The organism is Egicoccus sp. AB-alg6-2 (genome assembly GCF_041821025.1).
Lineage (GTDB): Bacteria > Actinomycetota > Nitriliruptoria > Nitriliruptorales > Nitriliruptoraceae > Egicoccus.
In genome coordinates this window covers 284349-513806 of sequence record NZ_JBGUAY010000001.1, presented here as the reverse complement: position 1 = coordinate 513806, position 229458 = coordinate 284349, and the positions used below count along the sequence as shown (strand labels likewise).

At 72.2% G+C, this 229458-nt stretch carries 210 protein-coding genes, 7 tRNA genes and 1 other RNA gene (2 of these 218 running past the window's edge); 79 read left to right on the top strand and 139 right to left on the bottom strand.

Annotated features, from left to right (window positions below; all coding sequences use genetic code 11):
- The 7 genes from ACERMF_RS02535 to ACERMF_RS02505 all read right to left on the bottom strand — a co-directional run.
- Positions 1-480: the 5' portion of an ABC transporter ATP-binding protein gene (locus ACERMF_RS02535; protein ID WP_373667458.1), read on the bottom strand. Its footprint begins 213 nt before the window's first position; only the first 480 of its 693 coding nucleotides appear in the window; the start codon lies at positions 478-480; the stop codon falls past the left edge of the window.
- Positions 480-1229 (bottom strand): ABC transporter ATP-binding protein, encoded by a 750-nt coding sequence (locus tag ACERMF_RS02530; RefSeq protein WP_373667433.1) that lies wholly within the window; start codon positions 1227-1229, stop codon positions 480-482. Before ACERMF_RS02530 ends, ACERMF_RS02535 begins: the two co-directional genes overlap by 1 nt.
- Positions 1226-2293: a branched-chain amino acid ABC transporter permease gene (locus ACERMF_RS02525; protein WP_373667432.1), complete on the bottom strand. Its 1068-nt coding sequence runs from the start codon at positions 2291-2293 to the stop codon at positions 1226-1228. The genes ACERMF_RS02530 and ACERMF_RS02525 overlap by 4 nt, the downstream gene beginning before the upstream one ends.
- Positions 2293-3171, bottom strand: a complete 879-nt coding sequence (locus ACERMF_RS02520; protein ID WP_373667431.1) for a branched-chain amino acid ABC transporter permease — start codon at positions 3169-3171, stop codon at positions 2293-2295. Before ACERMF_RS02520 ends, ACERMF_RS02525 begins: the two co-directional genes overlap by 1 nt.
- Before the next feature lie 37 nt (positions 3172-3208).
- Positions 3209-4558 carry an ABC transporter substrate-binding protein gene (locus ACERMF_RS02515; protein ID WP_373667430.1) on the bottom strand — a complete coding sequence of 450 codons (1350 nt, stop codon included), beginning with the start codon at positions 4556-4558 and terminating at the stop codon, positions 3209-3211.
- A gap of 145 nt (positions 4559-4703) precedes the next feature.
- Positions 4704-5867: a PucR family transcriptional regulator gene (locus ACERMF_RS02510; RefSeq protein ID WP_373667429.1), complete on the bottom strand. Its 1164-nt coding sequence runs from the start codon at positions 5865-5867 to the stop codon at positions 4704-4706.
- A 227-nt stretch (positions 5868-6094) separates the two neighbouring features.
- Positions 6095-9766 (bottom strand): multifunctional oxoglutarate decarboxylase/oxoglutarate dehydrogenase thiamine pyrophosphate-binding subunit/dihydrolipoyllysine-residue succinyltransferase subunit, encoded by a 3672-nt coding sequence (locus ACERMF_RS02505; protein ID WP_373667428.1) that lies wholly within the window; start codon positions 9764-9766, stop codon positions 6095-6097.
- Between the two features lie 289 nt (positions 9767-10055).
- Here ACERMF_RS02505 and ACERMF_RS02500 point away from each other — a divergent pair, with 289 nt between their 5' ends.
- Together ACERMF_RS02500 and ACERMF_RS02495 are read left to right on the top strand one after the other, a co-directional pair.
- Positions 10056-11972, top strand: a complete 1917-nt coding sequence (locus tag ACERMF_RS02500; RefSeq protein WP_373667427.1) for a penicillin-binding transpeptidase domain-containing protein — start codon at positions 10056-10058, stop codon at positions 11970-11972.
- A 40-nt stretch (positions 11973-12012) separates the two neighbouring features.
- The gene (locus ACERMF_RS02495) at positions 12013-12594 is read left to right on the top strand and encodes an HhH-GPD-type base excision DNA repair protein (protein ID WP_373667426.1); all 582 of its coding nucleotides are present in this window, start codon (positions 12013-12015) and stop codon (positions 12592-12594) included.
- 9 nt (positions 12595-12603) lie between these two features.
- On the opposite strand, the gene ACERMF_RS02490 is transcribed toward ACERMF_RS02495, so the two are convergent.
- A complete protein-coding gene (locus ACERMF_RS02490; RefSeq protein ID WP_373667425.1) occupies positions 12604-12765 on the bottom strand; it encodes a DUF3309 family protein in 162 nt (53 codons plus the stop codon).
- 136 nt (positions 12766-12901) lie between these two features.
- Here ACERMF_RS02490 and rimK point away from each other — a divergent pair, with 136 nt between their 5' ends.
- Positions 12902-13810 (top strand): 30S ribosomal protein S6--L-glutamate ligase, encoded by a 909-nt coding sequence (rimK, locus tag ACERMF_RS02485; RefSeq protein ID WP_373667424.1) that lies wholly within the window; start codon positions 12902-12904, stop codon positions 13808-13810.
- Positions 13811-13856: 46 nt separating this feature from the next.
- Here the strand turns inward: rimK and ACERMF_RS02480 are convergent, their stop codons facing one another.
- The 3 genes from ACERMF_RS02480 to ACERMF_RS02470 are packed head-to-tail and all read right to left on the bottom strand — an operon-like array spanning position 13857 to position 16131.
- Positions 13857-15236, bottom strand: coding sequence for an FAD-dependent oxidoreductase (locus ACERMF_RS02480; RefSeq protein WP_373667423.1), 1380 nt, complete (start codon positions 15234-15236; stop codon positions 13857-13859).
- On the bottom strand, positions 15233-15739 hold the full coding sequence (locus ACERMF_RS02475) for an FABP family protein (RefSeq protein ID WP_373667422.1): 507 nt from the start codon (positions 15737-15739) through the stop codon (positions 15233-15235). The genes ACERMF_RS02480 and ACERMF_RS02475 overlap by 4 nt, the downstream gene beginning before the upstream one ends.
- 2 nt (positions 15740-15741) lie before the next feature.
- Positions 15742-16131 (bottom strand): FKBP-type peptidyl-prolyl cis-trans isomerase, encoded by a 390-nt coding sequence (locus ACERMF_RS02470; RefSeq protein WP_373667457.1) that lies wholly within the window; start codon positions 16129-16131, stop codon positions 15742-15744.
- 201 nt (positions 16132-16332) lie between these two features.
- On the opposite strand from ACERMF_RS02470, the gene ACERMF_RS02465 reads away from it, so the two are divergent.
- Entirely contained in the window at positions 16333-17283 is a 951-nt protein-coding gene (locus ACERMF_RS02465) for a calcium/sodium antiporter (protein ID WP_373667421.1), read from the top strand.
- 10 nt (positions 17284-17293) lie between these two features.
- Here the strand turns inward: ACERMF_RS02465 and ACERMF_RS02460 are convergent, their stop codons facing one another.
- The 3 genes from ACERMF_RS02460 to ACERMF_RS02450 form a co-directional block, all read right to left on the bottom strand.
- A complete protein-coding gene (locus ACERMF_RS02460; protein ID WP_373667420.1) occupies positions 17294-18172 on the bottom strand; it encodes a hypothetical protein in 879 nt (292 codons plus the stop codon).
- 177 nt (positions 18173-18349) lie between these two features.
- A complete protein-coding gene (locus ACERMF_RS02455; RefSeq protein WP_373667419.1) occupies positions 18350-18628 on the bottom strand; it encodes a MoaD/ThiS family protein in 279 nt (92 codons plus the stop codon).
- Positions 18629-18663: 35 nt separating this feature from the next.
- Positions 18664-20055, bottom strand: a complete 1392-nt coding sequence (locus ACERMF_RS02450) for an alanine/glycine:cation symporter family protein (RefSeq protein WP_373667418.1) — start codon at positions 20053-20055, stop codon at positions 18664-18666.
- A 179-nt stretch (positions 20056-20234) separates the two neighbouring features.
- Between ACERMF_RS02450 and ACERMF_RS02445 the strand changes: the two genes are divergently transcribed.
- A complete protein-coding gene (locus ACERMF_RS02445) occupies positions 20235-20681 on the top strand; it encodes a response regulator transcription factor (protein WP_373667417.1) in 447 nt (148 codons plus the stop codon).
- A gap of 7 nt (positions 20682-20688) precedes the next feature.
- Here ACERMF_RS02445 and ACERMF_RS02440 read toward each other — a convergent pair whose 3' ends face one another.
- The 14 genes from ACERMF_RS02440 to ACERMF_RS02375 form a co-directional block, all read right to left on the bottom strand.
- Complete coding sequence (locus ACERMF_RS02440; protein WP_373667416.1) at positions 20689-21354, bottom strand: LytR C-terminal domain-containing protein; 666 nt, start codon at positions 21352-21354, stop codon at positions 20689-20691.
- Between the two features lie 7 nt (positions 21355-21361).
- A complete protein-coding gene (locus tag ACERMF_RS02435) occupies positions 21362-21652 on the bottom strand; it encodes a DUF3263 domain-containing protein (RefSeq protein ID WP_373667415.1) in 291 nt (96 codons plus the stop codon).
- A 331-nt stretch (positions 21653-21983) separates the two neighbouring features.
- A tRNA-Thr gene (locus ACERMF_RS02430) sits at positions 21984-22060 on the bottom strand.
- Positions 22061-22099: 39 nt separating this feature from the next.
- Positions 22100-24145 (bottom strand): prolyl oligopeptidase family serine peptidase, encoded by a 2046-nt coding sequence (locus tag ACERMF_RS02425; protein WP_373667414.1) that lies wholly within the window; start codon positions 24143-24145, stop codon positions 22100-22102.
- Positions 24146-24197: 52 nt separating this feature from the next.
- Positions 24198-24878 (bottom strand): RNA polymerase sporulation sigma factor SigH, encoded by a 681-nt coding sequence (gene sigH, locus ACERMF_RS02420; protein WP_373667413.1) that lies wholly within the window; start codon positions 24876-24878, stop codon positions 24198-24200.
- 92 nt (positions 24879-24970) lie between these two features.
- A complete protein-coding gene (gene rlmB / locus ACERMF_RS02415; protein ID WP_373667412.1) occupies positions 24971-25792 on the bottom strand; it encodes a 23S rRNA (guanosine(2251)-2'-O)-methyltransferase RlmB in 822 nt (273 codons plus the stop codon).
- Positions 25789-27204, bottom strand: a complete 1416-nt coding sequence (cysS, locus tag ACERMF_RS02410; protein WP_373667411.1) for a cysteine--tRNA ligase — start codon at positions 27202-27204, stop codon at positions 25789-25791. The genes rlmB and cysS overlap by 4 nt, the downstream gene beginning before the upstream one ends.
- A gap of 76 nt (positions 27205-27280) precedes the next feature.
- On the bottom strand, positions 27281-27787 hold the full coding sequence (gene ispF, locus ACERMF_RS02405; RefSeq protein WP_373667410.1) for a 2-C-methyl-D-erythritol 2,4-cyclodiphosphate synthase: 507 nt from the start codon (positions 27785-27787) through the stop codon (positions 27281-27283).
- A 2-nt stretch (positions 27788-27789) separates the two neighbouring features.
- Positions 27790-28479 (bottom strand): 2-C-methyl-D-erythritol 4-phosphate cytidylyltransferase, encoded by a 690-nt coding sequence (gene ispD / locus ACERMF_RS02400; RefSeq protein ID WP_373667409.1) that lies wholly within the window; start codon positions 28477-28479, stop codon positions 27790-27792.
- On the bottom strand, positions 28476-29579 hold the full coding sequence (locus ACERMF_RS02395) for a PIN/TRAM domain-containing protein (protein ID WP_373667408.1): 1104 nt from the start codon (positions 29577-29579) through the stop codon (positions 28476-28478). The genes ispD and ACERMF_RS02395 overlap by 4 nt, the downstream gene beginning before the upstream one ends.
- A gap of 78 nt (positions 29580-29657) precedes the next feature.
- Positions 29658-30149, bottom strand: a complete 492-nt coding sequence (locus tag ACERMF_RS02390; protein ID WP_373667407.1) for a CarD family transcriptional regulator — start codon at positions 30147-30149, stop codon at positions 29658-29660.
- Between the two features lie 303 nt (positions 30150-30452).
- On the bottom strand, positions 30453-31574 hold the full coding sequence (gene disA / locus ACERMF_RS02385; RefSeq protein WP_373667406.1) for a DNA integrity scanning diadenylate cyclase DisA: 1122 nt from the start codon (positions 31572-31574) through the stop codon (positions 30453-30455).
- Positions 31575-31695: 121 nt separating this feature from the next.
- The gene (locus tag ACERMF_RS02380; protein ID WP_373667405.1) at positions 31696-33261 is read right to left on the bottom strand and encodes a DEAD/DEAH box helicase family protein; all 1566 of its coding nucleotides are present in this window, start codon (positions 33259-33261) and stop codon (positions 31696-31698) included.
- On the bottom strand, positions 33262-34089 hold the full coding sequence (locus ACERMF_RS02375; protein ID WP_373667404.1) for an A/G-specific adenine glycosylase: 828 nt from the start codon (positions 34087-34089) through the stop codon (positions 33262-33264).
- A 281-nt stretch (positions 34090-34370) separates the two neighbouring features.
- On the opposite strand from ACERMF_RS02375, the gene ACERMF_RS02370 reads away from it, so the two are divergent.
- Positions 34371-34820: an SRPBCC family protein gene (locus ACERMF_RS02370; RefSeq protein ID WP_373667403.1), complete on the top strand. Its 450-nt coding sequence runs from the start codon at positions 34371-34373 to the stop codon at positions 34818-34820.
- A gap of 73 nt (positions 34821-34893) precedes the next feature.
- Here ACERMF_RS02370 and ACERMF_RS02365 read toward each other — a convergent pair whose 3' ends face one another.
- Positions 34894-35517, bottom strand: a complete 624-nt coding sequence (locus ACERMF_RS02365; RefSeq protein WP_373667456.1) for an iron dependent repressor, metal binding and dimerization domain protein — start codon at positions 35515-35517, stop codon at positions 34894-34896.
- A 158-nt stretch (positions 35518-35675) separates the two neighbouring features.
- Positions 35676-38198, bottom strand: coding sequence for an ATP-dependent Clp protease ATP-binding subunit (locus tag ACERMF_RS02360; protein WP_373667455.1), 2523 nt, complete (start codon positions 38196-38198; stop codon positions 35676-35678).
- Between the two features lie 366 nt (positions 38199-38564).
- On the opposite strand from ACERMF_RS02360, the gene ACERMF_RS02355 reads away from it, so the two are divergent.
- Together ACERMF_RS02355 and ACERMF_RS02350 are read left to right on the top strand one after the other, a co-directional pair.
- Entirely contained in the window at positions 38565-39119 is a 555-nt protein-coding gene (locus ACERMF_RS02355; protein ID WP_373667402.1) for a hypothetical protein, read from the top strand.
- Positions 39116-40342 carry a serine/threonine-protein kinase gene (locus ACERMF_RS02350; RefSeq protein WP_373667401.1) on the top strand — a complete coding sequence of 409 codons (1227 nt, stop codon included), beginning with the start codon at positions 39116-39118 and terminating at the stop codon, positions 40340-40342. The genes ACERMF_RS02355 and ACERMF_RS02350 overlap by 4 nt, the downstream gene beginning before the upstream one ends.
- Positions 40343-40375: 33 nt before the next feature.
- On the opposite strand, the gene ACERMF_RS02345 is transcribed toward ACERMF_RS02350, so the two are convergent.
- The 19 genes from ACERMF_RS02345 to ACERMF_RS02255 form a co-directional block, all read right to left on the bottom strand.
- Positions 40376-40945 (bottom strand): TIGR00730 family Rossman fold protein, encoded by a 570-nt coding sequence (locus tag ACERMF_RS02345; protein ID WP_373667400.1) that lies wholly within the window; start codon positions 40943-40945, stop codon positions 40376-40378.
- Positions 40946-41078: 133 nt separating this feature from the next.
- Positions 41079-42599: a lysine--tRNA ligase gene (gene lysS / locus ACERMF_RS02340; RefSeq protein WP_373667399.1), complete on the bottom strand. Its 1521-nt coding sequence runs from the start codon at positions 42597-42599 to the stop codon at positions 41079-41081.
- Positions 42600-42678: 79 nt separating this feature from the next.
- On the bottom strand, positions 42679-43446 hold the full coding sequence (locus ACERMF_RS02335; RefSeq protein ID WP_373667398.1) for a type III pantothenate kinase: 768 nt from the start codon (positions 43444-43446) through the stop codon (positions 42679-42681).
- Positions 43447-43470: 24 nt separating this feature from the next.
- Positions 43471-44400, bottom strand: coding sequence for a carboxylating nicotinate-nucleotide diphosphorylase (nadC, locus tag ACERMF_RS02330; RefSeq protein ID WP_373667397.1), 930 nt, complete (start codon positions 44398-44400; stop codon positions 43471-43473).
- Entirely contained in the window at positions 44384-44764 is a 381-nt protein-coding gene (panD, locus tag ACERMF_RS02325) for an aspartate 1-decarboxylase (RefSeq protein ID WP_373667396.1), read from the bottom strand. The genes nadC and panD overlap by 17 nt, the downstream gene beginning before the upstream one ends.
- Positions 44765-44819: 55 nt before the next feature.
- Positions 44820-45794 (bottom strand): pantoate--beta-alanine ligase, encoded by a 975-nt coding sequence (panC, locus tag ACERMF_RS02320; RefSeq protein WP_373667395.1) that lies wholly within the window; start codon positions 45792-45794, stop codon positions 44820-44822.
- The gene (locus tag ACERMF_RS02315) at positions 45782-46654 is read right to left on the bottom strand and encodes a Rossmann-like and DUF2520 domain-containing protein (protein WP_373667394.1); all 873 of its coding nucleotides are present in this window, start codon (positions 46652-46654) and stop codon (positions 45782-45784) included. The genes panC and ACERMF_RS02315 overlap by 13 nt, the downstream gene beginning before the upstream one ends.
- Complete coding sequence (gene folK / locus ACERMF_RS02310; protein WP_373667393.1) at positions 46651-47280, bottom strand: 2-amino-4-hydroxy-6-hydroxymethyldihydropteridine diphosphokinase; 630 nt, start codon at positions 47278-47280, stop codon at positions 46651-46653. The genes ACERMF_RS02315 and folK overlap by 4 nt, the downstream gene beginning before the upstream one ends.
- Positions 47277-47654: a dihydroneopterin aldolase gene (gene folB, locus ACERMF_RS02305; protein ID WP_373667392.1), complete on the bottom strand. Its 378-nt coding sequence runs from the start codon at positions 47652-47654 to the stop codon at positions 47277-47279. Before folB ends, folK begins: the two co-directional genes overlap by 4 nt.
- 9 nt (positions 47655-47663) lie before the next feature.
- Positions 47664-48800: a dihydropteroate synthase gene (gene folP / locus ACERMF_RS02300; RefSeq protein WP_373667391.1), complete on the bottom strand. Its 1137-nt coding sequence runs from the start codon at positions 48798-48800 to the stop codon at positions 47664-47666.
- A 117-nt stretch (positions 48801-48917) separates the two neighbouring features.
- Positions 48918-49463: a GTP cyclohydrolase I FolE gene (folE, locus tag ACERMF_RS02295; RefSeq protein ID WP_373667454.1), complete on the bottom strand. Its 546-nt coding sequence runs from the start codon at positions 49461-49463 to the stop codon at positions 48918-48920.
- A 113-nt stretch (positions 49464-49576) separates the two neighbouring features.
- The gene (gene ftsH / locus ACERMF_RS02290; RefSeq protein ID WP_373667390.1) at positions 49577-51592 is read right to left on the bottom strand and encodes an ATP-dependent zinc metalloprotease FtsH; all 2016 of its coding nucleotides are present in this window, start codon (positions 51590-51592) and stop codon (positions 49577-49579) included.
- A 228-nt stretch (positions 51593-51820) separates the two neighbouring features.
- Positions 51821-52390, bottom strand: a complete 570-nt coding sequence (gene hpt, locus ACERMF_RS02285) for a hypoxanthine phosphoribosyltransferase (RefSeq protein ID WP_373667389.1) — start codon at positions 52388-52390, stop codon at positions 51821-51823.
- Positions 52391-52448: 58 nt separating this feature from the next.
- Positions 52449-53912 carry a tRNA lysidine(34) synthetase TilS gene (gene tilS, locus ACERMF_RS02280; protein WP_373667388.1) on the bottom strand — a complete coding sequence of 488 codons (1464 nt, stop codon included), beginning with the start codon at positions 53910-53912 and terminating at the stop codon, positions 52449-52451.
- A complete protein-coding gene (locus ACERMF_RS02275) occupies positions 53913-54974 on the bottom strand; it encodes a zinc-dependent metalloprotease (RefSeq protein WP_373667387.1) in 1062 nt (353 codons plus the stop codon). It abuts the gene before it with no gap.
- Between the two features lie 22 nt (positions 54975-54996).
- A complete protein-coding gene (locus ACERMF_RS02270) occupies positions 54997-55320 on the bottom strand; it encodes a hypothetical protein (RefSeq protein ID WP_373667386.1) in 324 nt (107 codons plus the stop codon).
- Positions 55321-55508: 188 nt separating this feature from the next.
- Positions 55509-56225, bottom strand: a complete 717-nt coding sequence (locus tag ACERMF_RS02265; protein ID WP_373667385.1) for a GNAT family N-acetyltransferase — start codon at positions 56223-56225, stop codon at positions 55509-55511.
- A 100-nt stretch (positions 56226-56325) separates the two neighbouring features.
- Positions 56326-57363, bottom strand: a complete 1038-nt coding sequence (locus tag ACERMF_RS02260; RefSeq protein ID WP_373667384.1) for an LLM class flavin-dependent oxidoreductase — start codon at positions 57361-57363, stop codon at positions 56326-56328.
- 62 nt (positions 57364-57425) lie between these two features.
- Positions 57426-57498: transfer RNA gene (locus ACERMF_RS02255), tRNA-Thr, on the bottom strand.
- 118 nt (positions 57499-57616) lie between these two features.
- Here ACERMF_RS02255 and ACERMF_RS02250 point away from each other — a divergent pair.
- Positions 57617-58081 (top strand): SRPBCC family protein, encoded by a 465-nt coding sequence (locus ACERMF_RS02250; protein ID WP_373667383.1) that lies wholly within the window; start codon positions 57617-57619, stop codon positions 58079-58081.
- A gap of 10 nt (positions 58082-58091) precedes the next feature.
- Here the strand turns inward: ACERMF_RS02250 and ACERMF_RS02245 are convergent, their stop codons facing one another.
- The 3 genes from ACERMF_RS02245 to topA are packed head-to-tail and all read right to left on the bottom strand — an operon-like array spanning position 58092 to position 64009.
- Positions 58092-59264 carry an ATP-binding protein gene (locus tag ACERMF_RS02245; protein ID WP_373667382.1) on the bottom strand — a complete coding sequence of 391 codons (1173 nt, stop codon included), beginning with the start codon at positions 59262-59264 and terminating at the stop codon, positions 58092-58094.
- Positions 59261-61333, bottom strand: coding sequence for a dTMP kinase (tmk, locus tag ACERMF_RS02240; RefSeq protein ID WP_373667381.1), 2073 nt, complete (start codon positions 61331-61333; stop codon positions 59261-59263). Before tmk ends, ACERMF_RS02245 begins: the two co-directional genes overlap by 4 nt.
- 54 nt (positions 61334-61387) lie before the next feature.
- On the bottom strand, positions 61388-64009 hold the full coding sequence (topA, locus tag ACERMF_RS02235; RefSeq protein WP_373667380.1) for a type I DNA topoisomerase: 2622 nt from the start codon (positions 64007-64009) through the stop codon (positions 61388-61390).
- A 232-nt stretch (positions 64010-64241) separates the two neighbouring features.
- On the opposite strand from topA, the gene ACERMF_RS02230 reads away from it, so the two are divergent.
- On the top strand, positions 64242-64793 hold the full coding sequence (locus ACERMF_RS02230) for a hypothetical protein (protein ID WP_373667379.1): 552 nt from the start codon (positions 64242-64244) through the stop codon (positions 64791-64793).
- On the top strand, positions 64790-66412 hold the full coding sequence (locus ACERMF_RS02225; protein WP_373667378.1) for a cation:proton antiporter: 1623 nt from the start codon (positions 64790-64792) through the stop codon (positions 66410-66412). Before ACERMF_RS02230 ends, ACERMF_RS02225 begins: the two co-directional genes overlap by 4 nt.
- Positions 66413-66479: 67 nt before the next feature.
- Here the strand turns inward: ACERMF_RS02225 and ACERMF_RS02220 are convergent, their stop codons facing one another.
- Complete coding sequence (locus ACERMF_RS02220; protein ID WP_373667377.1) at positions 66480-67103, bottom strand: class I SAM-dependent methyltransferase; 624 nt, start codon at positions 67101-67103, stop codon at positions 66480-66482.
- Between the two features lie 87 nt (positions 67104-67190).
- Positions 67191-67529: an STAS domain-containing protein gene (locus ACERMF_RS02215; protein WP_373667453.1), complete on the bottom strand. Its 339-nt coding sequence runs from the start codon at positions 67527-67529 to the stop codon at positions 67191-67193.
- On the opposite strand from ACERMF_RS02215, the gene ACERMF_RS02210 reads away from it, so the two are divergent.
- Positions 67516-69978: a DEAD/DEAH box helicase gene (locus ACERMF_RS02210; protein WP_373667376.1), complete on the top strand. Its 2463-nt coding sequence runs from the start codon at positions 67516-67518 to the stop codon at positions 69976-69978. The two genes, ACERMF_RS02215 and ACERMF_RS02210, sit on opposite strands and share 14 nt — an antisense overlap.
- 133 nt (positions 69979-70111) lie before the next feature.
- On the opposite strand, the gene ACERMF_RS02205 is transcribed toward ACERMF_RS02210, so the two are convergent.
- The 8 genes from ACERMF_RS02205 to ACERMF_RS02170 form a co-directional block, all read right to left on the bottom strand.
- The gene (locus ACERMF_RS02205) at positions 70112-71233 is read right to left on the bottom strand and encodes a hypothetical protein (protein ID WP_373667375.1); all 1122 of its coding nucleotides are present in this window, start codon (positions 71231-71233) and stop codon (positions 70112-70114) included.
- A 23-nt stretch (positions 71234-71256) separates the two neighbouring features.
- Positions 71257-71937 (bottom strand): class E sortase, encoded by a 681-nt coding sequence (locus ACERMF_RS02200; protein ID WP_373667374.1) that lies wholly within the window; start codon positions 71935-71937, stop codon positions 71257-71259.
- 161 nt (positions 71938-72098) lie between these two features.
- Complete coding sequence (locus ACERMF_RS02195; protein ID WP_373667373.1) at positions 72099-72515, bottom strand: pilus assembly protein TadG-related protein; 417 nt, start codon at positions 72513-72515, stop codon at positions 72099-72101.
- Positions 72512-73063, bottom strand: a complete 552-nt coding sequence (locus ACERMF_RS02190; protein WP_373667372.1) for a hypothetical protein — start codon at positions 73061-73063, stop codon at positions 72512-72514. Before ACERMF_RS02190 ends, ACERMF_RS02195 begins: the two co-directional genes overlap by 4 nt.
- Complete coding sequence (locus ACERMF_RS02185) at positions 73060-73341, bottom strand: hypothetical protein (protein ID WP_373667371.1); 282 nt, start codon at positions 73339-73341, stop codon at positions 73060-73062. The genes ACERMF_RS02190 and ACERMF_RS02185 overlap by 4 nt, the downstream gene beginning before the upstream one ends.
- Positions 73342-73362: 21 nt before the next feature.
- Complete coding sequence (locus ACERMF_RS02180; RefSeq protein WP_373667370.1) at positions 73363-74373, bottom strand: type II secretion system F family protein; 1011 nt, start codon at positions 74371-74373, stop codon at positions 73363-73365.
- Positions 74370-75539: a CpaF family protein gene (locus ACERMF_RS02175; RefSeq protein ID WP_373667369.1), complete on the bottom strand. Its 1170-nt coding sequence runs from the start codon at positions 75537-75539 to the stop codon at positions 74370-74372. The genes ACERMF_RS02180 and ACERMF_RS02175 overlap by 4 nt, the downstream gene beginning before the upstream one ends.
- A 52-nt stretch (positions 75540-75591) precedes the next feature.
- Positions 75592-76566 (bottom strand): hypothetical protein, encoded by a 975-nt coding sequence (locus ACERMF_RS02170; RefSeq protein ID WP_373667368.1) that lies wholly within the window; start codon positions 76564-76566, stop codon positions 75592-75594.
- Positions 76567-76892: 326 nt separating this feature from the next.
- Between ACERMF_RS02170 and ACERMF_RS02165 the strand changes: the two genes are divergently transcribed.
- Positions 76893-78314 (top strand): PQQ-binding-like beta-propeller repeat protein, encoded by a 1422-nt coding sequence (locus tag ACERMF_RS02165; RefSeq protein WP_373667367.1) that lies wholly within the window; start codon positions 76893-76895, stop codon positions 78312-78314.
- 38 nt (positions 78315-78352) lie between these two features.
- A complete protein-coding gene (locus ACERMF_RS02160; protein ID WP_373667366.1) occupies positions 78353-79369 on the top strand; it encodes an HAD family hydrolase in 1017 nt (338 codons plus the stop codon).
- Positions 79370-79400: 31 nt separating this feature from the next.
- Here the strand turns inward: ACERMF_RS02160 and ACERMF_RS02155 are convergent, their stop codons facing one another.
- The gene (locus tag ACERMF_RS02155) at positions 79401-79751 is read right to left on the bottom strand and encodes a nuclear transport factor 2 family protein (RefSeq protein WP_373667365.1); all 351 of its coding nucleotides are present in this window, start codon (positions 79749-79751) and stop codon (positions 79401-79403) included.
- A 201-nt stretch (positions 79752-79952) separates the two neighbouring features.
- Between ACERMF_RS02155 and ACERMF_RS02150 the strand changes: the two genes are divergently transcribed.
- Complete coding sequence (locus tag ACERMF_RS02150) at positions 79953-81407, top strand: M20/M25/M40 family metallo-hydrolase (RefSeq protein ID WP_373667364.1); 1455 nt, start codon at positions 79953-79955, stop codon at positions 81405-81407.
- Between the two features lie 5 nt (positions 81408-81412).
- On the opposite strand, the gene ACERMF_RS02145 is transcribed toward ACERMF_RS02150, so the two are convergent.
- Positions 81413-81571: a hypothetical protein gene (locus ACERMF_RS02145; RefSeq protein WP_373667363.1), complete on the bottom strand. Its 159-nt coding sequence runs from the start codon at positions 81569-81571 to the stop codon at positions 81413-81415.
- A 146-nt stretch (positions 81572-81717) separates the two neighbouring features.
- Here ACERMF_RS02145 and ACERMF_RS02140 point away from each other — a divergent pair, with 146 nt between their 5' ends.
- Both ACERMF_RS02140 and ACERMF_RS02135 read left to right on the top strand, forming a co-directional pair.
- Positions 81718-82839: an ArsR/SmtB family transcription factor gene (locus ACERMF_RS02140; RefSeq protein ID WP_373667362.1), complete on the top strand. Its 1122-nt coding sequence runs from the start codon at positions 81718-81720 to the stop codon at positions 82837-82839.
- A gap of 94 nt (positions 82840-82933) precedes the next feature.
- Positions 82934-83028, top strand: a tRNA-Sec gene (locus ACERMF_RS02135).
- A gap of 62 nt (positions 83029-83090) precedes the next feature.
- Here the strand turns inward: ACERMF_RS02135 and ACERMF_RS02130 are convergent.
- From ACERMF_RS02130 to ACERMF_RS02110, 5 genes are all read right to left on the bottom strand, one after another.
- A complete protein-coding gene (locus ACERMF_RS02130; protein WP_373667361.1) occupies positions 83091-83942 on the bottom strand; it encodes an ABC transporter permease subunit in 852 nt (283 codons plus the stop codon).
- A complete protein-coding gene (locus ACERMF_RS02125) occupies positions 83932-84897 on the bottom strand; it encodes an ABC transporter ATP-binding protein (RefSeq protein WP_373667360.1) in 966 nt (321 codons plus the stop codon). The genes ACERMF_RS02130 and ACERMF_RS02125 overlap by 11 nt, the downstream gene beginning before the upstream one ends.
- Positions 84894-85586, bottom strand: coding sequence for a TetR/AcrR family transcriptional regulator (locus tag ACERMF_RS02120; protein ID WP_373667359.1), 693 nt, complete (start codon positions 85584-85586; stop codon positions 84894-84896). Before ACERMF_RS02120 ends, ACERMF_RS02125 begins: the two co-directional genes overlap by 4 nt.
- A gap of 240 nt (positions 85587-85826) precedes the next feature.
- On the bottom strand, positions 85827-86720 hold the full coding sequence (locus ACERMF_RS02115) for a heme o synthase (protein WP_373667452.1): 894 nt from the start codon (positions 86718-86720) through the stop codon (positions 85827-85829).
- A 68-nt stretch (positions 86721-86788) separates the two neighbouring features.
- On the bottom strand, positions 86789-87082 hold the full coding sequence (locus ACERMF_RS02110) for a hypothetical protein (RefSeq protein ID WP_373667358.1): 294 nt from the start codon (positions 87080-87082) through the stop codon (positions 86789-86791).
- Positions 87083-87192: 110 nt separating this feature from the next.
- Between ACERMF_RS02110 and ACERMF_RS02105 the strand changes: the two genes are divergently transcribed.
- Genes ACERMF_RS02105 through ACERMF_RS02095 form a run of 3 tightly spaced genes read left to right on the top strand, consistent with a single transcriptional unit; the run spans position 87193 to position 90462 of the window.
- Positions 87193-88146, top strand: coding sequence for a heme A synthase (locus tag ACERMF_RS02105; RefSeq protein ID WP_373667357.1), 954 nt, complete (start codon positions 87193-87195; stop codon positions 88144-88146).
- 4 nt (positions 88147-88150) lie between these two features.
- Positions 88151-88972 (top strand): SGNH/GDSL hydrolase family protein, encoded by an 822-nt coding sequence (locus ACERMF_RS02100; protein ID WP_373667356.1) that lies wholly within the window; start codon positions 88151-88153, stop codon positions 88970-88972.
- Between the two features lie 26 nt (positions 88973-88998).
- Complete coding sequence (locus tag ACERMF_RS02095; protein WP_373667355.1) at positions 88999-90462, top strand: PQQ-binding-like beta-propeller repeat protein; 1464 nt, start codon at positions 88999-89001, stop codon at positions 90460-90462.
- Positions 90463-90518: 56 nt separating this feature from the next.
- On the opposite strand, the gene ACERMF_RS02090 is transcribed toward ACERMF_RS02095, so the two are convergent.
- From ACERMF_RS02090 to ACERMF_RS02060, 7 genes are all read right to left on the bottom strand, one after another.
- Positions 90519-91220 (bottom strand): hypothetical protein, encoded by a 702-nt coding sequence (locus ACERMF_RS02090; protein WP_373667354.1) that lies wholly within the window; start codon positions 91218-91220, stop codon positions 90519-90521.
- A gap of 37 nt (positions 91221-91257) precedes the next feature.
- Positions 91258-91590 carry a cytochrome C oxidase subunit IV family protein gene (locus tag ACERMF_RS02085; RefSeq protein WP_373667353.1) on the bottom strand — a complete coding sequence of 111 codons (333 nt, stop codon included), beginning with the start codon at positions 91588-91590 and terminating at the stop codon, positions 91258-91260.
- A gap of 43 nt (positions 91591-91633) precedes the next feature.
- On the bottom strand, positions 91634-92227 hold the full coding sequence (locus ACERMF_RS02080) for a heme-copper oxidase subunit III (RefSeq protein WP_373667352.1): 594 nt from the start codon (positions 92225-92227) through the stop codon (positions 91634-91636).
- Between the two features lie 84 nt (positions 92228-92311).
- On the bottom strand, positions 92312-94297 hold the full coding sequence (ctaD, locus tag ACERMF_RS02075; RefSeq protein WP_373667351.1) for a cytochrome c oxidase subunit I: 1986 nt from the start codon (positions 94295-94297) through the stop codon (positions 92312-92314).
- Positions 94298-94377: 80 nt separating this feature from the next.
- On the bottom strand, positions 94378-95481 hold the full coding sequence (gene coxB / locus ACERMF_RS02070) for a cytochrome c oxidase subunit II (protein WP_373667350.1): 1104 nt from the start codon (positions 95479-95481) through the stop codon (positions 94378-94380).
- Between the two features lie 265 nt (positions 95482-95746).
- Positions 95747-96499, bottom strand: coding sequence for an ABC transporter permease (locus ACERMF_RS02065; protein ID WP_373667349.1), 753 nt, complete (start codon positions 96497-96499; stop codon positions 95747-95749).
- Complete coding sequence (locus ACERMF_RS02060) at positions 96496-97404, bottom strand: ABC transporter ATP-binding protein (protein WP_373667348.1); 909 nt, start codon at positions 97402-97404, stop codon at positions 96496-96498. Before ACERMF_RS02060 ends, ACERMF_RS02065 begins: the two co-directional genes overlap by 4 nt.
- A 103-nt stretch (positions 97405-97507) precedes the next feature.
- Between ACERMF_RS02060 and ACERMF_RS02055 the strand changes: the two genes are divergently transcribed.
- The 4 genes from ACERMF_RS02055 (at position 97508) to ACERMF_RS02040 (ending at position 101813) form a co-directional block, all read left to right on the top strand.
- Positions 97508-98788: an AI-2E family transporter gene (locus ACERMF_RS02055; protein ID WP_373667347.1), complete on the top strand. Its 1281-nt coding sequence runs from the start codon at positions 97508-97510 to the stop codon at positions 98786-98788.
- 123 nt (positions 98789-98911) lie between these two features.
- Positions 98912-99796: a 50S ribosomal protein L11 methyltransferase gene (locus ACERMF_RS02050; RefSeq protein WP_373667346.1), complete on the top strand. Its 885-nt coding sequence runs from the start codon at positions 98912-98914 to the stop codon at positions 99794-99796.
- A gap of 5 nt (positions 99797-99801) precedes the next feature.
- Positions 99802-100536 (top strand): hypothetical protein, encoded by a 735-nt coding sequence (locus tag ACERMF_RS02045; protein ID WP_373667345.1) that lies wholly within the window; start codon positions 99802-99804, stop codon positions 100534-100536.
- On the top strand, positions 100533-101813 hold the full coding sequence (locus ACERMF_RS02040; protein ID WP_373667344.1) for a class I SAM-dependent RNA methyltransferase: 1281 nt from the start codon (positions 100533-100535) through the stop codon (positions 101811-101813). The genes ACERMF_RS02045 and ACERMF_RS02040 overlap by 4 nt, the downstream gene beginning before the upstream one ends.
- Before the next feature lie 25 nt (positions 101814-101838).
- Here ACERMF_RS02040 and ACERMF_RS02035 read toward each other — a convergent pair whose 3' ends face one another.
- From ACERMF_RS02035 to ACERMF_RS01980, 12 genes are all read right to left on the bottom strand, one after another.
- Complete coding sequence (locus ACERMF_RS02035) at positions 101839-102753, bottom strand: amino acid ABC transporter permease (RefSeq protein WP_373667343.1); 915 nt, start codon at positions 102751-102753, stop codon at positions 101839-101841.
- A gap of 25 nt (positions 102754-102778) precedes the next feature.
- Complete coding sequence (locus ACERMF_RS02030) at positions 102779-103441, bottom strand: amino acid ABC transporter permease (RefSeq protein WP_373667342.1); 663 nt, start codon at positions 103439-103441, stop codon at positions 102779-102781.
- 65 nt (positions 103442-103506) lie between these two features.
- On the bottom strand, positions 103507-104424 hold the full coding sequence (locus tag ACERMF_RS02025) for a glutamate ABC transporter substrate-binding protein (RefSeq protein WP_373667341.1): 918 nt from the start codon (positions 104422-104424) through the stop codon (positions 103507-103509).
- A gap of 75 nt (positions 104425-104499) precedes the next feature.
- Positions 104500-105240, bottom strand: a complete 741-nt coding sequence (locus ACERMF_RS02020; RefSeq protein ID WP_373667340.1) for an amino acid ABC transporter ATP-binding protein — start codon at positions 105238-105240, stop codon at positions 104500-104502.
- Between the two features lie 141 nt (positions 105241-105381).
- Positions 105382-106194 carry a pyrroline-5-carboxylate reductase gene (gene proC, locus ACERMF_RS02015; RefSeq protein WP_373667339.1) on the bottom strand — a complete coding sequence of 271 codons (813 nt, stop codon included), beginning with the start codon at positions 106192-106194 and terminating at the stop codon, positions 105382-105384.
- Positions 106195-106234: 40 nt separating this feature from the next.
- Positions 106235-106723, bottom strand: a complete 489-nt coding sequence (locus tag ACERMF_RS02010; protein ID WP_373667338.1) for a YbjN domain-containing protein — start codon at positions 106721-106723, stop codon at positions 106235-106237.
- Positions 106724-106749: 26 nt separating this feature from the next.
- Positions 106750-108039, bottom strand: coding sequence for a glycosyltransferase (locus tag ACERMF_RS02005; RefSeq protein WP_373667337.1), 1290 nt, complete (start codon positions 108037-108039; stop codon positions 106750-106752).
- A 1-nt stretch (position 108040) separates the two neighbouring features.
- A complete protein-coding gene (locus tag ACERMF_RS02000) occupies positions 108041-109060 on the bottom strand; it encodes a GNAT family N-acetyltransferase (RefSeq protein ID WP_373667336.1) in 1020 nt (339 codons plus the stop codon).
- Positions 109061-109198: 138 nt separating this feature from the next.
- Complete coding sequence (locus ACERMF_RS01995) at positions 109199-109702, bottom strand: helix-turn-helix domain-containing protein (protein ID WP_373667335.1); 504 nt, start codon at positions 109700-109702, stop codon at positions 109199-109201.
- 58 nt (positions 109703-109760) lie between these two features.
- Positions 109761-110726 (bottom strand): asparaginase, encoded by a 966-nt coding sequence (locus tag ACERMF_RS01990; protein WP_373667334.1) that lies wholly within the window; start codon positions 110724-110726, stop codon positions 109761-109763.
- Between the two features lie 23 nt (positions 110727-110749).
- The gene (locus ACERMF_RS01985) at positions 110750-111316 is read right to left on the bottom strand and encodes an ABC transporter substrate-binding protein (RefSeq protein WP_373667333.1); all 567 of its coding nucleotides are present in this window, start codon (positions 111314-111316) and stop codon (positions 110750-110752) included.
- A gap of 33 nt (positions 111317-111349) precedes the next feature.
- On the bottom strand, positions 111350-111862 hold the full coding sequence (locus tag ACERMF_RS01980) for an inorganic diphosphatase (RefSeq protein WP_373667332.1): 513 nt from the start codon (positions 111860-111862) through the stop codon (positions 111350-111352).
- A gap of 116 nt (positions 111863-111978) precedes the next feature.
- Here ACERMF_RS01980 and bcp point away from each other — a divergent pair, with 116 nt between their 5' ends.
- Positions 111979-112446 (top strand): thioredoxin-dependent thiol peroxidase, encoded by a 468-nt coding sequence (bcp, locus tag ACERMF_RS01975; RefSeq protein WP_373667331.1) that lies wholly within the window; start codon positions 111979-111981, stop codon positions 112444-112446.
- 154 nt (positions 112447-112600) lie between these two features.
- Entirely contained in the window at positions 112601-114634 is a 2034-nt protein-coding gene (locus ACERMF_RS01970; protein WP_373667330.1) for a sodium-translocating pyrophosphatase, read from the top strand.
- 102 nt (positions 114635-114736) lie between these two features.
- Here ACERMF_RS01970 and ACERMF_RS01965 read toward each other — a convergent pair whose 3' ends face one another.
- The 6 genes from ACERMF_RS01965 to ACERMF_RS01940 all read right to left on the bottom strand — a co-directional run bounded on the left by ACERMF_RS01965 (position 114737) and on the right by ACERMF_RS01940 (position 120097).
- On the bottom strand, positions 114737-115663 hold the full coding sequence (locus ACERMF_RS01965; protein ID WP_373667329.1) for a folate-binding protein YgfZ: 927 nt from the start codon (positions 115661-115663) through the stop codon (positions 114737-114739).
- A gap of 137 nt (positions 115664-115800) precedes the next feature.
- On the bottom strand, positions 115801-116952 hold the full coding sequence (locus ACERMF_RS01960) for an acyl-CoA dehydrogenase family protein (protein ID WP_373667328.1): 1152 nt from the start codon (positions 116950-116952) through the stop codon (positions 115801-115803).
- 75 nt (positions 116953-117027) lie between these two features.
- Positions 117028-117486, bottom strand: coding sequence for a thioredoxin family protein (locus ACERMF_RS01955; protein ID WP_373667327.1), 459 nt, complete (start codon positions 117484-117486; stop codon positions 117028-117030).
- The gene (locus tag ACERMF_RS01950; RefSeq protein ID WP_373667326.1) at positions 117483-117983 is read right to left on the bottom strand and encodes a DUF4395 domain-containing protein; all 501 of its coding nucleotides are present in this window, start codon (positions 117981-117983) and stop codon (positions 117483-117485) included. The genes ACERMF_RS01955 and ACERMF_RS01950 overlap by 4 nt, the downstream gene beginning before the upstream one ends.
- Positions 117984-118042: 59 nt before the next feature.
- Positions 118043-119044 carry a helix-turn-helix domain-containing protein gene (locus ACERMF_RS01945; RefSeq protein WP_373667325.1) on the bottom strand — a complete coding sequence of 334 codons (1002 nt, stop codon included), beginning with the start codon at positions 119042-119044 and terminating at the stop codon, positions 118043-118045.
- Between the two features lie 117 nt (positions 119045-119161).
- Entirely contained in the window at positions 119162-120097 is a 936-nt protein-coding gene (locus ACERMF_RS01940) for an alpha/beta hydrolase (RefSeq protein WP_373667324.1), read from the bottom strand.
- A gap of 97 nt (positions 120098-120194) precedes the next feature.
- Here ACERMF_RS01940 and ACERMF_RS01935 point away from each other — a divergent pair, with 97 nt between their 5' ends.
- Positions 120195-120893 carry a winged-helix domain-containing protein gene (locus tag ACERMF_RS01935; RefSeq protein ID WP_373667323.1) on the top strand — a complete coding sequence of 233 codons (699 nt, stop codon included), beginning with the start codon at positions 120195-120197 and terminating at the stop codon, positions 120891-120893.
- A 7-nt stretch (positions 120894-120900) separates the two neighbouring features.
- Here the strand turns inward: ACERMF_RS01935 and ACERMF_RS01930 are convergent, their stop codons facing one another.
- Positions 120901-121857 (bottom strand): GNAT family N-acetyltransferase, encoded by a 957-nt coding sequence (locus ACERMF_RS01930; RefSeq protein WP_373667322.1) that lies wholly within the window; start codon positions 121855-121857, stop codon positions 120901-120903.
- A 127-nt stretch (positions 121858-121984) separates the two neighbouring features.
- On the opposite strand from ACERMF_RS01930, the gene ACERMF_RS01925 reads away from it, so the two are divergent.
- From ACERMF_RS01925 to ACERMF_RS01915, 3 genes are all read left to right on the top strand, one after another.
- A tRNA-Lys gene (locus ACERMF_RS01925) sits at positions 121985-122057 on the top strand.
- Positions 122058-122073: 16 nt separating this feature from the next.
- Positions 122074-122148 (top strand) — tRNA-Asp (locus ACERMF_RS01920).
- Positions 122149-122238: 90 nt separating this feature from the next.
- Positions 122239-122311, top strand: a tRNA-Phe gene (locus tag ACERMF_RS01915).
- A 163-nt stretch (positions 122312-122474) separates the two neighbouring features.
- Here the strand turns inward: ACERMF_RS01915 and ACERMF_RS01910 are convergent.
- Positions 122475-122801 (bottom strand): DUF6295 family protein, encoded by a 327-nt coding sequence (locus ACERMF_RS01910; protein ID WP_373667321.1) that lies wholly within the window; start codon positions 122799-122801, stop codon positions 122475-122477.
- A gap of 12 nt (positions 122802-122813) precedes the next feature.
- Positions 122814-123578: a dienelactone hydrolase family protein gene (locus tag ACERMF_RS01905; protein WP_373667320.1), complete on the bottom strand. Its 765-nt coding sequence runs from the start codon at positions 123576-123578 to the stop codon at positions 122814-122816.
- Positions 123579-123763: 185 nt separating this feature from the next.
- Between ACERMF_RS01905 and ACERMF_RS01900 the strand changes: the two genes are divergently transcribed.
- On the top strand, positions 123764-124516 hold the full coding sequence (locus ACERMF_RS01900) for a hypothetical protein (RefSeq protein WP_373667319.1): 753 nt from the start codon (positions 123764-123766) through the stop codon (positions 124514-124516).
- Positions 124517-124604: 88 nt separating this feature from the next.
- Here ACERMF_RS01900 and ACERMF_RS01895 read toward each other — a convergent pair whose 3' ends face one another.
- Complete coding sequence (locus tag ACERMF_RS01895) at positions 124605-125366, bottom strand: IclR family transcriptional regulator C-terminal domain-containing protein (RefSeq protein WP_373667318.1); 762 nt, start codon at positions 125364-125366, stop codon at positions 124605-124607.
- 132 nt (positions 125367-125498) lie between these two features.
- Between ACERMF_RS01895 and pcaC the strand changes: the two genes are divergently transcribed.
- The 8 genes from pcaC to ACERMF_RS01855 are packed head-to-tail and all read left to right on the top strand — an operon-like array spanning position 125499 to position 132264.
- Entirely contained in the window at positions 125499-125894 is a 396-nt protein-coding gene (gene pcaC, locus ACERMF_RS01890) for a 4-carboxymuconolactone decarboxylase (protein ID WP_373667317.1), read from the top strand.
- 2 nt (positions 125895-125896) lie between these two features.
- A complete protein-coding gene (gene pcaH / locus ACERMF_RS01885; RefSeq protein WP_373667451.1) occupies positions 125897-126640 on the top strand; it encodes a protocatechuate 3,4-dioxygenase subunit beta in 744 nt (247 codons plus the stop codon).
- Positions 126641-126654: 14 nt separating this feature from the next.
- A complete protein-coding gene (pcaG, locus tag ACERMF_RS01880) occupies positions 126655-127239 on the top strand; it encodes a protocatechuate 3,4-dioxygenase subunit alpha (RefSeq protein WP_373667450.1) in 585 nt (194 codons plus the stop codon).
- Positions 127240-127248: 9 nt separating this feature from the next.
- On the top strand, positions 127249-128079 hold the full coding sequence (locus ACERMF_RS01875; RefSeq protein WP_373667316.1) for a CoA transferase subunit A: 831 nt from the start codon (positions 127249-127251) through the stop codon (positions 128077-128079).
- A gap of 56 nt (positions 128080-128135) precedes the next feature.
- Complete coding sequence (locus ACERMF_RS01870; RefSeq protein ID WP_373667449.1) at positions 128136-128879, top strand: CoA-transferase subunit beta; 744 nt, start codon at positions 128136-128138, stop codon at positions 128877-128879.
- A complete protein-coding gene (locus ACERMF_RS01865; RefSeq protein WP_373667315.1) occupies positions 128872-130242 on the top strand; it encodes a lyase family protein in 1371 nt (456 codons plus the stop codon). The genes ACERMF_RS01870 and ACERMF_RS01865 overlap by 8 nt, the downstream gene beginning before the upstream one ends.
- On the top strand, positions 130239-131057 hold the full coding sequence (pcaD, locus tag ACERMF_RS01860; RefSeq protein ID WP_373667314.1) for a 3-oxoadipate enol-lactonase: 819 nt from the start codon (positions 130239-130241) through the stop codon (positions 131055-131057). The genes ACERMF_RS01865 and pcaD overlap by 4 nt, the downstream gene beginning before the upstream one ends.
- A complete protein-coding gene (locus tag ACERMF_RS01855) occupies positions 131050-132264 on the top strand; it encodes an acetyl-CoA C-acetyltransferase (protein WP_373667313.1) in 1215 nt (404 codons plus the stop codon). Before pcaD ends, ACERMF_RS01855 begins: the two co-directional genes overlap by 8 nt.
- Positions 132265-132370: 106 nt before the next feature.
- On the opposite strand, the gene ACERMF_RS01850 is transcribed toward ACERMF_RS01855, so the two are convergent.
- The 5 genes from ACERMF_RS01850 to nosZ form a co-directional block, all read right to left on the bottom strand.
- The gene (locus ACERMF_RS01850) at positions 132371-133204 is read right to left on the bottom strand and encodes an ABC transporter permease subunit (RefSeq protein ID WP_373667312.1); all 834 of its coding nucleotides are present in this window, start codon (positions 133202-133204) and stop codon (positions 132371-132373) included.
- Positions 133201-133857 (bottom strand): ATP-binding cassette domain-containing protein, encoded by a 657-nt coding sequence (locus ACERMF_RS01845; protein ID WP_373667311.1) that lies wholly within the window; start codon positions 133855-133857, stop codon positions 133201-133203. Before ACERMF_RS01845 ends, ACERMF_RS01850 begins: the two co-directional genes overlap by 4 nt.
- Positions 133841-136180, bottom strand: a complete 2340-nt coding sequence (locus ACERMF_RS01840) for a NosD domain-containing protein (RefSeq protein WP_373667310.1) — start codon at positions 136178-136180, stop codon at positions 133841-133843. The genes ACERMF_RS01845 and ACERMF_RS01840 overlap by 17 nt, the downstream gene beginning before the upstream one ends.
- 41 nt (positions 136181-136221) lie before the next feature.
- Positions 136222-136608 carry a cupredoxin domain-containing protein gene (locus tag ACERMF_RS01835; protein ID WP_373667309.1) on the bottom strand — a complete coding sequence of 129 codons (387 nt, stop codon included), beginning with the start codon at positions 136606-136608 and terminating at the stop codon, positions 136222-136224.
- 89 nt (positions 136609-136697) lie between these two features.
- Positions 136698-138695 (bottom strand): Sec-dependent nitrous-oxide reductase, encoded by a 1998-nt coding sequence (nosZ, locus tag ACERMF_RS01830; RefSeq protein ID WP_373667308.1) that lies wholly within the window; start codon positions 138693-138695, stop codon positions 136698-136700.
- Between the two features lie 190 nt (positions 138696-138885).
- Here nosZ and ACERMF_RS01825 point away from each other — a divergent pair, with 190 nt between their 5' ends.
- Positions 138886-139392, top strand: a complete 507-nt coding sequence (locus ACERMF_RS01825) for an Rrf2 family transcriptional regulator (RefSeq protein WP_373667307.1) — start codon at positions 138886-138888, stop codon at positions 139390-139392.
- A 108-nt stretch (positions 139393-139500) separates the two neighbouring features.
- Here ACERMF_RS01825 and ACERMF_RS01820 read toward each other — a convergent pair whose 3' ends face one another.
- The 4 genes from ACERMF_RS01820 to aceE form a co-directional block, all read right to left on the bottom strand.
- Entirely contained in the window at positions 139501-139704 is a 204-nt protein-coding gene (locus ACERMF_RS01820; protein WP_373667306.1) for a cold-shock protein, read from the bottom strand.
- Positions 139705-139830: 126 nt separating this feature from the next.
- Positions 139831-140499: a thymidine kinase gene (locus ACERMF_RS01815; RefSeq protein WP_373667305.1), complete on the bottom strand. Its 669-nt coding sequence runs from the start codon at positions 140497-140499 to the stop codon at positions 139831-139833.
- A gap of 117 nt (positions 140500-140616) precedes the next feature.
- Positions 140617-141057 (bottom strand): OsmC family peroxiredoxin, encoded by a 441-nt coding sequence (locus ACERMF_RS01810; protein ID WP_373667304.1) that lies wholly within the window; start codon positions 141055-141057, stop codon positions 140617-140619.
- Positions 141058-141093: 36 nt separating this feature from the next.
- Complete coding sequence (aceE, locus tag ACERMF_RS01805) at positions 141094-143859, bottom strand: pyruvate dehydrogenase (acetyl-transferring), homodimeric type (protein WP_373667448.1); 2766 nt, start codon at positions 143857-143859, stop codon at positions 141094-141096.
- A gap of 317 nt (positions 143860-144176) precedes the next feature.
- Here aceE and ACERMF_RS01800 point away from each other — a divergent pair, with 317 nt between their 5' ends.
- The 3 genes from ACERMF_RS01800 to ACERMF_RS01790 all read left to right on the top strand — a co-directional run bounded on the left by ACERMF_RS01800 (position 144177) and on the right by ACERMF_RS01790 (position 146097).
- Entirely contained in the window at positions 144177-144527 is a 351-nt protein-coding gene (locus tag ACERMF_RS01800; RefSeq protein ID WP_373667303.1) for a hypothetical protein, read from the top strand.
- Between the two features lie 110 nt (positions 144528-144637).
- On the top strand, positions 144638-145105 hold the full coding sequence (locus tag ACERMF_RS01795; protein ID WP_373667302.1) for a hypothetical protein: 468 nt from the start codon (positions 144638-144640) through the stop codon (positions 145103-145105).
- On the top strand, positions 145102-146097 hold the full coding sequence (locus tag ACERMF_RS01790) for a pyridoxal-phosphate dependent enzyme (protein WP_373667301.1): 996 nt from the start codon (positions 145102-145104) through the stop codon (positions 146095-146097). Before ACERMF_RS01795 ends, ACERMF_RS01790 begins: the two co-directional genes overlap by 4 nt.
- 7 nt (positions 146098-146104) lie before the next feature.
- Here ACERMF_RS01790 and ACERMF_RS01785 read toward each other — a convergent pair whose 3' ends face one another.
- Together ACERMF_RS01785 and ACERMF_RS01780 are read right to left on the bottom strand one after the other, a co-directional pair.
- Positions 146105-146308 carry a BldC family transcriptional regulator gene (locus ACERMF_RS01785; RefSeq protein WP_373667300.1) on the bottom strand — a complete coding sequence of 68 codons (204 nt, stop codon included), beginning with the start codon at positions 146306-146308 and terminating at the stop codon, positions 146105-146107.
- A 92-nt stretch (positions 146309-146400) separates the two neighbouring features.
- Positions 146401-147225, bottom strand: coding sequence for a hypothetical protein (locus ACERMF_RS01780; protein ID WP_373667299.1), 825 nt, complete (start codon positions 147223-147225; stop codon positions 146401-146403).
- Positions 147226-147403: 178 nt separating this feature from the next.
- On the opposite strand from ACERMF_RS01780, the gene ACERMF_RS01775 reads away from it, so the two are divergent.
- Both ACERMF_RS01775 and ACERMF_RS01770 read left to right on the top strand, forming a co-directional pair.
- On the top strand, positions 147404-148477 hold the full coding sequence (locus ACERMF_RS01775) for a Glu/Leu/Phe/Val dehydrogenase (RefSeq protein ID WP_373667298.1): 1074 nt from the start codon (positions 147404-147406) through the stop codon (positions 148475-148477).
- 123 nt (positions 148478-148600) lie between these two features.
- Positions 148601-150379 (top strand): putative bifunctional diguanylate cyclase/phosphodiesterase, encoded by a 1779-nt coding sequence (locus ACERMF_RS01770; RefSeq protein ID WP_373667297.1) that lies wholly within the window; start codon positions 148601-148603, stop codon positions 150377-150379.
- On the opposite strand, the gene purM is transcribed toward ACERMF_RS01770, so the two are convergent.
- From purM to ACERMF_RS01750, 4 genes are all read right to left on the bottom strand, one after another.
- Positions 150366-151409, bottom strand: a complete 1044-nt coding sequence (gene purM / locus ACERMF_RS01765; protein WP_373667296.1) for a phosphoribosylformylglycinamidine cyclo-ligase — start codon at positions 151407-151409, stop codon at positions 150366-150368. The genes ACERMF_RS01770 and purM overlap by 14 nt on opposite strands.
- A 91-nt stretch (positions 151410-151500) precedes the next feature.
- Positions 151501-153555, bottom strand: coding sequence for a putative bifunctional diguanylate cyclase/phosphodiesterase (locus ACERMF_RS01760; RefSeq protein WP_373667295.1), 2055 nt, complete (start codon positions 153553-153555; stop codon positions 151501-151503).
- A complete protein-coding gene (locus tag ACERMF_RS01755) occupies positions 153548-154699 on the bottom strand; it encodes a BMP family ABC transporter substrate-binding protein (RefSeq protein ID WP_373667294.1) in 1152 nt (383 codons plus the stop codon). Before ACERMF_RS01755 ends, ACERMF_RS01760 begins: the two co-directional genes overlap by 8 nt.
- 63 nt (positions 154700-154762) lie before the next feature.
- Positions 154763-155185, bottom strand: a complete 423-nt coding sequence (locus tag ACERMF_RS01750; protein ID WP_373667293.1) for a hypothetical protein — start codon at positions 155183-155185, stop codon at positions 154763-154765.
- An 83-nt stretch (positions 155186-155268) separates the two neighbouring features.
- Between ACERMF_RS01750 and ACERMF_RS01745 the strand changes: the two genes are divergently transcribed.
- Positions 155269-158934 carry a homocysteine S-methyltransferase family protein gene (locus tag ACERMF_RS01745; RefSeq protein WP_373667292.1) on the top strand — a complete coding sequence of 1222 codons (3666 nt, stop codon included), beginning with the start codon at positions 155269-155271 and terminating at the stop codon, positions 158932-158934.
- Positions 158935-159079: 145 nt separating this feature from the next.
- Positions 159080-159286 (top strand): hypothetical protein, encoded by a 207-nt coding sequence (locus ACERMF_RS01740; protein ID WP_373667291.1) that lies wholly within the window; start codon positions 159080-159082, stop codon positions 159284-159286.
- Between the two features lie 131 nt (positions 159287-159417).
- On the opposite strand, the gene ACERMF_RS01735 is transcribed toward ACERMF_RS01740, so the two are convergent.
- Complete coding sequence (locus ACERMF_RS01735; RefSeq protein ID WP_373667290.1) at positions 159418-159624, bottom strand: CsbD family protein; 207 nt, start codon at positions 159622-159624, stop codon at positions 159418-159420.
- A 292-nt stretch (positions 159625-159916) separates the two neighbouring features.
- Here ACERMF_RS01735 and ACERMF_RS01730 point away from each other — a divergent pair, with 292 nt between their 5' ends.
- Complete coding sequence (locus tag ACERMF_RS01730) at positions 159917-160591, top strand: flavin reductase family protein (RefSeq protein ID WP_373667289.1); 675 nt, start codon at positions 159917-159919, stop codon at positions 160589-160591.
- Positions 160592-160596: 5 nt separating this feature from the next.
- On the opposite strand, the gene ACERMF_RS01725 is transcribed toward ACERMF_RS01730, so the two are convergent.
- Positions 160597-161217, bottom strand: a complete 621-nt coding sequence (locus ACERMF_RS01725) for a hypothetical protein (protein ID WP_373667288.1) — start codon at positions 161215-161217, stop codon at positions 160597-160599.
- Positions 161218-161506: 289 nt separating this feature from the next.
- Here ACERMF_RS01725 and ACERMF_RS01720 point away from each other — a divergent pair, with 289 nt between their 5' ends.
- On the top strand, positions 161507-164182 hold the full coding sequence (locus tag ACERMF_RS01720; protein ID WP_373667287.1) for a GNAT family N-acetyltransferase: 2676 nt from the start codon (positions 161507-161509) through the stop codon (positions 164180-164182).
- Between the two features lie 216 nt (positions 164183-164398).
- Positions 164399-165268 carry a methylenetetrahydrofolate reductase [NAD(P)H] gene (gene metF, locus ACERMF_RS01715; RefSeq protein ID WP_373667286.1) on the top strand — a complete coding sequence of 290 codons (870 nt, stop codon included), beginning with the start codon at positions 164399-164401 and terminating at the stop codon, positions 165266-165268.
- Here the strand turns inward: metF and ACERMF_RS01710 are convergent.
- A complete protein-coding gene (locus ACERMF_RS01710) occupies positions 165232-166707 on the bottom strand; it encodes an aspartate aminotransferase family protein (RefSeq protein ID WP_373667285.1) in 1476 nt (491 codons plus the stop codon). The genes metF and ACERMF_RS01710 overlap by 37 nt on opposite strands.
- A gap of 52 nt (positions 166708-166759) precedes the next feature.
- Positions 166760-167713: a UDP-glucuronic acid decarboxylase family protein gene (locus ACERMF_RS01705; protein ID WP_373667284.1), complete on the bottom strand. Its 954-nt coding sequence runs from the start codon at positions 167711-167713 to the stop codon at positions 166760-166762.
- A 130-nt stretch (positions 167714-167843) separates the two neighbouring features.
- Between ACERMF_RS01705 and cysC the strand changes: the two genes are divergently transcribed.
- The 11 genes from cysC to ACERMF_RS01650 all read left to right on the top strand — a co-directional run bounded on the left by cysC (position 167844) and on the right by ACERMF_RS01650 (position 181294).
- The gene (gene cysC / locus ACERMF_RS01700; protein WP_373667283.1) at positions 167844-169223 is read left to right on the top strand and encodes an adenylyl-sulfate kinase; all 1380 of its coding nucleotides are present in this window, start codon (positions 167844-167846) and stop codon (positions 169221-169223) included.
- Between the two features lie 107 nt (positions 169224-169330).
- Positions 169331-171079 (top strand): NADPH-dependent assimilatory sulfite reductase hemoprotein subunit, encoded by a 1749-nt coding sequence (locus ACERMF_RS01695; protein ID WP_373667282.1) that lies wholly within the window; start codon positions 169331-169333, stop codon positions 171077-171079.
- A complete protein-coding gene (locus tag ACERMF_RS01690; protein WP_373667281.1) occupies positions 171076-171930 on the top strand; it encodes a phosphoadenylyl-sulfate reductase in 855 nt (284 codons plus the stop codon). The genes ACERMF_RS01695 and ACERMF_RS01690 overlap by 4 nt, the downstream gene beginning before the upstream one ends.
- Before the next feature lie 3 nt (positions 171931-171933).
- Entirely contained in the window at positions 171934-172578 is a 645-nt protein-coding gene (locus ACERMF_RS01685) for a bifunctional precorrin-2 dehydrogenase/sirohydrochlorin ferrochelatase (protein WP_373667280.1), read from the top strand.
- Entirely contained in the window at positions 172575-173411 is an 837-nt protein-coding gene (gene cobA / locus ACERMF_RS01680; protein ID WP_373667279.1) for a uroporphyrinogen-III C-methyltransferase, read from the top strand. The genes ACERMF_RS01685 and cobA overlap by 4 nt, the downstream gene beginning before the upstream one ends.
- 286 nt (positions 173412-173697) lie before the next feature.
- A complete protein-coding gene (gene cysD / locus ACERMF_RS01675) occupies positions 173698-174645 on the top strand; it encodes a sulfate adenylyltransferase subunit CysD (protein ID WP_373667278.1) in 948 nt (315 codons plus the stop codon).
- Between the two features lie 26 nt (positions 174646-174671).
- Complete coding sequence (cysN, locus tag ACERMF_RS01670; protein ID WP_373667277.1) at positions 174672-176594, top strand: sulfate adenylyltransferase subunit CysN; 1923 nt, start codon at positions 174672-174674, stop codon at positions 176592-176594.
- Positions 176591-178369, top strand: coding sequence for an SLC13 family permease (locus tag ACERMF_RS01665; protein ID WP_373667276.1), 1779 nt, complete (start codon positions 176591-176593; stop codon positions 178367-178369). Before cysN ends, ACERMF_RS01665 begins: the two co-directional genes overlap by 4 nt.
- A 161-nt stretch (positions 178370-178530) precedes the next feature.
- On the top strand, positions 178531-178914 hold the full coding sequence (locus ACERMF_RS01660) for a hypothetical protein (protein WP_373667275.1): 384 nt from the start codon (positions 178531-178533) through the stop codon (positions 178912-178914).
- 179 nt (positions 178915-179093) lie between these two features.
- Positions 179094-180818 (top strand): ATP-binding protein, encoded by a 1725-nt coding sequence (locus tag ACERMF_RS01655; protein WP_373667274.1) that lies wholly within the window; start codon positions 179094-179096, stop codon positions 180816-180818.
- A 62-nt stretch (positions 180819-180880) separates the two neighbouring features.
- On the top strand, positions 180881-181294 hold the full coding sequence (locus tag ACERMF_RS01650) for a hypothetical protein (RefSeq protein ID WP_373667273.1): 414 nt from the start codon (positions 180881-180883) through the stop codon (positions 181292-181294).
- Between the two features lie 53 nt (positions 181295-181347).
- Here ACERMF_RS01650 and ACERMF_RS01645 read toward each other — a convergent pair whose 3' ends face one another.
- The 3 genes from ACERMF_RS01645 to ACERMF_RS01635 all read right to left on the bottom strand — a co-directional run bounded on the left by ACERMF_RS01645 (position 181348) and on the right by ACERMF_RS01635 (position 184465).
- Positions 181348-182364, bottom strand: a complete 1017-nt coding sequence (locus tag ACERMF_RS01645) for a hypothetical protein (protein ID WP_373667272.1) — start codon at positions 182362-182364, stop codon at positions 181348-181350.
- Between the two features lie 86 nt (positions 182365-182450).
- Positions 182451-183332: an MBL fold metallo-hydrolase gene (locus ACERMF_RS01640; protein ID WP_373667271.1), complete on the bottom strand. Its 882-nt coding sequence runs from the start codon at positions 183330-183332 to the stop codon at positions 182451-182453.
- Between the two features lie 281 nt (positions 183333-183613).
- Positions 183614-184465: an NUDIX hydrolase gene (locus ACERMF_RS01635; RefSeq protein WP_373667270.1), complete on the bottom strand. Its 852-nt coding sequence runs from the start codon at positions 184463-184465 to the stop codon at positions 183614-183616.
- A gap of 232 nt (positions 184466-184697) precedes the next feature.
- Between ACERMF_RS01635 and ACERMF_RS01630 the strand changes: the two genes are divergently transcribed.
- The 10 genes from ACERMF_RS01630 (at position 184698) to selB (ending at position 201158) form a co-directional block, all read left to right on the top strand.
- The gene (locus ACERMF_RS01630; protein ID WP_373667269.1) at positions 184698-187142 is read left to right on the top strand and encodes a hypothetical protein; all 2445 of its coding nucleotides are present in this window, start codon (positions 184698-184700) and stop codon (positions 187140-187142) included.
- Positions 187139-188134, top strand: a complete 996-nt coding sequence (locus tag ACERMF_RS01625; protein WP_373667268.1) for an ABC transporter ATP-binding protein — start codon at positions 187139-187141, stop codon at positions 188132-188134. Before ACERMF_RS01630 ends, ACERMF_RS01625 begins: the two co-directional genes overlap by 4 nt.
- Positions 188135-188153: 19 nt before the next feature.
- Entirely contained in the window at positions 188154-189143 is a 990-nt protein-coding gene (locus ACERMF_RS01620; RefSeq protein ID WP_373667267.1) for an ABC transporter permease, read from the top strand.
- A 1-nt stretch (position 189144) separates the two neighbouring features.
- Positions 189145-190827 (top strand): hypothetical protein, encoded by a 1683-nt coding sequence (locus tag ACERMF_RS01615; protein ID WP_373667266.1) that lies wholly within the window; start codon positions 189145-189147, stop codon positions 190825-190827.
- An 18-nt stretch (positions 190828-190845) separates the two neighbouring features.
- Complete coding sequence (locus ACERMF_RS01610) at positions 190846-191838, top strand: AAA family ATPase (RefSeq protein WP_373667265.1); 993 nt, start codon at positions 190846-190848, stop codon at positions 191836-191838.
- 17 nt (positions 191839-191855) lie between these two features.
- A complete protein-coding gene (locus ACERMF_RS01605; protein WP_373667264.1) occupies positions 191856-192821 on the top strand; it encodes a DUF58 domain-containing protein in 966 nt (321 codons plus the stop codon).
- Entirely contained in the window at positions 192818-194773 is a 1956-nt protein-coding gene (locus tag ACERMF_RS01600; protein ID WP_373667263.1) for a VWA domain-containing protein, read from the top strand. The genes ACERMF_RS01605 and ACERMF_RS01600 overlap by 4 nt, the downstream gene beginning before the upstream one ends.
- Positions 194770-197721 (top strand): VWA domain-containing protein, encoded by a 2952-nt coding sequence (locus ACERMF_RS01595; RefSeq protein ID WP_373667262.1) that lies wholly within the window; start codon positions 194770-194772, stop codon positions 197719-197721. Before ACERMF_RS01600 ends, ACERMF_RS01595 begins: the two co-directional genes overlap by 4 nt.
- 112 nt (positions 197722-197833) lie before the next feature.
- The gene (gene selA, locus ACERMF_RS01590; RefSeq protein WP_373667261.1) at positions 197834-199204 is read left to right on the top strand and encodes an L-seryl-tRNA(Sec) selenium transferase; all 1371 of its coding nucleotides are present in this window, start codon (positions 197834-197836) and stop codon (positions 199202-199204) included.
- A 52-nt stretch (positions 199205-199256) separates the two neighbouring features.
- Positions 199257-201158: a selenocysteine-specific translation elongation factor gene (gene selB / locus ACERMF_RS01585; RefSeq protein ID WP_373667260.1), complete on the top strand. Its 1902-nt coding sequence runs from the start codon at positions 199257-199259 to the stop codon at positions 201156-201158.
- On the opposite strand, the gene ACERMF_RS01580 is transcribed toward selB, so the two are convergent.
- The 5 genes from ACERMF_RS01580 to ACERMF_RS01560 form a co-directional block, all read right to left on the bottom strand.
- Positions 201134-201550, bottom strand: coding sequence for a hypothetical protein (locus tag ACERMF_RS01580; protein WP_373667259.1), 417 nt, complete (start codon positions 201548-201550; stop codon positions 201134-201136). The genes selB and ACERMF_RS01580 overlap by 25 nt on opposite strands.
- 45 nt (positions 201551-201595) lie before the next feature.
- On the bottom strand, positions 201596-202063 hold the full coding sequence (locus ACERMF_RS01575; RefSeq protein ID WP_373667258.1) for a RidA family protein: 468 nt from the start codon (positions 202061-202063) through the stop codon (positions 201596-201598).
- A 2-nt stretch (positions 202064-202065) separates the two neighbouring features.
- Positions 202066-202203 (bottom strand): hypothetical protein, encoded by a 138-nt coding sequence (locus tag ACERMF_RS01570; RefSeq protein ID WP_373667257.1) that lies wholly within the window; start codon positions 202201-202203, stop codon positions 202066-202068.
- A 103-nt stretch (positions 202204-202306) separates the two neighbouring features.
- Positions 202307-202597, bottom strand: a complete 291-nt coding sequence (locus tag ACERMF_RS01565) for a WhiB family transcriptional regulator (protein WP_373667447.1) — start codon at positions 202595-202597, stop codon at positions 202307-202309.
- 129 nt (positions 202598-202726) lie between these two features.
- Positions 202727-204106, bottom strand: coding sequence for an NfeD family protein (locus tag ACERMF_RS01560; protein WP_373667256.1), 1380 nt, complete (start codon positions 204104-204106; stop codon positions 202727-202729).
- Between the two features lie 72 nt (positions 204107-204178).
- Between ACERMF_RS01560 and ACERMF_RS01555 the strand changes: the two genes are divergently transcribed.
- The 3 genes from ACERMF_RS01555 to ACERMF_RS01545 are packed head-to-tail and all read left to right on the top strand — an operon-like array spanning position 204179 to position 207132.
- A complete protein-coding gene (locus tag ACERMF_RS01555) occupies positions 204179-205264 on the top strand; it encodes an ArsA family ATPase (protein ID WP_373667255.1) in 1086 nt (361 codons plus the stop codon).
- Positions 205261-206397, top strand: coding sequence for an ArsA family ATPase (locus ACERMF_RS01550; protein WP_373667254.1), 1137 nt, complete (start codon positions 205261-205263; stop codon positions 206395-206397). The genes ACERMF_RS01555 and ACERMF_RS01550 overlap by 4 nt, the downstream gene beginning before the upstream one ends.
- Positions 206398-206418: 21 nt before the next feature.
- The gene (locus ACERMF_RS01545; RefSeq protein ID WP_373667253.1) at positions 206419-207132 is read left to right on the top strand and encodes a hypothetical protein; all 714 of its coding nucleotides are present in this window, start codon (positions 206419-206421) and stop codon (positions 207130-207132) included.
- Between the two features lie 55 nt (positions 207133-207187).
- On the opposite strand, the gene ACERMF_RS01540 is transcribed toward ACERMF_RS01545, so the two are convergent.
- A complete protein-coding gene (locus ACERMF_RS01540; protein WP_373667252.1) occupies positions 207188-207424 on the bottom strand; it encodes a WhiB family transcriptional regulator in 237 nt (78 codons plus the stop codon).
- Between the two features lie 318 nt (positions 207425-207742).
- On the opposite strand from ACERMF_RS01540, the gene ACERMF_RS01535 reads away from it, so the two are divergent.
- The 4 genes from ACERMF_RS01535 (at position 207743) to ACERMF_RS01520 (ending at position 211988) form a co-directional block, all read left to right on the top strand.
- Positions 207743-210544 carry a transglycosylase domain-containing protein gene (locus ACERMF_RS01535; RefSeq protein WP_373667251.1) on the top strand — a complete coding sequence of 934 codons (2802 nt, stop codon included), beginning with the start codon at positions 207743-207745 and terminating at the stop codon, positions 210542-210544.
- Position 210545: 1 nt separating this feature from the next.
- Complete coding sequence (locus ACERMF_RS01530; protein ID WP_373667250.1) at positions 210546-211451, top strand: metallophosphoesterase; 906 nt, start codon at positions 210546-210548, stop codon at positions 211449-211451.
- A gap of 84 nt (positions 211452-211535) precedes the next feature.
- Positions 211536-211612, top strand: a tRNA-Pro gene (locus tag ACERMF_RS01525).
- A gap of 73 nt (positions 211613-211685) precedes the next feature.
- A complete protein-coding gene (locus tag ACERMF_RS01520; RefSeq protein WP_373667249.1) occupies positions 211686-211988 on the top strand; it encodes a MazG nucleotide pyrophosphohydrolase domain-containing protein in 303 nt (100 codons plus the stop codon).
- 8 nt (positions 211989-211996) lie between these two features.
- Here the strand turns inward: ACERMF_RS01520 and ACERMF_RS01515 are convergent, their stop codons facing one another.
- From ACERMF_RS01515 to ACERMF_RS01455, 13 genes are all read right to left on the bottom strand, one after another.
- Positions 211997-213736 (bottom strand): BCCT family transporter, encoded by a 1740-nt coding sequence (locus ACERMF_RS01515; RefSeq protein WP_373667248.1) that lies wholly within the window; start codon positions 213734-213736, stop codon positions 211997-211999.
- A 128-nt stretch (positions 213737-213864) separates the two neighbouring features.
- Positions 213865-214920, bottom strand: a complete 1056-nt coding sequence (locus tag ACERMF_RS01510; protein WP_373667247.1) for an aspartate-semialdehyde dehydrogenase — start codon at positions 214918-214920, stop codon at positions 213865-213867.
- Complete coding sequence (locus ACERMF_RS01505; RefSeq protein WP_373667246.1) at positions 214920-216161, bottom strand: aspartate kinase; 1242 nt, start codon at positions 216159-216161, stop codon at positions 214920-214922. The genes ACERMF_RS01510 and ACERMF_RS01505 overlap by 1 nt, the downstream gene beginning before the upstream one ends.
- Positions 216162-216390: 229 nt before the next feature.
- Positions 216391-217077 (bottom strand): hypothetical protein, encoded by a 687-nt coding sequence (locus tag ACERMF_RS01500; protein ID WP_373667245.1) that lies wholly within the window; start codon positions 217075-217077, stop codon positions 216391-216393.
- 145 nt (positions 217078-217222) lie between these two features.
- The gene (gene recR, locus ACERMF_RS01495) at positions 217223-217822 is read right to left on the bottom strand and encodes a recombination mediator RecR (protein ID WP_373667244.1); all 600 of its coding nucleotides are present in this window, start codon (positions 217820-217822) and stop codon (positions 217223-217225) included.
- 139 nt (positions 217823-217961) lie between these two features.
- Positions 217962-220136: a DNA polymerase III subunit gamma/tau gene (dnaX, locus tag ACERMF_RS01490; RefSeq protein WP_373667243.1), complete on the bottom strand. Its 2175-nt coding sequence runs from the start codon at positions 220134-220136 to the stop codon at positions 217962-217964.
- A 99-nt stretch (positions 220137-220235) separates the two neighbouring features.
- Positions 220236-220334, bottom strand: an RNA gene (ffs, locus tag ACERMF_RS01485) — signal recognition particle sRNA small type.
- Positions 220335-220414: 80 nt separating this feature from the next.
- On the bottom strand, positions 220415-221578 hold the full coding sequence (locus tag ACERMF_RS01480; RefSeq protein WP_373667242.1) for an esterase/lipase family protein: 1164 nt from the start codon (positions 221576-221578) through the stop codon (positions 220415-220417).
- A gap of 143 nt (positions 221579-221721) precedes the next feature.
- Entirely contained in the window at positions 221722-223014 is a 1293-nt protein-coding gene (locus ACERMF_RS01475; protein ID WP_373667241.1) for an ADP-ribosylglycohydrolase family protein, read from the bottom strand.
- Between the two features lie 39 nt (positions 223015-223053).
- The gene (locus ACERMF_RS01470; protein ID WP_373667240.1) at positions 223054-223902 is read right to left on the bottom strand and encodes a carbohydrate ABC transporter permease; all 849 of its coding nucleotides are present in this window, start codon (positions 223900-223902) and stop codon (positions 223054-223056) included.
- Positions 223899-224747 (bottom strand): carbohydrate ABC transporter permease, encoded by an 849-nt coding sequence (locus ACERMF_RS01465; protein ID WP_373667239.1) that lies wholly within the window; start codon positions 224745-224747, stop codon positions 223899-223901. Before ACERMF_RS01465 ends, ACERMF_RS01470 begins: the two co-directional genes overlap by 4 nt.
- Before the next feature lie 210 nt (positions 224748-224957).
- Positions 224958-226244, bottom strand: a complete 1287-nt coding sequence (locus ACERMF_RS01460; protein WP_373667238.1) for an ABC transporter substrate-binding protein — start codon at positions 226242-226244, stop codon at positions 224958-224960.
- A gap of 59 nt (positions 226245-226303) precedes the next feature.
- A complete protein-coding gene (locus tag ACERMF_RS01455) occupies positions 226304-227434 on the bottom strand; it encodes an ROK family protein (RefSeq protein ID WP_373667237.1) in 1131 nt (376 codons plus the stop codon).
- Positions 227435-227561: 127 nt separating this feature from the next.
- Here ACERMF_RS01455 and ACERMF_RS01450 point away from each other — a divergent pair, with 127 nt between their 5' ends.
- Positions 227562-229458: the 5' portion of an alpha-galactosidase gene (locus tag ACERMF_RS01450; RefSeq protein ID WP_373667236.1), read on the top strand. 284 nt of this gene lie beyond the right edge of the window; only the first 1897 of its 2181 coding nucleotides appear in the window; its start codon is at positions 227562-227564; its stop codon lies off the right edge, out of view.

The window sequence follows — 229458 nt, the reverse complement described above, 5'->3', positions numbered from 1 at the left end:
CTCGGACGGCTCGTCGAGCAGCAGCACCTTGGGATTGGCCATCAGACCGCGCCCCACGGCCAGCATCTGGCGCTCGCCGCCGGAGAGGTTCTTCGCGTTCGCGTTGCGCAGGTCCCCGAGCTTGGGGAACAGCTCGTAGACGCGCTGCACGGTCCAGGGATCGTCGGTGTGCCGTGGGCGGACGACCTGCAGGTTCTCCTCGACGGTCAGGTCGGCGAACACGCGGGCCCCCGAGGGGACCATGGCGAGTCCCTTGCGCAGCCGCCGGAACGCGGGCAGTTCGGTGATGTCCTCGCCGTCGAGCCGGATGCGACCGGCCGAGGCGGGCACGACCCCCATCAACGCGCTGAGCGTGGTCGTCTTGCCCGCACCGTTGCGACCGAGCAGGGCCACCAGCTCACCCGCCGACGCCTGCAGGTCGACGCCGTGCAGGACATGGCTGGCGCCGTAGTGGCCGTGGAGTCCTTCGACCTCGAGCATCACGCGTCCTCCTCGCCGAGGTAGACCCGGCGGACGTCGGGGTGGGCGCGCACCTCGTCGGGGGTGCCGTCGACCAGCGGTGCGCCCTGGTGCATCACCAGCACGCGGTCGGCCGTGCCGAACACCACGTCCATGTCGTGCTCGCAGAACAGCAGCGTCAGGCGCCGTTCGTCCGCGATCCGCCGCACGAGGTCCATCGTGCGCGTGGTCTCCGCGGGGGCCATGCCCGCCGTCGGTTCGTCGAGCAGCAGCAGCCTGGGCTCCATCGCCAATGAGATCGCCAGCTCCAGCGCCCGCTGGTCGCCGTGCGAGAGGTTGCCGGCACGCTCGTCGGCGACCGCGAGCAGACCCACGTCGTCGAGGATCGCGCGTACCTCGGTGCCGTGCCGTCCGGCCGCGACGCCGACGGCCCGGCGGGTCTCACCGGTGCGGGCGAACCGGCCCAGCTGGACGTTCTCGAACACCGTCAGCCCCGGGAAGATGCTGGTGATCTGGAACGCCCGTCCGATGCCGGCTCTGGCCACGGTGTGCGTCGCCTTGCCGGTGATGTCCTCGCCGGCGAACGACACGGTGCCGCTGTCGGGCCGCAGGTAGCCGGTGATGAGGTTGAACAGCGTCGTCTTTCCGGCACCATTGGGGCCGATGACCGCGCGCCGTTCGCCGTCGGCGACGGTGAGGTCGACGCCCGTGACCGCGGCGAGTCCGCCGAAGCGCTTGCCCAACCCGGTGACCTCGAGCAGTCCGGTCATCGGACACCTCCCCTGCTGGCCGGTGCCGGTTCGTCGACGCCGGGATGGTCGGGTGCTGCGGGATCGCCTTCGGGTGGCGGTCCGCCGGTGAAGCGCGCCCACAGCCGCTTGAGCCCCTCGACGGTGCCGCCGGGCAGGAACAGGATCAGGGTGAGCAGCACCAGGCCGAGGACGACGCCCCAATACACGAAGTTGCGGGTCACGTAGTCGCGCAACAGACCGAAGATGACCGCGCCGACGACGGGTCCGGCGAAGCTGTTCATGCCGCCGATCAGGGTCACGAAGATCGGTTCGGCCGACGTGGTCCAGTGCAGCAGCAGCGGGAACGAGCCGCGGTCGAAGATCGCGTACATGCCGCCGGCCCAGCCGGCGAAGGCGCTGCCGAGCGTGAAGGCGGCCAACTCGTAGCGCTTGACCTTGATGCCGAGGAAGCCCGCGCGGTCACGGTTCTCGCGGATCGCGCGCAGGGTCGCGCCGAACGGCGAGCGCATCGCCACACCCATGATCGCGATGGCGAGCGCCGCGAGCAGCAGCAGGAAGTAGTACCGGTTGAGGGTGGGCCCGAGCACGTCCGGCAGTCGCAGGCCGTGGATGCCGTCGTCGCCGCGGGTGAACGTGCGCCATTGGAACATCACCACGTACATCAGCTGCCCGATGGCCAGCGTGAGCAGGGCGAAGTACAGCCGCGTCGCACGCAGCGCCACCAGGCCGGTCAGGTAGCCGAGGGCGCCCGCCGCGACGGGAGCGAGCGCCATACCGAGCAGCGGCGACCAACCCAGGTGCAGGGCGCTGAGGGTGACGGCGTAGGCGCCGACGCCGTAGTACGAGGCGTGGGCGAACGACACCATGCCGGTGTTGCCGAGCAGGATGTTGTACGAGGTCGCGAAGACGGCCAGGATCAGCACCATCATCAGGACGAAGACCTGGCGTTCGTCGACCAGCCAGGGCGCCGCAACCGCGATCACGGCCGCGGCGGTCCAACCGGTGCGCGGACGCATCCAGTCCGGCGTCGCGAGGCTCGGCCGACGCGAGCGCCGGCGGGTGGGAGTGGTCGTGGTCGACATCATGCCTCCGGGATCCCGAACAGCCCGGTCGGCCGCACCACGAGTACGGCGACCATGACGAGGAAGACGATGGCCATCGCCGCCGAGGGGAACCAGACGATCCCCAGCGCGAAGGTGACCCCGACGAGCACGGCGCCGACCGCGGTCCCGAGCAGGCTGCCGAGACCGCCGATGATGACCACGGCGAACGACTGCACGATGATGTCGACGTCCATGCCGAGCAGCAGCGTCGTCTGCGGCGCGGCGAGCACCCCGCCGATGCCACCGAGCGCCGCCCCCAGCATGAACACGATCGTGAACAGGCGGCGGACGTCGACACCCACCATGCCGAGCATCTCGGGATCGGACACCGCCGCGCGGATGTCCCGTCCGAGCCCGGTCCGGCTCATCAGTGCCCACAACCCACCGGCGATGAGCAGGGCGGCGACGATGATGAACAGCCCGTACCGGGGGTAGATGGTGCCGGCGAGGTCCACGGATCCGCGTGCGAACTCGGGCGCCCGCAACGACCGGGGTCGCTCGCCGTAGAACCAGCGGACCGCGTCGTGCAGCACCAGCAGGACCGCGAACGTCGCCAGCAGTTGCAGCAGGTGCTCCTTGCCGTACAGCCGGCGCAGGGCACTGACCTCGATGACCCCGCCGACGACGGCGACGATGAGCGGCGCCACCACCAGGGCGGCGACGAAACCGAACGGTCCCGCCACCGCCCCGGCCACCGTGACCGCGAGGAACGCACCGAGCATGTAGAACGAACCGTGGGCGATGTTGACGATGCGCATGGCACCGAACACCAGCGAGAGTCCTGCGGCCACGATGAACAGGATCGCGGCGCGCGAGAGCCCGGTCAGGATCTGCAGGAGCAGCGCATTCGTGCTCATGTCGGTCTCCGATCGACGATGGTTCGGCGTCGCGGGGTCACCCGCCCCGCAGCTCGGTGACCTCGTCCTCGCTGAGCCAGATGTCCTCGGCGGGGACGGTCTGCAGGTCGGTGTAGACGTAGAAGCCGAGCTCGTCGTCGAAGGTCAGCCGGCCGATGTAGGACGGCACCGCGGCCTGGTGGTCGATGCCACGGATGTGGGTCTCGCCACGGAGGCCCGTGAAGGAGAAGTCCTCGACCGTCTCGACGAACGCGTCCGCGTCCTCGGTACCGGCGGCCTCGGCGACCTGGGCCCAGAGCATCACGGCGTCGTAGGCCATGCACGCCCAGTCGCTCGGCACCCGGTCGTGGGCCTGCTGGTAGGCGTCGACGAAGTCGCGCATCTGGTCGTTGTCGATGGTGAACGGGCAACGTGAGTACCCGCGGACCCCCTCGAGATCTACCTCGTCGCGCAGTTCCTCGAGCGCGTCGGTCTCGTACAGGGCGGTGAACTCGACCTGCTCGAAGAAGCCGAGGTCGGCCGCCTGCCGCGTGAAGGTGATCAGGTCGCCGGCGAACAGCGGCGAGTAGACCGCCTCGGGGTCGGAGGAGATCAGCGCGGTGATGAACGGCCGCAGGTCGGCCTCACCGAGCTCGGGGAACTGTTGGGCGATGATCTCGACCTGGTCGTTCTCCGCCGTGATCGTGTCGACGAAGGTCTGGGTCTGTCGCTGCCCGAACTCGTAGTTGGGCGCGATCGTCGCCCACCGGGTGTAGGGCTCGTCGGCGAGGTCGACGCCCTGTGCCCGGGCCTCCATGTAGGTGTTTGGGACCACGGAGACCATGTAGGGCTGGAACTGCTCGACCATCAGCGCCGAGGTGTTGGCGGTGTGGGTGATGAACGGCACCTTCCGCTCCTCGGACACCTCGGTGATGGCGAGCGCCACGCCGGACGACACGGGGCCGAGCAACACGTCCACGCCCTCGGAGAGGATCAGGTCGCGGGCGAGCGCGGCGCCCTCCTCCGGGCGGGCCTGGTCGTCACGGACGATGAGCTCGACCGGCCGGCCGAGCACGCCACCAGAGGCGTTGAGCTGGTCGACCGCGAGCTGCGCGCCGTTCTGGTTGGCGACGCCGAACAAGGCGATCGATCCCGACAGTGACGTCGCCATGCCGATTCGCAGCGGATCCCCTTCCGGTGCGTCCGCGGTCCCGGCGTCCGCGTCGGTGTCCGCGTCGGCGCCGTCCTCGCCGGCGGGTTCGGTCCCGTCCCCGGCCGCGCCGGGCGAGCCGGGTCCGTCGCCGTCGGCGGCGCAGGCACTGGCGGCCAGCGCGGCCGCCAGCAGCGCCGCCGCGACGCGGCGTCGGGCTCCCGTGTGACGTCGGGCGTCACGGCGTGTCATCCTCATGTCGTTCTCTCCCTCGTGGTGGGGGCGGTGCCCCGTCCTTGCTGTCCCCGGCCACGACGGCACAGACGCCACGCCACCGTGAGGTGGCGATTCGCCGGGTTGGAACTCGCTGCAGCCGCGCGCCCGTCGGACGAGCGGCGACTCGCTACCCCGTGCCCCCCCGTGCCATGGCCGCCACGACCAGCAGGGCCGCATCCGTCGGGACCCGTGGATCGAGCCCCGTCACCTCCCGGACGCGGCGCAGCCGGTATGCCACCGTGTTCGGGTGGACGACGTGCACCTCGGCGGTCTCGGGGATCGAGCCCGAGGCGAGGTAGGTGCGAAGCGTGGCGACGAAGATGCCGTCGGGATCCTGCGCCACCAGCGGGTCGAGCACGCGTGCGGCCAGACCGTCGACCACACGCTCGGAGCCGGCGAGCAACTGCTCGAGCAGCAGGTCGTCGGGGCCGAAGGCGCCCTCGAGATGCCCGGCGCGCTCCGCCGCGAGCAGTACCGCCTCGACGTGCCGCACCTCGGCGAGCAGTTCCGGTCCGGGGGCGACGGCGCGCCCGTAGGTCGTCAGCTGGGCATTGGCCGCCTTCGCCAACAGCCGCGGATCGGCCCGTTCGTCGGGCAGCAGCGCCAGCACCCGGGTGCCGCGTCGGCCGGCCAGCGTGTCCGGCGGCGCGTTCTGCACGAGCAGGTCGATGCGCACCAGCACGTCGTCGCCCGCGAGCAGCACGGGTCGGTACCGCGGCGCGAGCGCCAGCGACCACCGCGCCGCGACCGAGGCCACCTCGCCCCAGTCCTGCGCCTCGAGCAGCGCGTCCACGATCGCCGAGCGGCGGGCGTCCAGGCGGCGCAGGTGCTCGTGCGACGCGGCCACGTAGCCCTCGGCGAAGCTGGACGACGCCCGGTCCATGTGGTCGATCCAGGCGGCGGCGAGCGGGCCGAGCACGTGGTGCTCGTCCTCGTCGACCGCCGCGACCACCGCCTGCCAGGTCTCGCGGCCGGCGAGACGGAAGGCGTGGAGGGCAGAGTCGAGGGAGATGCCCATCTCCAGGCGGCGACGGCCCGCCTGCGACAGCGCGGACAGGTCGATCCCCTCCGCGTCGCGACCCGCCGCGAGCCGACCGAAGTAGCCCTCGATGAACCGGCGCGAGGTCTGGAGGATCTCGTGCTCGAGTTGCCGTGGCGTGAGCCGGGCGTACTCGTCGATCTCGCGCTGGTAGGTCGCGCCCATCCGCGGCAGCAGGTCGTCGAGCCCGTCGAGCACGCGCCGGGCGATGGCGGCGAAGGGCGCGTCAGGCCGGTCCGGGACGCGCGTCAACGCGCCACCACCTGGTGGGCACGCAGCGCTCCGTCCGACACCGACACGGGTCTCCCTCCCACCGGCGCGTCTCCCAACGGCCGGACGGGAGCCACCCTACGTTGGTCGCGACACAACGAGAACACCGACCCTTGGCGCATCCCACCAGATTCGGGGACTCACCGTTGTCGATCCCACAATCGACGTGGCGCCCGGTCCGGGGGCGGGCGCTGCGCCGAACCGGTGCGTCAGGTCGCGTCGACGGGGTCGAGCGTGTCGCCGATGAGCTGCTCGAGCTCCTGGTCGTGGACCACGTGCTGACCGGCGGCGGGCGACGCGGACGGCACGCGGGCCGCATGACGCAGCTTGCGTCCGTCGCCGAGCTCGTCCAGCAGGTTCCACAGGCGACCGTCCACGAAGCCCCAGCCGCCCATGTTCGACGGCTCCTCCTGGACCCAGATCACATCCTTCGCGTTGGGGTAGGAGGCCAGGATCTCGCGGATCTGGTCACCAGGGAACGGGTAGAGCTGCTCGACCCGCACGACCGCGACGGGGGCTTCGCGCTCGTCGCGGGCGCGCATCAGGTCGTAGGCGACCTTGCCGAAGCTGAGCGTCACCGCACGCACCTCGTCGCGGTCGCGGCCCTCGCCTTCGCCGTCGGTGCCCGGGGCGGCCCACGCCGGGTCGTCGAGGGTCTCGCGGAAGGTGCCCGAGGTGAACTCGGCGAGGTTCGAGAACGCGTTGGGCGAGCGCAGCAGGGACTTCGGCGTGAAGATGATCAGCGGCTTGCGCACGTCACGGTGCATCTGCCGCCGCAGGACGTGGAAGTACTGCGCGGCCGTGGTCGCGTTGACGACCTGGATGTTGTCCTCGGCGCACAGGATGAGGAAGCGCTCGATGCGCGCGGAGCTGTGTTCGGGACCCTGCCCCTCGTACCCGTGCGGCAGCAGCATCACCAGGCCGGAGGTCTCGTCCCACTTGTCCTCGGCGGCGACGATGAACTGGTCGATGATGATCTGGGCGCCGTTGACGAAGTCGCCGAACTGCGCCTCCCACGCGACCAGTGTGTCCTTGTTCTGCACCGAGTAGCCGTACTCGAACCCGACGGCGGCGTACTCGCTCAGCAGCGAGTCGTAGGCGAAGAACTTGCCCTGCTCGTCCGCGAGCTTCTGCAGCGGCAGGTGGTCCTCGCCGGTCTTGAAGTCGACCTGCACCGCGTGCCGCTGCGAGAACGTGCCGCGGCGGGAGTCCTGGCCCGCGAGCCGCACGTTGGTCCCCTCGAGCAGCAGCGAGCCGAACGCGAGCGTCTCGCCCAGCGCCCAGTCGATGGTCCCCGCCTCGTAGCGCTCGCGCGCCTTCTTGAAGATGCGGTCGAGCTTCGGATGGCGGGTGAACCCGTCGGGCACGTCGAACTGCTTCGCGGCGATGCGGTCGAGGACCTCCTTGGGGACCGCCGTGTCGGCCGGCGGCAGCAGCGAGGTGCTCTCCTCGGGCCGGATCGCCTTGGGCGGCTCGGGCGGTGCGGCCTGCTTGGTGGAGCTGAACGCCTCCTCGAGCCGTGCCTCGTAGTCCTGCAGGAACTCCTCGGCCTGCTCGATCGAGATGTCGCCGCGGCGTACCAGTCGCTCGGTGTAGAGCTTGCGGACCGAGCGCAGGTTGTCGATGACCTCGTACATCTGCGGCTGCGTGAAGGAGGGGTCGTCGCCCTCGTTGTGGCCGTGCCGGCGGTAGCAGACGAGGTCGATGACGATGTCGCTGTGGAACTTCTGGCGGTACTCGAAGGCGAGGCGCGCGACGCGGACGACGGCCTCGGGGTCGTCGCCGTTGACGTGCAGCATCGGCGCATGGACCGTCTTGGCCACGTCGGTGGCGTAGTAGGACGAGCGCGCCGACCGCGGCGAGGTGGTGAACCCGACCTGGTTGTTGATGACGACGTGGATCGTGCCGCCGGTGCGGTAGCCCCGCAGCTGCGACAGGTTCAGCGTCTCGGTGACCACGCCCTGGCCCGCGAACGCGGCGTCGCCGTGCATCAGCAACGGCAGCACCGGGAACACCCCCTCGTTCCCGCGGTCGTAGGTGTCCTGCATCGCGCGGGCGATCCCCTCGACGACCGGGTTGACGGCTTCGAGGTGGGAGGGGTTGGGCGGCAGCCGCAGCTCGACGGTGTTGCCGGATCGGGCCTCGTAGGTTCCCTGCGTGCCGAGGTGGTACTTGACGTCGCCCGAGCCCTGCACCGTGTCGGGGTCGATGTGCCCCTCGAACTCGCCGAAGATCTGCTGGTAGGACTTGCCGAGGATGTTGGACAGCACGTTCAGTCGGCCGCGGTGCGCCATGCCCATCACGATGTCGTTGATGTCGGCGTCCGCGGCCGCCTCGCAGATCGCGTCGAGCAACGGGATCAGGCTCTCGGCACCCTCGATGCCGAAGCGCTTCTGACCCACGTACTTGGTGTGCAGGAACGACTCGAAGGCCTCGGCGGCGTTCAGGCGCTCGAGGATCCACAGCTGGTCCTCGGGTGACACGTCGCCGTTGACGCCCTCGACCTCGTCGCGGATCCACTGCTTCTGCGCGGGGTCGAGCACGTGGCCGTACTCGATACCGATCGTGCGGCAGTAGGCGTCACGCAGGACGCCGAGGATGTTCTTGAGCTCCATCTTGCGCGGTTCGCCACCGATGTCGGTGATGAACTCGCGGTCGAGGTCCCAGATCGACAACCCGTAGTAGGTCGGGTCGAGCTCCTTGTGCGTCGACTTGGGGTGCAGGCGCAACGGGTCCAGGTCGGCGATCAGGTGGCCGCGGACGCGGTACATGTTCGCGAGCTGGTCGACCTTGCTCTGCTTGGCGAGCAGGTCGAACTCGTCGTCGACGTGGGTCGTGTCCGGCCGCCAGCGGGCCGGCTCGTACGGCATGCCCAGGGCCTCGTACACCTCGTCGTAGAAGCCGTGCTCACCGATCAGCAGCTCGTGGACCCGCTTGAGGAACAGACCAGACTCGGCTCCCTGGATCACCCGGTGGTCGTAGGTCGAGGTCAGCGTGATGACCTTGGACACCCCGAGCTTGGCGATCGTGCGCGGGTCGGCGGCCTGGTAGCCGGCCGGGTAGTCGATCGCCCCGACGCCGAGGATGGCGGCCTGGCCCGACATCAGGCGCGGGATCGAGTGCACGGTGCCGATCGTGCCCGGGTTGGTCACCGTGATGGTGCCACCGGCGAACATGGCCGGGTCGAGCTTGCCCGTGCGGATCTTGCGGATGATGTCCTCGTAGGCCCGCAGGAAACCGTCGAAGGGCAGCGTGTCGGCGTCGGCGATCACGGGCACCATCAGGCTGCGCGAGCCGTCCTTGTTCTCGACGTCGACGGCCAGCCCGAGCCCGAAGTGATCGGTGCGGCGGACGACGGGCTTGCCGTCCTCGGTGACGCCGTAGGTCGACTTCATCGCGGGCACGGCCTCGACGGCCTTGACCATGGCGTACGCGATCAGGTGCGTGAACGACACCTTGCCGCCGCGGGTGCGACGCAGATAGTTGTTGGCGATGCGGCGGTTGACCTCGAGCAGCTTGGCCGGGACGTCGCGGACCGAGGTCGCCGTCGGGACCCCGAGCGAGGACTCCATGTTCTCGACGATGCGCGCCCCGACCCCACGCAGGCGTTGGGCGTCGGGGTCGTCGTCGGCCACGGTGGGGGCGGCGCGGACGGTCGTCGCGGCGCTGGCACCGTTGTCGGACGCCGCCGCCTCGGTCGCCGCTCCGGCACGGCCCGCGCGCCCGTTCCCGCCGCGCCCGTCGTCGGGCCGGTAGTCGGCGAAGAAGTCGCGCCAGCTCTTGGAGAGCGCGTCGGGGTCTTCGCGGTACTGCTCGTACATCTCTTCGACGAGCCAGGCGTTGAGCTCCGACTGGGAAGAGGCGGCGGGTTGATTGGCCATGTCGGCGTTCGTGCTCCAGGGCGACGTGCGCGTCAGGGTAGGGCGGCGCGGGCTGCGGTCCCATCCGACCACGTCGGACGCGGCTGCCCCGACGTCAGGGTGGGTCGGCACCGGGCACCGACACCGCGGGCCACGGACCCGTCACCGGTGTGTCAGTGGCCCTGGCAGTGCCCTCGAGTGGACCCGGCGGCCGCGGAAAGGTCAAGCGACGCGGGGGCGGCTCGCCCTGTCCGTACGGACCCGCGCGGTACCGTCGCCCCTGGCTTCGAGGGAGCGGGGAACACCGGCGATGAAAGACCTGCTGATCGCGATCGTCGCCCTGTGCGCACTGGCCGGTGCCGCCTACGGCGGCTGGTGGCTGCTCACGGAGAGCGACGTGCTCACCGGCGGTGAGGCCGAAGTGGCCGATCCGGCCGAGACGGCCACCGACTTTCTCGCGGCCTGGGAGGCCGGCGACCACGACCGGATGGTGGAGCTGACCCGTGCCGCCCCCGAGTCGATGGTTCCCACGTACGAGCAGTTCGCCGAGGGACTGGAGTACCGCGAGCTGCGGGCGACGGCGCGCGAGCAGGACCAGGTCGCTGACGGCCGGGTCCGCACGCCGGTCGACGTGACCGTCGTCGGGGAGGACTACGGCGAGATCAGCTGGGAGGTCGAGCTCGAGCTGCTGCGCGAGCGGGGCCAGTGGGGCGTGTCCTGGGCGCCGAACGCCGTGCACCCCTCGCTGCGCCCCGGCATGGCCTTCGAGGTCGTGCGCGAGGAACTCGACCGCGCGCCGATCCTGGCGTCCGGTGGCGAGGAGCTCGCCGGCGAGCAGTCGCTGGTCACCCTCGGCTTCGAGCCGGGCACCGTCCAGGACACCGAGCTGCTGGTCGAGGCGTTCGAGGAGGCCGTCCCCGGCAGCGGCGAGACCGTCACCCGCATCCTGGGACGCGGCAACCTCGTCGACGGCTGGTTCTACCCCGTCACCACGCTGCCGGCCGAGCCGGGCGCCGAGGCGTGGGGCCGGCTGCGCGGCGTGCGGGGAACCCTGCAACGCTCGGGCACCGGTCGGGCGTTGCTCGACCAGGGATTCGCCCAACACGTCGTCGGCCGCGTCGACGAAGCGACGGCCGAACAGCTCGAACGCCTCGGCGAGCCGTACGAGGTCGGCGACGAGGTGGGCCAGTTCGGCCTCGAGGCGGTTTTCGAACGGGAGCTCGTCGACGCCGTCCGGGTCCAGGTCGTGTTGCGCGAACGGCCCGGCGGACCGGTCCGTGAGGTCCTCGGCGAGTCACTGTCGGGCGGGACGGACGCCGTACGCACCACCCTGGACGTCCGGGTCCAGCGGGCGGTCGAGAACGCGCTCACCGGCTTCGATGGCGAGGCCGCGATCGTGGTCGTCGACGCCGCCGACGGGGCGATCCGCGCCAGCGCGAGCCGGCCCCTGTCGGGCTACAACCGCGCGTTCGAGGGCCGCTACCCGCCCGGGAGCACGTTCAAGATCGTCACGGCCGAGGCCCTGCTCGCCTCCGGCCTCGAGCCCGCGTCCGAGGTCGCGTGCCCCGACCGGGTCGTCGTCGGTGGGCTCGCCGTCCCCAACGCCGGTGGCCTGGACCTGGGAACGACCTCCCTCCAGCAGGCGCTCGCGGACTCGTGCAACACCACGTTCGCCGCGCTGGCGGCGTCGGAACTGGGCGCCGACGCGCTGACCGCCGCTGCGGAGCGGTTCGGCTTCGGGACCGAGCCGGCACTACCCCTGGCCGCGTTCGGCGGGTCCTTCCCCACACCGGCGGACACGGCGGAACTGGCCGCGGCGGCCTTCGGCCAGGCCCGCGTCGAGGTGTCACCGCTCCACCTGGCCTCGGTGGCCGCGGCTGCCCGCTCCGGCGTGTGGCGGCCGCCGCACCTGATGGAGACCGACACGCCGGGCGACGCGCGCCAGCTCAGTGGCGGCATCCTGGAGGACCTGCGGCGCATGCTGCGGGCCGTGGTCACCGACGGCAACGGCACGGCGGCCGAGGTGTCCGGCGACAGCGGGGTCGAGGGCAAGACGGGCACCGCGCAGGCGAGCGGCGACGTCGAGCACGCCTGGTTCGTCGGCTCATGGGAGCAGTACGGTTTCGCGGTCCTGGTCGAGAACGGCGGCTCCGGCAGCGAGGTGGCCGCACCGCTCGCCGGACGCCTCGTCGACGAACTGCAGGTACAGCTGGCCGGCGACGGCTGAGCGAGACCAACCGCTCCACGACCCGGAGGCGTGCTTTCCGATGCCGACCCTGACACTCACCGGAGAACCCGACGCCGACCGCCTGCTGTCGGACAACCCGTTCGCCCTGCTCGTCGGCATGCTGCTCGACCAGCAGATCGCCATGGAGCAGGCATTCGTCGGCCCGCAGCGCCTGGCGGAGCGGCTCGACGGACCGTTGACGCCGGCCGCGGTCGCCGGCCTCGACCCCGACCAGCTCGAAGCGCTCTTCCGGGTCAGGCCCGCGATCCACCGCTACCCGGGGTCGATGGCGAAGCGGGTCCACGCACTGGCCGTCACGCTCGTCGAGGACCACGACGGTGATGCCGAGGGCGTGTGGCGGGACGCCGCGGACGGGCCCGAGCTGAAGCGCCGACTCACCGCGCTGCCCGGGTTCGGCGACCAGAAGGCGCGGATCTTCGTCGCGCTGCTGGGCAAGCAGTGCGGTGTCACGCCGCCGGGCTGGCGCGAGGCAGCCGGGGACTACGGCCAGGAGGGATTCCGCTCGATCGCCGACGTCGTCGACCAGCAGACGCTGCTGAAGGTGCGCGCGTGGAAGCAGGCGAAGAAGGCCCGGGCGAAGGAGGCAGCGGCCGACGCCTGACGGTGGCGCCTACACCTCCGGTACGACGGCGTACCGGAACAGCAGCATGGTGACCAGACCCATGGCCAGCATGCCGGCCGGCGCCCACGACCAGCCACGACTCCACGGCCACAGCGGCGCCGCGAGCAACGTGAGCGCGGCGGTGACGACGAGCGGCAACAGTTCGATCATGGGCCGCGACGCTACCGGGTCCGCCGCGCACCGCGGTCCCGCCGATACCCGCCGGCGGGTGTGGCGCACTAGCGTGCGCGGCGTTCCATGACCTAGGCACGACGACACGTCGGCCGCCGATCCCTCGGATGCGCACGTGAAGCTCGCGATCCTCTCGCGCAACTCCCAGCTGTACTCGACCCGCCGACTGCGTGAGGCGGCGGAGCAACGTGGGCACGAGGTGCGCATCGTCGACTACCTGCGGTGCGTGATCGACATCACCTCGCACCGCCCGGCGATCCACTACGGCGGGGCCCGCCTCGACACCGTCGACGCGGTCATCCCGCGCATCGGCGCCACGCACACCTTCTACGGCACCGCCGTGGTGCGACAGTTCGAGATGATGGGGGTCTACCCGGCCGTCGATTCCCAGGCGATCTCCCGCTCCCGCGACAAGCTGCGCTCGCTGCAATTGTTGGCCGCGGAGGGGGTCGGCCTCCCGGTGACGTCGTTCGCACACTCGACCAAGGACATCGACGGACTCGTCGCCCTGGTCGGCGGGGCCCCGGTGGTCGTCAAGTTGCTCGAGGGCACCCAGGGGATGGGCGTCGTCCTCGCCGAGACGAAGAAGGCCGCCGAATCGGTGATCGGGGCGTTCCGTCAGCTCAACGCCAACATCCTCGTGCAGGAGTTCATCAAGGAGGCCGGCGGCTCCGACATCCGCGCCTTCGTCGTCGGCAACCGCGTCGTCGCGGCGATGGAGCGCACCGCCGCCCCCGGCGAGTTCCGCTCGAACGTGCACCGGGGTGGCGAAGCGAAGAAGATCCGGTTGACCCCCGAGGAGCGCGCCGCGGCGAAGCGCGCCGCCAAGATCCTCGGCCTCAACGTCGCCGGCGTCGACCTGATGCGCTCCAACCACGGGCCCGTCGTGCTCGAGGTCAACTCGTCCCCGGGGCTCGAGGGCATCGAGACCTCCACCGGCATCGACGTCGCCGGCAAGGTGATCGAGTACATCGAGACCAACGCCGACGTGCGCAACGCCAACCGGTCGCGCAAGAAGGCATGAGCGGGTCGGCCACCCCGTAACGCGCGGTTCGACGGGCGGCCGCTGGTCAGCGGGTTTCGTCGGCCAGCACGGCGTCCCACGCCTTGCGTGCGCCGATGAGGACCGGGTCCCAGACGGCCGAGAACGGCGGCGCGTAGGACAGGTCCACGTTGAGCAGCTCCTCGACCGTCATCTCGTTCCACAGGGCGGCCGCGAAGGTGTCGATCCGCTTGCACGACCCTTCCTCGCCGACGATCTGCGCCCCGAGGAGCCGGCCGGAGCGGCGCTCCGCGATCACCTTGACCTGCATGCTCGCCGTGTCGGGCCAGTAGCCGGCCTTGGTGGTCGTCTCGACCGTGGCGCAGACGGGGTCGTAGCCGGCCGCGTGGGCATCGGTTTCGCCGAGACCGGTGCGACCGATCTCGACCCCGCAGATCTTGGTCACGGCGGTGCCGAGCACGCCGGGGAAGGTGGCGTAGTCGCCGCCGAGGTTGATGCCCGCGACGCGGCCGGTCTTGTTGGCGATCGTCCCGAGCGCGATGGTGGTCGGCGCTCGGGTGACGCGGTGGTGCACCTCGGCACAGTCACCGGCGGCCCAGACCCCCTCCACCCGGGCCCGCTGGCGGACGTCGACCACGACGCCGCCGCTCTCGTCACCGACGGGGATGCCCGCCGCACGTGCGAGCTCGGTGTTCGGTCGCGACCCCAGGCCAAGGATCACGACGTCCGCCGGCAGCTCACCGGCCGACGTGGTCACGCGCATGCCCCGGTCGCCGTGGTGCTCGACCGCCACCACCTCCGTCTCGAGGTGGAGCCGGATGCCCATGCCCTGCATCGCGTCGGCGACCTGGCACCCGAGATCGGCGTCGATCGTGCGCATGGGCCGTTCGGTCCGCTCGATCAGGTCGACGGTGTAGCCGCGGACGACCATCGCCTCGGCCATCTCCAGGCCGATGTAGCCGGCACCGACCACCACGGCGTGACGGACGTCCTTGGCGTCGAGGTGGTCGAGGATGGCCTGTCCGTCGTCGAGCGTCTGGACCCCGAACACTCCCGGCCCGTCGAGCCCCGGTAGGTCGGGGCGCAGTGGCACGGCGCCCATCGCCAGCAGCAGCTGGTCGTAGGGCTCGTCGTACTCCCGACCCGAACCGAGGTCGCGCACGCGTACCCGTCCGGCGTCGGTGTCGACGGCGACGACCTCGTGCCGGGTCCGCGCCTGGATGTGATGGACGTCCCGGAACTGCTGCGGCGTCCGGACCACGAGGTCCTCGCGCGCATCGACCACCTCGCCGATCCAGTACGGGATCCCGCAGGCCGAGTACGAGGTGTCGCTGCCGCGCTCGAGGACCACGATCTCGAGGACGTCGGGACCACGCCGGCGCCGGGCCTGGCTGGCCGCACTCATCCCTGCGGCGTCGCCACCGACGACGACCAGGCGCTCGGTCACGCGTCCGCCGCCGCTCGGCGGTGCAGGCGGGCCTGCAGGTGGTGGGTCTCGGGCGTGTCCGCGTGTGCCATCCAGACGTCGTAGGCCAGCACGTCGGCGTCGAGGACGAACCGGCGCCGCAGGGAGCGCACCTGCTTGGCGGTCGCGGTGCGCCCCACCGTGGTCGTGCGCAACTCGATGACGCCGTCGGCGAAGCGGCCCTCCTCGACCTCGACGATGCCGGTCGGGTGGGCGAGCACGAACTCGACCGCCACCGAGGTCGGATCGACGTCCGCGACGATCCGGAGGTAGCCGACCTCGGCGTGCATCGGGGCCCCGCTGTCGGGGTGCGCCGTGCGTTGGGCGTAGACGAGAAACGGCTTGCCGACGTGGGTGAAGCTGACCTGCTCGCGGTAGCGGAACGCGGCGATGGTGGGATAGTGGCCCTCGCCTTCGCCGGCCCAGGTCCCGAGCAGCGGCGCCAGCGGCGTGAGCGACGGGTGCAGGTCGGCGGAGGCGGTCATGCTCAGGCCTGGACGTCCAGCAGGTCGACCACGAACACCAGCGTCTCGCCGGGGGCGATGACGCCGTTGCCGGCACCACGGTCGCCGTACGCGAGATCCGGCGGGATGATCAGCTGACGCCGCCCACCGACACGCATGCCCTCGACGCCCTGGTCCCAGCCCGCGATGACGTCCTGCGCCCCGAGGGTGAAGCTGAAGGGTTGGCCGCGATCCCACGACGCGTCGAACTCCTCGCCGGTGGACCAGGCGACACCCACGTACTGCACCGTCACGCGTGAGCCGACCGTGGCCTCGTCCCCGTCGCCGACGACCAGGTCGTTGGTGACGAGGTCGTCGGGCGGTGGTGTGCCCAACTCGGGGAGCTCGCTGGCCGGGTCGGGGCGCTGCTGCATGTCCACGTCCTCTGCCGTCTGACCGGTCGGGTCGGCGTCCGGCGTGTCGTCACCACAGCCGGCCAGCAGCGTGGCGGCCGCCACGGCCGCCGCCACCAGGACCCGCCCCGTCATCGCGCCGTTCCTCGTCGAACCGAGCCACCGTCGTTCGCGGTGGGGCGGCGAGCCTATCGGGGGCGACCCACCGGCTACCGTCCGCGCATGCTGATGCCCGTCCTGGGGGTCCTCGCCGGCCTCGCGCTCCTCACGTTCGCCGCCGACCAGTTCGTGGCCGGCGCCGCACGCATCGCCACAGCCATGCGGCTGTCGGCCATCGTGGTCGGCGCCGTGGTCATCGGGTTCGGCACCAGTGCGCCCGAGATGGTCGTCTCCGGCCTCGCGGCCGGACAGGGCTCGCTCGACATCGGCGTGGGCAACATCGTCGGCTCGAACGTGGCCAACCTGACCCTCGTACTGGGTGTGGCCGCGATGATCACGCCGATCGCGGTCGGTTCCAGCGTCCTGCGACGCGAGGCGCCCCTGTCGCTGGCCCTGACGGTCGTGTTCGCCGTGCTCGTCCAGGGCGGACTCAGCCGGTGGAATGCCGCGCTGCTCGGGCTGTTGCTGCTGGTGGCGCTGACCCTGATCTTGCGGTCCTCGCGCGGCGGCACCGGCAACGAGAGCCTCGCCGGAGGCGTCGACGAGTACGTCGGTGCGCAGCGGCCGTCCCTGCCCCGGGAGTGGACCCGCACGGTGCTGGGCCTGGTCGGGACCCTGATCGCGGCGCAGATCCTGGTCACCTCCGCCTCGACCATCGCGGCCGAGCTCGGGCTGGCCGAGGGGTTCGTCGGACTCACGGTCGTGGCGATCGGGACCTCGCTCCCCGAGTTGGCGACGGCCGTCCAGGCGGCGCGCAAGGGGCAGACCGACCTCATCGTCGGCAACCTGCTCGGCAGCAACCTCTTCAACTCCGGAGCGGTCGCGGCCGTGGCCGGTCTGGCCGGTCCCGGCCCGCTCAGCGACCCCACCATCGTCGGCTTCGCGACCATCCTCATGGTGGGGGTGAGCGTGCTCGCCACGGCGTTCATGGTGACCGGCAAACGCGTCGTGCGCTGGGAGGGGGCTGCGCTGCTGCTCGGCTACCTCGTGTGCCTCCCGCTGCTCGCGGGCTGACCGGACATCCTCAGCCCTGGTCGCCGGCGGTCTCGTCCGGTGGCGGTGGCGACGGCCGCGGTGGTGCGGGCGGCGCAGGCGTGGGGCTCGGCTCCGGCTCCGGCTCGGGCTTCGGCTCCGGCTTGGGTTCCGGCTTCGGCTCGGGCTGGGGTTCCGGCTTGGGTTCCGGCTTCGGCTCGGGCTCGGGCCCGGGCTCGGGCGTCGGCTCCGGCTCGGTCGTCGGTTGCGGCGACGCGGGCCGGGTCGGGGCACTGACGGTTCGACGCGGGCGCACGCGCTCCTGCTGCGGCTCGCGGAGCAGGCGTTCGAGATCGTCGTACCAGCCACTCTCGGTGGCCAGCACCGGACGGTCGAAGTTCACCGTCTCGGGTGCCGGCACCACCTGCGGGCCGTCGCAGTCGGGACCGACCAACTCCTGCACCTGTTCGGCCTCGACGGGCTGCTCGCCGATCAGCGCCACTCGTACCCGCAGTTCCCCGACGACCTCACCACAGGGGGGGTCACCGGCAGGCAGCAGGTACAGCGGCGCGCGGGCGAGTTCACCGGCGCTCGTCGGCCGGGCCGCCGGACCCCCGACGACGACTGGTGCTGGCGCGTCGGACACCCCGTCGACGACGGCGTAGACGACCAGCCGGGTGTCCGGCGCGAGGCTACGACCTTCGCTCCCGCGGACGGCGAGGTGCACCGGGGCCCGGTGGCCCGGAACGAGTTGGCGCGGCACGGCCAGGTGCAGCGAGAGTCCCGGTCCGGCCTGCGACACGGGGAGGGCGGCCTCGACATCGGCGACGTCGGCCGCGTGGTGCGGTGCCCCGTCGTGCTCCCAGGTGTCGATCGCCCACCACCCGACGGCGCCCACCGCGAGCAACATCGCCAGGAGAACTGCGCTCACCCGACCTGGGTGTCCTGCATCGCTGCCCACTGCCCCACCACTTCCCGTAGAAACTCGAACAGCCGCAGCATCGCCGTTCACCTGGTCGTCTGAACGCGACCGTTCGGGTAGGCATTCGCCCGTCGGACCACCGGCCGTGTGGCCCTGGCAGGTCGGGGCGCGGACGGGCGGGGTCGGTCAAGCGACTCCGCCGGCCACGGCCGGCACGATGGACACCGTGTCGTCCGCGCCGACCTCGGTGGCCAGGCCCTCGCGCGACCGCACGTCCTCGGCGCCGACGAACACGTGCACGAACGGGCGCAGCCGTCCCTCGTCGTCGACGATCCGCTCGAGCAACCCGGGATGGTCCTGCCCGAGGCGCACGAGCACCGCGCGGAGGTCAGCGCCCTCGACGGCCACCTCGGGGCGACCCCCGGTGAGCGCCCGCAACGGGGTCGGGATGCGCACGATCGCCACGACGTCGATCCTTCTGCACGGCGCGGCCGCGGCCGTCACCGGCTCGGCGGTGACGCGTCGCTCGGCGCGTCGAGGTCCTTCCAGTCGCGCCGCCCCAGATACACCCGCGTCTCGCGGGCAACGAGTCCGGAGAGCAACAGCAGGCCGACCAGATTGGGCAACGCCATCAGTCCGTTGAGGATGTCGGAGAAGGTCCACACGACCTCCAACTCGGCGGTCGCGCCCACGAAGATGACGGCGATGAACAGCACCCGGTAGGGCACCACGGCGCGGCGCCCGAACAGGAAGTCCATGTTGCGTTCGCCGTAGTACGCCCACCCCAGCAGGGTGGAGAAGGCGAAGAACGCGACGCTGAGGGTGACGATGATGCTGCCCCACTCGCCGGGCAGACCTTGCGAGAAGGCCTGCGAGGTGAGGGTCGCACCCTCCTCCTCGCCGAGTTCCCAGACCCCCGTGACGACCAGGGTCAGGCCGGTGAACGTGACGACCACCAGCGTGTCGAGGAAGGTCTGCGTCATCGACACCAGGGCCTGGCGCACCGGATTCGTGGTCTGTGCCGCCGCGGCGGCGATGGCGCCGGTGCCGAGGCCGGACTCGTTGGAGAAGATGCCGCGTGCGACACCCATCCGGATCACCGTCAGCAGCCCGGCCCCGACGAAACCGCCCGTCGCCGCCGTGCCCGTGAAGGCGTCGGAGAAGATCATGGCCAGCGCACCGGGGATCTCGGCGGCGTTGGCGGCCAGCACGATCGTGGCGCCGACGAGGTAGATGATCGCCATGACCGGCACGAAGGCGGCGGCGAAACGCCCGATCGCCTTGATGCCGCCGATCAGGACGGCACCGGCGCCGAGCACGAGCACGAGGCCCGTCAGCCAGGTGGCGACACCGAACTCGTCACTCATGACGTCGGCCACGGTGTTGGCCTGGACGCCGTTGCCGATGCCGAACGCGGCGACCGCGGCGAACACGGCGAACAGGATCCCGAGGACCTTGCCGAGCGTCCCTCCGACCCCGTCGCGCAGGTAGAACATCGGGCCGCCCGACTGCTCGCCGGCGGCGTCGCGACGGCGGTACTTCACCCCGAGGAACGCCTCCGCGTACTTGGTGGCCATGCCCACCAGGCCCGTCATCCACATCCAGAACAGGGCGCCCGGACCGCCGATGCCGATCGCCGTGGCGACCCCGGCGATGTTGCCGACCCCGATGGTGGCGGCCAGCGCCGTCGCCAGCGCCTGGTAGTGGGTGACGTCGCCCTCGCCGCCGGCCTCCTTGCGCTTGATCAACGCCAGCCACAGGGCGTAGGTGAGCTTGTGGAACTGCACGCCACGCAGCAGCACGGTCAGGTACAGGCCGGTGAGCAGCAACAGCGGGATGAGCAGCCACGGGCCCCAGACGAAATCGCTGATCGTGCCCAGCACCTCGGACATGGAGCAAGCCCCTCGTCGGCGTCGTCAAACGTGGATCTCGGCGCGGTCGACGAATCTAGTCACCTGTGCGCGACGACGTCGGCCCGGGCGCCCCGCGCGGCCCGGAGGCTGGAGAACAAGACGTCTCGGCCGACAGGGGCCATACTCCTCACCTGGCAATCCCCGAAAGGTGCTCCAGGATGGCCGACAACGAACGGCGCCGCGTACTGGTCGTCGACGACGAACCCGACGTCCTGCTGCTGTGCCGCGTCAACCTCGAGTTCGAGGGCTACGACGTCATCGAGGCCAGCGACGGGGAGGACGCCCTGGCCAAGGTGCGGGCCCACCACCCCGACGTGGTGCTGCTCGACGTGATGATGCCCAAGCTCGACGGCTGGCAGGTGCTCGAGGCCATCAAGGCCGACGAGGCGACGCGCGACATCCCGGTCGTCATCCTGACCGCCAAGGTGCAGGACCAGGACCAGATCCGCGGTTGGTCGCACGGCGCGGCCGACTACATCACCAAGCCGTTCTCGCCGTTGGCCCTGTCGCAGGTGCTGCAGGACGTGCTCGCGACCGCCCCCGAGGAGGAGGAGCGGCGTCGACGCATGATCCTCGAGAAGCTCGAGTTGCTGCAGAACAACTGACCGGCGCTCAACCCCGGTCGGCGCCGACGACCACGTGGACGCTGACCGACTCCGACAGGTTGCCCGGCTGTGGCCGGACGTCGCCCGCGCCGATCGCGGCCGCGACCTGGCGCGCCGCCGCCTCGTTGCCACTGGTCCAGAGCACCGTGGTGACGGTGTAGTCGAGGGCCTGGTTCTCGGCCACGACGCGGTAGCCCCCGCCGCGCAACTGCTGGGCGACACCACGAGCCGCGGCGCCCCCGTCGGCCTTGTAGCCGTCGAGGACCTGGATCGAGATGTTCCCGGGGGCGATCGCTGGCTCCGGTTCGGGCTCGGGTTCGGGCTCGGGCTCCGGTTCGGGCTCGGGTTCCGGCTCGGGCTCCGGTTCGGGCTCGGGTTCGGGTTCGGGTTCGGGTTCCGGCTCGGGTTCGGGCTCCGGCTCCGGTTCCTCGCTGGCCTCGTCGACGGGCGGCGTGGGCTCGCGGGTCGCCTCGGCGTCGGGTGCGGCGTCCTCGTCCGCGGCAGGATCGTCGATCCCGCCGGCCGCCACCTGTTCGGGCGGCGTGCGGTCCATCGCGCCGACGAAGGCGAACGCGCCAGAGGTCACCACCACCACGGCCAGGGCGATGCCCAACCGTCGCGCCAGCGCGGCGCCGACGCTCTCCGGTGCCTCGTCGCGCGGCGCGGTCTCCATCGATCGCCTAGCGGGCGTCGGCGTCCAGGCGCCTCGCGGCGCGCTGACGCTGGCGGGCCGATCGCAGCCGACGCAGGCGCTTGACCAGCATCGGGTCGTAGGCCAGGGCGGCCTCGTCGTCGATCACCTCGTTGAGCAGCTGGTAATAGCGCGTCGGCGACAGGTCGAACTGGTCGCGTACCGCCTGCTCCTTGGCGCCGGCGTACCGCCACCACTCGCGCTCGAAGTCGAGGATCTGGCGCGCACGCTGGTCGATACCGGTGCCTGCGGCCGCGACATCGTGCGGTTCGGCGCTCACGGGACGGACTCCAGGGCTCGACGGGTTCCCAGCGTCGCAGACGAATGACACGCGTGCAACTACACGGGCGCAGGTACGGGCACGACCGCCGGGCCCTGGCGGACCGGCCCCGTTTCGGCCCGGGGCACGAAAATGGACGCCGCCCCGCCCGGGACCGACGGGCGGGGCGGTCCACTTTCGGCTCCCGGAACGAAAGCCGGCACGGTGCCTCGCGACCAGGCGCTGCGCGCGCCCTCCTTTCGGCTCCCGGACCGAAAACCGGCAGGCCCACCGCTACCGGGCCCGGTGGTGGCCCCCACATTGTGCTCCGGGAACGAAGGTCGTCACTCGCTGGAGCCGAGGAGGGGATTCGAACCCCTGACCATCCGCTTACAAGGCGGGCGCTCTACCGAACTGAGCTACCTCGGCGGGAGGCGGAACGGTAGCGGCATCCCGCCCGGAGCAACGTCAGCCGACCTCGGGGCTCACGGCGGTGGCGGAGGCCGCGTCGTCGGCCTCGTTCCCGTCCTTGCCGAGCAGGTGCCGGGCATGCCAGTCGAGGACCACCTCGAACCGCTCGACGCGGTGCTTCGGACTGCCGCTGCGGGACAGTTCGTGGGTCTCGTCGGGGAAGCGGACCATCTCGGTGGTCACGCCGGCGCGCTTGAGGGCGAGGAAGTACTGCTCGCCCTGCTCGATCGGGCAGCGGTAGTCCGCCTCGCTGTGCAGGACCAGGGTCGGCGCGGTCACCGTCGAGGCGGTCCACACCGGACTCGCAGTGCGGTGGGTCTCGACGCCGTCGGGCAGCGAGGCGGACAGGAACATCCGGTCGAAGTAGGGCCCGATGTCGGAGGTTCCGGAGAACGACTCCCAGACGAGGAGTCCCCGCTCGACGATCGCGGAGCGGTAGCGGTCCGACCGCGCGATCAGGCGCGCCGTCGCGTAGCCGCCGTAGGAGCCGCCCATGATGCCGATGCGTTCGGGATCGGCCTGGGGGAAGCGTTCGAGCGTGGCGTCGACGAGCGCTTCGAGGTCGAGGGTGTCCACCGACCCGTGGTCGTGCCACACGCCGACGACCGCGCGTGCCCATTCCGCGCCGCGCCCCGACGAGCCACGGGGGTTGCAGCCCACCGCCAGGTAGCCGGCACCGGCCTCGACCTGGAACTCGTCGAAGAAGTAGTCGCCGTACTGCGAGGTCGGGCCGCCGTGGATGTTGATCAGCAGCGGGACGCTCGCTTCGGCGGCGGTGTCGAAGCCGTCGGGCAGGACCGCCCAGGCATCGATGGACGCACCGTCGCGCTCGAACGCGAACCGCTGGGTCGGCCGCACGTCGACCTTCGCGCGGAAGTTCTTCGCCAGGTCCGTGACGTTGCGTTCGCGACCGTCCTGCAACCAGATGAGTTCACCCGGCGTCGAGGGGTCGGTCATGGTGAACGCCATCGCCGAGCCGTCGCCGCGCGCGCCGTATCCGGTGATGCAGCGAGGCCCGGTCACGACCTCGGTGACCTGCGGTGGCGTGTCGCCCTCCGGATCCCATGCGTCGAGGTCCACCCGGACCACCTTGGTGGTACCCGCGTCCTCGAGGGCGATCAGGAAGCCGCCGTCGACGAACTGCGGGCCCGTCGTGGCGTTGGCCGGCGCGCCGGGGAGCACGTCACGGTCGAGGTGCGCCAGCAGTTCCACCGGTTCGAACGGCTGGTCCCCGGTCTCGGAGGGGCGGCACCAGAACACGCCGTGGTTGCCGGGCCAGTCGAAGGGGTCGCGTTGCCCCACGACGAAGAGCCGGCCGTCCGGGGCATAGCTGACCCACGCCCACGACCCGGGGGCGAGCAGCGGCCGTACCTCGTGCGAGTCGACGTCGAGTTCGAACACCTGGGTGTCCGGCGCGAGGTCGTCACCGGCCTCGGGCCGCGCGATGAAGGCGATCGCCTTGCCGTCCGGCCGCCAGCTCGGGTCGCCGTGGTCGCGGTCAGGGGTGGTCAGCCGTTGCGGTTCGTCGCTGCCGTCGAGGCCGACGAGGTAGAGGTGGTCGGTGCGGTCGTGCACCCAGCCCCCCGCGTCGGTGCGGTAGGGCAGCCTGGTCACGCGCTTTGGTCGGCGGCGCCGTTCGTCGTCGTCGAGGTCCGCCACCTCGTCGGCATAGCGGGCGGCCACCAGCACCAGCTGTTCCGAGTCGGGCGACCACGCGAAGCCGGACACGCCGAGCGGCAGGTCGGTGCGTCGCTGCGCCTCGCCGCCGTCGGCCGGCATGATCACCAGCTGCGGGCGTTGGTCGTCGCCCTCGGCGGTGCGCAGGAAGGCGAGCCACCGGCCGTCGGGCGACCACTTCGGGGAGCGGTCCGACATGCCATGGGTGAAGCGGCGCGTACGCACGCCGTCGAACAGGTGGATCGACCGCAGGTTGCGGTCGTTGTCGAGGTCGTGCTCAGCGAGCACGAAGGCGACCCGGACCCCGTCGGGGTGCAGTTGCGGGTCGGCGGGAAGCACGAGGTGTTCGAGGTCGTTCGCGCGCACGCGGGGCTCCTGGACGTCGACCGGGCAACGGGACGTCCGAAACTACCCGCCCCTACGCGGCGACACGGTCCTCGAGCTTGCGCTTGATGCGCTGCAGCGCGTTGTCGACCGCTTTGGTGTGTCGGCCGAGACGGCTGGCGATCTCGTCGTAGCTGCGTCCGTCGAGGTAGAGCTCGAGCACCTCGGCCTCGAATCCGGACAGGACGCGCGCGAGCCCCGTCCGTAGCCGATGGACCTCGTCCGCGCCGACGAGCAACGCGAGCGGGTCCTCGTGGTCGCCCGCGGTCAACGTCTCGGCCAGGCTGCCGGCCACGCGGTCGCCGTCGCCGGGTGGCCCGTCGAGGCTGACGGAGCCGTTGAGCGGCGCATGCTTCTGGCGGGTCGCGCTGCGTACGGCGCTCAGCACCTGGCGGGTGATGCACAGCTCGGCGAACGAGCGGAACGAGCAGCCGCCGCTCGGGGCGAAGTCGCGGACGGCCTTGAACAGCCCGATCATCGCTTCCTGGGCGAGGTCCTCGCGGTCGCCCCCGACGAGGTAGTAGTTGCGTGCACGCGCACGCGCGAAGCCGCGGTAGCGCGCCAGCAGTTCGGTCGTCGCCCGCTCGTCCCCGCCTCGGGCCCGGTCGACCAACGACTCGTCGGAGAGCCCGGTGTGCCGTGACGCGTGGTGTCGGCGTCGCAGTGGCGCGCTGGTGCGTCGCTGCCCGCTCGTCAGCCCGGTTCGCTGGGTCATCGTCGCCCCCCGTCCGGCCGGGGTCGACGACCCCGGTCGCACGACCCAACGAGCGACCGACCCCCGGGTTGCGCCGCTGGAGGGCCGTTCGGTCAGCCGCGGTGGCGCAGCACCTCGTACAGGGCGACGGCTGCGGCGACGGAGGCGTTGAGGGAGCCCACGGCGCCGCGCATCGGCAGCCGCACCAGCTGGTCACACGTCTCGGCGGTCAGCCGCGACAGGCCGCGACCTTCGGCACCGACGACCAGCACCAGGGCGTCGGCCAGGAGCCGGCAGTCGCCGATCGGGTCGGGGGCGTCGCCGTCGAGGCCGACCACCCACGTGCCGCCGCCCTGCATCTCCTTCAGCGTCCGCACCAGGTTGGCGACCTGTACCACCGGAAGGTGCGCGAGCGCGCCCGCAGCCGCCTTCTCGGCCGTCGGTGTCACGGAGGCCGCCCGACGCGACGGCAGGAGCAACCCGTGGGCGCCGACGGCGTCGGCCGTGCGTGCGATGGAGCCGAGGTTGTGTGGGTCGGTCACCGAGTCGAGCGCCACGAGCAGCAACGGCTCGGTCCGCGGGCGAGCGACGACGTCGGGGAGCATGGCGTACGGGAACGGCGGCGCGATCGCCAGCACGCCCTGGTGGACCTGGCCCTCGGCGCGGTCGTCGATCCGTGCGCGGTCGACCTCCTCGACGACGATCCCGGCGTCGCGGGCCAGGCCGAGGATCTCGGCGAGCACCGCCGAGGCGTCCCGGGTGTCGGCAACGAGCAGGCGCCGCACCGGACGACCCGCACGCAGCAGTTCGCGGACCGGATGCAGGCCGACGACGACGCGACCGTCCCCACCGTCGCCGACGTTCGCGCGGGCATGGCGACGGCCGCGGTCCTGACCGGTCCGGCGGGCGGCACCGCCGCGGCCGCCGCGACTCACGCCACGTACCAGCGCGGCCCGTCGGGGCGATCCTCGACGACGACCCCCGCGGAAGCGAGCTGATCGCGGATGCGGTCGGCGGCGGCGAAATCCCGGTCGGCGCGCGCCTGGGCCCGTTGCTCGAGCAGCTGCCCGACCAGCGGCTGCAGTTGGCGTTCGAGGGCGGACGCGTCCGCGAGGGCCGCCTCGAGGCCGAGGCCGAACACGCCGTCGCCGACCGACACCAGCGCGTCGGCGAGTCCGGCGACGTCCGCCCGGGCCGCCGCATCACCCTTCTCGGCCGCCGGCAGGCGCTCGTTGCCCACCGACACCAGCTCGTGCAGGGCGGCGACGGCCTGTGGGGCGTTGAGGTCGTCGTCCATGGCGTCGCGGAACGCCTCGAGGTGCCGCTCGCCGGCGCTCTGGTCTGCCGTCGCGCCGTCGGCCATGCGGCGGGCCGAGCGCAGGAACGTCGTCAACCGCTGGTGGGCGGCCTCGGCGTCACGCAGCCGCTCGGTGTCGAAGGTGAGCGGGCTGCGATGGCTGGCGGACAAGTACCACAGGCGCAGGGGCCCGACGCCCCACTCGGCGACCGCGTCGGTGAGCGAGACCACGTTGCCGACGGACTTCGACATCTTCTCGTCGCCCATCCGCACCATGCCGTTGTGGACCCAGTGCCGGGCGAACACGCCGCCGTGTGCGGCCTCGTGCTGGGCGATCTCGTTCTCGTGGTGGGGAAAGACGAGGTCGAGGCCACCGCAGTGGATGTCGAAACCCTCGCCGAGGTGCTTGACCGCCATCGCGGAGCACTCGATGTGCCAGCCGGGCCGCCCGTCACCCCACGGCGAGGGCCACGACGGCTCCCCTGGCTTGGCCGACTTCCACATGGCGAAGTCGAGCGGGTCGTCTTTGCGGTCGGCGTCGACGACGTCCTCGCCCTGCTGCATGTCGTCGATCCGCCGACCGGACAGCTTGCCGTAGCCCTCGAAGGCGCGGACGCGGAAGAAGACGTCACCGTCGACGGCGTAGGCCTTGTCCTGCTCGATCAGTTCCTGGATCAGGGCCTGCATCTCCAGCAGGTGACCGGTCGCGAGGGGCTGGACATCGGGCGCCATGACCCCGAGCGTGTCCATCGTGCGGTTCCAGGCCCGCGTGTAACGGGTCGCGATGACGGCGGGGTCGACCTTCTCGCGTCGCGCGCGCAGGATGATCTTGTCGTCGATGTCGGTGACGTTCTGGACGAACGTGACCTCGTCACCGCGGTGCAACAGGTAGCGCCGCAGCACGTCGGTGACCACCGCGAGCCGACCGTGGCCGACATGGGCGTCCGCCTGCACCGTCGGGCCGCAGACGTAGAGCGAGACCCGTCCGGGTTCGCGCGGCTCGAAGGCGACCTTGTCGCGTCGCAGGGTGTCGTACAGGACCAGGGACAACGTCGGACCACCGGGTCGGGAGTGTGGCGGGGGCGCCGCGGACGAGGGCGAACGTCGGGCGCACGGCAGGACGAGTCTAATGCTGTGTCGCTGCGCCGCTCCGCCGGAGCACCGTGACGGTGGCCCAGGCCGCGATGCCCTCGCCACGTCCGAGGAACCCGAGCCGGTCGGTGGTGGTGAACTTGACCGAGACGGCGTCCAGGTCGAGGTGGAGCACCCTCGCGAGGCGGTCCCGCATCGCTTCGCGGTAGGGCGACAACCGGGGCCCCTGGGCGACCACCGTCAGGTCGACGTTGGCCGGCGCCCAGCCACGGTCGGCGACCCCGGCGACGACGGCTGCGAGCAGACGCAACGAGTCGGCGCCGGCGACCTCGGGCTCGTCGACGCCGAACCAGCTGCCGAGGTCGCCCATCGCGAGTGCCCCGAGCAACGCGTCCGCCACCGCGTGCGTGGCGACGTCCGCGTCCGAGTGGCCGTCGAGGCCGGGTCCCTCGGCGACCTCGACGCCGCACAGGACCAGGACGCGGTCGCCGTCCGACGCGAAGGGGTGCACGTCCAGTCCGTTGCCGATCCGCAGGTCCATCCTCATTCCTCGCTGCCGGCCCGCAGGAGCGCCTCGGCGACGACCAGGTCGTGCGGATAGGTCACCTTCATGGCCGTCGCGGCGCCGGCGACGACCACGATACGCCCACGGAGGCGCCCGTCGGCGAGCAATCGCTCGACGAGGGCGAGGTCGTCGGTGGCCTCCTCCCGGGTGGCGTGGGCCGCGGACAGCGCCGCGCGCGTGAACGCCTGTGGGGTCTGGATCGCCCGCAGGTCCTCGCGGGGGACCGTGGCCACCACCTCCTCGTCGCCGCTGACCCGCTTGAGCGTGTCGCTGACCGGCATACCCGGGGCTGCCGCGACCACGTCACCGGTCACGGCGGCGGCGACGGCCCGCATCACCGACGGGGGGGTCAGCGCCCGGGCGGCGTCGTGGACGAGGATCACGTCAGGGGTCGGACCCAATGCCGCAAGGCCCGCGGCGACGCTGCCGGTGCGGGTTGCAGCCCCGGGCACGAGGGCAGCCACCTCGAACTCGGCGGCGGCGGTCCGGAACGCCGCCTCCTCCCCCGGGGTGTGGACGACCACCGCGGGCGGCATGCCGGCCCGGTGCAGGCCGCGGAGGGCGTGGTGGAGCAGTGGACGGCCCGCCAGCTCGACCAGCGCCTTCGGGCGCCCATGCCCCAACCGCTCACCGACCCCGGCCGCGACGACGACCACGCCGAACCTCATCGCCGGGTCCGGACATCGTCGCCGCCGGAGCAGGAAGCGAACAGCATGCGGCCCTGGCGGTTCTGCACGATCGAGGTCACGTCGACGGGCAACTCCTCGCCGATCCGTCCGGCGCCGCCCTCGACGACCACCATGGTCCCGTCGTCGAGGTAGGCCACCCCCTGACCGGCGTCCCGGCCCGGGCGGACCAGCCGCACCACGAGGCGTTCGCCGGGCAGCACGGGCGGGCGGACCGCGTCCGCCAGGGCGTGCAGGTTGAGCACCCGTACCCCACCGATCTCGGCGACGCGCGCCAGGTTGCCGTCGGTGGTGATCAGTGCCGCACCCCGCTGGCGACACAGCGTGGCCAGCTTGGCATCGACCTCGGCGACGCCGGGCACGGATTCCTCGGTGACCTCGACCGCCACCAGCGACTCGTCCTGCAGCATGTGCAGCGCCTCGAGCCCGCGACGACCCGACCGCCGCCGGTGGTCCTCGCCCGCGTCGGCCAGCGCCTGCAGTTCGTCGAGCACGAAGGTGGGGACGACCAGGGTGCCCTCGAGGAAGCCGGCTCGCGCGACGTCGACGACCCGGGCGTCGACCAGTGCCGAGGTGTCGAGCACCTTCACCCCCGACCCGCGCGAGGGGGTGCGCACGTCGAGGCGGCCCCGAACGCCGACGAAGCGCCCGAGGTCGGCGCCGCGGGCGCTGCCGAGGCGCCCGCCCGCGTAGGCGAGCACCAACACCACCAGCAGCATCACCGGCACGGTGTAGCGCTGGTAGGGCAGCAGGACCACCGGGAGCAGGACCACCAGGCCGGCGAGTGCGCCGAGCGCCGCACCGATGCAGGCGGCGACGAGCTTGGCGGCCGGCACGTGCTCGAGCGCGGAGCCTGCGGTGTCCACGCCCCGCACGACGGCGCGACCGAGCCAGCCGCCGGCGAGATAGCCGGTCAACGCGCCGAGTACCGAGGCGACCAGCCGGGTCGTCTCGGGCTCACCGCGTCCGAGCAGGTCGTCCAGGCCCGTGCCGACCGCATGACCGGCGGCGGTGAACAACAGCACGATCGCCAGCCGCAGCACCTCGACCATGGGACGGCCGGTCCGCGGTCGTACAGCCACGAGGTGTCCTCCCCGGCTCCGACGAGGACGACCGCCCGGCAGGGGCGGTCGTCGCGGGTCGTCGTCGCCGGACGTCGATCAGGCCTGGGCTTCGGCCAGCACCTTCTCGACCAGCTCCTCGGCCTTGGTCTCGTCCTTCTTGATGGCGACCGCGAGCTCGGAGAGCAGGATCTGCTTCGCCTTGGTCAGCATGCGCTTCTCGCCGGCGGACAGGCCCTTGTCCTTCTCGCGCGTGGCGAGGTTCCGTACCACCTCGGCGACCTGGTAGATGTCACCGGAGCGCAGCTTCTCGTAGTTGGCCTTGAAGCGCCGCGACCAGTTGCCGGCGGCCTTTCCCTCGGGCTCGCGCAGGACGTCGAGGACCTGCTCGACCTCCTTCTTGGAGACCACGCTTCGGATGCCGACCTCTTCGCAGGCGTCGGCGGGGACCATCAGCGTCAGGTCCCCGTAGGTCAGGCGCAGAACGAGGTACTCGCGGGCTTCGCCCTTGAGTTCGCGAGCTTCTTTCCGCTCGATGACCGCTGCGCCGTGGTGGGGGTAGATGACGGTGTCGCCGACGCTGTAGGCCATGAGAGGCAGCTCCTCGATCCGGATGGGATGCACGGACGCGGCTGAGGCCGCACGGAGGCGTGGACGTCGCGCAGAAAACGGTGCGGGGCACCCGGTTGGGGGGCTGGTGCCGACGCGCACGATCCTGGTTGAAGCCTCCGCGACTCGGCACGAGCAGTGCGAACGTGTGACCGGACCCTACCACACGGCCAAGGTCGTGCTCAACCGATTGCGGGCGTGAACCTGCAGGTCAGGGGCGGGTTTCGGCGCCTTGGGCCGACTTCCCCGTCCATGCGACCATGTCCGAACGGCCGGCAATGGCGCTCAGACGTAGCGTTCCAGCAGGCTGGCCTCGGCGAGGCGCCGCAGTCCGTCCTGGATGGTACGGGCCCGCGATTCGCCCACGCCCTCGACGTCGTCGAGTTCGGCGATCGAGGCCTCCATGATGCGCGGCAGGTTGCCGAACCGCTCGACGAGCCGTTCAACCACACGGGGCGGCAGCCGGGGGATCCGCGACAGCAGCCGGTAGCCGCGAGGCGTCACCGGCCGGTCGAGCTCCTCCTCGTCGTAGGCCAGGATGCGTGCCACGAGTTCGCCGTCGAGCAGGTGGTCGGTCGACAGGGCCGCGACGTCGTCCAACACCTTCGCGAGCTTGCGGCGCCGGTCGGCCAGGTAGTCGCGCACGACCAGTTCCCGGTCGTCGGCCACGGACGAGACCAGTTCGTCGAGCTGGAGCTGGATCAGCCGGCCCTCGGAGCCGAGCTCGGCGACGTGGTCCTCGACCTCGAGCGCGATGCGCCGCAGCATCTCGGCACGCTGGAGCGTGAGGACGACGTCGCGCACCGTGACGGCGTCCTCGACCTCGCGTGCCGCCAGGGTGGCCGACACCTCGTCGAGCCGCGAGCGGTAACGCTCGAGCGTCGAGAGCGCCTGGTTGGCACGGAACAGCAGCGCCGAGACCTCCTCGACGGTGTGTCGGCGCCGTCCGTAGTACAGCGTCACCATCCCCATCGACTCGGAGACCGCGATCACGGGTTGCCCGGTCTGGCGCGCGGTGCGCTCCGCCGAGCGATGTCGCGTTCCCGTCTCGGAGGTCTCGATCGCCGGGTCGGGGACGAGGTGGACGTTGGCGCGCAGGACCCGCTGCGCCTCGCCGTCGAGCACGAGCGCGCCGTCCATCTTCGCCAGCTCCGCGACCCGCTGGCTGGTGGCGCCGATGTCGATCACGAAACCACCGGAGACGACGGCCTCGATCTCGGGCGTCCACCCGATGACGATGAGCGCGCCGCGGCCCGCACGGATGACCCGCTCGATGCCCTCACGCAGCGGCGAACCCGGGGCGAGCATCGCCAGGACGTTGCGCAGACCCTCGTGGCGCGTCTGCTCGGGCACCCGGGTCTCCTCCCAGTCCTGGGACGGCGCACCTGGCTCGGGCGCCGTCGGCATCGGCCCGCGTGTGGACCGGTTCCACCGATCCGTGCTGCGCGGCCGCCGCGCAGACTACTGGACGCGTAGGTACGGCGTGGACGTCGGCGGACGCACGATCACGACCACGGGGTCGTCGTGGTCAGCACTGCCCGGAACCGGCGACCCAGGGCGCCAGCGCCGAGGAGTCGGCGTCGAGGTCGAGGTCGACGATCTCGAGCGCGACCTCGCGGACCTGGCGCAGGAACGCGCCGTGGCCGCCCCGAGCGGGGTCCTCGATCGTGTCGATGGCGTGGCCGAGCACCAGCGTGGCCGCCCGCCCGTCGTCCTTGACGCGCAGGACGCGCCCGAGCCGCTGGATCATCTGCCGTCGGGTGCGGAAGGCGGCGAGGACGAGCGCCACGTCGGCGTCGGGGACGTCGACGCCCTCGTCGAGGACACGCGGGGCGACCAGCGCGTCGATCCGGCCCCGCCGGAACTGCGCCAGGCGGATCCGGCGCTTGTCGTCGGCGAGTCCGCCGTGGAGGGTCTCGGCGTAGACGCCGGCGCGCACGAGCGTCGCCGCGGCGTCCTCGGCCTGCTCGACGGTGTCGGTGAACACCAGCGCACGCCTACCGGCGAGCGCCGGCGCCACCGCGGTACACAGCCGCAGCTTGCCGGCGCACGTCGCCGCCACCTCGCGACGTTCGCGGACCCGCACGAGGTATTCCCGACACGCGCGCACCTGTGGGCCGTCCCTCCCGGTGCGGTCGGCTTCAGCGACGACCGCCGACACGGCGGCGAAGAGCCGGCGTGGGTCCTTGGGCATGTCGAGCCCACCGACGAGTTCACGGTGCAGCTGCCTCGCACGCGTGTCGGCGCGGTCGAAGGCGTCGCGTTCGTCCGCACCGAGCCGGACACCCGCGAGGGCGATCCGGAACGGCGCCACCGTGCCGTCGGCGACCGCGCGGTCGTAGCCGTAACGGTGGACGACCGCGCCGAAGTAGGGCGCCAGCACCTCGGCCAGTCCGTCGTCGTTGCGTTCGTAGGTCGCGGTCAGCGCCAGGCGCAGCCCGAAGACGTCGTGGAGCGCCGCGCCCCAGGTGGGCGCTCCGTAGCGGTGGGCCTCGTCGGCCACCAGCAGGCCCAGCGAACCGGGGGGTGGTTCGATCGGGACGCTGGCGGCCGAGTGCGGGGTTGCGATCACCACGTCACGCTCGTACAGGTCGTCGCGGTGGCCGCCGCCCAGCCGGCCGACACGCAGATCCGGTGCGGCGCCCCGCAGTTCCCGCACCCACTGGTCCTGCAGTTCGAGAGTGGGCGCCAGCACGAGTGCCCGCCCGCCACGGTCGACGACGATGCGGATCGCGGCCATCGCCAGTCGGGTCTTACCCGTGCCGGTGACCGCTTCGACGACCCCGCGCCCCGTCGCCGACCAGGCCGCGAGTGCCTCGGCCTGCCAGTCGCGCAGGTCCAGCAGGTCCAGGCGCTGCCGCGTGCCGATCGTGGTGGGCCGGTCGGAGGCGGTTGGTGCGTCCGGATCCAACGACCACCGCGGCTTGAGCGGATCGGCGTCCGTGACGAACCGTGGGTCCCCCGTCAGGACGCGCTCGACCATCGCCCGGGGCAGCCGGCTGCCGGACCCGTCCTGCAGGGCGCGCAGCAGACGCGGCACCGTCATGCTGCCGTGCTCGGCCAGCAGCGCGCTCAGCCGCCCGGCGAGATCCATTCAGTGCGGCAACGACAGTTGGCCGTCCACGTACTCGGCCAATCCGTCCGCGACGAGGCTGTCGGCGATGCGCTGGGCCCGGTCCGGGTCGTCGGGCCAACCTGCGACGTCGGCGACTCGCACGGTCTCGACCGGGCCGGTCCGCAGGGCCTGGACCAGCCGGCCGCGGCCCTGGCGGTCCGATCCCTCGAAGCGTGCCTGCGGTGTCGACGAACCGGCGCTGCCTTCGGCCGGGTCGGGTTCGGGCAGTCCGGCGGCGAACCAGGCGCAGGACGCCTGCAGGGGACAGCGTTCACAGCGCGGGGCACGCTTGACGCAGATGGTGGCCCCGAGGTCGAGCACGGACTGGTTCCACTCCCAGGCGGCCCCCGGCGGGACCTGCGCGTCGGCGAGCGCCTGGGCCTCGCGGGCGCCGAGCCGGCGGCCGGCGACGGCGCGTGCGAGGAACCTCGCGGCGTTGGTGTCGACCACGCCGTGATCGCGCTCGAACGCGAAGGCGAGCACGGCCCGGGCGGTGTAGGGACCGATGCCGGGCAGCGCGAGCAGTGCGTCGAGGTCGTCGGGAAGACGGCCGTCGTGCTGTTCGACGACGGCGACGGCGGTTCGGTGCAGGTTGAGCGCGCGGCGGTTGTAGCCCAGGCCGGCCCAGACACGCACGACCTCGCCAGGCGCCGCGGCCGCACAGGCCTGCGGGGTCGGGAACCGGTCCAGGAACTCCCGGAAGCGTGGCAGCACGCGGCCGACCTGCGTCTGCTGCAGCATCAGCTCGGACACGAGCACAGCCCACGGGTCGCGGGTACGCCGCCAGGGCAGGTCGCGGCGCGTCACACGACCCCACGCCAGCAGACGGTCACCACGTGTCGGAACGCGGTCACGCACGGCGATTGGCGGAGACGAGGACACGACGGATCGGACCTTCGGGGCGGGAAGGCCGCACGGTAGCCGCGACGCCGAAGCGTCGGCGAGCCGGCGTCGAGAGCGCGGTGGAATCCGCATCCCTCGGACGGGCGGTGGTGACCGGCGGTCGGGTGACCATCGGAAAGCCGCCCACACACACGCGTCGCGACGGCTGCCGGCACGGTGTGCACACACGAGTTGAGGAGTGATACATGAGCACCATCGAGCGATCCATCGACGTCGACGTCCCGGTCCGCACGGCGTACGACCAGTGGACCCAGTTCGAGGACTTCCCGCAGTTCATGGAGGACGTCGAACGCATCGTCCAACTCGACGACTCCACGACCCACTGGGTCGTCAAGGTCGCCGGCGCCGAGCGCGAGTGGGACGCCGACATCACCGAACAGAAGCCCGACGAGCGCATCGCGTGGCGCAGCCGCGGCGAGACGCAGCACGCCGGCGTCGTGACGTTCCACAAGCTCGACGAGGCGAAGACGCGGGTCATGCTGCAGATGGACGTCGAGCCGAACGACTGGATCGAGAAGGCCGGCGACGCACTGGGCGTCATCGAACGCAACGTCCAGCGCGACCTCGACAACTTCAAGGGTTTCATCGAGCAGCGGGGCACCGAGACCGGCGCCTGGCGCGGCGAGATCGACTGACCCCACCTCGCGAGAACTCCCGGCCGGCGGCCTCCGGGCCGTCGGCCCTCGCGTTCGACGGGCGCCGGCTGCCTCAGACGGCGGTGACGAAGACGAGCTTGGCGTCGTCGACGGGCAACTCGACCTCGTTGCCGTCCGCCCGCAGACGTACCGCGTCCGGTCCGCGCTCCACCGAGACCTGCACGCCGGTCCACATCCCGCCCTCGCGCAGGCGCATGACGACCTCGTGGTCGCTCTGCAGCCGTTCCGAGATGTAGCTGATCACGACCTCGTCGGCATCGACCGCGGCCAGGCTCACGGGTTCGCTGGCCGCCGGCTTCGCGCCGGGGATCGGGTTTCCGTAGGGCGAGGTCGTCGGGTTGCCCAGGAACTCGAGCAGTTTCGCCTCGACCCGGTCGGAGATGACGTGCTCCCAGCGGCACGCTTCCTCGTGCACGTGCTCGTGCTCGAGCCCGAGGACGTCGACGAGCAGCCGCTCGGCGAGCCGGTGCTTGCGCATGACGTGCTCGGCGCGCTCGCGCCCCTCCGGCGTCAGCTCGATGGTCCGGTCGGGCTGCAACTTGACCATGCCGACCTGTTCGAGGCGCGCCACCCCCTCGGAGACCGCTGGGGCGGACAACGCCAGGCGCTCGGACAGCCGGGCGCGCAGCGGCGGGATGCCCTCCTCCTCGAGCTCGAGGACGGTGCGCAGGTACATCTCGACGGCTTCGCTGGGCTGATGGCTCACGACGCCTCCTGCGTACCAGTGGTCCCGCGAGCCTACCGGTCGCGCCCTTCCGAGCCCGCCGGTGGGCGACCAAGGAGGGGCGGGCCGTCGTGGCCCGCCCCTCGCGGTGATGTGTGCGACGTGCGCGATCAGTCGTCCTGGTCGGCCTCGCGGTCGCCGCCGGCGAGTTCGACCGGCGGGACGTCCGGCGCCGACGGGGAGTCCACGGCCCGGAAGGCCACCGCGTCCGCGTCCGCATCGACGTCGGCCACGATGAGCTGGCCGGCGCTGAACTCGCCCAGCAGCATGCGCTCGGACAGCTTGTCCTCGAGCTCGCGCTGGATCGTGCGGCGCAGCGGTCGCGCCCCGAGCTGGGGGTCGTACCCCTTCTCGGCCAGCCAGCCCTTGAGGGCGTCGGTGAGCTCGAGGTCGAGGTCACGCGAGCGCAGCTGGTTCTTCACGCGGGTGATCATCAGGTCGACGATCGTCTTGACCTCCTCCTTGGTGAGGGGATGGAAGACGATGGTCTCGTCGATGCGGTTGAGGAACTCGGGGCGGAAGTGCTTCTTGAGCTCCTCGTCCACCTGCCGCTTCATCTTCTCGTACATCGAGTCGTCGTCGGCCTGGACGAACCCGACCGCCGGAGCGGTGAGGTTCTTGGTACCCAGGTTCGAGGTCATGATCAGGATCGTGTTCTTGAAGTCGACCGTGCGGCCCTGCGCGTCGGTCAGGCGACCGTCCTCGAGGATCTGCAGCAGCGTGTTGAAGACGTCCGGGTGGGCCTTCTCGACCTCGTCGAAGAGGACCACGGAGAACGGCTTGCGACGCACCTGCTCCGTCAGCTGGCCGCCCTCGTCGTAGCCGACGTACCCGGGCGGCGAGCCGATGAGCCGGCTGACCGTGTGCTTCTCCATGTACTCGGACATGTCGAGGTGGATCAGCGCGTCCTCGTCACCGAACAGGTACTCGGCCAGGGTCTTGGCCAGCTCCGTCTTCCCGACGCCGGAGGGGCCGAGGAAGATGAACGAACCGGCCGGGCGCTTCGGGTCCTTCAGGCCGGCGCGGGTGCGCCGGATCGCCTTGGACACGGCCTCGATCGACTGGTGCTGACCGATGACCCGCTCGTGGAGGTGGTCCTCCATGTGCAGCAGCTTCTCGGTCTCTTCCTGCGTGAGCTTGAAGACCGGGATGCCCGTCCAGGTCGCCAGGACCTCGGCGATGACCTCCTCGTCCACCGTCAGCACGGTGTCCATGCCCTCGCTGCGCCACTCGTCCTCGCGCGAGCTGCGGCGCTCGATGAGCTTCTTCTCCTCGTCGCGCAGGGCGGCGGCGCGCTCGAAGTCCTGCGCGTCGATCGCGTCCTCCTTCGCCTTGCGCGCGGCCTCGATCTCGGCATCGAGGTCGGCCAGGTCGGGAGGCGTGGTCATCGAGCGGATGCGCAGGCGCGAACCGGCCTCGTCGATGAGGTCGATGGCCTTGTCCGGCAGGTAGCGGTCGGAGATGTAGCGGTCGGCGAGCTCGGCCGCGGCCACCAACGCCTCGTCGGTGATGGTGACCCGGTGGTGGGCCTCGTAGCGGTCGCGGAGTCCCTTGAGGATCTCGATGGAGTGCTCCATCGACGGTTCCTCGACCTTCACCGGCTGGAACCGGCGCTCGAGGGCGGCGTCCTTCTCGAGGTGCTTGCGGTACTCGTCGAGCGTGGTGGCGCCGACGGTCTGGATCTCACCGCGGGCCAGCATCGGCTTGAGGATCGAGGCGGCGTCGATCGCGCCCTCGGCGGCACCTGCACCCACCAGGGTGTGGATCTCGTCGATGAACAGGATGATGTCGCCGCGGGTCGTGATCTCCTTGAGCACCTTCTTCAGGCGCTCCTCGAAGTCACCGCGGTAACGGGAGCCCGCCACGAGCGCACCGAGGTCGAGGGTGTACAGGTGCTTGTCGCGCAGGGTCTCGGGCACCTCGCCGGCGATGATGCGCTGCGCGAGCCCCTCGACGATGGCGGTCTTGCCGACGCCGGGCTCACCGATGAGCACCGGGTTGTTCTTGGTCCGGCGCGACAGGACCTGCATGACCCGTTCGATCTCACGGGCGCGGCCGATGACCGGGTCGAGCTCGGCGTCGCGGGCGGCCTGCGTCAGGTTGCGCCCGAACTGGTCGAGGATCGTCGACCCTTCGCGCGACCCCTGGCCCGAACCCTCGCCGACGCCCGCGCCGGCCTTGCCCGGCTCGCCGCCGGCATAGCCCGACAGCAGCTGGATGACCTGCTGGCGCACGCGGTTGAGGTCGGCGCCGAGCTTCTGCAGCACCTGGGCGGCGACGCCCTCGCCCTCGCGGATGAGGCCGAGCAGGATGTGCTCGGTGCCGATGTAGTTGTGCCCGAGCTGCAGCGCCTCGCGCAACGACAGTTCGAGGACCTTCTTCGCACGCGGGGTGAAGGGAATGTGGCCCGCAGGAGCCGTCTGGCCGCGCCCGATGATCTCGGTGACCTGGTTGCGGACCGCCTCGAGCGAGATGTTCATCGATTCGAGCGCCTTGGCGGCGACGCCCTCGCCCTCGTGGATGAGCCCGAGCAGGATGTGCTCGGTCCCGATGTAGTTGTGGTTGAGCATCCTCGCCTCTTCTTGCGCGAGGACGACCACCCGTCGGGCCCGGTCGGTGAACCGCTCGAACATAGGACTGACTCCCACGTCGGGCCCTGACATCCTCCGGCTGAGGACGTGTTCGGCCCGGACGATCGTAACGGAAGCTCGAAAGCTGGTATCTGGTGTACGCCACGTCCGTAGGGGATGACGTCGGCCTTAGTGGATGCGGCGCAAGGAACGGCCGACGGCGAAGGCGGTGCGCCTCCGGGTCCCTGAACATCGTTCCAACGCACACGCGGCGCAGAAGCTTCCCGGCGGTGCGTGCGGGTCGCGTTCCGTGCGCCCGCTCCCTCGTGCCGGGCACGGACAGCCCGGGCGTGCCGCGCACGCGGTCCCGGCCGGGTGACGCGAGCGGCGCCGGACGGGTCGGCGGAGCCGGCTCTACGCTGCCCGGTCATGACGACCCATGCCGCCCGTTCCCGCCTGCTGCCGCTGCTCGGCGCGCTTCCGTTGCTCCTGGCCGTGACGGCCTGTGCCGCCTCCGGGGGAGCCGCGCTCGCCAGCGGCACCGCCGGCGAGCTCGCCGCGGGCGCCGACGAGCTGGCAGCGCTGCTCGAAGCGGACGAGGCCTGCGGCGCCATCGACCAGGCGGAGTCGTTGCTGGCCGAGGCACAGGCCGGTCATGCCGAGGGGGACGTGCCCGACGACGTCGTCGCACGCATCGAGCACGTCGCCCAGCAGGTCAGCACGGAACTCGAGTGCGAGCCCGTCGCCGCCGCGGACGACGCGGCGACGGACGACACCGATGCGGCGGACGACGAGGGCGACGGGGGCGCTGCGGGCGCCGCGGCCGGCGGCGACGCCACGGGCGGGGACACGCACAGCGCCGGTGGCCGGAGCGACGAAGGCAAGGGCGGCGAGGGCAAGGGCAACGACGGCAAGGCGAAGGGCAACGACGGCAAGGCGAAGGGCAAGGACAACGGCGGCGGCAAGGGCAAGGGGCGGGGGTGAGCGACCCCGACGGCGAGGAGCCCGGCCCTCCGGATCGTTCGACCGAGCCGATGCCGACCGAGCCCGACGGGCTCGCCGACGGCCGGTACGTGCTCGGCCCGCTCCTGGGCGCCGGCGGCATGGGCCTGGTGCGCCGTGCGACGGACACGGTCTTGCACCGGGACGTCGCCGTGAAGCTCCTCGCCGACAACCTCGCTGCCGATGCCGACGCGCGGGAACGCTTCCTGCGCGAGGCGCGGGCATCGGCCCGCGTGACGGACCCCCACGTGGTCGCCGTCCACGACGTCGGCGAGGACGCGGGGCGGCCCTACCTGGTGATGGAACTGGTCGACGGTCCCAGCCTCGCCGAAGTCCTCGCCCGCGACGGACCGCTCGACCCGCACACGGTCGTCGAGGTGACGGCGCAGGCGCTCGCCGGCCTGGCGGCGGCACACGGTGCCGACCTGTTGCACCGCGACGTGAAGCCCGGGAACCTCCTGCGGGCACCGGACGGCACCGTCAAGGTCGCCGACTTCGGCGTCGCCGAGGCCGCCGACGCTCCGGGCATCACCCGGACCGGCTTCGTGGTCGGGACCCGTTCCTACCTGGCGCCCGAGCGGCGACGTGGCGCGCCGGCCTCGGTGGCGACCGACCTGTTCGCCCTGGGCGCGACCCTGTACGAGCTGCTGACCGGCCAGCCGCCGGGCCCGGAGGCACCTGGCCTCGCCGACGACGTGCCGGACCGCCTGCGCCGGCTGCTGCTGCGCCTGCTCGCCGCGCGTCCGGAGGACCGTCCGCAGTCCGCCGAGTCGGCGCTGTACGAGCTCGCCAGCGGCCTGTCCGCGACGGCATCCGAGGCCGCCGCGGCCATCGATGACGAGGCGACGGTGGCGGTTGGTCCTCCGACCCTGCTGTTGCCCGAGACGGCCGGCCCGGGCACCGAGGGCGGACCGGACGGTCCGACGGGACCGGCGGGAGCTGCCGGGGCGTCCGAGGCGGTCACGGAGCCGAAGGAGCCCGCCGACCCGCGGGCCCGCCCCGGCCAGGGGTGGCGGGTGGTGCTCCTGGTCGGGCTGGCCCTGTTCGCCGTCGGGGTCATGTTGCGGCTCGGCGACGACGACGCGCCGGCGGACGACACGGCCGAAGCCCCCGCGGGGGACGTCGCCGACGAGCCGACCGACCAGACGCCCGCGGACGCCGCCCGCGACCTCGCACGCTGGCTGCGTGAACGCGCCGAAGACTAGGTCCGCCGCCCGCGCGCAGCGTGTTGCCCGCCGTCAGGCCCACTTGGCGGGCAGTCCCGCCGGCGTGTAGGCGTCCACGTGATCGAAGATCCCCGTGACGTCGGGCGCGACGGCGTACAGCTGCCGGTAGACCGGCGAAGCGAACGAGGTCGCGTACAACCTTTCGAAGAAGGCCAGCAGGGGGCCGAAGAAGCCGTCGAGGTCCAACAGCACGATCGGCTTGTCGTGGTAGCCGAGCTGTTTGAGGGTGAGCACCTCGAGCAGCTCCTCGAGTGTCCCGAACCCGCCGGGGAGTGCGACGAAGGCATCGGCCCGGGCGATCATCTGCTGCTTCCGATCGCTCATCCCCTCGGTGACGAGCAGTTCGTCGCAGGCCTCGTCGGCGATGCCGCGCTCCTCCATCATCCGGGGCACCACGCCGGTGACCCGGCCACCGGCGTCACGCACCGCCTGGGCGAGCACGCCCATGACCCCCACGTCCGTGCCGCCGTAGACGAGCGCGTCCCCGCGTTCGCCGATGCGCCGACCGAACGCGGCCGCTGCCGCCGGATACCGCGCGTCGATCGCGTCCGACGAGGAGGTGTAGACGGTGAACGTGGTCATCCCGACCCACCCCCTCGCCATTTGTGCGGGTTACCGCGGACGTAACCACGGACGGACCCGCACGAATGGAAAACGGGCGTCGGTCGTGCCGCCGTGTGCCCGACCGATCGCGCGCACCTGCGACGTGCGTCGGTCACTGCTCGGGGCGCAGCGTGGGGAACAGGATGACGTCGCGGATGTTGGCGACGTCGGCGAGCAGCATCACCAGCCGGTCGACACCGACGCCGAGGCCGCCCGTCGGTGGCATGCCCAGCTCCATCGCGCGCAGGTACGCCTCGTCGACGACCATCGCCTCGTCGTCGCCGGCCGCCTTGGCGCGCGCCTGGGCCTCGAAGCGCCCCCGCTGGTCGTCGGGATCGGTGAGCTCGGAGAAGGCGTTGGCGTGTTCGCGGCCGACCAGGATCAGCTCGAAACGCTCGGTGACGTGCGGGTCGTCGCGGTGCCGGCGCGCCAGCGGAGACACCTCGACGGGATAGTCGACGACGAACGTCGGGTCCCACAGGGTGTGCTCGACGAGCGCCTCGTACAGCTCCAGCATCAGCTTGCCCGGCCCCCAGGCGTCCTCGGTGTGGACCTCGTGCTCGGCGCAGAGCTTGCGCAACTCCTCGACGGGCAGCTCGTAGGAGAGGTCGTCACGGCCGGTCGCCTCCCGTGTCAGCTCCAGCAGGCTGGCGCGCCGGAACGGTCCGGACAGGGACACCTCACGACCCTGGTAGGTGAGCTCGAGGGTGCCGAGGGCCTCGGTCGCGGCCCGGCGCACCAACGCCTCGGTGAGGTCCATGACCCCGTGGTAGTCGGCGTAGGCCTCGTACGTCTCGAGCATGGTGAACTCGGGATTGTGCCGCGGGGACATCCCCTCGTTGCGGAAGCTGCGGTTGATCTCGTAGACGCGGCGCATGCCACCGGCGATCAGGCGCTTGAGGTAGAGCTCGGGCGCGATGCGCAGGAACAGGTCGGTGTCCAGCGCGTTGTGGTGGGTGACGAACGGCTTGGCCGTCGCCCCACCGGGGATCGGGTGCAGCATCGGCGTCTCGACCTCGACGTAGTCGCGCTCGTCGAGTTCGGCGCGCAGCGCCTTGAGCACCTTGGCGCGGATGGCGAACACCCGTCGGGCGTCCGCGTTCACGGTCAGGTCGAGCTCGCGCTGGCGGAACCGCGCCTCGGTGTCGGCCAGCCCGTACCACGACGACGGCAGCGGCCGCAGCCCCTTGCCGAGCAGCGTGAGCGTCGAGGGCTTCACCGACAACTCACCGGTCTTCGTGGCCAGCACCTCGCCGGTGGCACCGAGCCAGTCGCCGACGTCGAGCAGTTCCATCAGGCCGCGCGCGGCCTCGTCGAGCGCCTTCACCGGACAGAACAGCTGCACGTCCGCGCCATCCTCGCGCAGCACGAGGAACCGCAGACGGCCCATCTCGCGCTTGGCCACGATGCGGCCCGCGACGGTCACCTCCTCGCCGGTCTCGCTGCCCGGTTCGAGGTCGGGGTAGCGCTCGCGCAGGCGGGCGACCGTGGTCGTCGGCGCGAACGCGACCGGGTAGGGCTCGACGCCCGCTTCGCGGAGTTGGGCCACCTTCGCCCGACGTGCGGCCACGATCTCGTCGAGCTTCGACTCGGACGGTTCGTCGACGGGCTCGGGGGTGGGCGTGTCGGTCACGACGTCATCGATCCAGAGGTGGCGGCGGGGCGGCCAACGCTACCCCGCTGGCCGTGCGCAGCGTCACCGGCGGGGCGGCCTACTGGTTGCGCTGCCAGATCAGGCGCAGACCGTCGAGCGTGAGCCACGGGTCGTGGTCGTCGATGGTCTCGCAGGCGGCCAGGACGGCGGGTGCACCGCCGCCGGTGGCGATGGTGGTCACGTCGCCGCCGAGCTCACCGGCGATCCGCCGGACGATCCCGTCGACCTGTCCGGCGAAGCCGTACACGATGCCGGACTGCAGCGCGGTGACCGTCGAGCGGCCGATCGGTGAGGGCGGTGCCACGGTCTCGACCTTCGGCAACCGGGCGGCGCGCTGCACGAGCGCCTCGGCGGAGATGTGCACGCCCGGGGCGATCGCTCCGCCGACGAAGGCGCCGTCGGCGCTGACGGCGTCGAAGCTGGTCGCGGTGCCGAAGTCCACCACGATGGCGGCTCCCGGGAACCGCGCGTGGGCGGCGACGGCGTTGACGATGCGGTCGGCGCCGATGTCCTTCGGATGGTCGTGGCGCAACGAGATGCCGGTGCGCACGCCGGGTTCGACGATCACGGGGGCGAACGGCAGGTAGCGCTGCGTCATCTCGCGGACCACCTCGGTGACCGGCGGCACGACGCTGCCGGCGACGACGCCGTCGATCTCGGCGCGCAGGTCCAGGCCGGCGAATCCCAGGAACCCGGCCAGCGCGAGCACGAACTCGTCGGGCGTGCGTTCGACGTCGGTCGACAGCCGCCAGTGCTCGACGAGGTCGTCGCCGTCGAACACGCCGACGACCGTGTTTGAGTTGCCGACGTCGATGGCGAGCAGCACGGGTGACCCTTCGGTGCGACGCGGTCAGCCGGCCGGGTCGAGGTGGATGTCCAGGCCGATGTCCAGCTGCGGGGCGGAGTGGGTGATCGCGCCGACCGAGACCCGGTCGACACCCGTGCGCGCGTAGTCGGCGACGGTGTCGAGGTTCACGTTGCCGGAGGTCTCGAGCAGGATCCGTCCGTGGGTGCGTTCGAGCTCGCGGACCCGTTCGACGGCGACGCGGGTCTGTTCCACGCTGAAGTTGTCCAGCAGCAGGTCTCGTGCGCCCGCCTCGACCGCCTCCTCGAGCTGGTCGAGCGCGTCGACCTCGACCTGCACCGGACGGCCGCCGCACCGGGCGATGGCGCGGCGCGTCGCCGCCGTGACCGAGCCGGCGGCGGCGACGTGGTTGTCCTTGACCAGGAGCGCGTCGAAGAGCCCGATCCGGTGGCTGACGCCCCCACCGGCGCGCACGGCCGCCTTCTCGAGCAGACGCAGTCCGGGCGTGGTCTTGCGGGTGTCGCGCACGACGCAATCGGTGTCCGCGATCGCCTGCACGTAGGCATGGGTGCGCGTGGCGATCCCGGACAGGTGCGTCAGGAAGTTGAGCGCGGTCCGTTCTCCGGTCAGGATCGACCGCATCGGTCCCACGATCCGGCCCAACCGTTGTCCGGCGGCGACCCGCTCGCCCTCGCCGACCTGGAGCGTGACCTCCACGCGCGGGTCGAGCTGGTCGTAGACCTGCACGACCAGGGCGGTGCCCGCGACGACCCCGTCGGCGCGCGCGACCAGGTCGGCGTGCCCGGTGGCGTCCGGGGAGATGGTCGCGATGCTGGTGACGTCGCCGTTCGCGCCGAGGTCCTCCTGCAGGGCGCGGCGGACGACGTCCCGACTGGCGGCGACCATGGCGTGGGCGTCGAGCGGCGGCTGGTCCGGCCGCGGCGGACGGGACGGCGGTTCAGGCGCTGACGCCATGGACCTCACTCCGGGTGCTGGTCGGACGGTTGTCGGCATCGACGAACACCACGGTCGGCTCCCACCGACGGGCCTCGTCGTCCTCGAATTCGGCGTAGCTGATCACGATGACGGTGTCACCGGGATGCACCAGGCGGGCGGCGGCACCGTTGAGGCACAGGACGCCGCTCCCGCGCGGACCCTCGATGACGTAGGTCTCGAACCTGGCGCCGTTGTCGTTGTCCACCACCTGCACCTTCTCGTTGGGCAGCAGGTCGGCGGCCTCCATGAGGTCCCGGTCGATCGTGATCGACCCCACGTAGTCGAGGTTGGCCTCGGTGACGGTCGCGCGATGGATCTTCGACTTCATCAGCATGCGGCGCATGGGCACTCCGTGTCGTTCACGCCCCGCAGGTCACGGGGGCCGTGGTTCCAACCGGTCACTGGTGCGGCGCGGCGGCGCTGGTGGCGGCGAGCAGCCGGTCCTCGTCGGCCGCGTCGCCGATCTCGACGTTGTCGATCAGGCGGACGCCGCCGACGGTGGCGGCCATCGCGACCAGCAGGGCCCGCGACGGTCCCGCAGCGGTCGACGGTGACGTCGCGGTGCCGACGGCCTCCCCGCGCGGTGCGTCGGGGGGCGCCAGCGTGTCGGGGTCGACGACCTCGACGTAGTCGACGACCACGGCTGGGACGTCGGCGAGCGTAGCGAGGGCAGCCGCGCGGACGCGGCCGGGGTCGACGGCACCGTCCCGGTCGCGCCCGTCGCGTGCGGCGAGGACGGCCGCGCGCAGCGCCTGTGGGATGGCGGCCGCCGCCGCACGGCCATCGGCGTCGAGTCGGCGGTTTCGTGACGACATCGCCATGCCGTCCGCCTCTCGCACCGTGGGGGTGAACACCAACCGCACCGGCAGGTCGAGGTCCGTGACGAGGCGGCGGATCACGACGTTCTGCTGGAAGTCCTTTCGACCGAACACGGCAACGTCGGGCGCGACGATGTTGCACAGCTTGGTCACCACGGTCGCGACGCCGTCGAAGTGTCCGGGGCGCGACGCCCCCTCGAGGACCGTGGTCACGTCCGCGACGTGGACGGTGGTCGCCGGCGGCACCGGGTACATCTCGCGTTCGTCGGGCGCGAAGACGTACGCGGGTGCGTGCTCGCCCAGTCCCCGCAGCGCGTCCTCGTCGGCCGCGAGCGTGCGTGGATAGGCCGCGAGGTCGTCGGGGCGGTCGAACTGGGTCGGGTTGACGAACACGCTCACCACGACGACGTCGGCGTGAGCGGCGGCGATCCGGACGTTCTCGAGATGTCCCTCGTGCAGCGCCCCGAGGGTCGGCGCGAGCGCGACGGTGCGACCGGCACGTCGCTCGGCGGCCACGGCGGCGCGCACCTCGGCGATCGTGGTCAACCGTTGCATGGTTGCTCCGCGATGGCCGCGCGCAGACGGCGCACGGTCGGGTCGTCGAGCGAGGGTCCCGCCTGCGCGAGCACGGCCTCGGTCAGGGCGCGGTAGGCGTCGGCGAGGTGGGGCAGGTCGTCGGTCAGCGCCCGCAGGTGGCGCTCCACCGTGCCGACGTCGCCACGCACCACCGGGCCGGTCAGCGCGGTGGCGCCGTCGCGGAGCACGTTGGCGACGCTCGCGGCGACCAGCGGGCCCAGGAACCGCTCCGGCTCGCGGAGACCGGCGCCCAGCAGCGCCTGGCGGGCGGCGGCCACCGCGGCGCCCACGGCGTTGGCCCCCAGCGTCAGCCCGGCGTGGTAGAGCACCCGCGCCGACTCGGGAACGTCGACGGGGTCCCCGCCGAGGTCGCGGACCAGCGCGTGCGCCCACGTCCGGTCGTCACCGGCCGCGGTCACCGCCCAGGCGGTGCCCACCAGCAGGTCGGGATCGCGGGCACCGTCGGGAACGGTCATCGCCGGGTGACAGGCCGCGACCGACGCACCGGCACGCCGGGCGAGGTCGAGGGCGCCCAGCCCGACGGATCCGGCGACGTGGACGAGACGGTGGCCCGAATGCAGGGCGTCCGCGCGAGCCAGGTCCCGGACGACCGGGACGATCGCGTCGTCGGGGACCGCGAGCAGCACGAGGTCGGCGCCGACGACGGCCTCGCCCGGCGTGTCGTGGGTCCGTACACCGGCGACCGAGTCGGCCAGGCCGGCGCGCGAGGACTCGCTGCCGCCGGCGACACCGACGACGCGATGGCCGGCTCGGCTGCAGGCGACGGCGAGCAGGGTGCCGAGGCGGCCCGGGCCGATGATCGCGGTGCGGTACCTCACCCCTGCCGTCCCGGGTCGTCCGCCGGGGCGCCGAACTCCGGCCGGGAGAACGAGGCGGGTGGGGCCGACGGTCCGGTCGGCCGTTCGAAGCGCCGACCCGGGAGGTCCTCGAGCCTGACCACCGGTTCGATGCCCTCGATCGGCGCGAGCGCCGCCAACAGGTGCGTCAGCCGGCGGCCGTCGGGCAGCGCACCACCCGGCATGATCTCGAGGAGGGGGACGAGCACGAAGGCGCGCTCGGCCAGGCGGGGATGCGGGAGGGTGAGGGTGTCGCTGTCGTATTCGCGGTCGCCGAACAGCAGCAGGTCGATGTCCAGCGTGCGTGGCCCCCAGCGGACCTCGCGGTCACGGTCCCGGCCGAAAGCCCGCTCGAGCAGCTGGGTCTCCTCGAGCAGCTGCGGGGGTTCGAGGTTGGTGACCGCCTTCACCACGAGGTTGTAGTACGCCTCCTGGGTCACCGCGCGCGGGTCGTCGGCGGGCGGCCACGGCGGCGTCTCGTAGACCGCCGAGACGTCCTGGACCGCGACGCCGTCGAGGTCGTCGATGGCATGCACGGCTGCGGCGAGCGTCTCGAGCCGGTCGCCGACGTTGGCACCGAGGCCCAGCATGACCTGCTCGCTGCTCACGCGACGGAGCTTCCGTCGGCTCGCTCGCGGCGCAGCGTGACGGCCACCTCGCTGGCGACGACCGGCAGCGGCGCGGCCGGTTTGTGCACGGTCACCTCGGCGGCGTGCACCATCGGTGCCTGCAGGCAGCGATCGGCGATGCGCCCGGCGAGCGCCTCGATCAACTGCACCGGCTGCCCCGACGCGATTCCGGCGACGTCCGCGGCGAGATCGCCGTAGTGGACCGTGTCGGCGAGGTCGTCGGATGCGGCCGCCGGCGACAGGTCGAGTTCGAGCACGACGTCGACGACGAACCGTTGCCCGATCTCGCGCTCATGGGGCAGCACGCCGTGGCGCCCGAAGACCTCGATGCCGGTCACGGAGATGCGGTCCACCGGGCGCTCCTAGGCCTCGTCGCCGGCCGTCGCGATCGCGTGGGCGACGGCGAGGGCCTGCACGGTCTCGGCGACGTCGTGCACACGCACGATGCGGGCGCCGCTGCGGACGGCCAGCGCGGCGGAGGTGACGGATGCGACGACACGGTCGTCGGTCGAGGTGGCACCGGTCACCCGTCCGAGGAAAGCCTTGCGCGACGTGCCGATCAACACCGGCCGCCCCAGTGAGGTGAACTCACGCAGTCGGCGCAGCAGCACGAGGTTGTGTTCGGCGGTCTTCGCGAAGCCGATACCCGGATCGACCACGACCAGTTCGCGGCCGACGCCCGCCGCCTGGATGTGGTCGAGTCGGTCGGCCAGGAAGTCGAACACCTCGCCGACCACGTCGGTGTACTCGGCCTGGTCCTGCATCGTCCGTGGCGTACCGCGGCGGTGCATCAGCACGTAGGCGACGCCGAGCTCGGCGACCGTCGGCACGAGCTCGTCGTCCACCCCGCCCGCCGACACGTCGTTGACGATGGCGGCGCCGGCGGCGACCGCCTCGCGGGCCACCCGCGCCTTGGTCGTGTCGATCGAGACGACGGCGCCCTCCTCCGCCAGTGCCTCGACGACCGGGATGACCCGGCGCAGTTCCTCGTCGACGTCGATCGGGTCCGCACCCGGGCGCGTGGACTCGCCGCCGACGTCGAGCACGTCGGCACCGGCCTCGAGCAGGGCGCGACCGTGACGCAGCGCGGCGCCGGGGTGGTCGTCGGGCGCGTAGTGGGCGCCGCCGTCGGCGAACGAGTCCGGCGTGACGTTGACGATGCCCATGACGACCGGCCGCGTCGCGGTCGGGAGCACGGCGCGGCCCGGAAGTGGCAGGTCGGGCGCGGTGCCCAGCCACGCCTCGACGGCCGGCTCGACGCTGCCGGCGACGAGGTCGGCCAGTTCGCGGCCCCCGACCCGGCCGGCCGCGTCGATCAGCCGCGAGGGCACGGCGGTCACCACGAGGCGGCCGTCGACCCACGCCGAGACGCCGCGGGCGGCAGCGGCAGCGTCGGCGATCTCGCCGGCGCGTGGCAGGCGCGACAGCGCCAGCCGGGCAGGTCCCCCGGCGGGCACGAGCCTGGCCTCCTCCACGCGGGTGAGCGGAGCGTCGATCACTTGCCTCGCCTGTCGTCCCGGTGCCCGTGACGGCGGCCGTCCGCCGGCCACCACACCGAGCGGAGAGCCTACGGCACGGTCACTTCGGGGCCGCCAACGCCGGCCACCGCCCGACCGTCAGTGGCGCCGCGGGTCGCCACGCAGCAACGACAGCGCCTCGGCACGCGTGCGCGGGTCCTCGCGGAAGATGCCCCGAACGGTCGAGGTGACGGTCTCGGCGCCCGGCTTGCGCACGCCGCGCATCTCCATGCAGAAGTGCCGGGCTTCGATGACCACGATCACGCCACGTGGTTCGAGCGCCCGCTCGAGCGCGTCGGCGATCATCGTCGTCATGCGTTCCTGCAGTCCCGGTCGTTTCGCACACACGTCGACCAGGCGCGCCAGCTTCGACAACCCGGTGACCTGCCCGCTGGTGTTGGGCAGGTAGCCGACGTGCGCGTGACCGACGAAGGGCACCAGGTGGTGTTCGCACTGGCTGTGGAACGGGATGTCGCGCATGAGCACGAGCTCGTCGTGGCTCTCGTCGAAGACGACCGACAGCACCGCGGCCGGGTCCTCGACCAACAGGCCGGCGAAGATCTCGTCGTACTCACGCGCGACCCGGGCCGGCGTGTCGACGATGCCGGGACGGTCGGGGTCCTCGCCGATCGCCTCGAACAGCATCCGGACGGCGCGCTGGATCTTGTCGTGGTCGAACGCCTGTCGCGGCCTGACGCCCGGCAGGTCGGCGACCGTGCTGGCGTCCTCCTCGGGCTCGATCTGGGGAGGCAGTTGGCTCACGACTCGTCGTGCTCGCCGCCGCTGGCTCCCGTGCCGGCACCGAGGGCGCCCTGGGGGCCGTGTCCGTTGCCGCTGCCGTGCCCGTTGCTGGAGCCGTTGGTCAGCCGGCGCAGCTTGCGGATGACGTCGGCCGGGTCGTGGGCCTCGGGAGCCTCGAGCGCACGGCTGGGCCGCTTGTCGATGGGGGCGAACACCTCGGCGAGCAGGTCGCCGTCCACGGTCTCGACCTCGAGCAGCTTCGTGGCCAGGTGCTCGAGGACGTCGTCGTTCTCGACCAGGATCTCGAGCGCCTCGTCGTGCGCCTCGTCCAGCAGCTGCCGCACCTCCTGGTCGATCTGGTAGGCGACCTGACCGGAGTAGTCAGGGGCGTGGCCGAACTCCTTGCCGAGGAACGGCTGCGAGTCCCGCTGCCCCAGCGTGATCGGTCCCAGCTTCGAGCTCATGCCGTACTGGGTCACCATCTCCTTGGCGGTCGCGGTGGCCTTGCGGATGTCGTCGCCGGCACCGGTGGTGATGTCACCGATCTTGATCTCCTCGGCGACGCGCCCACCGAGCATGACGGCGAGGCGGTCGATGAGCTCGCTGCGCGAGATGAGGTACTTGTCCTCGGTGGGCAGCTGCATCGTGAAGCCCAGCGCCTGCCCGCGCGGGATGATGGTGATCTTGTGCACCGGGTCCGCGTTGGGCAACGCGTGACCGACGATCGCGTGGCCGGCCTCGTGGTAGGCGACGGTGCGCTTCTCGCCCTCGCCCATGAGGCGGGTCTTGCGCTCCGGACCGGCGATGACGCGCTCGATCGACTCCTCGAGTTCGGCGTGGCCGATCTCCTTCTTGCCGAACCGGGCGGCCAGCAGGGCGGCCTCGTTGATCAGGTTGGCCAGGTCGGCGCCGGTGAACCCGGGGGTCTGCCGGGCGAGCACGGACAGGTCGACGTCACCGGCCAGCGGCTTGCCGCGGGCGTGCACCTTCAGGATCGCCTCGCGACCGATCAGGTCGGGTCGGTCCACCACGATCTGGCGGTCGAAACGACCCGGGCGCAGCAGCGCCGGGTCGAGGATGTCGGGCCGGTTGGTGGCGGCGATCAGGATGACCGAGCTGCGGACGTCGAAGCCGTCCATCTCGACCAGCAGCTGGTTGAGGGTCTGCTCGCGTTCGTCGTGCCCGCCACCCATGCCGGCACCGCGGTGGCGGCCGACGGCGTCGATCTCGTCCATGAAGATGATCGCCGGGGCGTTGGCCTTTGCCTGCTCGAACAGGTCGCGGACACGCGAGGCACCGACACCGACGAACATCTCGACGAAGTCGGACCCGGAGATGGAGAAGAACGGAACCCCGGCCTCGCCCGCGACCGCGCGCGCGAGCAGCGTCTTACCCGTTCCCGGAGGCCCGAACAGCAACACGCCCTTGGGGATCTTGGCGCCCATCTGCTGGAACTTGGTCGGGTTCTCGAGGAACTCCTTGATCTCGCGCAGTTCCTCGATGGCGGAGTCGGCGCCGGCGACGTCGCTGAACGTGACCTTCGGCGCGTCCTTGGAGACCATCTTGGCCTTGGACTTGCCGAACTGCATCACCCGGCCGCCGCCGCCCTGCATGTTCTGCATGAGCAGGAAGAACACGACCAGGATCAGCATGAACGGCAGGACGGTCGCCAGGATCGAGGTCAGCGCGCCCGGCTGTTCGGGATCGAACTCGACCGAGCCGATCATGCCCTGCTCGACCCAGTTCGCGAGCTGGTCGCGGTTGATCTCGGGGCTGTAGTGGACGCTGAAGGCCTCGGTGTCGCCGCCGGTGCGACGCTCGCCCTCGATGAGGTCCGAACGATTGCCCACGACCGTGGTCTCGACGTCCTGTCCCTGCAGTTCGCCGTTCTCGACCGCCTGGGCGAACTCGGTCCAGGTCAGCTCGTCCGGAGCGGCCTGCCCCTGCACGAAGCTGACACCGAGCCACAGGGCGGCAGCGAGGGCGAGGACCCAGGGCAGGGGGCCGCGGAGAAGGCGCTGGCCTGGCTTCACGTTTCCTCCACCTGTCCGACGCGGCGGGCAGCGTGCGGATCACGCCCGATTGGGGCCCACGGACGCGCGCGGACGAACACTCGCCGACGCCCCCGGAACGGGGCGTCTTTCTGGGAGTTCGATGCTACCACCGACCCAGACCGGTTCCCCGGGCCTGCGCCGGGGTCCGGCAGGGTCGTCATCGGCCCGGGTGGACCGGGCGGCAGCGTCGGCAGACCCGGACGAGGGTCAGCCGCCGTACACCGAGGGCGCGAGCGTGACGATGTCGCGCAGGGAGCGGTACCGCTCGGCGTAATCGAGTCCGTAACCGACGACGAACACGTCGGGGACCTCGAAGCCGATGTACTTGACCGGCAGGTCCACCTCGCGGCGGCTCGGCTTGGTGAGCAGCGACAGGATCTCGACGCTGGCGGGTTGGCGCGACCGCAGGTTCTTGGTGAGGTAGTCGAGGGTGAGGCCCGAGTCGACGATGTCCTCCACGATGAGGACGTCACGACCCTCGATCTCGGTGTCGAGGTCCTTGAGGATGCGCACGACGCCGGACGAGGAGGTCGAGGAGCCGTAGGAGGAGACGGCCATGAAGTCCATCGCCGACGGCACCGTGAGGTAGCGCGCCAGGTCGGCCATCACGAAGATGGCGCCCTTGAGCACCCCGACCAGCAGGAGTTCCTTGCCCGCGTAGTCGCGGTCGACCTCGGCGGCGAGCTCGGCCAGCCGCGCGTCGAGTTCGGCTTCGGGGATCAGGATCGACTCGACGTCGTCGCGGAACGTCGGCGGGATCGAGGCCAGCTCGGACATGGGTGCACTTCCTTCGCCCGGCGGCGTCGGCAGGCGGTGGGGAACCGGGTCGCGGATCCTAATCGTCCCGTTGGACCAGCAGCAGCGCCCGGGGGGCCGCGCGGCCCTCACGCACCACCTCGACGTCCGCGGCGATGCCGGGAACCCACACGACGCGGTCCCCGGCGGCCACGACCGGCCACAGGTCGCGCACGGGACGGGGCAGTCCGGCGTCGACGAGCACGTCCTGCAGGCGCCGCGTGCCGCCCGCCGTTCGCAGCCGGTCCCCCGGGCGACGGGAACGCACCACGAGCGCCGAGGTCACGGGGCCGAGGGCGAGCGACATCCGCTCCGCCGTACCGCCGGGCGGCACGAGCCGGCCGGGGATGCGCACCCGCGGCGGGGTCCAGGCCTCGGCGAGCGCGAAGGCGATCTGGCCCGGATCGGTGGCGGCGGGAGCGGGAGCGCCGGGCGTCAGGGACGTGATGCGCATGGACGTGGGCGGCCAGTCGACGCCGCCGGGGACCGACAGCGTCTGCTCGGCCTCGCTGGGCGCGGTGGGTGGCCCGACCGTCCGCCAGCCCCCACCGGCCGTCGCCCGCACGCCGCCCGGCAGGTCCACCGCCGCGCCGGGCGCGAGATCGAGCACCCGCTCGACGGCAGCGGCACCAGCCGGCTGGTCGAGCAGTTCGGCGAGCACGAGTCGCACGACACGGCGCCGGAGTGCGATCGGCAACCGGTCCAGTCCCGCGTCCGGGAGGCTGCGGACGGCGCCGGTCCGCACCACCAGCTCGGCGGCATGTCCCTCGGCCAGCGCGTGCAGGGCGGCGGCGTCGGCCCGCGCGAGGTCGGCGAGGCGTCCGAGGGCGCCCACCGGGTCACCCCCCGCCCGCGCGAGGGAGGGCAGGACCTCGTGACGCACGACGTTGCGCCGCATGGCCGGATCGACGTTGGTCGGATCCTCGACCCAGGGCAGCCCCTCGGCGACGAGGAACGCGCGCAGGTCGGCGCGACGCAGACCCAACGCCGGGCGCAGCAGGTGCAGGTCGGGACGCAGCTCGCGGCCCTGCGACATGGCTGCCAATCCGTCGACGCCCGTGCCGCGTGCGGCACGCAGCAGCACCGTCTCGGCCTGGTCGTCGGCGGTGTGGCCGACCACGACCCACGCCGCGCCGACGTCGGCCGCGACCGACGCCAGCGCCCCGTAGCGGGCGTCCCGGGCCGCAGCCTCGAGCCCGCGTCCGCTGGCGGTCACCTCGACCTCGACCTGCCGCAGCTCCAGGCCGAGGTAGCCGGCGTGCGTGCGCAGAGCAGCCTGCTCCTCACCGTCGGGCCGCAACCCGTGTCGCACGTGCGCCAGGGTCGGGGTCAGGTCCGGGCGTGCCTCGGCGACGAGGTAGGCGACCGCGGTCGAGTCGGCGCCGCCGGAGACGCCGATGACCACCCGTGCGCCGTCGGGGACGGTGGCGGTGGCGGCCCGGACCGTCGCGACGAGGACGTCACGCGGCCGGCCGGGCGCCAGCGGGCCGAGCGGTGGCTCCACTCAGGCGGCCCGTACCCGCGCCAGCCAGCCCGCCGGGTCGGCGACCTCGTCGGCCTGCGGCAGGTGGTCGGGCGCCGCGAACGCATGGTTGAGGGCGGTGACGCCCCCGAGCTCGAGCACGCCACGGACGAACTGCTCCCCCTCGCGGTACTGGCGCCGCTTCATCTCCATCCCGGCGAGCGACAGCAGCTTGGAGGTGACGTCGCCGTGCCGCTCGGCCAGCGCGTCGCGCACGGCCTGGGGGTCACGGATGAGGTCCTGGGCGGCGGCGTCGTACATGGCGGTGTTGCCGTGCCCCTCGAGCAGGCTCATCAGGCCCTGCGCCTGGCTGACGATGCGTGACTGCTCCTCGGTCAGCACCGCCGACAGCAGCGGCTCGATGGTGCCGGTCTCACGCACCTCGGCGATCAGGCGCGGCAGGCGCGGTGCCAGCTCGCGGACCGCGTTGCGGTCCAGGCGGGCGTCGGCGAGATAGCGCTGGACCAACCCGCGCAGGTGCTCGCCGAGCCATGGGTTGCCGTCGAACTGCAACCGGTGCGTGATCTCGTGGAGGACGACGGTGCGGCGGATGTCGGTGGCCAGGTCGCCGTGACGCTCGGCGAGTTCGAGCACGTTGGGCCCGACCACCAGCAACTCGCCGCCGCCGGGACCGCCGAGCGGCAGCACGAACTGCCCCAGCACCTTCGTCGAGAGCAACCCGAACAGGGCGCCGATCTGGACCCCCACGACCCGCGACGCCAGCGCCCGGTTCCCCGAGAGCTTCTCGCGCAGCGGGGCGAAGGCGCCACGCATGCTCGACACGTTGATCCGGACCCAGCCGAGCCGGCCCACCACGCGAGCCTGCGTGGGGGGCAGGCCGTGACCGAGCTGTGACCAGCGGCGTGCCGCCGCGTCGAGGTCCGGTACGTCGGCCTGGATCTCGTGGCGGAGGTCGCGGACCGTGTGGGCGTCGTCGCGGCGACGGGGGGCGACCAGGGATGCCGCCCACATGGCGGCCTGCTCGTCGATCACCGGCGGGGCGGCAGACGTCCCCTCGGTTCCGGCTTCGGAGGGGATGGTCACGTGGGCGCCTTCGTCGGTGGGGTCAGCGCCGGCCAGCCGCCTCGCGTTCGGGCCGGTGCACGAGCAGGTAGTACAGCCCACCGAGCATGGTCACCCCGAAGGCGCCCGCGACCAGCAGGATCCATGCGGCACCCCAGGTGAACTGGACCTCACGGTTCTCGTAGCCCCCGAGGGTACGGGCGGGGTTGTCCTCGGCGTCACGCGGCATCGGGTCGGGGCCCGTCGGGTCGCCGGCCTCGACGGCCAGGACCGTGGTGGCGGACGTGTCCGCGAACGCGACGCTCGGCGCCGCCAGCAGGCCGACGAGGAGCAGCGCGGGGGCCAGCAGGCCGAGAAGGCGGCGCATGGGTCGAGGACCTCCCAGATGCGTTGGGGCTGCGGTGACGTGCGGGGGACGCGAAGGGCGTCGCACCGAAGGTGGGCGCCGACGGACGATCGTAGCCGAGCGGCGGCCGTGCCCCGAAGCCTGCGGCCGGCCGATGCGCCCGGTGCGCTACGCCGGCTCGTTGCCCGGGGCGAGCGCACGGGCGGAGGTCACGACGTGGCGTTCTCGCGCAGCGACCACCGGTACTCGCGGACGAGGCTGCCGCCGGAGCCGGGCCGGACCGCTCCGGCGGTCCATCCCATGCGCTCGTAGAACCGCTCGGCGGGGCCGGGCGACGCGGTCACGAGCCGTGCCTCGTCGGCGCCCGCCTCGCGTGCTGCGTCGAGGAAGGCGGTCACCAGCGCACGCCCGGCGCCGCTGCCCTGGGACACGGCGTCGACGGCGACGTGGGTGAGCACGGCGATGCGCGGCCCGACCGGATCCGCGTCGTCCCTGGCGGCGCTGTCGGCACGAGCCGGCGTCTCGGCAGGCGGGTCGGCCGTCGCGCCCGTGCGGCCGAGGTGTCGCAGTGGATAGCGCAGGACCCAGCGCAGGTACCGGCGGACGCGTGTCCGCAGGAAGAGCCACGCCAGGGGCGGCCGAACGCTCAGCGCCAGCAGTCCGCGGCCGGCCAGCCCGGGTCCGTAGCGTCGCACGACGCGGCGGTAGTGGTCACGGTTGGAGAGCGTGCCGACGAGGAAGCCCTGGGGTCGGCCCGCGTCTCCGGCGACAAGGGCGATCGCGTGCTCGCTCTGCAGGAAGGTGCGGTGGTAGGAGCGCAGGAACCCGCAACCGAGCCGCGCGAAGAACCCGTCGGGCAGCTGGGCGCGATGGATGCGGGCGGTCGCCCGCAGGTCGCGTGGTTCGGCGGGACGCACGTGGACCACGACGGGCGTCTCCTGTCGTTGCACGCCTGGTGCGCACGCTACGAGCGTGCCGCGGGTGTCGAACGCCACCCGGCCGGGGCCGTTCGGTCGGAAACCGACCCTACCCAGACGGCTGGCCGGCGCCCGGGACCCGCTGCGCAGCCGGATCGGTGCGACGCGTGAGCCCGTACGCCTGCGCCACCAACTCCAGGGAGCGCAGGCGGGCTCCGCGCGAGGTCCCTGCCGACGCGAGGATGAGCTCGTCGGCGTCGGCGTGCTCGGTGAACCACGCCAGATACGTCTCGACCTGCTCGATCGTGCCCGCTGCCGTGTAGCGCACCATCTGTTCCACCTGCTGGCCGGCGGGCGAGGCCAGGACGGCGTCGAGGTCCGCCGTCGTCAGGGTCCGGTCGCGACCGAACAGCAGCCTCGCACGGCGGCGCTTGGTGGCGAGCAGTTCGCGCTCGGCCTCGGCGTGGTCGTCGGCCGCGATGACGTTGACGGCCGCGATGACGTGCGGTGCGTCGAGCTGGGCGGACGGCCGGAAGCCGTGCCGGTAGGTCGCGACGGCCTGCTGGAGCGCCTGCGGGGCGAAGTGCGACGCGAACGCGTATGGCAGCCCGAGGGCGGCCGCGAGCTGGGCGCCGAACAAGGACGAACCGAGGATGTAGAGCGGAACGTCGGTCCCCCGGCCGGGTGTCGCTTCGACACCGGGGACGCGGGACGGCCCCGACAGGTAGCCCTGCAGTTCCAGGACGTCCTCGGGGAACCGGTCGGCTGCCGCGTGGTCGCGCCGCAGCGCCCGGAACGTGGCCTGGTCCGATCCGGGCGCACGGCCGAGACCGAGGTCGATGCGGCCCGGATGCAGGGTCGCCAGGGTGCCGAACTGTTCCGCGATGGTGAGTGGCGCGTGGTTGGGCAGCATGATGCCGCCGGCACCGAGGCGGATCGTGGCGGTGTGCGCCGCGACGTGGGCGATCAGCACGCTGGTCGCCGCCGACGCGATCGACGTCATGTTGTGGTGCTCGGCATACCACACGCGCCGGTACCCGAGCTCTTCGGCCGCCTCGGCGAGCGCGACGCTGGCGTGAAGGGCGTCCGCGACCGTCTCGTCCTCGCCGACGTCGGCGAGGTCGAGGATCGACAGTGCGACGGTCATGGCGCCACCTTCAGGGGTATGACCACGGCGGCCCGCGTCCGGGGAGGACGCGGGCCGTGGGGAGCCGGGACGGGGAATCGAACCCCGGACCTATTCATTACGAGTGAATCGCTCTGCCGACTGAGCTATCCCGGCGTGTGACGAGGGTCGTGCGGAAGGCGGCGGGAGGATATCGGACCGGTCGCCGGGCCTGCCAACGGCGGCCGCAGCACCCGGCACCGATACGTTCGCGTGCGCGGCACGAAGGATCTGCATGGCAGCGATCGACCTCAACGGCACCTGGCGCACGACGGCGGCGCCGGCCGACGTGTGGGCCGTGGTCGTCGACCTGACCACCTGGCCCAGGTGGTGGCCGGCCATCGACGACGTCGAGGTGCTGGCCGGCTCGGCCTCGGCCCCCGAGGCGGCGCGGTTCACCTTCGGGACCCCGGTCCGCCCGCTGCGGGTGGACATGGCGGTCACCTCGTCGCGACCGGGCGAACGACTCGACGTGGTCACGGTGGGCGGGCCGGTGCGCGGCACGGGGCGGCTCGAACTCGAAAAGGAGGCGTCCGGGACCGCCGTCCGATTCGCCATGCGCATGGACGTCCGGTCGCGGCTGTTCAAGCCGGTCGAACGCGTGCTGGCGGGTGCGGCCCGCAACGACGACCGGTTGCGTCAGGCCGGGGACGACCTCGCGCGCCTCGCCGGCGGCGAGCCCGGCGTCCACGAGGTGTAGCGGGCCGACGTCAGCTGGCCCGTTCCCGCGCGGCGGCCGCGAACAACGGCAGGGCGAGTTGCAACAGCAGCCGTTCGATCTGCAGTTCGGGGTTGCCGTTGCGCTCGAGCGCTTCCCGGCAGCGGGCGACGGCCTGCAGTGCCCGCACGGCGTCGGGGGCCGCGATGCGGACGGCGTCGCGACGGATGGCGGTCTCGTGGTCGAGGTTGACCAGGACCTCGGAGCCTGCCCCCGCCTGCGCCGCGAGCAGGTCACGCAGGTAACTGGCCAGGTCGTCGAGGAACAGCTCCAGCGCCCGGCGCTGTTCCTGGCGCTCGAGTCGTTCGAAGCGGCGGGTCAGGCGTTGCCGCACGCCCGGGGGCCAGCCGCGGTTGCCCTCGACCCCGAAGGCCTCCTCGAGCCGCGCGAACTCGGCCTGGTTGCGTTCCTTGAGCGGCGCGATGCGCGAGCGTGCCCAGCTCACGATCTCCTTGGCGGCGGGGACGACCTGACCCGGCCCACCGGTGGCGAGGCGGTCGAGCAGGGCGAGGTGGTTCCAGCGCGCCTGACCGATCTGGGGATCCGCCAGGTCGGTCAGGCGCTCGGGTGACCCCAGTGCGGCCCGGCCCAGCGCCGCCCGCTGCTCCGGGGGCACGCCCAGGCGCTCGGCCAGCACGTGCATCGCGTCCGGCCGCCAGGGCACCAGGTCGAGCCGCCGGCAGCGGGAGGCGACCGTGTCGAGCAACGCGCCCTCGTCCTCGACGTCGAGCACCCACACCACCGACGGCGGGGGTTCCTCCAGGATCTTGAGGAAGGCGTTCTGCGCCGCCTCGTTCATGCGGTCGGCCGCGACCACGCGCAGCACCCGCCGTCGGCCCTCGGTGAGCGTTCGCGTGGCCAGGGGGATCCATTCCTCGCGCACACCCTCGACCAGGTGAGAGCTGCCCTCGGGTTCGAGGTCGGTCTGGACCGGATGGCTGCCACGCTCGATGCGCTCACAGGTCGAACAGCGGCCACAGGCCTCGTCGGGTGCGGACGCCTCGGGGCAGTTGAGCGCGGCGGCGAGCGCACGGGTCAGTTCGCGCTGCCCGACGCCACGGGGCCCGACCAGCAGCCAGGCGTGGGCGACCTCGTCGGCGGTGAGGGCGGCCCGTACCGACGCGACGGCGGCGGGTTGACCGAGTACGTGGTCCCAGGTCGTCATGGCTTGCGCTCACCGAGGTCGTGGGTCAGGGTCTCGGCCACGGCGCCGAGGCTGGTGGTCGCGTCGTCGCCGAGTCTGGCGAACACGGCCTCGCGGATCCGCTCGTGGATCGTCGCGACCGGTAGTCGTGCGTCCAGCACCAGGTAGCGCGACGGATCGCGTTCGGCCCGTCGTCGGTAGGACGCCGCGACGGTGCGGTGGAACGTCAGCCCGGCGGCCTCCAGCCGGTCGGGTTCACCCTCGACGCGCCGCAGACCTTCGTCCGCGTCGAGGTCCAGCAGCACGACCAGGTCCGCCTGGAGGCCGTCGGTGGCCCAGGCGTTGAGCCGCTCGACCGGTTCCTCGCCGAGCCCGCGCCCCGCACCCTGGTAGACGATCGAGGAGTCGACGAACCGGTCGCAGAGCACCACGGTGCCGCGGTCGAGGGCGGGACGGATCACCTCGTCGACGTGCTGGGCCCGCGCGGCGGCGTACAACAGTGCCTCGGTGCGGTCCACCATCTCGTCGGATTCACGCGACAGCAGGATCTCGCGGATGTGCTCGGCGATCGCCGTGCCGCCCGGCTCACGGGTCACCAACGCCCGGTGCCCCTCGCGTTCGACGGCGTCGCGGAGCAGTTGGATCTGGGTCGACTTGCCCGCCCCGTCGCCGCCCTCGAAGACCACGAACAGCCCCGGGTCCGCCGGCGTCGGCGAGGCCTCGGCGAGCGGTCGGTCGAGTTCGGGATGCTCGGCGAACGCGCGGTGGAGGGCGCGTCCGGTCAGCACGGCGCCGGCGACGGCGAGCGCGCCGGCCGCGATGAGCGTGATCCTCACGCCACCGATGACGTAGCCGTCGACCACCCGCTCGCGGCCGATCACACCCACCAGGAACGGCGCCCCGGTGGTCGACCCGAAGATCGCGGCTCGCACCCCCGAGTTCATGGCCCCGAACGTGCGGCCGCGGATGTGGTCGTCGGCGCGGGACTGCAGGATCGTGTAGCCGACGATGAAGGCGACACCCGCGCCGACGCCCATGGTCATCGCCGGCACGGCGGCGGCGAACAGGCTGGGCATGAACGCGGCGACGACGAGGGACGTGCCCGCCAGGCCGATCCCTGGGGCGAAGAGGCGCTCGGGTGCGAGGCGCGTGGTCAGCGCCGCGCTGGCGGTGAGGCCCAGGACCAGGCCGATGCCGACCACCGCGACGAGGATGCCGAACCCCGAGTTGCCCGCTCCGAGCACGCGGGCGAAGAACTGGCCGGTCGAGATGACGGCGCCGGCCGCGGAGGAGGCCACCATGATGCCGACGATCAGGGCGCGGATGATCGGGTGCCGGCCGATGAACGCGAACCCCTCGCGCAGTTCCTGCCAGGCGCTGGGGGCGGCGGTGCCACTGACCCGTCGGGCCGGCGCGGGCGCGTGCAGGCGGGCGATCAGCGGCGCCGACGCGAGGAACGAGATCGCGTTGAACCAGATCGGCAGCGCCACGGGACGCTCGGCGAGGAAGGGCACGACGCCCGACAGCGGTCCGGCGAGCCCCAGCAGGCTGGCGAACAGCACGCCGGCCAGGGGCAGCGTGCCGTAGGTCACCATCAGGTTGAGTTGGTTGGCGACGACCAGTTCCGAGCGGCGGACCAGGGTCGGGAACACCGAGTCCTTGGCCGGCCCGAACAGCGACGACATCACCTCGATGACCAGCGTGGCCAGCAGCAGCGTCAGGATCTCGTTGCTGAACGGGATCAGCGCCATGACGATGCCGCGACCGACGTCGCAGGCGATCATGAGTCGCTTGCGGTCCCACCGGTCGACGAACACCCCCGCGACGGGCCCGAGCAGCATGCTCGGCAGCACCCGCGCGGCCATGACGGCCGAGACGGCGAACGCCGCCGCACGGGTGGTACCCAGGATGCTCTCGGTCAGCGCCAGGATGGCGAGGAAGCCGATCCAGTCGCCGAGTGCCGACGCGAACGTCGACAGGCCGAGGTTGCGGAAGTCCCGATTGCGGAACAGCGCGGCGTACACCCGAGGCGACACGCCGCCGGGTGATCCCTGTTCGGGCGTCGATGCCCCGTTGTCGGCCTGACCCATGACCCCGCCACACTATCCCTGCGGGGAGGCGGCGGTCGCCACCGTGGTCCCCGCTCAGGGCTTGCGTCTGGCGGTCTTCTTCGCGGTCTTCTTCGCGGTCTTCTTCGCCGCCGTCTTGTTGGCGGCGGTCTTCTTCGCCGTCTTCTTGGCCGTCTTCTTGCGGGTGCTCTTCTTCTTCGCCGGAGGCGGCTGCTCACCGCGGTAGCTGAGGTGGATCGGCTCGGGCAGCTCGTCGGCCTCGATGGGGGCGCCACCGAGCTCGGGGTCGTACTTGTCGACGCCCTGCACGACCGTCCACGTCGCCACCGTCGGCAACTCGAAGTCGTCGACGTCGTAGACGTGGTTGACCTGCGGGTGGGTGCAGACGGCGACCGGCACCTTGCGGTTCTTCGGTGGCGGCCGCAGCGGGGCGCCGCACTGCGGGCAGGGGGTCGAGATCGGGACGGACCAGACCGCGAACTCGTCGGTCGGGTAACCGGTCGAACCCACGAACGGCTTGCCGTAGCGGGAGGTCCGCAGCTCCATGAAGCTGTGCTCGGGGTCGGTCGGCGAGCGGAACGGCTTCGCCTGTCCGTCGGTGTCGCGGTACATCAGCCGCTGCTGCAGGTTCCTGATGCCCTTGCACTTGGGATAGTCGACACAGCCGAAGAACTTCCCGAAGCGGCCCTCGCGCAGCAGCATCGGCTTGCCACACTCCTGGCAGCGCACGTCCTCGTCGGGTTCGGGCTCGGGTTCGGGCTCGCCGACCGAACCGTCCTCGAGCAGCGGCAGCGTGCCCTCGCAGTCGGGCCAGCGGCTGCACGAGGCGAACCACTGCTTCGACTTGCCGGAGAACACCCGCTCCATCGGCGAACCGCACAGCGGACAGTCGGCAGGCTGGTGCAGGGGCAGGCGCGGACGTTCCGGCTTGCGCTCGCGGACCCAGTCGTCGACCTCGTCGAGGAAGCCGGTGACGGTGCGGCACCAGGCCTGTCCGCCGGCCGCGATCTCGTCGAGGGTCTCCTCCATGCGTGCGGTGAAGCCGACGTCGACGACCTCGCCGAAGTGGGCCTTGAGGAAACTGACCACGACCTCACCGAGGGCGGTCGGGAAGAACCGGCGCTGCTCCTTGAGCACGTACTGACGCTGCTCGAGCGTCGAGATGATGGACGCGTACGTCGACGGCCGGCCGATCCCCTCCTCCTCGAGCGCCTCGACCAGGGTGCGTTCGGAGTAGCGGGGCGGGGGGGAGGTCTCGTGCTGCTCGGGGAGCAGCTCGGCGAGGTGCAGCCGTTGGCCCTGCTCGAGCTCGGGCAGGCGGTCGGTGACCTCGTCGTCGTCCTCGTCCTCGTCGCGCACGGCCCGGTACACCCGCAGGAAGCCGTCGAACTTCTCGACCTGGCCGGTGACACGGAACGTGATCTCGCCCTGCGGGTCGCTGCCCACGACGTCGGCGGAGACGCGATCGAAGACGGCCGGGGCCATCTGCGTGGCCATCGTGCGCTTCCAGATCAACTCGTACAGCCGCGCCTGCTCGTCGGAGAGGTGACGGCGGACCTTCTCGGGCGTGCGGTTGACCGAGGTCGGACGGATCGCCTCGTGCGCCTCCTGGGCGCCCTTGGCCGTCCCGGCGAAGCGCCGGGGTTCCTTCAGCGCGTAGCGCTCGCCGAAGCGCTCGCGGACCAGGCCGCCGATCTCGCCAAGCGACTGGGCCGACAGGTTGAGCGAGTCGGTACGCATGTAGGTGATGAGCCCCACCTGTTCGCCGCCGAGGTTGATGCCCTCGTACAGCTGCTGCGCCACCGCCATGGTCTGCCGGGCCGAGAAGCCGTACTTGGACGCCTCGCCCTGCAGTGTGGAGGTCTTGAAGGGCGGCTTGGGGTTGCGGCGGGCCTCGGTACGCCGCACCTCGGCGACGGTGTAGTCGAGCGCGCGGGCCCGCTCCGCGAGGCGCGTCGCCTCGGGTTCGGACCGCACGACCAGCAGCTTCGCCAGCCGCGCGTCGGACTTGCCCTCGAGCTCCTTGGGCGTGGACAGCTTGAGGTCGCCGACCGCGTACAGACTCGACTGGATCTCGGGATCACCACCGGCCTCGCGGGCGAACGAACCGGGAAAGCTCCAGTACTCCTCCGGGACGAAGGCCCGGATCTCGTCCTCGCGGTCGACGATCATCCGCAGCGCGACCGACTGCACCCGGCCGGCGGAGATCCCGGAGGCGACGGTGCGCCACAGCACGGGCGACAGCCGGTAGCCCACGATGCGGTCGACCGCGCGGCGCGCCTGCTGGGCGTCGACCAGCGCGGTGTTGAGGCGTCGTGGCGCCTCGAACGCGGCCCGGATCGCCGACTCCGTGATCTCGTCGAAGGTGACCCGGTTGGTCTGCGCGGGGTCGAGGTCGAGGATCTCCGCGATGTGCCACGCGATCGCCTCGCCCTCGCGGTCGAGGTCCGGTGCCAGCCAGACGGTGCTCGCCTGCTTGGCCGCCGCCTTCAGGGCCGAGACGTGCTTCTTCGACTTCTCCGGCACCTCGTAGCGCAGGTGGCAGCCACCGCCGTCCTCCACCTCGACGGCGAAGTCCGAACGGGGCAGGTCGCGGACGTGGCCGTACGAGGCGAGGACCTTGAAGCGGTCCCCGAGGTACCGCTCGATGGTCTTCGCCTTCGCGGGCGACTCCACGATGACGAGGTTCTCTGCCACGAGTGGCTCGACTTTCGCTGGGGAAGCTGCGTTCGGCGTGGGTTCGGCGGAAGGTGGCGTCACCCCCACGCGGCTGTCAACTCTCCCACAGTCGCGTCGCGGCACCCGGGAAGCCGGGCCCCCCGTAGGGGGGCCGAGCCGTGCGACCCCCCGAGCGGTCACCGCTCACCCGTGGTCCCGCCTTCCGGGCCCGGGGCGCGTACCGTCCCCTCCCCCGTATCCGGAGCCCGGTGTGATTCCCCGTCCTCTGCCCGTGGTCGTGCTGGCGCTGCTGCTGGCTGGCTGCACGGATTCGTCGTCGGCCTCCGGCGGGACCGAGACGGTCGAGGGCGTCTCCGTCACCGTTCCCGAGGGATGGTCGGTCACGGATCCACCGGACGCGCCAGGCGTCGTGGCGGCCCGCGGCTGGTCCCCGGGTCGGCCCGGCCACCTGCTGCAGGTGATCGTCGGCTGCGAGGGCACGGTGGACGAACTGGTGACCGGCGCCGTGCGCGAACCACGGGGTCCGCTGGTCGTGACCGACGCCACCGAGGACCGCGCGTCGCACCGGGTCCCGGGCCTGGACGAGGCGCGACGGTTGCAACTGACCCTGGGTGCGGGCCGGCCGGACGACGCCGACACCGTGCGCACCGCCGGTCTCTACGGCCAGCGCGGCGACGCGCTGGTGCTCGTCGAGTTGTCCCAGCTGGCCCGCGACGTGAACGACGAGCTCGCCGACGAGGTGCTGGACTCCGTCCGCGTCGACGCCGATGCGCTGGACGCGGCCTGCGAGCAGCAGCCGTGACCGAGGTGGGCGTGTTCGAGCAGGTGGCCGCGGTCCTGGTCGTCTGCGTAGTGGCTGGTGGGCTCGCCACGCTGCTGCGTCAACCGCTGCTCGTCGGGCTCATCGCCGCCGGCATCGCCGTCGGCCCCGAGGCAATCGGGCTGGTCGAATCCTCCGAGGAGATCGAGCTCCTGGCCGAGATCGGCATCGCCCTGCTGCTGTTCGTGGTGGGGCTCAAGCTCGACGTCCGCCTGGTGCAACGCCTCGGGCCGGTCGCGCTGGCGACGGGCCTGGGACAGGTCGTGTTCACCTCCGCGGTGGGATTCGTCATCGCACTCGCGCTGGGCTTCACCACGGTGCAGGCGACCTACATCGCCGTGGCGCTGACCTTCTCCAGCACCATCATCATCGTCAAGCTGCTCACGGACAAGCGCGAGCTCGACGAACTGCACGGCCGCATCGCGCTCGGGTTCCTGATCGTGCAGGACATCGTCGTGGTGCTCGCGATGATCGCGATCACGGCCAGCGGCGCCGCGGGTGACGGCGGCCTCGCCGCGGAGTTCTTCGGTATCGCCCTGCGCGGTGTGGCGCTCCTGCTGGCGGTCGGGGTCCTGGCCCGCTGGGCGATCCCGCGCGTCACCCATCTGCTCGCACGCCAGACCGAACTGTTGGTCCTCGCCGCCGTGACGTGGGCGATCGCGCTGGCGGCGATGACCCACCTGCTCGGCTTCAGCACCGAGGTCGGGGCGTTCCTCGCCGGCATGTCGCTGGCGTCGACGCCGTACCGCGAGGCCCTCAGCGGGCGGCTGTCGACCCTGCGCGACTTCCTCCTGGTGTTCTTCTTCATCCAGCTCGGGACCAGCTTCGAGCTCACCTCCGCGGCCGAGCAACTGCCCGCCGCCGTGCTGTTCAGCGTGTTCGTCCTCGTGGGCAACCCGATCATCGTGCTGGTCATCATGGGGTTGCTCGGCTACCGCAAGAAGGTCGCGTTCAAGGCCGGGCTGACCGTGGCGCAGATCAGCGAGTTCTCCCTGATCCTGGTGGCGCTCGGCGCAGCGCAGGGGCACGTCGGCAACGACGTCGTCGGGTTGGTCACCGCGGTCGGCCTGATCACGATCACGGCGTCGACCTACCTGATCTACGGCTCGGACCGCATCTACGCCCGCATCGAGCCGTTGCTGCGCGTGTTCGAACGGGCGCGGCCCACGGCGAGCATCGACCTGGACGAGGCCACCCTCGAGCCCGAGTACGTGGTGGTCGGGCTCGGTCGCTTCGGTCGCACGGTGTGCCTCGAGCTCGAGGAGCGCGGCGACGAGGTCGTCGGCGTCGACTTCGACCCGCGCAGCATCCGCGACGAGTGGTCGATCCCGGTCGTCTACGGCGACGCCGAGGATCCCGACCTGCCCGAGCAGCTGCCGCTGCAGCGCACCAAGTGGATCGTGTCCACGCTCCGCGGACGCGACGCCAACCTGACGCTCATCCAGGCCTTCCGCCGCCACGGCTTCACCGGCCGCATCGCCGTGGCGGCAGACGACGAGGACACCGAACGTGCCCTGCTGCGGGCCGGCGCGGACCTGGCGATCCGGCCGCTCCACGTCGCGGCGGGGCCACTGCTGCGCAGCCTCCGCGACGAGCGGTGACCGGCCGCTCCGGCCGCGTGCCCTGCCCGGCGGGTCGACGGCGCGGGGCCGAGCGGCGGGTCAGGGGTCAGCGGGTCAGCGTGCCGAGGGCGACGACCCAGGGCCGCCGGCGGTCGTGCACCGGGTCGGGACGCACCTCGATGGTGACCTCCTGGAGCCCGTGCGAACCGAACAGCGCCTCGATCTCGGCCTCGACGGCCGCGGAGACGTAGACCTCGCCGAGGACCGGGTCCTCGAGCGGCTCGAGGTCCGCGCTCCCGCGGTAGCAGGCCAGGTAGACCGGTCCGTGGTCGACCAGGCGCAGCAGGTCGGCGAACACCGGCCGCCACGCCGCGCGCGGCAGATGGGTCAGGGCGCCCGACAGCCACAGGCCGGCGAACGCGCGGTCGCGGAAGGGAAGCGCGTGCAGCGGGGCGCACACCAGCGGATGGCGCGGCAGCAGCATCCGCGCCTCGCGCAGCGCCCCCATCGCGAGGTCGACGCCGACCGGGTGCACCCCGGTGTCGCGCAGCAGCCGCAGGTCGTTCGCCGGCCCGCAGCCGGCGTCGAGCACGAGGTCGTCGCGTCGCGCGCGGTCGGCGAAGCGGCGCACGTCGGCGACCGGCCGCTTCAGCCGCAACGACTGCTGATAGGCCGCCGCGTGCGCGTCGTAGGCCGCGACGCTCGCAAGCGTGCGTTCGTCGAGGTCCACGATGCCCCTCTCGTCGGTACGTGCGTGCGGGGTGCCTCGGCGGGTCGCCGGCGCCCGGAAGGACCACGGCCAGGTGTGCCGGCGATGCTAGCCCGAGGGGTCGAGCACCTCGCCGGGATCGTCGACCAGCCGCAGGACCCGGTCCAGACCCGTCAGCGCGAGCAGGTGCCGCATCCGCTCGGTGGGGCGCGCGAGAACCAGTGCCGCCCCCTCGTGGCTCATGGCGCGTTTGTGCGCACCGATCAGCACCCCGAGCCCCATGGAGTCGACGAACTCGACGCCCGCGACGTCGACCAGGACGCGCACCGCGCCGGCGTACTGGGCCTCGACGAGCACCTGGCGGAACTCCGGTGCGGTCGCGACGTCGAGTTGACCGGCCACCTCCACGATCGTCCAACCACGGTCCTCGCGCGTGTCGACCTGCATCAGCTGCACGCGTGCTGCTCCTGCTCCGTCCCGGAGCGGCCGTCGCTCCAGGGGGTGGCAGACGCTAGCGGTACCGTCCGGCCGTCGGCCCCGACCAGGAAGCGCACCGACGGACCCACGCGACGTCCTCGAACTCCTCGGCCGGACCTCGGCGTCCGGGGCCGCGCGCGAGCGCGCCGCCGAGGGTGGCGCGCGCAACGACGAAGGACTCGTCCACCTCGCGCACCTGCCGGCCCGCGCGGCGGTCACCGTCCCGGTCCCCGAGGAACTCCCCGCCGCATTGCGTTCCCGCCTCGAGCACGCCGGGGTCGCCCAGCTCTACGTGCACCAGGAGGAGGCCTGGCGCCGCGCCCGGGCCGGGGAACACCTCGTCGTCGCGACCGGCACGGCCTCGGGCAAGAGCCTGTGCTACCAGCTTCCCGTGCTCGAACGGCTGCTGACCGACGACCGTGCGGTCGCGCTGTACCTGGCGCCGACCAAGGCGCTCGCGCACGACCAACTGCGGGCGCTCCGTGGATTCCGGCTCCCGCAGGTGCGGGCCGCGGTCGTCGACGGCGACACGCCGCCGCCGGAACGCGAGGCGGTGCGCCGCACCGCCAACTGGTTGCTGACCAACCCGGACCTGCTGCACCACGCGATGCTGCCCAACCACCGCTGGTGGCGCGACCTGATCCACCGCCTCGCCTACGTCGTGGTCGACGAGGCCCACGTCGCCCGCGGGGTGTTCGGCGGGCACGTCGCACTGGTGCTGCGCCGTCTGCGCCGCGTCGCCGAACGCTATGGCGCCGACCCCACCTTCCTGCTCGCCAGCGCGACGGTCGGCAACCCGGCCGAGCACGCCTCCGCACTGGTCGGGGTCGACGTCGCCGAGATCCTCCGGGACGGCTCCCCTCGCGGACCGATGGACGTCGGGCTCTGGCAGCCGCCGTTCGTGTCCGAGGACCGCGAGGGCCGCCGGTCCCTGCTGGGTGAGACCGGTGACCTGCTGGCGTCGTTCGTTGCTGCGGACGTGCAGACGCTGGTGTTCACCCGCAGCCGCAAGGGCGCCGAGGTCGTCGCACTGCAGGCGAGGCAGCGGCTGGGCGACGCCACGGACACCGGTGGCGAGCCGCTGGCGAAACGGGTCGCCGCCTACCGGGCCGGCTACCTCGCCGAGGAACGTCGCGCGCTGGAGGCCGACCTGCGGTCCGGTGCGCTCCGTGGGGTGGCCGCCACCGAGGCCCTGGAGCTGGGCATCGACGTCGCCGGTCTCGACGCGGTCGTGCTGGCCGGCTGGCCCGGGACGACGGCGTCGTTCTGGCAGCGGCTGGGCCGGGCGGGGCGGGCCGGTGGGGCGGCCGCCGGCGTGCTCGTGGCGCAGGAGGACCCGCTGGACCACTACCTGGTCACCCATCCCGACGAGTTGCTGACTCGCGCGCCCGAGGACGCGATCCTCGACCCGACCAACCCCTACCTGCTGGGTCCCCACCTGCGCTGCGCCTGCCAGGAGTTCCCGCTCGACGACGACGAGGCCAGCGACTGGTTCGGTGACGACGCGCCGGCCCTCCTGGCCGCGGACGTCGCGGCCGGCCGGCTCCGTGTCCGGGGCGGTCAGCACTTCTGGACCTCCCGACGACGCGCCAGCGCCGAGGTCGACTTGCGCTCGGCCGGTGGACGCAACGTCCGCATCGTCGACGTCGACACCGGCGCGCTGATCGGTGACGTCGACGAGGCCCGGGCACACCGCCAGGTCCACGAGGGTGCGGTCTACCTGCACCAGGGACGCCAGTTCGAGGTCCGCGAACTCGACCTCGACCGGGCGGTGGCGCTGGCCGTCGAGGCGCCACGGCTCGCACACACCACCCGCCCACGCAGCGACACCGACGTGCGGATGCTGGAAGCCGTCGAGGGCGGTTGGTGGGACGAGGTCGAGATCGGGCTGGCGCGGGTCGAGGTGACCACGCAGGTGACCGGCTACGACGTCCTGCGCCTCGGGTCGGACGAGGTGCTCGACCGCGTCGACCTCGACCTGCCGCCGGTCGAGCTCCGGACGGTCGCGGTCTGGTACGCGATCCCCATGCCCGTGCTCGAATCGGCGGGTGTGGCGCTGCGCGACACGCCGGGATCGCTGCATGCCGCCGAGCACGCCGCCATCGGCATGCTGCCGTTGCTGGCGCTGTGCGACCGGTGGGACCTCGGCGGCCTGTCCACGGCGCTGCATCCCGATACGGGACGTCCCAGCGTGTTCGTCTACGACGGCTATCCCGGTGGCGCGGGGCTGGCGGAGCGCTCCTACCGGCGTCTCGCCGAACACCTGCGGCGGACCCGCGAGACGATCGTCACGTGCCGCTGCAAACGCGGCTGTCCGTCCTGCGTGCAGTCGCCGAAGTGCGGCAACGGCAACGACCCCCTGGACAAGGACGGTGCCGTGCGCGTGCTCGACCTGCTGCTTGCGCGCGCCCCGAGTTGATGCCAGACCGCGGCGGTGACGCCAGACCGCGGCGGTGACGCCAGGGGCGGGTGGGCCTCTGGCTGGCAGCACGGCCGCCTGCTCGCAGCACCCCGCGGCGCGCGTCCGCGGCGCGGACGCAGCGAGGGTCGGCTCAGCGACGTGCGGGCTGGCGGTTCCAACGCCAGGCGGCCAGCGCCAGCGCGATCAGCAGCGCGCCGCCGAGCAGCCGTGGCGTCGAACCGGACGGAGCGCCCTGGCTCCCGGCCGCCAGCGGCGAGCCGTCGGGGGCGGCGAACACGACGTCACCGTCGGCGGTCGTGGTCGGGACGCCTGCGTCCTCGGGCCCGAGGTCGTCCGCATCGGGGGCGGGCGTCCCGGCCTCGCTGCGCGCCGTGCCGGACAGGGCCGGGATCGGCGCCTCACCGCCGATCCGCGGCGCCCGCGCCACCGGCCGGTCACCGGCCGGGGCGCCGCCGCTACCCGCGACGCTGCCGGCGCCGTGGTCGACGCCGTCGGTGTCGTCGTCGGCACGGGCGGCTTCGTCTGCCTCGACGTCCGGACCGTCCGACGTGGCACCGACCGCGACCGAGAGCTCGGGCGAGGCAGTCTCGTAGGTGGCGCCACGTCCGTCTGGCCGCAGGGTCACGACCCGGTAGGCACGATGCCCCCGCCCCGGACGGTCGGTGACGGAGGTCGCCTCGGGCGGCAGTTCCGCGATGAGCTGCCAGCCGTCGTCGGCCAGCAGTTCGACGAGGTGGCCGCTGACGTCGGGTTCCGGTGCACGCCGCCAGCTCAGCGTGACCTCGTCACCGTCGACCTCGGCCGTCAGGTCGGCCGGGGCGCTGGGCGGTGCGGACAGGGTCAGCGGCAGGTCGAGCGTGGCCGCCGCCGGGTCCACGGGGCGCTCGACGTGGACACGGAGCACGTACGCGCCGTTGGGCAGCGTGCGCGACCCGGCCACGAAGGGCGCGCCGGTCCGCGGGTCGAAGTCGAGCGTGTAGTCGGCTTCGGTGCGGGAGCAGACGTCGCGGTCGTCGCAGAGCAGGTGCCGCTGGAAACCGTCGAGTTCGCCGCTGCTGCGGCGGAGCGACACCTCGATGCGGTCGACGATCTCGGTCGGCTCCGTGCGCACGTGCACGGTCAGCGCGGTGGCGCCGGTCACGACGCCGTCCGCCGGGGCACGGAGTGCGGCACCGGCGGCGGACGCCGCTGTCGGCATGGCGACGAGCAGGGCGGCGGCGGCCAGCGCGGGGCGCAGCAGGCGGAAGGGCACGAACGGGCTCGATGGTCGGGAGGTCACACGTCCGCGGAGCGGTCGGAATCCTGCGGGGCGCGGGTACCGGGCGGGTGGGAGTCGGCGAGGGCCGCGCGGATGATCAGCCGCTGCGCGGCCGATCCCTTCGGGTGACAGGTCGTGAGGGTGAGCATGGCGTCGTCGGTGGGCGCGACGACGCTCCAGTCGCGGGGGTGGGTGATGCAGGCGGCACCGGCGGAGGTGGGGACGCAGTTCCCGTCGTCGGGCGGGTCCGTGACGACGTAGCGGTGGTCGCCCACAGGGGTGAGCAGCCAGACCTCGTCGCCCACCTGCAGTTCGTCGAGGCGATGGAAGGGACGCCCGTAGGTGGTGCGGTGTCCGGCGATGCCGACGTTGCCGACGGTACCGGGAAGTGGCGTGTCGGGGTAATGGCCCGCCCCGGCACGAAGGGCGGCCGGCGTGGTGCCGGCAACGACGATGGTGTCGACGTCGAGCGTCGGGATCACGATCCGGGTCAGTGGCGAGCCGGCGGCCATCGTCGGCTGCCAGGTGTCAGCGGCCGCCACCTCGAGCCGCTCGAACTCCTGGGCGAGCTGGTCCTGGACCACCCGCTCGGTGTAGACGTCGGTGAGCAGCGGATAGCTGAACAGGCCCAAGCCGCCGAGGAAGAGCGCACCACTCAGGGCGGAGAGCACCATGCGGCCGCCGCGTCGACGACGCATCGTGTCCAACCCGAAACGCACACGACCGCCCGCGCTGACGTCGGGGGCATAGCGGAACCCGCCCCCGGCCGCCGCCGTCGGAGGGCGCTCCGCGTGTTGCCGTTGCCGTTCCACCGCCGCCCTTCGTGCACGGGCCGGGCCCGAGGTGGGCCCGCGACGAGCTAACGACGCAGGGGGCGGCGAGGTTGCGCGGCTCCGAGCGGCTCCGGCTGGGCGAGGACGGCCGCCGCCTCTGCCGCCACCCGGGCGGCACCGAGGCGCGGCACCACCAGACCCGGCACCCGCATACTGACGGTCACCTCGGCCTGCTCGCTCCCGGAGCGGCAGGCACATCGTTCCAGACGCCCGCCGCCGAGGGCCACGACCCGTTCTGCCTCGCCGTGCGGGCCGCCCGACGCCGGTTCGGCGTCCACGGACACGGCGGCCAGCGCCGCCCCGTCGGCGAGTTGCTGCGCCCGTGCCGCCGCGACCAGATACGCGCCGATGTCGACCAGGACGACGGCGGCGACGACCGCGACCCACAGCAGCAGGGGGAACGTCAGCGTCGCGAGGCCCGCCTCGTCGTGCGGATCGGTCACGGCGGCCCCGTCTCCGCGACGATGTCGTCCGCACCGGCGCCGCGGTCGGGCGCACCGGTCCACGAGGCGACGGGGCCGGGCCGGCGTCGCGGGTCAGGCTGCCACCAGGCGTGCCGGCTGCCCGCGTCGTCGACGACCGGTTCGACACGGGCGTGCGCCCGGGCCCGCAGTTGCCAGGTGGTCGGGCCGAGCTGGCGGCTGGCGCGCGCCGTCACGGTGACGATGTCGCCGGACACCCGTCGGAACGGGGTGATGACGAGTCGGAGCTGGTCGAGCTCGGTGGCCGCCGCACGCACGGCGGTCTCGACCGAGGCGTTGTCGCTGGTCGTGGCGGCCGCGCGGGCGCCGACACGGGCCGCCTCGTGCAGCACCAGGACGTCGCGCAGCACCGTGACGGTGCCCAGCAGCCCGAGCGTGAGGAGCGCGAGAAAGGGGAGCACGAACACCGACTCCAGGCTGAGCGAGCCGTCCTGACCGCGGCCCGGACGCCCACGGACGGCCCGCCCGCCCCCAATGGGACGGGCGAGCCGGGACACCGGTGGACTCATGCGCTCACGTGTCCGCGCGCCGCCGAGATCAGTGCGTTGAAGAGGTTGGCGATCGCACCCTCGGACGCGTAGCTGATCACGACGCTGGCGATGGCCGCGGCGACCACGGCGAGCAGCCCGTACTCGGTGATCAGCGACCCGTCCTCGTCGGAGCGCCGACCGCGGGCGCGGACCGGCACCGGCCCGGGCCGACGGGGGTCGGCATGCGAACGGCCGCTGCGGTCGTGCGGAGCACCGGGCGGTGGTGGGTTGGTGGCGGTCGGAGCGGGGTTTGGCATGGGATCCTCCTGTGTTGTGCGTCAGGGCAGCGCCTGCCTCAGGCCGACCTGCACGATCGGCGCACCGACCAGGAGCAGGGTCGCCGGCAGCAGGGCCAGGGCGGTGGGGAAGGTCAGTTGGGCCGGCAACCGCTCGGCGGCGGCCAGTACCCGGGCACGCTCGTCGGCGCGCAGTTCGCCGGCGAGCCGGCGGAGGGCCGGCGCAGCGGGTGCGCCGACGTCGGCGGCGGCGCGGAGCACGGCGTCGAGCCGCGCGAGCGGACCGCCCGGTCGGGCCGCGAGACCGAGCTCGAGTTCGAGCGCCAGGCTGCGGAGTTCGACGGCATGCGCCGGCAGCTGGTCCGCGCACATGCGCAGGGCTTCACCCGGCCCCACGCCACCCATCAGGGCGGTGGCCGTGAGGTCGGCCGCCTCGTCGACGCCGGGCGGCGCGGTCGTGCCACCGCTGCCGCCTCGGACCAACACGACGACGGCCACGACGACCCCGACGAGCGGGTGCGTCACGGCCGCCGCCAGGAGACCGAAGCACGCCGAGCGCGCGCGGTGGACCGCGGGACCGGCGGGCGGGCGCGGCGGTGCGCCGATGCGGCGGAGCAGCGCGACGACCGCGGCACCGCCCAGCCCGAGCAACGCCAGTCCGATCGCGCCGACGAACCGGCCCGGACGCGTGGCGTAGAAGCCGGCGAGATCGGCGCCGAACACGCCGCCGAGAAGCGGGACCAGAACGAACGGGGCGACGAGCAGGCCCGCCGCAACCGCCTTGGTCTGCGCCGAGGCCACGGCAACGGCGCGGCGGGCGGCCCGGGCGTCCTCTTCGGCCGCTGCGGCCGCGTCGAGGGCGGGCAGCAGGGGCGCACCGACGGCCTCGGCGACCGCGAGACCGCGCCGCGCGCGTGGGGACAGGTGGTGCGTCGTACGGGGGGGCAGGCCGGCGGCCGCACGCAGACGCAACACGTCCAGCGCAGCGGCGGAAGCCGAGGACGCCTGGCGCTGACGTGGCCACAGCCGCCGGAGGGACGGAGCGGCGGTCACGCGGTCACCTCGCGGATCACCGCACCGTCGCGCCCGGCTCCCACCTCGACCAGCGACGTCACCTGGCGGCGGCCGTCGCGACCGCGCCCGAGCGCGACGACGAGGTCGAGTGCGGCGCCGACCTGGGCGCGTGCCGCAGCCAGGGGGATGCCGGCCAGCAGGGCCATGCCCTCGAGTCGGACGATGGCCTCCTCGGCGCCGTTGGCGTGGACCGTGGTCATGGAGCCGTCGTGGCCGGTGTTCATCGCCTGCAACAGGTCGGCGACCTCGCCACCACGCACCTCGCCGACGACCAGACGGTCGGGCCGCATCCGTAGGGCGTTGCGCACCAGCGTGGCGACGTCGATGCCGCCGGCGCCGTCCGCGCTGGGCGGGCGGACCCGCAGGTGGACGACGTGCGCCGCCGGTCGACGCAACTCCGGGGCGTCCTCGATGACCACGAGACGGTCGTCGCCCACCTCCGCGAGCAACCGTGCGAGCAACGTCGTCTTTCCGACGCCGGCGCGACCGCACACCACCAGGTTGCGCCGGTCGGTGACGGCCGCGATCAGGCGCTCCCGCATCCCCGGTGTGACGGTCCCCCATGCCACCAGCTCGTCCCACGAGGGGATCACCGCCGGGACCCGTCGCAGCGTGACCACGGGCTGTTCGGACAGCGGAGGCAACAGCGCATGGATCCGCACCCCACCGGGCAGCACCGCGTCGGCGAACGGGTGGGAGCGGTCGAGGCGCACCCCGAGCGGTCCGAGCACCCGGCGCAAGAGCCGTTCGAGGTGGGCGTCGTCGTCGAACCTCACGTCGACGCGACGGAGTTCGCCGTCGCGCTCGACGTGGACCTCGTCGGGACCGTTGACCATGACGTCGGTGACGGCGGGATCGCGCAGCAACTGCTCGACCGGACCGAGTCCACCCAGGTCGTCGACGAGGTCGCGGACGGCCCGGGCCCACACGTCCGGAGCGGCGACGATGCCCTCGGCGGCGAGCGCCCGGGCGACCGCGCGGCGGAGCGAGGCGCGGTCCGCCCGGCCGGCCGTGATCTCGTGGTCGTCGCGCAACCGTCTGGCGACCGCCTCGCGGAGGCGGCTGTCGACGAGACTGCCACTACCGCTGTCGCCGAGGTCCGCTGGTGTGGTGGTGCTCGCTGCGAGCGGCGTCGGACTCCGCATGCTCGTTCCGTCCCCGCCCCCACGGGTGTGTCGTCGTCTGCGGCGTCGGCGGCTACGGCGGGTCGCCGGCCCGCGCCCGGGTCAGCGGCAGCATCGGGCGCAGCCAGCTGCCGGGAAGGCCTGCGGGCACACGCCCGCATAGGCCGGCCCGCGCCACGCGGGCCGAGCGCGGAAGGTGGACCCGCCGACGGGGACCGCACGCCTCGGCCACGGCGGCGCATGGCGCGGGCCCCTTGCCGATGACGACCACCGCCGCGGCGGTCGTGCGGCCGGCTGCGGCCAGTCCCGCGGTGTCGGCACGCAGGACCAGGACGTCCACGTCGTCGTCCACGCCGGCGTCGACGACGCAGACCCCGATGGCCGGATCGACGACCGGCGCGAGCCGCGGTGCGCGGCCCACCACCCGGACGGCCCGCGCGGACTCGACACCGGCGAGCGGGGTGGCGTGTGCCCACAGCCCGGCACCCGACAGCGCACCGGCGGCCAGGTCGCGGACCTCGGCGACAGGCGCCCCCGGACCCAGGATCGTCAGCGTCCGCTCCCCCTGCCAACCGAAGAGCCCGGCGAGCGCGGCCGCCACGGTGGACGTGCCGACCCCACCCGCGGCCCCGCCGACACGCACGACCCGTGCGCCGCCACCGGTCGGGCGACGCGCCTGGAGGCCGCCGAGCGCGGCGTCGGCGAGCCCGTCGCGGTCCTCGGGCCAGCGCAGCGTCGCCACCGGACGGACCCGCACGGCGGCGAGGGCGATGTCCGAGGGATGCTCCTCGCCGACCAGCAGGATCACCGGCACGTCGCCGCCGAGGACGCGGGGCCCTCGTTCGACGGCGGTGACCGGATCCATCAGGCACACACGCGGCGGGACGAGCCGGTCGGTCTCGGGGTCGACCGGTTGCCAGCCGAGCACCCCCTCGACCCAGCTGCGGACCCGGTCCCTGACCGGATCGGTGAGTTCGAGCAGCACCGGCAGCGCCGCGGTCGGATCCCCCGCGACGGTGACGTCGGCAACCGGGGTGGTCGGCGGCATGGCGGTCTCCTGGCGGCCGGGAACGAGGCGAATCGGCACCGTAGGGCCGCCGACGCCCTCGTTCGCCCCGGGTCGTCCCATCGCTGTGGACAGCCCGGTCCGACGGCCGTCGCGGCGACTCCGGAGCCCGGCCGCCCGTCCGCCGCGCGCCGTACCATGACCGCCGGCCCGAGGACCGCGCTCCGGCGCGGCCCCGGCGGGAGCGGGAGAACGCCGTGCGACGCGCGAGGACGGTGCAGTGTTCGTCCTGCGATGCCCCGTGGGACGCGGCAACCGCCCGATTCTGCGGCTGCTGCGGCATCCCCCTGCGCCCGGCGGCGCCCGCCATGCCGGTGCACACGACGCCGCGACCGGGGTGGCGTGCCCTCCTCGCGGTCGCTTCCGTGGTCGCGATCGCGGTCACCGGGACCGCCGTGCTGCGGTCGGGCATGGTGCAGCTGCCGCGTGACCGGCCCGATCCGGTCGTGGAGTTGGCGCAGGACACCATCGTGCCGCAGGGCAGTCCGCTGTCGGACGAGGAGCGTGCGCGCGCCCTCGCCCCCTTCGATCCCACCCGCATGCGCTGCGAACCTCAGGGGTGCGAGCGTTGGCGGGTGGAGATGACCCCGGATCGCAACCGACGCGCCGAGGTGGCGACCTTCGGTGACCTCGTCGTGACGGTCCTGGACCAGCAGATCCGCGCCTACGACCTGCAGACCGGCGAACCGCGATGGCACCGCAGTTGGCCGGCCGATGCGGGCAGTCGCGGTCACGGTGGCTGGACGATGCTCGTCCCGGCACTCGACGACGAGGTGCTGCTGATCGGGCGGCCCGACAACGGGTCGGTGCTGGCGCTCGGCCGCGACGGCGCGGTGCTCTGGCACCAGACGGTGTCGGCCCTCGCGGTCCACGACCTCACGGTCTTCGAGGACGTCCTGGTCCTGGGTCGCTACGACGCGCCCGGGGTCGCGGAGGGCGGCGAGATCGAGGAACCCGTGCCGTCGCTGTGGGCCGTGGACCTCCGCACCGGGCAGACGCTGTGGGAGCGCCCGGGGTCGTCGCTGCTGAGCTACGCCGACCCGCTCATCGTCCGTGAACAGGGCGAGGCCGTGCTGCTCGACCCCCTCACCGGCGAGGAGCGGGCCCGTCGCACACTGGGCGACGACACCTGGATCCATCACGTGGGCGAGGCGGCCATCCTCCAACGCGGCAGCGGCCGGGAGTGGGACATCCTCGATCCCACCACCCTCGAGACCCGGGCGCGCCTCGAGGGTCTCAACGAGATCTCGCCGACGTCGGACCGGTCGCTGCTCGTCGGATCCGGGGCGGCGGCACGGGCGGAGGGCGGGGCGGCGCACATCCTGCTGATCGAGCTCGACGGCACGGTGCGGTGGACACACGAGGTCGAGGGCCGGCGCGGCGTCGTCCACCTGTGCTGCCCGGAGCCGCGTGTCGCGGACGGTGCCCTGGTGATCCCGTCGCCGGACGGAGGCAACGAAGCCCTGCGCCTGTCGCTGGTCGACGGCAGGCCCGTCGCCGCACCCGCCGGCCCGGAGCTGGAGCCGTTCGGCGACGACGCCGACCAACCGTGGTGGTGGATCAGCGAGGACACGGCGGTGGCGCAGGGCTACGACCGCCTGCGGCTGTGGCACGACGGCCGCGAGGTCCAGGTCCGCGGTGAGGGGGTGTGGCCGACGACGGTCGAGCCACCGTTTCTGTTCACCAACGGCCGCAGCCTCATGAGCGTCGAACCGCTGCCGCCGCGCTGACCCCGTTAGGCTCGCGCCATCCGTACGAGGAAGCGGTAGTGCCCCGCAGAGGTGACGCAGACGGACGCAGGGAGTCGGCCGCGCCGGGCGACACGCCATCGACACCGTCGACGCCGTCGACGGTCGATCGGCTGCTGTCGGCGGCGGCCGAGGTCATCGCGGACCCCTCGAACGCCACCGTCGAGACCGAACAGCGCTACGCCCGGCCGGACGCCGACCGGCTCAGCGAGTCGATGCTCGCGCGGCTGGCGGTGCGCCGGACGGGCGCGACCGAGGCCGCGTTCTTCGACCTCGACAAGACCATCATCGCCGGCTCCTCGACGCTGATGATGGGACGGACGCTGATGCGCGACGGGCTGATCAGTCCGACCACGGTGGTGAAGTCGCTGTACGCACAGGTCGTCTACCAGCTCGTCGGCGCGGACCACGAGAAGATGGAGCAGATGCGTCATGCCGCCCTCGAGCTCACCAAGGGCTGGGAGGCGGAGCGGGTGCGACGCCTGGTGCGCGAGACGATGGAGACGGTGATCGCGCCGCTGGCCTACGCCGAGGCGCTCGACCTCATCGCCGAGCACCAACGGGCCGGCCGTGACGTGTGGATCATCTCGTCCTCCGGCGAGGAGATCGTCGAACCCTTCGGCGAGTTCCTGCACGTACGCGACGTGATCGCGACCCGCTCGGGGACCGACGAGGCCGGCTGCTACGACGGCACGCTGGAGTTCTACGCCTACGCGGGCGCGAAGGCGACGGCGATCCGGCAGGTGGCCGAACTCCGTGGCTACGACCTGACCCGGTGCTTCGCCTACTCGGACTCGATCACCGACCTGCCGATGCTGACCGCGGTGGGGCATCCCGTGGCGGTCAATCCCGACCGGGAACTGCGCGCCGCGGCCGCCGCGATGTCATGGGCCGTCCGCGACTTCCACGCCCCGGTGCGACTGCGCGACCGGCTCCCCGACGTCGCCAAGCCGCGCAACGAGGTCCTCGCGGGGGCGGTCGGCGCGCTCGCCGTCGGCTTCGCCGTGTGGCGATTCGTCCTCCGGGGCGAGGACTGATCGGCCGAGGTGCCGCGGGACGCCGCCGAACTCAGGTGTAGTCACGGTGGTAGACGATGCGTCCCGTGTCGTCGAAGCCGAAGAAGCTCGCACGCGGCAGGTCGTTCCACCGGCGGCCGGCGGCGGTGTAGGAGATGGTCCACTCGACGCCGAGCGAACGACCGTCCTCGGACTCGATGACGCGCGAGGACTCGACGGCGATGTCGTCCTTGCCGCCGATCCAGTCCTTGAGGTAGGCCTGGATGAGCAGGTTGCCGCGATGGGGCGGGTTGTAGGGCTCGAGGTAGAGCGCGTCCGCCCCGTACAGCTGCGGGATGTCGGCCATGTCGCCGCTGGAGAGCATGCCGGACAGCTTGTCCCACACGTCGGTTGCGTGCCCCACCCGGTCCGCCCTTTCGGAAGTTCGTCGTCACGCGCTCGGGGCGCCGGCCCGACCGCCACTGGTGCGGCCGCAGGATAGTCGCCGACGGGCCGGATCCGGGAACCGCGCCACACTTCGGCCGGCATCGCGCGTCTCCGGTGGCTGCCGATCTCGGGCAGACTCGGCCGGCAACCGCCCCCAGATGCCCAGCAGAGGTGCCCTGTGACCGCCGAGCCCATGTCCGTCCTGCCCGCCGCCACCCGGGTCCCGTCGGGTCTCGACGACGTGGCCGAGCGCCTGATGGCGCAGATGCCCCAGACGGTCGCCTGGCTCGAGGACCTGGTACGCATCCCCTCGATCAGCGTGCAGCCCGAGTACGCCGACGACTGCCGACGCTCGGCCGAGCGCACGGCGCAGCGCCTGCGGGACGCCGGGCTCGAGGACGTGGAGCTGTTGGAGCTCGACGGCACCCACCCGTACGTGACCGGATCGTGGTTGCGGGCCGGCGACGACGCGCCGACGGTGCTGCTCTACGCCCACCACGACGTCCAGCCGGTCGGCACGCCCGAGCGCTGGAGTTCGTCGCCGTTCGAGCCCACCGAACGCGAGGGCCGCCTCTACGGCCGTGGCGCGGCGGACGACAAGGCCGGAATCATGGCCCACGTCGCCGCGATCCGGGCGTGGTTGGACACGCGCGGCACGCTGCCGGTCAACGTCAAGGTGGTCATCGAGGGCGAGGAGGAGATCGGTTCCCCGAACCTGGAGCGCTTCCTCGACACCTACGGCGCCCGGCTACGGGCGGACGTGATCGTGCTGACCGACCTGACGAACTGGAAGGTCGGTTGGCCGGGGTTGACCTACGCGCTGCGCGGCATGGCGGACGTGGTGGTGACGGTCCGCGCGATGCAGCAACCGGTGCACTCGGGCATGTGGGGCGGCGTGGTGCCGGACGCACTCACGGCGACGGTGCGCCTGCTGGCGAGCCTGCACGACGATGCGGGCGCGATCGCGGTCGACGGCTTCGAGGACGACGTGCGCGCACTCGCCGACGACGAGCGGGCCAGGCTCGAGGCCCTCGAGGGCGACGGCGAGGCGCTGGCGGACGACTTCCGCGACGAGGCGCGGCTGGTCGCTGGGGCCGAGTTCGTCGGCGACGACCGTCGCACGATTCTCGAACGCCTCTGGATGCGCCCGACGATCACCCCGACCGGGATGGACGTGCCCGCCGTCGCGGCGGCCTCGAACACGTTGCTGGCGCAGGTGCGCACCAAGCTGTCGTGCCGGCTGGCACCGGGCCAGGACCCCGACCGGGCACTCGACGCCCTCCGACGGCACCTCGAGACGAACGTGCCGTGGGGCCTGGAGGTGCAGGTCGACGTCGGCGAACGCAACCGCGCCTGGGTGACCGAGCCCGGCGGTGGCGCCTGGGACGCGGCCGTCGCGGCCATGACGGCCGCCTACGGGCGCGAGCCCGCCGCCATGGGCTGTGGAGGCTCGATCCCGTTCGTGGAGCCGTTCAGCGACGCGTTCGGGGGCGCCCCGTGCCTGCTGGTCGGCGTCGAGGACCCGGGCTCCAACGCCCACGGCGAGGACGAGTCGCTCCACCTCGAGGACTTCGCGAAGGCGTGCCTCACCGAGGCATTCCTGCTGGCCGAGCTCGGCCGCGACGCCGGGTAGTCGGCTCAGTCGCGACGGCCGGGACGACGCTCGTCGGTCGTGGGCGTGCCCGGACGAAACCAGCGGCGTGCGTGGTCGCGTCGACGGCGACGGCTGCCCGCCACCGTCCGACGCATCTGGTCATGGCGGTAGTCGACCTCCGCCTGGAGTTCGAGCCTGATCATGCGTGGATCTCCTGTGTTCGATCTCCATCGAACCACACGATACGAGTTTTGTCGAATGCGCGTCCGCGTCCGACCGTTCGAAACCTTTCGACGCTTTGTCCGGCGGTATACGCTGTGGGCGTCCGAAAGCCGTCAAAAGGCACCCGATGCGTCTGGTGGACCTCCGTGCGGGAGGCCGTGCGACGGCGCCCGTCGTCGAGACCCGTGCGTCCAGCGGCGCCGAGCTACTGCGTTGCGCGGGCGTGCTGATCACCGACGATCCGGACGCGTTCGACGTCGGCGCCGACCGGATCGCCGCGGTCCGTGACCGCACGCCCCCCGATCTGCTCGAGGAGCTGCGTGCCCTGTCCGGCGAGCGCGGCGACAAGGCGCTGCTGTTGCTGGCCGAGGCGGGAGCGGTCGTCCCGGCGCCAGGCACCGTGCAGCAGGTCCGCGAGGCGTTGCTCGACGACCCGCTGCTGCCGTGGCGGCTGCTGGCCGCGAACCTGGTCTTCAAGGACCACGCCCACGACGGCCCGGACCCCCTCGAGCTGGTCCAGCGCACCATCGAGGGCGACACCGAGGCGCTCGAGGCGTTGCGCGCCATGGACGCCGCCGGCGACTGTCCGGCCGAGCTCGAGGTGCTGTTGCGCACGACGCCCACCGAGTACCGGGACCGGCTCGTCGCCGCGATCGAGCGGTTCGAGGTCGAGGTGTTCCGCGACCTGCAGGACGAGGCGATGGGCGCCATCGAGCGCGACGTCGTCCACCGCCGCCGCCAGCTCGACGATGGGATGCCGGCCGCCGAGGTCGTGCTGGAGGCGACCAACGGCTACGAGCTCGCCGAAGACGACCGGACGCTGCGCCGGGTGGTGATGTTGCCGAGCTTCTGGTTCCGGCCATGGCTCATCCTGGGCCGGCTCGAGGACGTCGAGGTGCTCTCGACCCCGGTGGCCGACCAGTTCGTCGCGCTCCCCAGTGAGGCGCCGCCACCGACCCTGGTAAAGCTGGCCAAGGCGCTGGGCGACGAGGGGCGACTGCGGCTGCTGCGACGGATGAGCGGCGGGCCGATCACGCTCGCCGACGCGATGGAGGAACTCGAGGTCGCCAAGGCCACGGCCCATCACCACCTCGCACTGCTGCGCCAGGCGGGCCTGGTCAGCCTCCGTGAAGAGGGCCGCCGGACCCACTACGGGTTGCGCGGCGACCCCTCCGACACGGCGGCCGAGGCCCTGGCCGGCTACCTCAAGGCCCCTGGCTGGTCGGGCGGCGAGGCCACCGGGGGCTGATCCGTCCCCCGCAGTGGCACCGCGGAAGGCGTCACCGCCGCGTGGCCGGCGAGGGCGTAGGCTGCCGCACGCCTGCCCGGCAACACGGGCACGGGGAGGCGTCCGGACGCCTGGTGGGTCCCGCGGCCTTCAAAGCCGACGAGAGGGCGCTCTGCGTCCTCTGGCGGGTTCGATTCCCGTCCGCCTCCGCCTCGACGACCCGGCCGCAGCGAGCGTGACGCTCGCCGCGGCCGTTGCGTCCGCGACGGTGGTCATACGCCGAGGTCGCGCTGCCGGTAGCGCAGCACCCCGGCACCCCCCGCGATCACCGTGAGCGCCGCGAGCAGCGCCAGGCCGCCGACGTCGAAGCCCTCGATCAGCGGATCGCCCCCGAGGTACCACGACCAGGGCGAGACCGTGGTCAGCCATCCGAGCCCGTCGACGGACGGCCCGATCGCATCCGCCAGGAAGGCGACGACCGCGACCACGGCGCCGGTCGCAAGGGCGACCCCACGACGGCCGCTCGCTGCGCCTGCCGCGAGCGCCAGGGTCCCGATCGCGACCACGAGCATCAGCAGGCCCACGACGCCGGCCAGCAGGGCGGAGGTGGCGAGGTCGATGTCGAGGGCCGCGACCAGCGCCGCGGTGACGACGAAGACCGTCGTGACCAGAACCGCGCAGCCCAGCCACAACGCCAGCAGGCGGTCCAGATAGATCTGCGTGCGGGAGACCGGGTGGGTCGCTTCGAGTTCCAGCGTGCCGTCCTCCTCGGCACCGGCGATCAGGCGTGCGCCGGTGCCGATGGCGAACACCAGGGCCAGCGCCGGACCCAGGATCCCGAACACGGTCGACTGCAGGTAGCCGCCGGGTGTGCCCATCTGGTCGTAGCCCATGGCCTGGACCATGCCTTCGGGCAGGTTCTCGACGAAGACGGCGATGTCGGCGCCGTCGCCCATCGCCGGATAGAAGCTGGTGTAGACCGCGGTGACGGCGGCCATGGCGATCGTCCACAGGATCAGGGATCGACGCCGATCCCGGAGCACGCCGCGGAACACGGCCAGCGGCCGGCTCCGAGGCGTTGCGGGTGCGTCGCGACGCGACGGCGTGATGGTGTCAGCGGCCATGCGTGGCCACCTCCTCCCCGGGGGCGGTCGTCTCGTGGACAGGCAGCCGGTAGAAGTCGAGGAACAGGGCCTCGAGTTCGCGATCCTGCGCAGACCAGTGCACGACGCGATGCCGCGCGGCCGCCTTGAGCAGCGCATCAGGCTCGCCGCGCAGCAGGCAGGTCAGCTCGCTTCCGTCGACAGCGACGTCCTCGACACCCGGCAGGTCGCGGAAGTCGTCGACGGGAGCGGCGCCGTCGAAACGCAGGCTGATCTCCTGGCCGGCGTGGTGGCGCAGCGTGCGGACGTCGTCGGTGTCGACGATCTGTCCCGAGCGGATGATCGCGACGCGGCCCGCGACGTCCTCGACCTCGGACAGCACGTGCGAGGACATGAACACGGTGGCGCCGTCGGCCTGGGCCTCCCGGACCAGGCCGAGGAACTCGTGCTGCAGCAGCGGATCGAGGCCACTGGTGGGCTCGTCCAGGATCAACAGCTCCGGCCGGTGCAGAAAAGCCTGGATGACCCCGACCTTCTGCCTGTTCCCCTTCGACAGGCCGCGGATGGGCCGGTCGAGGTCGAGGGCGAACCGTTCGGCCAGTTCACCGATGCGCTGCGAACCGACGCCGCCGCGCAGGCCGGCGAGGTAGCCCAGCTCCTCGCCGGCCGTCCGCTGGCCCGCCATGTTCAGCTCGCCGGGCAGGTAGCCGATGCGGGCGCGCAACGGCGGCCCGCCAGCGGCCGGTGCCTGGCCGAGCACCTCGACCCGGCCGGCCGTGGGCCGCAACAGGTCGAGCAGCACCCGGATGGTGGTGGACTTCCCGGCGCCATTGGGGCCGAGGAACCCGAACACCTCGCCCCGGCGCACCTCGAGGTCGAGGCCGTCGAGGGCGCGGACGGGGGGCTTGCGTCGCCAGGGTGGTCCGGTGACGTAGTCCTTCACCAGGCCGTCGACGCGGATGGCCACGTCATTCACGACTCGTCCTCCTCGATCTGACGCAACTGCGTGCGCAGTCGCTCGTACACCTCGGGTCGCAGCAGGCCGGCGCCCATGACGTCGAGGCCGGGCCGGAAGTAGGGCAGGGCGTCCATCGGGTCGCCCCCCAACAGGTCGGCCCCGAGCGCGCGGGCGACGTGTTCGTGCAGCACGAGCGCCCCGAGCGACCACAGGGTCAGCACCGCGGCCCGGCCGTGCGGGTCGTCGGTCGGGGTCAGCACGCCGGCCTCGACCCCCTGCTGCATGTAGTCGACGGCGTCGGCGATCAGGTCGTCGACCAGTTCGGCGACGTGTGGCGACCCGTCGACCAGGGTGCGGGCGAGGTAGGCCAGCAGCGGCGGTCCGTCCCCGTAGGTCCGGAGGGCGGCCAGCGGATCCATCCCCGGCCCCTGGGCCATCGCGGCCGACTTCTGCTCGCGCACGAGCGAGGCGACGTGCTGGTCGCAGGCGATCCGCAGGTCGTCCTTCGAACCGAAGTGGTGGATCACCAACGCGGGGGAGACGCCTGCGGCAGCGGCGATCGTTCGGACGCTCGTCGCCGCCACGCCCTGGTCGGCGAAACAGGCGATGGCGGCGTCGCGGACCCGCGCCCGTGCGGTGCGGTCCGTGTCCCGCTCGCCCGCTGGTGGCTCCACCTCGACTGAACTCATGTTCAGCATGTTAAACATGCGTTCAGTCGCCGTCAATGGGTCGGGCCTCATGGGCGTGCGTGCCGGTTCGGGCGCGGGATGTCCGTGGCCAGCGACCGGCGTGTCACCACGGTTGCGATCCCGACGATGTGACGTGAGAACGCGGTGGTGACAAGAGATCGAGGTGGACCTCGCTCTGACGTCACCGCCTCGGTCTGCCATGACACGGTGACGCCAGCTGAACGTGGTGACGTGCCGTGGGCACCGATGCCGACCGAGTCAGAGCACGGCGTCGACCGCGGCGGCGATGAAGATCAACGCCACGTAGACGGTCGAGTAGTGGAACAGCCGCATCGCGTCGGCCACCGTGCGGGTGCGTCGCAGCCGGTGGGCCAGCAGCAGCCACCCCACGGTCAGCCCGACGGCGACCGTCGCGAACATCCACCCCAGTCCGGCGCCGACGACGGTGATCAGCACGATCGACAGCAGCAGGTAGCTGTAGAGCAGGATGTGTCGGGTGGCCTCGTCGTTGCCGTGCACGACCGGGAGCATCGGCAGGCCGGCGCGGGCATAGTCCTCGCGGTACTTCATGGCGAGCGCCCAGAAGTGGGGTGGCTGCCACCAGAACATGACGGCGAACAGCAACCACGGGGTCGCGTCCGCCAGGGTCGCCCCGGGGACCGCCACCCAACCGGTCAGCACGGGCATGCACCCGGCGATCCCACCGATCACCACGGCCTGGCTGGTTCGCCGCTTGAGGCCGAGGGTGTAGACGAAGACGTAGAACAGGATCGCCGAGGTTGCCAGGAGCGCGGCGAGCAGGTTGACGAAGGCCCACAGCCAGGCGAAGCCGGCGACCCCGAGCACCAGCCCGAGCACCAGCGCGTGCGGGGCCGGCACCTCGTCGGTGGCGGTCGGCCGGGCCGCGGTGCGGGCCATGATCCGGTCGATGTCACGATCGATGACGTTGTTGAGCGCGTTCGCGCTCCCGGCCGACATCGTGCCGCCCAGGACCGTCGCGATCACCAGCCAGGTACCCGGCCAGCCACGCGCCGCCACGACCATCGACGGGACCGTGGTGACCAGCAGCAGTTCGATGATCCGTGGCTTGGTGACCAGCACGTAGCGGCGCACGGCGGCGCGACGCGACTCGTAGCGGCCGCTGGCGTGCATGGGACCGACGGTGGCGGCGGACGCCTCGTCGGTCGGACGGGTGGCGCCACCGTGGCTGGGGGACGGACTCACGAGCGGTCCCCGGCGACCCGGGCCTCGCGCCACATGCGCAGCCCCAGGACGGCGAGGACGATGCCGGCGCCGATCGCGGCGGTGTAGAGCACGCCGTGCACCGCGACGAACGCGGTGGAGAACTCGCCCGCGTCCCGGACGAGGTTGTTGATCCGCGTTCCCCACAACCAGAACTGGAACACCGCCAGCGCCAGCAGCACGACACTCCGTCGCCGGTGCCGCCGCACGGGGGTGCGGACGACGCCGTCATCGGTGGCGGCGTCGCGGGCGGAGGGAGCGGCGGTGGACACGGTGTCGGGTCCTGCGGAGCAGTGGGCGGGCGTCCTCAGGGTATTCGTCCCTCGCGCGACACCGCGACCCCGGGAGGGGGTGGGCGCGCTGACGCAGGTACCCTCCGCGCATGTCCGCTCCCCCCGCGCCTGCCCAGCTGCGCCTGTTGCGGCGGTTCGCGCTGGCCGCGCTGCTCACCAACATCGGCATCGTGTTCACGGGTGGCCTGGTGCGTGTGACCGGCTCCGGGCTCGGCTGTCCGACATGGCCGACCTGCGACGGCGAGACGATCGCCCCGCGGCCGGGCTCCGAGCACGCGACCTGGCAGACGGCCGTCGAGTTCGGCAACCGCCTGCTCACGTTCGTCGTCCTCGCGGCGGTGATCGCGGTGTTCGTCCAGGTCCGGCGAACCCGCCCGCACCCGAGGTCGCTGGAGCTGCTCGCCTGGGCGTTGCCGCTGGGTGTCGCCCTCCAGGCGATCGTCGGCGGCATCACGGTGCGCATGCAGCTGTCGCCGATCACGGTCGCCGTGCACTTCCTGCTCTCGATGGTCCTGATCGCCCTCGCCACCGTGCTCCTCGAGCGGGTGCGGGCCATCGGCGCCCCCGCTGACGGACCTGCACCGCCGGCGGGCGTCCGCGTCGCGACGACGGCCCTGCTCGTCGTCTCCGCGGCCGTGCTGGTCCTGGGAACGATCGTCACCGGTGCCGGACCCCACGCCGGCGATCCGGGCACGCCGCGACTCGGCATCGACATCCGGTTCGCCGCCATCGCCCATGCCGACGCGGTGTGGCTGCTCGTCGGCCTCACCGTGGCGCTGGTCGCGGTCACGTGGCGCACCGGTCCTGCGGGGCTGCGGCGAGCGGTCCGGGTACTGCTGGTGCTCGAGTTGGTGCAGGGCGCGATCGGCTACACGCAGTACGCCCTGGGCATCCCCGAGGCCCTGGTGGCGATCCACATCCTGGGCGCGACCCTCGTCTGGACCGCGTCGGTCGCCTGCTGGACGCGGGCCCGCCCCCGGCCACATCCGGCGGAGGCGCCGGTGGACGCGCCGAACGCGGCGGCGGGCGTCCGGGCGAGGTGATGCGGTGACTGCGCCGCTGTCGGTGGTCGTGCTCGGCGACTCCACGGCGTTCATGGACGAGCACGGTCCCCAGCTGCCCGGGGCGGAGCACCTCTATCCCAACGTGATGGCGCGCCACCTGCAGGACGAACTCCGGCGCAGCGTCGAGGTGACGGTCGTGGCCAGGCCCGGCCAGACCGTGCGCGAGGCCGCGCACGCGGTGCTCAAGGACCAGCACCTGCAGTTCGACGTGCTCGCCAAGGCGGACGCTGTCGTGGTGGGTCTCGGCAGCTTCGATCACGCGCCCGCGGGCGTGCCGGCGCTGCTGGAGGCGACCTTGCCCTACCTGTGGCCGGCCGGCGTCCGGCGCGGGGCACGGCGGCTGTCGCGGTTCGCCTACCCGCGTCTGGTGCGCGCGACCGGGGGACGTCTCCGGCGCACCCCCGCGCGGGAGTTCGAGCGCCTGATGAGCCAACTGCTCGACCAGGTCCGGGGCCTGACCTGGGGGCGTGCGGCCGGGGTCGTGCTCGGTCCGACCAGCCACCGCGCCGCCTACTACGGCCACCGCCATCCCCGCTTCGAGGCCGCCGAGGTCCACCAGCTCCGACTCGCCGGCGCCCACGGGTTCGTGCCCGTCCCGGCCTGGGAGCACGTCCTTCCCCACGTCGAGGCGCTGAACGTCGACGGCATCCATTGGCCGCGCGCCGCCCATGCCCGCATCGGCGACGCGGTCGCGCGGGCGCTGCTCCCACCGCTGCGGGGCGAGGCGCCGAGGATCGGCCTGCCTCCGAAGGTGGCGGCCGCCGTGGCCGCCGCGCAGGCGGGGGACGCCCAGCCGGGTGCCTGACCGCCCCGAATCCCTACGGTGGGACGGTGGCGCGGAGGACCGACATCGGCGAGCGGACCTGCGGGGATTGTGGCGAGGTCTGGGGGAGCTCGCGCGCCCGCTTCTGTGGCCGCTGCGGGGCGGCGCTCGTCGGGAGTACGCCGGCCGCACCGTGGATCGCGCGGACGTGGCCCGGACGGTGGCGCACCCTCGTGCCGGTGTTCGCCGGCGTCGTCGCCGTCACCCTGCTCGCCACGTGGTCCGGCGCCTGGTCCGGCGCCTGGACCGGTGCCCCCACGAGGCCGCCGGAAATGCGCGTCGAGGTACCTCCGGAGCCGCCGCCACCCGCGCCCACGCCACCGTCACGCGCCGACACGCCTCCCGTGCCGGTCCGCTGCCGCACCTCGGTCGACTGCATCCGGTGGCGACTGCCCCCGACGCCGGCCGGTGCGGGATCCCCGGCGGTCACCCGGAACGGTCACCTCGTCGTGGTGACCGCTGACGGGCTCGCGGGCTTCGAGGTGCACTCCGGGACGCTGCGCTGGGAACTCGCCTGGGGCGACGGCACCCGGGCAGCCGACGCCTCGCTCGCCCCCGTACACGGCACGGATGCGGTCGTCGTCGTGGTCCCCGAGCGGGTCCTCGCCGTCGCCGCCGGCACCGGCGAGGTGCTGTGGGACGAGGCGGTCGAGGGGGCTCGGACGGCCCGCTCGGCCCGGGCCGTCGACGATCGGTGGTATCTCGCCGTCCGGGTGCGGGAGGGACCGGCGCCGACGTCGTTCGTCGCGGCGGTGGCCGTAGACGGCGCCACCGGCGCGACCCGGTGGCGGGAACAGGACGCCCATGCCGTGTTCAGCGCCGACGGTCCGGTCCTGCAGGACACCGAGGGCGGGCTCCGCGGCCTCGACCCGGCCGACGGCAGCGAACGCTGGGCCGTGGCGACCGGGCGGCCGTCGGCACGCCTGATCCCGCTCGGTTCGCGACTGGTGGTGTCGTCACGTGACGACGGGCTCGTGGTCGACACGCACGACGGCACCATCCTCGAGCACCTCGACCGCCCCATGTCCAGCCTGCTGGTGCGCGACGACGTCATGGTGTGGGGCGCCGCCGACCGCGTCGACTACCTCGACGGTGGCGGGCGTCGGTGGCAGCGCACGATCGAGGATCTCGACGGTTGCTGCAGCGGCTTCGACCTCGACGCCGAGTCGGTGACCGTGCTCACCGGCGGTCGCGAACTGGTCCGCCTCGCGCGCGACACCGGCGCGGTCGAGTCGCGAACGCCGCTGTCGGGGCAGCTGGCCGACCACACCACGGCGTGGCTGCAGGGCCGGCTGCTGGTCGTGCCCGTGCCGGGGACGTCCGGTGGCCTGGCGCAGATCCACGACGCCAGGACGGGCGCGCACGTCGCCGACGTCACGGCCGAGGCGACGGGGCTGGCACACACCGACGCCGGCGACTGGCTCGTGTTCGCCCCGGGGCTCGGCCTCACCCTGCGCGCACCATCGCCGTGAAGGGCGCGAGCCGGCCCCGCAGGGCCGGCTCGCATCGGTCGTGCGATTCGGCGGACTCAGCCCTCGGCGCCCGCGACGGTGCCGACGCCGGCCATCTGCGGATGGATGGCGCAGAAGAAGTACCACTCCTCGGGCAGCTCGTCCCAACCCATGCCGTCGCCGCGGTAGACCGTCTCGTCCTGGCCGGTGATCGTCTCGGTGACCAGGATGTCGGCCCCGGGTGCGGGGTCGTCGGTGGTGCCGTCGAGTTCGGCGATGACGACGTTGTGCGGGACGCCGACCTCGCGGTTCTCGAAGACGAACAGCAGCACCTCGGCCTCGGTGGACGGGGTGACCTCCCAGGTCTCTGCCGGTTCACAACCGGCGTCGGTGTCGAGGCAGAACTCGATGGAGTTCTCCGACACGATGTGGGGCGCGTCGTCAGGGACGACCAGCAGCGGCTGGGCGTTGATGTTGCGGTCCTCGTCGGCGATGTCACCCAGCAGGCCCGCGGCATAGGCACCACCGAGCGCGAACGGCACCACGGCGGCGAACGCGATGACCGCACGACGGCTGCCGTCGAGCCGGTCCTGCGAGCTCGCCAGCGAGGCGGTGAGCAGGATGCCCGCAGCGGCGACGGTGGCGACGGCGAGTGCACCCTCGTGGGTGTTGTAGAGCAGGATCGCGGCGACCCCGCCGATGACCAGCGCCATGGCGAGCAGGACGGCCAGCGGCAGCACGATCGGGAGGAACACCCGGTTGCGGAACTCGGTCTTCACGGAGCAGGCCTCGCTGGTCGGACGGGCGGTGCGTCGGTCAGATGGTCGGTGCCTGGTCGAAGAACATCACGACCAGCGTCGCGGCGTACAGGCCAACGGCCAGGAGCAGACCGCCGTAGAGGAACCGGCTGTAGAGCTTGGTGTCGAACCGCAGGTGCATGAAGAAGCCGGCGACCATGATGAACTTGATGATCATCAGCACGACCAGCAGCGGGATGCCGAGCACGCCGAAGTCGACGAAGTAGGTCGAGACCTCGAGCGCGGTGAGGATCGCCAGGATGATGGCGATGCGCACGTACTCGCGCGGGCCCGGGTGGTGGTCGTCGTGGCCGTCGGCGTCGGTCGGCGTGTGGGTCTGCGTGCTGCTCATCGAGCGTCCTCGTCGGTTCCTGGGTCGGTGGCGCCGGACGGCGTCAGCTGCCCATCGCGAGTTCGGGGATCAGGTAGACGACGGTGAAGATGATGACCCAGATGATGTCGACGAAGTGCCAGTACAGGCCGATCATCTCGGTCTTGAGGTCCTGGTTCGGCTTGACCTTGCCGGTCAGCGTCAGCGAGTACAGGCTCAGCAGCAGCAGGATGCCGACGAAGACGTGCAGGCCGTGGAAGCCGGTCAGGACGAAGAACGCGGACGCGAAGGGGCTCTCGGTCAGGTTGAGGCCCTCGCGGTAGAAGACGGTGAACTCGAACACCTGCCCACCGAGGAACACCGCGCCCTGCCCGGCCGTCGCCAGGATCCACATCCGCATGCGCCGCATGTCGCGACGCACGTGCGCGTTGTGGGCGAGCACCATCGTCAGCGAGCTCATCAGCAGCACGAACGAGCTGATCGAGGTGAAGGGGATGTCGAAGATGTCCACGTTCGGGCCACCGGCGGTGGCGTCGAGGTAGAGGATGTACGCCGAGACGAAGGCTCCGAAGAACAGGAACTCCGAGCCCAGGAACACCCACATCGCAAGCTTGCGGTGGTCGAGACCCAGGGTGGTCTCGTGGACGCCTGCCGCCACGTCTGCTGCCTTCCGGTGTCGCCGGTCCCGTCACGCTCGTGTGTCGCGGCGGGACCGCAGGTTGCTGTCAGGGGTGTTGGCGGGTCAGTGGGCCGCGACGCCGGAGCGCGTGGCCGCGGGATCCTCGACGACGGGATCGTCGTCGTCGCCCTCGGCGACGGGCTCGATGACCCAGCCGAAGTAGCCGATGATCACCCACACGACGCCGATCACGATCAGCCACGGGGTCGGACCGAGCAGCCCGTACGCCAGCGGGAGGAACCCGAGGCACATCACCAGCGGCCAGTACGACGGGTCGGGCATGTGGATGTGCCCACCGTCGACACCGTCGTGCGCCGCGTCCGTGCCGTCACCGACCTCGGCCTCGCGCGCGTGGGCCGCGTCGGGCTCGACGTGCTCGGACGACGCGCCGGCCGGGACGGCGACGGGCTGTCCCGCCTCGTCCTCGGCGTACTTGCGGTGCCAGAACTCGTCGCGGTGGCTGACGCTGGGGATGGTGTCGAAGTTGTAGTGCTTGGGCGGCGAGGCGGACAGCCACTCGAGCGTGCGTGCGTCCCACGGGTCGGGCCCCGACGCGACCCCCGAACGGATCGAGGTGATCAGGTTGAACAGGAACACCAGTGCGGACACCACCAGCACCAGCAGGCCGATGGAGCTCATCAGGTTGTACAGCTCCACCGCACCGCCGAGTTCCGCCGGCAGGATCGCGGTACGCCGTGGCTGACCGAGCAGACCGGACATGTGCATCGGGCCGAAGGTCAGGTTGAAGCCGAGCAGCCAGGTCCAGAAGTGGAGTTTGCCGAGCTTTTCGTCCATGAGCCGGCCGGTGACCTTGGGGAACCAGTAGTAGATCCCCGAGATGAGGCCGAACAGCGCGCCACCGAACAGCACGTAGTGGAAGTGCGCCACGACGTAGTAGGTGTCGTGCTGCTGGGCGTTGTGCGGCACCACCGCGTGGGTGACGCCGGACAGGCCGCCGATGGTGAACATCGACACGAACCCGATGGCGAACAACATCGGCGTCGTGAAGCGCAGCTTGCCGCCCCACATGGTGAAGACCCAGTTGAAGATCTTGATGCCGGTGGGGACGGCGATGAACATCGTCGACAGCGCGAACGCCGAGCGGGCGACCGGGCCGATCGCCGAGGTGAACATGTGGTGCGCCCAGACCCCGAAGCCGATGAATCCGATGGCCGCACCGGCGAAGGCCACCGCCGCGTAGCCGAACAGCGGCTTGCGGCTGAAGACCGGCAGCACCTCGGACACGATCCCCATCGCCGGGAGGATCATGATGTAGACCTCGGGGTGCCCGAAGAGCCAGAACAGGTGCTGCCACAGGATCGGGTCGCCACCGGTGGCCGGGTTGAAGAACTGGGCCCCGAACACGGTGTCGAACTGCAGCATGAACAGCGCGACCGCGATGATCGGCATGGCGAACAGCAGCAGGAAGTTGGTGACCAGCGACATCCAGATGAACATCGGCATGCGCATGAACGTCATGCCGGGGGCGCGCATGTTCAGGATCGTGGTGATGAAGTTGACCGCGGCCGACAGTGAGCTGACGCCCAGCAACTGCAGACCGATGGCGTAGAACGCCATGTTGGACACCGAGTCCAGCGACAGCGGGGCGTAGCCGACCCAGGAACCGTTTGGCGCGCCACCGAGCAGGAAGCTCGAGTACAGGAAGATGCCACCGAACAGATACATCCAGTAGCTGAAGGCGTTCAGGCGCGGGAACGCGACGTCACGTGCGCCCACCTGCAGCGGGATGAGGTAGTTGAAGAAGGCCGCGGACAGCGGCATGACGACGAGGAAGACCATCGTGATGCCGTGCATCGTGAAGGCCTGGTTGTAGATCTCGGCCGTCACCAGGCTGTTCTCGGCCTGGGCGAGCTGCGCCCGGATGACGCCGGACTCGACCCCGCCCAGGAAGAAGAACACCAGGACGGTGAAGAAGTACATGATCCCGATCTTCTTGTGATCGGTGGTCGTGATCCAGCTCGAGAAGCCGGTCTCGGCCGTCGGGCGCGAGAACACGCTCCGCCGAGGAGTCGTCGTGCTGTGCGACATCGTGGTTCCTCGTTCCGTAGCCGCCGTCTGCGTCGTGGTGCGACGTGGCCGGCGCCACCGTCGACTCGTGGTGCGGTGGATCACTCCAGGGCAAGCAGGTAGGCCACCAGGGCGTCGATCTCTTCGTCGGTGAGGTTGAGGTTGGGCATGCCGACCCCGTTCTGCGGCTGCATCGGCTTCATCGCCGGCGGGTCCCGCAACCACTCGCGAAGGTTCTCCTCGTTGGTCTCGAAGATCGCACCGGCGAATTCCTCGCGGCTCGCGAAGTGGGTCAGGTCGGGCCCGATCGAGGGTGCACGTGCCCCCTCGCCGTTCCACACCTGGTGGCAGGCGGCGCAGCTGCGCTGGCCGATGTCGGTGTCGAACTGCGCCCCGAACAGCTCGGCGCCCTGTGCGGCGAGGTCGTCACCGGGCTCGGCCGCGGGGGCGGTCTGCTGTTCCACCCAGGCGTCGAAGTCCGCCTGTTCCATCGACTCGCCGCGGATGCGCATGTTCACGTGGGACAGGCCGCAGTACTCGGCGCACATGCCGAGGTAGCGGTCCGCCTCGTCGGCCTGGATGTTGAGGTAGGTCATCTGACCCGGGACGACGTCCTGCTTGCCGGCCCACTGCGGGATCCAGAACGAATGGATCACGCCGCGGTCGGCGTCACGGCCCGGATCGGCCGCGGTCATCTCGAGCCGGACCGGGGTGTCGACCGGGATGACCAGCTCGTTGGCCGTGTAGATGTCGAAGTCCTCGTAGTAGAACTCCCACCACCACCGGTGGCCGATGACCTGGACGGTCATGAAGTCGCCGTCGGGTTCGTCCATGGTGGAGAAGATCATCTGCACCGTGGGCACCGCGATGCCGGCCAGGATCAGCGCCGGGATGACGGTCCAGAAGATCTCGAGGCGGGTGTTGCCGTGCACCTGGACCGGCAGCGACCCGTCGTCGTCGGGGCGTCGGCGGAACTTGATCACCGAATAGATGATCAGGCCCTGGACGAGGATGAACACGAACAACGCGATCGCGAACACCGGGCGGATCAGGTCGTGCGGCCCCTGGGCATACGGACCCGCAGGGTCCAGGGCGCTCTGCGGCGCGGTGCACGCCGCCAGCAGCAGCCCGAGGGCGGGCACGAGGATCGTGGTCACCCGCATCCGACGACGCGTCGCGGCGCGCGTGGCGGTCCGGTCGCGCAACGTGGCTCTCCTCACGGTTTTCCGAGCTGGTCCTCAACGGGGCGAAAGGCCCCGGGACGGCGCGACGAGCCCGGGTTCCGGACTGCCGTGCACGCGAGGAGAGCCCATGTCGTCGTCGGGCCGACCTCGGGCGCGGAGGGTAGCCGTTCGCCCGGGCGGGCACCCAACCGGACCGGCGCGACGCGCGGTGCCCGGCGAGCGCGCGACCGCCCCGCGACCGCCGGCGCGACTGCGGGTGTGACCGCCGGCGCGACCGGCCAAGCGTTCAGGGCTCCCAGCGGAAGCGGCGGGCCGCCAGGCCGATGGCGACCACCCCCCAGCCGCCCACGACCCCGAAGGCGCCGGCGGCGAGACCCTCGCCCGCGAACGCGCTGCGCAGTACCTCGCCGAGGGCCCCGAGTGGCAGCGCGCGCCCGAATGCCGCCAGGCCCTCCGGGAGGGCCGCCGCGTCGAAGGCCACGCCGCTGATCACCATGAGCACGAGGAAGAGCGCGTTCGACAGCGCCAGCGTCGCCTCGGCGCGCAGCGTGCCGGCCATGAGCAGGCCGAGTCCCGTGAACGTGACCGCGCCGGCGAGCACCCCCAGGGGCGCCAGCAGCAGGCCACCCTGCGGCCGCCATCCGAGGACACCGGTCGCCAGCGCGACCACCAGCAGGGTCTGGACCGCGAGGATCGCCGCGACGGCGAGTCCCTTGGCGAGCAGGAACCCCCAACGTGGGAGCGGGGTGCCACCGAGCCGTTTCAGCACGCCGTACTTGCGCTCGAAGGCGGTTTGGATCGCGACGGCGACCAACCCCGTCGCCGCGACGGAGATCGCGACCGCGCCGGGTACGAGGAAGTCGACCGCACGGGCGTCACCGGTCGGGAGCACGTCGACCACGGAGAAGAACCCGAGGATGCCCAACGGGATCCCCAGGGTGACGATCAGCGACTCGCCCGAGCGCATCACCATGCGCAACTCCATGTTGGCCTGGGCCAGCACCGCGCGTCGGAGCGGTGTCCTGCGCTCTCCGGTCACGACGCGCCCTCGGTCAGACGCAGGAAGACGTCCTCGAGGCTGACCCGGCCCGCCTGCAGGTGACCGAGCACGACGTCGTGGTCGGCGAGCCAGCCGGCCAGCGCGGCAACCAGCCGTGGGCCGTTGGGCGCGTGCACGACGTAGCGCCCGGGACGTACCTCCTCGACCTCGGCGCCGACGGCGGCACCGAGCGCGACCACGTCGAGGCCCTCACGTGCCGAGAACGTCAGCTCCCCCCGCTCGCCGTGGGTCAGCTCGTCGGGGGTGCCCAGGGCGACCAGCCGCCCGTGGTCGATGATCGCCACGCGGTCCGCCAGTTCCTCGGCCTCGTCGAGCAGGTGGGTGGTCAGGACGACGGCCACCCCCTGCTGCTGCAGTTCGCGTACGTGCTCCCAGGTGAGGCGGCGGGCGGCGGGGTCGAGCCCGGCCGTCGGCTCGTCGAGGAACACGACCTCGGGTCGGCCGATCACCGCCATCGCCAGCGAGAGTCGTTGCTTCTGGCCGCCGGAGAGGTCGCGGAAGCGTGTCCGTCGCGCGTCGCCGAGCCCGACCCGCTCGAGCAGTGCCTCGGGATCGAGCGGGTCGGCGTAGTAGTTGGCGAACAACCGCAGCACCTCGGCCGGCCGCGCCATCGGGTAGACCCCGCCCTCCTGCAGCATCAACCCCATCCGGGACCGCAGCCGGGCACCGTCGCGGTGGGGATCGAGGCCGAGCACACGCACCGTGCCGGCGTCCGGACGCCGGAAGCCCTCGCAGCACTCGATGGTTGTGGTCTTGCCGGCGCCGTTGGGCCCGAGCAGCGCCAGCGTCTCGCCGCGGGCGACCTCGAGGTCGAGCCCGTCGACGGCCAGCGTGCGGCCGTACCGCTTGCGCAACCCGCGGACCTCGATCGCGGCTTCGGACACGGGCACACACCAGGGGTCGAGGACGGCGGGAGCCTATCGGCGGCGGCAGACGGCCCGTCCTCCTGCCGGCCCGGCGAGGGCCCGACCGCCTACGCTGGCCGCAATGGACGAGACGACGCCACGCGGCGGTTCCGCGGCCGACGACGGCACCCCCGAGGCCGTCTCCGACCTGTGGGGGTGGCGACCCCGCAGCTGGGTGCCGGGACGCACGCTGCCGATCGCGTTCGGCGTGGCCATCGGCCTGCTGCTCGCGCAGGGGGTCACCGCCGTCCTCGGCCGCGTGCAGAGCCTGATCGTCATCCTGGTGGTGTCGCTGTTCCTGTCCTTCGCGATGGAGCCGGCGGTGCAGTGGATGGCGCGGAGGGGGCTCCGCCGCGGGTTCGGAACCTGGATCGTGTTCCTCGGCCTGATCCTGCTGCTGGGCGGCTTCTTCTACGCGATGGCCAACCTCGTGGTGGACCAGGTGCGCAACCTGCTGTCCGCAGGACCGACCCTGCTCGGCGACCTGTCGCAGCGCGCCGAGCAACTCCTGCCCGCGGATCTCGGCAATGCGGTGGCCGACTGGCTCGACGAGCAGCAGCGCGAGCTCCCGCGGCGGGTGGCCGACTCGGCCGCCGTCGTCGGGCGCGGCGCCGTCGGCGTCGGGCAGACGCTGCTCGGTGGGCTGTTCCAGACCGCGACGATCGCCCTGGTCACCTTCTATCTCGTCGCCGACGGTCCCCGGCTGCGGCAACGGCTGGCGAGCCGCCTGGAGCCCCACGACCAGGTCCGGGTGCTCGGCCTGTGGGAGCTGGCGATCGCGAAGACCGGCGGCTACGTCTACAGCCGGGTGCTGACGGCCATCGCCTCGGCGATCTTCCACGTCGCCGTGTTCACCGCCATCGGGGTCGACTACGCCCTGGCGCTCGGCATCTGGGTCGGCATCGTGTCGTCGTTGATCCCGGCCATCGGTACCTACCTTGCCGGCTTCCTGCCGCTGGTGGTCGCCCTGGCCGAATCGACCGGCCAGGCGATCTGGGTGCTGCTCGCCATCGTGGTCTACCAGCAGATCGAGAACTACCTCGTCGTCCCCCGGATCACGGCGACGACGCTCGAGTTGCACCCCGCCATCGCCTTCATGTCGGTGCTCGCGGGGGGCGCGTTGGCGGGGGCGACCGGTGCGCTGCTCGCCCTACCGGCCGTCGCGATCGTGACGGCGCTGATCAGTGCGTCCGGCGAGGAGTACGAGGTCCTTCACCACCACCTGCTCGAACTCGGGCCCAACGCGTCCCCTGCGGGCCTTCTCGACGAGGGTGACGCCGCCCGGCCCGGGCGCGACGGGCCGGATCGTCCTGGCCGACCGGACAAAGCTGGTGGACCTTCGGACGACTTCGCCGGGAACTAATGGCGCGAAGCGAGTGGACGTGTAGACTCCGTACATGATCCGCAAGGGTCATTCGCGGCCCCGTGTGTCCCCCCGTCGCACGGGGCCGCTCCATGTCCGAAGCCGGATCGCGAGGCCTTCTCCATGACCTCCGAACCCGCCACCCGTGCCACCGCGCGCTACGAGCTGCCCACCGATCCGGGATCGGCCGAGGTGGCCGCCGCGCGGCTGTGGGCCGCCGGCGCGCACGGCGTCTGGGAGCGACCGACCGGGCTCGTGGCCTGGTTCGACGCCCCGACCGACGCGGTGCCCCCCGGAGGGTCGTGGGCGGTGGAGCCCGACCATGACTGGCAGGCCGCCTGGAAGGCGACCATCCGCCCCGTGCACGCTGGCCGCTTCGCCGTCGTGCCCACCTGGCTCGCCCAGGATCATCGCCCCGCCCCCGACGAGCTGACGTTGGTGCTCGACCCCGGACGGGCGTTCGGTACCGGCCACCACGCGACCACGGTGCTGTGCCTGGAACTGCTCGATGAGCTCGCCGCGCACCGTCACGACGGCACCGCGCTGGAGGGCCTCGAGGTGGCCGACATCGGGTGTGGAACCGGCGTCCTGGCCATCGCCGCCGCGCGGCTGGGCGCGCGGGTGACGGCGGTGGACATCGATCCCGACGCCGTCGAGGTGACCGGCGACAACGCCGCCCTCAACGGTGTCGTGCTCGACGCCGCGGTCGGCAGCGTCGAGGCGCTCGAGCGGCGGGTGGACGTGGTGGTGGCGAACCTGGTCACCGACGTGGTCGCCGACCTCGCCGAAGCGCTCGTCACCGGCGCGCGGCGCAACCTGATCGTCAGCGGCATCACGGTCGAACGCCAGCACGTCGCCCTGGAACCACTCGTGGCCGCCGGACTGGTCGTCGAGACCACACGCGCGCGCGACGGCTGGGTGGCGGTGTCGGGGCATCGCGACGACGCCGGCCGCCCGGCCGGCCGTGCAGTCGAGGTGGCGCCGGACCCGCCCGATCCGCGAGGATGAGGCCCATGCGTGCCACCGTCCTGTCTGCCCTGCTCCTGCTGACCGCAGGTCTGATCGCCTGTGCCGAGCCGCGACTGTCCGACCAGCCGGAGGCCGAGGCGACCGAGGCTCCCGCCGAGATCGCCACCCCCGAGCCGGCGCGCGAGGACCTGATCGACGCCACGCGTGACCTGCTGGCCTCGCTCGAAGTCGCGCGCGACCGCCTGGTCGAAGCGGCCGGTGCCGAGCAGTTGGCCCCCGCACGACAGGCCGCCGACGAGGCCCTGGCCCATCTGGTCGCCGACGCGGGTGCGGACCTCGCCGAGGGGCGGCCGGTCTTTCCGAGCGTCACCAGCGAGCAGCGCGGTGGCAGCGGCGAGGCGGACGACGCCTTCACGCTCGCCCTCACGGCCGCCAACGACGCCGGTGGCACCATCGGGCGCAACGTGGCGGACGCGCTGCGTGATCCGCTCGCGGGTGACCTCGGGGCCTGGCAGCGGGACCCCGCCGGACTGCTCGCCCTGGCCGGCGAGGTCGCCTCCGGCGGCGGTGACCTGCACACCACCGAGGCCGCGGTGCGCGAACTGCCCGGCGAGGGCACGCGTGCCATCGCCTGGACGATGCTGGCGGCGGAAGCGGACTCCATCGACGAGGTGACCGCCTACGCCGAACGCGGCGCCACGCACCTCGACTTCGCCGTGGCCGCGCTCGAGGCCGCCCTCGGTGACCTGGCCGACGGCGATCGCGAGACCTCCTCATGAGCCGCGCCCCCGGTACGAAGCGCATTCCCCTCTCGCGCGAGGTGCAGGAGGCCGCGATCGACGGCTTCACGCACGGCGGCGAGGGCGTCGCGCGAATCGAGGGAAAGGCCGTCTTCGTCCCCGGCGCGCTGCCGGGCGAACGCGTGGCACTGCGCGTCGTCGACGACCGCAAGCGGTGGGCCCGGGCGGAACTCGTCGAGGTGCTGACGGGCAGCGACCTCCGTGCCGCCGAGGACGACCCACAGCGGCACCGGTGTGGGGGGTGCGACCTCGAGCACGTCACGCCGGCCGGCCAACTCCGGCTGAAGACGCGCGTCGTGCGCGAGCAACTGCAGCGACTGGGTGGACTGGACGCCCCACCGGTCGCGGACGCCCTGGAGGTCGGTCCGGCGGTCGGTTACCGCAACCGCGCCCGCTTCCACGTCGACGGGGACGGTCGGCTGGGATTCTTCCTGCCGGGCAGCCACGACGTGCTGCCGGCCGCCGGATGCCGCGCCCTGAGCGCCGACGTGGTGGCGGTCGCCACCGAGATCGGCACGACCAGCGCGTCCGAGGTGACCGTCCGGGCACACGGGGACACCCGCGCCGTGGTGCTCGCCCCGGGACCCGGCGGCCTCGAGCTCCCCGAAGGCACCTTCGACCTCCTGCTCGAGCAGCCGGACGGCACCACCGTCGCGATGCGCGGTGACGGCGTGCTGACCGAGGGCGTCGCCGGCTTCCACTACCGGTTCGACGCCACCGCCTTCTTCCAGAACAACACCGCGGGTGCCGCGGCGCTCGTGCGCGAGGTCCTCGCCGCGGTCGCCGAGCCCGCGACCGGCGGGGTCGAAGGCGCGTTGGTGTGGGACCTGTACGCCGGCGTCGGACTCTTGTCGCTGCCGCTGGCGGCCGCCGGAGCCGAGGTCGTGGCGGTCGAGGGCCACGAGGAGGCCGCCGCGTGGGCCAGCCGCAACGCCGACGATGCCGGCCTTGCGGTCGAGGTGCGGGCCGAGGGCGTGCACCGGTTCCTGCGTACGTCCCGTTCCGGTGACGCTCCGACCGATCCACCCGACGTCGTCGTGCTCGACCCCCCACGCGACGGCGCCGGCGAGGACGTCGTGCGTGACCTGGTCGCGCTGGCACCGGCGACGATCGTGTACGTCGCCTGCGACCCGGCCGCGCTGGCCCGCGACGCGAAGATGCTGGTCGCCGGTGGCTACCGCCTCGCCGGGGCGCAGCCGTTGGACCTGTTCCCGATGACGCACCACGTCGAGACGGTCGCCACCTTCACGAGATAGCGACCCGGCGCAACGGCCCGGCAGCTCAGGCCTGGGCCTCGGCGGCGTCCTCGTCGATCGCGAGGCCGTCGAGATCGGCCTCGCCGCCGGCGACCTGCATCTGGGAGGCGCCGAGCTTGGTGCGTTGCTGCGTCTCGAGCCGGCGGGCGAGTCGCGTGAGGCTCCAGATGAGGGCGAAGTAGATCAGGCCGACGACGAACCACGTCTGCAGATCGTTGATCGGGCTGCCCTGCACGAACGAGCGCCCGCGGCCCATGAGGTCGTCGCTGACCGTGATGATGTAGCCGAGCGAGGTGTCCTTGGTGAGCGTGGCCAGCTGCGCCAGGATGGCGGGGACCATGCGGCGAAGGGCCTGCGGCAGGATCACGGTGCCCATCGCCTGCCAGTAGGTCATGCCCACCGAATAGGCGGCCTCGCTCTGGCCGCGGTCGAGCGAGAGGATGCCCGCGCGGTAGATCTCGGCCAGGACCGCCATGTTGTACAGCGACAGGCCCAAGACGAGGGCGTAGAGCGGCTCGCGCCCGATGGTCCTTCCGAGGTCGCCGGGCAGCAGCTGCGGAATCGCGTAGTAGGCGATGAAGATCATCAGCAGGACCGGTGGTCCGCGCAGGACGTCGATGAGGAAACCGCAGCCCAACCGGACCGGCTTCGTCCGCGACAGTCGACCCAGGGCGAGCACCAACCCCAGCACGGCAGCGATGACCATGGCGCCGACCGCGGCCCGGAAGGTGCCCCACAGGCCACCGACGAGGAACTGGGGCCACTCGGACTCGAAGTCCACGAACTGCGCCCAGAGACGGCCCTCGAACTGCCCCTGATCGGCGAGTCGCCAGATCAGCCAGGCCACGAACAGGGCGAAGACGATGAGCGACGCGATCGTCGCGATGCGGACGCGCTGACGTCCGCGCGGGCCGAGTTCTTCGACCAGCGTGGCGCTCATCGCGTCCTCCTCTCGGGACCGGCCGTCACCGGGCGATCTCCAGGCGACGTTCGAGCAGTTTGATGACCTGCGCCGAGCCGTAGACGAGGAGCAGGTAGACGACGCCCACGATGCTCAGCGCCGCGACGTAGCGGCTGCTGTCGAGCCCGATCCGGTAGCCGCTGCGCGTCAGTTCATTGATGCCGATGACCAGGAACACCGAGGTGTTCTTCAGGTTCGCGATCCAGAGGTTGCCAAGTGGCGGGATGACGGTCCGGATGGCCTGTGGCAGCACGATGCGTCCGACGACGCCTGTGAACGGCAGGCCGATCGCTCGCGCGGCCTCAGCCTGACCCGGGGGAACGGCGTTGATGCCCGACCGCAACGACTCGGCGATGTAGGCCCCGGTGTACATCCCGAGCACCACGATCGCCGTCGTCACACGCCCGAACGGCCAACCCGCGCGGCCACCGCCGACCCAGAACAGGATGGCGAGCACGATCAGCGGGGTGTTGCGGAAGTACACGGTGTAGATGGCGCCGATGCGCCGGAGGATCGGCACCGGTGACACGCGCATCGCCGCGATCACGTTGCCGATGAGGAACGCCAGCAGGTACGAGAAGACGGCGATCCTCACGGTCATCTGCAGGCCTGCCCAGACCAGGGCCTGGTAGACCGGCTCGCCGGCGATCTCGAATCCCACGTTCACCTCCCCTCGTCCGCACCGTCACGATCGTCCGGGGCCGCCGGCACCGGCGACCCCGGACGTGTCACTCACTGCTCGTAGCGGTCGACCTCGGGCGGCTCGGGGGTCGACGCGATCGCGCCGGCGGTCGACTCCCAGGCCTCGGCCCACTCGCCCGAGTCGTAGATCTCCTCGAGGCGGTCGTTGATCCACATCCGGAAGTCGTCGGCTTCCTTCTGCACGCCGATGCCGTAGGGCTCCTCGGTGAACGGGTTGTCGACGAGTTCGAACTCGCCGCGCTCCTCGATCAGGCCCAGCAGGATGACGTTGTCGGTCGACACGGCGTCGACACGCCCCTGGGCCAGCTCCTCGGCGCAGGCCGAGTAGGTGTCGAGGGCGACGATCTCGGCGTCCGGTGCCATCTCGCGCAGGTTCTCGATCGAGGTCGAGCCCTCGGCCGAGCAGACGGTCTTGCCGTTGAGGTCGTCGATCCCGCCGATGCCCTCGGGGTTGCCCTCGGCGACCATGATGTCCTGGCCGGCGTGGTAGTAGGGACCGGCGAAGCCGACGAGTTCCTTGCGGTCGTCGTTGATCGTGTAGGTCGCGACCACGATGTCGACCTGGTCCTCCTGGAGGACCTGCTCGCGCACGGCCGACACGGCCTCGGACCACTCGATGTTGTCCGCGCCGCCCTCGCCCCAGATGCCCTCGGCGATCAGCTTGGCGATCTCGGCGTCGAAGCCCTCGACACCGCCGGGAGTGTTGACGCCGAACAGCGGCTGGTCGTACTTGATGCCGACCCGCAGGACACCGGCTTCCTGGATCTCGGCCATGGTCGAGCCCTCTTCGAACTCCGGCTGCTCGGCCGGTGCAGAGGTCTCGCCGTCGCCGTCGGTACCGGTGTCGCCACCGGCGTCGCCGCCGTTGTCGTCGCCACAGGCGGTCGCCGCGAGTGCGGCGGCGGCGAGCGCGGCCGCGATGCGCCAGCGCTTGGTGTGCATCTTCATGTGTTCCCCTTCGGTTCTACGAGTTCGGTGCCGGGATGCAGGCACCCCGCAACGTGGCCAGCGGCCCCGCTCCGGTCAGTGGTTGAGGATCTTGGACAAGAAGTCCTGGGCGCGGGCGGTCTGCGGATCGCCGAAGAACTTCTCGGGCGTGTTCTCCTCCACGATCCGGCCCCCGTCCATGAACACCACGCGTTGCGCGGCGGAGCGGGCGAAGCCCATCTCGTGGGTCACGACGACCATCGTCGTGCCCTCCTCGGCGAGCTCGAGCATGACGTCGAGCACCTCGGAGATCATTTCGGGATCGAGTGCCGAGGTCGGCTCGTCGAAGAGCATGACCTTGGGATCCATGGCCAACGCGCGGGCGATCGCCACCCGCTGCTGCTGGCCGCCGGACAACTGGGCCGGCATCTTGTCGGCCTGTTCGGCGATGCCGACCCGTTCGAGCAGCTCCATCGCCCGCGTCTCGGCCTCCTGCTTGGACTTGCCGCGCACCTTGATCGGGCCCAGCGTCACGTTCTGCAGGATGGTCTTGTGCGCGAACAGGTTGAACGACTGGAACACCATGCCGACGTCGGCGCGCAGGCGGGCGAGGTCCTTGCCCTCGGCCGGCAGCGGCTCGCCGTCGATCAGGATCGTGCCGGAATCGATCGGCTCGAGCCGGTTGATGGTCCGACACAGGGTGGACTTGCCCGACCCCGACGGGCCGATCACGACGACGACCTCACGACGGTCGACGGACAGGTTGATGTCCTGCAGCACGTGCAGGTCACCGAACCACTTGTTCACGCCATCGACGACGACGAGCGCATCGCTCAAAACGGCTGCCTCCACACGACCAGTGGTCGGATCCGGACACCTTGCGTACGAGGTGGTGAACCCCCGACGACCGAACCTACCACCGGCATCGTAGGGCGCGTCACATGTACCGAGCGGTCAGCGCCCCGCCGGGACCCGCCGTCATTCGCCTCGGGCGAGTTGTTCGCCGCGCAGCTTGGCGGCCTCGATCGCGTCGAGGAAGGCGGCCCGGACGCGGGAGGTCTCGAGCTGCCGGATGGCGGCGATGGTCGTGCCCCCTGGCGAGGTGACCATCTCCCGGAGTTCGACGGGGTGCATGCCGGTGTCGCGCAACATCTTCGCGCTGCCGACCATGGTCTGAATGATCAATTCGCTCGACACGTCGCGCGGCAGACCGAGCAGGATGCCGGCGTCGATCATCGCCTCGGCCAGCAGAAAGAAGTACGCCGGCCCCGACCCCGACAGCGCCGTGACGGCGTCGAGGTGCTCCTCGCCCATGCGCACCACGCTGCCGACGTGGGAGAAGATCTCCTCGGCGACGTCGAGGTCGCGTTCGCCGGCGTGGGTACCGGCGCAGAGCACCGACATGGCCTCGTCGACCTGGACCGGCGTGTTCGTCATCACGCGCACGAACGGGATCCCCTCCGGGGTCGCGTTCTGCAGCGCGGCGGTCGGCGTCCCAGCGGCCACGCTGATCACCGTCTGCGCGGCCCGGAAGGCGTCCCCGATCTCGGCCACCACGCCGAGGATCGTCTGCGGCTTGAGCGCAAGCAGGACCACGTCCGCGGCCTCGACGGCGGCGCGGTTGTCGGTGGTCGTCTTGACCCCGTGCTCGGCCGCGAGCTGCGCGCACCGCTCGTCGCGACGGGCGGTGACCACGACCTGGGCCGGCTCCACCCACCCCGAGCGCAACAGGCCACGCAGCAGCGCTTCGCCGATGCGTCCGGTGCCGATGATCGCCAGGGTGCCGTCCAACGCGTCCTCGCTCCTGTCGTGGGCTCCGACAGGCTACGCGCTACCCGCCGCCGGCCGGCCTCCCGACGGGATTGGGCGGCATGCCGTTCTTCGCCCGCCAGCGCTGCTCGACGTCGAGGTAGCCGGCGAACCCCGTCCGCAGGACCTGGTTGAAGGTCTCGTCGCTGAGGGTGAGCACCGCGCCGAGCAGCTCGTCGACACCGCGTTCGTCGAGCGCCGCCAGCGGAACCCGGCCGGTGAGGATCAGGTCGCCCTCGTCGTCGAGGGCGAAATGGACCGGCAGCGGACGCTGGTTCTTCTGCAGCAGGATGCGGTAGACCTCGGCATGCCCTTCGTCGGGCACCCCGGCCAGGAGTGAGGTCACCCGCAGGCTCCGCTCCTCGAGGTCGAGCAGCAGCGGGATGGTGCGCTTCCACTCGCCGGACAGCATCGTCAGCCAGCGGTCCTCGCCGACCTCGTCGACCTCGAGTTCGGCGGCGGCGAGCGTGTCGAGCACCACGCGGCGGGCAGCGTCGCGATCCGGTCGCACGGTCCCTCCGTTCCGTGTGGCGGCGGTCAGCCGGCGAGCTCCTCCCGGGCGCCCGCCACCTCACCGTAGACGGTCAACAGGCGGTCGACGGTCTGGTCCCACGAGGCCGAACGGGCGGTCTGGATCCCGGCCGTGGCCGTGGCGGCGCGCAGGTCGGGGTCGGCCAGGTAGGCACACACGGCACGGGCATGGTCGGCCGGATCGTGGCCGGGGACCAGGGTGCCGCCCCCGCCGACGACCGCTTCCAGGCCCGCGACGTCCGCGGCGACGACCGGGACGCCACAGGCCTGGGCCTCGAGGGCGACCAGCCCGAAGGTCTCGCTGCGCGAGGGCGCCAGGACCACGTCGGCCGCGCGGTAGCGGCTCGCGAGCGTGTCCTGGTCGACGGCCGGTTCGATCTCGACGGCGGCGTCGACACCCAGCTCGCGCGCGAGCGCACGCAGCTCGTGGGGACCGGAACGGCCCTGCCCGCTGCCCGAGGCACCGCCGACGATCCGCAGCCTGGTGGTCGGAAACCGGCGACGCACCTCCGCCAGGGTGCGGATCGCGACGTCTGGCCCCTTCAGCGGCTGCAGCCGACCGACGAAGAGCAGCTGGGGCGGCCGGGCCCCGGCTTCCTCGAAGTGTTCGAAGGTCGGGACGTCCGGTGCGCGGAAACGGTCCAGGTCGACACCGGCCGGTACGACGGTCAGGCGTGAGCCCGACAGTCCGTAGGTTCGGTGCAGCAGCCGCGCCTCACCGCAGGTGAGCACGAGCACGCGGTCGGCTTCCCGGGCCACGCGCTCCTCGGCGACCAGCCGCAGCGCGGGCTCGGGGCGGTCACCGGGGGCGAGGGTGGCGTTCTTGAGCACGCCCAAGGTGTGGAAGGTCTGCACGAGCGGGATGCGCCAACGCTCGGCCAACCGGCGGCCGACCCAGCCCGACAGCCAGTAGTGGGCATGCAGCAGGTCGTGGCCCCCGGCGGAGGGGTGCCGTTGCACCGCCAGCACGAAGGCACACAGCTGGTTGGCCATCTCGTCCTTGTCCAGGGGTCCGATCCGCCCGGCCTGGACGTGCTGCACCCGAACGCCGTCGGCGAGCGCGACGGTCGCCGGCAGGGACGGATCCGACCAGCGCGTGAAGACGTCGACCTCGACACCGCGACGGGCCAGGCGCACCGCCTGCTCGCGGACCGTGACGTTGAGGCCGCCACCGTCGCCGGTGCCGGGCTGATCCAGCGGCGAGGTGTGCACGCTCAGCATGGCGACCCGCCGCACACCCGGTGGCGGCGTGACCCTCGGTGTCGGCATCGGCAGGCCGGCGGCGGACGCGCTCACGTCATCGCCGCACGTAGGTCAACCGGCGCAACGTGCGGTCTTGGGCGCCGAAGCGGTACTTGTAGGCCTCGTCGCCCCGGAGCAGGTCGAAGGTCGTGCACCCCTCGTCGGCCGCGACCTGGATCAGCTGGGACACCAGCACGATGCCGGGCGACAGGGCGCCGAGCGCCGGGTCGAACGCGGAGTTGTACAGGCCCCACTCACCGTCGTGCACCAGCGACACCGTCGATGCGCCGGGCATTCCGCCGACCTCGAGCTGATGCAGGCGGAAGGTGCCGTCGCCCACGAACTCCTCGGCCAGCGCCTTGAACCACTCGTGCATGTCCGGGCGCGAGAAGAAACCGGCCTTGTCGGGCTGCGCCTCGGCGGCGAGGTCGAGGAAGGCGTCGAGGTTGCCGTGCACGTCAGCAGCAGCGATCTCGACCAGCTCGAGTTCGCCGGCGTCGCGGGCGAGCTTGCGTGCCTTGCGCTGCAGCTCGTGGCGCAACTTGCCCGGGAGTCGGTCGAGGTAGGCCCCGTAGCCGCCGGTGAGGTCGACGCGTGGGCACACGTCCTCGACGTCCTCCTCGAACCGCAGCAGGCCCACCTCGTCGGCGGCGGTGCGGATCGCGTCCGGCCAGCCGCTGTCGTCGGCGAGCCCTCCGGCGACGAACTCGTCCCAGTCGACGTCCTTGGCGAGGTCGGTCAGATAGGCCAGTGCGATGTCGCCACGATCCTCGGGGCGGCTGACCGGTCCGAGGTAGTCGGTGACCTCGTTGCCGCCCAGGAAGCTGCGGACCTCGACCGGGCCGGTCGGGGTCCCGATGCGTTCGTGGCTCTCGGGCACGACCCCCACCAGGCGCCCGTCCTGGTGCAGCGTGCGGACGCGGGCGGTGATGCGCTGGCCGAGGACGTCGTGCCAGGTACGCAGGTAGCGCGGACCCTGGAAGACGGTCGCCGCCGGGTCGTCGGCCACGAGCTGCTCCCACTCGGCCAGCAGGGTGCCCTGGGGCAGCCCATCATGGGTGCGCAGCTCGATCACCGGCAGGATCCTTGACGACAGGAGGACGAGCCGGCGACCGTCGGGAGATGCAGGTGGTCCAGCCGACCCCCGCGATCGTAGTGGCTGCAACGACACCCGCAGCACGCGCGCCAGGCCGGGCAGCCACGACCGCGGGCGTCACGAGTCCTCGGGTTCCTCCGAGGGCAGGGCGGCCCGGATCGCGGCGTCGTCCACGCCGCCGGTTCCGACCACGTCGAACAGGCCACGCCGGCGCGACCGCGGCTCGGCCTGCAGCTCCGACAACCGGCGGAACGAGCGGTACATCTCCACCAGCGCCTGGCGCTGCGGATCCGTCAGGTACGGGTCCCGCTGGACCACCTGCTCGACGTCGTCGCCGCCCTCGCGTTCCTCGAGGATGCCAGCCTTGACGTAGAGCGTCTCGGACGAGATCTCGAGCGCCTTGGCGATGGCCTGCAGGATCTCGGCCGACGGCTTGCGCAGACCGCGTTCGATCTGCGACAGGTAGGGATTGGAGACCCCGGCCAACGTCGCGAGCTTGCGCAGCGACAACCGGGCGGACTCGCGCTGGTGTCGGATGTAGCCGCCGAGCTCCTCCAGGGGCGAGTTGTGCTCCCGGGGTTCCTCGGCCGTCGATGCCACGCGCTCCGCCTCGTCGCTCACGACTCCGTCGCCCTCCCGCTGCCCGCAGGCGGTCAGCCGTTCGAAGGTAGCAGGGTGCTCAGCGGGCCCCGGCAGCGAGACGTCCGAGCGCCTCGGTGGGCCGCACCGTTCCGACCGGCGCCCCACCGCCCAGGGGCGGCGGGGGCGACCACACGTCGGGGCCGACGACGCCGAGCGTCTCGAGCAGCGCCACCGTCAGCGCCGCGACACCCCGGGTCGCGCCGTCCACGGCCTTGACCGCGAAGCCGCGCGGACCCCCGTCGGGACCGACCCAACCGACCCCGTAGACGCCCTCGGCGCCGACCTTCGCGACCACGCCGGCACCGAGCAACGCGGACTCGAGCCGGCCCTCGCCCCCGACCAGCTGGGGATGGGCGAAGCCGGCCTCGCGGATGCTGCGGAACTCCTCGTCGACCGCGACGCGCCCGAACGCCCGCGCCAGTCCGACGAGTTCGGTGGAGACCGCCGGCGCACCGCAGCCGTCGATGGCCACCCCCCCTGAGGGGCCCAGCAGTCGCGCCAGGCGGTCGAGCACGACCCGCTGCAGCGGACCGTCGCGGTCCAGCAGACGCTCGCGCGGCGTGCCCTGGTGACGTCCGGCGAGCGCGAACAGCGCATGCTTGCCGGAGCAGTTGTGCAGGATCCGCTGTGGCGCCGCGGCCGCGTCGGCCTGCGGGACCGCCGGCGGGCACGTCAGCTCGTCGGGGTCGGTGCCCGAGCGGGCCAGCAGCAGGCGGACGCTTTCGATGTGCTGCGGCTCGCCGCGATGCGACGCCCAGGCGACGGCCAACTCGGGGGGCGACGGCATCTCCGCATCACCGATCACGTCGAGACAGGCGCGGGCCTGGATCGGCTTCGCGGCCGAACGCACGTAGACCTGCGCCCGCGGTTCGCCGACCGCGGCCAGCACCTCGCCCTCGGATCCCGTCAGGACCGCGTGACCCAGATGGATCGACTCGACCAGTTCCGCGCCGGACACCTCGTCACGACGGGTGACCTCGGCGAGCGGCTCACCGATCGTCATGGCCGTGGTCGTCGCCGCGCCGCTCACGCATCGCCGAAGAGGTCGGTGACGGCCGCCGAACCGTCCTTGTACCGCCGGGCGAGTTCGTCCCGGAGACGGTCGATGCGTGCGAACAGGCCGCGCCGCGCGACCGACAGCCGTTGTTCGTGCGCCGCCAGACCGTCGACCGCCGCGGCCAGGTCAGCGGTCGGCCGCTGCTGCAGGTCCGCCAGGAAGCCGTCGTCGACGACGCGGTCGACCTGCGAGGCGTACGCGTCGGCACCCTCGGGAACGCGCAGTCGCGTGGATCGCGCCTGGGCGGGACCCGAGGTCGGACGGTCGGCGGCGAGCACGGCAGCGAGGCGCTCCAGGACGTCGGTCGCCTCGCGGTCGCCCGCCTCACGACGTTCGAGTTCGTCGCGCAGGATGTCGAGGCGGCCCTGGGTGATGCGGCGCGCGTAGGAGACGGCTTCCTCCTCGGCCTCGCACGTCGCCCGGGCCGTGCGCACCTCGTCGGTCGACCAGGTCTCGAGGCCCTCGAGGAAGTCGTCGGCGAGGATGCGGTCCAGTTCGTGTCCGGCCATCGCCGCCATCTCCCCGTGGGAATCCACGCCGTGCTGTCGGAGCGAAACGTAGCGCGTCGCTCAGAGCGGGTAGCGGGCGATCTGGGTCGGTCCGGGGTAGCGCTCGCGTGCCTCGGCGATGGTGGTGAGGGCCGTGTTGCGGTCGCGCCAGCCCCGGACCTCGACCAGCTTCTGCTCGAGGTCCTTGTAGATCCGGAAGAAGTGGGCGATCTCGTCCAGCAGGTGGGTGGGCACGTCCTCGAGTTCGCGCAGGTCCTGCCACCGCGGGTCGTGGTCGGCGACGGTCAGGATCTTCTCGTCCGGGCCCTTGTCGTCGCTCATGTCCAGCATGCCCAGCACCCGGGCCGGGATCGTGCAGCCGGGGAAGGTCGGCTCGCCCAGGATGCACACCACGTCGAGGTGGTCGCCGTCGAGGGCCAGCGTCTCGGGGATGAAGCCGTAGTCGCCGGGATAGCGCACGGCCGTGAACAGCATGCGGTCGAGCACGAACGTCTCGCGCTCGAAGTCGTACTCGTACTTGTTCCGCGATCCCATCGGGACCTCGACGAAGAACTCGATGATGTCGCTGTCCACGCGGCGCTCCTGTCCGACTCGGCCGTCCGCGCGACGGTAGCGGCGGTAGCGTCGGCCACTCGACCGGGGCGACGCCACGCCACCGGGCCGCCGTACCCCTCGAGGAGTCGAACGTCATGCTCGAAGCCGGTCAGCCCGCTCCCGACTTCACCCTGCCGGACCAGGACGGCAACGACGTGTCGCTGTCGCAGTTCCGCGGGCAGCCGGTCGTCGTCTACTTCTACCCGCGTGACAACACGCCCGGCTGCACCACCCAGGCCTGCGACATCCGCGACCAGTGGGCGGAGTTCGAGGCCGCCGGCGCCGCGGTCCTCGGGATCTCGCCCGACCCGGTCGAGTCGCACGCGAAGTTCCGCGGCAAGTACGACCTGCCCCACACCCTGCTGGCCGATCCGGACAAGACGGTGATGGAGCCCTGGGGCGCGTGGGGCGAGAAGACGCTGTACGGCAAGAAGTCGGTGGGCGTGATCCGCTCCACCGTGCTGGTCGACGGCGACGGCAACGTCGCCAAGGTCTGGAAGCGGGTCCAGGCCAAGAAGCACGCCGAGCAGGTGCTGGCGGCGCTCGACACGCTGGGCAACTGAGGCGACCGCGGCCTGAGCGCGCCCCGTCGGTTCAGCCGCGGCGGTTGCGCAGAGCGGCGTTTCGACACCTCGGAGTCACCCCCGCTACCGTTCGCGCCCGAAACGGCGCCCGGGCGCGCCGCCTTCTTCGCATGCCATCCCTTCTGGAGGACCCGTGAGCGACGTCTTGATCTACATACCACCCATCGCGGGGGTGATCGGGCTCGTGGTCGCCCTGGTCATGTACCGCGCGATGATGAAGTACCCGGCCATGGAGGGGCGTCCCACCGAGATCGCGGAGCTGATCCGCGCGGGCGCCAAGACCTTCATGCAGCGCGAACTGCAGCTGATCGGGATCGCCGTCGCCGTCCTCGCCGTCGCGCTGTGGGTCGCGCTCGGGGCCGCCACGACGGTGTCGTTCCTCGTCGGTGCCGCGGCCGCCGCGGGCGCCGGGTTCATGGGCATGATGGCCGCCACACGGGCCAACGTGCGCACCACCACCGCCGCGCGCGAGCAGGGCATGAACGCCGCCCTCACCGTCGCCTTCTACGGCGGCTCGGTGATGGGGCTGGTTCTGGCCTCGCTCGGGCTGCTCGGGCTCGGTGGCCTGTACGTCATCTTCGGGACCGACCACGAGGCCGCCGAACACATCCACGGGTTCGCGATGGGCGCCAGCGTCGTCGCACTGTTCTACCGCGTCGGTGGCGGCATCTTCACCAAGTCGGCCGACGTCGGCGCCGACCTGGTGGGCAAGGTCGAGGCCGGCATCCCCGAGGACGACCCGCGCAACCCCGGCGTCATCGCCGACAACGTCGGTGACAACGTCGGCGACGTCGCCGGCATGGGCTCCGACATCTTCGAGTCGACCAACGGTGCGACCATCGCCACGGTGGCCATCGCCTCGGTCCTGCTGCTCGACGCGGGCGCCGACGGCGTCGACATCGGCGGCGCCGTCGTCCCGGGCATCAGCCTCATCGCCCTGCCGCTGCTGCTCAGCGCGCTCGGCCTGTTCTGCTCCATCGCCGCCATCGGCGTGGTCAAGGCGTCGTCGAACAAGTCGCCGGCCCTCGCGCTGCGCCTGGGCACCTTCGCCGCGGCCGGCGGCTTCGTGATCCTCGCCTTCTTCCTGATGAACGTCGTCGGCGTCGGCGTCGGCACCTGGTGGGCCACCGTGGTCGGCTCCGTCGGTGGGGTCATCCTCGGTCTGTCGACGGAGTACTTCACCTCTGGCAAGCCGATCCGCGACATCGCGCGCTCGGGTGAGACCGGCTCCGCGACCGTCATCATCTCGGGCCTGTCGACCGGCATGATGTCGGTCGCCATCCCGATCGCCACCATCGCCGCCATGATCTTCGTCGCCAGTGCGACCTCGGGCCTGTACGGCGTCGGTATCGCCGCCGTGTCCATGCTCGCCACCGTCGCGATGACCATGGCGATCGACGCCTACGGCCCCGTCGCCGACAACGCCGGCGGCATCGCCGAGATGGCGGCCCTCGGCCCCGAGACGCGGCACATCACCGACTCGCTCGACGAGGTCGGCAACACCACCGCCGCGATCGGCAAGGGCTTCGCCATCGGCGCCGCCGCCCTGGCCGCACTGACACTCATCAACGCCTACATCGCGGTCGTCGACGACCGCATCGAGGGCTTCGAGCTGCTGATCTCGGATCCCAACGTGTTGATCGGCATGTTCATCGGTGGTGCGCTGCCGTTCGTGGTCGCCGCCGTCACGATGACCGCCGTCGGCGACGCGGCCTTCGAGATGATCGAGGAGATCCGGCGACAGTTCCGCGAGATCCCGGGCCTGCTCGAGGGCACCGCGGAGCCAGACGCCGTCCGCTGCGTCGACATCGCCACCAAGGCCGCGACCAAGAAGATGATCGTCCCGGCGGCGATCGCGGTCCTCTCACCGGTCATCGTCGGCTTCGGGTTCGGGGCCCAGACGCTGGGCGGCATGCTCGGTGGCGCCCTGGTCGCCGGCGTCCTGCTCGCGCTCACCATGGCGAACGCCGGTGGTGCGTGGGACAACGCCAAGAAGTACGTCGAGCAGGGCAACCACGGCGGCAAGGGCTCGGACGCCCACGCCGCCAACGTGGTCGGCGACACGGTCGGTGACCCCCTCAAGGACACCTCGGGTCCGTCGATGAACATCCTCATCAACGTGATGGCGATCGTCAGCCTCGTCATCGCCCCGCTCCTGGCCGCCTGAGCGACCCGGGTCGACCCGGTCGGCGACAGGGAAGGCCCCCGCCTCGGCGGGGGCCTTCCACATGGCTTGCGGAACGCGACGCTGGCGCCGCACCAGCGGCGGTCAGCGGCGGTCGCGGCGCCGGGTCACCTGGGGGTCCGCGCCCGGCGGGTACGCGGTGTCGCCGACCAGTGCCTCGACCTCGATCGCCTGCGGCGCGTCGACCTCGTCCGGGAAGCGGGCGCCCACCTCGGCGTCACCTGGCACGAACGCCAGCGCACGGTCGCCGTCGGGCGACACCGACGTGACCTGGACCCGGCGACGGCCCTCGCCGACCTCGAAGCCGGGTTCGACCGCGCCGTGGACCCGGACCCGGGCCAACCGGCGACGCGGACGGCCGAGCATCCACATCCGGGCGACGGCCTCCTGCCCCGGATAGCAGCCCTTCGCGAGGTGGACATGGGTCGGCAGCAGCCCCAGTTCCTCGGGCAGGTGCGGTGCGGCCACCTCGACCCCCCAGGCCGGCTGGCCGGCGCCGATACGCCAACGCTCCGCGTCACGGGCGTCACCGTGGCGGGCACCGGCCGCCACGAGCGCCGTCACCGCCTCGTCGACCGCGCCGGCCGGACCGACGACGTCGACGCCGTCGGCACGACCGATCACCAGCACGTCGCCGCCGGGGTGGCAGCGGCCCTCGCGGGCCCGCAGGCCGGCGGCTGCGGCGACGGCCCCGTCCTCGTCGTCGCGGAGCGCCACGACCACGTCCTCGGTCGCGACGAAGCGGGCGTCGAGCAGGAAGGTGCGGCCGCCGAGCTGGTCGACCACCGTGTCCACGGCCGCGGCCGGCACCAGCAACGCGAGCCGGTCGGGCAGGACGGCCACGTCGAACATCGCGAGCGGGGCCCCGTGGACGTCGAGGTACAGCGCGCCGTGGACGGTGCCCGGCTGCGCCGACGCCAACGCCTGCGACGTCACGTCCTCGAGGTAGCGGACCCGGTCGTCGCCGCTCACCTCGATCCGGCGCAGATCGAGCGGGAACACGATGGCCACGGATGCATCCTCGGTCGGGGGCGTCGTCGGGAGCAACGCGCCCGGGGCTACGACCCTTCCAGCAATGATCGATTCGTGCGGGTCGGGCCGGGGTTACGGCCGAGGTAACCCGCACAAGTGTGGAACGCGGCGGGGCGTCAACCGAGGAGCATGCGCGAGATCAGCAGTTCCTGGATCTCCGTGGTGCCGCCGCCGATGGTGGCCAGCTTGGCGTCGCGCAGCGATCGTTCGACGTGGAACTCGTCCAAGTACCCCCACCCGCCGTGGATCTGCACGGCGTCGAGCGCGGAGGCGACGGCCGCCTCGCCCACGTAGGCCTTGGCCATGGACGCTTCGATCTGGTGCTCGAGGCCGTGGTCCTTGCGCCACGCGGCCTGCCGCTGCAGGTTGCGGGCATTCTCGAGGCGGATGCGCATCTGCGCCAGCTTGTGCTGGATCGCGCCGAACGTCCCGATCGGCTTGCCGAACGCCTCGCGGTCCTTCGCATAGCGGACGCACTCGTCGAGATCGCGGTGCATGCCGCCGACGGCGCTGGCGATCATGCAGGTGCGTTCCCAGTCGAAGCACTCGAACCCCACCGCCCACAACGCGGTGCCAGGGTCGCCGAGGACGGCCGTCTCGGGCACCTCGACGTCGCTGAACGACAACTCCACCGTCGGCGAGGTCCGGTTCCCGAGCTTCTTGAGCTCCCGGGACACCGAGAAGCCGTTCCAGCCGGCTTCGACGAGGAAGGCGGTGAAGGCCTGCCCGTCCGGGGCGTCGGGGTCGGTGCGTGCGACGACGGTGACGACGTCGGCGAGGCCACCGTTGGTGATGAACGTCTTCGTGCCGTTGAGCACCCACGTGTCGCCTTCGCGGCGAGCCGAGGTCTTCATCCCGGCGGTGTCCGAGCCAGCCTCCGGTTCGGTGATCGCGAACGCGCCGATCGACGCGCCGCTGGCCATGCGCGGAAGCCACTGCTGTTTCTGCTCGTCGGTGCCGTGCAGGGCGATCGGCATGCACCCGATGGTCAGGTGGGCGCCGAGCGAGAGGTTGAGGCCGGCGTCGCGGCCGCCGTACGCCAGCGCCTCGAGCGCCAGGCCCGTCGTGAGCACGTCGGCACCCGAGCCTCCGTACTCCTCGGGGACGGGCAGCCCGGCGAGCCCGAACGCGGCCACCTCGCGCCACAGCTCCGGGTCCCAGCGGCCGGCACGGTCACGCTCGAGCACGCCGGGTTCGACGTGCTCGTGGGCGAAGGCCCGCACGCTGGCGGCGAAGGCCTCCTGCTCCTCGGTCAGACGCAGGTCCACCGACCCTCCCAGCACGCCGCGTGCCGGCAGCCTGCCACGCGGCACGATGGAACGCCAAGACCCGGATCGTTCCGCTCAGGCGGCGGGGTTCTCGACCAGGTCTTCGCCGTCGTCGAGGACGCGGCGGAGGTCGTCGGCGAGCGGCACCCCGCTGGTGCGCGCGAGCACGCGACCGTCAGCGTCGACGAGGAACAGCGTGGGCACCCGCAGCACCTTGTGCTCGGTGGCGAGGTCGAGGTGGTCCGCCGCGTCGGCGTAGACCCAGGCGAACTTGTCGCGTTCGGACGCGAGCTCGCGCAGGACCCGCTTCACCGCGGTGCACGGGGTGCAGGTCGGCGACCCGAGCAACACGGCACCGACGCCGGAGCGTTCGAGTCGCAGGCCGACCGCGTCGAGGTGGTGCGCCGCGAGCCGCGCGGCGCCGTCACCGGTCTGGACGCGGCCGTCGCGTCGGCGCCACCAGGTCCCAAAGGCGGCGACGAGCGCGACGAGCGCCGCGACCGCGACCAGCCGGAGCAGGATCGGGTCCATCACGCGGCCCCACGCGAGTCGGCGTGCTCGCCGGCACGGCCGCGACCGGCGAGCACGCGCTGGCCGACGAGGTAGAGCTCGCACCCGATGCAGATGCCGGAAATCGCGAGCAGGGCCGACAACGTCAGCACCACGGCGACGGCGACCCAGCCCGCGGCGGTGGCGCCGACGGCGAAGAGCGCCAGCGCGGCGGTGGCGACCGCGAGCCCACATGCCTGCGCGAACCGCGGCGGCGCTTCGGGTTCGGTCGCAGGCGGCGGCCCGAGGTCGAGCCGACGCTTGAGGAACCGGAACAGGTTGCCGTAGGGCGACCAGGCCAGGCCGGCGAAGGTGGAGATCGCGAACGCGAGCCACTGCCAGGCCACCAGCGCGGTGCCGACACCGTCCTGGACGACCAATGCCGTGGCCAGGACCACGGTGGTGATCGCGGCCCCGAACCGGGGGCCGCGCACGTCGATCAACCGTCCGCCGTCGGCGTCGCGGGCCAGCTGTGGTGCCATGGTCGGTACCTCGGGAGATGCAGGGGGTGGAAAATCGGCAGGTGGGTCAGTGAAGGAGGTCAGGACCAGAGCGGTCCGGTGGCCTTGCGCAGCAGCAGGCGGACGGCGGGGCGCCCCTTGACGTCACGGGTGCGGGCGACGTCGACCAGTTGGTGCCCGGCCCGGTCGGCCCATCGGGCGTACGCCGCGGGCGAGCCCTGCCCCTCGGTGAGGACCTCGAGGTGGTCGCCGGGTCGCAGCGGCACGATCGCGCGCATGGCGGCGACGACGCCGCGCTGGTAGGTCTGTCCCCGGTTGTCGACCGTGGCGACCGGGCTCGGTTGGGCGCCCAGGCCCGCCTCGTCCAGTTCGGCCACGACCCGCCCGCCGCGTGCGGTGACCTGCGCCGGCGCTCCCGCTGCGGCGAGGGCGCCGCGGAGGAACCCGACCGCCAGGGCGTCGCCCACCTCGCCGTCGACCTCGCCGATCAGGCGCAGCCCGACCTCGAGCCCCTGCACGGTGACGCGGTCACCGGCGACGTCGGCGACACGGGCCTCGGGGAAGGCGGCCCGAAGTGCCTCGACGGCGATGACGGCGGCGGCTTCGAAGTCGCGCGTGTCGGCGCGGCCGCCGGTGGCGGCCACGAGCTTGCGGCCCTGTTCCTCGGCCAGCAGCGCCAGTTTGGCGCGGTGCTCGGACAGGCCGGCGATGAGCTGCACGATGGTGTGGACCGCGAGCTGACTGCCCTGGGGTACCTGGACGTCGCGTCCGGGCGCGGTCTGCTCCCGGGCGACGTACACCTTCGCCGGCCGGCCGCCACCCGGGTGCTTGCGCCGACCGGTGACCACGAGCCCGACGTCGGCGAGATGGTCGAGGTGGTTGCGCGCGACGTTGGGGTGCAGGCCGAACATGTCGGCCACCTCGCGGGCGGCCAGGGGCTGGCCCTCGGTGCGCAGACGGCGGTAGATCCCGGCCCGGGTCGGTACCGCGAGCGCCCGTGCGACCGCCTCGTCGTCCGCGCGGTCGGGCAGCGGCGCACCGTCGCCGGGCGGCGACGGGACGGCGCTGAGCGCTGGAGCCACGGACACGGTTCCTCGGCAACGGACGGCGGAGTGGGACCGCCCATGGTGGGCAGTCGGCACGCCGCGAGCGTGCCCATCCAGTGCGAACAGTGCAAACCGGGACCAACGTGCCTCGGTTCAGGGCGCCGGCGGAAAGCGTCCGGTGTGGAGGACGTGTGCCATCGCCTCGGTCAGCAGGTCGACGACGGTGGGGTCGAGCCCGTCCTCGGCGTGGCCGAAACCGGCCGGTCGCTGCCAGAGCGTCGCGGGGCCTGCGGCGGCGGCGACCAGGTCGTTCGCGTCGGTCATGGGGAAGTAGTCGTCGTCCTCGCCGTGCACGACCAGGAGGGGCACCTCGATCTCGCCGGCCATCTCGACGGGGTGGCGGGGAGTGCGCCACCCCGTCGGAGCGGCCAGCGAGACCCCGACCAGGGCGCGCAGCCCCGCTCGCCGCACCCGGCTGTTCCACAGCACGTGCAGGCGCTGCAGCGGCGCCGTCGTCGGTGGATCATGGAAGTACGCCGGCGCGGACACCGTGGCGACGGCATCGACCTCGACATCCAGCGACGCCGCGTGCAGCGCCGCGGTGCCGCCCATGGACAGCCCCAACAACGCCACGCGCCCGTACCCGTAGGCCCGCAACCAGCGGACGCCGGCGCGGACGTCCTCCACCTCGCCGTCGCCCCAGGTGCAGGCACCGGCGGAGCCGCCGTGCCCGCGCAAGTCCAGGGCCAGCACGCCGGTGGAGCGGGCAAGTCCGTCCGCGAGCCGGGCATAGGACGGCTTGCGGCGGTTGGCCGCGAAGCCGTGCAGCAGCAGCACGGCGCCGGGCGCGGAGGGAGGTCCGGGCACGTGGGTCGCGGCGAGGCGCACGCCATCGTCGGTGAACAGGCGCGTGTGCATGTGCGGTGCGGTGTGGCCACCCACCAGGCCGCGCGTCTCGAGGTAGCGGCGCAGCGGGCCCCGCTGCGACGCCGTATGCGTGCCGGCGGTGGCGCGAGCAGGCGTGTCGGGGCCACCGGCGGCGCGGCCAGGCGCGTCGCCGCGGTCTGCTGGATGGACGACCGGCTTCACGATCTGGCATCCTGCCAGGGTTCCGCCCCGGCAACGACGCCGAACCACTGCTGTTCGTCGTGCGCCGGGGCGCTCGTGTTTGACGAGGAGGGCTGCCATGCACCTGCTGGTGCTCACCGACCGCTCGGGCGGCGGGAAATCCCTCCTCCCGGCCCTCGAATACCTCGATCACACCCTGCAGGACGCGCCGCTGGACAGCTCCTCGCTGTTCGGGCTCACCAGCTGCGACATCGTGCTGGTCGACGCGACCCAGGACCTGCGGTCGGCGACCGGGGCCTGCCGGGCGGCCTCGGTGCACGAGCTGCGCCGACCCGTCGTCGTGGTGATGAGCGAAGGAGGGCTCGCGGCGCTGAAGGTGACCTGGGGCTTCGACGACTGGCTGTTGCCCTTCGCGTCACCCGCCGAGGTCGAGACCCGGTTGCGGGTGGCGCGCGAACGCATGGTCGCCGAGCAACCGAGCCGCGCCGCCAGTGTCGGTGACCTCGTCGTGGACGAGGACAGCTACCAGGTGCGGCTGCGCGGGGTGCCGCTGGACCTGACGTTCAAGGAGTTCGAACTGCTCAAGGCGCTGGCCAGTGCCCCCAACCGCGTCTTCACCCGGGACCTGCTGCTGCAGGACGTCTGGGGCTACGACTACTACGGCGGCTCGCGGACCGTCGACGTGCACGTACGGCGCCTGCGCGCGAAGCTCGGCCCCGAGTACGAGTCGATGATCGTCACCGTGCGCGGGGTGGGCTACAAGCTCGTCCCGCCCGGACAGCGGCAGGAACGCGGCGCCGAGGACCCGGAGGTCTGAAGGTCGGTCAGGGGAGGTCGCGACCGAATGCGACGTCGTCCCACCGGGTCGTCAGGCCGTACCGCTCGTACAGACGCACCGCGCGTTCGTTGGCGCGGTCGACCCACAACACCACCTCGTCGCATCCCACGCGGCGTAGGTGGTCGAGGCCGGCCGTCAGCAATGCGGCGCCGAGGCCAGCGCCCTGCGCGTGCGGGGCGATCGCGAGGTTGTAGACCTCGCCCTGGCCGCCACCGCGACGCTTGAGCCAGTGCAGCCCACCCAGCTGCCCGGCCTCGTCCTCGGCGACGAGCAGGTCCTGGGACCGAAACCAGTCGTAGCCCTGGCGTTCGCGCAGCTGCGCCCGCGTCCAGCCCGCTTCGTCGGTGCCCTCGTAGGCGGCGGCGAGCACCGCGACGATGCCGGCGTCGTCGCGACCGGGCTCCGAGGCACGGATGCGCCATCCCTCCTCCGGCGGTACGACGCGGACCACGTCGAGGTCGCGGCCGAGCACGCCGAGCCGGCGATCCACCGCGTAGCCGGCCGCCGCCGCCGCGGCGATCTCCGTGGCACCGACCTGACGGACCCACACCTGCAGTCTCGAGACGCCCCGATCGGAGGCGCGCTCGGCGGCAGCGACCAGCAGGCGCTGCAGCACCTCGACGTGTTCCTCGATCCCGCGCCTGGTGGCGGCGTCCCCCGAGGCCGCCGGGTCGCTCGTCCGCACCCCGGCGTAGCCGACGAACTCGCCGTCGCGACGGGCGACCAACGGCTGCCAGTCGTCGGCATGCAGGCCCGATTCGGCGAAACGGCGCAGGCGGAGCAGCTCCGCCTCGTCGACCACCGGCGCGCCGGTGGTCGCTTCGTCCGCCTCGATCGAGGCCACCACGCTGGCGGACTCCGCGACGGACAGCGGCACGACGCCGCACGACGACGGCTCGACCGGTCGTTCGACGTGACCGTGCGTGTCGTCTGGGGCTGGCATGGCGTCCTCGTCACGGGCTCGTCGGTCGGTCTGCGCGCGCACGCTAGGCTCCGTCTTCGCCGGTTGGCGCCCGCGCGGGGCCCGGGGTATCGTTCCCGCGCGCTGCACGGTCGCAGCCTGCCAGCCGGGGCCGCTAGCTCAACTGGCAGAGCATCGGACTTTTAATCCGCTGGTTGCAGGTTCGAGTCCTGCGCGGCCCACGTGCAACGTCCACAGGGACCTGTGGAGCAGTTTGGAGTGCTCGCCACCCTGTCAAGGTGGAGGTCGCGGGTTCAAATCCCGTCAGGTCCGCTCACGGCCGGTCTCGCGACCGGCCGTGCTGCATCACCGGGCAACCGGCGATGCAGGGCGCAACGTCAGGCTCTAGCCTCGACGCCGCCTGGTCAGGTAGCTCAGTTGGTAGAGCACACGACTGAAAATCGTGGTGTCGGCGGTTCGACCCCGCCCCTGACCACCCCCGCGAATTCGGGCCCTTAGCACGCCTAAAGGCCCGAATTCGTCATCTCCCCTCATGTTCACGGCCGTCAGACGCCGTTCCGTGACAGATGTGCCAACCGGGCCTGTGGACAGCCTGCTCGGTGGCGCGCCCTCCGACGCGTACGGTGACCGTCAAGCCATCACCGACGGTGCCGGCAACGCGCGCTCGACCGTACATCGCCTTGCATGGCGAGGCGTGAGCTCTCGTCGTCGGGATCCTCGACACGATCGGCCAGCGCCAGCGCCGCGAGGATGCGGTCGGCGAGAAGCCGGGCGTTGGCACGGTCGAGCTCCACGGCCACCCGCTCGCCTGCGACCTCGTTGACGAAGCTCAGGCTCAGCGCATGCTCGTGCGGAGCGTGAAAGGGGTGGTCGTAGCCGACGTAGAGATCGGTGAGGTCGAACCAGCCGGACGCCCCCTTGCCGCTGCCGGTCAGCGGGACCTTCTCCGCGATCGTGGTGCACATCGTTCGTCTCCGTCACTCGCCGCCGAGGGTGTCTGCAAGGAATCGCCAGACCTTCTGCCAGCCGTCAACCGCCGCCTCGGCGCGGTAGGCGGCTGGACGGTCGTGGTAGAAGAACCCGTGCCCTGCTCCCTCGTACCGATGGAACTCGTAGGGCTTGTCGTGGGTCCGGAGTGCGTCTTCGAGGACATCGACGTGCTCCGGCGTCGGGTTGCGGTCCTCGTTGCCGAACAGGCCGAGCAGGGGGCAGGGCAGGTCGGCGGTCAGATCCACTGGCGCGACGGGCTGCTTGTCCGTCAACTCGTCGGCGGCCATGACGATTCGGCCACCCCAGCAGTCGACGAGGGCGTCGACGACCGGGCCCCGGCACGCGGCGAGGTACGCATGACGCGCTCCGGAGCAGGTGCCGAAGTACCCGATTCGGCCACTGGAGGCGGGGTGCGAGCGGATGAGATCGACGCACGCGGCGGCGTCCCCGACCACCTGCTCGTCGGCGACTCCACCCTCGGCCTGGGCCCGCGCGGCGACATCGTCTGGTTCCCCGTGCCCGACCCGGCAGTACAGGTCCGGACACACCGCGAAGTAGCCGTGATGGGCGAACAGCCTCGTCGCGTGCCGGTACCACTCGTCCCACCCCGGCCGGTGGTGGAAAAGCACCACCCCCGGATACGGACCCGGACCGAGCGGACGAGCCGAGTAGGCGTGGATCCGGTCGCCGCCCTGGCCGGGGACCGTGATCGTTTCGGCGAGCAGCCCCTCGTAGCTGTCGGTGGCCCTCATCAGCATCCTCGCAGTCAGCCCTGCCCATCACGCTAGCCGTCGTGGGCCCTCGGCGGCCTGCGCCGCCGAGCCCCACCCGACGCCCGGCCCAGGTGTCGGTGACACGGCGGTTGGGGGGGTCGCGCGTGATCGCGACGCCACGTCGTTACGCTTCCGGGCCGGCCGCCGGACACGGAGGTGGCGCGATGGTGACGGCTTCCGCAGTCGCCGCTGCCATCCTCGCGATCCTGCACGCCATGGCCGGACGCGTCCACGGTCTGCGCGTGGTGCCACGCAGCTGGCTGCTGTCGGCCGGATCGGGCGTCTCCGCGGCCTACGTCTTCGTCCACCTCCTGCCCGAACTCGCGCACGTGCAACGTCACCTGCTCGAGACGACGGCCGTGCAACGCGTGCCCTATCTGGCCAGCCACGCCTGGCTCGTGGCGCTCGCGGGACTCGCCGTCTTCTATGGCCTCGAGCTCAGCGCACGTCGGTCCCGGGCGGACCGCTCGGCAGCTTCCGAGGGTCGTGCACGCGGCGTCGCGCCGCCGGCCGACCGTCGCGTCGGCTGGACCCACCTCGCCAGCTACACGGCGTACAACGCGGTCATCGGCTACCTGTTGGTCGAGCGAGCGGAGCTCTCGCTCGCCGCCCTGGCCGCCTTCGCGTTCGCCATGGGCGTGCACTTCGTCGTCAACGACCACGGACTGCGGGAGCACCATGCCGACCTGTACGACCGCGTCGGGCGGTGGCTGGTCGCGTTCGGCGTCCTGGCCGGCTGGGCGGTCGGCGTGGCCACCACCGTTTCCGAGGCGACCCTCGGGCTGTTGCTGGCCTTCCTCGGCGGCGGCGTGATCATGAACGTGCTCAAGGAGGAGCTGCCCGCCGACCGCCGCGCCCGCTGGACCCCGTTCGTCCTCGGCGCCGCGGCCTACGCCGCCCTCCTGCTGGCGCTGTGACCCGCTCGTCGCTGACGCGAACGGGGAGCGGAGATGGCACCTGTCCGCCGAGAGCCCTCGCCCCAACCTGGACCCCGACGTCGGCTGCTCAGCTGGGCCGGCTCGACAGCGCGTGCTCGATCTGGCCGGCAGTCCGCAGCAGCGCCGGGGCGAACCGTTGCTGCAGGTCCTGCTTGGTGGTTCGGCTGACGTGGGTGCTGAGGTTGATGGCGGCAACCGGGCGGCCGGTCGCGTCTCTCACGGGTGCCGCGACGGAGCGCACGCCGATCTCCAGTTCCTGGTCGACCAGCGCATACCCCAGGCGGCGAACCGCACGCAACCGCTGCCGCAAGCTGTCGAGGTCCGCAACGGTCCTCGAGGTGGGTTGCTGCTTGTCGCTGACGTCCCAGAGCCGCTCGACCTCGTCGTCGGGGAGCCACGCGAGCAAGGCCCGTCCGAGGGAGGTGCGGTAGGCGGGGAAACGCGTACCCAAGCCGATCGAGACGGTCATGACCCGCTTGGCCGGCACACGCGCGACATAGACCACCTCGGCGCCGTCCAACACGCCCACCGAGGCCGCCTCGTGCAACTGTTCGCTCAGCTGCTCCAGGTAGGGCTGAGCGAGCTGTGGGACGCCGAACGACGAGACATACGCGTAGCCGAGGTCGAGGACCCGTGGCGTCAGCGTGAACAGGTCGCCGACCCGCCGGACGTATCCGAGTTCCTCCAGTGTCAGCAGGAAGCGTCGCGCCGTCGCGCGGTTGAGGTCCGTGGCACGCGCGACGTCGGCCAACGTCTGCAGTGACGTGTCGGCCGTGAAGCTGCGGATCACCCGCAACCCTCGTTCGAACGCACGGACCGAGTCCGTCATCGTTTGACAGCTACCGGGACCCTTGCTTGCATGGGTTCGTCCTGTGAACACTCGTTCGCTGTACGAACACACGTTAGCAACCACGGCCCGCCGCCGACAAGGTGATCGCGGACGGGTAGACGGAGACCCACCGTGAATGACGCCCGCAGCGAACGCGGCATGCGTGTTCGTCGCGAGGTGCTCGGCGACGAACACGTCGACCGTGCGATCGCGAGCACCACGTCGCTCGACGCGCCGTTCCAGGACTACATCACCGGCGCCGCCTGGTCGGACGTGTGGGGCCGTGACGGGCTCGACCTCGCAACCCGCAGCCTGGTGACGGTGGCGTTGTTGGCGGCGCTCGGCCACGAGCGCGAACTCGAGATGCATCTGCGTGCGACCCGCAACACCGGAGCGACACCCGAGCAGATCACCGAGACCCTGCTCCACGTGGCGCTCTACGGCGGGGTCCCGGCCGCCAACACCGCCTTCGCGGCGCTCAAACGCGTGTTCGGAGATGAACCCGAGGGCAGGGAGGGAACATCGTGACCATCGAGGGCGCCCCGTCCCCGGCCTCCGGCGGATACCGTCGCCGCGACAGGAGTGCCTATCCGCCGTACGACCATCCGGCGTACAAGTCCACCGGCGCGCGGCATCCGAAACAGGCGCTCGTGCCGCTCGGACACACCCTGTCGGAGGTGACCGGCCCCGGTCCAGCTCTCGCCGAGGTGATGCCGGAGGACGCCGATCTCACCACCAATGCGGGGACCGGCAGCGAGGCGATGGGCGAGCGCATCATCGTGACCGGGCAGGTGCTGGACGAGGACGGCACACCACAGCCCAACACCCTCGTCGAGGTCTGGCAGTGCAACGCGGCCGGCCGCTACGTCCACGAGGGAGATCAACACCCGGCCCCATTGGATCCCAACTTCATCGGCCGCGGCCGCAGCGTCACCGACGAGGACGGTTCCTACCGCTTCCTCACCATCAAGCCGGGCGCCTATCCGTGGCGCAACCACCCGAACGCGTGGCGGCCGGCCCACATCCATTTCTCGCTGTTCGGCCCGGCGTTGGTGACACGGCTGATCACCCAGATGTACTTCCCCGGTGACCCACTGCACGAGCTCGACCCGATCATGGGGTCGATCCCGCGGGAGCATTGGCACCGCCTGATCGGCGTCTACGACCACGGCATCACCCAGGAGGAGTGGGCCCTCGGGTACCGGTTCGACATCGTGCTCCGCGGGCCCGATGCGACGCCCTTCGAGGCGGGCGGCGCAGGGGCATTGGCGTGACGGGACGCGAGCAGATGCCGGCGCTACGACCTCAGACCCCTTCCCAGACGGTGGGGCCGTTCTTCCACTACGCCCTCACCGAGGAGCCGGTCGACCGCCTGGACCCGGACGGGCAGGCAGGCGAGCCCATCGTGGTCCTCGGAACCATCCGTGACGGCGTCGGCGATCTCGTCGCCGACGCCATGGTCGAGGTCTGGCAGGCGGACGGCGGCGGCCGCTACCGCCACCCCGCCGACGGGCGGGCGGCTGACGTCCCCAGTGCCTTCATCGGGTTCGGACGTGTCGCGACGTCGAGGGACACCGGCGAATTCCGGATCACGACCGTCATGCCCGGCACGGTCCCAGGTCGAGATGGTTCCGTCCAGGCCCCCCACCTCAACCTGCAGTTGTTCGCCCGTGGACTGCTCGACCACCTGCATACCAGGATCTACTTCGACGGGGTCGCCGCCAACGAGAACGATCCGGTACTCGCCAGCGTCCCTGCCGAACGGCGGCACACCCTGATCGCCCACCGGGACGGCGACGAGGACGGCCTGCCCCGCTACCGCTTCGACGTCGTCCTCCAGGGCGAGGACGAAACCGTGTTCTTCGACGCCTGAGGACCTGCCGTGGCCGAGATCGTCTCCCTCCACGACGCCATCGCCGAACACGTGGGCGATGGTGCCACCGTGGCGATGGAGGGGTTCACGCACCTGATCCCGTTCGCCGCCGCTCAGGAGATCATCCGTCAGGGCCGGCAGGCCCTGACGCTGATCCGCATGACGCCGGACCTGATCTACGACCAGCTCATCGGCGCCGGCTGCGCCGACAAACTGGTGTTCTCCTGGGGAGGCAACCCCGGTGTCGGTTCCCTGCACCGGCTGCGCGACGCGGTCGAGCAAAGCTGGCCACAGCCGCTTCAGCTCGAGGAGCACAGCCATGCCGCGATGGCTGCGGCCTTCCACGCCGGAGCCGCAGGGCTGCCGTTCGCGACCTTGCGGGGCTACGCCCGATCCGACCTGCGGAGGGTCAATCCCAACATCCGCAGCGTCGTCTGCCCGTTCACCGGCGAGGAGTTGGCGGCCGTTCCCGCCCTCCGTCCCGACGTCGGCATCGTGCACGCCCAACGCGCCGACCGTGTCGGCAACGTGCTGGTCGAGGGGATCGTCGGTGTGCAGAAGGAGACGGTCCTCGCGTCGACCCGCTCGATCGTCACCGTCGAGGAGATCGTGGACGACCTTGCTGCGCCCAGCCCGAACTCGGTGATCATCCCGGCCTGGGCCATCGACGCGGTGGCGGTGGCGCCGGGCGGCGCCGCGCCGTCGTACGCTCACGGCTACTACGGGCGCGACAATGCCTTCTACCGGGCTTGGGATGCGATCTCGCGAGACCGCGAAGAGTTCCGGGCGTGGCTCCACGAGCACGTCCTCGAGCCGCAGACGACCGGAGCCGACTCGTGAACGTCGCCACCGACCGGGCGGGCAACGGCGCCGTGCCACACACCGCCGACGAGCTGATGACCATCGCGGCGAGCCGGGCGCTTCGGAACGACGACGTGTGCTTCGTCGGTATCGGCGCACCCTCGGCCGCCTGCAACCTCGCCCGGCTCACGCACGCCCCCGACATCGTGCTCATCTACGAGTCCGGCACCCTGCAGACCCGCCCGGACGTGCTGCCCCTGTCGATCGGCGACGGCGAGCTGTGCGACACCGCCCTGACCACGGTGCCCGTCGTCGAGATGTTCCAGTACTGGCTCCAGGGCGGCCGCATCTCGAAGGGCTTCCTCGGTGGCGCGCAGATCGACCGCTTCGCCAACATCAACACCACGGTCATCGGTGACTACGCGCAGCCGAAGGTGCGGCTTCCAGGCGGAGGTGGAGCGCCCGAGATCGCCGGCTCGTGTGGTGAGGTCCTGATCACGGCCAAACACAACGCACGCACCTTCGTCGACACGGTGGACTTCATCACGTCGCTCGGGCACGGCGGGGGGCCCGGCGACCGGGCGGCGGCCGGGCTGTCGACGGCCGGACCGGTACTCGTGGTGACCGACCTCTGCCTGCTCGAGCCGGACCCCGAGACCCGAGAGCTCGTCGTGACCTCCCTGCACGAGGGCGTGACACGTGAGCAGGTCGCCGAGGCGACCGGCTGGCCCATCCGGTTCGCGACCCGACTCGCGACGACGCCGCCCCCGACGGCCGAGGAACTGCACGTCCTGCGCGATCTCCAGGAGCGCACCGAGCGGGCCCACGCACGTGCGTGAGACGGGATGGTCGGACGGGCTCCTCGAGGCCGGTTTCGGTGACACGGAGATGGCGGCGGTCGTGGGCTGGCCGGCGCGCATCGCCAGGATGGTCGAGGTGGAGGCGGCCATCGGTCGCGCGCTGGCCCGCTGCGGCCTGGTCCCGTTGGCGGCGGCCGACGCCATCGACGACGCGTGCGCCGTGGGCCGGGTGGATCTGGTCGATCTCGCCGAGCAGGCGTCGCGCGCCGCGACCCCGGTCATCCCCCTGGTCGCCGCGCTGACGCAGGGAGCCGACGAGCTGGCAGCCGCCTGGCTCCACCACGGCGCGACGAGCCAGGACATCGTCGACACGGCCGTGGTCCTCCAGCTTCGCGATGCACTCGACCTGCTCGACCACCGCCTGGAAGATGCGGCCAAGACCTGTGCCGCGCTGGCCGACGCACACCGGCAGTCCGTGATGGCCGGACGCACGTTGGGACAGCAGGCCGTGCCGATCACCTTCGGGCTCCGCGCAGCACGCTGGCTGCGTGCCCTCGACCGTCGCCGCGAGCAGCTCGCCTGGATGCGGTCGCGCGTGCTCGTGGTGCAGCTCGGCGGCGCCGCGGGCACGGCCGCCGTCTACGGTGAACACGCCCACGACGTCGTCGAGGCACTCGCTGACGCACTCGCACTGGCCGCACCCGACCTGCCGTGGCACGCCGAGCGCGACCGCATCGCCGAACTCGCCGGCGCCCTGGCCACCACCGCTGGCGCCATCGAAGGCATCGCGACGGATCTCGTGCTGCTGGCCCAGACCGAGATCGGGGAGCTTCGCGAGGGTGCGGGCAACGGTCCCGGCTCGTCCGCGATGCCGCACAAGCGCAACCCGACACACGCCACCGCGGCCCGCGCGGCCGCCCGGCTCGCCCGCGGCGAGTGCCAGGTGCTGATGGAGGCGGCCGGCGCGAACGAGTACGAACGGGCCGCCGGCGCCTGGCAGGCGGAATGGGCCGCGCTTCCCTCGGCGCTGGTCCGGCTCGGCGGTGCCGTGTCCCGTTTGGCGCATGCCCTGGAAGGCCTCGAGGTCGACACCGATCGCATGCGCGCCAACCTGGGCGCACACGGGGGGCTGACCGGCTCGGAGGCCCTGGCGACGGCCCTGGCCGCAGCGCTCGGACGGCCGGCTGCACAGGCCCTGACCACCGAGGTCGCCGCGGCCGCCGCCGCGGCCGGGCATCCCCTGCTGGAGGCCGCGACGGCCGACCCGCGCGTCACCCAGCACCTGGATCCAGACCGGCTCGCGCACGTCCTCGACCCCGCCGCCGCAACGGCATCCGCGGTCGCCGGCGTGGAGCGTGCACTGGCAGCGCATGCCCGAACCCGGCAGGAGCTGGGGCGGTGAGCCACGAGGAAGTGGTCCAGACCGACGACGGCGTGCGCCTGCGCACCTGGACGGACGGCGACCCGGATGCGCCACCACTGCTGCTGATCAACTCGCTCGGGACCGATTTGTCGATGTGGGACGCCCAGGTGCCGGGTTGGTCGCCGTCGCATCGCTTGCTGCGCTACGACCAGCGCGGACACGGGACGTCGTCCGTCCCCGACGGCCCCTACACGGTGGCACGGTTGGGCCGCGACGCGCTGACGGTGCTGGACCACCACGGGGTCGAACGTGCCGACGTGTGCGGGATCTCCCTCGGCGGTCTGGTCGCCCTGTGGCTCGCCGCCCACGTCCCCGAGCGCGTCCGCCGCGTCGTCCTCGCCGACACGGCGGCCAAGGTGGGGACCGAAGACGCCTGGCGCGCCCGCGCCGCCACGGTCCGCGAGCAGGGCATGGACGCCGTCGTCGATCTGGTTCTCGGTCGCTTCTTCAGTCCGACCTTCCGGGCCGGCCGCGCACCCGCGCTCGCTCGCGTGGAGCAGGGACTGCGCCGGGCGGCGCCCGAGGGTTATGCCGCCAGTTGCGAGGCGTTGGCGACCGCCGACCTGCTGGCAGAAGCCGCCGCCGTACGCGCCCCCTGCCTGGTCGTCGTCGGAACCGCCGACGAGGCCACCCCGCCGGCCGACGCCCAGGCGCTGCACGCCGCGTTACCGCACGCCGGCTATGCCGAATTGCCAGGGGCGGGCCACCTCGCCAACCTGGAGCAGCCGGAGCCGTTCGAGCGACTCGTCGCCGACTTCCTCACCCGACCCGACCTGGAGCAGGGCCATGCGTGACGCCGTCATCTGTGAGCCGGTGCGGACCCCCGTCGGCCGCTTCGGTGGTGTGCTGCGCGACGTCTCCGCCCAGTCGTTGGCCGCCACCGTCATCGGGGAGCTCCTCGACCGCACCGGGCTCGACCCCGAGTCCATCGACGACGTGATCCTCGGGCACGGCTACCCGAGTGGCGAGGCCCCGGCCATCGGGCGTGTCGCGGCGCTCGACGCCGGCCTGCCGGTCGACGTGCCCGGACTGCAGCTCGACCGGCGCTGCGGGTCGGGTCTGCAGGCCATCGCCGACGCCGCCATGCGGATCCAGACCGGTGTCTGCGACGTCGTCGTCGCCGGCGGCGCCGAGAGCATGAGCCAGGTCGAGTTCTACACCGACGCGATCCGTTGGGGCGTGACGGCTGGAGGCGTCGAGCTCGCCGACCGTCTGGCGCGGGCACGCGTCACGGCAGGGGGCAGGCACCACCCGGTTCCCGGCGGCATGCTCGAGACAGCAGAGAACCTGCGTCGGCACCGTGCCATCACCCGCGAACGACAGGACGAACTGGCATTGCGATCGCACCAACGTGCCGTCGCAGCCCAGCAGGCAGGGCGTTTCGAAGCCGAGATCGTTCCGGTGGAGGTCCCGCAACGCAAGGGTGACGCGGTCGTGGTCGAGACCGACGAACACCCGCGTGCCGACACGAGCCTCGAGGCGCTGCAGAAGCTGCGTCCGGTGATGGGGCGCCAGGATCCTGACGCGACGGTGACGGCGGGCAACTCGTCGGGGCAGAACGACGGTGCCGCCGTCTGCGTCGTCACCACCGTCGAGCGCGCCGAACAGCTCGGCCTACGCCCGCTCGCCCGCCTGGTCACCTGGGCCGTTGCCGGTGTACCACCGCAGACCATGGGCATCGGTCCGGTGCCGGCCACGGCATCCGTGCTCGGGCGGGCCGGCGTGGCGATGGGCGAGTTGGACCTGATCGAGCTCAACGAAGCCTTCGCAGCGCAGGTTCTTGCCGTCACCGACGAGTGGGGCCTCGATCCGCTCACCGACGAGCGGTTCAACCCCAACGGCTCCGGGATCTCGTTGGGCCACCCCGTCGGCGCCACCGGCGCCCGGATCCTGGCGACGATGCTGAGGGAGCTCGATCGTCGCGAGGGTCGCTACGCCCTCGAGACGATGTGCATCGGCGGCGGCCAGGGCATGGCCGCCCTCTTCGAACGCGTCCCCTGACCGCGAGGACGGAGATCCGCCGAAACGTCAGACGTCCCCGAACCACCAGTGGAAGCAACGGCCCCCCGATGGATTCACATTCGCGTGACCGGGGCGGTTCCCGGCGTCACACGTCCCGACGGGTCGTGATCCGCCACGCCAGCAGCAGCGGCGCGACGATCCAGGCGGCCAGGCACCCGGTCAGCAGCCGAAGCGCCCCGGCGTCCCCGAACCGGTCGGCGAGGTACGCGCCGAACGTGCCGAGCGACGTGCCGTCGCCCAGGACCATCACCGCCAGCACCCGCGCAGCCTCCAGGGGATTGAGCAGGACCGCGGCCAGCAGGCCGGCCGGTCCGAACTGCAGCCCGGGAGCGGCTCCGGCCAGCAACAGGTCCATGCCGAGGGCGAGGAACAGCCACAGCGACGCCGCGGCCGCCGTCGCCTGGTGATGGGTGCTGGTCGCCGCGGACAGCAGCACACCCAGAGCGACGGCCGTCGCCGTCGCGGCCAGGCTGACGGCGAGGACGCCGCCGAGGGCCACCAGGTCCGCCGCCGTCATCACCCCCGCGATGACGACCGTCGCGACACCGAGCCCGAGTGCGACGACCGCCCAGCTGGCCAGCACGGCCCCGGCGAACGCCGCCAGTGGGAGCGCTCCCCGACGCAGCGGCTGGGTCGCGAGCAGCGCCAGCATTCCCCGCTCCCGGTCGCGGGCGAGGCTGCCGGCGCCCAGCAGCAGCCCGATCAGCGGCGGCAACAGGAGGGCGAGGTGGACGAGCGCGTCGGTCGCCGCGCCGGCGCCTGCCAACCCGAGCGCGGACAGCGAGCGCAGCCCGGCCAGGGCGACGGCCGCCGCGGCGAGCGCGAACAGCCCCCCGCCGATGGCGACCCAGCGGGTCCGCGCCGCCCCGCGTACTTCGAAGGCGGCGAGGCGGAGAACAGAAGCACCTGCGATGCTCATCGGACGATCTCCTGGAGTTGTCGCTCGATCCGTCCCTGGGACAACCGCACCTGCCGGTCGGGAAGACCGGCGAGGTCGCCCGGGGACGGTGCGGCGACGACGACGCTCGCGCCCGCGTCACGCACGGTGCGCAGCAGCGCACCGAGCAGTGCGCGGCCGTCGTCGTCGAGGTTGGCGGCCGGCTCGTCGAGCAGCAGCAGTCGCGGCTGCCCGAGCAGTGCGACCGCGAAGGCGAGGCGCTGGCGCTGTCCACCCGAGAGGGTGCCCAGCGGCCGGTCCATGGGCGGCAGGAACCCGTCCGGCAGCGGGAACGCCGCGACCGCTTCGCCGCGCAGCCCCGCGAACAGGGCGAGGACCTCGTCGCCCGTGGCCCATGCCGGCAGGCCGACCGACTGGGGCAGGTAGCCGACGGCACGGCGGCTGGCGGGATCCGCCGTCAGCGGACGACCGTCCACCTCGATGTCGCCACGGGCTCTTGCGAGGCCGGCGACGCACCGCAACAGGGTCGTCTTCCCGCTGCCGTTGTTGCCGGTGAGCAGGACGATGCTGCCCGGCTCCACGTCGAGGTCGACGTGGTCGAGGACGGTGTACGCGCCGAACCGCTTGGTCAGGCCGCGGACACGCAGGCGGGGAGGTTCAGGCGAGGGCGACACGGGTACGGCTCCTACGCAGGGAACGGCGTCGGTGACGCCAGGACAGGCCGACGGTGGGCAGCACGAGCACGAACGCCACGGCCAGCCCGGCACCGGGGTGCAGGGGACGTTCGTCGGAGACGGGCAGCGGCGGTGACAGCGGCACCGTCAGCGGCGCGGGGTCGACCACGACCGGTTGGCGGCTTCCCCACCGCTCCTCGATCGCCCGCAGCAGACGCAGCCCAGGACCGTCGGCGATCGCGGCGAGTTCGGGATGGCGCAGCAGCAACCGGTCCACGACGCCACCCTCGGTGTGGGGCACGGCGCCCTTGCCGTCGCCGCGGTCGTAGCCGCGGTAGGAGCTCCAGTAGTTGCCCCAGCCACGCGACGCCCACTCGAGCCGAGGCAGCTTGGTCGCGGCCACCTGGACGGCGTTGTCGGCGAAGCTGTTGGCGCCGAAGGTGGCACGTGCCGAGGGCAGGGCGTGCACGCCGACCGAGTTGCGAGCCACCGTGTTCGCCATGAAGAGGTTCTCGGCGGTCTCGTTGGGCCCGTCGAGGTGCAGGCCGACCCGGTTGTCGACCAGCAGGTTCTGGGTTGCCTCGACGCCCACGACGTCCTTGAGCAGGACGCCGAAGCCGGTGGAGGCGCTGGTGCTGCCCTCGACGTGGTTGCGCAGCAGCAGCAGGTCGCCCCCGTACATCAGCACCAGCCCGGACAGGTTGTCGACGAAGTGGTTCTGGACCACCGACATCTCGCGGGCGAACATCGTGTGCAGGGCGTAGCGGCTGTGCTGCACGTGGTTGCCGTCGATCAGCGCCCCGGCGCCGAACGAGACGTACACCCCGTCGCGCACGTGCACGACGTGGTTGCCGCGGACGACGATGTGGTCGACGTCGTGCAACCAGATGCCGTCGCCGCGGCCGGGACCGCTGCTCGCGGCGTCCATCACGTGCGTGCCGTGCTCCGCGGGGGTGGCGTGTCTCGCGTGGGCTTCGTGCCCCGAGTGAGCATCGCGCTCCGCGTGGGTGGCATGTCCGGCGTGGCCTTCGGCGCCCGCGTGACCCTCGTCCTCGTCCGTCGCGACCGCGTGGTCCTCGTCGACGATCCGGGCGGCGGCACGACCGTGGACGTGGTTGTCGAGCAACTTGACGGCGGCGGCGGTGTCGACGGCGATTCCGACGTAGTTGTGGAGCAGGACCGCACCCTCGACGGTGATGTCGTCCGCCTCGATGCGGATGCCGGCGGGGTCGCCGGTCGGTCCGGGCCCCGAGCCGCGGACGACCACGCCCCGGATCACGGTGCCGGGGGCCCGCACGGTGATGACGCTGCCATCGCCGTTGCCCTCGATGATCGGCAGACCTTCGCCCTCGATGACGACGGGCCGGTCGATGACCACCGGGCCGCGGTAGGTGCCGGCGGGCAGACGCACGACCTCACCCGGCTGGGCCGCGGCCAGGACGTCGGCCAGGTCGCCCGCGGGCGGGTGCTCGACGATGCTGGGCATCGCCGCGTGGTGCTCGGGGCCGATCGTCGGACCGAGCGTCCCGTCCGGGTCCACGTGCCCGTGGTGGCCGTCGACCTCGTCACCGGCCGCTGGCTCCGACGTCGTGTGCCCGTGATGGCCGTGGTGCGCGTCGTGGTCGGCGGCGAGTGCTGCCGGTGCGGCCAGCGCGAGCGCCGACGTGGCGATCGCGACGACGACCGTCGCGGCACGTGGCGACCTCCGGCGAGGGGCCAGCAGACGTGGACCGAAGGTGACGAGCCCGGCGGCGGCCACGATCGCGAGCAGGCCCGTGCCGGGCCATGACCAGGTCTCGAAGTTCCACACCGTCGTCCTGCCGACCACCCGCGGGGTGAACGGGTCGAGCCGGAACGCGGCTCCCGGCGTGATGTCGTGGCCGAACTGGTGCAGCCGGAACTGGATCACGGCCAGCACGCCGACCGGCAGCAGCCACAGGTAGGCGGCGGCGAGCCGGCCGGGCAGGCGCGGGCGGAGCCGGAGTGCCACCACCACGGACAGCAGGGCCACCCCGAGCGCCACCGGCCACAGGCGCATCTCGGGAACCATCGACGGGTCGTACATCCCGAGACCGACGTAGTGGTTGAGGATGTTGACCTCGTCGATGTCCCCGGCCATGTGGTGGCCGTAGGCGATCGTCGTCAGGCCGCCCGGGTACTGCGGCGCGTACAGCCGGGTCTGCCAGACCGGCAGGAACCACCCCGCGGCGACGAGCAGGGTCGCGAGCGCGCCGACCCCGGCGAGGGCGCCGCGGCGCCCTCGCCCGGTCTCGATTCCGTCACGCGGTTCGTCGGGTGAACCGTTGGACGACGTGTTCGGCATCGGAGCCCCCGTTCGGGGTGGTGGGATCGGGGCATCGGCCGTCATTCGACGGTCAACGTGCCTTCCATGCCGCCGGCGCGGTGTCCGGGGATGGAGCAGTAGAAGGTGTAGGTCCCGGCCGGCACCGAGACGGTCTCGGTGGTCGTCTCGCCCGCAGCGGCGAAGACCAGCTCACGGTCGTCGAGCTCCTCGACGACGATGTCGTGCTCGACCACGCCGGTGTTCTTCAGCGTGAGCTCGGTGTCCGCGTCCGCCGGGAGCGAGAAGTCGCCCGGCTCGAAGGCGAACTCGTTGGCGGTGATGGTCACGCCGGCCTCCGCGGCGGCTTCGGCCGTGGCGCCGGCGGGCTGTGGCTCCGATCCGCCGCCGCAGGCCGTCACGCCGATCGCGGCCGCCAACAGGATCGAGGCGGTGAGGGTGGTACGCATGAGGGTTGCTCCTTGGTGATTTCGGGGTCAGGGCGTGCCCTGGTACGCCGGGAGGCGGCGCGGGCCGACCTCCCGGCGTGCCAGGTGGATCAGGCGGGCTCGACCAGCAGCCAGCCCTGCATCTCGAGGTGCAGCGCCGAGCAGAACTCGGTGCAGTAGAAGCCGAAGCTGCCGGTGCGGGAGGCCTCGAACTCCATCGTGACCGTCTCACCCGGGTCCAGGCTGGCCTGGATGTTGTAGGCCGGGATGGCGAACCCGTGGGTGATGTCGGGGGCCTCCTCGACCGAGGTCAGGTGCACCACGACCTTCTGCCCCTCCTTGGCCCGGATCACGTCGGGGACGAAGTGGCTGCGCTTCGCGGTCGCGTAGACGTGCAGCTCCCCGTCCACCTCCTCGATCCGTTCCTCGCCCGCCGCGACGGCGTGCTCGGACCGTTCCATCGTCAGCAGGTCGGTACCGGCTGGGTAGGTGGTCCAGACGCTGTCCTTGATGCGCTCCCGGGACATGATCTGCGCGTAGTGGGGCTCGCCGAAGCCGACCGGCATGTCCTTGAGCAGCTTGGGCTTCTCGCCGTCGACGCCGATCAGCTGGAAGTTCTGCGGATGCAGGGTCCCGACCGGCTGGTGGCGGTCGACGGACAGCTTGTTGAGCGAGACGAGCCAGTTGCCGTGCGGCTCGGAGGTGTCGCCGTGCGCCATGGCGAGGTGGCCGACGCTGTAGTGCACGTCGATCTTGTCCACCAGCGTCCACGGCTCCTCGCCGCCGGCCGGGGCGTCGAGCGCCCACTTCGCGATCGCCGACTCGACGAACAGGCTCGTGTAGGCGTAGCCGTTGCCGTCGAACTGGGTGTGCAGCGGACCGCCGCCGAGCTCGACCTGCGCCTCGACGACCGCGTCGAAGTCCAGGATCGGGACCCCGTAGACGTCGGTGCCGACGAAGTCCTCGCTGGCGATGGCGTCCTGGATCTTCTCGAACGAGTACACGATCGCACTCGGGTCGAGCTTGCCGGAGACGCTGATGTACTCGCCGCCGGGCTGCACGTCGACGCCGTGCGGGTTGCGCGGCTCGGGGGCGAAGTAGAGCAGCCCCTCCTCGATGGCCGTGTCGAGTGGAATGACGCGCATGCCGTTGTGCTCGACGTACTTGCCGTCGGCCACGACCTCGGCGGCCTTGTGCCAGTTGATGATGTGGAGGTAGTCGTGGTCGCTCGCGATCGCACCGGTCTCCAACGGAGCGTCACCCTCGAGGGTCCCGCCCGTCGCCATCTCGATGTTGTAGGAGTTCAGGAACGCCCACCCGTCGCTGGCGCCCTTGCCGACGTCGGCCAGGTCCTGGTTGTAGGGCGGCAGCTCGATCTGGAAGCCGCCGTCGAGCTCCATCCGGCCCGTCTCCTGGTTCACGGGGACCCAGGTCGACATGCCACGGAACGCTTCCTGGTAGTCGGCGAGGTCGGCGTAGCCGCTCTCGCTCCACACCGGCGTCGGCGTCTTGGCGGAGATGTGGACGTACTCGGTGTCCGGCGTGGTGAACACCCCGCCGTGCGAGCTCTGCAGGTTGGGCAGGTCGAGGATCTGCTTGGTCTTGAAGTCGCGCAGGTCGACCATGGCGATGCGCCCGTTGGCGCGGTCGTTGATGTACAGCCACCGGCCGTCGTAGTCACCGTCGGTCTCGGACAGGGCGGGGTGGTGGGCGTCGCCCCAGCGCAGCGCTTCGTTCTTGTTCGGGTCGCTGCCCTGCTCGAGGATCTGTTCGCCCCAGTCGGCCCCGTAGCCGTAGCCGGCCCACGAGTCCGGCGTGAACACCGGAATGGTCTTGAGCAGTTGCATCGACGGAATGCCGACGACGTGCACCTGCCCCGAATGCCCGCCGGAGGCGAACATCAGGTAGTCGTCGTGCTCGCCCGGCGCGACGAACGTCGACAGGGCGGCCTCGGCCTGTTCGCCCGTCAACCCGCGCGCCGCCGATGCGGCGGCCAACGTGCCGCCGATCGAGGTGTCGGAGCCGAGCCGGGTACCGACCGCCCCCAGTGCGAGCCCCGCGACGAGCGTGCCGGCCAGGGCGAGGTACGGAAGTCCTTTTGTCTTCATCGTTTCTCCGCTTCCCGACCCGCATGCCGAGCCGGCGATCGACGGAGCCGCCCACCAAACGTTTAGCGAGCCACTCCTGGTTTGCGGAGTGTGCGGGACGCGCGTGACGCATCGAAGGGCCGAAAGTCCCGGGTACTCGGGCCCCGGCTCGGGACCCCCTCCAGAAACATTAGTGCTACGGTCATGATTTATGGAGCTGACCTTGGGCCGCCGCGCCGACTACGCCATCCGCGCCACGCTGGCGCTCGCGCGTGCGCCGGAACGTCGGCACAAGACCAGGGAACTCGCGACGGCGATGAGCATCCCGGGCGGCTATCTGCCCCAGATCATGGCCCAACTGGTGCGCAGTCGGATCGTCACCTCGGTCGCGGGCCCGCGGGGTGGCTACGCATTGGCGCGCGCCGCATCGGCCATCTCGATGCTTGACGTGATCGAGGCCACCGAGGGCGACCCGACCGCGGGCGAGTGTGTGATGCGCGGTGGTCCGTGCCGGTGGGACGACGTGTGCGCCGTGCACGTGTCGTGGACCCGCGCGCAGCAGGCGCTGCTGCTGCAGCTGTCGACGACGTCCTTCGCGGCCCTCGCCCTGCTCGACGCCGACCTCGACGCGGGGACGTTCGTGCTCCCGCCGGATCTCGCACGCCTGCGCCCGACACCCGAGCCGACCACCGGCACCAGCAGCGACGAGGTCCCTTGACGCCGCGCGACCAGCGACGGTCGGGCGGCCCTACGGGGTTCCCGAAGGGGAAGGCCCCCGCCGGAGCGGGGGCCTTCCCACGATGAAGGTGCCAGACGTTTCAGCGCCTCACTCGGGCGTGACGTCCGAAGCCTGCGGGCCCTTCTGCCCCTGCGTGACCTCGAAGCTGACCCTCTGGCCGTCGTCGAGGGACTTGTAGCCCTGCGAGTTGATCGCCGAGAAGTGGACGAAGAGGTCTTCGCCCCCGTCGTCGGGCTGGATGAAACCAAAGCCCTTGTCGGCGTTGAACCACTTGACAGTGCCCTGCGGCATGCGATGTTCCGTTCTGAAAGGCCGTGCCGCGACTTCGCGTCGCAGCTCATGACGGCCCGGTGGTGGTGGCCCGCGGTTGCCCGCGAACCGATATTGACGCCGACAACGCTACCCGTTCGGCGGCGATCAGGCGACCGGAAACCTTGTCCGCTCGCGCTCCTTCTCCGGTTGCCGGTCCGCCTCGGCCCGCGTGGTGCCCAGGCGGTGGTGACGCCGGCACAACACCTCGTAGGCGACCGTGGGCACGTCGCCGGTCTCGAGCGAGGCCTGTGGAAGGTCCCCGACGACCACCTGCTCGCCCTGCCGCTGGATCGCACCACCGACCGTGCGGGCGTTGTGGGTCCCGCGCTCGCCGCACCAGCACCGGGCCTCGACCTGCAGTTCCTGCCGACGGTCGGCGAGCTCGAGCAGCCGCCGCGACCCGGGGAACAGGTGCGTGGCGAAGTCGGTGAGCAGCCCGAACGCCTGCACGTCGATCTCGAGCTCGTCGACCAACCAGGCCAGCTGTTCGATCTGCTCCGGCGAATAGAACTGGGTCTCGTCGCAGATGAGCACGTCGACGGCCTCGCCCCCGGACGTCACCGAGCGGACGTACGCGGCGATGTCGAGGTGGTCGCCGACCACGATCGCGTCCTGGGCGAGACCGATCCGGGAGCTGATCCGTCCGCCACCACGGTCGTGCTTGGTGAACAGCAGGCAGTGCTTGCCGGCCATGACGGCGTTGTGGTGGATCTGCAGTGCCAGCGTGGACTTGCCACAGTTCATGGTGCCGTAGAAGTAGGTCAGCTCGGCCACGTGTTCGGTCTCCGGCGGGGCGAGGTGGTGCGGCAGACCGGTTCTACCGCACCACCTGGACACACTGGGACACCCCGGCCACGGCCGCGGCGCCGACGTGCGCTTGCCGGCCCCGGCTCAGCCCTCGAGGCTGGCGTCCAGGACGATCTCGGCCGAGCCGCCGGTGTAGAGCTTGCTGATCGGGCAGCCCGCCTTCGCCTTCTCGGCCGCAGCCGTGAACGCGTCGGCGTCGATGCCGGGGACCTTGCCGACGACACGCAGCTCGATACGGGTGACCGTGGGGGCACCGTCGACGCGGTCGAGTTCCACGACCGCCTCGGTCCGTACCGACTCGGCCTCGTTGCCGTCCTGGGCCAGGACGTTGGCGAGGAACATCGCGTAACACGACGCGATCGCGGCGCCCGCCAGCTCCTCGGGGTTGGTGCCGCCCTCCCCGGACTCGAACCGGCTGACGAAGGTGTAGGGGCCCTCGAAGCGCCCGCTACCGAGCGCGACGTCGCCGCTGCCGGCCTTCAGGTCGCCCTGCCATTCGGCGTGTGCGGTACGGGTGGTCGCCATGGATCACTCCTGGTCGTCGGTGGTCACAACGCTTGCTCAGTGGGTGATGTCCTCGCTGTCGCCGGGCTGTCCGAAGAACGGGACCCGCTCGAAGGACAGGTCGTACTTCTCGATCGCCTTGGTCAGCACGGCCGTATCGAGCTTGCCGAGCTTCACCAGCTCGGCGAGCACGCAGTAGGCGATCGAGGGCGCGTCGATGCGGTGGAACTTGCGCAGCGCCTCGCGGGTGTCGGACCGCCCGAAGCCATCGGTGCCGAGCACCGCGAACGGTCCCGGGATCCAGTCCGCGATCTGGAACGGGGTGGCACGCATCCAGTCGGAGACCGCGACGTAGGGCCCCTCGGTGTCCTCGAGGATGCGCGTGACCAGCGGCACCCGGGGTTCGGACTCGGGGTTGGTGCGGTTCCAGGACTCGACGGCAACCCCGTCGCGCAGCAGCCGGTTCCAGCCCGGCGCGGACCACACGTCGGCGCGCACGTCCCAGTCGTCGGCCAGCATCTGCTGCGCCTTCAACGCCTCGTTGGTGATCGTCCCGGACGCGAGCACATGGGCGGTGTGCTCGCCCTTCTCGCCCTCCTTGAAGCGGTAGAGCCCGTCGATGACCTGCTGCTCGTCGACGTGTTCGGGCATCGCGGGCTGCACGACCGGCTCGTTGTAGACGGTCAGGTAGTAGACGACGTCCTCGCCGGGGGTCCCGTCGCCGCCGACCTGCTGGTCGCCGTACATCCGCCGCAGGCCGTCTTCGACCAGCACCGCGAGCTCGTAGGCGAACGACGGATCGTAGGCCTCGATCGCCGGGTTGGACTGCGCCATCAGCAGCGAGTGCCGGTCCTGGTGCTGCAGCCCCTCGCCGTTGAGCGTGGTGCCACCCGCCGTGGCGCCGATCAGGAAGCCGCGCGCCCGCTGGTCGCTGGCGGACCAGATCGAGTCCGCGGTGCGCTGGAACCCGAACATCGAGTAGAAGATGTAGAGCGGGATCATCGGTTCGCCGTGGGTGGCGTAGCTCGTACCCGCGGCGTGGAAGGTGCCCACCGAGCCGGCCTCGGTGATGCCCTCGTGGATGATCTGGCCGTCCTTGGCCTGCTTGTAGGTCAGCAGCAGGTCCCGGTCGACGGGCTCGTAGGTCTGGCCGAGCCGGTCGTAGATCTTGGCGGTCGGGAACCACGAGTCCATGCCGAACGTGCGGGCCTCGTCGGGAATGATCGGCACGATGCGCTTGCCGATGTTCTTGTCGCGCAGGAGGTCCTTGAAGACGCGCACGAGGGCCATCGTCGTGGCGACCTCCTGCTTGCCCGAGCCCTCCTTGAGCGCCTGGTAGGCGTCACGGCCGGGCAGTTGGGGCACCTGGAACTGGACGCGCCGCTGCGGCACGAAGCCGCCGAGCTTGGCGCGCCGTTCCTTGAGGTAGGTGATCTCCTCGGAGTCCTCGCCCGGGTGCGAGTAGGGGGGCAGGTCGCCTTCGAGTTCGTCGTCGGAGACGTCGAGCCCGAGCCGGTCGCGGAACGACTTGAGCGCCTCGGACGACAGCTTCTTCATCTGGTGGACCGCGTTGCGGGCCTCGAAGTCGGGCCCGAGCGTCCAGCCCTTGATGGTCTGCGCCAGGATGACGGTGGGCGCGCCGGAGGTCTCGGTCGCGGCCTTGAAGGCGGCGAACACCTTGCGGTAGTCGTGGCCGCCGCGGGAGAGCTTGGTCAGCTGGTCGTCGTCGAGGTGCTCGACCAGCTTGCGCAGCCGCGGGTCGGTGCCGAAGAAGTCGTCGCGGATGTAGTCGCCGGGCTTGGCGGTGTAGGTCTGGAACTGCCCGTCGGGAACCTCGTTCATGCGGTTGACGAGCACGCCGTCGACGTCGCGGGCGAGCAGGTCGTCCCAGTCGCGGCCCCAGACGACCTTGATGACGTTCCAGCCCGCACCGCGGAAGACGCCCTCGAGCTCCTGGATGATCTTGCCGTTGCCGCGGACCGGCCCGTCGAGTTGCTGCAGGTTGCAGTTGATGACGAAGGTGAGATTGTCGAGCGCCTCTCGGCTGGCCACGGCCAGCGCGCCGAGCGTCTCGGGCTCGGCCGTCTCGCCGTCGCCGCCGAAGAACCACACCCGCTGGTCCGAGGTGTCCTTGAACCCGCGGTGTTCGAGGTAGCGGTTGAACCGGGCCTGGTAGATCGCGTTGAGCGGGCCGAGGCCCATCGACACCGTGGGGAACTCCCAGAAGTCGGGCATCAGGCGCGGATGGGGGTAGCTCGAGAGTCCCCCGGGCTCGACCTCCTGGCGGAACCGGTCGAGGCGCGCCTCGTCGATGCGCCCCTCGAGGTAGGCACGGGCGTAGATGCCGGGCGAGGCGTGGCCCTGGAAGAACACCTGGTCACCGCCGCCGGGGTGGTCCTTGCCGCGGAAGAAGTGGTTGAACCCGACCTCGTACAGCGACGCCGCGGACGCGTAGGAGCCGATGTGGCCCCCGGTGCCGCGTTCGACGTTGGTGCGGTGGACCATCACCGCGGCGTTCCACCGGATGTGGTGGCGGATGCGGCGCTCGATCGCCTCGTCGCCGGGGAACCGCGGCTCGCGCTCCGGCGGGATGGTGTTGAGGTAGTCGGTCGTCGTCAACGACGGGATGCCGATGTTGCGTTGCCGTGCCCGCTCCAGCACCTTCAGCAACAGGAAGCGGCCGCGCGCCTTGCCGTGGGCCTCGACGACCGCGTCGAAGGACTCGAGCCACTCGGTGGTCTCGGTCTCGTCGATGTCGGGGTACTGGGCCGGCAGGCCGTCGGTGATGATCGGGCTGGAGGCGAACTGCTGCTGCTCGCGCATCTCGGACACGACGTGTGCTCCCGCGAAAGAGGGTCGGGCGCGCGCTGGGATTCGTCCGCCGGGTCGCGAGATCGTGCTGCGACGAGGAACCGGGTGCCGGCGGGGAACCCGACGCTGACGTCGACACGGTAATGGCTCCCACCACCTCCTGCCCCCACCGGCCCGGCCGGGCCGCGGTGACCAGCCTTGTGGACGCCTGTCCAGGTGCGGGCCCGACACGGTTGGCGACGCGAAGGGATCACCTCCCGGCGGGTAGGGTTCGCACGTCTCGGTCCTGCTGAACTCGATAGAGTCGGCAGGTGCTCCGACGAACGTTCGTGACGATCGTGGCCCTGCTCGCGTTGAGCGGGGCCTGCGCCAACCTGCAGGAACGCGTCGACGACGTGCGTACGGGCGCGCAGGATCTCACCGATCGCGCCCGGTTCTGCCTCAGCGTCGCGCGCGCCGCCAGCGCCCTCGAGAGCGACAACTTCACGACGGCGGCCGACGCCGCCCAGGAGGCGTTGGCACAGGCGCCCGAGGAACTGCGGGGCGACGCGCGCAAGGTGGCCGATGCGGCGCAGGCCGTCCGCGACGGCGACCACAGCGCCCTGCAGGACCCCGCGGTCGTGGCCGCCGCCGAGCGGTTGCGCGACGACACCCGGGCCATGTGCGACCCGACGGACTGACGTCGCCCCTCCGCCCGCGGTCCGCGCCCTCCACGGCTGAGCCGACGGCCGGTGGGAGTAGGCTCCCGCGTCAGCGCTACACGGCGGAAGCACGCCGGGAAGGCGACACGATGGTCAACGCGCAGTTCAAGCCGGTCGCTCCCGACCAGCGGGCCCGTGATCTCGCGAAGGAGATGGCCGCGATCGAGAAGGACGTGGCCGGACCCGAACGGGCCGGCCGCCTCGCGACGTTGGTCCGGGCCGCCCACCACGAACGCCAGCTCAACCTCGCCATGCATGCGGCCACCATGTGCCTCGAGGAGGATCCCGACGCGCCGGCCCTGCTCATCGAGGCCTACGCCACCGACGAGGATCCCGAGGAGCGGCTGCGGACGCTCGGCGACCTGCGCGACCTCGCACGCTACGTCGACCGGCCCGACCTCGTCGCGTTCGCCGACCGCCAACTCAAGGCCGAGGCATTCGACTGGGTCCGCGCCGGCGAGGGGCACGAACGTCGCCACCGCCTGCGCACGGTGCAGTCGGCCACGAGCCGGGTCGTCGCCGACCAGATCCGCGACGAGCTCATGTTCCTGTCGTGACGACGTCCGCGACGGGAGCCGACCGTCTGCCGGTCGACTTCGACGACGTCGAACGCGCCGCCGGACGGTTGGCCGGTGTGGCCCACCGCACGCCGGTCCTGCGGTCGTCGACCCTCGACGCCGCCTGTCAGGCCCAGGTCTTCCTGAAGTCGGAGCACCTCCAACGGGTCGGCGCGTTCAAGTTCCGCGGCGCCTACAACGCGCTCGCGGCGCTGGATCCGCAGGTCCGTTCGCGCGGCGTGGTGGCCTTCTCGTCGGGCAACCACGCGCAGGCCGTCGCCCTCGCCGCCCGGCTGCTGGGCGTCCACGCCACGATCGTGATGCCGCTGGACGCGCCGCCCGTGAAGATGGCCGCCACCCGCGGCTATGGGGCCGAGGTCGTGACCTACGACCGCTACACCGAGGACCGCCGCGCCATCGGTCAGTCGATCGCCGACGAACGCGGCGCGACCGTGATCCCGCCCTACGACCACCCCGACGTCATCGCGGGACAGGCGACCGCGGCGCTCGAACTGCTCGACGAGGTCCCCGACCTCGACGCGGTGATCGCGCCCGTCGGCGGCGGCGGACTGCTGGCGGGCACCGCCGTGGCGGTCCGCACCCGACGCCCGTCGGCCACGATCGTGGGCGTCGAGCCGGCGGGACGCCGCGCCGCGCGCGACGCCCTGGCCCGGGGCGAGGTGGTGCAGGTCGCGGTGCCCCGCACGCTGCTCGACGGCCAACAGACCCCCGAGATCGGCACGCGCAACCTGGCGCTGTTCCAGGCCCACGTCGATCGCGTCGAAGGGGTCGAGGACGCCGACGCGCTCGCCGCCGTCCGCCTGCTGGCGACTCGCCTCAAGCAGGTCGTCGAGCCCTCGGGCGCGAGCGCACTCGGGGCGTTGCTCGCCGGTGGTCTCCCCGACCTGCGTGGCGCCCGCGTCGGTGTGCTGCTCTCGGGCGGCAACGTCGCGCCCGCCGTCCTGGCCGCCGCGCTGAACGCGGCGGACTGACCGCCGGCTACGCCGGCTGGGGCCCGAGCTCCTGCAGCAACGAGCGCACCTCGTCGGCCTTGTACCGACGGTGCCCACCCAGCGTCCGCTGCGGCGACAGCTTGCCCGCCGAGGCCCAACGGGTGACGGTCTTCGGATCGACCCCGAACAGCCGCGCCACCTCCCCTGGTGTCAACCAGGCGTCCTGTTGCACGGCGCCCTCGAGCTCCACCTTGCCGTCCTTCCCCACCCCGTCGGATCCGTCAGTCGCGCGAAACGCTAGTAGGCCACGCCGGCGCATGCGCCACGGGCCGTGGTATCCGGTCAGCTCGCGTGCTGTTTGGCGCGCCGGTGCGTCCATCGCGAGCGCGCGACGCCGTAGTAGGCCGCCGCACCGAGCAGGTCACCGGCGCCGAGGGCGTCGAGGGCCTGCCACAGCTCGGCGCATGTCCTGTCGGCCTGCAACTCCTCGCGAGAAAGCAGTCGGGCGACGGCGCCGTAGTCGAGCTCCAACAGCGACGCGGGATCGAACGCGTCGAGCCAGGCCGCCACGCCGGCCAGCGCCGCGAGGACGTCCTCGCCGTCCTCGACGGTGGCCTCGACCAGCTCGATGGCGCGTTCGAGGCGATCGGCGGCCTGGTCGCAGGTGGTCAGGTACCCCAGCCGCGGGCCGGCACCTTCCGGTGGGTCGACATACCGGCGCTCCTCGGGCGCGAAGCACACGAACCAGTGCAGGGGAACGGCCCACGGCTCGTCGAGGATGTGGGGCACCCGACCGGAGGTCGACAGGTCCTCGAGCCGGGCGAGCGCCCGCTGGTCGGGTACGAACGCGTCGATCAGGCCGACCGGGACCGTGCGCCGGAACGAGGCCATCGCCATCGCGGCCCGAAGGTCGAGCTGGAGCGGGCAGAGCAACGTCCGGTCACCGGCGCGGCGAACCAGCGCGGCGTCCTCGCCGAGGGGTCCGTCGCGTCCGGGCCCGGCGCGTCCCTTCAGCAACCGTGCCGCGGTCGCGCCGGCCTCCGCGTCGGCCAGCTCGTGCCGATTGAGGCCTCGTCCGGCCTCGACATAGGCGGCCCAGCGTTCGCGCTCGCGGGGCGGGAACGCCTCGAGCGGGGTGAACACCCGCAGTTGTGCGACCGGGACCATGCGCCGAACGTAGCCGACCACCTCCACGCGGCGACGGCACCCGGCGTTAGGCTGGAACCGGACCTCCACGCGCGACCCGCGAGGCGTCCACGACCATCGGGAGCAGGTCGACGCCGACCGGTCCGGGACCGAACGTCCCGCCGGCGACGACGGCCGACACGACAGCAAGGAGCACGTGGTGGAGGGAACCTTCGCCCGCTTCAAGGGCCACGAGCAAGTGGTGTTCGGCAGCGACGACGAGTCCGGTCTGCGGTGCATCATCGCGCTGCACTCGACCAGGCTCGGACCGGCGCTCGGCGGCACCCGTTTCTATCCGTACGCGAGCGACGACGAGGCCCTCACCGACGTGCTTCGGCTGTCGCGGGCGATGTCATACAAGGCCGCCTGTGCCGGCCTGGACGTCGGCGGCGGCAAGGCCGTCATCATCGGCGACCCGTCGCAGCTGCGTTCCGAGGCGCTCCTGCGCGCCTACGGACGCATGATCGAGTCCCTCGGCGGCCGCTACGTCACCGCGTGCGACGTCGGCACCACGCCGGCCGACATGGCCGTCATCCGGCGCGAGACCCGCTGGGCAACCGGCGCCGACGAGGTCCACGGTGGCTCCGGCGACTCCGGCGTGCTGACCGCGTATGGCGTCTACCTCGGCATGAAGGCGGCCGCGCAGGCCGTGTTCGGCACCGACGCGCTCGGCGGCCGACACGTCGCGGTGCAGGGTCTGGGCAAGGTCGGTGCCCGTCTCGTCGGTCACCTCGTCGAGGAGGGCGCGAAGATCACGGCCGCCGACGTGTCGTCGGCCGCGTGTGAACGCGTCGCCTCCCTGCCCGGCGTCGAGATCGTGGACGTCGAGGACGTGCTGCTCGTCGACGCCGACATCGTCTCGCCCAACGCCCTCGGCGCCGTGCTCGACGCCGACACGATCCCGCACCTGCAGGCCAGGGTGGTGTGCGGCGGCGCCAACAACCAGCTCGCCACCGAGGAGGACGGTGACCGCCTGCAGGCGCGCGACATCCTCTACGCCCCGGACTTCGTCGTGAACGCCGGCGGCGTGATCAACGTCTCGGACGAGCTCGAGCCGGGTGGCTACTCGGCCGCCCGCGCCCACCAGCGCGCCGACGCGATCCCGCGCACGCTGCACGAGATCATCGCGGAGTCGCGGGCCGAAGGCGTGTCCACGGAGCGGGCGGCCATCACGGTCGCCGAGCGGCGGATGGCAGCCGTCGGCGGCCTGCGCGGTTTCTGGCTCCCCCGCTAGCACGCGCACGCTCACGCACCAAGCACTCGCCGCGCGCCCATCGCACCCGCGATGGGCTGCGCCGGCGCGCGGCCGACCGCATCTGGTGAGGCAAGGGCCGTCCAGCAGCGAGGTGGCGTGAACGTGGGTTCGGGGTCCCAGACGGACGTGGCGCGGCCGCATGCCCTGCCATGGGCCCGATCGGCGCCGTCCGACGTGCGGTGGCGGCTGGAGTCGCTCGGGATGCTCTGGATCGCGGGCGGGATCCTCGGCCTGCTCGTCCTGGCCCTGGCCGCCCGCCGTGACATGGCGGTCGGCGTCCTCGCGCTCATCGGCAGCTCGGCGATCGCCGTCGGTGTCCTGCTCATCGCCGTCGGACGCCGGCAGCCCCGGGCGGCGGTTCCGACGCGGTGGACCTGTCATCTTCCGCTGGTCGTCGGCACCGTGGCCATCGGGGGCTGCGTCGCCGCCGCGGGTGGTGGCAGTGCCCCGATCGCCTACGGGGCGTTGTTCGTCTGGATCGGGTTGTACGCCGGCGCATTCTTCACGCCGCGCGCGGTCGCGGCCCACGTCGCGTTCTCGATGGTGGCCTTCGGGGTCGCGCTGCGCTCGCTGGGGCAGCCGATGGCCGCCGAGATGCTGCTCGTGGGCGGCGTCACGACGGCGGCCGCGGTTCTCAGCGTCTGGACCGCGTGGCAGCGCAGCCTGGCGAACAGCGACCCGCTGACCGGCGTGATGAACCTGCGCGGGTTCGAACGGGCGCTCGAGCAGCAGATCGAGCGCTGCGAGCGGAGCCGCACCCCGCTGGCGCTCGCCCTGGTCGACCTCGACGGGTTCAAGGGCTACAACGACCAGCACGGCTCGGTGGCGGGCGATCGCCTGCTCGCGACCACCGCGGGCCGCTGGCAGGCCCAGCTTCCGGACACCGCGCTGATGGCACGCCTCGGCGGCGACGAGTTCGCCTTCATGCTGCCCGGGATGACCCCCGACGCCGCGGGCGAGCTGGTCGATCAGCTGCGGGCGTTGCTGCCGGCCCCCGTGACCGGTTCGGCCGGCGTCACCGAGTGGTGCCCGGGCGACACCCCCTCACAGCTGCGGGCGCGCACGGACGGGGCCCTGTTCCAGGCGAAGCGCTCGGGACGCGACCGGACCCAGGTCACCGACCACGAGCTCACCTCGGCGCTGGAGCTGTGGCGTGCCCTCGAGGCCGGCGAGTTCGTGCTGCACTACCAGCCCATCCATTCGCTGGCCGATGGCGGCCTGGACGGGTACGAGGCGCTGATCCGGTGGGAGCACCCGGAGAAGGGGATGCAGTCCCCGGCCGAGTTCATCACGGCCGCCGAGCGCAGCGGCGCGATCCACGCCATCGGCCGGTGGGTCATCGACGAGGCATGTCGGTACGCCGCCGCGCTACGCGAACGGCACGGCGATCAGGCGCCGACCGTCTCGGTCAACGTGTCGACGCTGCAGCTCACCGACCCGCGTCTGGCGTCCGACATCCGGTACGCCCTGGCGGCGACGAGACTGCCGCCACAGGCGCTGGTGCTGGAGCTGACCGAGAGCGCGCTGGACGGCAGCGTCACCGACGCGGCCGACGCACTGTGCCGCCTGCGCGAACTGGGCGTCCAGCTCGCGATCGACGACTTCGGCACCGGGTACTCGTCGCTGCACCGCCTCCGCAACCTGCCCTTCGACATCCTCAAGATCGACCGCTCGTTCGTGGCCGACATCGGCGACGAGCGACACGACGCGCTGCTGTGCGCCATCATCGCGATGGCCAACAGCCTCGGCCTGGACACGGTCGCCGAGGGCATCGAGACCGAGACCCAGCGCCACTTCCTCGCCGCCAACGGCTGCGTCCGTGGCCAGGGTTACCTGCTCGGACGTCCCGCACCCTCGACGCTCGGCGTCAGCGACCGCTGAGCTGGACGCGCGGTGCGTCGGGGACCGACTCGACGACGGCGCCGAGGATCCACGCGTCGAGGTCGCGCTCGGCCAGCAGGGCGACGGCGGTGTCGGCGACGTCGGCGGGCAGCACCGCGACCATGCCGACACCGCAGTTGAACGCGCGCCACATCTCCTCGTCGGCGACCGGGCCGGTGTCGCGCAGCCAGTCGAAGATCTCGGGCCATGCCCAGGTGGCGGTGTCGACATGGACCGACAGACCGTCGGGCAGCACGCGCGGCAGGTTGCCGGGCAGTCCGCCGCCCGTGACGTGACAGAAGGCGTGGACCTCCACGGCGTCGCGGAGCGCGAGACAGTCGGCGGCGTAGATCCGGGTGGGCGTGAGCAGCTCCTCGCCGAGCTCGCGGGACAGACCGTGCCGCTGGTGCAGGTTGCGGTCCCCCACGATGCGTCGCACGAGGCTGTAGCCGTTGCTGTGCAGGCCCGAGGACGGCATGGCCACCAGCAGGTCGCCTGACCGGACCCGGTCCGGACCCAGGATCGCGTCGCGCTCGACGACGGCGACGCCGAAGCCGGCCAGGTCGAACTCGTCCTGCCCCAGCAGTCCCGGATGTTCGGCGGTCTCGCCACCGACCAGCGCGCACCCGGCCAGGGCACAGCCGTCGGCGATGCCGCCGACGATGGCCGCGACACGCTCGGGGTCGAGCCGCCCCACCGAGATGTAGTCGTTGAAGAACAGCGGTTCCCCGCCGGGCACGACCAGGTCGTCGACGACCATCGCGACGAGGTCCAGGCCGATCGTGTCGAGACGGTCGAGGCGTCGCGCGACGTCGACCTTCGTGCCCACACCGTCGGTCCCCGACACCAGGACCGGCTGGCGGTAGCGGCTGGTGTCGAGTTGGAACAGGCCTCCGAAGCCACCGATGTTCCCGAGCACCTCGGCCCGGTGGGTGCGCCGTACCGCCTCGCCGATCAGTCGGACACTGCGGTCGGCGGCGTCGAGGTCCACGCCGGCGTCGGCATACGTCAGGTGCTGTGGTCCGGGCATCCGCGTCGACCTCGGGCTCGCGTACCGGTGGGCGGACGCCCATCCTCGCACGTCCCACCCGCCGGCACGACCCGCGGCGGCCCGGCCCGGATCAGACCCGGGCCTCGACCGCTGCGACGATCCTGCTGTCGTCGTCGAGGTGCTCGAGCAGGACCTCGACGGGCAACGGACGCGCGAACCAGTAGCCCTGGGCGAGGTCGCATCCGAGCCGTGCGAGCGCTTCGGCCGTGGCCTCGTCCTCGACCCCCTCGGCGACGACGACGAGGTCCAGCCGGTGCCCGAGCTCGTTGCTGAAGCCGACGATCGCCTCGGCGTCGTTCGACGTGCGCAGGTCCGCCACGAAGCTGCGGTCGATCTTCAGTTCGCTGACCGGCATGCTCCGCAGCAGCGCGAGCGACGAGTAGCCGGTTCCGAAGTCGTCGATGGAGAGACGAACGCCCAGGGCACGAAGCGCGAGCACGGCGTCACGTGCGCGGACCGGGTTGGTGGCGATCATGGTCTCGGTGATCTCGAGCGTCAGCCAGGCAGCCGGCACCTCGTGGCGGGCCAGCAGCTCCGCCACCGTGTCGACCAGGTCGCCGCCCCGCAGGTTGCGGACCGACAGGTTGACGGCCACACCCGCCGGGGTGCCGAGGTCGTTCCACCGGCGGCAGTCGCGCAGGGCGACGTCCAGGACGTACTCGGTGAGCGCGGCGATCAGGTCGCTGCGCTCGGCGACGGGGATGAAGACGTCCGGCGCCATCCGGCCGTGCACCGGGTGGTCCCAGCGCACGAGCGCCTCGGCGTCGGTCATCCGACGCGTGCGCAGGCACACCTTCGGCTGGTAGTGGACCACCAGCTCGCCACGGTCGATGGCCTCCCGAAGTTCACCGGCCAGCGCCAGCCGGTCGCGGCTGTTGCCGTCGTCGGCCGCGTCGTAGACGGCATGGCCGCGGTGCTCGCGCTTCGCGGTGTACATGGCCACGTCGGCCTTCTGGACCAGCGCGATCCCCGTCGAGGCATGGTCGGGATAGACCGCGACCCCGAGGCTGGCACCGATCTCGAGCGGCAGGCCCAGGATGTCGAACGGGCGCTCGAGCGCGTCGCGGATCTTGGTCGCGACGATGTCGATGGCGACCTCCTCACCGACGTCGGGCAGCAGGAACGCGAACTCGTCGCCGCCGAGGCGGGCGACGGTGTCCCCCGTCCGCAGCGTGTCGTGGAGGCGTTCGGCCACCTTGGTCAGCAGCACGTCGCCGTGGTGGTGCCCGAGGGTGTCGTTGACTTCCTTGAAACGGTCGAGGTCCATCAGGATGACGCCAAGCCGTTCACCGGTCCGCTCGGCGTGCGCCACGGCGTGGTCGAGGCGGTCGGCAAACAGGCTGCGGTTCGGAAGGCCGGTCAGACCGTCGTGCATCGCCTGGTGTTCGTTCTGCTCCGACTGCTCGCGCAGGGCCGCCGACGCGCTGAAGACGAGCCGGAACAGCACCCCCCACAGCACGGCGAGGGCGATGGCGAGCACGCCGAGCAGGCGCCAGGTGTCGCTCTGGATCGCCTCGGCGACCGGGCCGTACGGCAGCGTGACGGCGATGACGCCCTCGGCCGGGATACCGGGGCCGGAACCGAACCGCAGGGGCGTGAACGCTTCGAGGACCACGCCGTGCCGCCGCAGGAACGGGTTGGGTGAATCGGCAACCTCGGTGATGACCGCCACCGCCTCGCCGTCGAGGGCCTGGCGCAGCCCGGTGGACGGGGCGGGTGCCGAACCGATCGTGTCGCGTTCGCTGGCGAAGACGATGCGCCCGTCACGGTTCCAGATCCGCACCTCGACGGTGTCCAACGCGGAGAGGCTCACCACGAAGGCGCGTTCGAGCGCGTCCACCCGGCTGGGGGTCAGGCCGTTCGTGACCTCCTCGGGCGTGAGCGAGTTCTGGACGCCGAGGCGAGCCACCACCTGCGCTTCCCGCAGCGCACTGTCGAGGATGCGCCCCTGCGCTGACGCCTGCAGGACGTGCCCGAGGACCGACCCGAGCGCCACGAACAGCAGCAGGCTCGTCAGCCCGTACTTGGCCAGCAGGCTCGGCCGGATCCGGCCGAACCGCGCGCCGCAGCCCCCGACGGCACCCCGCAGGCCGCGGCGGGCCCGAGGAAGTTCGCCGTCAGCCACGGTCGCCCCCCGGGGACGACGCTGCCTGCAGTTCGCCGGACGCCAGACCGGCGCGGATCTCCTCGAGACGGGTGTGTACGTCCTCGGGGATCGCGGCTTCGTGAGCCGGCGCATACGTCACACCGCCCGTCGCGGCATCCATGACCACCGGACCGCCTCGGAACGCCCCGGCGGCGACGTCCACCAGCTGCAGGAAGACCCCGAGGTCCACGCGCTTGACGGTGGAGGTCACGATGCGGTCGGAGCCGGTGACCCCGCCGCCCTGGAACGTGGTCAGATACTGGTCCTGGTCGACGCCGATGACCCAGTGGCCCTGTTGCGCGGCGTGGAGGATGGCGCCGCTGCCGGTCAGCCCGGCGGGTGCGTAGATGACGTCGGCTCCGGACGCGGCGAACTCGTCGGCCTGGGCCGCGCCTCCTTCCTGGTCGGAGAACGAGTCGAGGTGCTCGCGCAGCACGGTGACGTCGGCGGCGAGGGAGGCCACACCGGCCTCGAAGCCGTCGGCGAGGGCGACGACCGGTGGGATGTCGTCGGGCCCGGCGACGACGCCGACGATGCCGCTCCCGGTCAGCATGCCGGCGACGGCACCGGCCAGGAAGCCGGCCTGGTCGTCGCTGAACGTGACCCGGGCGTAGTTGTCACCGTCGTAGTCGGTGACCTGGTCGACCCCGATGAACTGCACGTCCGGGTGGCTCGCGGCCACCGTCGCCGTCGCGGCCGCCAGCGGGAAGCCGACCGTGATCACCGCGTCCATGCCCTCCTCGACCAGCTCGCGCAGGTGGGCCTCGTTCTCCGAGGTGCCGCTGGCGATGTAGCTGGTCTCGAAGCCGAAGCACCGGGCCGCGGCCTGCATGCCCTCGTAGGCGAACTGGTTGAAGCTGCCGTCGCGCACGTCACCGGAGTCGGTGATCAGGCCGACGCGGAGCACGCGTTCGACCTCGATGTCGCCGAAGCGTTCGCGGCACAGGGCGCCGAGGTCGGCGTCCGCCGTGACGCCGCCGGCTTCGCGTGTCAGGTCGACCGCGCTGGTCGCGGGTGCGGCGGCGGGCGTCGTCGCCGGGGCCGGTGTGCCGGCGCCGCAGGCCGCGGTCGCGAGGACGAGGACGGCGAACGCGGCGGCGCGGAAGGGAACGGTGAGACGCATGGGGGCATCGGTTTTCGGTCGGGCGGAACGGTCACCCGGCCAGTCGGCCGCCCGTCACCACCCTCAAGTCCCGCGGTGCCGGGGCAGGCGCCAGCGGCGACGGAAGGCACGCTCGGCATCCGCGAAGGTGTCCAGCGGGTCGATCACGGACTGGCAGGCCTCGAGCAGTTCCTCGAGTTCGCGGGTCGAGGCCGCCACCTCGTCCACCTCGTCGGCACCGGCGACCGCCTCGTCGAGTGCGCGGGCGCAGTCGTGCCACTCGTGCTCGACCTCGGCCAGCCGCCATGCCGGCATCCAGTCCCGGGCGTCGGCGACGGCCTGGCGCACCGCGTCGGTGCCGACCGCGATCGGTGCCGGCTCCACGCGCCCCGTCGGCAGGGTGCCCAGCAGCACGCGCCGACCGCCCTCGATGACCTCGGCGCAGTCGAGGAACGCCCACCAGGCGTCGTGGTGGGCGGTCGGCAGGTCGGGCTTGCGACGGAACACGGCGCGCACGCTACCGGCCGCCGTATCGACCGTTGTCCCGCGTCCGCACGACCGTCTCCGCGGGCCGCCGTACGCTCTGTTGCATGACTGTCGCCCCGCTGCCCCCGCTCGCCTCGCATCCGTTCCTGACGGCGCTGCGCGAACGCGTCGTCGTGTTCGACGGCGCCATGGGCACGATGTTGCAGAACGCCGAACTGTCGGCGCAGGACTTCGGCAGCGAGGACCTCGACGGCTGCAACGAGGTCCTGGTGCGCTCGCGGCCCGACGTCGTCGCCGAGGTGCACCGCTCCTTCCTCGCCGTCGGGGTCGACGCCGTCCAGACCAACACCTTCGGCGGCGCTCCGTGGGTGCTCGACGAGTACGGACTCGGTGCCGAGGCCGAGGACCTCAACCGCCGCGCGGCAGCCCTGGCCCGGCAGGTGGCCGACGACTTCGCGACCTCCGACCGGCCTCGGTGGGTGGTGGGCGCGATCGGCCCCGGCACCCGCGCACCCACCCTTTCGCTCGGCAAGGATCCAGCCACCACGAAGGACTTCATCGACGTCCCCGCCATGGAGGACGGCTACCGACGGCAGGTCCGTGGCCTGCTCGACGGTGGCACCGACGTGCTGCTCGTCGAGACCTCCTTCGACCTGCTGCAGATCAAGGCGGCGGTGGCGGCCTGCAACGACGTGTTCGTCGAACGGGGCGAGCGGGTCCCACTGATGGTGCAGTTCACCGTCGAGAAGGACATCAACACGATGCTGCTGGGCACCGAGCCCTTGGCAGCCATCGCCGCGCTGGACCCCCTGGCGATCGACGTCCTCGGCATGAACTGCGCCACCGGACCCGACGACATGCGCGAGCACGTCCGCACGCTGGCGCGCCATTCACGCCTGCCGATCAGCGTCATCCCCAATGCAGGCATCCCCTACCTCGAAGACGGCCGCACGATCTACCCGCTGGACCCGGCGGGACTCGCCGCTGCACAGCGCGAGTTCGTGCAGGAGTTCGGCGTCAACGTGGTCGGCGGTTGCTGTGGGACGACGCCGGAACACCTGGCGGCGGTCGTCGAGGCGACCCGCGACGTCGCGCCCCGGCCACGCCGTCTCGACCGCGCCGCGTTCACCCGCGCCGGCGCCGCCGGGCGGCTCACGACCGCTGATGCGACCGCTGGCGCGGACGCCGACGGACGCGCGCCGATCACGGTCGAGTACCGGCCGGCGCTCGCGTCGCTGTACAGCGCCGTCCCACTCGCACAGGACAACGCGTTCCTCGCCATCGGCGAGCGCGCCAACGCCAACGGATCCAGGGCGTTCCGGGAACTGCTCCTGGCCGAGGACTGGGACGCCGCCGTCCAGCTGGCGAAGTCGCAGACGCGCGAGGGTGCCCACGTGCTGGACGTCTGCGTCGACTACGTCGGCCGCGACGGCGTCCCCGACATGATCCAGATCGTGGACCGGTACGCGACGCAGTCGACCCTGCCGTTGGTGATCGACTCGACCGAGATCGAGGTCGTCGAGGCCGCACTCCTGCGTCTCGGCGGTCGCGCGGTCATCAACTCGGTCAACCTCGAGGACGGCCGCAACAAGGTCGATCGCCTCCTGCCGCTGGCCAAGCGCTACGGCGCCGCGGTCGTGGTCCTCGCCATCGACGAGCAGGGCCAGGCCCGCACCGCGGACTGGAAGGTCGACGTGTGCGAGCGGATCGCCCGGATCGCCATCGACGAGTACGGCCTGGAGGCGCACGACCTCGTCTTCGACTGTCTCACCTTCCCGCTCGGCTCCGGCCAGGAGGACCTGCGTCGTGACGCGCTCGAGACGCTCGAGGCGATCGAGCGGGTCAAGGGCGCCGTGCCCGGCTGCTTCACCACGCTCGGGGTCTCCAACGTCTCGTTCGGTCTCTCGCCTGCCGCACGCCAGGTGCTGAACTCGGTGTTCCTCAAGGCGGCGATGGACCGCGGGCTGGACTCCGCCATCGTGCATCCGGGCAAGATCCTGCCGCTGCACCGCATCCCCGACGAGCAGGTGCGGGTGGCGCTGGACCTGATCGACGACCGCCGCGGAACGGCCGGCATGGACGGGACGGCCGACGCCGGCTACGACCCGCTGCACCGGCTGATGGCGCTGTTCGACGGCGAGAGCGAGACGAAGGCCTCGGCGGACGAGCTGGCCGCCCTGACGGTCGAGGAGCGCCTCGAACGGCGCATCGTCGACGGCGAACGCGACGGGATGGTGGCCGACCTCGACGAGGCGCTGCAGACACACGCCCCGCTGGCCATCATCAACGAGATCCTGCTGGCGGGGATGAAGACCGTCGGTGAACTGTTCGGCTCGGGGCAGATGCAGCTGCCGTTCGTGCTGCAGTCGGCGGAGGCGATGAAGGCCGCCGTCGGACACCTCGAACCGCACATCGAGGCCGCCGGTGGCGGATCGTCGACGAAGGGCTCGATCGTGCTCGCGACCGTGCGCGGCGACGTGCACGACATCGGCAAGAACCTCGTCGACATCATCCTGCGCAACAACGGCTACGAGGTCCACAACCTCGGCATCAAGCAGCCCATCGACACGATCCTCGCCGCTGCGCAGGAACAGGGCGCGGACGCGGTCGGCATGTCCGGGCTGCTGGTCAAGTCGACGGTCGTCATGCGCGACAACCTCGAGGAGATGAACGCCCGCGGCATGGCGTCGCTGCCCGTGCTCCTGGGCGGCGCGGCACTGACCCGCGGGTACGTCGAGGACGACCTGCGCGAGGTGTACGACGGCGACGTCTTCTACTGCAAGGACGCCTTCGAGGGCCTGCGCGTCCTGGACACGGTGATGGCGGCACGCCGCGACGGCGTCGCACCCCCGGAAGCGCTGACCGCGCGCAAGCCGCGGCGAACCCCGAAGAAGACCCGTCATCCGGAGGCGCCGCCCGCCGTGGACGCGCAGGGCCGGCCACGGTCGACGGTCGCGACGGACGTCGCGGTGCCGACGCCGCCGTTCTGGGGCTCGCGCGTCGTGCGCGGCATCCCGGTCGACGAGGTGTGGCCGCTGCTCAACGAGGTGGCGCTGTTCCGCAACCAGTGGGGCTTCACGCCGGGCACGTCGTCCCCGGCCGAGTACCAGCGGTTGCTGGACGAGACGGCCCGACCCGTGGTCCGCGAATGGCTCGACCGCGCCAAGGCGGACAAGGTCGTCACGCCCGAGGTCGTCTACGGCTACTACCCCGCCAACGGCGACGGCGACGACCTCGTGGTGTGGCAGCCGGACGCACCCCTGGAGAAGGAGCTGGTCCGTTTCACGTTCCCCCGTCAGGAGCGTGGCCGCTTCCTCGCCATCGCCGACTTCTTCCGGCCCGTCGACAGCGGCGAGGTCGACGTGCTGCCCGTCCAGGTGGTCACGATGGGCCGGCGCATCAGCGAGGTGGCGCAACAGCTGTTCGCCGACGACCGCTACCGGGACTACCTGTACGCGCACGGCTTCGGGGTCGAGATGGCCGAGGCGCTCGCCGAGCTGTGGCACCGGCGCATCCGCGAGGAGCTCGGCATCGCCGGCGACGACGGCCCCACCAAGCAGGACCTGTTCCGCCAGGTCTACCGCGGCTCCCGATACTCGTTCGGGTATGCCGCCTGTCCGGACCTCGAGGACCAGGCCAAGCTGTTCCAGCTGATCGACCCCGGCCTGATCGACGTCGAGCTGACGGAGGAGTTCATGCTCCACCCGGAGCAGTCGACCTCTGCCATCATCGTCCATCACCCCGAGGCGAAGTACTTCAACGCCCGCTGACGGGCGTGCTCGGATGCGCGGCACCCCCGACTCTCGGCCGGCCGGACCGCCCGGCGGGACCGCTACCGTCGCCAGCCATGACGCGTGTCGCCCCGCAGCCAGCGCCGTGCGCACGCCCCCACCGCCGCGACGCCAGGAGGCCACCATGGACCCCAGACTGCTGATCACCGCGATCCCGTGGGTACGGCGCGCCTGGCGGATGCTGCCGCCGCCGCTGCGCCTGCCGGTCCTCGCCGTGGCGGCGGCCGTGGGTGGCTACTACGCCATCACCGGTCGCGAGGAGCTGATGAACGCCATCAACGAGGCGCGCGGCGAGAGCACGACGATCGATCAGCGCGGCACCACCACCTAAGGCGCCCGGCGACACGCTTCGCGCACACGTGACAGGGCCACCCGGGTTCTCGGGTGGCCCTGTTCTCTGCCGGAGGGGTCGCGTCCGAGGAGGCGGAACGCGCACCGACCGGCGTGCTTGGGAGTGGGCGGTCAGTCCCGCCGGATCTGCTCGGCCTTGGCGTCGGCGGCATCGGCGCGCTTGTCCGCGGCCTCCTGCTCGAGACGCTCGGCCTCGTTCTGCTTCTGGCCGCTCTTCTGCTGGGCCTCGCCCTCGCGCTCGAGGTTCTCGTCGCCCGTGGCGCGACCAGCGGTCTCCTTGGCCACACCCTTGACCTTGTCACCGAGTGAGTCGCTCATGTGCTGCTCCTTTGGTCGGCGCCGGGCGGTGCCCGTCGCGGTGGGCACCAGCCGGCCTTCGGTCCGAGTCGTCGCACGAGCCTGCGGCTGGACCCGGACCGCCCCCCGTGGGCGGCCGGCGTGGTGTGGTGACACCGAACCGCACCACGCCGCACCCGGCCACCGGCGCGTCGCGGCCGTTCGGCGAAGTCGGACGGGGCGGTCGTCCGGGCGTCCGGGTCGCCTATCGTCGTTCGGACCCGGCCGGTCGGACGCACGTCGACCCCGGCTCGAGGCACACGAAGGGACCCGGATGCGAAGCTCCCACCCCGGACCGCCGCCGCACCTCGATGCGCCCTTGGAGGTCTCGCCCGCCGACTGGGAGCCCCGTCAGATCTACTACCTGATGACCGGGCTGGTGGTGCCCCGCCCGATCGCGTGGGTGTCCACCTTCGGCGACCGTGGCATCGGAAACGTCGCTCCGCACAGCTACTTCAACGTCGTCGCGCACGACCCTCCCCACGTGGTGTTCTCCTCGTCCGGCACGAAGGACACCCTGCGCAACATCCGCGCCCGCCGGGAGTTCGTCGTCAACATCGTGACGATGGATGTCGTCGAGGCGATGAACTTCACCGCCACGGACTTCCCGCCCGACGAGGACGAATTCGCGTGGGCGCAACTGACGCCGGCTCCCGCCGCCGTCGTCGACGCGCCCCGCGTCGCCGAGGCCAAGGCACACCTCGAGTGCCGACTGGTCGAGGAGGTCGCGGCCGGAAACGGCAACATCGTGGTGGGCGAGGTCGTGCACCTGCACGTGGATCCCTCGGTCTGGCGCGACGGCCGGGTCGACCCGGTCCTGCTCGACCCGGTCTGCCGCCTCGCGGGCAGCGGCTACGCCCGGCTCGGTGCGCTGTTCGACCTGCCACGACGGCGCTGGGACGACGTGGAAGGCAGCCCGCCGGGTGCCGCCATCCCCCGCCTCGAGTGAGCCGGTCAGGCGTCGGCGGATTCCCCGCCGTCGGCGCCCTCCGCCCACTCCGCCCAGGTGGCGCCCTCCTCGAGGTCGTCGTCGGGCATCTCGCACTGCACCTGTTCGAGCAGCGCGGTGTCGTCGCTGAACTCGAGGACGCCGACGCGTCCGTCCGTCACGTCGTCGACGTGCACGACCGCCAGTCGCCACCAGGTCGTGCCGTCGTGCTCCCACAGCACCCCGACGTCGGCGTCACCGACCGCACCGCGGCCCAGGCAGGCACTGGGCCGGCGGGCCCACAGGTCCTCGAGCGCGTCGGGAAGGTTGTCGCGATCGCCGCCGAGCAGTCCCGGCGCCTCGCCGTCGGCCGCCACCACCTCCAGCAACGCCTCGAGGTCACGGGCGTTGAACGCCTCGGCGATCGCGTCGATGGCATCGGCCGCCGCGTCGTCGCGGATGCCGACCTCGAGGTCGTCCTCGTACAGGTCACCGGCCGGATCGTCGAGGTGGAACCCGAAGTCGTCGGCGCCGACGCTGCCCGGTCCGGCGTCGGGCGTCGCTTCGCGATCGTCCTCGATCCGGTCGCCGTCGAGGCGGTCGAGCTTGGCCTCGGCTCCCGCCGCGAGCCGGTCGAGCTCGGACACGGACGATCCTCCACGTGGGTTGCCTGCATGCTGCCGTCCCGGGCGCCGCGACACAAGGGGTCCCCGCGTCCACGTCGGTGCACGACCGAACGGTGGGAGGTGTCGACGCCGGCCCTGCGGACCGCTTGGCTGGGGGCCAACGGCCCGCGGTCCGGGGACCGACGCCCCGGGCGGTCCGTCGCGCGGAGGCGGTACAAACGTCTCCGACGCCTCGGCACGGCCGGGGCCGGTGGTGCGTACGCGCTTCCACCTCCCCAACGACTCCGACGCCACGACAACGAGGCCTTCGATGCAGCCCCACGACCACGTCCTGCCCGACGGCACCACCGTCCGCATCCGGCCGATCACGCCGGACGACAAGGGCCTGCTGCTCGGGATGTGGGGGCGCACGTCCGCTGACTCACGGCGCGCACGCTTCCTGGGCTCGTTCAACCTCGACGAGTCGAACGTGGCCCGCTTCACCGATCTCGACCCGAAGATGCAGTACGCCCTGATCGCCACCCGCGGGCGTCGCGAGAACGAGCAGATGATCGGCGTCGCCCGCTACGAGCGCGACCCCGACCGGCTCGACTCGGCCGAGTTCGCCGCGCTGGTCGAGGACGCCCACCAGGGCCGCGGTGTCGGCACGGCACTGGTGCGCGAGCTCGCGCTGGCCGCCGCCGACGCCGGCATCACCCACCTCTCCGGCGACATCCTGTCCGACAACACCCGCATGTTGAACCTGGTGCGCGAACTCGGCCTGGAATACCGCTCCGACCGGGACTTCGGCGGCGTGGTGCGCAGCGACCTCGAGGTGGCGATCTCCGAGCAGTTCCTCAACGTGGTCGCCGAGTCCGAACGCGAGGCCGCCGAGGCCGGTCTGCGCCGTTTCTTCCGGCCCGAGAAGGTCGCCGTCGTCGGCGCCTCGCGCAACAAGACCTCGATCGGCGGCCTGGTCTTCGACAACATCCTCGAGGGCGGGTTCACCGGCGTGGTGTACCCGGTCAACCCCAACGCCCCCTACGTGCAGGGGGTCGCGGCCTACCCGAGCCTGTCCGACTGCCCCGAGGTGCCCGACCTCGTGTTCGTGTGCGTGCCGTCACGGTTCGTCAACGACCTCGTCGACGAGGCCGGCGAACTGGGGGTCAAGGCCGTCTGCGTCATCTCGGCCGGCTTCTCCGAGGTGGGCGAGGAGGGCGAGGAACGGCAGGCCGACCTGATGGAGCGGGCGCGCGGCTACGGCCTGCGCATCATCGGCCCCAACTGCATGGGGTTGCTCAACGGCAACGACGACGTGCGGATGAACGGCACCTTCTCGCAGACCTTCCCACAGGCGGGCCGGGTCTCGATGTCGTCGCAGTCGGGAGCGCTCGGCCTGGCCGTGCTCGAGCACGTCGACAACCTCGGCCTCGGGATCTCGACGTTCGTGTCGGTCGGCAACAAGGCCGACATCTCGGGCAACGACCTGCTGCTGTACTGGGAGCAGGACCCCGACACCGACGTGATCCTGATGTACCTCGAGTCGTTCGGCAACCCACGCAAGTTCTCGCGGATCGCCCGCCGGGTGTCGCGTCGCAAGCCGATCGTGGCGGTGAAGTCGGGCCGGACCTCCGCCGGGGTGCGGGCCGCGTCGAGCCACACGGCCGCCATCTCCTCGGGGGACACGGCCGTCGAGGCGTTGTTCCGGCAGACCGGCGTGATCCGCACGGACACGCTCGAGGAGATGTTCGACGTCGCCACGCTGTTGTCCAGCCAGGGGCTGCCCAGCGGCAACAAGGTCGCGATCCTCACCAACGCCGGCGGCCCGGGCATCCTCGCGGCGGACGCCCTCGAGGCGAACGGGCTCGAGGTCCCGCCGCTCTCGGACCGGACCATCGAGCAGTTGCGGACGTTCCTGCCCGCCGAGGCCGGCGTCGGCAACCCGGTCGACATGATCGCCTCGGCGACCCCCGCCGCCTACGAACGTGCCCTGGAGGTCCTCGGCAACGCCGACGAGATCGACATGGTGTTCGTGATCTTCATCCCGACCGGCACGACCGCGACCGAGGACGTCGCACGGTCACTGATCGAGGCCAAGTCCAAGCTGGCCGCGGGCACGCCGGTCGTGAGCGTGTTCATGTCCGCGACCGGGATGCCGCCCGAGCTGGCCGAGGCCGAGATCCCCTCGTTCGCCTTCCCCGAGGCCGCCGCGCGTGCGATGGGCCGGGTCGCGACCTACTCGGCGTGGCGTCGTCGCCCGCTGGGTGAGGTCGTCGAACCGGACGGGATGGACCGCGAGGCGGCGCGCCGCATCGTCGACCGCGCCCTCGCCGACGCCCACGACCCGACGGCGGCCTGGCTGTCCTCCGAGGACGCCGAGGCGCTGCTGCGCGCCTACGGGGTTCCGCTGGCCCGTTCACGCGTGGTCGCGACCCCCGAGGAGGGGGCGCGGACCCAAGCCGAGTTCGCCGCGCCGGTGGCCGTGAAGGTGGCCGCACCGATCCACAAGACCGACGTCGGCGGCATCGAGCTCGGCCTGAGCTCCCCGGAGGCGGTGGCCGAGGCCATCAGCCGGATCCGGCAGTCGCTGATCGACGCCGACCTCGGTGAGCACGCCGACGCGTTTCTCGTCCAGGAGATGGTCGGCGAGGGCCTCGAGATGGTGGTCGGGGTCACCCACGATCCCTCGTTCGGGCCGATCGTGATGGCGGGCATGGGCGGCACGCTCGTCGAACTGCTGCGCGACGTCAGCGTGCGCATCACGCCGCTGACCGACCGCGACGTGGACGACATGCTCGCCGACCTGCGGATGGCACCACTGCTGACCGGCTACCGGGGCGCTCCCCCGGCCGACGTCCCGGCACTCAAGGACCTGCTGTTCCGGATCAACGCGATGGTCGAGGATCTGCCGGAGGTGGCCGAACTCGACCTCAACCCGATCTTCGTCCGTCCCGACGGGCGGGGCGTGGTCGGTGTCGACGTCCGACTCAAGCTCGCCGCGACCTGAGCGTGCGTCCCGGGCCGGTGCGCAGGTGCCCGCCCCGTGATGGCAGGCCGCGGCGGTGCGGCCAGCCAGAGGCCGACCTCGCTCCGAGCGCACCGCCGCGCCGTGGCATCACCGCGGCGCACGGTTTCCCCGGCTGGCGTTCACCGGGCGGGCAGGTCGACGTAGGCTCCGCGACCCGCATCGCGGCCGGCCGCCGCGGCCGGACTCGGAGGACGTGTGCCACGCATCGATGAGCTGCTCGCGGCCGGCCCGACGTACTCGTTCGAGTTCTTCCCGCCGCGCACCGACGCCGGCGAGGCGAAGCTGCGCGCCACCCTCAACGAGCTAGAGCCGCTCGGGCCCTCGTTCGTGTCGGTGACCTACGGCGCCGGTGGGTCCACCCGCGAGCGGACGCACCAGATCGTGGTGGACATGCTCGAACACACCACGATGACCCCGATGGCGCACCTCACGGCGGTGTGTCACACCCGCGACGAGCTGGCCGACATCCTCGCCCGCTACCGCGACGCGGGCGTGAAGAACATCCTCGCGCTGCGGGGGGACGCGCCGCAGGACGTCGAGCCGTTCTGGGAGCTGGAGCGTGCCATCGATCTCGTGGAACTGGCGCGCGAGGTCGGCGGCGGCCAGTTCGCGATCGGGGTCGCCGCGCATCCCGAGGGCCATCCGTCGTCGCGGGTCCTGGCCGAGGACCGTCGGCACCTCGCCACCAAGCTCACGGCGGCCGACTTCGGCGTGACCCAGTTCTTCTTCACGGTCGACGCCTACCTCGCCATGGTCGACGCCGTCAGGTCGCACGGGTGCGACACCCCGATCGTGCCCGGGGTCATGCCGGTGACCAACGTGCGCCAGATCGAGCGGTTCGCGCAGCTGTCGGGAGCGGCGTTCCCCACCGAGCTCGGCGACCGGCTGCACGCGGTGGAGGACGACGCGGCCGAGGTGGCACGAATCGGCATCGAGGTGGCGACGCAGCTGTGCCGGGACCTGCTCGACGCGGGCGCGCCGGGCCTGCACTTCTACACGCTCAACAGCTCCACCGCGACGCGCGAGATCTACGCCAACCTGGGGTTGCCCGCCGCGACCCGGTGACGCGACGCCGGTGCGTCTTCGCCGGCCACGCTCGCCGCACACCGCAGCATCGCCGTCACGGTGCGGTCGACGTCGCGGGCTCCGGTGGCCCAGTTCGAAACGGAGATCCGCATGTGCCGGTGGCCGCGCCACGTCGTGCCGCTGACGTAGGCGGTGCCGTCGCGCTGGACGGCCGCCACCACGGCGTCGTTGTAGGTGTCCGGATCGACGCCGGCCGGCGGCCGCCAGCGCACCAGCACCTGGTTGAACACGACGTCGTTGACGACCTCCGCGTGCCCGCTGGCGGCCAGTTCGGCGGCGAACCGCCGGGCCATCGCGGTGGCCTGCTCGACCATCGCCGCGACGCCGGCGCGTCCGAGCTGACGCAGGGCGGCGTAGATGCCGACACCGCGGGCGCGCCGGGAGAACTCGGGATTGAAGTCCATCGCCTCCCGGAGCCCGCCGTCGCCCTGGATGAGATAGTCGGCCCGCACGCTCATCGCCGCACGGTGCGCGGCCTCGTGCCGGCAGACCGCGATCCCGCAGTCGTAGGCGACGTTGAGCAGCTTGTGCCCGTCGGTCGACCAGGAGTCGAGCCGGTCCAGGCCGGCCACCAGCCGCGCGTGGGTCGGCGAGGCGGCGGCGAGCAACCCGACCGCACCGTCCACGTGGACCCAGGTCGGGTTGCCCGCGGCCCGGTGCCGTTCGGCCGCGTCGGCGATGGCGTCGAACCGGTCGAAGGCGCCCGTGTTGACGTTGCCGGCCTCGGCGCACACGATCGTCGGCCCGCTCAGCCCCGCCAGCGTCTGCCGCAGGTCGTCGAGGACGAACCGGTCCTGGTCGTCGCCGGCCACCTCGACGATGCGGCGCTCGCCGAGACCGAGGAAGCGTGCCGCGCGACCGATCGTCACGTGGCGACCGGCCTTCGCCACGAGGTGGACCGGTGGCGCGCCGGCGAGCCCGTCGGCCTCGACGTCCCAGCCCGCGTCGCGCAGCACCTGGTCGCGGGCCGCGGCGAGGCAGGTGAAGTTCGCCATCTGACCGCCGGTGACCAGCCCGACCGAGGCCGACGGTGGGAGCCCGAGCAGCTCGACGAGCCAGCGTGTTGCGGTCTCCTCGACGACCGTGACCCCGGGCGTCGGGGCGTACAGCCCGGCGTTCTGGTCCCAGGTGGCCACCAGCAGCTCGGCGCCGTAGGCGGCCGGCAACAGGCCACCGATCACGAACCCGAAGTAGCGGCCGGAGGCGTGGGCGGCGATGAACGGTTCGAGGTCGCGGGCGAGCTCGGCGACCACGTCGGGAGCCGGCGTCCCGGCGTCCGGCAGCGGCCGGTCGACGACCGCCCGGATCTCCTCGGGGCTGGTGTCGGGGTGGACCCGACGTTCGGGCAGCCTGGTGAACCAGCGCCGAGCCGCGGGGACCGCCACGTCGAGGACCGCGTCCCAGTCGTCACCCTGCATCGGAAGGCTCTTTCGCACGAGCGCCTGTACCGACCGATGATGTCACGTTCGCTCAGCGCTGGGAACGGAACCAGTCGATCGTGCGGGCCAGCCCCTCGCGCAGGTCCACCTCGGGTTCCCAACCGAGCTCGCGACGGGCGACGGTGATGTCGGGCCGACGGACCTGCGGGTCGTCGATCGGACGCTCGGTGTCGACCAGTTCGCTCCTCGAGTCGGCCAGCTCGAGGACCAGCTCCGCCAGCTCGCGGATCGACACCTCGACGGGGTTGCCGAGGTTCACCGGCTCGGTGTAGCCCGACACGAGCAGGCCCAGGATGCCCTCGACGAGGTCGTCGACGTAGACGATGGAGCGCGTCTGCGCGCCGCCGCCGTGCAGGGTGAGCGGCTCACCGCGCAGCGCCTGGCCGATGAACGTGGGCACGGCCCGGCCGTCCTCCACGCGCATCCTCGGTCCGTGGCAGTTGAAGATGCGCACCACCCGGACGTCGATCCCGTGGGTGCGGTGGTAGGCGTAGGTCATGGCCTCGGCGAACCGTTTCGCCTCGTCGTAGACGCCTCGGGGACCGATCGGGTTGACGTGGCCCCAGTAGGTCTCGGGCTGCGGGTGCACCTGCGGGTCGCCGTACACCTCCGAGGTCGAGGCGAGCAGGAACCGGGCTCCCTTCTCCTTGGCCATCCCCAGCGCGTTGTGGGTGCCGAGGGAGCCGACCTTCAGGGTCTGGATCGGAAGCTTGAGGTAGTCGATCGGCGACGCCGGCGAGGCGAAGTGCAGGACCGCGTCGACCCGGCCCGGGACGTGGAGGAAGTGCGTCACGTCGTAGTTGACGAAGGTGAAGCCGGCCCGCCCGACGAGGTCTTCGACGTTGTCGAGGCTGCCGGTCACCAGGTTGTCGATCGCGGTCACCCGCGCCCCCCGCGCCAGCAGCGCGGTGCACAGGTGCGAGCCGAGGAACCCCGCCCCGCCGGTCACCACGACGTGCCGCCCGTCGAGCGACGTGAAGCCCATGTGCGCGACCCTGCCTCGGTGGTTTCGCGTCACACGCTATCCAGCGGAGGGCCCACCCGGCCGGGTCCGGGGCCTCACCCCGGCAGTACAGTCGCCGGCTGCGCCCGCCGGGCGAGAACACGGAGTGGCTGTGACCGACCGACCTGCCGGAGCGGACACCGACCTGGTCGACGCCGACCGGGCGACCGCGGCGTGGGTCGGCGCCGAGCGGGCCGACCACCTGCGTGCGGCGTCGGTCGACTGGCCGTCGTGGGACCTGCTCCCGGCGCAGGTCGACGACCTCGAGCTCGTGCTCGACGGACTGCTCGATCCCGAGCCCCTCACGGTCCCCGTCGCGGCGGCGACGGACTGGCGGGTCGGGGACACGGTCGCGCTCCGTGATCCCGAGGGCACGATGATGGCGGCCCTCCGAATCGATCGTCGACGTGCGGTCGACGATGCCACCATCGCGCTCGAAGGCGGGTGCGAAGGAGTCGCGCGACCCGCGCGTTGGAGTTTCCGGGCCCTGCGCCACACGCCGGAGCAGTTGCGGGCGCGGTTCGCCGACGACGAGACGGTGCTGGCCGTCGTCACCGACCGTGCCCTGCACCGCGACGACGTCGAGGAGATCCGCACCGAGGTCGCCGACCGTCGGGGCCAGTTGCTGCTGGTGCAACTCGAGGTCGCCGACGCCGGCGCCGACGCCACCGCGGCCGTCACCCGGGCGCTGCTCGCCGCTCTGCCCGAGCTCCGGGTGGCGACGACGCTGAGCCTGCTGCCGTGCTCCCCGCGTCTGCTGACCGACACCTCCGACGCGCGACGTGACGCCATCGCCCGGGCGCTGGGAGCGGGCACACGGCTGCGGCTCGGGCGCATCGGTACGGACGTCGAGGCCGCGATCCGCCGCGGTGACTCGGTCGCAAACGACGCGACCTTCCCGGCCGTCGAGGCGGAGTTGCGCGCGGCACACCCGCCGCGCCACGACCGGGGGCTGGTGGTGCTGTTCACCGGACTGTCCGGCTCGGGCAAGTCGACGGTCGCCAACGCCCTGCGGGGTCGGCTGCTCGAACGCGGTGACCGGCGTGTCACGCTGCTCGACGGGGACCTGGTGCGCAAGCACCTGTCGGCGGGCCTGGGCTTCTCCCGCGAGGACCGCGCCACCAACGTCCGTCGCATCGGCTACGTGGCGGCACAGATTGCCCATCACGGTGGCATCGCGATCTGTGCCCCGATCGCGCCGGACGCGGGTGTACGGGCCGACGTGGCCGCAATGGCGGCGCAGGCGGACGCCGGCTTCGTGTTGGTGCACGTCGCGACACCGCTCGAGGTCTGCGAACAGCGCGACCGCAAGGGCCTGTACGCCAAGGCCCGCGCCGGCGCCCTGACCGGCTTCACGGGTATCGACGACCCCTACGACGCGCCCGAGCAGCCCGACCTGCGCCTGGACACCGTCGACGCGGATCCGCAGGCGTGCGCCCAGCAGGTCCTCGATCTGTTGGTCACCGAGGGGTGGCTCACCGGCGACCGCTGAGGGGACGGCGTTCGCACGGTTGACACGCCCTGACCTCGCGCCCCGCGCGCCGGGCCCCGAACCTGCCGGCTGCCCTCCCAGCCCGCCACCCGTTCGGAGCCGTACTCGTGGCCGACGTCGAACGCATCAAGGCCGCCAGCAACTGGCTGGCCGGCGACCTCGCCGCCGAGCTCGCCGACACGAGCACGCCGGGGGTCTCGGCCGAGTCGACCCAGCTCCTCAAGTTCCACGGGATGTACCAGCAGGACGACCGCGACGTGCGCCGGGAACGCCAGCGTGCGGGGCTCGGCAAGGCCATCACCATGATGGTGCGCGCCTCCATCCCGGCGGGAGCCACGACGGCGGCGCAGTACCTCGCCTGCGACCGGCTCGCGGACGAGGTCGCCGACGGCACCCTGCGCATCACCACCCGGCAGGGCCTGCAGTGGCACAAGGTCGGCAAGCTCGACGTCCAGCGGCTGATCCGCACCCTCAACGACTCGGAGCTGACCACCATCGCCGCCTGCGGCGACGTGGCCCGCAACGTGATGGCCTGCCCCGCGCCGCTGCCGGGTCGCGACGACCTGCTGCCGTATGCGCGCGCCCTCGCCCGCGCCGTACGACCCCGCACGCAGGCGTACTGGGACCTGTGGCTCGACGGCGAGCGCGCGGTGTCCGCGGTCGAGGAGGCCGTCGATCCCGCAGACGCGGTCGACGGCGACCTCGACCCGCTCTACGGGCCCACGTACCTGCCCCGCAAGTTCAAGATCGGCTTCGCGCACACCGGGGACAACTGCGTCGACGCCTACACCAACGACGTCGGGATCGTCCCCGTCCGCGATGCCGCCGGCGTGATCGTGGCGTTCACGCTGCTCGTCGGTGGCGGTCTGGGGATGACCCACAACAAGCCGGCCACCTTCCCGCGGCTGGCCGACCCGCTCGGCGACGTCGCACCCGAACACCTCGTCGCCGCGGTCAAGGCGGTCATCGAGGTCCAGCGCGACCACGGGGATCGTGCCGACCGCAAGCACGCACGGATGAAGTACCTCGTGCACGACTGGGGGGTGGACAAGTTCCGTGCCGCCGTCGAGGACCGGGTCACGTTCACGTTCGACGCGCCGACCCCGGCCCGTTGGGACGCGACCTCGGACCACCTCGGCTGGCACGAGCAGGCCGACGGCAACCACTTCCTCGGGGTCCACGTGACCTCCGGACGGATCCAGGACACCGACCGGGTCCGACTGCGAACCGCGATCCGAACGCTCGTCGAACGCCACGGCCTGGGCGTGCGGTTCACTCCCGCCCAGAACCTGCTGCTCACCGGGATCACCACGGCGATCCGCGACGACGTCGAGGCCACGCTGCGCCGGCACGGGGTCGCGCTGACCGGCGACCTGCCGACCGTCACCCGCAAGGCGCTCGCGTGCCCGGCGCTGCCGACGTGCGGCCTCGCCCTCGCCGAGGCCGAACGCGCCATGCCCGACTTCCTGGCCGGCTTCGACGCCCGGCTGCAGCAGCTTGGCATCGGTGGCGACGCGCCACAGGTCCGGGTCACCGGCTGCCCCAACGGCTGCGCCCGGCCCTACTCGACCGAGATCGGCGTGGTGGGCCGCGGCAAGGACCACTACACGGTCCAGCTCGGGGGCGACGACGTCGGCACCCGCCTCAACGAGGTGTTCGCCGACCGCGTCAGCCTGGACGGCGTCGTCGACCTGCTCGAACCGGTGCTGGCCGCCTGGCACACCGAACGCAACGCTGGGGAGTCCTTCGGGGACTGGACCAACCGCGTCGGCGTGACCGAACTCCGGGCCCGCTTCGACGCCGCCGACTTCGAGCACCAGCGGCAGGCAACCGGCGTCCGCGGAGGCACGACATGAACGCCCTGCGTCCCGACGACCGCGCCGCGGTCGACGCCTCCGTCGCGACGGCCATGGACGGGGACCGCCCACGCCCGGACGACCGCTTCCGCGCCATCGGCCCCGACGACGACTCCGCCTTCGTCCGACTGCTCGCCGCGGAGGCTGCGGACACGCTCGAGGACAAACCGGCCGAACGGATCCTGGCGTGGGCGGCCGGCGTGCTGCCCCGCTTCGTCGTCACCTCGTCGTTCGGCGCCGAGTCGGCGGTGCTGCTGCACCTGCTGTCGCGGGTCGCCCCCGAGGTCCCGGTGCTGTTCCTCGACACCGGGCTGCACTTCGACCAGACGCTGCGGTTCCGGCGCGAACTGGCCGTCGACCTCGGCCTGTCGGTCGTGGACCTGCGACCCGAGCTGTCGGTCGCGCAGCAGGCGACCAGGTACGGGGACGCGCTCTGGAGCCGCGACCCCGATGCGTGCTGCGCGATGCGGAAGACCACGCCGCTGCGCACCGCGCTGCGTTCCTTCGACGGATGGGCCACCGGCGTGCGCCGATCGCAGACACCGGAACGGGCGGCGACCCCGATCGTCGAGGCCCGACAGCACGACGACCGCTGGCTGGTGAAGGTGGCGCCGCTGGCGCGATGGACCGATCTCGACGTCGACGACCACCTGCGCAGACACGGCCTCCCGCGGCATCCCCTGACCGGGCAGGGCTACCCCTCGATCGGTTGCGAACCCTGCACCGCCAGGGTGGCGCCGGGCGAGGATCCCCGCGCCGGGCGTTGGTCGGGATTCGACGGCAAGACCGAATGCGGCATCCACCTGGCCGACGACGGCAGCGTCGTGCGCACGACGACGACGCCGGGCTGAGCCGTGTTCGATCTCACCGTCTCCCTCGACGTCACGGGTCGCCGCTGCGTGGTCGTCGGCGGCGGACCCGAAGCGGACGCGCGGGTCCGAGGACTCGTCCACGCGGGCGCCGAGGTCGTCGTCGTCACCCCGGCACCCTCGAGCGGCATCGAGGTGGCGGCGGCCGAGGGTCTCGTCACGCTGCAGCGACGTGGCTGGCAACCGGGCGACCTCGCCGGTGCGTTCGTCGCCTACAACACCCGAGAGGACGACACCCCGGTCGCCGCCATCTGGGCCGAGTCCCGCACCCATCACGTCCTGTTGTCCACGCTCGACGACAAGCCGCGCTGCGACTTCGCCACGCCGGCCGTCGTCCGTCGCGGCGACCTCGCGATCACGATCGGGACCGCCGGTCGGGCGCCCGCGCTGGCCAAGCGGCTACGGCAGCAACTGCAGGAGCGGTTCGGTGCGGAGTACGCCACGCTGGTCGAGGTGATCGAGGATGCCCGGCGGCAGGTCCTGCCCCGCGAGGTCGCGTTCGACGCGTGGGCGGCGAAGTGGTCGCAGGCGCTGGAGGACCTCGACGGCCTGGCCGCGCTGGTGCGCGCCGGCCGGGGCGACACCGCCCGCGAACGGATCGTGGCGACCGTCGGGAAGGGTGGCCGATGAACCCGCCGTTCGAACTGCCGGCCGCCACGCCGGGCACCGTGCATCTCGTCGGTGCCGGCCCCGGCGATCCCGGACTGCTGACGCTGCGGGCGGTCCGCCTGCTGCAGACCTGCGATCTGGTCGCCTACGACCGACTCGCACCGCCCGAGGCGCTGCGCCTGGTTCCCGCGACGGCCGAGCGGATCGCCGTCGGCAAGGCCGATCCCGCCGAACTCGGGCCGCGGGACGGGGCCCCCGGCGAGCGGTGCCGTCAGGGCTGGAGTCAGGCGGAGATCTCGGCGCTGCTGGTGCTGGCCGCGCGTGAGGGCCGGGCGGTGGTCCGGCTCAAGGGCGGCGATCCGTTCGTGTTCGGACGCGGCGGCGAGGAGGCGATCCGCTGCCACGAGGCCGGCGTGCCCGTCGAGGTGGTCGCCGGCGTCACCAGCGCCGTGGCGGCGCCCGGCGCGGCCGGCATCCCCGTCACCCATCGCGGGGTCGCGCCGGCCGTGGCGTTCGTGACGGGGCACGAGGATCCCGCCAAGCCGTCGAGCCAGCTCGACTGGCCGGCGCTCGCCGCCTTTCCCGGCACGCTGGTGTTCCTCATGGGCGTCCGTGCGCTGCCCGAGATCTGCCGCCAGTTGCGGGACCACGGCCGCCTCGCGGACACCCCGGTCGGCGTGGTGCGCTGGGGGACCACCTCCCGCCAGCAGCACGTGGTCAGCGACCTGGCTCATGCGGCAGACGACGTCGCCGCCGCCGGCATCGGGTCCCCGGCGACGATCGTCGTCGGCGACGTCGTCGCCCTGCGCGAACGCATGGGCATCGGGCTCGCGTCCGCCTCGCTGGTGGGCTGACGCGCACGGTTGCCGCACTAGTCAGGGAAAATAGTCCCGCGCAGGTATTTTCTTTCGGGCCGATCCGTGATCAACTGTCAGGGCGGTTGGCGCGATCCTTCGCTCCCTCCGCGACAAGAGCCCCCGGCGGTCCCCCCGTCTGTCGGGGGCTCTTCCATGTGCGCCAGGCGGGTCGACGTTCTTCGCTTGGACGGAGTTCCCACTGAACTCCCGGGCCGGATCGCGGCGTACGAGGAGGCGACTTACCGTCGTCGGCTCCGCTGTCGTCGACCGACGGACCAACGCCATGGACACGCGCTCCTCGCCCGGTGGCCTGACCCACCTGCGGCAGCTGGAGGCCGAGTCGATCCACATCCTGCGCGAGGTGGTGGCGCAGTGCGAGCGGCCCGTGATGCTGTACTCGATCGGCAAGGACTCGTCGGTCATGCTGCACCTGGCCCGCAAGGCGTTCTTCCCCGGCCGGTTCGGTGGCTCGGGCGGGAACCGCCCGCTGCCGTTCCCGCTGCTGCACATCGACACCACCTGGAAGTTCCGCGACATGATCGCCTTCCGGGACCGCACCGCTGCCGAACTCGGTGTCGAACTGCTCGTGCACACCAATGCCGAGGGCGCGGCGTCGGGCATCAACCCCTTCGACGACGGCTCGCGCAACTACACCGACGTCATGAAGACGCAGGCGCTGAAGCAGGCGCTGACCGAGGGCCGCTACGACGGCATCTTCGGCGGCGCACGGCGCGACGAGGAGCGTTCGCGCGCGAAGGAACGCGTGTTCTCGTTCCGGGACAAGCACCACCGGTGGGATCCGAAGAACCAGCGTCCCGAGTTGTGGAACCTCTACAACGGCCGGGTGAACCCGGGTGAGTCCATCCGCGTGTTCCCGCTGTCCAACTGGACCGAGCTCGACATCTGGCAGTACATCTGGCTCGAGCAGATTCCGATCGTCCCGCTGTACTACTCCGCGCCGCGACCAACGGTGGAACGCGACGGCACGATCATCATGGTCGACGACGACCGCTTCCGGTTCGAACCGGGCGAGAAGCCGGTCGAGCGCTGGATCCGGTTCCGCACCCTGGGCTGCTACCCGCTGTCGGGTGCGGTCGAGTCGAGGGCGACCACGTTGCCCGACATCATCCAGGAGATGCTGCTCGCGACCCGTTCCGAACGGGAGGGCCGGGTCATCGACCACGACCAGTCGGGCTCGATGGAACAGAAGAAGCGCGAGGGCTACTTCTAGCGATCGTGCTCCCCGGAGGGCGCAACATGGCACACCAGTCCGACCTGATCGCCAGCGACATCGAGGCCTACCTCGCCGAACACGAGCGCAAGGACCTGTTGCGGTTGCTGACCTGCGGGTCCGTCGACGACGGCAAGTCCACGCTCATCGGCCGGCTGCTGCACGACGCCAACATGATCTACGCCGATCACCTCGCCGCGCTCGAATCCGACTCGGTCACCTCCGGCACGACCGGCGACCAGGTCGACCTCGCGCTGTTGATGGACGGCTTGAAGGCCGAGCGGGAGCAGGGCATCACGATCGATGTCGCCTACCGCTACTTCTCCACCGCGCGACGCAAGTTCATCATCGCCGACACGCCCGGCCACCTGCAGTACACCCGCAACATGGTGACCGGTGCCTCGACGGCGCAGCTTGCGGTGATTCTCGTCGACGCCCGCCACGGGGTGCTCGACCAGACCCGACGACACTCCTACCTCGCCTCGCTCCTCGGCATCCGGCACGTCGTGGTCGCGGTGAACAAGATGGACCTCGTCGGCCTCGAGCGCAACCGGTTCGAGGACATCTGCCGCGACTACCGGGCGTTCGCGACCGAGCTCGACCTGCCGGCGCCCTACTTCCTGCCCATGTCGGCCCTGGTCGGCGACAACGTCGTGGAACGCTCGTCCCGCATGGACTGGTTCGACGGGCCGCCGTTGCTGGAGCACCTCGAGACCGTCGACGTCGCGGCCGACGAGGACCTGGAGCGGGTACGCGTCCCCGTCCAGCTGGTACAGCGGCCCGACCTGGACTTCCGTGGCTTCGCCGGCACGATCGCGGCCGGGGTGGTGCGACCCGGCCAGGAGGTGCTTGCCCTGCCGTCGGGGATGCGGTCGCGCATCGAGCGCATCGTCACCTTCGACGGCGACCTCGAGGAAGCCCGCCCCGGCCAGGCCGTGACGCTCACCCTCACCGACGAGATCGACGTCTCGCGCGGGGACCTGCTGGTGGATGCCGCGCATCCGCCCGAGCGCGCGCACGAGATCGACACCCGACTGGTGTGGATGGCCGAGGAAGCGGCCGTTCCGGGTCGCCAGTACGTGCTGCTGTCGGTCAACGGGGTCTCCAACGCGTCCCTGACCGCGATCACGCACCGCATCGACGTCAACTCCCTGCAGCACGAACCGGCCGAACGGCTCCAGCTCAACGACGTCGCCCGCTGCGTGCTGTCGGCGGACCGCGAGTTGCTGTTCGACCCCTACGGCGACAACCGCACCACCGGCTCGTTCATCCTCGTCGACCGGTTGACCAACCGCACGGTCGCCGCCGGGATGATCGTGGGCGCTGCCTCCGGATGGGACCGCACCCCACCGGCCGGCCTCGCGCGACACCGCTCGGAGATCACCTCGACGGAACGCGAAGCGCGGCTGCTCCAGCGGCCCGTGACGGTGATGCTGACCGGCATGACCGGCACCGGCAAGTCGACGATCGCCGCAGCGGTCGAGCGTCGCCTGTTCGACCGCGGCCGCAGCGTGCTGCGGCTCGACGGCGAGAACCTCCGCCTCGGCATCAGCCGTGACCTCGGCTTCTCCAACGAGGACCGCTCCGAGAACCTGCGCCGTGCCGCCGAGATCGCCTCGCTCGCCTCACGCCACGGGCTGATCACCCTCATCGCCGTCCAGGCCCCGCAGGCCGAGGTCCGCGCCCGCATCCGCGACCTGCTGGGCGCCGACCGCCACCTCGAGGTGTTCCTCGACGCGCCGGACGCCGTCCGGCGTGCACGCGACCCGAACGGGTTGTACGCGGCGGCCGACCGGGGCGAGCTGGCCCACCTGCCCGGCGTCACCAGCAGGTTCGAGGCACCCCAGGCACCCGACCTCCACCTCGACACCGGCTCGCTCACGCTCGAGCAGTGCGTCGAGGCCGTGCTCCGCCTGCTGGCCGATCGCGGCTTCACCGACGTCCGGTGATCGGCCTCGAGGGCTGGTTGGCAGCCGCCATCCTCCTCGTGCTGGTCCTGGCGCTGGTCCGCGAGGTGGTGGCGCCGGCTGCCGCCATGGTCGGCGCACTCGTCGCGTGCGTCCTGGTCGGCATCCTCCCGGCCGAGCAGGCATTCCTGGGGCTGGCCAACCCCGCCACGATCTCGATCGCCGGGCTCTTCGTCGTCGCGCGGGCCGTACGGGACCACGCCGGCATCGACGGCGTGATCGGACGATTCCTCGGCGACGGGTCCGGGGGCGCGCACGGGGCGCTGCTGCGGTTCGTGCCCCCGGTCATCGGCCTGTCGGGATTCCTGAACAACACCCCACTGGTCGCGGCGGGGGCACCGGTCATCCGCGGCTGGGCGGAACGCAACGGGGTGGCCGCGACCAAGCTGCTGATGCCCCTGTCGTTCGCCGCCATCCTCGGCGGGACGCTGACGGTGATCGGGACGGGACCCAACCTGGTGATCTCCGGCATGTTGCAGGCGGCCGGCGAGCCCGGGCTGCGCTTCTTCGAACTGACCCCGGCCGGCCTGCCCCTGGCGGTCGTGGGTGGCACGGCGCTGGTGGTGCTGGCGCCACGGCTGCTGCCGGACCGCCGCACGCCGCATGAACTCCTCGCCGCCCACGAGCGCGACTACACGCTGCGGTTGCAGGTCCTACCGTCGGGGCCCGTGGACGGGCGCACGGTGGCGCAGGCGCACCTGCGCGACCTGCCCGGCACCTTCCTCGCCGCAGTTCGTCGCCATCCCGACGGCCAGCGACCCGCCGCGCCCGACACGGTGCTCCACGGGGGGGACGAACTGGTCTTCGTGGGCAACATCGCCGCCGTGCGCGACCTCCTGACCCGGCCGGGCCTCGTCGAAGCCGAGCGCGCACAGATCGAGGTCCTCGACGGCGACGGCCACGGACTGACCGAGTGCGTCGTCGGGTCGACGTCGGCGCTGGTGGGATCGACGTTGAAGGAGGTGTCGTTCCGGGGGCGCTACGGCGGCGCCGTCATCGCCCTGCACCGTGCCAGCGAGCGCGTGGACGGCAAGCTGGGGACGGTGGAACTGCGGGCCGGTGATGCGCTGCTGCTGCTGGGCGATCCCGGGTTCGCCGAGCGCTGGAACGGGCACCGGGACTTCGCCCTGCTCGTTCCCCACGACGACCGGGCCGACGGCATGTCGTCGCCGCGCTACCGCTGGCTGACGCTGGCGACGTTCTCGGCCATGGTCGTGCTGGCGGCGACCGGCGCCCTGCCGGTCCTCAGCGCCATCCTGCTCGCATGCACCGTGCTTGTTGCCACCCGCGCGATCCGGTTCACCCGCGCCATCGACGCGCTCGACCTCGACGTGCTGCTGATCGTGGCGGCCGCCATCGGGCTCGGCCAGGCGATCGCCGCATCCGGCCTGTCGGAGGCGCTGGCCGCCGCGATCGAAGGCGCGGCCGTCACGACCAGTCCGATGGTGGCACTGGCACTGGTGGCGATCGGGACCATGGTGCTGACCGAGCTGCTCACCAACGTCGCCGCTGCCGCCCTGATGCTGCCGATCGCGTTGGACGTCGCACAGCGTGTCGGCGCCGAGCCGACCGGGTTCGCGGTCGCCGTGGCCCTCGCCGCGTCGTCGTCCTACCTGACGCCGATCGGCTACCAGACCAACACGATCGTCTACGGCCTCGGTGGCTACCGCTTCGGCGACTACTGGCGGCTCGGCCTGCCGATGGCCGTCATCAGCCTCGCCACGATTCTGGTGGCGGTGCCGCTCGTTTGGCGCTAGACATGCCCTACACGGCGACTTCCCGCGGTGCAAGACGCCGAAATGCCAACCTGGGCGGTCAATCTTAACGGTCACGCAGTGTGACGACACTGTACGCTGCGTTAGATTTCCTGCCGGGGAGTGCCCTCGCGTCATTCGGGGGCAAGGACAAGGAGCACGCGATGGATCGTCGCAACGGAACTCGGGTCGTCCGCTGGCGTGCACTCGTCGTCATCGCTGCACTCGCCGGCAGCATGCTGGCCGGGATCGGCGCCAGCGCCGCCGACGAGGTCGCGGCGGCACCCAACGGCATCAGCTGGACCAGCAGCGGCGCGCAACTCGCCGCACAGGGCATCAGCTGGACCAGCGCCCGTGGCATCAGCTGGACCGCCGCACCCGGTATCAGCTGGACGCGTGGCATCAGCTGGACCGCCGCGCAGGGCATCAGCTGGACCAACGCTCGCGGCATCAGCTGGACCGCCGCACCCGGCATCAGCTGGACCCGTGGCATCAGCTGGACCGCCGCACCCGGCATCAGCTGGACGCGCGGCATCAGCTGGACCTGATCGACGCACCAAGCCACCGCAACACCGAAGTACCGGCCGGTCACATCCCACGGGGTGGGCCGGTCGGTTCGTATCTGAGACCACGCCAGTCGCGAGGGGCCGTCCGCATCAGCGCCAAGCTCGAGCGCTACGTCGCGTTCTGCGTCCTGCTGGGGGTCGCGTCCCTCGGCGGCGTCATCGTGCTCACGAATGCCGCGGCGCCGGACTTCGTGCCGCTGTTCGCGCTGGTGGTCGGCGTCGCCGTCGCCGAACGCGTGGAGCTGCGCTTCACCTTCGAGCACTCCGACGTCGCCATCACCCTCGTCGAGGTCGCCATCACGGCCGGCCTGCTCCTGGTCGCCCCCACCGAAGCCGTCGTGGCGACGGGGCTTGGCATGATGGCCGGACAGGCCTCGCGCGTCCCCGACCTCATCAAGGTCAGCTTCAACACCGCCCAGGCCATGGTGGGCGCCGCGCTGGCGGCCACCATCGTGCACTTCGCACCCCCGATCGGTCCATTGGTCAACGGGCGGCCGGTGTTGTTCGCCCTGCTGGGGATGGCCGTCTACGTGGCCGTCAACGCCGTCGCCATGCTCGGCCTGCTGTCGATCGCGGAGCCGAACGCCCGGGAGGGCCTGGTCGAGCAGCTCCCGCTCTCGGCAAGCTTCTCGCTCGGCACCGCCGCGATCGGGGTCGTGCTGGCCGCACTGCTCGTCCTCGAGCCGGCGCTGGCCGGCTTCGTCCTCGTCCCCGCCGCGGCGGTCTACCTGGCCGCCCGTGGTGCCCGCCGCACCGCCGACCTGCTCGGGCGCGTCCGTGTGGACCGCGACCGCCTGACCCGGGTCGTCGACGGCACGACCGACGGCATCATCCTGCTCGACCGTGACGGGACGATCCAGGTCTGGAACACGGCCATGGAGGAGCTCACCGGGCTCTCCGCCGAGCGGGTGGTGTCCCGTCCGGTGTCGCGCGTCCTGACCGAGTCCCTGCGCGAGGGCGAGACCCGCGTCACGGGGCGCTGGCTCATCGACAGCGCCCATCGCGGCGCGCAGCATCGCGCCCTCGACGCCCGGATCCGTCATGTCGACGGCCGCGCGCATGCGGTGCGCGAGAACCACTCGCTCATCTTCGACGACCGGGGCCGCTGCATCGGCGACGTGATCGTCGTCCGTGACGTCTCACGGCAGCGCGAACTCGAGCGGCTGCGTGGCGACTTCGTGGCGAGGGTGTCGCACGAACTGCGCACGCCATTGACGCCCATCCGCGGCTTTGCCTCCGTGCTCCTGCGCAAGGGCGACCAACTCGATGCGTCCAGCCGACAGGATGCACTCGAACACATCGTCGAACGTTCCGACCACCTCGCCGCGGTGGTCGAGGACCTGCTGCTGGTCACCCGGTTGGACCAACACGACCTCGACGATCTGGTGCACCCGGCACCGGTCGACCTGCAGCCCGTGCTCGAGGCCACCGTCGCCTCCTTCGCCGACCGAGAACCGACCCGAACGCTCGCCTTTACGGCCGCACCGGGCACAGGAGAAGCCCTCGCCGACCCCGAGCGCACCCGGCAGATCGTCAACGCGCTGGTCGACAACGCCTGCCGCTATTCACCCGAGGACACGCCGGTCGAGGTGACGCTCGAACAGCTCGACGACGACATCTGCATTCGCGTCATCGACTCGGGTCCGGGCATCCCACGGGAGCATCGCGAGCACGTCTTCGAGCAGTTCCATCGCCTCGAGGATCCGCTGACGATGCGCACCGGCGGTGTCGGTCTGGGGCTGTTCATCGCCCGCCGGCTGGCGCAGGCGATGCACGGCAGTCTCGAACTCGAAGATGCCGCTGGCGCCACGGGAAGCAAGTTCGTCCTGCGTCTCCCGAGCGCCATCCCGATGCATGGAGCGCCGGCTCGGGACCTGATCAGCTGAAATAGGTCGCGTGCTATCGTCCTCCTGGCAGACTCGTACGGGGGTCGCCAAAGGATCGCTTCATGGCACGCAAGATGAGTGACGACCACAAGGCAGCGCTCGCCAAGGGGCGCGAACAGGGTCGTGCCGTTCGCGACTATCTCGCGGCGTTGGAGCAGGACCGCAAGCCGGGCCGGCGCATGGACAGCGAGACGGTCAAGGCGCGCATCGACGAGGTCCAGCAGAAGATCGACGCCGAACCGAACCCGGCGAAGCGGGTCGATCTCATCCAGCGCCGCCTCGACCTCGAAGAACGCCTCGTCGGTATGGACGAGGACGTCGACCTCGAGACGCTCGAAAAGGGCTTCGTCGAATCCGCCGCCGAATACTCCGAACGCAAGGGCATCACCTACACCGCATGGCGGGAAGCGGGCGTTCCTGCCGCCGTCCTCAAGCAGGCCGGGATCCCTCGCACGCGACGCACCAACGTGGCCTGACCCGACAGGCGTCGCCAGACGATCCGACCGGCCCACCCGCCGGCCCGCGCGCGTCAGTCGCGGTCGGAGGCCTCGCCGCGCCCGCGCTCGTCGGCGGGGCCATGGCCACGCCGGCGGCCCGGCTCGTCCCCGTCGTCGTCCATGGGTCGCTGCCCGGGGGCGATCTCCCGACCCCGGTCGTCCGACTGGCCTGGCGGGGTGTGTCCCGGCGGGCCGGGACGCTGGTCGGGCGCCTCGGACACCGCCGGCGCGTCGGCGTCCTCCGGCATGGCGACGAACAGGCCGTCCCGCCATCGCAGCACCGTCGCGGCGGCTTCGGCGCGCGCGCCGTCGCGTGCGCCGTCGCAGGTGAACGTCACCTCGGTGGCGTCCCGCGAGGCCTTCAGGCGCAGTCGGTGCTGCTGCGGCGCGTCGATCGGACAGGCGTCGAACACCAGCAGGGCGCCGTCCTCGGCGACCCGCAACGTCACTGCGGCGGCCCCCGCCTCGTCGACGAACGGCGCCACCACCTCGTGACGCCCGTCGCCGGTCAGGTCACGGGCGACCGGGGTGCCCAGCCGCTCCGGCGCGGCAGGGACGGTGACGTTTCCCACCGCCGCGTAGTCCTCCCCGTTCCAGGCCGCCAGGGTCACGTCCAGGCCCGCGGCACCCGCGCGCGCCACCACCACCAGTTCGGGCACGCCGTCGCCGACGAGGTCGTAGGCGAGGTGGTCCGCCTCCTCGACGTCCTCGACGTGGGCGTACAGGAAGGCGGCCCGCTGGGCGTCGTACGACGGAGTGACGCTCCCTGGCTCCTCGGCTGGATCCAGCGACGGCTCGCCGGCAGGGGCGGGCGTCGACGCAGCGTCCGGCGGGGCCGGCTGCGACCCTCGCCAGTCCGGCAGTGCCGGGACGAGGTCGAGTTCGGCGGGAGCGGGAACCGGACGGGCGGTCAACTCCGGGATCTCGGCCTCACCCGCGCACGCGGGAACCGTCATGGCCAGGGCGGCCATGACGGCGATACGCCCGCGGATGCTGCTCAGACCGTCTCGTTCCTGCGCCCGGGAGACCGACAGCGGGCGCATCCGCATGCAATCAGCCGGACCCGGTCCGCTCCGCGGCCGGTCACGACCCTGCGTCGGTGACCCTGACACGTCGGTGGCCGCTCGTGACCGGCTCAGGGAAGCACGGTCGCGACCCCGTCGTGCCAGGCGATCTCGCCCCGCGCGTGCAGCAGCTCCAGCGCCGCGCGCGTCGACGCCTCCGCGGCCGGCCACAGGCGGCGATCCACGTCGGCATAGATGCGGGCGACGAGTTGCGCCGCGGTGGCCGGACCCTCGTCGAGCGCGGCCACCAGCTGTGCCTGCCGGAACGCTCGGTGTTCGGCGTAGTAGCGCAACACGGCCTGTGCGTCCACGGTGAGTTCCGGGCCGTGCCCGGGGTAGAGCGCGTCCGGTCCCAGCGCGATGGTGCGCCGCAACGAGTGCAGGTAGGCGGCCAGGTTCCCGTCCGGATGCGCCACCACCGAGGTGCCCCGACCGAGCACGTGGTCGCCGGTCAGGACGGCCCCCGTCGGCGTGCGCAGCGACACGTGGTCCGCGGTGTGCCCCGGCGTGGCGACGACTTCCAGCGCGAGCCCGGCGACGTCGACGACGTCGCCGTCGGCCAGGAGCCGGCCGTCCGGGCCGGCGAGCTCGCGGTCGGCGGCCGCCACGGTCGCGCCGAAGTGCAAGGACCACCCCGCGGCGGCAGCGGCGTGGTCGTGGTGGTGGTGGGTAACGACGAGGAGTCCGACCTCGGCGTCGAGCGCCCCGAGCGCCGCTTCCACGCGCCGCAGGTGCTCGACGTCCTCGGGACCGGGATCGACCACGACGGCGACCCCGCTCGCGGGCGCGGCCAACAGGTAGGTGTTGGTCCCGTCGAGGGTCATCGGCGAAGGGTTGGGCGCGAGCACCCGGGTCGTCACCTCGTCCAGTGCCGCGACGGGGGGCATGCCACCGGGAGCCGGGAGTCCCCAGTCGGTGCGCGGATCGACGGGGGCGGCAGGGCGATCGCTCATGGGTGGGAAGCCTACGCAGCGCTGCGGCTCGGGCCGGACACACGGGAGCGGCGGCCCGTCTCCGGACCGCCGCTCACCTCTCCCGCCCTGACGGCTCCCGCTCCGTCTCCCTCAGAAGGAGGTAACGGGAAGGTTACCGCCGGCCGGTGTCCGACGGAAGGGGGTGCGTGCACGGCGTCACGCCTACCGCACGGTTTTCGTGCGAACTGCGCGCCCCGCCAGGGACCAATCCACCGTCGTTGGCCTGGCTGAGCGGCCGTCGGGCGTGCGCCTGCGCCGTGTCAGATCGGCTCGGCGGGACCCCCGTCGGGATGTTGCACCAGGATCTCGTCGCCGTCCCGCACCATCGTGGGCTGGATCCGCCGCTGGTCGACCGCGTCGGCGGTGACGGCCGCCCACGCCTCGTCCACCGAGGCGAACTCGTCGAGCTGGAGCAGGTTGCGCCGCGTCGGGAAGATCACCACGGCGTCGCCGCGCTCGTGGGCCTCGATGGCCTCACGCGGGCGGATCCAGCTCACCTCGGTGCTCTCGACGTCGTCGGCCGTCGGGGTCTGGCCGGAGGGCAGCTTGGCGACGAAGAACCGCGTGTCGAAGCGGCGGTGCTGGCCCTCGGGCGTCACCCACCAGGAGTAGAACCGCAGCCGGCGCAGGTCGAGCACCAGCGCCTCGTCCTCGAGCCAGCGGCGCCAGTCCCAGGCCTGGGTCCGGTCGCAAAGACGGTGGCGGGCGGCGACGAAGGAGCGCGATCGCAGGTCCTCGTCGGTGACCGGCGCGCCGTCCTCACGTCGGCCCAGGAAGACCCCGACCTCCTCGAAGGTCTCGCGCACGGCGGCGACCAGCAGGCCCTGAGCGGCGGCCGACGACGTCGCGCCCAGCCGCTGCCGCCAGCGGGCGGGGTTGTCGCCGATCCAGCGTGCGGCGTCCAAGCCGCAGTCGGTGGCATCGACCTTGCCCCCGGGGAAGACGAGCGCGCCGCCCGCGAAGTCCGCCCGCAGGTGACGCTCCAGCATCAACACCTCGAGGCCGGCGCCGTCTCGGGCGTCGCGCAGCAGCAGGACGCTGGCCGCGTCGACGGCCTCGGGAGACGCGCCGCCGACGCGCCCCGCCGGTGTCTCTCGCTCGGCCTTCCCCATGGGTGCGCTGCCCTCCGTCGGAGATCGTTCCCGGAGGAGGGAGTCTCGCACGGCGCACGTGAGCCGGGCGACCGCCGCACCAGCGGTCCGACCGGTGTGCGGTGTGCGACGATCACGTCCCGGTCGCGCAACCGGGACGGGGTTCGAGGCGTCCAAGCCGACGAGGCGCCGGCGGGACGCGCACGTGGAGCAAGGGGTCGGGGTGCGATCTGGGTCGAGGATCTGGTCCGGCGTGCACGCAGCGTCGACACGGCGGTTGGCCGCCGTGGTCGCGCTCGCCGTGCTCGCGGCCGTCGTCCCGTGGTCCTCGGCGGCGGCGCAGGAACCCGAGTTGCGGCGCATCGACCTCGGCGCCACCGTCACGGCGGGCTTCGGTCGCGGAACCGGCTCCGGCGCCTGGACCCTGCTCGAGGTCGAGTTCTCGCCACAGGTCCCGATCGCCGGGCGGCTGGAGGTCGGCGGCCTCGGCGCCTCGCGTGGTGGTGCCGTTCGCGACGTCGAGGTGTCCGCCGGCGCCACCAAGGTGTTCCACCTGCTCCTGCCCCCGGCCGACGAGGTGCAGGCGTCCTTCGTCTCCTCGGCCGGCACCCGCATCACCCTGCCGCGGGCGGGCGGCGGTGCCGGTGAGGACGTGGTCGTCGGTGGGATCGCGGCCGAGCCCGCGTTGCCACGTCCGCTCAACGTCGCCGGCCTGGACCGTCCGGTGCGTGGGGTGCGGGTCGATCCCGCCGTCATCGACCTCGGACCTCGCGCACTCGACGCACTCGACGCGCTCGTGGTGTCCGCGACGCAGTTGGCCGCGCTCAGTGACGACCAGCGCGACGCGCTCGCGGTCGCGGCAGCCACCGGCCTGGACCTGGTCGTCTCGCTGCGGCCCGGCGACGGGACGCTGCCACTGCCCTGGACCCCGATCGAGGGCCTCACCGACGCGGGCGACGGCGGCGTGGCCTTGACGCCCACCGAGGCCGCGTGGTCGGCCTCCCCGGCCGACCTCGGCGTGTCCGGCGGAGGCAGCCAGACGTGGATCGCCGCCGTCCCCGCCGGACGGGGCCGCGTCATCGCCGTCGCGGGCGCTCCCGGCGAGGGCGGTCCCGGCGACCAGGCGGACGTCTGGAGCCAGATCTTCCACCCGCGCGCCGACCTCGGCATGCCGCTGGGCTCGTTCGACGAGGGCGACCTCGGCAACCGGCTGTTCGGCGGCGTCTCGACCCTGCCGGGGATGACCGGCGCCCTGCTGTTCCTGCTGGTCTACCTCCTGCTCGTCGGACCGGTGAACGCGCTCGTGGTCCGTCGCCTCGGTCGCCGCGAGCTGACCTGGGTCACCGTTCCCGCGGTGACGTTGGTGTTCACCGCGATCGCGGCGCTGACCGCCACCAGCGGCGGGCCCTCCTCCACCCCGGTGACGCGTGCGGCCTGGTGGCTCGACGGTGTCGGGCAGGAGGTGACTGCGCTGAGCCTGCAGGCGCCCTCCCGCGGCACGCAGCAGATCGTCTATCCGGGCCAACGCGACGGCATGGTGGGCTCCTTCTGGACCGAGACCCTCTCGTTCAACGCCTTCGACGGCCAGGACACCACCTTCAGTACCCACCTCGAGGCACTGCAGACCACGACCGCGATCGCCTACGGGCCCGCCGCCGTCGCACCCCCGATGGACGTCGCCGCCACGTTCGACGACGGCGTGCTCGAGGTGACGCTCGCCAACCGCACCGACGCCACGCTGGAGGCCGTCACCGTCCTGGCCGCCACCGCCGTCGCTGAAGTCGGCACCCTCGCCCCCGGCGAGGAGCGCACGATCACGGTCGACGATCTCGAAGCGGCCCTTCCCCGCGCCCCCGGTGACCGCGGGATGCGGATGCTCGGTGACCGGGGCCGCCAGGTCGACGGCGAGGTGCCCGGTCCGGGCGTCGCCGAGCGGTTGCTGGCCTGGAACGTGCTCGACCGCAGTCCCGGCACCGTCTGGGTGACCGCCGCCACCACCGACGACCTCGGCCTGACCTCCCCCCGCGTGCGCGGCCAGGTCGACGATCGCGGCTCGTTCGTCGCGGTGGGGGTCACTCCCGAGCACCACGGTGACACCGTGCTGCCCCACGAGGTGCGTCGCGACCTCCTGCGCCGAGGCGTGTGGACGCCGTGGCGGCAGCACCCGCTGTCGGTGGACGGCGAGTCCGAGGCGGTGCTGCGGTTCCGCCTGCCGGACCCCGAGGCGATCGGCACGTTGGTGTCGACGCTCGACGAGGGCGGCGCCGTGCGCCCGATGGACATGGGCATGGCCGACCCCTGGGGCAACGGCTGCTTCGAGGTGACCGAGATCGACGCGGACGGCAACGAGTCCGAACCCGAGGAACGCTGCGGCGACCAGGTCGCCTGCCCGCCCAACTCGCGTGAGTGCGGCGGCGACGACACGCGCGTCGAGGCCTGCTTCGAGGACGGCTCGTGCCAGGTGGCCGAGCGCATCTCGGACGCCGAGCCCGGCGACGACGGCCCCCCGGAGTCGGGGTTCGAGATCTACGACCGCGTCGAGGCCCGTTGGGTGGCCGCCGACACGGTCTTCGACGCCGACGACCGCGCCGACCCGGCGCGGGTGGTCTCGCCGCTCGGTGACGTGCTCGTCCGGGCGCGCAACGTCGGGTTCCTGCCCTTCGGGCAGCGGGGCCTCGGCGCGGAGGGAGCAGCATGAGCGTGCCGTTCGTCAACGAGGCCGCCGCACCGCCGCCACCTCCGCCGCCGTCGGCCCCCGCAGCCGTCACGGTGCGCGGGCTCACCAAGCGCTACGGCAGCCTGAACGCGGTCGACGCGCTCGACCTCGACGTCCCCCAGGGCGGGGTCTTCGGACTCGTCGGGCCCAACGGCGCCGGGAAGACCACCACGATGCTGGCGACCGTGACCCTGCTGCGTCCCGACGCGGGCACGATCGACGTCCTGGGGCACGACCCGGTGACCGAGCCACGCGCCGTCCGCGGCAAGGTGGGCTACGTCCCCGACACGTTCGGACTCTACGACGGCCTCAGCTGCGCGGAGTACCTCGACTTCTTCGCCCACGCCTACGAGGTGCCGCGCGAGCAGCGCGCCGAGCAGGTCGCGGCGCTGCTCGAGCTGGTCGAGCTCGGGCACAAGGCGGACACCGACGTCGCCGGGCTCTCGCGCGGCATGCAGCAACGCCTGTCGCTGGCACGGGGCCTGGTGCACGACCCCCAGGTGCTGGTGGCCGACGAGCCGGCCTCCGGGCTGGACCCGCGCGCACGCGTCGAACTGCGCGAGATCGTCAAGGAACTGGCCGTCCAGGGCGTGACGATCGTGATCAGCTCGCACATCCTGGCCGAGCTCGACGAGCTCTGCGACCGCGTTGCGATCGTCGAGGCCGGCAAGGTCCTCGCCCAAGGGACCCCCGACGAGATCCGCGGCGCGGTCCAGACCGCCCACACGGTGACGGTGCGGGTACTCGGCGGCGAGGAGGCCCTCGCCGCGGCGGCGCAGGTCGCCGGCGCCAGCGGCGTCCTGACCAGCCTCGCCGACGGACGCCTGCGCTGCGAGGTCGCCGGCGGCGAGGATGCGGCCGCCGACCTGCTCGTCGCACTCGTCGCCGCCGGCGTACGGGTAGCCGACTTCCGGGAGGACCGCGGCGGACTCGAGCGCCTGTTCCTGTCCGTCACCCAAGGGGTCATCCGATGATCGACCAGGGAGCGAGCCGATGAGGGCGCCGACGCTCAACCCGGTGCTGCGCCGCGAGTTGCTCGAGCGCTGGCGTGGGCCGCGGGCGGCGGTCGTACTGACCGCCTATCTCGGCCTGCTGGGCGGACTGCTGCTGCTGGCACGATGGCTGGCGACCAGCTACCTCGAACAGCAGGCCATGAACGGATGGGCGCCGGTCACCGCGAGCGGACCGGTCCTCGGCCGCTTCCTGCTCGAGAACCTGCTCGCCGGGGTGCTCGGACTGGTCCTGTTCGTGGCGCCGGGATACGCGGCGGCGCAACTGGCCGGGGAGCGCGAGCGACGCACCCTGGGACTGCTGCGGATCACCTTGCTGCGCCCGTGGGGCATCGTGCTCGGCAAGCTCGGCGCCTCGTCGGCCTGGACCGTGCTGCTGGTGCTGGTGACGGCCCCGCTCGCCGCGACCGCGTTCGTGCTGGGCGGTGCGACGCTGGGCGACCTGCTGAAGGGGCTGCTGGTGGTGCTGGTCGTCGCGATCTGCATCGCGGCGATGGCGATCGGCGTGTCCGCCAGGACCCGACGCACCACCGGAGCGGTCGTGCTCACCTACGGCCTGGTGCTGTGCCTGGTCATCGGCACGCTGATCGCCGCGTTCGCGGAGTTCGCCGCCCGGGACTTCGACCTGCGCGAGGGTTACCGGCCCGTCGCCATGTACGCCAACCCGTTCTACGCGCTCGCCGACGCGACGGGGTCGTCGACGCGGTCCTCCTTCGCGGGCGGCCTGCCCTCGGTGTTGACCCCGTTCGCGGCCGCACTGCCGGGCGACGCGGCCTTCGGTGGGGTCGGCATCGGCGGTGGCGTCATGGTCGACCCCGCGTTCGGCGGCGGGTTCGTCGAGGGCGATCTCGTCGAGCCGGCCCGTCCGACCGTGTGGCCCATCACGCTGGCGGTCTACGCGGTGCTCGGCGGCCTCGCGCTGTGGTCGGCGACGCGGGCGCTGGGGCCGCGCGACGGCGTCCGGGAGGCCTGACATGCGCACACCGACGACCGTCCGTGACGACACCCTTCCCGTTCCGCGGACCCCCGGCCTGGACGCCCTGGTCGCGCGCGGCCGCCGCCGGATCCGGCGGGTGCGGCTGGCCGACCGGGTCGGGCCGGTCGTCACGGTCGGAGCCGGTGTCGCCCTCGTCTGGAGCCTGCTCGCCTGGTTGGTGCTGTTGCCACCGGTGACCACGCTCGTGCTCGCCGGTTGTGCGGCCGCCGTCGTCGTCGCGCTGGCCGCGGTTGCGCTGCGCCCGGTCCCGGGCGAGGTCGCCGCCGCCGCCGTCGACGGCCTCCTGGGCGCCAAGGACCGCTACCGGACGGCCCTGGAGCTGCGCACCGTCGGACAGGAACGCGGAGGTCTCGACGGGCTGGCGCGACGACAACTCGTCGAGGCCGACGCCGCCGCCGCGGGCGTGCGCACGCTGCCTCCCGCCCATCGCCCCGAGGGACGGTGGCTGGTCGCCGCCCTCGTGCTGGTGCTCGCCGTGGCCGCGCTGGCCGCCGCGCCCGACCCCCACGCCGGTGAGCGCGATCGGCGTGCGCGCGAGGCCGCCGCCGTCGAGCGCGTCACCGAGGACCTGGAACGGGCCGCCGACGAGCTCGCCGAGTTGGGCGAGCCGGGTGCGGCGGCGGCCGAGCGCCTGCAGGAGGTCGCCGAGCAGCTCGACGGCCGCACCCTGGAGCAGGCGCTGGAGGAGCTGGCCGCGGCGCGCGCCGAGCTGGCCCGCGAACTCGACCCCGACCGCAACGGGCAACGGGCCGCCCTCGACGGTCTCGCACGGGAGCTCGGCCGCGAGCCGCTGGCCGCCGGGGACTCGGTCCGTGCGCAGCTCGACGCCCTCGCGGGTGCACTCGCCGCCGGCGACGTGCCGGACCCGGGGGCCCTCGCCGACCGCCTGAGGGAACTCTCCGAAGCCATCGCCGCCGGCCAACCCGAGATCGCCGACGCCCTCGCGGACGCGGCCGAGGCCCTCGACGCCGGCGACCAGGTCGCCGCCGGCGGTGCGATCTCGTCCGCGTCGGGCGCCGTCGGGTCCGCGGTCGCATCGGCGGCCGGTCAGGGCGCCCTGGAGGCGACCGACGGGGTGCTCGGGCAGGCCCAGGGCAACCTGCGGGACGCCGCGCGCGGCCAGGGGCAAGGGCAGGGACAAGGACAAGGCCAAGGACAGGGACAGGGCCAAGGGCAAGGGCAAGGGCAGGGCCAAGGGCAAGGCGAAGGGCAAGGCCAGGGACAAGGCCAGGGACAAGGCCAGGGACAAGGCCAGGGACAAGGCCAGGGACAAGGCCAGGGACAGGGCGGTGGCGGCGGTGGGGGCCAGGGTGGGCCGGGTGGCCAGCCCGGCGACGGCATGACCGGCAACGGCCAGGTCCAGGACCCCACCGGTCAGGGCGCCCACGGCGACGGGCCGGAGCTCGACACCGTCTTCGCGCCACCGCGGGTCGGTGGCGAGGACGACGAGTGGCACCTCGGCGGCCAGGACTCCGGCGTCGGTCCCGACGCCCAGGTGGGCAAGGGGCTCGGGCCCGGCGAGGTCAGTGACGCGCTCGTGCCCTACCTCGACGTCCTCGGTACCTACCGCGACCTCGCCACCCGCACGATCGAGCGTCCCGGCTTCCCCGTGGGACGTCGCGACCTCGTGCGGGACTACTTCGACCAGCTCGCACGCTGAGCGCACCGAGGAGCAAGCATGGAACCGGACCGCTTCGCCCAGTTGACCGCCGACGTCGAAGCACAGCTTCGCCGCGTCATCGTGGGTCAGGACGCACTGGTGCGCGACGTCCTCGCCTGCCTCTTCGCGGGCGGGCACGTGCTGCTCGAGGGGGTGCCGGGTCTGGGCAAGACCGTGTTGCTACGCACCCTGGCGCAGACCTTGTCACTCGACTCAACGCGGCTGCAGTGCACGCCGGACCTGCTGCCGGCCGACGTGGTGGGGACCACGGTGCTCGGCGGTGACGGCGGGACCGGCGGTGCGGGCTGGCACACCTCGTTCGAACCGGGGCCCGTCTTCACCCAGCTGCTGCTCGCCGACGAGCTCAACCGTGCCACGCCGAAGACGCAGTCCGCGCTGCTCGAGGCCATGGCCGAGCGACGGGTCACGGTCGGCGGTGTGACCCGCGACCTGCCGCAGCCGTTCTTCGTCATGGCGACCCAGAACCCCATCGAGATGGAGGGCACCTATCCGCTGCCCGAGGCCCAGCTCGACCGGTTCATGGCCAAGGTGCTGGTGCCGACCCCCTCGGCCGACGACCTCGTGGAGATCCTGGTGCGCACCACCGGTTCCACCGAGGCCGTGGTCGAGCCCGTTGCCGGCACCGACGACCTCCTCGCGGCCATCCGGCTCGTGCGCGAGGTCCCGATGGCCTCGCACGTGCTGCGTCACGTCGCCGAACTGGTCGAGGCGACCCACGCGAACCGGCCGACGGCTCCCGAAGCGGTGGTGCGCTACGTGACCAACGGCGCGTCGCCCCGCGGCGGCCAGTCCCTGGTGCTCTCGGCCAAGGTGCGCGCGCTCTTCGACGGCCGGTTGCAGGCCTCGGTGGAGGACGTCCGCGAGGCCGCGGCGGCCTGCCTGCGCCACCGACTGGTGCTGGGTTACGAGGCCCTGATCGCGGGCGTCACGACGGATGACGTGGTTGCTGCCGTGCTGGACGCGGTACCGGCACCGCGCGTTCCCGCCTGACCGGGGCCGGAGGAGCCATGCTGCTCACGCCGCGACTCGTGGCCCAGCTGGGACGACACCAGCTGGTGCCGCGTCGGCGTGTTCGCGGCCGCTTCGTCGGCGGCCACCGCTCCAGCCGGCTCGGCGCCTCCGTGGAGTTCGCCGACGTGCGGGAGTACGTGGCCGGCGACGACCCACGACGTATCGATTTGTCCGCCTCGCGCCGGCACGGACGTCTGCAGGTCACCCTCACCGAGGCGGAGGACGACGCCTCGGCTCAGGTCGTGCTGGACCGCTCGGCCTCGATGTACGGGCCCAAGCGCCGCGTGGCCGACCAGATCGCGGCCGGACTGTCGGTCCTCGGCGCCCGGGACGGGGTGCGGTTGTGGCTCGCCGAGCACGACCCGCTGGCGAACGCCGACCGCCTCGGCGGCGGCTGGACGCGGGGCAGCGGCGCCCTGGCGCACGCCGGACTGCTGCTGCAGGGCACCGGCGGTGCGCACGTGCCCGGCACCCAGGCCACGACCGGTCAGACCGTCGGTGCATCGGCGGCTCCGGGGGAGCCGACCGGTGACGACGACTTCGGCGAAGGACCGGCCGGCCGGCCCGACCTGACCGCCGCGGTCGGACGTGCCGCGCGAGCGACCGCCAGCGGTCCACTCGTGCTGATCAGCGACCTGCTCTACGACGACTGGGACGCGACGATCCGCGCCCTGGGCAGCGGCCGCCTGGACGTGCTCGTGCTGCAGGTCCTCGACGTCGAGGAACTGCGGCCCCACCTGCTCGAGGACGTGCGCCTGGTCGATGCCGAGACGGGCGCCGAGGTCCAGGCCGGCGGGGATGAGGGCACGGTGGCCGCGTACGCCGAGGCCCTGCGGACCCACCTCGACGCCGTCGAGGCCGCGTGTACGACGATCGGCGCCGCCCACGTGCTGGTGCCCACCGACGTCGACCTCGCCCGGCTGCTGCTGGCGGAACTGCCGGCACTCGGGCTGGTCCGATGAGACTGCTCGCGCCCCTCGGACTGCTCGCGGCGGCCGCGGCCGCGCCACTGGTCGCGTGGTACCTGCTGCGGCCGAGGCGCCGCCGGGTGGTCGTCGGCTCCACCTTCCTGTGGCGTGCCGTCGACCGCCCCGCCACGGCCGCGACGCCGTGGCAGCGCTTCCGCGGGGACGCGACCTTTTGGCTCGTCCTGCTGGCGCTGCTCGCGCTGGCCTTCGCGCTCGCACGACCGGCCGTCCCGGTTCCCGTGGCGTTGGGCGACCACACGATCCTGGTCATGGACAACTCGGGTTCGATGCTCACCGACGAGGGCGGCACCAGCCGGGCGGAGCTCGCCCGGCGCAAAGCGACCGAACTGACCGCGTCCCTGGCACCGGGCCAGGAGGTGTCGGTCATCGACGCCGGCCCGCGCGCCCGCATCGCCCTGTCGGGCTCGACCGACGCCCGCGAGGTCGCGCGCACGCTGGCGGGGATCGTGCCCCGGCACGCTCCGGCCGACCTGGCCGACGCCTTCACGCTGGCGACCTCGCTGCAGCGGCCGGGCCAGCGCACCGTCGTGCACCTGGTCACCGACGCGATGGTCCCCGCCGACGCGATGGCGGTGGCGCCGCCCGGCCTGACGGTGAGCGCCGTGGGCAGGGACCGGCCCAACGTCGCGATCACCCGGATCGCCTCCGCGCCGCTCGGCAGCGGCGAGCACCAGGTCCTGGCGCAGGTGCGCTCGTTCGCCCAGACCGCGGTCACCGGCCGCCTCGTGCTGGAGGTCGACGGGGCGGTCGTGCTCGAGCAGTCCCTGCGTCTCGCGCCGCGCACCACCGAGGACGTGGTGGTGACCGTGCCCGCCGTCGCCGGGGACGAGGGAGCGACGCTGACCGCTCGGCTCGCCCTGCGCGAGGACGTCACCGGCGTCGTGCCCGACGCACTGCGATTCGACGACGTCGCCACGACGGTGCTGAGCGAGAGCCGGGACCTGCGCGTCCTGCTCGCCACGCCCGGCAACACCTACCTGCAGGCGGCGCTCGGGTCGGTGCCGGGGTTGCGCGTGGAGACCTCGGCGAGCGTGCCCGACGAGTTGACCGCGGTGGACGTGCTGGTCGTCGACCGCGTCGCCGCGCCCGAGACGCTGACGGTGCCCACGCTGCTGGTCGCCCCGACCCGGTGGCCGGCCGGCGTCGCCTCGACGGGGGAGGCGGCGCTGCCGGCGCTGACCTACCAGGCCACCGACCACGCGCTGCTCGCCGACGTGGACCTCACGGGCCTCGCCGTCGCCACCACCGCCGTGCTCGATGCACCACAACTGACCGCGCTGGCGTCGGCGACCGATGCCGGCCTGCTCTTCGCCGGCCGCATCGGCGACGCCCCGGCCGTGGTCGTCCCGTTCGACCTGCTCGTCTCCGACCTGCCGTTGCGCCCCGCGTGGCCGCTGCTGGTCGCCAACGCGACCCGATGGCTGACCGGCGGCAGCGCCGGGATCGGCGCCGTGCCGGCGGGCTCGGTGGTGGCCCTGCAAGCCCCGGTCGGGACGACCTCGATCGCGGCGACCGCCCCCGGTGGCGACACGCTGCGCATCGACCCTGGCGCGCCGACCCTGCTGGTCGACACCGTCGGCACGTGGCAGATCAGCTTCACCGGGTCGGAGGACGCCGAGACGGGCGCCCCGCTGATGCTGCCGGTCACCACCGCGCTGGACGAAGGCGACCTGTCGAAGCCACGCCCCGAACCCGGCTCGCCCGCCGCGGGCGGCGAGGCGCAGATCGGCGAAGGGCTGCGCACCGTGGTCTGGCCCCTGGTCCTGACCGCGTTGTTCCTGCTGCTGCTCGAGTGGGCGTGGAGTCAGGGTGGCCGGCAGTGGCTGGCCGGCCGCCGCGACATCCGCCGCGACAAGGTCCGCCGGGCGCTGGAACCGGACGCGGAATCCGCGACACCGCGCGCACGCACGAAGGTGCCGTCGTGAGCTGGTGGCCGCTGCACCTCGACGCGCCCGCCTGGCTGGCGGCCCTGGCCGTCGTCCCGGCGGTGTTGTGGCTGGGATGGCGGCGCGCCGGCACACGCGACCGGGCGCTGCGCCGTGCCACGGCACTGCGCGGTCTCGCGGTGGGCCTGCTGGTCCTCGCCCTGACGGAACCACGCTGGGACGCGGCCGGTCGCGGCATGGACGTGGTGGTGGTGGTGGATGCCTCCGATTCCACGACGGCGGCCCGCGAGGAGGCGCACGCCTGGATCGACGCGGCGGTCGCGGGCCAGGCCCGCGGGGATCGGCTCGCCGTGGCGGCGGTCGGGCGTGACGCCCAGGTCGAGCACGGGTTGCGTGAACAGGCGCCGGGCGGCCCCCTCACGGTGCGGGTCGACGGGACCGAGACCGACCTCGCCCGCGGCCTGCGTCTGGCCCAGGGCGTCGCGGGATCGCAGCAACGCCGGCGGGTGGTGCTGCTGACCGACGGCTTCGCGACCCGCGGTGACGCGGCCCAGGCGATCCGCGAACTCGAGGAGTCGGGGATCCCGGTCGACATCGTCCCGCTGGGCGGGGACGGGGGTTCCGCCGACGTCCTCGTCGAGGGGGTCCGCGTTCCCTCGCGCGTCCGCATCGGGGACGCGTACGACGTGACCGTCGTGGTCACCAACACCGGCAAGGCACCCGCCGGCGCCACGGTCGTCGTCACCGCGGACGGTGAGGAGATCCACCGGGAGGCGCGCCAGTTGCCGCCGGGACGCAGCGAGGTTCGCGTGCCCCGGGTCGCCGCCTCCGGGGACGAGACCTCCGAGGCGGGAGGTGCGATCCGCTACGAGGCCCGGCTGGAGTCGGCCGCCAGCGTCGAGTCCCGCAACGACCTCGGCGTCGCGGGCGTCCAGATCGAGGGTCCGGCCAGCGTCCTGGTCGTCGACGGTTCCGACGGCGCCGGCGAGGCCGACGAGTTGGTGCGACTGCTCGAGGCGGGCGGTCTGCCGGTCACCCGGCATGCGATCGGCGCCGGTTTCCCGCCGCTGGACCGCCTGCTCGGCCACGACGCGACCGTGCTCGTCGACGTCCACGCCGACCAGGTCGGCGAGGCCGGCGCCGTCGCTCTCGACGCGTACGTGCGCGACGCCGGCCGCGGCCTCACGGTCGTCGGCGGCGAGCAGTCCTACGGCGTCGGTGGCTACGACGGCACCCGCCTCGAGGAACTGCTGCCGGTCTTCGCACGGATCCAGGACCCGCAGCGCCGGCCGTCGGTGGCCCAGGCGCTGGTGGTCGACGTCTCCGGCTCGATGGGTGCCTGCCACTGTCGCCCCGACGGGTTCGGCGGCGGCCCGTCGGCGACCGAGGCCGGCCCCAACAAGACCGACATCTCGCGCGAGGCGGTGGCGCGGGCGATCGAGAACCTCGACGCGCAGGACACGGTGGGGGTGCTCGCCTTCCACACCGAGGCCGAGTGGGTGTTGCCGCTGCAGCAGTTGCCGTCGGCCGCCATCGTCGAGGACGCCCTGGGAAGCCTGTATCCCGACGGCGACACCTCGATCGGCGCCGCACTCGAGGAGGCGATCGCCGGCCTCAAGGACGCCGATGCCCGGCTGCGCCACATCGTGCTGTTCACCGACGGGTTCACCAACGAGATGGGCCTCGAGGAGGTCGCCGCCGAGGCCGCCGAGGCCGGGATCACGCTGTCGGTGGTGGGAACCGGCGAGGGGACCGGCGAGGTGCTCGAGCGCATGGCCGAGGCCGGCGGTGGACGTTTCTACCCCGGTCGCGACCTCGCCTCCATCCCGTCGGTGCTGGCCAGCGAGGTGCAGTTGGTGTCACGGCCGCTCATCGAGGAGGGCCGCTTCACCCCGATCGTGACGGCAGTGGACGCGGTGACCGCCACGCTGACCGAGTCCCCACCGCTGCTCGGCTACGTCGCCACCACCTCGAAGCCGAACGCACGCACCCTGCTGCGGATCGGCGACGAACGCGACCCGCTGCTGGCCACCTGGCAGGCGGGGCTCGGCACCGTGGCGGCCTGGACCTCGGACGCGACGCCGCGTTGGTCCGCACCGTGGAGCGGCTGGGACGGGGCCCGGGACCTGTGGGGGGCGCTGGTGCGCTCGACCCTCCCCGGGGGCGAGGCCGGCGACGTCGCCGCCGAGGCCGACGTGACGAGCGACGGACTCGAACTGCGGCTCGGCAGCGGCGAACCGTTTCCCGGCGACGTCGCCGTCACCGCCGTCGTCGTCGATCCGGACGGGACCCGCCGTGAGGTGCCGCTGGCGCGAACGGCCCTGGACGCGTTCGGGGCGACGATCCCGGCCGGCGGGGACGGCGTGCACGCGGTGACGTTCCTGGTGGAGCGCGCCGGCACCGAGACGGCACGCAGGACCGTCACGGCGGTGCGCTCCTACCCCGCCGAGTACGCCGCCAGTACCGGGAGCGCGCAGGCGACGGCCGCCCTCGTCGGCGACCTCGGACGCTACGACCCCGACCCGGCGACGATCTTCGCGCGCGAGGGCACGACCCCGGGAAGTACGCCCCGTGACCTGACCGGCTGGCTGCTCCTGCTCGCGCTGCTGACCCTGCCGGTGGACGTCGGGCTGCGCCGTCTGCGGCTCGAGCGGGGGGACCTGCGGCGCCTGTTCTCGCGCACGCCGCGGCCACCGCAGGCTGCGCCCACCGGGGTGACCGCACTGGCCGACGCTCGGCGCGCCAAGCGGGCCGAGGCGGCCGAGACGGCCGTACCCGTGACGTCGGCCGTGGCCCGACCGACGGCGGACACGGACCAGGGTCGATCCCCGGAACCCGCGTCCCCGCCGCGCGGGCGACCGCCGGCCGGGGAGGTCGTGACACCGCGGGTCGACCCGGATCCGGTGGGACCACCGCCTCCGCCACGCGAGGGCGGTGCGTCGCGCTTGCTGGACGCCCGTCGCCGTGCCCGCGACGAGGATGGCTGACACCCGACACGAGGACGAGCCGCCCGGCGGGCAGCAGGGCGGGCGCCGACCGGTCGGTGTGGTTGGCTGTGCGCTTGCACGGCGCGCCAGCGCGACCCGACGAGGAGTGGGGATGCCGCAGGAGGTCGGAGACGCCCGATCCCGGCTGCCGCAACTCGATGCATTGCTGCGGCATCCGGCGGCCGAGGAACCGATCGACACCCACGGCCGTCGCGCCGTGGCGGAGGCCCTGCGGGGCGAGCTCGAGCGGGCCAGGCACGCGCTCCGCGATGGGCGCGGTCCGGTACCGCGCGACCACGAGCTCGTCGCGGCCGCCGACGACGCCCTGCACCGGCAGCGTGCCGGCCGGCTCACGCGGGTGATCAACGCCACCGGCGTGGTGCTGCACACCAACCTGGGCCGGGCACCGCTGTCCGCCGCGGCACGGGCCGCGGTCGCCGCTGCCGCGGGCTACACCACGCTCGAGTACGAGCTCGATCGCGGCACCCGCGGCTCCCGCACCCGGCACGTCGGGGCGCTCGCCGCCGAGGCGTGCGGGACCGAGGGCGCCACCGCGGTCAACAACGGCGCTGCGGCGCTCCTGCTGGTGCTCGCCGCCCTGGCCGACGGCCGCGAGGTGATCGTCAGCCGCGGTGAGCTGATCGAGATCGGCGGTTCGTACCGTCTGCCGGACGTCATGGCGGCATCGGGGGCCCGGATGGTCGAGGTCGGCACCACCAACCGCACCCGGCTGTCGGACTACCGCGCCGCCATCACCGACGAGTCCGCGCTGCTGCTGAAGGTCCACCGCTCCAACTACGACGTGGTGGGGTTCACGGAGGAGGTGTCGGTCGCGGCGCTGGCCGAGCTCGGTAGGGAACAGGGGGTGCCGACGGTCTACGACCTCGGCTCGGGGCTGTTGCGGGCGGTCCCCGACGGGCCGCTGACGGCCGAGCCGACGGTGGAGGCCGCCGTCAGGGCCGGCGCCGACCTGACCATCTTCTCCGGCGACAAGCTGCTGGGCGGCCCTCAGGCGGGCCTCGTCGTCGGTCGCGCCGACCTGCTGCTGCGTTGCAACCAGCACCCCCTCGCACGGGCGGTGCGCCTGGACAAGCTGCAACGGGCAGCGCTGGAGGCCACACTCGAGGCGCACCTGCGCGACGACCTGCCGTTGGAGGTACCGGCGTTGGCCATGCTGCATGCCGACGTCGCCACGATCGAGCAGCGTGCCCGGTGGATGGCCGCGGAGCTGGGTGAGGGGGCGACCCCGGTCGCGACCGAGGGGCTGGTCGGCGGCGGCGCGTCACCGGGCGTCACGCTGGCGTCGTGGGGGGTCACCCTGGGCACGGCCGATCCCGACGGGCTGGCGCGACGGCTGCGGGCGGCCGAGGTGCCCGTCATCGCCAGGGTCGAACGCGACCACGTCCTGCTCGACCTGCGCACCGTGCCGCCCTCCCTCGACGCCGAGGTGGTCGACCTCGTGCTCGGGTCGCGCGATGGATGACCTCGTGCTCGGGTCGCGCGATGGATGACCTCGTGCTCGGGTCGCGCGATGGATGACCTCGTTCGTCGGGGGTGGTGAGGTGCACCGGACGGTGGCGACGGCCGGTCACGTCGACCACGGCAAGTCGACGCTGGTGCGTGCTCTGACGGGGATGGAGCCCGATCGCCTCGAGGAGGAACGCCGACGCGGCCTGACGATCGAGTTGGGCTTCGCCTGGACGGACCTCGACGACGCGACCGTGGCGTTCGTCGACGTCCCGGGGCACGAGCGGTTGGTGCGGACGATGCTGGCGGGCGCGGCGGCCGTGCCCGCCGTGCTGTTCGTCGTCGCCGCGGACGACGGCTGGTCGGCGCAGTCGTCGGAGCACCGCGACGTGCTGGACCTGCTGGGCGTCGGGGCGGTCGCGGTGGCCCTCACCAAGTGTGACCTCGCCGGGCACGACCGGACCGAGGAGGTCGCGGACGAGGTCGTCGCGCGACTGGCCGGGACGTCGCTGGCCGAGGCGCCGCTGGTACACACCGATGCGGTGACCGGCCGGGGCCTCGACGAACTGCGGCAGGTGCTGGCGGCGTGGGCGAGTTCCTCCGAGCCCCTCGCCGACGTCGGCCGACCGCGGTTGTGGGTCGACCGCGCCTTCTCGCCGCCGGGGGTCGGGACGGTGGTGACCGGGACGCTGACCGGCGGCCGGCTCGCGGTCGGCGCGTCCGTCGAAGTGCTCCCCGGCGGCGCGCGCGGACGCGTCCGTCGCCTCGAATCCCTGGGCCGGCCGATCGAGGACGCGTTCCCGGCCATGCGGGTGGCCCTGGATCTGGTCGGGGTCGACCGGGACGGCGTGGGGCGTGGCGACGTGGTCGCCGCCTCCGGTCCGTGGCGGTCGACGTCGCAGGCGGACCTGTGGTTGCGTGTCCTGGACGGGCAGCGACTGGACCGCGCGGGTGCCTGGACGCTGCACGCCGGAACGGCGGCGGTCGGCTGCCGGGTGGCGCCGTGGACCGGCGCCATCGACGGTCCCGGGAGCGGCGCCGTGCGGGTGCGGCTGTCCTCGCCCCTGCCGCTCGTCGGTGGTGACCGGGTCGTGCTGCGCGAAGCCGGCCGGCGTGCGACCGTCGCCGGCGGCATCGTCGCCGATCCGATCGCCGAAAGCCGACCTCGGGGCGGCGAGGCGCGCCGGCGCCATGGGGACGCCGTGCGCGTCGCGGCGCTGGCCGCACCCGCGGAGCGCGTGACGGCGCTGCTCAGGCTCACCGAGGGCGGCTGGTGCGACGCGGTGCGGCTCCGCGCGGCGGCCGGACTCCCGGCAGGGACACCGCTGCCGGACACGGTCGTCGAGGTCGGGGACCACGTCGTGCTCGAACCGCGCTGGGCGGCCTGGGAGCAGGCCCTCACGTCGCGACTGGGCACCGCAGCCGTCGACCGTGGCGCCGCCGTTGCGGCCCTGGCCGGGGCTGGAGCACCACGCCCGCTCGCGGAGGCCGTCCTCGACCGCCTCGTCGGCAACGGGCAGTTGGTGCGGACCGGTGGCGGGCTGGCGCTTCGCGCGCACGCGGAAGCAGCCGCCGACGCGGTGTCGGGTCGTGCGGAGGCGCTGCTGCGGGACCTCGCGGGCGCGCCGTTCGCCCCGGAGCCGCTGGAGGTGCTCGCGCAGCGGCACCAGGTGGACCACCGGCTGCTGACCGCCCTCGTCAACCGGGGCACGATCGTGCGCACCGGCGGCCTGGCGTTCGCGCGTCCGACGATCGGCCTGGCGGTGGTGAAGCTGGCTGGACTGGAGGCCGCCTCCGGCCCCTTCACCGCCGCGCAGGCGAAGCAGGCGTGGGGCACCACGCGCCGCTTCGCCATCCCCCTGCTCGAACACCTCGATGCAGCGGGGCTGACCCGGTTCGACGGTCGTCTGCGACAGCTCACCGACCGCGGCCGTGCGCTCGCGGCTCAGTCTCCCTCGGGTCCGTCCTGACGACGGTCCGCCTTCATCTCGGCCTCGTGCACGTGGTGGCGTCCACCGACCAGTTCGTCGCGGACGCGGCGTTCACCGGCGGTGGCGGCGTCGAAGTAGGTGCGGTCGAAGTCCTCGACGATCTCGAACGTCCACCGGTCCTCGATCGCGTTTCGCCCCAACCACTCCCGCGACAGGGTGTCGGCGAGTTCGACGTGGCCGGCATCACGCAGCAGTTCGATTCCCTCGCCGAGCAGGAGGTCGGCGCGACCCATCTGCTGATGGAAGGTGTAGAGGGTTCCCCGGGCGCGGACCACCCACTCGAACGCTTCGCCGATCTTTCCCGTCGCCGCGACGGTGGCGTCGTCGACGCCGTCGGGGCGCTGATGGGCGGGATCCGGCTGCTGGGGCATGCGTCGACCTCGTGCTCGGGGGGCGGGGTACGCCCTGTGCCGGGGTCACCGCGCCGTGAGGATGGCCTCCACTTCTACGGGGCTGTCCATCGGCAGCACGGGAACGCCTACTGCCGAACGGGCATGCACCCCGGCGTTTCCGAGGACGTCGGCGAGCAGCTGCGAGGCACCGTTTGCGACCAGGTGCTGCTCGGTGAAGTCCGGCGACGAGGCCACGAACACGGTGACCTTGACCACGCGGACCCGGTCGAGGTCGCCGAACGCCGCAGCCGCGACGGCGAGCACGTTGAGCGCGGCCGTGCGGGCGAGGGCGGCGCCCTCCTCGGTGTCGAGGTCGGCGCCGAGCTTGCCGGTGCGCGGCAGCGTGCCGTCGACGACGGGAAGCTGTCCGGCGGTGAAGACCAGGCCGCCGGCCGTATCGGGCAGCTGCGCCCACGGCTGGTAGGCAGCCGCCGGTGCCGGCGCGAACGGCAGTTCGAGCCCGAGTTCCTCGAGACGTTGCTGGGCACCCATGGTCACTCCTTGGGGCGCTTGAAGTACGCCACGTTCTCGGCGACGGCGACCAGCTCCCAGCCCTCGTCGCCCCACTGGTTGAGGATCTGCTGCAGGGCGTGGCTGATGAGCGGAGCGGTGGCGTACTCCCAGCGGGTCACGGCGCCTCTTTTCGCGTCGGTGCGGCGGTGTCGGCTGCTTCCTACCGCAGCCGGAGGCATACGGGCAACACCCGACGTACCGTCGTCGGTCGACCGGCGTGCGTCAGACCGCGTGTGCGGCCGGCCGCGGTCCACGGGAGGCGATCAGCGCCCGCCGGTCGGTCTCGCCGAGGCCGCCCCAGACCCCGTACGCCTCGCCGGTCACCACCGCGTACTCCCGGCAGGCGGCCATGGCCGGGCATACCGAGCACACCGCCTTGGCCGCGCTCTCGCGCTGCAACCGGTCGTGCTTGCTCTCGAAGCCGGCCGGGCCGAAGAACAACGCCGGGTCCTCGGAGCGGCAGCTGGCCCGCTCCTCCCACTCCTTCGAGACGTAGATCGTCGTCGCGCCCACGAGCTGCAAGTCTCCCCCTTGCTGTCGTTCCATTCCAGCGCAGGCTAGGGCGGCCCGTCCGGTCTGACTAGACCTGGTTGGCGCACACGGCGTCCAGCGCGCACCGGGGCGGAGCGGCGCCGACGCTCCTCAGCTCCCGTCGGACTCCGCGCCGTGGACGGCGGGCGTCTCGCCGGCGGCGGGGGTGAACGGCTCGACCAGCACGACCGCGCCCTCGACGGCGTGGACGCGCACCGGCGTGCCGACCTTGGCCCGCTTGGTCTCGCCCGTCCAGCGGGCCCGCCACAGCGCGCCGTCGATGTAGACGTGCCCCTCGGGGTTGAGCACCGAGCGGACGATGCCGGGACGGCCGACGAGGTCGTCGACGGAGACACCTTCGGGCCCCGCTTGGGCGCGCAGCACGCTGGTCATCACGAACACGAAGAACACCAGCGCGAGCAGGGCCGTCGACACGACCAGCCACACCGGCAACTGCAGGGCATCGGCGGCGTAGAAGTTGAGCGAACCGACCACGAACGCGACGGTCGCGGCGAGGGTGATCGGTCCGAAACCGGCGATGGCGGTGTCGACGGCGTACAGCAGGAGCCCGAGCACGACCAGGGCCACCGCCCACCACACCACGGGGAGCACGCTCAGTCCGAACGCGCTGATGCCGATCGTGACGATCCCGGCCATGCCGGCGACCCCGAACCCGGGCTGGAAGACCTCGAACAGCAGCATGCCGAGGCCGATGGTGAGCAGCAGGTAGATGAACGGCGCCGTCGTGGCGGCGTGCAGGAGCCGTCGCACGAGGCCGAGGCTGTGGAACCGGACCTCGATCTCGTCGCCGCGGATGCGGAGCGTCTGCTCGGCGCCGTCACCCGCGTCGAGGGTGACCCCGTCGAGTTCGACCAGCAGCGGCTCGAGTCCCTGTGCCTCGATGTCGAGGACACCGGCCTGGGCCAGTGCGCCGGGATCCAGCCCCTCGGTGCGCAACCGGTCGAGCAGGTCGGCGTCGCCACCCGCGGCGGCGAGCAGTGCCTCGAGGTCCTCCGACGTCGGGGTGTCCCCGCGTTCGTCGAAGGTGATCGGGTCCAGCGGACCGACCAGCGCATCGGCCGAGGCGGCGCGCACGTCCGCGGCCAACCAGAGCAGCGCCGCGGCGCCACCGGCGTCGGCGGCCTCGCCGAGCGGACCGACGAGCACGGCAACGGGGACGGGCGAGGCCTGGACGTCGGCGACGAGCGCGCCGATGTCGACCGACACCCCGCCGCGAGCGTCGACCTGCAGGACGACCAGTTGCGAACCGTCGGCCTCGGCGACCGCGAGCACGTCCTGGATCTGGGCGGCCACCGGCGGGTCGAGGAAGCCGGAGACCGGCAGGATCTCGACCCGCGTGGAGGCGACGGGGTCGCCCCCGTCGGCCTCGCCGGTCTGGGCGGTCGCGAACGAGGCCGTCAGCCCGACGAGCAGCAGGGCGAGCGCGGCCAGGACGAGGATGCGGCGGACAGCCGCGAGCGGGGCATGCATGGCGCAGGAGCGTACCGGCGCACGGACACGCCGAGGCACCCCGCGGGGGCGTGTCGGCCTTAGGATCGCGGCATGAGCGCATCGAACCCGACCCTGCCGCGACCGCTGCTCGACGGCGGCTACGACGCGCTGTTCTCGTCCAACGTCGTGATCGTCACCGGCAAGGGCGGCGTCGGCAAGACCACGGTCGCCGCGTCCCTGGCGCTCGCCGGTCGCGCGTCGGGGCGTCGCACCCTGCTGGTCGAGGTCGAGGGACGGCAGGGTTTCTCGCGCACGTTCGGCACCCAGCCGTGGGACTACACCGAGCGCGAGTTCCGCCCGGGGTTGTGGGGCGCGTCCATCGACCCGACCGAGTCGGTGTACGAGTACCTCGAACTGTTCTACGGCCTCAAGCGGGTCCAGTGGGTGATGGAACGCTCGAACGCGCTGGACTTCGTGACGACGGCCGCCCCGGGACTGCGCGATCTGCTGCTCGTGGGCAAGATCTACGAGATCGAGGCCCGCAAGCGCGACGACGGCCGACGCCAGTACGACCTCATCGTGGTCGACGCGCCGCCGACCGGACGGATCGTGCCGTTCCTGCAGGCACCCGAAGGTGTCACCGAGATCGTCCGGGTCGGGCCGATCAAGCGTCAGGCCGGCCAGATCCGCGAGATGCTGACCAACCCGCGCCGCACGACCACCGTCATCGCCACGCTGCTCGAGGAGATGCCCGTCCGCGAGGCCGGCGAGGGCATCGCCGCGCTGCGCGGCGCCGGGATCGCGGTCGGGCCGGTCATCGCCAACCAGGTCCGAGCGCCACGGCTGGACCCGGCCGCCGCCGATGCGTTGGCCGCGATGGGCGCCGACGGCCTGCGCGAGCGGGCGGAAGCCGCCGGTGCCTCGATGTCGGGACGCACGGCCGCCCTCGCCCTCGAGATCGCGGCGACGCACGCTGCGCGGGTGGAGTTGCAGAGCGAACTGCGCGCCGAGCTGTCGGCCACGTGCGGGGTGCCGGTCCTCTCGCTGCCGCTGCTGACCGGAGCGACGTTCGACGCGGCCGACCTCGAGGTGCTCGCCGACGTGCTGGCGCTGCAGGTCGGTGCCGACGGCCCGCGTGCGGTGGAGCTGCTCGGGGACGCCCTGCCCGCCTTCCTGGGCGCGGAGGGCGGCGCGTGAGAGACCTCGAGGAAGCCCGCAACCACTCCCTGCAGCGGGCGATCGCGGACGCGCACATCCTCGTGACGACGGGCTCCGGCGGCGTCGGCAAGACCACGAGCGCGGCCGCCATCGGGCTGGCCGCCGCCCGCGCCGGACGCCGGACCCTGGTGCTGACGATCGATCCGGCGCGCCGCCTCGCCCAGGCCATGGGGATCGACGAGCTCGACGACGAGCCCACGCGCGTGGCGCTTCCCGACGCCCCCGACAGCGGCGAGCTGTGGGCGATGATGCTGGACATGCAGACCACGTTCGATCGCCTCATCGACCGGCACGCGTCGACCCCCGGCAACGCCGACAACATCAAGGCGAACCGGATCTACCGCACCCTGTCGTCGACGCTGTCGGGCACGCAGGAGTACATGGCGATGGAGCGCCTGCACGAGCTGCACGAGACCGGCACCTGGGACCTGCTGGTGGTCGACACGCCGCCGACCCGGTCGGCGCTGGACTTCCTCGACGCCCCCAACCGGATGACCTCCTTCCTCGAAGGCCGGCTGCTGAGCCTGCTGATGCGTCCGGGCGTCGCCGCCGGCAAGCGGGTCGGCAAGATGGTCGGATTCGGCGCCACGACGTTCATGAAGGTCGCCGGGCGCGTGACGGGGATGGAGCTGCTCGACGACCTGGCCAGCTTCTTCCGCAACTTCGAAGGCATGTACGAAGGCTTCAAGGAACGCGCCGAGCAGGTCCGCGACCTGTTGCAGCACTCCAGCAGCCGGTTCGTCGTCGTCACCTCCGCGGATCCGCCGCCGCTGCGCGAGGCGAAGTTCTTCCTCGAGCGGCTGGAGAAGGAAGGCCTGCACGCCGCCGGCGTGATCGTGAACCGGATCCGCCCCGAGGTGCCTCGCGACCCCTCCGACGCCGCCCTGCGACGGGCCATCGAGGTCCAGGCCGACGACGACGACGGCCGGGCGGTCGCCGGGGCGCTCGCGCTGCTCGGCGACGTCCGCAACCTCGCCGGCCGGCAGCGGCGCGACGTCACGTCGGCGCTGTACGGCGTGCGCATCCCCGCGCTCGTCGAGGTACCCCTGCTGGGCCGCGACGTGCACGACCTCGACGGTCTGGGCGCCATCGCCCAGACCCTGACCGCCTGACGGCCCACCCGTGGAGTTCCCGTGAGCGACCACCCCACCGCCCCCGACCACGACGAGCGCGACGTCGCCGACCCCGCGCCGGCGTCCGAGCCGGACGCGGCCGCCGACGACCGGGACGAGCACGGCCCGGGCGGCGGACGCGAGGACGCCGCTCCCGAGGTCGGGCTCCCGGCGGCACTGGCGGCCGTCGTGCCCGGACTACGGCCTCCGCGACCGCCGCGGCGCACCGGGGTGTTCGTCGATCCCGACGAGCTGCGCGACCACGTCGGCCAACTCCTGCGTTCGATCCTCGGCGGCTACGAGGTCGACGCGTTCGGCAACTTCACCTTCCTGCACGAAGGCGCCCGGATCTTCGTCACCGTGGGACCGTCCCCGATCGGGCCGCAGGTCGGCGTCTTCTCCGTCACCAACCTCGACATCGACCTGAGCCCACCGCTCGCCAACTTCCTGCTGACCACCAACCACACGCTCGGGTTCGGTTCGTTCAGCTACGACGGCGACAACCGCTCGGTGTGGCTGCGGCACACGCTGCTCGGCACGACCCTGGACGGGCCGGAGCTGCAGTCCGCCGTGGCGTCGGTGGCCACCACGGCGGCGCACGTCGACGACCCGATCAAGGAGCGCTTCGGCGGACGCACCTTCGCCGAGGCGCCCGACGAGGTTCAGCGGCGCGCGCAGCCGCCCGAGCCCAACCAGGGTCCGACCCCGCCTCCCAACGCGAGCGGCTATCTCTGAGTCGCGACGTCGCATCGGGCCGTTGCGGACCCGTTGATCAGGAAGCGGCGGTCGGTCAGGAGGCGGCGGCGAACTGGCGGCGCTGGAATGCGCGCCGCTGACGTTCGGTCAGCCCGCCCCAGACGCCGAAATCGATGTCGTTGTCCAGGGCATAGCGCAGGCACTCGTCCTTGACCACGCACCGCTCGCAGACGCGCAGGGCCGGCCTGGCCTGCGCGACGCCGCGTACGAAGAACTGCTCCGGATCCAGCCCCCGACACCGTGCCTGGTCAGCCCAGGTGGTCTCGTCCACAGCCCAACTCCCCATCCCGACCACCTCGCCCCACGTGTGTCGGTCGTGCGGTGGTGTGTTGCTCCGCGCTGCTCGTGCCCGCGCCCGAATCACGCTACGGGCGCATGGGACATCTCTCCATAGCCCGCTGTGGGGATTGTGGGGGTGGACAGGAACTAGTCCTTCTCGCGTGGGTCGGCGTCGCATCGGCCCGCCGGCGGGGCCGCCTGGCGAACTGGCGCGGCCGTCAGGCGGTCGGATCAGGCCGACGGGGTACCCTTCGCGCCGACTCGCGGGAGCCTGAGCGTCGCGCTCCCACTCGCGCGGAAGAGGGTGAACATGGGCGCGTCGGCGGCCTCGAAGCGCCCGGCTCGGAGCCAGCCGGCCTCCGGGCGTTCCCGCGGTGCCACGGCGGCCCAGAACACCAGCGCCTTCCTGGCCCGGATCATGCTGCTGCTGGCCGTCATCGGCGCCACCGGACTGCTGCTCGGCGCCCTGTTCCTGCCGGCGGCGATGGCGACCGACGACGTGCTCAGCTCCGTCCGGGCGGAGGTGCTCGACGTCCCCCCGTTGGGCGAGGCGTCCACGCCGCCGCAGAACTCCTATCTGTACGCCGCGGACGGCACCGAGCTCGCCGAGCTGACCTTCGAGGAGAACCGGGTCCCGGTGCCGCTGGCCGACATCCCCGAGGGCGTGAAGAACGCGGTGCTGGCCACCGAGGACGCCGACTTCTACAACCACGAGGGCGTCAACCACCTCGCCATCGTGCGCGCGGCCCTGACCAACTTCCGCGCTGGCAGCATCCAGGGCGGGGCGTCCACGATCACCCAGCAGTACGTCAAGCAGACCTTCCTCACCCCGGAGCAGACCCTGGGCCGCAAGATCCAGGAAGCGGTGTACGCGACGCAGCTGGAACGACAGCTCAGCAAGGACGAGATCCTCGAGCGCTACCTCAACCGGGTCTACTTCGGCAGCGGCGTCTACGGCATCGGCACGGCCGCGGAGCGGTACTTCTCCAAGCCCGCCGACGAACTCACGCTCGACCAGGCCGCGATGCTCGCGGGCATCATCCGCAGTCCGGAGCGCAACAACCCCATCGTCAGCCCCGAGAACGCGCTGACGCGGCGCAACATCGTCCTCAACCAGATGCGTCACCACGGGTTCATCTCCGCCGAGCAGGCCGAGGTGGCCGCGGCCCGGGACCTCAACCTGCAGATCACCGAGCCGCCGGCGCCCAACGAGCCGCTGTGGGTCGACTGGGTCACCCGGTTGCTGATCAACGAGGACGTCGCCAACGGTCTCGGCACGCAACGTGGCGCGCTCGAGGCCATGGGCGCCACCGTCGAGGAACGCCGCGCCCGCGTCTACCAGTCCGGTCTGCGGGTGCACACCACCCTCGATCCCGAGCTGCAGGCGCTCGCCCAGCAGGCGCTGACCGACCACCTCAGCGTCCCCGACGAGTCACCGGCGCAACTCGCCCGTGAGCCCCGGGGTGCGATCGCCTCCATCGACCCCGAGACGGGCGCCATCGTTGCCTTGGCGCAGGGCCCCCATCCGTGGGGTTCGTGTGCCGAGGACGGCGAGTGGGCCGACGAGACCGACGAGGGGGAGCTGCTCTGCCACAAGACCAAGGTCAATACGGTCGTCCCGGGCGTCGGCGCTTCGGGTCGCCAGCCCGGCTCGTCGTTCAAGCCGCTGATCATCGCCGCCGCGCTCGAGGACGGTGTGCCCCCGACGCTGGAGATGGACGGCGCCGGTCCGAGCGAGATCGAGGGCTGCCTCGACCGCGGTGAGCCGTGGGAGGTCGGCAACTTCGCCGAGAGCGGCGCCGGCGAGATCATGGACATGTACGAGGCGGTGCGGCGTTCCAACAACGTCTACCACGCCAAGCTCATCGCCGAGATCGGCCCCGAGAAGGCGGTCGAGATGGCCCGCAAGCTCGGCATCACCTCGCCCCACGTGCGCGCCGACTGCTCGCTCTCCCTGGGCGCCGCCGACCTGATGCCGCTCGAGATGGCGTCGGCGTACGCCACCCTGGCCAACCGTGGCGTGTACTGCGCCCCGTTCCCGATCAGTCGGATCGAGAACGCGGCCGGCGAGGTCATCTGGGAGCACCGCGCCGACTGCGCCCAGGTCATCGACACCGAGGTGGCCGACCGCACCGTCGACATCATGGCCGGCCCGGTCGGTCCCGGCGGCACCGCCCCGCGCGCGAACCTCGAGACCTGGCCAACGCGTGGCAAGACCGGCACGACCGACCAGCACCGTGACGCCTGGTTCGTCGGGTTCATCCGGCAGCTGGCGACCGCGACCTGGATCGGCTATCCGGCCGACACGCGGTACTTCGTCGACTCCGAGGCGGCTGCCACCGTCTGTGGGGACGAGCCGTGGTTCCGACCGGGCGAGAGCGGCCAGTGCCCGGGCCAGACCAAGTTCCTGACCGAGGTGACCATCGCCGGCGAGTACTACGCCCGGGTCACCGGCGGCAGCCTGCCCGCGACGATCTGGTCCTCGTACATGCGCCAGGCCGCGGAGCGGTTCGAACCCGAGAACTTCCCCGAGCCCGGTCCGCTGCCGACCGGCAGCGTGCCCGACCTGCTGTCGGCGGGCTCGATCAGCCGGGCCGAGCAGATCGCCCAGGAGGCCGGATTCCGGCTGCGGGTGGTCGAGGTCGACGACTACCGCTCAGCCGGCACGTTCGTCAACCAGGACCCGCCGGCCGGCACGACCCATCCGCTCGGCAGCAGCATCGTGCTCGAGGTCTCCAACGGCACCGGCGAGGCGCCGGTGGTCCCCGACGTGCGGGGCATGACGCTCGACGAGGCGATCGACGTCCTGGTCTCGGCCGGCTACGAGGTCGCCGTGCAGGAGGCGCCGACCGGGGATCCCGACGCCGTCGGACGGGTCGTGGGGACCAGCCCGGGCCCGGGCGCCAACCTGCTGCCGGGCGAGGGCGCCGTCGTGGTGATCACCATCGGCATCGAGCCCGAGCCGGAACCGGAGCCAGAACCCGAACCGGAGCCAGAACCCGAGCCCGAGCCTCCGCCCGAGGAGGGCGGCGGTGAGGGGGACGACGACGACCAGGCCGGCGGGGCCGGCGGTCGTGGACCCGGTGGGTCCGGACCACCCGGACAGGACTGAGATGGGTCGCCTCGCACGCACCGCGGCTGCGGTCGGCGGCGCCGGCGTCGCCTGTGTCGCCTACGGCACGCTCGTCGAGCGCCGTTGGTACCGCCTGCGCCACCTTCCGCTGCCGGGGGCGTTGCGGCGGGCGGCGAACACCCCGGACGGCCGGCTGCGGATCCTGCACGTCAGCGACGTGCACCTCGTGCCCGGCCAGGACCACCGGGTGCGGTTCCTCGGCTCGCTGGCCCGGCTCGACCACGACCTCGTCGTGGCCACCGGCGACCTGCTCGGCGCAACGGACGCCGAGGACCTCGCGGCCGACGCGCTGGCACCCCTGACCGCCGGGGGACGGCCGGGCCTCGTCGTGTTGGGCAGCAACGACCTGTACGGCCCGATCCCGAAGTCACCGTCGACGTACTTCACCCGTCCGGAGCGGCGGATCCACGGCCAGCGGCTCGACACCGATCGCCTCACCGATCGCCTGGCGGCGTACGGCTACCGGACGCTGCACGGTGAGTCGCTCCGGCTCGAGACCCCGGCCGGCCGGATCGGTGTCGGCGGGATCGACGACCCCCACCTGCCGACGACGGTGCTGCCGCCGGTCGCGGCGGTGACCGCGGACGCCGACGACGCCGTCCTGCACCTGGGGCTGGTGCACGCGCCCTACCTCGCGGCCCTCGACGTCCTGGTCGACGCCGGGCACGACCTGCTGCTCGCGGGACACACCCACGGCGGCCAGGTCCGCCTGCCCGGGCTGGGGGCGCTGGTCGCCAACTGTGACCTGCCGTTGCAACAGGCGCGGGGCGCGTCGCGCTACCGCGGCCGCTGGTTGCACGTCTCACCCGGCCTCGGTCACAGCCGGTACGCACCGTTCCGCTTCGCCTGCCGTCCCGAGGCCACGCTGCTCGAGCTCTCGGCGTGAGGATGGTCCCCCCGGTTCGCGCGGTCTCCGGGGGCGGTGTAATCTCCGCCCCGCCCCGGTTCTCGGGGCACTTCGCGTGCACGACGGGATGTAGCGCAGCTTGGTAGCGCACCTCGTTCGGGACGAGGGGGTCGCCGGTTCAAATCCGGCCATCCCGACCACCGTCACGCGACGACGCGCGGCACCGGCTGGTCCGGTGCCGCGCGTCGCTTGCCGGCGGCAGCGGGGACGACGATGGATCTGACGCAGCTGCAGCAGACGATCGCGGCGACCTACGGCGACCAGGACCGCCGGCGTGGCGTCGACGCCACCTTCGCCTGGTTCGTCGAGGAGGTGGGGGAGCTGTCGCGGGCGATCCGGCGCGAGGGGCACGCCGAACGCGTCGAGGAGTTCTCCGACGTGCTCGCCTGGCTCATCACCCTCGCCGACATGACCGGCGTCGACCTCGCCGAGGCGGCCCGCCGCTACGAACACGGCTGTCCGAAGTGTTCGGCGTCGCCGTGCCGGTGTGGCGCGCAGGACCCTGCGCGCCCCTGACCGCCGATTCAGCCGCCGTCGCGGGGCTGACCTGACCGCGCGTCGACGTCGAGGTCGCCGGTGTCGAGGCTGATCTCGCGCGAGAGCACGTCGAGCTCGCGCTCCCGAACCTCGATCTCGCGTTGCAGCTGCCCGAGCTCCTGTTCGCGCCGCCGGAACTCGCGCTCGCGGTCGGTGACGTCGCGGACGTGGACGGGCGGCAGGCCCTTCGGGCGACCCGGCTCCGCACCCGCGAACTCGCGCTTGAGGCCGCGCGCGATCGACCACGTCGCGAGCACCAGCACGATCGTGAACGGCAACCCGGTCGACACCGCCCCGGCCTGCAGGGCGCCGAGCCCGCCCGCCAGCAGCAGCGCGGCGGCGACCGCTCCCTCGGTGACGGCCCAGAACACCCGCGTCGCGACGTGCGGGTCGGGATCGCCGCCCGAGGTGAGCATGTCGATGACGAACGAGCCCGAGTCGGAACTGGTGACGAAGAAGGTGATCACCAGCAGCACGGCCAGCATGGAGACGATGCCTGCCAGCGGCAGCTGCTCGAGCAGGCCGAACAGGGCGAGCGAGGAGTCCTCGGCCGCCAGCGCGTCGATGCCCGCACCGGCGTCCTCGAAGAAGATGCCGGAGTTGCCGAAGACGGTGAACCAGCCGAAGGACACCAGCGACGGCACCAGCAGCACCCCGAGCACGAACTCGCGGATGGTGCGGCCGCGCGAGATCCGGGCGATGAACATGCCGACGAACGGCGACCACGACACCCACCAGGCCCAGTAGAAGACGGTCCAGCCGCCGATCCAGCCCTGGCCGTCCTCACCGGCGTAGACGCCGAGGCGTGACAGCAGCTCCGTCATCCCGCCGAGGTAGGCGCCGGTGTTCTGGACGAACGCCCCGAGCAGGAACAACGTCGGTCCGGCGAGCAGCACGAAGCCCATCAGCAGCGCCGCGAGCACGATGTTGAACTGGGACAGGCGTTGGATGCCCTTGTCCAGCCCGGAGACGACCGACACGGTCGCCACCAGCGTGATCCCGGCGATCAGCAACAGCTGCACGCCGGTCGAGATGGTCACGCCGAACACCCGGTTGAGGCCCGCGTTGACCTGGGCGACCCCGAGTCCCAGCGAGGTGGCGACACCGAACATCGTGCCGACCACCGCCATCACGTCGATGACGTTGCCGAGCCCGCCGTCCACGCGGCCGCCGAGCAGCGGCCGGAACAACGAGCGGATGGCGAGCGGCTGGTCATGGCGGAACCCGAAGTAGGCAAGCCCGAGCCCGATGACGGCGTAGATCGCCCACGGCGCGAAGCCCCAGTGGTGGAAGGCGTGCAGCATCGCGTCGCGGGCTGCCTCGGAGGTGCCGGGCTCGAAACGGGGCGGATCGGACGCGTAGAAGATCACCGGCTCGGCGACGCCCCAGTACATCAGCCCGATGCCCATACCGGCGGCGAACAGCATCGCGAACCACGACGACGTCGCGTAGTCGGGGGTGGCGTCATCGGGACCGAGCCGGACCTTGGCGAAGCGACCGAGCGCGAGCCACACACAGAACCCGAGGAACAGCACGACGGCGAGGATCAGGAACCAGCCGAAGGCCCCGGTGATCCAGCCCTGGACGCCGCCGAGCACCTCGCCGGCGGTGTCGGGAGCCGCCACCGCGAACGCCACGAACGCCAGGATCAGGACGGCAGAGGCGACGAACACGGGCGGATGGATGGTCTCGCGCACCGTGCGGGTTTCGCGGACAGGGCCGATCATGCGACGTGTCTCCAGCTCACGTGGGCGGATGGTCCGGCACGGACCGCCCCCCGCGTCAGCCGTGCACGCTTCCGACGCTATGGAGCACTCTGTCCTGCGGGTTCCCCCACCCCTGGCCGGTCGGTCGGCTACTCGGCGAGGACGAGTTCGGCGATCTGGACCGCGTTGAGCGCCGCACCCTTGAGCAGGTTGTCACCGACGACGAAGATGTTGAGGCTGTGCGGGTCGGCGAGATCTTCGCGGATGCGGCCGACGAACACCTCGTCACGACCGGCGGAAGCCAGCGGCGTCGGATAGGCCAACTGCTCCCCCTCGCGGTCGACGCCGTCGACCACCACCAGTCCGGGCGCGTCCTGGAGGGCGTCCAGGGCCGCCTCGCGGCTCACCGGATCGGCGAAGCTCAGACGGGCGTTGATGGCGTGCCCGACTACGACCGGCACCCGGACGCAGGTGGGCGAGACCCGCAGGGCGGGCAACGAGAGGATCTTGCGCGACTCGTTGACGAGCTTCCACTCCTCGTCGGTGTGGCGAGCGTCGGTGAAGTTCCCACAGTGCGCCAGGACGTTGAACGCGATCGCCCGCGAGAAGGCCGAGGCCTCGACGCTGGCCTCGGCGGCCGCCCCGTCGGTGCGCAGCAGTTCGGGGTCCTGGGCCAGCTTGACGGTCTGCTCGAGCAGCTCGGCGATGCCCGACTGTCCCGCGCCGCCAGCCGCCTGGTAGGAGGTCGCGACGACGTCGGTCAGGCCGAGCGCGTCGTGCAGCGGCTTCGCGGCGACCATGAGCACCATCGTGGTGCAGTTCGGGTTCGCGATGATGCCCTTGGGGCGGTTGCGCGCCGCATCGGGGTTCACCTCGCTGACGACCAGTGGCACCTGGTCGTCCATGCGGAACGCCGAGGAGTTGTCGATCACGACGGCACCGCGTTCGGCGGCGATCGGCGCCCACTCCTTCGAGCGCGACCCGCCGGCGGAGAACAGGGCGATGTCGACGCCGTCGAACGCGTCGGCGCTGATGGCCCGGACCTCGACCTCGCCGTCCCGCCACGGCAGCTTCGTACCGGCGGAGCGTTCCGAGGCGAGGTAGACCGGCTCGCCGTCGATGGGGAAGTCGCGCGACTCGAGCAGGCGGCGCATCTCGCGGCCGACCGCTCCGGTTGCGCCGACGAGGGCGACCTTGGCAGCCATCAGTTGCTCTCCTCGATGACCTCGTGCTCGGCGAGGCCGAACGCATCGTGCACGGCGAGGACGGCCGTTTCGACCTGGTCCTTCGACACCACCACCGACACCCGGATGGTCGAGGTCGAGATCATCTCGATGTTGACGCCCGCCGCCGACAGCGCGCCGAACATCTTCGCGGCGACACCGGGGTGGGTCTTCATGCCGGCGCCGACGAGCGACACCTTGGCGATGTTGTCGTCGACGTTGACGCCGGCGGCGCCGATCTCGGTCGCCAGCGGCTCGAGCACCGACAGGGCCATCGCCTGGTCGCCGCGCGGCAGGGTGAACGAGATGTCGGTCCGGCCGTCCAGCGAGACGTTCTGGACGATCATGTCGATGTTGACATTGGTCTGCGCCAGCGCACTGAACATGCGCGAGGCGACGCCCGGGGTGTCAGGCACGCCGTGCACCGTGACCTTCGCCTCGGAGGTGTCGTGGGCGACACCGGAGATGATCGCGTCCTCCACCTTGTCCTCCTCCGGGCCGACCCAGGTGCCGGCCGTGTAGCTGAACGACGAACGCACGTGGATGCGTACGCCGTGGTTGCGTCCGAACTCGACCGAGCGGACCTGCAGCACGCCGGCACCCTGCGCCGACATCTCCAGCATCTCCTCGTAGGAGACGAAGTCGAGCTTGCGGGCGTCGGTGACGATGCGTGGGTCCGCGGTGAACACGCCGTCGACGTCGGTGTAGATCTCGCAGACGTCGGCGCCGAGCGCCGCGGCGAGCGCGACCGCCGTGGTGTCCGAGCCGCCGCGGCCGAGCGTGGTGATGTCCTTGGTGTCCTGGCTGACACCCTGGAACCCCGCGACGATGACGACGTTGCCCTCGTCGAGTGCCGACTGGACCCGGCCCGGCGTGATGTCGACGATCCGCGCCTTGCCGTGCACCGCGTCGGTGATGATCCCCGCCTGCGAGCCGGTGAACGACTTGGCGGGGACACCCCGCTCCGCGAGCGCGATGGCGAGCAGCGACATCGAGATCCGCTCGCCGGCCGTCAGCAGGATGTCCAGTTCGCGCTCGGGGGGACGTTCGCTGATCCGCGCCGCCATGGCGACCAGGTCGTCGGTCGTCTTGCCCATGGCGGACACGACGACGACGGTCTGGTTGCCGCCACGATGCGAGCGCGAGACGCGGTCGGCGACGCGCTTCATGCGGTCGACGTCACCGACGGAGGTCCCGCCGTACTTCTGCACGACGATGGGCACGGGGTGTGGGCCTTCGTGTGAGCGGTGGTCATGGAGCCGCTCGTGCGCCGGGTCGTGCGAGGCCCGTCACCGGGGCTCGGGTGCGCGACGTAGCGGCGCCCCGGTCGGGTCTGACACCGGTGGGGGCGCCGCCAGCCTACGCAACCGGGCCGCGGTCTTCATCTCGACCACGTCGTGGCGGTCGCCGTCGCGCGGCACCCGGCCGTCGTGGGGGCGTCGATGGCGCTGGTCAGGGCAGGTACTGGGCCCTCACCTCGACGATCGTGCCGTCGACGAGGACGAAGTGGTAGGGCTCGTAGAAGGTCGCCTCGCCGTCGGCGTTGACCTTCACGTGCCGCTGCCAGGCCTGCGGGCTGATGACGGTCTCGGCCCCGTCGGGGGCGACGAGGACGATCACCACGTTCCCGGCCAGCGGCAGGGTGGTGAGCTCGGGTTCGGGGTTGGAGATGTAGTAGTCGTTGGGCAGGCCACCTTCGGGAAGTTCACCGTGGTCGGCGACGAACGCCGTCTCGGCCTCCACGCCGTCCAACAGACGGGCCTCGTCGAAGGTCACGGTGGCGGGGAAGCCGGCGGCGTCGACACCACGGACGAAGCCGAAGACGTGGACGCGGTCGGCGTCGGCCACCGGCGCAGCGGTCGGCTCCGGCGTAGGTGCCGGTGCAGGGGCCGCTGCGGGACCGGCCGGTGCGGGGGCGGGAGCCGGCGCCGCGGGTGCGGGATCGGCGTCCGGTTCCGGAGCCGGGTCCGCAGCCGCTTCGGGGTCGGCCTCGGGGGTTGGTTCGGGTGCCGGGGCGGCGACCGGAGCGGCGACGGGTTGGGCGGCGAGCGCGTCGTGCGGCGCGTCGGCGGTGCCGCACGCCACGGCGGTCACGGCGACGACGGCGAGCAGGAGGAAGGAGCGGGAGGAGCGAGACATGGCGGTTCTCGTGGGCGGGTGCGCACCCCGGTGGTGCGCTCTCGGCCCGCCAGACGCACAGCTCTCCCGAGAGGTTGCACCGTGTGTCGGGCCGGCGACGCGCCGGCTCCGTGGCGCCCGCGCGACGACCTCGCCGTCCGGCGAATCAGGCGCGTACGTCGCGACGGCCGGCGAAGGCGCGACCGAGGGTCACTTCGTCGGCGTAGTCGAGATCACCGCCGACCGGCAGCCCGCTGGCGAGGCGGGTGATGCGCACCCCGAGCGGTTCGAGCAGGCGTGAGAGGTACGACGCGGTCGCCTCGCCCTCGACGTTGGGATTGGTCGCGATGATCAGCTCGTCGACCGGTTCGGCATCGAGGCGCTGCACGAGGTCGCGGACGTGCAGGTCGTCGGGACCGATCCCGTCGATCGGTGAGATCGCGCCACCGAGCACGTGATACCGACCCCGGAACTCGCGTGTGCGCTCGATGGCGATCACGTCGCGGGCCTCCTCGACCACGCAGAGCACGCTGCCGTCGCGCCGAGGGTCGCGACAGATGCGGCACTCCTCGGCCTCGCTGATGTTCCAGCACCGGGCGCAGAACCGCACCGTCGCCTTGACCCGGGTGATCGCGTCGGCGAGCCGCTGTGCGTCGACGGTCTCGGCCTGCAATAGGTGAAACGCGATCCGCTGGGCGCTCTTCGGACCGACACCGGGCAGGCGACCGAGCTCGTCGATCAGGTCCTGGACGGCACCCTCGTACATGCTGATGTCCTTGTCGAGGGCGAGGTCGTGGCAACGAGCCGCAGCGTATCCGCGGCCGGTCCGCCGCCGGGGTCACCGGCATGCGCCCGGCGCGTGCGCGACCTCATGGCAACGGTCGAGCCGACACCAACGGCGTGGCTCACTCGACGCCGGGGGCCGGCTGTTCCTCGAGCAGTTCGGCGCCGAGCTCCTGCGCCAGCAGCTGGTCGGTCGCCGCCGCCTCGACGTGTGCCGGCGCCGACTGCTCGGCCTCGCGCACGTCGGCCTCCTCGGCGGCGCTGGGGCCGTCGTCGAGCACGGGGGTGCGGGCATCGTCGGGGGTCACGGACGGCGGCACGGGTCGGCGGCGGTCGTCGTCCCCCTCGATGACGACCTCGACGCGCAGCCGCAGGCCGCAGGCGCGTTCGATGGCCTCCTTGAGCACGTCGGCGAACTCGCCCTTGCTCGCGTTCTGGGCGTGGAAGGAGGCGTAGCGCTGCGCATAGCGCAGGATGACGATGCCGCGCGACACACTCGTGACGGTGGCCGGGAGGAACACGGCGTGGCTGCGACGGCTGCGGTTCTTGACCAGTTCCAGCACCCCGTCCCAATTGCGCCGCAGCAACTCGAGCTCGCTGTCCCCGTCGGCCGCCGCCTCGGCACCTGCCGCCGCCCCGGTGGTGGGTGGGGCGGTCGTCGGCTGGGCGGTCGTCGGCCCGGGCGCGGCCGGTTCTGCGGTCGTGCCCGCCGGTGTGGCCGGCCGCGGGTGCTCGGCTGCCGGCTCGGAGGCAGCCGCCTCGGTGGCCGCGGTCGCCCCGGGCGGTCCCGATGTGGCCGGGGGTCCCTGACCGCGGGCACGTGCTCGTGCCTGCAACGGCGTCTCGGCCGCCGGGGCGGCGGCCTCAGGCTGCACGTCGGAGGGCGTCGGCGCAAGACGGCCGGAGGGCGACGGTGCCGGTTCGTCGGCGGGACCCGGCTGCTGCGGTTCGGGGGGTCGCCCCGCCCGCGGTCGGGGTGACGGGGCGGCGTCCGGCCCGGCCGTGACCGGCGAGGGGGCAGCCGGCGCGGAAGCAGCCGGCGCCGAGTCCGCCGCCGCCGAGTCAGCCGCCGCCGAGGCAGCCAGCGCCGAGGCAGCCGGCGCCGAGGCAGCCGGCGCGGCCGTGACCGCCCGCGACTCGAGGCGGGCCAGCCGGTCGGCGAGGCCCGCGACGTCACCGTCGGCGCCGGGGACGGCCAGCTTGGCCAGCGTCAGCTCCAGGGGCAGCCGTGGCGATCCCTGCCGCTGCTCGACCACGGTCGCGGCCAACAGGTCGACGGCACGCAGGAGCGATTCGCGGGGCATCGCGGTGGTCTGGGCCTGCAGCTGGCGACGCCGGTCGTCGGTCGCGTCGACGAGGTCGGGCCGGTCGGGTGCGACCTGCAGGACGAGCAGGTCGCGCAGGTGCTGCACCAGGTCGAGCGTGAACCGGCGCAGGTCGTGGCCCTCGTCCAACAGCCCCTGGACCATGCCCAGCAGCCCGGCCAGGTCGCGACCGGCGACCATCTCGACCGTCTCGAAGACCCGGTCGGCCGGCGTGTGCCCGAGCACCTGGGTCACCGCTTCCGCGGTCACGGTCGTCCCGGCGAACGCGAGCACCTGCTCGAGCACGGACTGGGTGTCGCGGAGTGAGCCGTCGCCGGCACGCACGATCGCCTCGACGGCGCCGGCGTCGATCGTGTAACCCTCGGCGTCGCAGATGCGCTGGACGTTGCCGGCCACGTCCGCGGCCGCGACGCGCCGCAGGTCGAGGCGCTGCACCCGCGAGAGGATGGTCGGCAGCACCTTCTGCGGATCGGTCGTCGCCATCGCGAACAGCACGTGTGAGGGCGGCTCCTCGATCAGTTTGAGCAGCGCGTTGAACGCCGCCGTCGAGGCCATGTGGACCTCGTCGAGGATGTAGACCTTGCGGCGCGCGCGTGCGGGGGCATACAGGGCGCGGTCACGCAGTTCGCGGGCGTCGTCGACCCCGCCGTGGGAGGCCATGTCGAGCTCGATCACGTCGACCGAACTGCCCTCGGCGATGGAGGTGCAGTGCTCGCAGACCCCGCAGGGGGTCGGGGTCGGCCCCTGCTCGCAGTTGATCGCCTTGGCGAGCAGGCGAGCGGTGGAGGTCTTACCGGTCCCACGCGGCCCCGTGAACAGGTAGGCGTGATGGAGCCGGTCCTCCTCGATGGCGTGGACGAGCGTCTGGATGACGTGCTGCTGGCCGACCACGTCGGTGAACGTCTGTGGCCGGTACTTGCGGTACAGCGACACGTAGGCCACGCGCTTCACCCCACAGGCGGTCCGGGACACGTTCGCGGCACACCGTAGCGGCGGACCGGGACACGCCGGGCGGCACGGCGGACGGCCCGGCGAACGGCTCACGCGGGGCGGCGACCCGACGAGGTGTGGTGACGGACGCCCGGCTCGGCACCCGTCCGAGAACGGCTTAGGGCTGCTGCCTCTCGGCCCTGACCCGGTTCACCGGGGGACGTCACCGACGGACGCCCGTCACCGCACACCGCCGGGTCGCACGACCCCGCGTGGAGAGCGGACGGTACCAATTCCCCGCGCGCCCTGACGACCCGCGCTCAGGACGCCACGGCATCGGCGGTGCCGACGTGGCGGACGAGGTGGGCGGCGACGTCGGGATGCCGGCACAGGCCGAAGTGGTTCGCTGCGACCGACAGCACGTGCACCCGCTCGCCATCGATACGGCGTGTCGCTCCGCGGCCGGTGGCGGAGGACGAAGGGACGAGCAGGTCGCCCAGGACGCGGTTGATCGGGTGGCGTTCGCTGGCGGCGATCCGGCCGACGACGAGGTGATGGTCGACCCCGCCGAGCCACGGTTCGTCGGAACCCGGTTCGACCACGTCCACGAGCTCGTCGACCTGTTCCACGAGCGTTCCGTGGCGCAGGTCGCGGATCCCGACGCTGCGGCGCTCGAGCACGTCGAGGAAGGGCACCACCTCGGGGAAGTGGCGCAGCACGTCGACACCGCGGTGGACGACCTGTTCCAGCGGTGCGCCGAGGTGGGGCGTACCGAGGTAGACGACGTGGTCGAGCACCTCGGTCCAACGGTGCCCGCGTGTGGGCGCCTGGGCGCAGGCGGACCGCGCCACCAGTCCACCCATGGAGTGGCCGACGAGCACCAGCTGCGTCACGGGGACGGGCCAGTGCGCCACCAGGTCGGCGAGGAGGTCGGCCACGACGGCACCGTTGACCCCGACGGCGGCGCCGGTGCCGTACCGCAACCTGACGGGCGTGACCCCCACCGAGGCGAGGGCCGCCGGCAGACAGACGCGATCCGGCTGGGTCGCCGATTCGCTGCCCCAGACCGACTCGTCCTCGACCAGCCCGTGCAGGAAGACCGCGACGCGGCCACGCGCGTCCGGGAAGGCGGTGGCGAGGTCACCCGGGGTCACGGCGACGGTGCGGCCGTCCTGCCGGACAGCGACGTCCAGTTCGAGTCCGGGTCCGAACTGCCCGAGATCGCCGATCATGCCGTGGGCGATGGCCGCGAGCCGGGACCCGGCGGCAGATCGCTCGAGCCACGGCCGCTCATGCGCGACGGCGCGACGGGCCGCGACCATGCCCCCGACGAGCGCGGCACCGTGCAGCGAGCCACGCACGAGCGCGTAGACCCCCTCGGACACGACGTCGTGGGCCAGTCGCACCGGTGCGGCGATCGGTCCGACCGTACCGAAGACGCGATCGGCGACAGCGCGGTGCACGTGGTGGACGGTCCGTGCCAAGATCCGGTCGGTCACCTCGGCGGCGAGCCGCCCCCACGCGCGGGCCTCCTCGACCGGGGCGGCGACCGAGGACGACGTGGTGATGGCGGAGCTCCGAGGCGGGGATGGCGACGGTAGCGACCGCCCTGGTCCACCCGGACCGTTCAGCGCCGGACGAGTTCGAGCGTCCGCTCCGCCAGCTCCTCGATCGTCACCCGGTCGAAGTCCCGCACGGCACTCCGGACCCGGACGTGGGTCGTCCCGACCAGCGCGGTGGGTACCCCGCCCCGGCCGTGCAGGGCGCCGTAGACACTGCCGACGGTCGCGCCGTTGGAATCAGTGTCACGCCCGCCGGAGATCGAGATGCCGACGGCGTCCATGAAGCTGGTGCCCCACAGCAGCCCGACGGCGATCAGCGCCGCATTGTTGAGGGTGTGCACCCACGGATAGTGCCCGAGTTCCGCGTCGACCCAGTCGAGCGCCTGGACGTGCGACGCCCCCTGCACGCTCAGCGCCAGGACCTGGTCGATCACGCGCGCGAGGCGTGACCCCGGCGGCGGCACCGCCTGGGCCTGACGCAGGGCATCCTCGGCCGTCTCGACGCTGAGCGCGGCAGCCACGAGGGCCGCGGCCCACAGCTCGCCGTAGAGGCCGTTTGCGGTGTGACTCAGGCGGGCATCGACGAGGGCGAGCCGTGCCGCCGCACCGGGGTCCCCGGGACAGACGTAGCCGAAGATGTCGGCCCGGATGAGGGCACCGATCCACTCGCGGTAGGGGTTGTCGTACGTCGCCGTCCGCGGCGGCCGGAGCCCGCAGATCAGGTTGCGGTAGGCGGCACGTTCAGCCGTGTAGGTCTGGGTGAACGGCAACCGGTCCAGCCACGCCGCCGCGAACTGCTCGGTGGTCACCTCGCGGCCGTGCCGCTCCAGGACGTGGAGGCCGAGGATCGTCCAGTCGATGTCGTCGTCGCGCGGGACGTCGGTGAAGGTGCCGGCGCTCGCGACGGGTGCCGAGGGGTGCAGTGCCGTCACGCCGGGCGGCAGGGGGTCGAGCAACGGCAGGTAGCCGGTCTGGGGCCACTGGTCGGCGGCACGCAGATAGATCTCGAGCTGTTCCCGGGGCAGGCCCTCCACCGGTTTGCCCAGCGTGTTGCCGACGGTCCGGCCCAGCCACGCCCCGGCGATCCGGTCGGGCAGGGCGGCCGCATCCACCTCCGAGCGCGGCACCGCCGCCAGGATGCCGCGGAGGGTGGTCTCGTCGTCCGGCTCGTCGTGGTCCCAGTCGGGGTCGCGTGGGACCCGCGACAGTGCATCGCGGAGCCGGTCGAGGGCCTCGAGATCGCCGGCGTCGGCCGCAGCGCGCGCCTGCTCGGCCAACGGCCCGACCTGGTGGCCACTGAGCGTGAGCTGCTCGGCCTCGTCGGGGACCAGGTCGCGGGGGTCGAGGACGTCGTGCACGGTGCTCCTGCGGCTCGGGGGGTCGGGGCTCGGGGCGGCTCAGCCCTTGACCGCGCCGGACAGGAAGCCCTGGGTCACCTGTCGCTGGAGGGCGATGAACAGCACGACCACCGGCAGGATCGTGATCAGGGTGCCGGCCGCGAGCGGGCCGATGTCGACCGTGCGCCCACCCATGAACAGGTACAGGCCCGTCGTGAGCGGCCGGTACTCGCCACTCGGGATGTACAGCAGCGGGACGAGGAAGTTGTTCCAGTTCTGCAGGAACGTGAAGACGGCCAGGGCGCCGATCCCCGAGGTCACCAGCGGGAGCATCACCCGGAGAAAGATCTGCAGTTCGGTCGCACCGTCGACCCGGGCGGCCTGTTCGATCTCGCCGGGCAGCTCGGCGAAGAAGGCGCGCATGAAGAACGTGCCGAAAGACAGGCCGGTGCTGGCCAGCACGAGGTTGACCCCGATCAGGCTGTTGAGCAGCTGCATCGACCGAAGCTGGAAGTACAGCGGGATCATGTAGGCGAAGAAGGGCACGAGAAGGCCGAGCACGACGAGGTAGAACAGCGTCGTCCGGCCGCGGAACGGCAACCTGGCGAAGGCGTAACCACCCATCGTCGACAGCACGATGACCAGCAGCGTGCTCGGCACGGACAGCAGGAAGCTGTTGGCCACGTAGTCCCCGAAGCGGCCCACCGTCCAGGCCGTGACGAGGTTGTCGGTCGAGAACGACGAGAACAGCCCGAACGGATTGACCCTCACGTCCTGCGGAGTCTTCAGCGCCGTGGAGACCGTGAGGACCAGCGGAAACAGGGTCAGCATCGACATGGCGATGAGGATGGGGTGGGCCCAGGTGATGGGCTTGCGTCCCAGTCCGGCTGCTCGTCGTTGCCTGCTCATGCGCCACCGCCTTCGAGAGAGAGCCGCCGTTGCAGCCGGTTCAGGCCGACGGCGAACGGGATGGACATGACCGTGATGACCAGCGCCAGCGTGGTGCCGTAGCTGATGCGGTTGAGGCCGAAAGCGCTGCTGTAGGCATAGGTGCCGAGCACCTCGGACGCACCCGCCGGCCCGCCACCCGTCATGACGAAGACGATGTCGAAGACCGCGAACCCACCGATGAGGGTGATCGTGGTCACCGCGATGAACACCGGCATGATCTGCGGCAGGATGATGTAGCGCACGCGTGCGAAGGCGTTGGCACCGTCGAGCAGGGCCGCGTCGATCAGCTCCATGTCGACGTTGCGCAGGGCCGCCAGGAAGATCACGAAGACGAAACCGAACGTCGCCCAGATCGCCGTGAACAGCACCGCGTACAGGGCGGTGTTGGGGTTGCCGAGCCATCCCGTGGCCAGGCCGTCGAGGCCGACCGCGTTGAGTACCCGGTTGAGCCACCCCCGCGACGGCTCGTAGATCCAACCCCAGACGATCCCGACCGCCACCTGCGGCAGCACGTAGGGGATGAAGAACGCGAGCCGGTAGAAGATGCCACCGCGTTCGACACCCCACACCAGCAACGCCAGCCACAGGCCGATGGCCAGTGGCGCGACCGTACCGATGATGATCCAGACGACGTTGTTGCGGAACGCCGCCCACACGGCGCGGTCCTGGGCCAGTTCGGTGAAATTGCCCAGCCCGACCCAGGGTGGTGCCGGATCCAGACCGTCGAAGTCGACGAACGCGAAGTAGACCGCGTTCGCGAGCGGGAACAGCAGGAAGATCCCGACCACCAGCAGCAGCGGCACGACCAGCAGGATCCCCAGTCGGGCCTGCTCGCGACGGGTCGGTGCCGGCAGGGTGCTCCGAGGGGGCGCTGACTGGCGGGCCCTCCCCGTCGGCTGCGCCGCCGGCGCGGGTGGCGCCGCCGCGGGAGAGGGCACCGCCGTCACATCGGCTCCTCGGTGTCGGCTACGGGCCTGGCGATCGTCTGCGTCGGGCGTTCCCGAGTGCCAGGGTCAGCTGTCGGACGCGGCGGCGAGGTTGGCCGCGATCTCCTCGGCCGTCGTCTGTCCGGTGAACAGCCCCTGAATGCCGTCGTACATGGCCTCGTTGAAGGCGTCGCCGACCATGACGTCGATGTTGTAACCGAAGTCGCCGCCGTCCGCGAAGCCCGAGACGTCGTCGACGACCTGCTGCATCAGGGGCGACACGTCGAGGTCCTCACCGGTGGTCGGGATGGGTGGGATCGAGCCGAGGTTCTCGATGGTCCACTTGGCGTGTTCGGGCGAGGCGAGGAAGTCGAGGAACTCCAGGGCCGCCTCGGGGTGTTCGGTCTGGGCGTTGACGAAGGGGCCCGAGCCCAGGCCGCCGGCGAAGATGCCGTTACCGTCGGGAGCGGGGAAGGCGAAGTAGCCGACTTCGAAGTCCGCGTTGGTGTCGATCTCGTTGACGAGCCAACTCCCGGTGGGAAGCATGGCCGCATCACCGGCGTAGAACGTCGAGATGGCGGTGTCGTAGTCGACCGACGTCGGCGAAGGCGGCAGGAAGTCCGCGTCGTGGAAATCCTTCCACAGCTGCAGTGACTCGACGACCTCGGGCGAGTCCCAGGACTGCTCCCCCTCGAACAGGGCTTCCATGGCGTCGGAGCCGATGTTGCTGGACAGCGACATGCTCAGCAGGTGGCCGCCCTCCCAGCCCGCCTTGTCGCTGACGGCCATGGGCAGGATGCCCGCCTCGCGCACGGTCTCGGCCGCGGCGCGGAGTTCCTCGAGGTTCTGCGGCTCCTCGATGCCGAGTTCGTCGAAGATCTCCTGATTGTAGAAGATGCCGATGATCTCCATCTCGCCCGGGATCCCGTAGATCTGGTCACCGGCGGTCACCCGTTCGACCGCGAAGTCGTAGACGTCCCAACCGCGCTCCTCGTAGGCGTCCGTGAGATCGAGCAGCATGCCGGCCTCGGCCAGCGCGCCGCCCCAGCTCGGTCCCGCACCCCAGTTGAAGACGTCGGGCCCGTCACCCGAGCGCAGCTGCGTCTGCAGGATCGTGCGCATGTTCTCCCACGGCAGCGTGTCGATGTCGATCGTGATCCCCGACGCCGCCTCGAACTCCGCGATGTGGTCCTCGAGCGCCTGGAGCGCCGCGGCGTCCTCCGGTTCCTCGATCAGCCACTTGAGGGTGACGTCTTCCGAGGAGCTCGCGGCGTCCTCCTCGGTCGTCGCCGACTCCGGCGTGGTTCCCGTGCAGGCGGCGGCCACGAAGAAGAGCGTGGCGACGGCCAGGACCTTGGAGCGAAAGACGCGCATCGTTCTCCCTCGATACGTGGCGACCAGAGCTTCATCTTTCACCGCGAAACGATTGGTTGTCAAGGACAAATCCGCGGCGGGTCCGGAAAGGTCGTTCGCAGCGCCACCACGGCGGCGCCGCGCGCCCACTCGAGGAAGTCCATCTGGCGGATCACGGGGTCCTCCCGTTCACCCCGCCCGCCGTACTCGAGACGGGCCGCGCGCAGCGCTCGGCGGCCCAACTCCGCCAGCCGAACGCCCTCACCCGTCAGGATGATGCGCTCGACGCCCGTCAACGCGGTGACAGCGGCGACCGCGCGGCCCAGGGCGTGCGCGGCATCGTCGACGACGCGTACCGCGACGGGATCGGCGTCCTCGGCACGCTGCAGCAGTTGCGCATAGGTCACCGGCTCGCGGTAGGCCAGCGCCGCCGCCGCCGTCATCGCACCGGCCGTGACGTAGGCGGTCATGCACCCGCGGTGACCCGCGGGGCACAGCGGACCGTGGGGGTCGATCGGAAGGTGACTCACCGGACTGACCGTCGTGGGAACCAGCTGGTCGTTGATCACCAGCCCGTACCCGACGCCGGCGCCGACGGTCAGCAGGGCGAAGTCCGAGTACTCCCGGCCGTGCCCGAACCACTGCTGCGCCATCGTGAGCCCGACCACGTCGTTGGCCAGAAACACCGGCGAATCGAGCTTGACCGCGAGCAGGGACCGGAACGGCACCTCGTGCCAGTGCAGGAACGGTGAGTCCACCACGGTCTCGCCGTCGTCGACGACCCCACCCACGGTCACCCCGATCGCGTCGGCGGGGCGACCGCTGCGATCTTGCAGCCGGGTCACGAGTTCGACCACCGCGGCGACCACGTCGGGCACGTCCAACGACGGCTCGGCGATCGTCTCGCTGTCGAGCACACGGGCGCGCAGGTCGGTGGTCACCGCGTAGATGGATTCGGTCGTGAGCTTGACGCCGACGAAGCGGTAGGCGTCCGCCACCACGTCGAGCGGCAAGGACGCCCGCCCGCGGCCCGGGGTGCGGACGGCATCGGACTCGACCAGCACGCCCGCCGTGATCAGTGGCCGGACGAGGCGCGTGATCGTCGGCGGTGAGAGCCCGAGCTGCTTGGCCAGCTGCGATCGCGACACCGGTCCGTGCACGAGCACCGCGACCGCGACCGCCTCGGCGGGCGGGGGCAGCTCCAACGACATCGCGTCTCCGTGGTGCGGGCGTGGCCGGCGCCGCGCCGACAGAACCTGCCGCGAGGGCTTGTGGCATCCTACGTGGGGTATTAGTTTCACGCTGGAACTTCTGACGCGGCCCGAGGAGGTCGGCACGGTGGGGACCAGGGAGCAGGACGTCGCGGAGCCCGTCGTCCTCGACGCCGGCGGAGTCGGGCTCGTCGTGGACGTCGCCGGCGGGGTCCCACGGGTGCTGCACTGGGGCGCCCCCGTGGGTGACGACGCCAGCGACCGCCGGTTCCTTTCGACGCTGGGTGAGGCGCAGCGCTGGTCCGACGGACTGACCGGTGCGCAGCGTCACCCGGCAATCCTGCCCGAGCAGTCCACCGGATGGATGGGCACCCCGGGCCTCGAGGGCCACCGCGAGGGCACCGACTTCTCGACCGCCTTCACACGGACGGACTGGCACCTCGAGGGCGACGCCGAGCAGGGGTGGGCCCTCACCGTCGACGCCGCCGACGAGGTCGCCGGCCTCGGCCTGCGCAGCCACCTCGAGCTGTGCCCGGCCGGCGTCGTGCGGGTGCGCGCGACCGTTTCGAACACCGCCTCCACGGGGAGCTACACCCTCGACGCGATGCGCCTGGCGCTCCCGGTCCCGGCCGAGGCGCAGGAGTTGTTGGACTTCACCGGCCGGCACCTGCGGGAACGCACCCCACAGCGGCACACCTTCTCGTCGGGCACCCACCTGCGCGAGGGCCGACGCGGCCGAACCGGGTCGGACGCCACGTTCGTCCTGGCCGCCGGCACGGACGGCTTCGGCTTCCGGGACGGCGAGATCTGGGCCGTGCACACCGCATGGAGCGGCAACCACGCGACCTTCGCCGAGCTGACCCTCAGCGGTGTGCGGGTCCTGGGTGGTGGCGAGCTCCTGCTCCCCGGCGAGGTACGTCTCGCGCCCGGCGAGCAGTACACGACGCCCTGGCTCTACGGCGCCCACGGCCACGGCCTCGACGCCGTCAGCGCGTCCTTCCACGAGCACCTTCGCCGCCGCGAGACGCACCCGGCGCCAACACGTCCGGTCGTGCTCAACACCTGGGAAGCGGTCTACTTCGACCACGACCTCGATGCACTGCTCGAGCTCGCCGAGCTCGGCGCCCGGGTCGGCGTCGAACGTTTCGTCCTCGACGACGGCTGGTTCCTCGGACGTCGCGACGCCCGGGCTGGCCTGGGCGACTGGGTGGTCGACGCTGCGGTGTGGCCCGACGGCCTCGAGCCACTGGTCAAGGGCGTCCGCTCGCTCGGCCTGCAGTTCGGCCTGTGGTTCGAGCCCGAGATGGTCAGCGAGGACTCCGACCTCGCCCGTGCCCATCCCGAATGGATCATGGGCCCAGGTGACCGGCTGCCGCTGCGCGGCCGTCACCAGCAGGTCCTCAACCTCACCGTCCCGGAAGCGTTCGAGCACGTGCTGGAATCGATCAGCCGGCTCGTCGACGCGCATGAGATCGACTACATCAAGTGGGACCACAACCGCGACCTGCTCGAGCCCGGTGACCGTGCCACCCGCCGGCCGCGCGTGCACGAGCAGACGCTCGCGGTGTACGGGCTGATGGACGAGCTGAAGCGCCGGCACCCTGGCCTCGAGATCGAGTCGTGCTCCTCGGGTGGGGGACGCGTGGACCTCGCGGTGCTCGAGCGCACCGATCGCGTGTGGGCCAGTGACTGCATCGACGCCGTCGAACGCCAGCGGATCCAGCGGTGGACGAGCCTGCTGCTCCCACCGGAGCTGATCGGCAGTCACGTCGGGGCCCCGACGGCCCACACGACCCGCCGCACCCACGACCTCGCCTTCCGTGCCGCGACGGCGGTCTTCGGCCACTTCGGGATCGAGTGGGACCTTCGCGACGCCTCGCCGGCGGAGCTCGACGAACTCGCCGGCTGGGTGACCTTCTACAAGCAGGTGCGCGAGCTCGTGTGCACCGGCACCACCGTCCGCTGCGACTATCCGGACGAGGCCTACTGGGCCCACGGCGTCGTCGCGATCGACCGTCGTTCCG

Bases quoted from the DNA above. Each gene is read 5' to 3' on its own strand.
- ACERMF_RS02530 (WP_373667433.1), bottom strand. From the start codon at position 1,229: ATGACCGGACTGCTCGAGGTCACCGGGTTGGGCAAGCGCTTCGGCGGA.
- ACERMF_RS02525 (WP_373667432.1), bottom strand. From the start codon at position 2,293: ATGTCGACCACGACCACTCCCACCCGCCGGCGCTCGCGTCGGCCGAGC.
- ACERMF_RS02520 (WP_373667431.1), bottom strand. From the start codon at position 3,171: ATGAGCACGAATGCGCTGCTCCTGCAGATCCTGACCGGGCTCTCGCGC.
- ACERMF_RS02515 (WP_373667430.1), bottom strand. From the start codon at position 4,558: ATGAGGATGACACGCCGTGACGCCCGACGTCACACGGGAGCCCGACGC.
- ACERMF_RS02505 (WP_373667428.1), bottom strand. From the start codon at position 9,766: ATGGCCAATCAACCCGCCGCCTCTTCCCAGTCGGAGCTCAACGCCTGG.
- ACERMF_RS02500 (WP_373667427.1), top strand. From the start codon at position 10,056: ATGAAAGACCTGCTGATCGCGATCGTCGCCCTGTGCGCACTGGCCGGT.
- ACERMF_RS02495 (WP_373667426.1), top strand. From the start codon at position 12,013: ATGCCGACCCTGACACTCACCGGAGAACCCGACGCCGACCGCCTGCTG.
- ACERMF_RS02490 (WP_373667425.1), bottom strand. From the start codon at position 12,765: ATGATCGAACTGTTGCCGCTCGTCGTCACCGCCGCGCTCACGTTGCTC.
- ACERMF_RS02475 (WP_373667422.1), bottom strand. From the start codon at position 15,739: ATGACCGCCTCCGCCGACCTGCACCCGTCGCTCACGCCGCTGGCGCCG.
- ACERMF_RS02470 (WP_373667457.1), bottom strand. From the start codon at position 16,131: ATGCAGCAGCGCCCCGACCCGGCCAGCGAGCTCCCCGAGTTGGGCACA.
- ACERMF_RS02465 (WP_373667421.1), top strand. From the start codon at position 16,333: ATGCTGATGCCCGTCCTGGGGGTCCTCGCCGGCCTCGCGCTCCTCACG.
- ACERMF_RS02450 (WP_373667418.1), bottom strand. From the start codon at position 20,055: ATGTCCGAGGTGCTGGGCACGATCAGCGATTTCGTCTGGGGCCCGTGG.
- ACERMF_RS02445 (WP_373667417.1), top strand. From the start codon at position 20,235: ATGGCCGACAACGAACGGCGCCGCGTACTGGTCGTCGACGACGAACCC.
- ACERMF_RS02440 (WP_373667416.1), bottom strand. From the start codon at position 21,354: ATGGAGACCGCGCCGCGCGACGAGGCACCGGAGAGCGTCGGCGCCGCG.
- sigH (WP_373667413.1), bottom strand. From the start codon at position 24,878: ATGACCCAGCGAACCGGGCTGACGAGCGGGCAGCGACGCACCAGCGCG.
- ispF (WP_373667410.1), bottom strand. From the start codon at position 27,787: ATGGACCTGCGGATCGGCAACGGACTGGACGTGCACCCCTTCGCGTCG.
- ispD (WP_373667409.1), bottom strand. From the start codon at position 28,479: ATGAGGTTCGGCGTGGTCGTCGTCGCGGCCGGGGTCGGTGAGCGGTTG.
- ACERMF_RS02390 (WP_373667407.1), bottom strand. From the start codon at position 30,149: ATGGCCTACAGCGTCGGCGACACCGTCATCTACCCCCACCACGGCGCA.
- disA (WP_373667406.1), bottom strand. From the start codon at position 31,574: ATGCCGACGGCGCCCGAGCCAGGTGCGCCGTCCCAGGACTGGGAGGAG.
- ACERMF_RS02380 (WP_373667405.1), bottom strand. From the start codon at position 33,261: ATGGATCTCGCCGGGCGGCTGAGCGCGCTGCTGGCCGAGCACGGCAGC.
- ACERMF_RS02370 (WP_373667403.1), top strand. From the start codon at position 34,371: ATGAGCACCATCGAGCGATCCATCGACGTCGACGTCCCGGTCCGCACG.
- ACERMF_RS02365 (WP_373667456.1), bottom strand. From the start codon at position 35,517: ATGTACCTGCGCACCGTCCTCGAGCTCGAGGAGGAGGGCATCCCGCCG.
- ACERMF_RS02360 (WP_373667455.1), bottom strand. From the start codon at position 38,198: ATGTTCGAGCGGTTCACCGACCGGGCCCGACGGGTGGTCGTCCTCGCG.
- ACERMF_RS02355 (WP_373667402.1), top strand. From the start codon at position 38,565: ATGACGACCCATGCCGCCCGTTCCCGCCTGCTGCCGCTGCTCGGCGCG.
- ACERMF_RS02345 (WP_373667400.1), bottom strand. From the start codon at position 40,945: ATGACCACGTTCACCGTCTACACCTCCTCGTCGGACGCGATCGACGCG.
- nadC (WP_373667397.1), bottom strand. From the start codon at position 44,400: ATGGCGTCAGCGCCTGAACCGCCGTCCCGTCCGCCGCGGCCGGACCAG.
- panD (WP_373667396.1), bottom strand. From the start codon at position 44,764: ATGCGCCGCATGCTGATGAAGTCGAAGATCCATCGCGCGACCGTCACC.
- panC (WP_373667395.1), bottom strand. From the start codon at position 45,794: ATGCAACGGTTGACCACGATCGCCGAGGTGCGCGCCGCCGTGGCCGCC.
- folE (WP_373667454.1), bottom strand. From the start codon at position 49,463: ATGCTGTTCGAGGCGATCGGCGAGGACCCCGACCGTCCCGGCATCGTC.
- hpt (WP_373667389.1), bottom strand. From the start codon at position 52,390: ATGTCCGAGCTGGCCTCGATCCCGCCGACGTTCCGCGACGACGTCGAG.
- ACERMF_RS02270 (WP_373667386.1), bottom strand. From the start codon at position 55,320: ATGCGCCGCCTTCTCGGCCTGCTGGCCCCCGCGCTGCTCCTCGTCGGC.
- ACERMF_RS02260 (WP_373667384.1), bottom strand. From the start codon at position 57,363: ATGACCGTCGCACTGTCGATCCTCGACCTCGCCGACGTCGGCGAGGAC.
- ACERMF_RS02250 (WP_373667383.1), top strand. From the start codon at position 57,617: ATGGCAGCGATCGACCTCAACGGCACCTGGCGCACGACGGCGGCGCCG.
- ACERMF_RS02245 (WP_373667382.1), bottom strand. From the start codon at position 59,264: ATGACGACCTGGGACCACGTACTCGGTCAACCCGCCGCCGTCGCGTCG.
- tmk (WP_373667381.1), bottom strand. From the start codon at position 61,333: ATGGGTCAGGCCGACAACGGGGCATCGACGCCCGAACAGGGATCACCC.
- ACERMF_RS02215 (WP_373667453.1), bottom strand. From the start codon at position 67,529: ATGCAGGTCGACACGCGCGAGGACCGTGGTTGGACGATCGTGGAGGTG.
- ACERMF_RS02200 (WP_373667374.1), bottom strand. From the start codon at position 71,937: ATGCGTCGTCGACGCGGCGGCCGCATGGTGCTCTCCGCCCTGAGTGGT.
- ACERMF_RS02190 (WP_373667372.1), bottom strand. From the start codon at position 73,063: ATGAGTCCACCGGTGTCCCGGCTCGCCCGTCCCATTGGGGGCGGGCGG.
- ACERMF_RS02185 (WP_373667371.1), bottom strand. From the start codon at position 73,341: ATGCCAAACCCCGCTCCGACCGCCACCAACCCACCACCGCCCGGTGCT.
- ACERMF_RS02175 (WP_373667369.1), bottom strand. From the start codon at position 75,539: ATGCGGAGTCCGACGCCGCTCGCAGCGAGCACCACCACACCAGCGGAC.
- ACERMF_RS02170 (WP_373667368.1), bottom strand. From the start codon at position 76,566: ATGCCGCCGACCACCCCGGTTGCCGACGTCACCGTCGCGGGGGATCCG.
- ACERMF_RS02165 (WP_373667367.1), top strand. From the start codon at position 76,893: ATGCCGGTGCACACGACGCCGCGACCGGGGTGGCGTGCCCTCCTCGCG.
- ACERMF_RS02145 (WP_373667363.1), bottom strand. From the start codon at position 81,571: ATGATCAGGCTCGAACTCCAGGCGGAGGTCGACTACCGCCATGACCAG.
- ACERMF_RS02140 (WP_373667362.1), top strand. From the start codon at position 81,718: ATGCGTCTGGTGGACCTCCGTGCGGGAGGCCGTGCGACGGCGCCCGTC.
- ACERMF_RS02130 (WP_373667361.1), bottom strand. From the start codon at position 83,942: ATGGCCGCTGACACCATCACGCCGTCGCGTCGCGACGCACCCGCAACG.
- ACERMF_RS02120 (WP_373667359.1), bottom strand. From the start codon at position 85,586: ATGTTTAACATGCTGAACATGAGTTCAGTCGAGGTGGAGCCACCAGCG.
- ACERMF_RS02115 (WP_373667452.1), bottom strand. From the start codon at position 86,720: ATGCACGCCAGCGGCCGCTACGAGTCGCGTCGCGCCGCCGTGCGCCGC.
- ACERMF_RS02105 (WP_373667357.1), top strand. From the start codon at position 87,193: ATGTCCGCTCCCCCCGCGCCTGCCCAGCTGCGCCTGTTGCGGCGGTTC.
- ACERMF_RS02085 (WP_373667353.1), bottom strand. From the start codon at position 91,590: ATGAGCAGCACGCAGACCCACACGCCGACCGACGCCGACGGCCACGAC.
- ctaD (WP_373667351.1), bottom strand. From the start codon at position 94,297: ATGTCGCACAGCACGACGACTCCTCGGCGGAGCGTGTTCTCGCGCCCG.
- ACERMF_RS02055 (WP_373667347.1), top strand. From the start codon at position 97,508: ATGGACGAGACGACGCCACGCGGCGGTTCCGCGGCCGACGACGGCACC.
- ACERMF_RS02050 (WP_373667346.1), top strand. From the start codon at position 98,912: ATGACCTCCGAACCCGCCACCCGTGCCACCGCGCGCTACGAGCTGCCC.
- ACERMF_RS02045 (WP_373667345.1), top strand. From the start codon at position 99,802: ATGCGTGCCACCGTCCTGTCTGCCCTGCTCCTGCTGACCGCAGGTCTG.
- ACERMF_RS02040 (WP_373667344.1), top strand. From the start codon at position 100,533: ATGAGCCGCGCCCCCGGTACGAAGCGCATTCCCCTCTCGCGCGAGGTG.
- ACERMF_RS02035 (WP_373667343.1), bottom strand. From the start codon at position 102,753: ATGAGCGCCACGCTGGTCGAAGAACTCGGCCCGCGCGGACGTCAGCGC.
- ACERMF_RS02025 (WP_373667341.1), bottom strand. From the start codon at position 104,424: ATGAAGATGCACACCAAGCGCTGGCGCATCGCGGCCGCGCTCGCCGCC.
- ACERMF_RS01990 (WP_373667334.1), bottom strand. From the start codon at position 110,726: ATGACGATCGGTGAGCCGCTCGCCGAGGTCACCCGTCGTGACGAGGTG.
- bcp (WP_373667331.1), top strand. From the start codon at position 111,979: ATGCTCGAAGCCGGTCAGCCCGCTCCCGACTTCACCCTGCCGGACCAG.
- ACERMF_RS01950 (WP_373667326.1), bottom strand. From the start codon at position 117,983: ATGGCACCACAGCTGGCCCGCGACGCCGACGGCGGACGGTTGATCGAC.
- ACERMF_RS01935 (WP_373667323.1), top strand. From the start codon at position 120,195: ATGCACCTGCTGGTGCTCACCGACCGCTCGGGCGGCGGGAAATCCCTC.
- ACERMF_RS01930 (WP_373667322.1), bottom strand. From the start codon at position 121,857: ATGCCAGCCCCAGACGACACGCACGGTCACGTCGAACGACCGGTCGAG.
- ACERMF_RS01910 (WP_373667321.1), bottom strand. From the start codon at position 122,801: ATGTGCACCACGATCGCGGAGAAGGTCCCGCTGACCGGCAGCGGCAAG.
- ACERMF_RS01905 (WP_373667320.1), bottom strand. From the start codon at position 123,578: ATGAGGGCCACCGACAGCTACGAGGGGCTGCTCGCCGAAACGATCACG.
- ACERMF_RS01900 (WP_373667319.1), top strand. From the start codon at position 123,764: ATGGTGACGGCTTCCGCAGTCGCCGCTGCCATCCTCGCGATCCTGCAC.
- ACERMF_RS01895 (WP_373667318.1), bottom strand. From the start codon at position 125,366: ATGACGGACTCGGTCCGTGCGTTCGAACGAGGGTTGCGGGTGATCCGC.
- pcaG (WP_373667450.1), top strand. From the start codon at position 126,655: ATGCCGGCGCTACGACCTCAGACCCCTTCCCAGACGGTGGGGCCGTTC.
- ACERMF_RS01870 (WP_373667449.1), top strand. From the start codon at position 128,136: ATGACCATCGCGGCGAGCCGGGCGCTTCGGAACGACGACGTGTGCTTC.
- ACERMF_RS01855 (WP_373667313.1), top strand. From the start codon at position 131,050: ATGCGTGACGCCGTCATCTGTGAGCCGGTGCGGACCCCCGTCGGCCGC.
- ACERMF_RS01850 (WP_373667312.1), bottom strand. From the start codon at position 133,204: ATGAGCATCGCAGGTGCTTCTGTTCTCCGCCTCGCCGCCTTCGAAGTA.
- ACERMF_RS01840 (WP_373667310.1), bottom strand. From the start codon at position 136,180: ATGCCGAACACGTCGTCCAACGGTTCACCCGACGAACCGCGTGACGGA.
- ACERMF_RS01835 (WP_373667309.1), bottom strand. From the start codon at position 136,608: ATGCGTACCACCCTCACCGCCTCGATCCTGTTGGCGGCCGCGATCGGC.
- nosZ (WP_373667308.1), bottom strand. From the start codon at position 138,695: ATGAAGACAAAAGGACTTCCGTACCTCGCCCTGGCCGGCACGCTCGTC.
- ACERMF_RS01825 (WP_373667307.1), top strand. From the start codon at position 138,886: ATGGAGCTGACCTTGGGCCGCCGCGCCGACTACGCCATCCGCGCCACG.
- ACERMF_RS01820 (WP_373667306.1), bottom strand. From the start codon at position 139,704: ATGCCGCAGGGCACTGTCAAGTGGTTCAACGCCGACAAGGGCTTTGGT.
- ACERMF_RS01810 (WP_373667304.1), bottom strand. From the start codon at position 141,057: ATGGCGACCACCCGTACCGCACACGCCGAATGGCAGGGCGACCTGAAG.
- aceE (WP_373667448.1), bottom strand. From the start codon at position 143,859: ATGCGCGAGCAGCAGCAGTTCGCCTCCAGCCCGATCATCACCGACGGC.
- ACERMF_RS01795 (WP_373667302.1), top strand. From the start codon at position 144,638: ATGGTCAACGCGCAGTTCAAGCCGGTCGCTCCCGACCAGCGGGCCCGT.
- ACERMF_RS01780 (WP_373667299.1), bottom strand. From the start codon at position 147,225: ATGGTCCCGGTCGCACAACTGCGGGTGTTCACCCCGCTCGAGGCGTTC.
- purM (WP_373667296.1), bottom strand. From the start codon at position 151,409: ATGCCCGGACCACAGCACCTGACGTATGCCGACGCCGGCGTGGACCTC.
- ACERMF_RS01755 (WP_373667294.1), bottom strand. From the start codon at position 154,699: ATGCGTCTCACCGTTCCCTTCCGCGCCGCCGCGTTCGCCGTCCTCGTC.
- ACERMF_RS01745 (WP_373667292.1), top strand. From the start codon at position 155,269: ATGACTGTCGCCCCGCTGCCCCCGCTCGCCTCGCATCCGTTCCTGACG.
- ACERMF_RS01740 (WP_373667291.1), top strand. From the start codon at position 159,080: ATGGACCCCAGACTGCTGATCACCGCGATCCCGTGGGTACGGCGCGCC.
- ACERMF_RS01735 (WP_373667290.1), bottom strand. From the start codon at position 159,624: ATGAGCGACTCACTCGGTGACAAGGTCAAGGGTGTGGCCAAGGAGACC.
- ACERMF_RS01730 (WP_373667289.1), top strand. From the start codon at position 159,917: ATGCGAAGCTCCCACCCCGGACCGCCGCCGCACCTCGATGCGCCCTTG.
- ACERMF_RS01720 (WP_373667287.1), top strand. From the start codon at position 161,507: ATGCAGCCCCACGACCACGTCCTGCCCGACGGCACCACCGTCCGCATC.
- ACERMF_RS01710 (WP_373667285.1), bottom strand. From the start codon at position 166,707: ATGCAGGGTGACGACTGGGACGCGGTCCTCGACGTGGCGGTCCCCGCG.
- ACERMF_RS01705 (WP_373667284.1), bottom strand. From the start codon at position 167,713: ATGGGCTTCACGTCGCTCGACGGGCGGCACGTCGTGGTGACCGGCGGG.
- ACERMF_RS01690 (WP_373667281.1), top strand. From the start codon at position 171,076: ATGAACGCCCTGCGTCCCGACGACCGCGCCGCGGTCGACGCCTCCGTC.
- cobA (WP_373667279.1), top strand. From the start codon at position 172,575: ATGAACCCGCCGTTCGAACTGCCGGCCGCCACGCCGGGCACCGTGCAT.
- cysD (WP_373667278.1), top strand. From the start codon at position 173,698: ATGGACACGCGCTCCTCGCCCGGTGGCCTGACCCACCTGCGGCAGCTG.
- cysN (WP_373667277.1), top strand. From the start codon at position 174,672: ATGGCACACCAGTCCGACCTGATCGCCAGCGACATCGAGGCCTACCTC.
- ACERMF_RS01660 (WP_373667275.1), top strand. From the start codon at position 178,531: ATGGATCGTCGCAACGGAACTCGGGTCGTCCGCTGGCGTGCACTCGTC.
- ACERMF_RS01650 (WP_373667273.1), top strand. From the start codon at position 180,881: ATGGCACGCAAGATGAGTGACGACCACAAGGCAGCGCTCGCCAAGGGG.
- ACERMF_RS01645 (WP_373667272.1), bottom strand. From the start codon at position 182,364: ATGCGGATGCGCCCGCTGTCGGTCTCCCGGGCGCAGGAACGAGACGGT.
- ACERMF_RS01640 (WP_373667271.1), bottom strand. From the start codon at position 183,332: ATGAGCGATCGCCCTGCCGCCCCCGTCGATCCGCGCACCGACTGGGGA.
- ACERMF_RS01635 (WP_373667270.1), bottom strand. From the start codon at position 184,465: ATGGGGAAGGCCGAGCGAGAGACACCGGCGGGGCGCGTCGGCGGCGCG.
- ACERMF_RS01625 (WP_373667268.1), top strand. From the start codon at position 187,139: ATGAGCGTGCCGTTCGTCAACGAGGCCGCCGCACCGCCGCCACCTCCG.
- ACERMF_RS01620 (WP_373667267.1), top strand. From the start codon at position 188,154: ATGAGGGCGCCGACGCTCAACCCGGTGCTGCGCCGCGAGTTGCTCGAG.
- ACERMF_RS01615 (WP_373667266.1), top strand. From the start codon at position 189,145: ATGCGCACACCGACGACCGTCCGTGACGACACCCTTCCCGTTCCGCGG.
- ACERMF_RS01610 (WP_373667265.1), top strand. From the start codon at position 190,846: ATGGAACCGGACCGCTTCGCCCAGTTGACCGCCGACGTCGAAGCACAG.
- ACERMF_RS01605 (WP_373667264.1), top strand. From the start codon at position 191,856: ATGCTGCTCACGCCGCGACTCGTGGCCCAGCTGGGACGACACCAGCTG.
- ACERMF_RS01600 (WP_373667263.1), top strand. From the start codon at position 192,818: ATGAGACTGCTCGCGCCCCTCGGACTGCTCGCGGCGGCCGCGGCCGCG.
- selA (WP_373667261.1), top strand. From the start codon at position 197,834: ATGCCGCAGGAGGTCGGAGACGCCCGATCCCGGCTGCCGCAACTCGAT.
- selB (WP_373667260.1), top strand. From the start codon at position 199,257: ATGACCTCGTTCGTCGGGGGTGGTGAGGTGCACCGGACGGTGGCGACG.
- ACERMF_RS01580 (WP_373667259.1), bottom strand. From the start codon at position 201,550: ATGCCCCAGCAGCCGGATCCCGCCCATCAGCGCCCCGACGGCGTCGAC.
- ACERMF_RS01575 (WP_373667258.1), bottom strand. From the start codon at position 202,063: ATGGGTGCCCAGCAACGTCTCGAGGAACTCGGGCTCGAACTGCCGTTC.
- ACERMF_RS01560 (WP_373667256.1), bottom strand. From the start codon at position 204,106: ATGCATGCCCCGCTCGCGGCTGTCCGCCGCATCCTCGTCCTGGCCGCG.
- ACERMF_RS01555 (WP_373667255.1), top strand. From the start codon at position 204,179: ATGAGCGCATCGAACCCGACCCTGCCGCGACCGCTGCTCGACGGCGGC.
- ACERMF_RS01535 (WP_373667251.1), top strand. From the start codon at position 207,743: ATGGGCGCGTCGGCGGCCTCGAAGCGCCCGGCTCGGAGCCAGCCGGCC.
- ACERMF_RS01530 (WP_373667250.1), top strand. From the start codon at position 210,546: ATGGGTCGCCTCGCACGCACCGCGGCTGCGGTCGGCGGCGCCGGCGTC.
- ACERMF_RS01520 (WP_373667249.1), top strand. From the start codon at position 211,686: ATGGATCTGACGCAGCTGCAGCAGACGATCGCGGCGACCTACGGCGAC.
- ACERMF_RS01515 (WP_373667248.1), bottom strand. From the start codon at position 213,736: ATGATCGGCCCTGTCCGCGAAACCCGCACGGTGCGCGAGACCATCCAT.
- ACERMF_RS01510 (WP_373667247.1), bottom strand. From the start codon at position 214,920: ATGGCTGCCAAGGTCGCCCTCGTCGGCGCAACCGGAGCGGTCGGCCGC.
- ACERMF_RS01500 (WP_373667245.1), bottom strand. From the start codon at position 217,077: ATGTCTCGCTCCTCCCGCTCCTTCCTCCTGCTCGCCGTCGTCGCCGTG.
- recR (WP_373667244.1), bottom strand. From the start codon at position 217,822: ATGTACGAGGGTGCCGTCCAGGACCTGATCGACGAGCTCGGTCGCCTG.
- ACERMF_RS01470 (WP_373667240.1), bottom strand. From the start codon at position 223,902: ATGAGCAGGCAACGACGAGCAGCCGGACTGGGACGCAAGCCCATCACC.
- ACERMF_RS01460 (WP_373667238.1), bottom strand. From the start codon at position 226,244: ATGCGCGTCTTTCGCTCCAAGGTCCTGGCCGTCGCCACGCTCTTCTTC.
- ACERMF_RS01455 (WP_373667237.1), bottom strand. From the start codon at position 227,434: ATGTCGTTGGAGCTGCCCCCGCCCGCCGAGGCGGTCGCGGTCGCGGTG.